Origin of the sequence: Streptomyces sp. 11x1, from assembly GCF_032598905.1 — a bacterium.
Classification (GTDB): domain Bacteria; phylum Actinomycetota; class Actinomycetes; order Streptomycetales; family Streptomycetaceae; genus Streptomyces.
This window is the reverse complement of the sequence record NZ_CP122458.1, coordinates 5905381-6136066: the sequence shown is the minus strand read 5'-3', so window position 1 is coordinate 6136066 and position 230686 is coordinate 5905381. Positions and strand designations below refer to the sequence as shown.

The 230686-nt window shown below is 70.8% G+C and carries 187 protein-coding genes, 2 tRNA genes and 9 pseudogenes (2 of these 198 running past the window's edge); 92 read left to right on the top strand and 106 right to left on the bottom strand.

The window, feature by feature from the left end:
* Window positions 1-437 carry the 5' portion of a TetR/AcrR family transcriptional regulator gene (locus tag P8T65_RS27035; protein ID WP_316727825.1) on the bottom strand. The gene continues 223 nt to the left of window position 1, outside the view, so only the first 437 of its 660 coding nucleotides appear in the window; the start codon lies at window positions 435-437; the stop codon falls past the left edge of the window.
* 269 nt (window positions 438-706) lie between these two features.
* Here P8T65_RS27035 and P8T65_RS27030 point away from each other — a divergent pair, with 269 nt between their 5' ends.
* The 3 genes from P8T65_RS27030 (at window position 707) to P8T65_RS27020 (ending at window position 4748) form a co-directional block, all read left to right on the top strand.
* Window positions 707-2011, top strand: coding sequence for a M6 family metalloprotease domain-containing protein (locus P8T65_RS27030; RefSeq protein WP_316727824.1), 1305 nt, complete (start codon window positions 707-709; stop codon window positions 2009-2011).
* A gap of 123 nt (window positions 2012-2134) precedes the next feature.
* Window positions 2135-3820 (top strand): IclR family transcriptional regulator C-terminal domain-containing protein, encoded by a 1686-nt coding sequence (locus P8T65_RS27025; RefSeq protein WP_316727823.1) that lies wholly within the window; start codon window positions 2135-2137, stop codon window positions 3818-3820.
* 187 nt (window positions 3821-4007) lie between these two features.
* Window positions 4008-4748 carry a TetR/AcrR family transcriptional regulator gene (locus P8T65_RS27020; RefSeq protein ID WP_316727822.1) on the top strand — a complete coding sequence of 247 codons (741 nt, stop codon included), beginning with the start codon at window positions 4008-4010 and terminating at the stop codon, window positions 4746-4748.
* A 136-nt stretch (window positions 4749-4884) separates the two neighbouring features.
* On the opposite strand, the gene P8T65_RS27015 is transcribed toward P8T65_RS27020, so the two are convergent.
* Genes P8T65_RS27015 through P8T65_RS27005 form a run of 3 tightly spaced genes read right to left on the bottom strand, consistent with a single transcriptional unit; the run spans window position 4885 to window position 7908 of the window.
* Window positions 4885-6288 carry an aldehyde dehydrogenase family protein gene (locus P8T65_RS27015; RefSeq protein WP_316727821.1) on the bottom strand — a complete coding sequence of 468 codons (1404 nt, stop codon included), beginning with the start codon at window positions 6286-6288 and terminating at the stop codon, window positions 4885-4887.
* 1 nt (window position 6289) lies between these two features.
* Complete coding sequence (locus P8T65_RS27010; RefSeq protein ID WP_316727820.1) at window positions 6290-7231, bottom strand: carbohydrate kinase family protein; 942 nt, start codon at window positions 7229-7231, stop codon at window positions 6290-6292.
* Complete coding sequence (locus tag P8T65_RS27005) at window positions 7228-7908, bottom strand: class II aldolase/adducin family protein (protein WP_316727819.1); 681 nt, start codon at window positions 7906-7908, stop codon at window positions 7228-7230. Before P8T65_RS27005 ends, P8T65_RS27010 begins: the two co-directional genes overlap by 4 nt.
* A 63-nt stretch (window positions 7909-7971) precedes the next feature.
* Between P8T65_RS27005 and P8T65_RS27000 the strand changes: the two genes are divergently transcribed.
* Window positions 7972-8625, top strand: a complete 654-nt coding sequence (locus P8T65_RS27000; protein ID WP_316727818.1) for a TetR/AcrR family transcriptional regulator — start codon at window positions 7972-7974, stop codon at window positions 8623-8625.
* Window positions 8626-9000: 375 nt separating this feature from the next.
* Here P8T65_RS27000 and P8T65_RS26995 read toward each other — a convergent pair whose 3' ends face one another.
* A complete protein-coding gene (locus tag P8T65_RS26995) occupies window positions 9001-11373 on the bottom strand; it encodes a LuxR C-terminal-related transcriptional regulator (protein WP_316727817.1) in 2373 nt (790 codons plus the stop codon).
* A 1946-nt stretch (window positions 11374-13319) separates the two neighbouring features.
* On the opposite strand from P8T65_RS26995, the gene P8T65_RS26990 reads away from it, so the two are divergent.
* The 7 genes from P8T65_RS26990 (at window position 13320) to P8T65_RS26960 (ending at window position 23945) form a co-directional block, all read left to right on the top strand.
* Window positions 13320-16547 (top strand): cytochrome P450, encoded by a 3228-nt coding sequence (locus P8T65_RS26990; protein ID WP_316727816.1) that lies wholly within the window; start codon window positions 13320-13322, stop codon window positions 16545-16547.
* A 79-nt stretch (window positions 16548-16626) separates the two neighbouring features.
* Window positions 16627-18033 (top strand): FAD-dependent oxidoreductase, encoded by a 1407-nt coding sequence (locus P8T65_RS26985; RefSeq protein WP_316727815.1) that lies wholly within the window; start codon window positions 16627-16629, stop codon window positions 18031-18033.
* 35 nt (window positions 18034-18068) lie between these two features.
* Entirely contained in the window at window positions 18069-18557 is a 489-nt protein-coding gene (locus P8T65_RS26980; protein ID WP_316727814.1) for an SRPBCC family protein, read from the top strand.
* A gap of 105 nt (window positions 18558-18662) precedes the next feature.
* Window positions 18663-19727 carry a zinc-binding dehydrogenase gene (locus tag P8T65_RS26975; RefSeq protein ID WP_316727813.1) on the top strand — a complete coding sequence of 355 codons (1065 nt, stop codon included), beginning with the start codon at window positions 18663-18665 and terminating at the stop codon, window positions 19725-19727.
* Between the two features lie 94 nt (window positions 19728-19821).
* Window positions 19822-20769 (top strand): protein kinase domain-containing protein, encoded by a 948-nt coding sequence (locus tag P8T65_RS26970; RefSeq protein WP_316727812.1) that lies wholly within the window; start codon window positions 19822-19824, stop codon window positions 20767-20769.
* A gap of 60 nt (window positions 20770-20829) precedes the next feature.
* Window positions 20830-21135 carry a hypothetical protein gene (locus tag P8T65_RS26965; RefSeq protein WP_316727811.1) on the top strand — a complete coding sequence of 102 codons (306 nt, stop codon included), beginning with the start codon at window positions 20830-20832 and terminating at the stop codon, window positions 21133-21135.
* A 158-nt stretch (window positions 21136-21293) separates the two neighbouring features.
* On the top strand, window positions 21294-23945 hold the full coding sequence (locus P8T65_RS26960; RefSeq protein ID WP_316724177.1) for an RICIN domain-containing protein: 2652 nt from the start codon (window positions 21294-21296) through the stop codon (window positions 23943-23945).
* A gap of 352 nt (window positions 23946-24297) precedes the next feature.
* On the opposite strand, the gene P8T65_RS26955 is transcribed toward P8T65_RS26960, so the two are convergent.
* The 5 genes from P8T65_RS26955 to P8T65_RS26935 all read right to left on the bottom strand — a co-directional run bounded on the left by P8T65_RS26955 (window position 24298) and on the right by P8T65_RS26935 (window position 29168).
* Window positions 24298-26823, bottom strand: coding sequence for a non-reducing end alpha-L-arabinofuranosidase family hydrolase (locus P8T65_RS26955; RefSeq protein WP_316727810.1), 2526 nt, complete (start codon window positions 26821-26823; stop codon window positions 24298-24300).
* Between the two features lie 271 nt (window positions 26824-27094).
* Entirely contained in the window at window positions 27095-27898 is an 804-nt protein-coding gene (locus P8T65_RS26950; protein ID WP_316727809.1) for a hypothetical protein, read from the bottom strand.
* Window positions 27895-28425 carry a SigE family RNA polymerase sigma factor gene (locus tag P8T65_RS26945; protein WP_316727808.1) on the bottom strand — a complete coding sequence of 177 codons (531 nt, stop codon included), beginning with the start codon at window positions 28423-28425 and terminating at the stop codon, window positions 27895-27897. The genes P8T65_RS26950 and P8T65_RS26945 overlap by 4 nt, the downstream gene beginning before the upstream one ends.
* A 360-nt stretch (window positions 28426-28785) precedes the next feature.
* On the bottom strand, window positions 28786-28938 hold the full coding sequence (locus tag P8T65_RS26940) for a hypothetical protein (RefSeq protein WP_316727807.1): 153 nt from the start codon (window positions 28936-28938) through the stop codon (window positions 28786-28788).
* A gap of 17 nt (window positions 28939-28955) precedes the next feature.
* Window positions 28956-29168 (bottom strand): helix-turn-helix domain-containing protein, encoded by a 213-nt coding sequence (locus tag P8T65_RS26935; RefSeq protein WP_316727806.1) that lies wholly within the window; start codon window positions 29166-29168, stop codon window positions 28956-28958.
* 145 nt (window positions 29169-29313) lie between these two features.
* On the opposite strand from P8T65_RS26935, the gene P8T65_RS26930 reads away from it, so the two are divergent.
* From P8T65_RS26930 to P8T65_RS26915, 4 genes are read left to right on the top strand one after another with little or no spacing between them, the layout of a single operon-like run.
* Complete coding sequence (locus P8T65_RS26930) at window positions 29314-30147, top strand: alpha/beta hydrolase (protein WP_316727805.1); 834 nt, start codon at window positions 29314-29316, stop codon at window positions 30145-30147.
* A gap of 19 nt (window positions 30148-30166) precedes the next feature.
* On the top strand, window positions 30167-31072 hold the full coding sequence (locus P8T65_RS26925) for an alpha/beta hydrolase (RefSeq protein ID WP_316727803.1): 906 nt from the start codon (window positions 30167-30169) through the stop codon (window positions 31070-31072).
* On the top strand, window positions 31069-32667 hold the full coding sequence (locus P8T65_RS26920; protein ID WP_316727802.1) for an FAD-dependent oxidoreductase: 1599 nt from the start codon (window positions 31069-31071) through the stop codon (window positions 32665-32667). Before P8T65_RS26925 ends, P8T65_RS26920 begins: the two co-directional genes overlap by 4 nt.
* Window positions 32664-33989 (top strand): amidohydrolase family protein, encoded by a 1326-nt coding sequence (locus tag P8T65_RS26915; protein WP_316727801.1) that lies wholly within the window; start codon window positions 32664-32666, stop codon window positions 33987-33989. The genes P8T65_RS26920 and P8T65_RS26915 overlap by 4 nt, the downstream gene beginning before the upstream one ends.
* Window positions 33990-34232: 243 nt before the next feature.
* Here P8T65_RS26915 and P8T65_RS26910 read toward each other — a convergent pair whose 3' ends face one another.
* The gene (locus P8T65_RS26910; RefSeq protein WP_316727800.1) at window positions 34233-34859 is read right to left on the bottom strand and encodes a TetR/AcrR family transcriptional regulator; all 627 of its coding nucleotides are present in this window, start codon (window positions 34857-34859) and stop codon (window positions 34233-34235) included.
* Window positions 34860-35447: 588 nt separating this feature from the next.
* Here P8T65_RS26910 and P8T65_RS26905 point away from each other — a divergent pair.
* A tRNA-Arg gene (locus P8T65_RS26905) sits at window positions 35448-35523 on the top strand.
* 55 nt (window positions 35524-35578) lie between these two features.
* On the opposite strand, the pseudogene P8T65_RS26900 reads toward P8T65_RS26905, so the two are convergent.
* Window positions 35579-36151, bottom strand: a pseudogene (locus tag P8T65_RS26900) (tyrosine-type recombinase/integrase); the annotation flags it as partial.
* A 410-nt stretch (window positions 36152-36561) separates the two neighbouring features.
* Between P8T65_RS26900 and P8T65_RS26895 the strand changes: the two are divergent.
* On the top strand, window positions 36562-36801 hold the full coding sequence (locus P8T65_RS26895) for a hypothetical protein (RefSeq protein ID WP_316727799.1): 240 nt from the start codon (window positions 36562-36564) through the stop codon (window positions 36799-36801).
* Window positions 36802-37613: 812 nt separating this feature from the next.
* Here P8T65_RS26895 and P8T65_RS26890 read toward each other — a convergent pair.
* The 6 genes from P8T65_RS26890 to P8T65_RS26865 all read right to left on the bottom strand — a co-directional run bounded on the left by P8T65_RS26890 (window position 37614) and on the right by P8T65_RS26865 (window position 46690).
* Window positions 37614-38948, bottom strand: a complete 1335-nt coding sequence (locus tag P8T65_RS26890; protein WP_316727798.1) for a lytic transglycosylase domain-containing protein — start codon at window positions 38946-38948, stop codon at window positions 37614-37616.
* 226 nt (window positions 38949-39174) lie between these two features.
* Complete coding sequence (locus P8T65_RS26885; RefSeq protein WP_399100348.1) at window positions 39175-39993, bottom strand: helix-turn-helix domain-containing protein; 819 nt, start codon at window positions 39991-39993, stop codon at window positions 39175-39177.
* A gap of 45 nt (window positions 39994-40038) precedes the next feature.
* A complete protein-coding gene (locus P8T65_RS26880; RefSeq protein WP_316727797.1) occupies window positions 40039-41922 on the bottom strand; it encodes a copper resistance protein CopC in 1884 nt (627 codons plus the stop codon).
* Between the two features lie 77 nt (window positions 41923-41999).
* A complete protein-coding gene (locus P8T65_RS26875) occupies window positions 42000-42758 on the bottom strand; it encodes a YcnI family protein (protein ID WP_316727796.1) in 759 nt (252 codons plus the stop codon).
* Window positions 42759-42814: 56 nt separating this feature from the next.
* A complete protein-coding gene (locus P8T65_RS26870; RefSeq protein ID WP_316727795.1) occupies window positions 42815-43855 on the bottom strand; it encodes a multicopper oxidase domain-containing protein in 1041 nt (346 codons plus the stop codon).
* 87 nt (window positions 43856-43942) lie between these two features.
* A complete protein-coding gene (locus P8T65_RS26865; RefSeq protein ID WP_316727794.1) occupies window positions 43943-46690 on the bottom strand; it encodes a cupredoxin domain-containing protein in 2748 nt (915 codons plus the stop codon).
* Window positions 46691-47384: 694 nt separating this feature from the next.
* On the opposite strand from P8T65_RS26865, the gene P8T65_RS26860 reads away from it, so the two are divergent.
* Window positions 47385-47843: an MmpS family transport accessory protein gene (locus P8T65_RS26860; RefSeq protein ID WP_316727793.1), complete on the top strand. Its 459-nt coding sequence runs from the start codon at window positions 47385-47387 to the stop codon at window positions 47841-47843.
* Between the two features lie 249 nt (window positions 47844-48092).
* Here P8T65_RS26860 and P8T65_RS26855 read toward each other — a convergent pair whose 3' ends face one another.
* The 4 genes from P8T65_RS26855 to P8T65_RS47385 form a co-directional block, all read right to left on the bottom strand.
* Complete coding sequence (locus P8T65_RS26855) at window positions 48093-48287, bottom strand: hypothetical protein (protein WP_316727792.1); 195 nt, start codon at window positions 48285-48287, stop codon at window positions 48093-48095.
* Window positions 48288-48402: 115 nt separating this feature from the next.
* Window positions 48403-49329, bottom strand: a complete 927-nt coding sequence (locus P8T65_RS26850; protein ID WP_316727791.1) for a hypothetical protein — start codon at window positions 49327-49329, stop codon at window positions 48403-48405.
* A 127-nt stretch (window positions 49330-49456) separates the two neighbouring features.
* A complete protein-coding gene (locus tag P8T65_RS26845) occupies window positions 49457-50572 on the bottom strand; it encodes a sigma-70 family RNA polymerase sigma factor (RefSeq protein ID WP_316727790.1) in 1116 nt (371 codons plus the stop codon).
* Between the two features lie 19 nt (window positions 50573-50591).
* Entirely contained in the window at window positions 50592-50987 is a 396-nt protein-coding gene (locus tag P8T65_RS47385) for a helix-turn-helix domain-containing protein (protein WP_399100340.1), read from the bottom strand.
* A 1053-nt stretch (window positions 50988-52040) separates the two neighbouring features.
* On the opposite strand from P8T65_RS47385, the gene P8T65_RS26840 reads away from it, so the two are divergent.
* Window positions 52041-52104 (top strand) — tRNA-Ser (locus P8T65_RS26840).
* A 111-nt stretch (window positions 52105-52215) separates the two neighbouring features.
* Window positions 52216-52563, top strand: coding sequence for a hypothetical protein (locus P8T65_RS26835; RefSeq protein ID WP_316727789.1), 348 nt, complete (start codon window positions 52216-52218; stop codon window positions 52561-52563).
* A gap of 350 nt (window positions 52564-52913) precedes the next feature.
* Here P8T65_RS26835 and P8T65_RS26830 read toward each other — a convergent pair whose 3' ends face one another.
* The 12 genes and pseudogenes from P8T65_RS26830 to P8T65_RS26775 form a co-directional block, all read right to left on the bottom strand.
* Window positions 52914-53528 (bottom strand): site-specific integrase, encoded by a 615-nt coding sequence (locus P8T65_RS26830; protein ID WP_316727788.1) that lies wholly within the window; start codon window positions 53526-53528, stop codon window positions 52914-52916.
* Window positions 53529-53721: 193 nt separating this feature from the next.
* Window positions 53722-54032: pseudogene (locus P8T65_RS26825) on the bottom strand (site-specific integrase); the annotation flags it as partial.
* A 57-nt stretch (window positions 54033-54089) separates the two neighbouring features.
* Window positions 54090-57188, bottom strand: coding sequence for an RICIN domain-containing protein (locus P8T65_RS26820; protein WP_316727787.1), 3099 nt, complete (start codon window positions 57186-57188; stop codon window positions 54090-54092).
* A 231-nt stretch (window positions 57189-57419) separates the two neighbouring features.
* Window positions 57420-58481: an aldo/keto reductase gene (locus P8T65_RS26815; RefSeq protein ID WP_399100335.1), complete on the bottom strand. Its 1062-nt coding sequence runs from the start codon at window positions 58479-58481 to the stop codon at window positions 57420-57422.
* The gene (locus P8T65_RS26810) at window positions 58478-59239 is read right to left on the bottom strand and encodes an SDR family oxidoreductase (protein WP_316727786.1); all 762 of its coding nucleotides are present in this window, start codon (window positions 59237-59239) and stop codon (window positions 58478-58480) included. Before P8T65_RS26810 ends, P8T65_RS26815 begins: the two co-directional genes overlap by 4 nt.
* Window positions 59236-60297 carry an alcohol dehydrogenase catalytic domain-containing protein gene (locus P8T65_RS26805; RefSeq protein ID WP_316727785.1) on the bottom strand — a complete coding sequence of 354 codons (1062 nt, stop codon included), beginning with the start codon at window positions 60295-60297 and terminating at the stop codon, window positions 59236-59238. Before P8T65_RS26805 ends, P8T65_RS26810 begins: the two co-directional genes overlap by 4 nt.
* 38 nt (window positions 60298-60335) lie before the next feature.
* Window positions 60336-61214, bottom strand: a complete 879-nt coding sequence (locus tag P8T65_RS26800) for an amidohydrolase family protein (RefSeq protein ID WP_316727784.1) — start codon at window positions 61212-61214, stop codon at window positions 60336-60338.
* Window positions 61215-61251: 37 nt separating this feature from the next.
* Window positions 61252-61599: an L-rhamnose mutarotase gene (locus P8T65_RS26795; protein ID WP_316727783.1), complete on the bottom strand. Its 348-nt coding sequence runs from the start codon at window positions 61597-61599 to the stop codon at window positions 61252-61254.
* Window positions 61596-63608: a hypothetical protein gene (locus P8T65_RS26790; RefSeq protein ID WP_316727782.1), complete on the bottom strand. Its 2013-nt coding sequence runs from the start codon at window positions 63606-63608 to the stop codon at window positions 61596-61598. The genes P8T65_RS26795 and P8T65_RS26790 overlap by 4 nt, the downstream gene beginning before the upstream one ends.
* 66 nt (window positions 63609-63674) lie before the next feature.
* Complete coding sequence (locus tag P8T65_RS26785; RefSeq protein WP_316727781.1) at window positions 63675-64553, bottom strand: carbohydrate ABC transporter permease; 879 nt, start codon at window positions 64551-64553, stop codon at window positions 63675-63677.
* On the bottom strand, window positions 64543-65457 hold the full coding sequence (locus P8T65_RS26780) for a sugar ABC transporter permease (RefSeq protein ID WP_316727780.1): 915 nt from the start codon (window positions 65455-65457) through the stop codon (window positions 64543-64545). The genes P8T65_RS26785 and P8T65_RS26780 overlap by 11 nt, the downstream gene beginning before the upstream one ends.
* On the bottom strand, window positions 65454-66818 hold the full coding sequence (locus P8T65_RS26775; protein WP_316727779.1) for an ABC transporter substrate-binding protein: 1365 nt from the start codon (window positions 66816-66818) through the stop codon (window positions 65454-65456). Before P8T65_RS26775 ends, P8T65_RS26780 begins: the two co-directional genes overlap by 4 nt.
* A 393-nt stretch (window positions 66819-67211) precedes the next feature.
* On the opposite strand from P8T65_RS26775, the gene P8T65_RS26770 reads away from it, so the two are divergent.
* From P8T65_RS26770 to P8T65_RS26755, 4 genes are all read left to right on the top strand, one after another.
* Complete coding sequence (locus P8T65_RS26770) at window positions 67212-68009, top strand: FCD domain-containing protein (protein WP_316727778.1); 798 nt, start codon at window positions 67212-67214, stop codon at window positions 68007-68009.
* 358 nt (window positions 68010-68367) lie between these two features.
* Window positions 68368-70419 carry a family 43 glycosylhydrolase gene (locus tag P8T65_RS26765; RefSeq protein ID WP_316727777.1) on the top strand — a complete coding sequence of 684 codons (2052 nt, stop codon included), beginning with the start codon at window positions 68368-68370 and terminating at the stop codon, window positions 70417-70419.
* A gap of 251 nt (window positions 70420-70670) precedes the next feature.
* The gene (locus P8T65_RS26760; RefSeq protein ID WP_316727776.1) at window positions 70671-72158 is read left to right on the top strand and encodes an alginate lyase family protein; all 1488 of its coding nucleotides are present in this window, start codon (window positions 70671-70673) and stop codon (window positions 72156-72158) included.
* 224 nt (window positions 72159-72382) lie between these two features.
* Complete coding sequence (locus P8T65_RS26755; RefSeq protein WP_316727775.1) at window positions 72383-72769, top strand: hypothetical protein; 387 nt, start codon at window positions 72383-72385, stop codon at window positions 72767-72769.
* A gap of 5 nt (window positions 72770-72774) precedes the next feature.
* On the opposite strand, the pseudogene P8T65_RS26750 reads toward P8T65_RS26755, so the two are convergent.
* The 7 genes and pseudogenes from P8T65_RS26750 to P8T65_RS26720 all read right to left on the bottom strand — a co-directional run.
* Window positions 72775-74637, bottom strand: a pseudogene (locus P8T65_RS26750) (hypothetical protein); the annotation flags it as partial.
* Window positions 74562-74971, bottom strand: a pseudogene (locus P8T65_RS26745) (alpha-L-arabinofuranosidase); the annotation flags it as partial. The pseudogenes P8T65_RS26750 and P8T65_RS26745, both read right to left, overlap by 76 nt.
* Window positions 74972-75019: 48 nt before the next feature.
* Window positions 75020-75925, bottom strand: coding sequence for a carbohydrate ABC transporter permease (locus P8T65_RS26740; protein WP_316727773.1), 906 nt, complete (start codon window positions 75923-75925; stop codon window positions 75020-75022).
* Window positions 75922-76902: a carbohydrate ABC transporter permease gene (locus P8T65_RS26735; protein WP_399100324.1), complete on the bottom strand. Its 981-nt coding sequence runs from the start codon at window positions 76900-76902 to the stop codon at window positions 75922-75924. Before P8T65_RS26735 ends, P8T65_RS26740 begins: the two co-directional genes overlap by 4 nt.
* A 100-nt stretch (window positions 76903-77002) precedes the next feature.
* Window positions 77003-78307: a sugar ABC transporter substrate-binding protein gene (locus P8T65_RS26730; RefSeq protein ID WP_316727771.1), complete on the bottom strand. Its 1305-nt coding sequence runs from the start codon at window positions 78305-78307 to the stop codon at window positions 77003-77005.
* A 68-nt stretch (window positions 78308-78375) separates the two neighbouring features.
* Window positions 78376-81342: a glycoside hydrolase family 2 TIM barrel-domain containing protein gene (locus P8T65_RS26725; protein WP_316727770.1), complete on the bottom strand. Its 2967-nt coding sequence runs from the start codon at window positions 81340-81342 to the stop codon at window positions 78376-78378.
* Window positions 81343-81450: 108 nt separating this feature from the next.
* Window positions 81451-82446 (bottom strand): LacI family DNA-binding transcriptional regulator, encoded by a 996-nt coding sequence (locus tag P8T65_RS26720; protein ID WP_316731737.1) that lies wholly within the window; start codon window positions 82444-82446, stop codon window positions 81451-81453.
* Between the two features lie 374 nt (window positions 82447-82820).
* Here P8T65_RS26720 and P8T65_RS26715 point away from each other — a divergent pair, with 374 nt between their 5' ends.
* Together P8T65_RS26715 and P8T65_RS26710 are read left to right on the top strand one after the other, a co-directional pair.
* Window positions 82821-85619: a DNRLRE domain-containing protein gene (locus P8T65_RS26715; RefSeq protein ID WP_316727769.1), complete on the top strand. Its 2799-nt coding sequence runs from the start codon at window positions 82821-82823 to the stop codon at window positions 85617-85619.
* An 82-nt stretch (window positions 85620-85701) separates the two neighbouring features.
* Entirely contained in the window at window positions 85702-88599 is a 2898-nt protein-coding gene (locus tag P8T65_RS26710) for a glycosyl hydrolase family 95 catalytic domain-containing protein (protein WP_316727768.1), read from the top strand.
* Between the two features lie 59 nt (window positions 88600-88658).
* On the opposite strand, the gene P8T65_RS26705 is transcribed toward P8T65_RS26710, so the two are convergent.
* Together P8T65_RS26705 and P8T65_RS26700 are read right to left on the bottom strand one after the other, a co-directional pair.
* A complete protein-coding gene (locus tag P8T65_RS26705) occupies window positions 88659-89951 on the bottom strand; it encodes an MFS transporter (RefSeq protein WP_316727767.1) in 1293 nt (430 codons plus the stop codon).
* Window positions 89952-90281: 330 nt separating this feature from the next.
* Window positions 90282-91223, bottom strand: a complete 942-nt coding sequence (locus tag P8T65_RS26700; protein WP_316727766.1) for a LysR family transcriptional regulator — start codon at window positions 91221-91223, stop codon at window positions 90282-90284.
* 131 nt (window positions 91224-91354) lie between these two features.
* Here P8T65_RS26700 and P8T65_RS26695 point away from each other — a divergent pair, with 131 nt between their 5' ends.
* The 9 genes and pseudogenes from P8T65_RS26695 to P8T65_RS26655 all read left to right on the top strand — a co-directional run bounded on the left by P8T65_RS26695 (window position 91355) and on the right by P8T65_RS26655 (window position 101396).
* Window positions 91355-92377: a fumarylacetoacetate hydrolase family protein gene (locus P8T65_RS26695; protein ID WP_316727765.1), complete on the top strand. Its 1023-nt coding sequence runs from the start codon at window positions 91355-91357 to the stop codon at window positions 92375-92377.
* A complete protein-coding gene (locus tag P8T65_RS26690) occupies window positions 92374-93345 on the top strand; it encodes a cyclase family protein (RefSeq protein ID WP_316727764.1) in 972 nt (323 codons plus the stop codon). Before P8T65_RS26695 ends, P8T65_RS26690 begins: the two co-directional genes overlap by 4 nt.
* 23 nt (window positions 93346-93368) lie before the next feature.
* Window positions 93369-94499: an FAD-dependent oxidoreductase gene (locus P8T65_RS26685; protein ID WP_316727763.1), complete on the top strand. Its 1131-nt coding sequence runs from the start codon at window positions 93369-93371 to the stop codon at window positions 94497-94499.
* Complete coding sequence (locus tag P8T65_RS26680) at window positions 94496-95572, top strand: amidohydrolase family protein (RefSeq protein WP_316727762.1); 1077 nt, start codon at window positions 94496-94498, stop codon at window positions 95570-95572. The genes P8T65_RS26685 and P8T65_RS26680 overlap by 4 nt, the downstream gene beginning before the upstream one ends.
* A 12-nt stretch (window positions 95573-95584) precedes the next feature.
* Window positions 95585-96523 carry a VOC family protein gene (locus tag P8T65_RS26675; protein WP_316727761.1) on the top strand — a complete coding sequence of 313 codons (939 nt, stop codon included), beginning with the start codon at window positions 95585-95587 and terminating at the stop codon, window positions 96521-96523.
* A gap of 106 nt (window positions 96524-96629) precedes the next feature.
* Window positions 96630-97601, top strand: a complete 972-nt coding sequence (locus P8T65_RS26670) for a fumarylacetoacetate hydrolase family protein (RefSeq protein ID WP_316727760.1) — start codon at window positions 96630-96632, stop codon at window positions 97599-97601.
* Window positions 97598-98350, top strand: a complete 753-nt coding sequence (locus tag P8T65_RS26665) for an SDR family oxidoreductase (protein WP_316727759.1) — start codon at window positions 97598-97600, stop codon at window positions 98348-98350. The genes P8T65_RS26670 and P8T65_RS26665 overlap by 4 nt, the downstream gene beginning before the upstream one ends.
* 16 nt (window positions 98351-98366) lie before the next feature.
* A pseudogene (locus tag P8T65_RS26660) lies at window positions 98367-98546 on the top strand (CoA-transferase); the annotation flags it as partial.
* Between the two features lie 288 nt (window positions 98547-98834).
* Window positions 98835-101396, top strand: coding sequence for a GH32 C-terminal domain-containing protein (locus tag P8T65_RS26655; protein ID WP_316727758.1), 2562 nt, complete (start codon window positions 98835-98837; stop codon window positions 101394-101396).
* Window positions 101397-102138: 742 nt separating this feature from the next.
* Here P8T65_RS26655 and P8T65_RS26650 read toward each other — a convergent pair.
* Window positions 102139-103287: a Clp protease N-terminal domain-containing protein gene (locus P8T65_RS26650; RefSeq protein ID WP_316727757.1), complete on the bottom strand. Its 1149-nt coding sequence runs from the start codon at window positions 103285-103287 to the stop codon at window positions 102139-102141.
* A 257-nt stretch (window positions 103288-103544) separates the two neighbouring features.
* On the opposite strand from P8T65_RS26650, the gene P8T65_RS26645 reads away from it, so the two are divergent.
* From P8T65_RS26645 to P8T65_RS26635, 3 genes are all read left to right on the top strand, one after another.
* Window positions 103545-103838, top strand: a complete 294-nt coding sequence (locus tag P8T65_RS26645; protein WP_220648171.1) for a zinc-ribbon domain-containing protein — start codon at window positions 103545-103547, stop codon at window positions 103836-103838.
* Window positions 103839-104143: 305 nt separating this feature from the next.
* Complete coding sequence (locus P8T65_RS26640; protein WP_316727756.1) at window positions 104144-105013, top strand: alpha/beta fold hydrolase; 870 nt, start codon at window positions 104144-104146, stop codon at window positions 105011-105013.
* A gap of 309 nt (window positions 105014-105322) precedes the next feature.
* Window positions 105323-106273: a hypothetical protein gene (locus tag P8T65_RS26635; RefSeq protein WP_316727755.1), complete on the top strand. Its 951-nt coding sequence runs from the start codon at window positions 105323-105325 to the stop codon at window positions 106271-106273.
* Between the two features lie 64 nt (window positions 106274-106337).
* Here the strand turns inward: P8T65_RS26635 and P8T65_RS26630 are convergent, their stop codons facing one another.
* Entirely contained in the window at window positions 106338-107528 is a 1191-nt protein-coding gene (locus P8T65_RS26630) for an MFS transporter (protein ID WP_316727753.1), read from the bottom strand.
* Window positions 107529-107633: 105 nt separating this feature from the next.
* Here P8T65_RS26630 and P8T65_RS26625 point away from each other — a divergent pair, with 105 nt between their 5' ends.
* The 4 genes from P8T65_RS26625 to P8T65_RS26610 all read left to right on the top strand — a co-directional run bounded on the left by P8T65_RS26625 (window position 107634) and on the right by P8T65_RS26610 (window position 112186).
* Window positions 107634-108668: an ArsR family transcriptional regulator gene (locus P8T65_RS26625; protein WP_316727752.1), complete on the top strand. Its 1035-nt coding sequence runs from the start codon at window positions 107634-107636 to the stop codon at window positions 108666-108668.
* A complete protein-coding gene (locus P8T65_RS26620; RefSeq protein ID WP_316727751.1) occupies window positions 108658-109164 on the top strand; it encodes a glutathione peroxidase in 507 nt (168 codons plus the stop codon). Before P8T65_RS26625 ends, P8T65_RS26620 begins: the two co-directional genes overlap by 11 nt.
* A gap of 136 nt (window positions 109165-109300) precedes the next feature.
* Window positions 109301-110167, top strand: coding sequence for a MerR family transcriptional regulator (locus P8T65_RS26615; protein WP_316731736.1), 867 nt, complete (start codon window positions 109301-109303; stop codon window positions 110165-110167).
* A 336-nt stretch (window positions 110168-110503) separates the two neighbouring features.
* Window positions 110504-112186: a hypothetical protein gene (locus P8T65_RS26610; RefSeq protein ID WP_316727750.1), complete on the top strand. Its 1683-nt coding sequence runs from the start codon at window positions 110504-110506 to the stop codon at window positions 112184-112186.
* A 239-nt stretch (window positions 112187-112425) separates the two neighbouring features.
* Here the strand turns inward: P8T65_RS26610 and P8T65_RS26605 are convergent, their stop codons facing one another.
* On the bottom strand, window positions 112426-115347 hold the full coding sequence (locus P8T65_RS26605) for a D-alanyl-D-alanine carboxypeptidase (protein ID WP_316727749.1): 2922 nt from the start codon (window positions 115345-115347) through the stop codon (window positions 112426-112428).
* A gap of 306 nt (window positions 115348-115653) precedes the next feature.
* On the opposite strand from P8T65_RS26605, the gene P8T65_RS26600 reads away from it, so the two are divergent.
* The 3 genes from P8T65_RS26600 (at window position 115654) to P8T65_RS26590 (ending at window position 118292) form a co-directional block, all read left to right on the top strand.
* Window positions 115654-116412, top strand: coding sequence for a GPP34 family phosphoprotein (locus tag P8T65_RS26600; RefSeq protein ID WP_316727748.1), 759 nt, complete (start codon window positions 115654-115656; stop codon window positions 116410-116412).
* 519 nt (window positions 116413-116931) lie between these two features.
* On the top strand, window positions 116932-117789 hold the full coding sequence (locus tag P8T65_RS26595) for a helix-turn-helix transcriptional regulator (RefSeq protein WP_184892816.1): 858 nt from the start codon (window positions 116932-116934) through the stop codon (window positions 117787-117789).
* Between the two features lie 311 nt (window positions 117790-118100).
* On the top strand, window positions 118101-118292 hold the full coding sequence (locus P8T65_RS26590) for a DUF397 domain-containing protein (protein WP_045556149.1): 192 nt from the start codon (window positions 118101-118103) through the stop codon (window positions 118290-118292).
* Window positions 118293-118470: 178 nt separating this feature from the next.
* On the opposite strand, the pseudogene P8T65_RS26585 reads toward P8T65_RS26590, so the two are convergent.
* A pseudogene (locus P8T65_RS26585) lies at window positions 118471-118938 on the bottom strand (hypothetical protein); the annotation flags it as partial.
* A 34-nt stretch (window positions 118939-118972) separates the two neighbouring features.
* Window positions 118973-119796: pseudogene (locus P8T65_RS26580) on the bottom strand (RNA-guided endonuclease InsQ/TnpB family protein); the annotation flags it as partial.
* Window positions 119797-119798: 2 nt separating this feature from the next.
* Between P8T65_RS26580 and tnpA the strand changes: the two are divergent.
* Window positions 119799-120026: pseudogene (gene tnpA, locus P8T65_RS26570) on the top strand (IS200/IS605 family transposase); the annotation flags it as partial.
* Here the strand turns inward: tnpA and P8T65_RS26565 are convergent.
* The 3 genes from P8T65_RS26565 to P8T65_RS26555 all read right to left on the bottom strand — a co-directional run bounded on the left by P8T65_RS26565 (window position 119945) and on the right by P8T65_RS26555 (window position 122186).
* The gene (locus tag P8T65_RS26565; protein ID WP_316727746.1) at window positions 119945-120397 is read right to left on the bottom strand and encodes a hypothetical protein; all 453 of its coding nucleotides are present in this window, start codon (window positions 120395-120397) and stop codon (window positions 119945-119947) included. The pseudogene tnpA and the gene P8T65_RS26565 overlap by 82 nt on opposite strands.
* A 336-nt stretch (window positions 120398-120733) precedes the next feature.
* Complete coding sequence (locus P8T65_RS26560) at window positions 120734-121591, bottom strand: hypothetical protein (RefSeq protein ID WP_316727745.1); 858 nt, start codon at window positions 121589-121591, stop codon at window positions 120734-120736.
* Window positions 121592-122054: 463 nt separating this feature from the next.
* Window positions 122055-122186: a hypothetical protein gene (locus tag P8T65_RS26555; protein ID WP_316731967.1), complete on the bottom strand. Its 132-nt coding sequence runs from the start codon at window positions 122184-122186 to the stop codon at window positions 122055-122057.
* 80 nt (window positions 122187-122266) lie between these two features.
* Between P8T65_RS26555 and P8T65_RS26550 the strand changes: the two genes are divergently transcribed.
* Together P8T65_RS26550 and P8T65_RS26545 are read left to right on the top strand one after the other, a co-directional pair.
* A complete protein-coding gene (locus tag P8T65_RS26550) occupies window positions 122267-123055 on the top strand; it encodes an SDR family oxidoreductase (RefSeq protein ID WP_316727744.1) in 789 nt (262 codons plus the stop codon).
* A gap of 335 nt (window positions 123056-123390) precedes the next feature.
* On the top strand, window positions 123391-124974 hold the full coding sequence (locus P8T65_RS26545) for a sodium:solute symporter family protein (protein WP_316727743.1): 1584 nt from the start codon (window positions 123391-123393) through the stop codon (window positions 124972-124974).
* Window positions 124975-125027: 53 nt separating this feature from the next.
* Here the strand turns inward: P8T65_RS26545 and cpt are convergent, their stop codons facing one another.
* From cpt to P8T65_RS26530, 3 genes are all read right to left on the bottom strand, one after another.
* Window positions 125028-125627, bottom strand: a complete 600-nt coding sequence (cpt, locus tag P8T65_RS26540) for a chloramphenicol phosphotransferase CPT (RefSeq protein WP_316727742.1) — start codon at window positions 125625-125627, stop codon at window positions 125028-125030.
* A gap of 37 nt (window positions 125628-125664) precedes the next feature.
* A complete protein-coding gene (locus tag P8T65_RS26535; protein ID WP_316727741.1) occupies window positions 125665-126120 on the bottom strand; it encodes a GNAT family N-acetyltransferase in 456 nt (151 codons plus the stop codon).
* Between the two features lie 525 nt (window positions 126121-126645).
* A complete protein-coding gene (locus P8T65_RS26530) occupies window positions 126646-127761 on the bottom strand; it encodes an ADP-ribosylglycohydrolase family protein (RefSeq protein WP_316727740.1) in 1116 nt (371 codons plus the stop codon).
* A gap of 582 nt (window positions 127762-128343) precedes the next feature.
* Between P8T65_RS26530 and P8T65_RS26525 the strand changes: the two genes are divergently transcribed.
* The gene (locus P8T65_RS26525) at window positions 128344-128865 is read left to right on the top strand and encodes a DUF2165 domain-containing protein (protein ID WP_316727739.1); all 522 of its coding nucleotides are present in this window, start codon (window positions 128344-128346) and stop codon (window positions 128863-128865) included.
* Window positions 128866-128901: 36 nt separating this feature from the next.
* Here P8T65_RS26525 and P8T65_RS26520 read toward each other — a convergent pair whose 3' ends face one another.
* Window positions 128902-132327 carry a tetratricopeptide repeat protein gene (locus P8T65_RS26520; protein WP_316727738.1) on the bottom strand — a complete coding sequence of 1142 codons (3426 nt, stop codon included), beginning with the start codon at window positions 132325-132327 and terminating at the stop codon, window positions 128902-128904.
* 94 nt (window positions 132328-132421) lie between these two features.
* Window positions 132422-135034 carry a bifunctional FO biosynthesis protein CofGH gene (locus P8T65_RS26515; protein ID WP_316727737.1) on the bottom strand — a complete coding sequence of 871 codons (2613 nt, stop codon included), beginning with the start codon at window positions 135032-135034 and terminating at the stop codon, window positions 132422-132424.
* Window positions 135035-135384: 350 nt separating this feature from the next.
* On the opposite strand from P8T65_RS26515, the pseudogene P8T65_RS26510 reads away from it, so the two are divergent.
* Window positions 135385-136713 (top strand): annotated as a pseudogene (locus P8T65_RS26510) (immune inhibitor A domain-containing protein); the annotation flags it as partial.
* Between the two features lie 52 nt (window positions 136714-136765).
* On the opposite strand, the gene P8T65_RS26505 reads toward P8T65_RS26510, so the two are convergent.
* Window positions 136766-137623, bottom strand: a complete 858-nt coding sequence (locus P8T65_RS26505) for an LLM class F420-dependent oxidoreductase (protein WP_316727736.1) — start codon at window positions 137621-137623, stop codon at window positions 136766-136768.
* Window positions 137624-137806: 183 nt separating this feature from the next.
* On the bottom strand, window positions 137807-138685 hold the full coding sequence (locus tag P8T65_RS26500) for a serine hydrolase domain-containing protein (protein WP_316727735.1): 879 nt from the start codon (window positions 138683-138685) through the stop codon (window positions 137807-137809).
* Window positions 138686-138860: 175 nt separating this feature from the next.
* On the opposite strand from P8T65_RS26500, the gene P8T65_RS26495 reads away from it, so the two are divergent.
* Together P8T65_RS26495 and P8T65_RS26490 are read left to right on the top strand one after the other, a co-directional pair.
* Complete coding sequence (locus P8T65_RS26495; RefSeq protein ID WP_316731735.1) at window positions 138861-140393, top strand: CehA/McbA family metallohydrolase; 1533 nt, start codon at window positions 138861-138863, stop codon at window positions 140391-140393.
* A 136-nt stretch (window positions 140394-140529) separates the two neighbouring features.
* On the top strand, window positions 140530-141360 hold the full coding sequence (locus P8T65_RS26490; protein ID WP_316727734.1) for an SAM-dependent methyltransferase: 831 nt from the start codon (window positions 140530-140532) through the stop codon (window positions 141358-141360).
* 56 nt (window positions 141361-141416) lie between these two features.
* On the opposite strand, the gene P8T65_RS26485 is transcribed toward P8T65_RS26490, so the two are convergent.
* Window positions 141417-142295, bottom strand: coding sequence for an endonuclease/exonuclease/phosphatase family protein (locus P8T65_RS26485; RefSeq protein ID WP_316727733.1), 879 nt, complete (start codon window positions 142293-142295; stop codon window positions 141417-141419).
* Between the two features lie 74 nt (window positions 142296-142369).
* Here P8T65_RS26485 and P8T65_RS26480 point away from each other — a divergent pair, with 74 nt between their 5' ends.
* Window positions 142370-142783, top strand: a complete 414-nt coding sequence (locus tag P8T65_RS26480) for a nitroreductase/quinone reductase family protein (RefSeq protein WP_316727732.1) — start codon at window positions 142370-142372, stop codon at window positions 142781-142783.
* A 75-nt stretch (window positions 142784-142858) separates the two neighbouring features.
* On the opposite strand, the gene P8T65_RS26475 is transcribed toward P8T65_RS26480, so the two are convergent.
* The 4 genes from P8T65_RS26475 to P8T65_RS26460 all read right to left on the bottom strand — a co-directional run bounded on the left by P8T65_RS26475 (window position 142859) and on the right by P8T65_RS26460 (window position 145502).
* Window positions 142859-143506 carry an AAA family ATPase gene (locus P8T65_RS26475; RefSeq protein WP_316727731.1) on the bottom strand — a complete coding sequence of 216 codons (648 nt, stop codon included), beginning with the start codon at window positions 143504-143506 and terminating at the stop codon, window positions 142859-142861.
* 199 nt (window positions 143507-143705) lie between these two features.
* Window positions 143706-144563, bottom strand: a complete 858-nt coding sequence (locus P8T65_RS26470) for a maleylpyruvate isomerase family mycothiol-dependent enzyme (protein ID WP_316727730.1) — start codon at window positions 144561-144563, stop codon at window positions 143706-143708.
* A 139-nt stretch (window positions 144564-144702) separates the two neighbouring features.
* On the bottom strand, window positions 144703-144966 hold the full coding sequence (locus P8T65_RS26465; protein WP_316727729.1) for a hypothetical protein: 264 nt from the start codon (window positions 144964-144966) through the stop codon (window positions 144703-144705).
* A 101-nt stretch (window positions 144967-145067) separates the two neighbouring features.
* Complete coding sequence (locus P8T65_RS26460) at window positions 145068-145502, bottom strand: ATP-binding protein (RefSeq protein ID WP_316727728.1); 435 nt, start codon at window positions 145500-145502, stop codon at window positions 145068-145070.
* Window positions 145503-145734: 232 nt separating this feature from the next.
* Between P8T65_RS26460 and P8T65_RS26455 the strand changes: the two genes are divergently transcribed.
* From P8T65_RS26455 to P8T65_RS26445, 3 genes are all read left to right on the top strand, one after another.
* On the top strand, window positions 145735-146586 hold the full coding sequence (locus P8T65_RS26455) for a helix-turn-helix transcriptional regulator (RefSeq protein WP_316727727.1): 852 nt from the start codon (window positions 145735-145737) through the stop codon (window positions 146584-146586).
* 9 nt (window positions 146587-146595) lie between these two features.
* Entirely contained in the window at window positions 146596-146784 is a 189-nt protein-coding gene (locus P8T65_RS26450) for a DUF397 domain-containing protein (protein WP_316727726.1), read from the top strand.
* Window positions 146785-146877: 93 nt separating this feature from the next.
* Window positions 146878-147852, top strand: a complete 975-nt coding sequence (locus P8T65_RS26445; RefSeq protein WP_316731734.1) for a phosphotransferase — start codon at window positions 146878-146880, stop codon at window positions 147850-147852.
* An 83-nt stretch (window positions 147853-147935) separates the two neighbouring features.
* Here P8T65_RS26445 and P8T65_RS26440 read toward each other — a convergent pair whose 3' ends face one another.
* Complete coding sequence (locus P8T65_RS26440; protein WP_316727725.1) at window positions 147936-148670, bottom strand: class I SAM-dependent methyltransferase; 735 nt, start codon at window positions 148668-148670, stop codon at window positions 147936-147938.
* 232 nt (window positions 148671-148902) lie between these two features.
* Between P8T65_RS26440 and P8T65_RS26435 the strand changes: the two genes are divergently transcribed.
* On the top strand, window positions 148903-149478 hold the full coding sequence (locus P8T65_RS26435; RefSeq protein ID WP_316727724.1) for a hypothetical protein: 576 nt from the start codon (window positions 148903-148905) through the stop codon (window positions 149476-149478).
* Window positions 149479-149483: 5 nt separating this feature from the next.
* Here the strand turns inward: P8T65_RS26435 and P8T65_RS26430 are convergent, their stop codons facing one another.
* Window positions 149484-149918: a cytidine deaminase gene (locus P8T65_RS26430; RefSeq protein WP_316727723.1), complete on the bottom strand. Its 435-nt coding sequence runs from the start codon at window positions 149916-149918 to the stop codon at window positions 149484-149486.
* Between the two features lie 10 nt (window positions 149919-149928).
* Window positions 149929-150477, bottom strand: a complete 549-nt coding sequence (locus tag P8T65_RS26425; protein ID WP_316731733.1) for an AAA family ATPase — start codon at window positions 150475-150477, stop codon at window positions 149929-149931.
* Between the two features lie 138 nt (window positions 150478-150615).
* On the opposite strand from P8T65_RS26425, the gene P8T65_RS26420 reads away from it, so the two are divergent.
* Entirely contained in the window at window positions 150616-150846 is a 231-nt protein-coding gene (locus P8T65_RS26420) for a hypothetical protein (RefSeq protein WP_316727722.1), read from the top strand.
* Window positions 150843-151142, top strand: coding sequence for a type II toxin-antitoxin system PemK/MazF family toxin (locus P8T65_RS26415; protein WP_316727721.1), 300 nt, complete (start codon window positions 150843-150845; stop codon window positions 151140-151142). Before P8T65_RS26420 ends, P8T65_RS26415 begins: the two co-directional genes overlap by 4 nt.
* A gap of 25 nt (window positions 151143-151167) precedes the next feature.
* Here P8T65_RS26415 and P8T65_RS26410 read toward each other — a convergent pair whose 3' ends face one another.
* From P8T65_RS26410 to P8T65_RS26390, 5 genes are all read right to left on the bottom strand, one after another.
* Window positions 151168-151731 carry a hypothetical protein gene (locus P8T65_RS26410; protein WP_316727720.1) on the bottom strand — a complete coding sequence of 188 codons (564 nt, stop codon included), beginning with the start codon at window positions 151729-151731 and terminating at the stop codon, window positions 151168-151170.
* 178 nt (window positions 151732-151909) lie between these two features.
* Window positions 151910-153397, bottom strand: a complete 1488-nt coding sequence (locus P8T65_RS26405; protein ID WP_316727719.1) for an aldehyde dehydrogenase family protein — start codon at window positions 153395-153397, stop codon at window positions 151910-151912.
* Window positions 153394-155202, bottom strand: coding sequence for a D-aminoacylase (locus P8T65_RS26400; protein WP_316731732.1), 1809 nt, complete (start codon window positions 155200-155202; stop codon window positions 153394-153396). The genes P8T65_RS26405 and P8T65_RS26400 overlap by 4 nt, the downstream gene beginning before the upstream one ends.
* Before the next feature lie 30 nt (window positions 155203-155232).
* Entirely contained in the window at window positions 155233-156351 is a 1119-nt protein-coding gene (locus P8T65_RS26395; protein WP_399100277.1) for an LLM class flavin-dependent oxidoreductase, read from the bottom strand.
* A gap of 136 nt (window positions 156352-156487) precedes the next feature.
* Window positions 156488-157240: a glucose 1-dehydrogenase gene (locus P8T65_RS26390; RefSeq protein ID WP_316727718.1), complete on the bottom strand. Its 753-nt coding sequence runs from the start codon at window positions 157238-157240 to the stop codon at window positions 156488-156490.
* Window positions 157241-157435: 195 nt separating this feature from the next.
* On the opposite strand from P8T65_RS26390, the gene P8T65_RS26385 reads away from it, so the two are divergent.
* A complete protein-coding gene (locus P8T65_RS26385; protein ID WP_316727717.1) occupies window positions 157436-158176 on the top strand; it encodes a hypothetical protein in 741 nt (246 codons plus the stop codon).
* A 120-nt stretch (window positions 158177-158296) separates the two neighbouring features.
* Window positions 158297-159088 carry a hypothetical protein gene (locus P8T65_RS26380; RefSeq protein ID WP_316727716.1) on the top strand — a complete coding sequence of 264 codons (792 nt, stop codon included), beginning with the start codon at window positions 158297-158299 and terminating at the stop codon, window positions 159086-159088.
* 126 nt (window positions 159089-159214) lie between these two features.
* Here the strand turns inward: P8T65_RS26380 and P8T65_RS26375 are convergent, their stop codons facing one another.
* On the bottom strand, window positions 159215-159784 hold the full coding sequence (locus tag P8T65_RS26375; protein ID WP_399100272.1) for a LuxR C-terminal-related transcriptional regulator: 570 nt from the start codon (window positions 159782-159784) through the stop codon (window positions 159215-159217).
* A gap of 562 nt (window positions 159785-160346) precedes the next feature.
* Between P8T65_RS26375 and P8T65_RS26370 the strand changes: the two genes are divergently transcribed.
* Window positions 160347-161090 carry a hypothetical protein gene (locus tag P8T65_RS26370; protein WP_316727715.1) on the top strand — a complete coding sequence of 248 codons (744 nt, stop codon included), beginning with the start codon at window positions 160347-160349 and terminating at the stop codon, window positions 161088-161090.
* Window positions 161091-161112: 22 nt separating this feature from the next.
* On the opposite strand, the gene P8T65_RS26365 is transcribed toward P8T65_RS26370, so the two are convergent.
* Window positions 161113-161346 (bottom strand): winged helix-turn-helix domain-containing protein, encoded by a 234-nt coding sequence (locus tag P8T65_RS26365; RefSeq protein ID WP_316727714.1) that lies wholly within the window; start codon window positions 161344-161346, stop codon window positions 161113-161115.
* Window positions 161347-161583: 237 nt separating this feature from the next.
* On the opposite strand from P8T65_RS26365, the gene P8T65_RS26360 reads away from it, so the two are divergent.
* Window positions 161584-161823, top strand: coding sequence for a hypothetical protein (locus P8T65_RS26360; RefSeq protein ID WP_316727713.1), 240 nt, complete (start codon window positions 161584-161586; stop codon window positions 161821-161823).
* 909 nt (window positions 161824-162732) lie between these two features.
* Here the strand turns inward: P8T65_RS26360 and P8T65_RS26355 are convergent.
* Window positions 162733-163656: an LLM class F420-dependent oxidoreductase gene (locus P8T65_RS26355; protein WP_316731729.1), complete on the bottom strand. Its 924-nt coding sequence runs from the start codon at window positions 163654-163656 to the stop codon at window positions 162733-162735.
* Window positions 163657-164005: 349 nt separating this feature from the next.
* On the bottom strand, window positions 164006-164854 hold the full coding sequence (locus P8T65_RS26350; RefSeq protein WP_316727712.1) for a helix-turn-helix transcriptional regulator: 849 nt from the start codon (window positions 164852-164854) through the stop codon (window positions 164006-164008).
* Between the two features lie 145 nt (window positions 164855-164999).
* On the opposite strand from P8T65_RS26350, the gene P8T65_RS26345 reads away from it, so the two are divergent.
* A complete protein-coding gene (locus P8T65_RS26345; protein ID WP_316727711.1) occupies window positions 165000-165779 on the top strand; it encodes an NAD(P)H-dependent oxidoreductase in 780 nt (259 codons plus the stop codon).
* Between the two features lie 368 nt (window positions 165780-166147).
* Here P8T65_RS26345 and P8T65_RS26340 read toward each other — a convergent pair whose 3' ends face one another.
* Window positions 166148-167419 carry an amidohydrolase family protein gene (locus tag P8T65_RS26340; protein ID WP_316727710.1) on the bottom strand — a complete coding sequence of 424 codons (1272 nt, stop codon included), beginning with the start codon at window positions 167417-167419 and terminating at the stop codon, window positions 166148-166150.
* Window positions 167420-167653: 234 nt separating this feature from the next.
* Between P8T65_RS26340 and P8T65_RS26335 the strand changes: the two genes are divergently transcribed.
* Both P8T65_RS26335 and P8T65_RS26330 read left to right on the top strand, forming a co-directional pair.
* A complete protein-coding gene (locus P8T65_RS26335) occupies window positions 167654-170695 on the top strand; it encodes a BTAD domain-containing putative transcriptional regulator (protein ID WP_316727709.1) in 3042 nt (1013 codons plus the stop codon).
* Window positions 170696-170899: 204 nt separating this feature from the next.
* Window positions 170900-171145 (top strand): hypothetical protein, encoded by a 246-nt coding sequence (locus P8T65_RS26330; protein WP_316727708.1) that lies wholly within the window; start codon window positions 170900-170902, stop codon window positions 171143-171145.
* Between the two features lie 144 nt (window positions 171146-171289).
* Here P8T65_RS26330 and P8T65_RS26325 read toward each other — a convergent pair whose 3' ends face one another.
* On the bottom strand, window positions 171290-172957 hold the full coding sequence (locus tag P8T65_RS26325) for a fatty acid--CoA ligase family protein (protein WP_316731728.1): 1668 nt from the start codon (window positions 172955-172957) through the stop codon (window positions 171290-171292).
* A 127-nt stretch (window positions 172958-173084) separates the two neighbouring features.
* Between P8T65_RS26325 and P8T65_RS26320 the strand changes: the two genes are divergently transcribed.
* From P8T65_RS26320 to P8T65_RS26310, 3 genes are read left to right on the top strand one after another with little or no spacing between them, the layout of a single operon-like run.
* Window positions 173085-174233 carry a lipid-transfer protein gene (locus P8T65_RS26320; RefSeq protein ID WP_316727707.1) on the top strand — a complete coding sequence of 383 codons (1149 nt, stop codon included), beginning with the start codon at window positions 173085-173087 and terminating at the stop codon, window positions 174231-174233.
* A 27-nt stretch (window positions 174234-174260) separates the two neighbouring features.
* Window positions 174261-174677 carry an OB-fold domain-containing protein gene (locus P8T65_RS26315; protein ID WP_316727706.1) on the top strand — a complete coding sequence of 139 codons (417 nt, stop codon included), beginning with the start codon at window positions 174261-174263 and terminating at the stop codon, window positions 174675-174677.
* Window positions 174674-175456: an enoyl-CoA hydratase/isomerase family protein gene (locus P8T65_RS26310; protein ID WP_316727705.1), complete on the top strand. Its 783-nt coding sequence runs from the start codon at window positions 174674-174676 to the stop codon at window positions 175454-175456. The genes P8T65_RS26315 and P8T65_RS26310 overlap by 4 nt, the downstream gene beginning before the upstream one ends.
* A 9-nt stretch (window positions 175457-175465) precedes the next feature.
* On the opposite strand, the gene P8T65_RS26305 is transcribed toward P8T65_RS26310, so the two are convergent.
* Entirely contained in the window at window positions 175466-176038 is a 573-nt protein-coding gene (locus P8T65_RS26305; protein WP_316727704.1) for a hypothetical protein, read from the bottom strand.
* 11 nt (window positions 176039-176049) lie between these two features.
* Window positions 176050-176565 (bottom strand): hypothetical protein, encoded by a 516-nt coding sequence (locus P8T65_RS26300; protein WP_399100260.1) that lies wholly within the window; start codon window positions 176563-176565, stop codon window positions 176050-176052.
* 173 nt (window positions 176566-176738) lie between these two features.
* Here P8T65_RS26300 and P8T65_RS26295 point away from each other — a divergent pair, with 173 nt between their 5' ends.
* From P8T65_RS26295 to P8T65_RS26285, 3 genes are all read left to right on the top strand, one after another.
* Window positions 176739-177065 carry an ATP-binding protein gene (locus P8T65_RS26295; protein WP_316727703.1) on the top strand — a complete coding sequence of 109 codons (327 nt, stop codon included), beginning with the start codon at window positions 176739-176741 and terminating at the stop codon, window positions 177063-177065.
* Window positions 177053-177463 (top strand): hypothetical protein, encoded by a 411-nt coding sequence (locus tag P8T65_RS26290; RefSeq protein ID WP_316727702.1) that lies wholly within the window; start codon window positions 177053-177055, stop codon window positions 177461-177463. The genes P8T65_RS26295 and P8T65_RS26290 overlap by 13 nt, the downstream gene beginning before the upstream one ends.
* 442 nt (window positions 177464-177905) lie before the next feature.
* Window positions 177906-178115 (top strand): hypothetical protein, encoded by a 210-nt coding sequence (locus tag P8T65_RS26285; protein WP_316727701.1) that lies wholly within the window; start codon window positions 177906-177908, stop codon window positions 178113-178115.
* A 115-nt stretch (window positions 178116-178230) separates the two neighbouring features.
* On the opposite strand, the gene P8T65_RS26280 is transcribed toward P8T65_RS26285, so the two are convergent.
* Together P8T65_RS26280 and P8T65_RS26275 are read right to left on the bottom strand one after the other, a co-directional pair.
* Complete coding sequence (locus tag P8T65_RS26280; protein ID WP_316727700.1) at window positions 178231-180573, bottom strand: PQQ-binding-like beta-propeller repeat protein; 2343 nt, start codon at window positions 180571-180573, stop codon at window positions 178231-178233.
* Between the two features lie 349 nt (window positions 180574-180922).
* A complete protein-coding gene (locus P8T65_RS26275; protein ID WP_316727699.1) occupies window positions 180923-181798 on the bottom strand; it encodes a VOC family protein in 876 nt (291 codons plus the stop codon).
* 359 nt (window positions 181799-182157) lie between these two features.
* Here P8T65_RS26275 and P8T65_RS26270 point away from each other — a divergent pair, with 359 nt between their 5' ends.
* Complete coding sequence (locus tag P8T65_RS26270; protein WP_316727698.1) at window positions 182158-182805, top strand: TetR family transcriptional regulator; 648 nt, start codon at window positions 182158-182160, stop codon at window positions 182803-182805.
* A 115-nt stretch (window positions 182806-182920) separates the two neighbouring features.
* Here the strand turns inward: P8T65_RS26270 and P8T65_RS26265 are convergent, their stop codons facing one another.
* On the bottom strand, window positions 182921-183409 hold the full coding sequence (locus P8T65_RS26265; RefSeq protein ID WP_316731726.1) for a nitroreductase/quinone reductase family protein: 489 nt from the start codon (window positions 183407-183409) through the stop codon (window positions 182921-182923).
* Between the two features lie 23 nt (window positions 183410-183432).
* Window positions 183433-184854, bottom strand: a complete 1422-nt coding sequence (locus P8T65_RS26260) for an acyl-CoA dehydrogenase family protein (protein WP_316727697.1) — start codon at window positions 184852-184854, stop codon at window positions 183433-183435.
* Window positions 184855-185048: 194 nt separating this feature from the next.
* Between P8T65_RS26260 and P8T65_RS26255 the strand changes: the two genes are divergently transcribed.
* The 3 genes from P8T65_RS26255 (at window position 185049) to P8T65_RS26245 (ending at window position 187482) form a co-directional block, all read left to right on the top strand.
* Entirely contained in the window at window positions 185049-186215 is a 1167-nt protein-coding gene (locus P8T65_RS26255) for a thiolase C-terminal domain-containing protein (RefSeq protein WP_316727696.1), read from the top strand.
* Between the two features lie 81 nt (window positions 186216-186296).
* A complete protein-coding gene (locus tag P8T65_RS26250) occupies window positions 186297-186722 on the top strand; it encodes a pyridoxamine 5'-phosphate oxidase family protein (RefSeq protein ID WP_316727695.1) in 426 nt (141 codons plus the stop codon).
* A gap of 13 nt (window positions 186723-186735) precedes the next feature.
* The gene (locus tag P8T65_RS26245; protein ID WP_316727694.1) at window positions 186736-187482 is read left to right on the top strand and encodes a pyridoxal 5'-phosphate synthase; all 747 of its coding nucleotides are present in this window, start codon (window positions 186736-186738) and stop codon (window positions 187480-187482) included.
* Window positions 187483-187518: 36 nt separating this feature from the next.
* On the opposite strand, the gene P8T65_RS26240 is transcribed toward P8T65_RS26245, so the two are convergent.
* The 5 genes from P8T65_RS26240 to P8T65_RS26220 form a co-directional block, all read right to left on the bottom strand.
* A complete protein-coding gene (locus P8T65_RS26240) occupies window positions 187519-188379 on the bottom strand; it encodes a methyltransferase domain-containing protein (RefSeq protein ID WP_316727693.1) in 861 nt (286 codons plus the stop codon).
* Window positions 188376-188921 (bottom strand): GNAT family protein, encoded by a 546-nt coding sequence (locus tag P8T65_RS26235; protein WP_316731725.1) that lies wholly within the window; start codon window positions 188919-188921, stop codon window positions 188376-188378. The genes P8T65_RS26240 and P8T65_RS26235 overlap by 4 nt, the downstream gene beginning before the upstream one ends.
* Window positions 188922-189146: 225 nt before the next feature.
* Window positions 189147-189605, bottom strand: coding sequence for an OB-fold domain-containing protein (locus P8T65_RS26230; protein ID WP_316727692.1), 459 nt, complete (start codon window positions 189603-189605; stop codon window positions 189147-189149).
* 34 nt (window positions 189606-189639) lie between these two features.
* Window positions 189640-190089 (bottom strand): DoxX family protein, encoded by a 450-nt coding sequence (locus tag P8T65_RS26225; RefSeq protein ID WP_316731724.1) that lies wholly within the window; start codon window positions 190087-190089, stop codon window positions 189640-189642.
* A gap of 135 nt (window positions 190090-190224) precedes the next feature.
* A complete protein-coding gene (locus tag P8T65_RS26220) occupies window positions 190225-191817 on the bottom strand; it encodes an ATP-binding protein (RefSeq protein WP_316727691.1) in 1593 nt (530 codons plus the stop codon).
* A gap of 194 nt (window positions 191818-192011) precedes the next feature.
* Between P8T65_RS26220 and P8T65_RS26215 the strand changes: the two genes are divergently transcribed.
* From P8T65_RS26215 to P8T65_RS26190, 6 genes are all read left to right on the top strand, one after another.
* Window positions 192012-193253 (top strand): NAD(P)/FAD-dependent oxidoreductase, encoded by a 1242-nt coding sequence (locus P8T65_RS26215; protein WP_316727690.1) that lies wholly within the window; start codon window positions 192012-192014, stop codon window positions 193251-193253.
* Window positions 193254-193677: 424 nt separating this feature from the next.
* A complete protein-coding gene (locus P8T65_RS26210; RefSeq protein WP_316727689.1) occupies window positions 193678-195930 on the top strand; it encodes an acetate--CoA ligase family protein in 2253 nt (750 codons plus the stop codon).
* Window positions 195931-196003: 73 nt separating this feature from the next.
* On the top strand, window positions 196004-196831 hold the full coding sequence (locus tag P8T65_RS26205; protein WP_316727688.1) for an enoyl-CoA hydratase-related protein: 828 nt from the start codon (window positions 196004-196006) through the stop codon (window positions 196829-196831).
* A 66-nt stretch (window positions 196832-196897) separates the two neighbouring features.
* Window positions 196898-197629, top strand: a complete 732-nt coding sequence (locus tag P8T65_RS26200) for a flavin reductase family protein (RefSeq protein WP_316727687.1) — start codon at window positions 196898-196900, stop codon at window positions 197627-197629.
* Window positions 197630-197712: 83 nt separating this feature from the next.
* The gene (locus tag P8T65_RS26195; protein ID WP_316727686.1) at window positions 197713-198051 is read left to right on the top strand and encodes a type II toxin-antitoxin system RelE/ParE family toxin; all 339 of its coding nucleotides are present in this window, start codon (window positions 197713-197715) and stop codon (window positions 198049-198051) included.
* A gap of 3 nt (window positions 198052-198054) precedes the next feature.
* Complete coding sequence (locus tag P8T65_RS26190; protein ID WP_316727685.1) at window positions 198055-198354, top strand: helix-turn-helix transcriptional regulator; 300 nt, start codon at window positions 198055-198057, stop codon at window positions 198352-198354.
* A 24-nt stretch (window positions 198355-198378) separates the two neighbouring features.
* Here the strand turns inward: P8T65_RS26190 and P8T65_RS26185 are convergent, their stop codons facing one another.
* On the bottom strand, window positions 198379-199797 hold the full coding sequence (locus P8T65_RS26185; protein ID WP_316727684.1) for an MFS transporter: 1419 nt from the start codon (window positions 199795-199797) through the stop codon (window positions 198379-198381).
* Window positions 199798-199868: 71 nt separating this feature from the next.
* Between P8T65_RS26185 and P8T65_RS26180 the strand changes: the two genes are divergently transcribed.
* Window positions 199869-200912, top strand: coding sequence for a helix-turn-helix domain-containing protein (locus tag P8T65_RS26180; RefSeq protein ID WP_316727683.1), 1044 nt, complete (start codon window positions 199869-199871; stop codon window positions 200910-200912).
* Here P8T65_RS26180 and P8T65_RS26175 read toward each other — a convergent pair.
* The 3 genes from P8T65_RS26175 to P8T65_RS26165 all read right to left on the bottom strand — a co-directional run bounded on the left by P8T65_RS26175 (window position 200902) and on the right by P8T65_RS26165 (window position 204293).
* A complete protein-coding gene (locus P8T65_RS26175) occupies window positions 200902-201951 on the bottom strand; it encodes a Zn-dependent alcohol dehydrogenase (protein ID WP_316727682.1) in 1050 nt (349 codons plus the stop codon). The two genes, P8T65_RS26180 and P8T65_RS26175, sit on opposite strands and share 11 nt — an antisense overlap.
* A gap of 21 nt (window positions 201952-201972) precedes the next feature.
* Window positions 201973-203127 carry an acyl-CoA dehydrogenase family protein gene (locus tag P8T65_RS26170; protein ID WP_316727681.1) on the bottom strand — a complete coding sequence of 385 codons (1155 nt, stop codon included), beginning with the start codon at window positions 203125-203127 and terminating at the stop codon, window positions 201973-201975.
* Window positions 203128-203381: 254 nt separating this feature from the next.
* Entirely contained in the window at window positions 203382-204293 is a 912-nt protein-coding gene (locus P8T65_RS26165) for an SDR family NAD(P)-dependent oxidoreductase (RefSeq protein ID WP_316727680.1), read from the bottom strand.
* A gap of 231 nt (window positions 204294-204524) precedes the next feature.
* Here P8T65_RS26165 and P8T65_RS26160 point away from each other — a divergent pair, with 231 nt between their 5' ends.
* A complete protein-coding gene (locus tag P8T65_RS26160) occupies window positions 204525-205466 on the top strand; it encodes a cyclase family protein (RefSeq protein ID WP_316727679.1) in 942 nt (313 codons plus the stop codon).
* Between the two features lie 496 nt (window positions 205467-205962).
* Here the strand turns inward: P8T65_RS26160 and P8T65_RS26155 are convergent, their stop codons facing one another.
* The 4 genes from P8T65_RS26155 to P8T65_RS26140 form a co-directional block, all read right to left on the bottom strand.
* Window positions 205963-206550, bottom strand: coding sequence for an ATP-binding protein (locus P8T65_RS26155; protein ID WP_399100239.1), 588 nt, complete (start codon window positions 206548-206550; stop codon window positions 205963-205965).
* A gap of 514 nt (window positions 206551-207064) precedes the next feature.
* Window positions 207065-207952, bottom strand: coding sequence for an acyl-CoA dehydrogenase family protein (locus P8T65_RS26150; RefSeq protein ID WP_316727678.1), 888 nt, complete (start codon window positions 207950-207952; stop codon window positions 207065-207067).
* Window positions 207953-208086: 134 nt separating this feature from the next.
* The gene (locus P8T65_RS26145) at window positions 208087-209217 is read right to left on the bottom strand and encodes an acyl-CoA dehydrogenase family protein (protein ID WP_316727677.1); all 1131 of its coding nucleotides are present in this window, start codon (window positions 209215-209217) and stop codon (window positions 208087-208089) included.
* Window positions 209218-209228: 11 nt separating this feature from the next.
* Complete coding sequence (locus P8T65_RS26140) at window positions 209229-210494, bottom strand: amidohydrolase family protein (protein WP_316727676.1); 1266 nt, start codon at window positions 210492-210494, stop codon at window positions 209229-209231.
* Between the two features lie 149 nt (window positions 210495-210643).
* Here P8T65_RS26140 and P8T65_RS26135 point away from each other — a divergent pair, with 149 nt between their 5' ends.
* A complete protein-coding gene (locus tag P8T65_RS26135; RefSeq protein ID WP_316727675.1) occupies window positions 210644-212179 on the top strand; it encodes an AMP-binding protein in 1536 nt (511 codons plus the stop codon).
* A gap of 36 nt (window positions 212180-212215) precedes the next feature.
* Here the strand turns inward: P8T65_RS26135 and P8T65_RS26130 are convergent, their stop codons facing one another.
* Window positions 212216-212728, bottom strand: a complete 513-nt coding sequence (locus tag P8T65_RS26130; RefSeq protein ID WP_184892689.1) for an EF-hand domain-containing protein — start codon at window positions 212726-212728, stop codon at window positions 212216-212218.
* 191 nt (window positions 212729-212919) lie between these two features.
* Window positions 212920-213336 carry an STAS domain-containing protein gene (locus tag P8T65_RS26125; RefSeq protein ID WP_316731722.1) on the bottom strand — a complete coding sequence of 139 codons (417 nt, stop codon included), beginning with the start codon at window positions 213334-213336 and terminating at the stop codon, window positions 212920-212922.
* Window positions 213337-213885: 549 nt separating this feature from the next.
* On the opposite strand from P8T65_RS26125, the gene P8T65_RS26120 reads away from it, so the two are divergent.
* Window positions 213886-214467, top strand: coding sequence for a sigma-70 family RNA polymerase sigma factor (locus tag P8T65_RS26120; protein ID WP_316727674.1), 582 nt, complete (start codon window positions 213886-213888; stop codon window positions 214465-214467).
* 497 nt (window positions 214468-214964) lie between these two features.
* Window positions 214965-216473, top strand: a complete 1509-nt coding sequence (locus tag P8T65_RS26115; protein ID WP_399100232.1) for a zf-HC2 domain-containing protein — start codon at window positions 214965-214967, stop codon at window positions 216471-216473.
* 43 nt (window positions 216474-216516) lie between these two features.
* On the opposite strand, the gene P8T65_RS26110 is transcribed toward P8T65_RS26115, so the two are convergent.
* From P8T65_RS26110 to P8T65_RS26095, 4 genes are all read right to left on the bottom strand, one after another.
* Window positions 216517-216765: a DUF1877 family protein gene (locus P8T65_RS26110; RefSeq protein ID WP_316727673.1), complete on the bottom strand. Its 249-nt coding sequence runs from the start codon at window positions 216763-216765 to the stop codon at window positions 216517-216519.
* 25 nt (window positions 216766-216790) lie between these two features.
* Window positions 216791-217015 (bottom strand): DUF1877 family protein, encoded by a 225-nt coding sequence (locus P8T65_RS26105; protein WP_316727672.1) that lies wholly within the window; start codon window positions 217013-217015, stop codon window positions 216791-216793.
* Window positions 217016-217026: 11 nt separating this feature from the next.
* A complete protein-coding gene (gene purU / locus P8T65_RS26100; RefSeq protein WP_316727671.1) occupies window positions 217027-217908 on the bottom strand; it encodes a formyltetrahydrofolate deformylase in 882 nt (293 codons plus the stop codon).
* Window positions 217909-218011: 103 nt separating this feature from the next.
* On the bottom strand, window positions 218012-218512 hold the full coding sequence (locus P8T65_RS26095) for an SCO4402 family protein (protein WP_215456258.1): 501 nt from the start codon (window positions 218510-218512) through the stop codon (window positions 218012-218014).
* Between the two features lie 128 nt (window positions 218513-218640).
* Between P8T65_RS26095 and P8T65_RS26090 the strand changes: the two genes are divergently transcribed.
* The gene (locus tag P8T65_RS26090) at window positions 218641-219945 is read left to right on the top strand and encodes an ABC transporter substrate-binding protein (protein WP_316727670.1); all 1305 of its coding nucleotides are present in this window, start codon (window positions 218641-218643) and stop codon (window positions 219943-219945) included.
* A gap of 507 nt (window positions 219946-220452) precedes the next feature.
* On the opposite strand, the gene P8T65_RS26085 is transcribed toward P8T65_RS26090, so the two are convergent.
* A complete protein-coding gene (locus P8T65_RS26085; protein ID WP_316727669.1) occupies window positions 220453-222204 on the bottom strand; it encodes a hypothetical protein in 1752 nt (583 codons plus the stop codon).
* A 211-nt stretch (window positions 222205-222415) separates the two neighbouring features.
* Complete coding sequence (locus P8T65_RS26080; RefSeq protein ID WP_316727668.1) at window positions 222416-223798, bottom strand: transcriptional regulator; 1383 nt, start codon at window positions 223796-223798, stop codon at window positions 222416-222418.
* Between the two features lie 304 nt (window positions 223799-224102).
* Between P8T65_RS26080 and P8T65_RS26075 the strand changes: the two genes are divergently transcribed.
* Both P8T65_RS26075 and P8T65_RS26070 read left to right on the top strand, forming a co-directional pair.
* Window positions 224103-224786 (top strand): bifunctional DNA primase/polymerase, encoded by a 684-nt coding sequence (locus P8T65_RS26075; RefSeq protein ID WP_399100224.1) that lies wholly within the window; start codon window positions 224103-224105, stop codon window positions 224784-224786.
* A gap of 132 nt (window positions 224787-224918) precedes the next feature.
* Window positions 224919-225377 carry a hypothetical protein gene (locus P8T65_RS26070; protein WP_316727667.1) on the top strand — a complete coding sequence of 153 codons (459 nt, stop codon included), beginning with the start codon at window positions 224919-224921 and terminating at the stop codon, window positions 225375-225377.
* A gap of 73 nt (window positions 225378-225450) precedes the next feature.
* Here P8T65_RS26070 and P8T65_RS26065 read toward each other — a convergent pair whose 3' ends face one another.
* Window positions 225451-226308 carry an alpha/beta fold hydrolase gene (locus P8T65_RS26065; protein WP_184892669.1) on the bottom strand — a complete coding sequence of 286 codons (858 nt, stop codon included), beginning with the start codon at window positions 226306-226308 and terminating at the stop codon, window positions 225451-225453.
* A gap of 932 nt (window positions 226309-227240) precedes the next feature.
* Complete coding sequence (locus tag P8T65_RS26060) at window positions 227241-227933, bottom strand: metal-dependent transcriptional regulator (RefSeq protein ID WP_316727666.1); 693 nt, start codon at window positions 227931-227933, stop codon at window positions 227241-227243.
* Between the two features lie 396 nt (window positions 227934-228329).
* On the opposite strand from P8T65_RS26060, the gene P8T65_RS26055 reads away from it, so the two are divergent.
* Window positions 228330-229091, top strand: a complete 762-nt coding sequence (locus P8T65_RS26055) for an SIS domain-containing protein (RefSeq protein WP_316727665.1) — start codon at window positions 228330-228332, stop codon at window positions 229089-229091.
* Between the two features lie 189 nt (window positions 229092-229280).
* Window positions 229281-230686 carry the 5' portion of a PAS domain-containing protein gene (locus tag P8T65_RS26050; RefSeq protein WP_316727664.1) on the top strand. Its footprint extends 85 nt past the window's final position, so the window shows 1406 of its 1491 coding nt (coding positions 1-1406); it begins with the start codon at window positions 229281-229283; the stop codon falls past the right edge of the window.

The following is a 230686-nucleotide window of genomic DNA, read 5'->3' as shown; positions in this document are numbered from 1 at the left end:
GCACGCCGCATGATCTTTTCGACCTGCTCCTCCAGACGCTCGCGTGCCGCCTCCAGGTCGGGGTGGTGCTTGTCGAACGTGCTCTGGACCATCGGGCAGAGGGCGCTGACCCGTTCGTCGGCCGAGGTGTGCACGAAGCGCGAGAGCGCCTCGAACGCGTCACCGGTCTCGGTGAGCGCGCTCTCGGCCGCGAGGGTCGTACGGTCCATGACCGAGCAGACGACCTCACGGACCAGCGCGTCGCGGTCCGGGAAGTTGCGGTACAGCGTGGCGTTGCCGACACCGGCCCGGCGGGCGACCTCGTCGAGCGGCACCTCGGGGCCGAACTCGACGAACATCTCCCGGGCGGCGGTGACGATCCGCTCCCGGTTGCGCAGGGCGTCCGCCCGAGGGCGAGGCACCTTGCGACGCACGGCGGTGGCGGTGCTGCTCTCCACGACGTACTCCTCTGCCTGATCCAGTGGTGTGGGGGGCGCCGGTGACGATCCGGGGATGGAGTCCCCGTTTCGCTCGGACGAAGGGTTAAACGGGGAAACGATCCCCGGTTATTTCCCCTCCCCGAAGTCTTTTTGCGTGACCTGGGTCACACCTCGGGCGGGACCCACGTTCGGCCCTTCCAGCGCGCGCCCGCGCACCCGTCGAACCAGGGTGATCAAAGGGCGCAGCCTCGTCACCGGACGGCTGCCGTGGAGCGAAGGGCGCGGGCATGCAGCAGCTGTTCCGCAGAAACCGGATACCTCCGCGCCGGATACGTCCGCGCCGGGCCGTAGCGCTCGCGTCCGTCACCGCCCTCACGCTCGCGGTCAGCACCTCCGCCGGCACCGGGCACCTGATGGCCAAGGACAGCACGACGACGGCCGCGGGGGCCACCGCCGTGGTCCGCGGTTCGGCGCTCGGGCCCTGCCTGATCCGCGGCCCGCTCGGCACCCAGATGTCCGAGGGCATCCCGACCCCGCCCGGCTACTCCCGCTCCACCGGCACGGTCCGTGCCCTCAATCTGATGATCGACTTCTCGGACGCCCCCGGTGAGGGCAGCGCGATGGACCGCTTCGCGGAGTTCGCGCCCCAGACGCAGAAATGGTTCAGGACGAGTTCGTACGGCCGTATCGACTATCGTCCCGAGGCCCCGCTCACCGAGTGGCTGCGGATGCCGAGATCCTTCCGCTCCTACGACATAGAGCGCGGCGCCCCGTTCGAGCCCGGCTACCGCCGGCTGGTCCAGGACATGGTGCGGGCCGCCGATCCACTGGTGGACTTCCGCTCGTACGACCTCGTCAACGTCCTGGTCACCCCGAACGCGGGTCCCTCCGCCCTGGACACGGTCCTGTCGGTGACGTTCGCGGGCAATCGGGAGGCGCCGGTCGCGGACGGGGTGCCGGTCGCCAACGCGTCCTTCGTCTACAGCCGCCAGGACGACGGCTCGGGGTCGTACGGGGAGACCGGGTACCGGGTGCTGCCGCACGAGAACGGGCATGTCTTCGGCCTTCCCGACCTCTACACCCATGAGGGCGGGGGCGCGGTCGGGCACTGGGACATCATGAGCGAGGACTGGGGCGTCGAGAACGATCTGCTGGGCTGGCACAAGTGGAAGCTGGGGTGGCTCGACGAGACGCAGGTGGCGTGTGTGGCGGCCGTCGGTTCCGCGGAGTACGTGCTGACGCCGCTCGCCGCCGGCGGTGGGGCGAAGCTGGTCGTCGTGCCGCTGAGTTCCCGTACGGCGTACGTGGCGGAGTTGCGGACTCGGGCGGGCAACGATGCGGTGGTGTGCCGGCCGGGGGTGCTGGTGTACCGGGTCGACGCGGCCGTCGACACCGGGAACGGGCCGATCAAGGTCCACGACGCGCGGCGCGACAGCGGGGGGTGCACGCGCAGCCCCAACGTCCACGCGGAACTGTCGGACGCGCCACTCGTGCCTGGCGAGGCGTTCAAGGACGCGCGGGCGGGGGTGGAGATCGCTGTGGCGGGGGTGGATGTCGGGGGGAACCATCGGGTGGTGGTCCGTCGGAGGTGAGGGGTTTGGGGGTGCGTTGTCGGGTGCGGATCCGGTGGGGCCCGCGGCCGCCAACCAACAGGCACCCCCGAGCTATCAGGCGCCCGGCACAGCGGCGCAGCCCCACCGCATTACCGTGAACCCATGCTCCCGAACGCCCCCGACGCGGCCGCCACCCTCCCCGCGCCCGCCGAAGCCGTCGCCCCCCTGATGCGGGGAATCACCGTGCTGCGCCGGCTGACCGAAGCGGACGGCACGCTGAGCCCGAGCGCGCTGGAGAAGGCGACCGGCCTCGCGCGTTCCACCGTGGACCGCATCACGGCGACCCTGACCCGCATGGGCTACGTACGGCTGGACGGCCGCGACGCGGTCCTCGCCCCCCGCCTGATGGAGCTGGGCAACGCCTATCTGGCCGCCATCCGCCTCCCCCGCCTCCTGGACGCCCACGCGGACGCCCTCGCCGACGAGCTCGACGAGTCGGTGTCCCTGGCGGTCCGCGACCAGGACGGCGTCCGCTTCATCCACCAGGCCACCCGCCGCCGCGCGATGTCCCTCAGCTTCCGCATCGGCGACCTCCTCCCCGCCGAACGCACCGCGCCCGGCCCGCTGTTCGCCACCGAGTGGGACCCGGCCGACTGGTCCCGGTGGCGCGCCCGCCGCACGGCCGACCCGGAGGGCCACGGCTTTCCGGCGGTGCCTCCGCGCGGCGGCGCCTACGACGACTTCGAGGACCGCACGGCACGGGCGGACGCCCAGGGGTGGGCCCTGGACGACCAGTTGATCGAACCGGGGCTGGTGGCCGTGTCCGTACCCGTACGTGATCCCCGTACGGGACGGGTCGCGTGCGTGGCGAGCGTCGTCAGCCACACGAGCCGGCACACCGCGGACTCGCTGCGCGAGACGCTGCTGCCCCGACTGCGGGCGACGGTGACGCGGATGGAACGAGAGCTGCGGGAGTCGGCGAAGCCACGGGCGGCCGCCGCAGTGGTGGGGGGCGGTGGGCCGGGGTCCACCGGGCTCGCCGACTGGACGGGCGCCTCCAAGCAGGAACTGGGCCGGGAGTTCGTCGAGTCGCTCGCCCGGGGGCTGACCGTGATCACCTCGTTCGGCGAGGGCCGGGCCGCGCTCACCCTCACCGAGGTCGCGCAGGCCACCGGGCTCGCCCGGGCGACGGCCCGACGGGCGCTGATCACCCTCGAACACCTCGGGTACGTCGAGTCGCACGAGCGGGTCTTCCGTCTGACGCCCCGGGTGCTGGGCCTGGGCTTCCCGCCCCTGTCGATGCTGCCCCTCTCCGGGATCGCCGCGCCGCACCTGGCCGAACTCTCCGCGCGCGTCCACGACTCGGCGTCCCTCGCGGTCCTCACCGAGGGCGGGCAGGAGGTGCAGTACACGGCGCGGGTCGCCACCAGCCGCATCATGAGCGTCAACATCACCCTCGGGACGCGGCTGCCGGCGTACGCGACGTCCCTGGGCCGGGTGATGCTCGCCGACCTGCTGCCGGAGGCCCCCCTGCCGGAACGTCCCGCCCCGCTGACCCCGCACACGGTCACCGACCTCCGGGAACTGCTGAGGACCCTGGAACGGGTACGGGACGCCGGATACGCCCTCGTCGACGGGGAGTTGGAGGAGGGTCTGCGCTCCATCGCCGTACCCGTGCGGGAGCGGGGCGGGCGGATCGTCGCCGCGGTGAACGTCGCGATGCACAGCAGCCGGCGGTCGGTCGAGGAGTGCGTGGCGGACGTACTGCCCGAGCTGCGGGACGCGGCGGGCCGGATCGAGGGGGAACTGGCGGTGGCGGGGATGTTCCGGCGGGTACCGGGCGTCTGACGTCGCCCGGACGGACGGCGCGCCTCGCGCCCCACCAGCCCTGCGCACACCGTACGCTGGTCGCGTCAGCCGTACGCAGGACGCAGTCGCAGTCGCAGTCGCAGTCGCAGTCGCAGTCGCAGTCGCAGTCGCAGTATCAAAAGGCGTGAGCGGCGAGATCAGGCGCAGGTAGAGGAGAACGCACCCCATGGCACCCGAGAAGCCGGCCAAGAAGCAGGAGGGGTTCCAGTCGGTCTGGACCCGGCCCCGGACCGGGCGGGAGCAGCCCGCGTTGAGCCGGGAGCAGATCGTGGCCGAGGCGCTGCGGCTGCTCGACGAGGAGGGCATCGACGCGCTGAGCATGCGCAAGCTCGGCGCCCGCCTGGGAGCCGGCGCGACCTCCCTCTACCGCCACGTCGCCAACAAGGACGAGCTGCTGGAGCTGGCCGTCGACGAGATCTACGGCGAGATCGAGGTCCCCGCCACCCCCGAGCCGGCGAACTGGCGTACCGACACGGCCAGTTGTGCCCACAATCTGCGCACCACGATCCTGCGCCACCCGTGGCTCGCCTCCGTGCTCGGCGAACTGGGCATGTCCTATCTCGGCCCGAACTGGATGCGGGTCTCGGAGGCCATGCTGAGGCTGTTGACCACCGCCGGGTTCCCGGCCGACGAGGCCGACCGGGCGCTCACCACGGTCGTCGCGTACGTCACCGGCACGGCGACCGCCGAGGCCGCCTGGCTCAACGTCCTCGCCCGCAGCGGCCAGGACGAGCAGAGCATGGTCGAACAGCTGTGGCCCGCCGCCGAGGAGGCAGCCCAGGACTACCCGCTGCTGCGCGAGGGCTACGCCGAACAGCGCGGCACGGACCCCCGGGCGGCCCGGGAGGAGGGGTTCCAGTACGGCCTTGACCGGGTGCTGGACGGATTGGCGACGCGGCTGAAGTGACACCGTTCGGCATCTCTGTCTCTGCCGTCTGCGTGGCGGCGGTCAGTCTCTGCCCGTCGGCGCGGCGGCGGTCAGGGGGTCGCAGGGACAAGCTGATGTCCTCTCTTCCCCCGCGCACGGCTGACAGAGCTCTCGTTCACAGCAGGAGGCGCAGCAGTCGGTCCTTCCAGGTGGTGAAGGGCGGGTAGGCGAGCCGGAGCGGGTCCGCGAAGAGCGGCTTGTCGAGGACGGCCTTGGTGTGGCTGAAGGTGTCGATGGAGTGCTCGCCGTGGTAGCGGCCGAAGCCGCTTTCGCCGACGCCCCCGAAGGGCAGGCCGGGGACGGTCAGATGGGCGTTGGGGGCACCGAAGGCCAGGGCGCCGGAGGAGGTCTCCGCGGTCAGGCGTCGCTTGCTGCCGGCGGAGGCGGTGAAGGCGTAGAGGGCCAGGGGTTTGTCCCGGTCGGTGATGAAGGAGATGGCCGCGTCCAGGTCGGGGACGGCGACGACGGGCAGGACGGGGCCGAAGATCTCCTCGTTCATCACCGGCGCGCCGGGGTCGACGTCGGCGAGGACGGTGGGGGCGATGTAGCGGCTGTCGCGGTCGTGGTCTCCGCCGACGACGGTGCGTCCGTCCTTGAGGAAGCCGACGAGCCGGTCGAAGTGCCGGGTGCTGACGATGCGACCGTAGTGGGGGCTGGTGGCCGGGTCGTCGCCGTACATCTCGCGGACGGCTGAGGCCAGGTGCGGTTCGAGTGCGGTGGCCGTCTCGCCCACGGCGAGGACGTAGTCCGGAGCCACGCAGGTCTGGCCGGTGTTCATGAACTTGCCCCAGACGATGCGGCGGGCGGCCGTGGCCAGGTCGGTGCCGGGTTCCACCACGGCGGGGCTCTTGCCGCCCAGTTCCAGGGTCAGCGGGGTGAGGTGGCGTGCGGCGGCGGTCATCACGATCCGGCCGACGGTGCCGTTGCCGGTGTAGAAGATATGGTCGAAGCGCTGTTCCAGCAGGGCCGTGGTCTCGGGGACGCCGCCCTCGACAACGGCCACCGCCTGCGGGTCGAGGTGGAGCGGCAGGAGCCGGGCGAGGACAGCGGAGGTGGCGGGGGCGAGTTCGCTGGGTTTGACGACGGCGCAGTTGCCCGCGGCCAGCGCTCCGACCAGGGGGGCCAGCGCCAACTGCACCGGGTAGTTCCACGGGCTGATGATCAGGACGGTGCCCAGGGGTTCCCGGACCAGCCGGGCACGGGCGGGCGCGAGCGCGAGCGGTACACCGGTCCGACGCGGGCGCAGCCATGCTTTCAGGTGGGCGAGCGTGTGGTCGATCTCGTTGACGGTGAACCCGATCTCGGTGGTGAACGCCTCCGTCGGACTCTTCCCGAGATCGGCTCTCAGAGCCTCCCCCAGCTCCTGCGCGTGGTCCGTCAACAGGGTTCGCAGGGACCGCAGTTGGGCGCGACGCCAGGCCATGGACCGGGTGCGGCCGGATGCGAAGACGGTACGCAGTCGGGAAACGGTGGCCGCGGCTTCGATGCCGGGCGCCCGGGTGGTGTCGATGGTGTCCATGTCAGCGGCTCTCAAGGACGGCGGCCGTGGCGGCGAAGGCGTCGGCGGTGGCGAGGTCGAAGTCGCCTTGGTCGCTGCCGAGTCCCTGTGCCACCAGCGCGGCGGCTGTGCAACCGAGCACGCCGCACTCCCGCAGTCCGCGGCCCAGGCCGAGTCCGCGCAGGAAGCCGGCCGAGAAGGCGTCGCCGCAGCCGGTGGTGTCCACCACGTCGACGGCGAAGGCCGGGATCTCGATCACCTCGTCCTTCGTGACCACCAGCGCACCGCGTGCGCCCCGGGTGACGGCGACGCAGCCGACCCCTTCGGCGAGGAACCTGCGCGCACCGTCCTCCAGCGTCGCGGCGCCGGTGAGCCCGAGCACCTGGTCCTCGTTGGGCAGCAGGTGGTCCAGATACGGCAGTGCGGGCGCGATCCAGTCGAACAAGCCGCTGTCGCCGGAGGCGAGCAGGTCGGCGGAGGTGACCACACCCGCGGCCCGCGCGGGAGCGAGGATCTTCGCCGCGGCCTCACCACCCATCAACTCGGGTGCGCCCATGTGCAGATGGGTGGCTTCGGCGATCTGCGTGTGCGGGGCGTCGTCCGGCCCGTAGCTGATGTTCGCGCCCAGGACGTGGAAAGCGGGGCGGCTGCCGTCGGAGCGGATGGGTAGCACCGACGCCGAGGTCTGGGTGTCGTCGCGGCGCAGGACGAGAGAGGTGTCCACGCCGTGGCCGGCCAGCATGCTCAGCAGCAGGTCACCGATCGGGTCCGTGCCCACCGCGCCGGCGGTGCGCACCGCCGCTCCCAGCTTGGCGAGTGTCAGCGCGGTACCGGCGGCCGTGCCCGCCGGGCTGAACCGGATCTGGTCCACCAGGGTCGCGCCCTGCCCGTCCGGGATGGCCTCGACGGGCCGGACCTGCACGTCGAACACGTGGGCGCCGAGGGCTATGACTGTCTGGCTCATCGGGTGCTGTCCTCTCCTGTGGGGTGGGTGGTGCCGTAGCCGCGCCGCATGGCGGAGGTGATCACGGAGATCTGCTGGTCGTTGTCGAGGACCCGCGGCTCGCCGATGTGGGCGGCTCGCAGGTACAGGCCGCACAGCCACTCCAGGAGCAGCGCGTTCTCCACGGCCTTGGCGAGCGTCGGCCCGAAGGCCACGGCGCCGTGGTGGGCCATCAGCGCCGCCGACCTGCCGTCGAGAGCCGTGAGGACGTGCTGGGCCAGCTCCGGGGTGCCGAAGACGGCGAACGGCGCCACGCGCACGGACCCGCCGAGCAGCAGCTGCTGGTAGTGGACGCAGGGAAGTTCGTCGAGCACCAGGGACAGCGCGGTGGCCTGGGGGGAGTGGGTGTGCACCACGGCGCCGGCGTCGTACCGCTGGTAGATCCCGAGGTGCAGTTCCAGTTCGGAGGTCGGTTCCAGGTTCCCGGCGAGTGTCCCACCGTCGGGGCCCACCACCGTCACCTGCTCGGGCGTGCACTGTCCGAGGACGGCACCGGTGGCGGTGACCGCGATCCGGTCGCCGTCGCGCACGCTCACATTGCCTGCCGTGCCGATCAGCAGTCCCTCGCCGGCGAGGCGGTGGCACGCCTCCGCCACGGCGCGCCGCGGTTCTGGAAGCAACTCGTTCGCGTCAGCCATGCCGCGAAGGTACCCTGAACATGAAACAAAGTCACGTTTGGTTTCATGGAAGGGACGCGGCGGATGCCCACGACGGACGAACCCGACGAGAGCGACACGGTGCAGGTCACGTCGCTGCGGCTGCGACGGATGCCACGCCAGGCCCGGGCGAGGGAGAAGGTCGCCCGGGTGCTGCAGGCCGCCGAACGGCTGCTCGTCACGGAAGGCGCCGACGCGCTGACCACGACCCGCGTCGCCGCCGAGTCGGGGGTTTCCGTGGGTGCGCTGTACCAGTACCTGCCCGACCGGGAGGCCATCGTCGAGGCCCTGGCCGATCTGTACCTGACCCGTCTGGAAGCGGCCATGGAGTCGTTCGTCGAACGGGCGCGCACGGAGGCATGGAGTGATCCGGTGACCGTGCTCGTCGACGCCTTCGCGGACATCTACCGTTCCGAACCCGGCTTCCGGGCCCTGTGGTTCGGACGCCACCTCACCGAATGGACCAGGCAGGCCGACAGCAGGCACAAGCGCGTCATGGCGGCGGGGGTGCACCGCATCCTGGTCGCACAGCGCCTGTTGCCCGACGACAGGGAGGCGGCGACGGCCTGCTACACCGCCTTCCTCGCCGCCGACGCGGTGACCCAGGACGCCTTCCGCACGGACGCCGCCGGAGACGCCGAACTCCTCGGCCAGCTCAAGAGCATGCTGCGCGCCTACCTCGGCCACTTGACCCGGTAGGCGCGAGGCCGGCGACCGGCGGGGTGTCACGCGGCCGGCGTGGTCGGTGCCACCGCGACCGGCGGTAGCCGGCCGGCAGGGCGGTGCCACCGCGACCGGCGGTAGCCGGCCGGCAGGGCGGTGCCGGGCCGCCGTTCAGCCGCAGCCTGCGGGAGACCTCCTTCTCCGGCAGCCGTGCAGCCGCCGGTGTTCACGGGGTGCGGACGAGGCGGACGGGGCGTCCGGGCTTCTCCTCCGACCGGACGACGGCGTCGGCCGGTCGGGCCAGTGGCCAGTCGGCCGGCCGGGCCAGTGGGAGGAAGCACGGGAGCCCCCGCTGAAGCGGTGGGTGCCCGAACGGACTCACCACTGGGGGTGCGATCCGGCCGCGCTCCATCACGGAAGGGTGCCGGGCGGGTGGTGATTCGCCACCCACCAGGCAGCCACGCGGGCGCGGGAGCGGAATCCGAGCTTGGCCAGGATGTGCTCGATGTGGCGGTCCACCGTGCGCGGTGACAGGTCGAGCGCCGAGGCGATCTGCCGGTTGCTCAGGCCCTCCGCCACGAGCGCGGCCACCTCCATTTCCCGGCGTGTCAGGGGACACGAGGCAGCTGAGGCGCTCCGCCGGGCGTCGGCCGACGCCACAAGAGCCAATTCGACGGCACGGGCCGGACTGTCGTACTGACCGCCTTCCGCGATGGCCTTCTCGAAAGCCGTCGGGCCGAGGGCCGCCACGGTTTCCTTCTCGAAGCGGGCCTGGAACCGGGACATACGAGGGCCGAACGCCCCGATGGAGGTGCCAAGGACGCGCCACAGAGAACGTGTCGCGCCCTGCAGCCGTGCCGCCGTCCGGTGATCGCCGTATGAACCGACGATCCAGGCGAGGAGGCCCACGAGCATCGCGCTTCCCATGGGATCGTTGAACCCCTGTTGAATCTCCAGTCCGGCCCGCGTCGACTGGACGGCGGCGGCGTTGTCGCCTCGTATCCAGGCGTCGAACCCCAGTGCCCACAGCGCGTAGGCGCGGCACAGCCGCTCCCCGTGTGCCTCTGCCACAGTCACCGCCTGTTCGGCGGTCTGCGCGGCGCCCGGGTCCCCGAGCTGTGCTTTGGCGACGGCCAGCAGAAAGAGCCAGAACACCGTCGCGCGTGTCTCGTTCAGCGCGTCCAGCCGGTCCACGGCCTGCGCGCACAGAGCCACGGCCGGCTCCGGACTCCCCCGGAACAATGCCGACATGCCGCGGAATCCCATGACCAGCGCCCGCGCTCGCTGATCACCCAATCGATCACTCAGTGTCCCGGCCTCGTCGAGCCACCGGTCGGCCGCCGCCAGATCGCCTTGAAGGAGCGCCACCCAGGCAGCGGCCACCAGGGCGTTCGCCCGTGTCCGGGTGGGCTCGGGCGAGGTGGCGAGCAGTCGGCCGAGCCAGCGGCGTCCGTCACCGAGGGCACCGCCGGCGCACCAGTGGAATCTCAGGGCCTCGGCCAGTGCCAGCGCCGTCCGGGCATCGCCGGGACCTGCCGCCATGGGCTGCGCCCGGTCCGGATCCTGGGCCGCGGCCTCTGCCCCTGCCCCTGCCCCTGCCCCCGTGTCACCGCGCTTCAACGCGGCCAGGAAGTTGTCGTGTTCGGTGCGGAGCCGCGCCAGTGCCGCTTCCTGTCCGGGGCCGTACCAGCCGTCGGCGGTGCGCTGCGCGAGGGTGAGGAAGTACGCACGGTGCCGCCGCCGCAGGACGGGCTCTTCGCCTGATTCCGCAAGTCTGCGCATCCCGTACTCACGAATGGTCTCCAGCATCCTGTAGCGGACCACATCACCGCGCTCGACAGTCAGGACGACTGACTGGGCGATCAAAGCGTCGAGGAGGTCCAGCACGTCAGGACGGGCGATACCTTCACCTGGACAGACACTCTCGACCGCCTCCAGGCTGAAGCCACCCACGAACACGGCGAGCCTGTTCCACAGGATGCGCTCGGCAGGGGAGCACAACTCGTAGCTCCACTCGATCAGTGCGCGCAAGGTGCGATGCCGGGGGCGGGCGGCTCGGTTGCCGCCCGAGAGCAGTGCGAATCGGTCTTCCAGGCGGTCCGTCAGTTGTCCGATGGTGAGCGTGCGTAGCCGTGAAGCAGCCAACTCGATGGCCAGCGGCAACCCGTCCAGCGCGGCACACAGACGCGCCGCCTCGTTTCGATTCGTGTCACTGAGCCTGAATCCCGGCCGGACGGCGGCGGCCCGGGCCGCCAGCAGGTCCACGGCCTCGTTCAGTGACAGAGCGGGTACGTCGAACACGTACTCGCCGACAATGCGTAGCATCCGGCGGCTCGTGGCGAGGATGCGCAGCTGCGGAGCGGCCGACAGCAGCACCTGAGCCAGCTCCGCACTGGCGTCCACGACGTGTTCACAGTTGTCCAGCACGATCAGGGCATGGCGCCGGGAGAGATGAGCGGCGAGTTTCTCGACCACGGAGCCGGAACCGACGTCCCCCACGCCCAGAGCTGCCGCCGTCGCGCCGACCACGGCCTTCGGGTCCAGTACGGGGGCCAGGTCCACGAGCCACACCCCGTCCGGAAAAGCGTTGTCGGCCGCGGTAGCCGCCTCCAACGCCAGCCTGGTCTTACCGATACCGCCCGGCCCGGTGAGCGTCAGGAGCCTCGCGGCTCGCAGGAGACGACGGATCTCGGCGATATCGCGCCGTCGGCCGATGAAAGTGGTCAGCGGCGCGGGCAGGTTCCCCGTCCCTGAGGCCGCAACGGTCACCGGTATCTCGCTCACTGCTGTCTTTCCACCTGTCCGAAAGCGCCATTCGAGCGGAGGCCGACAGCCTTGGCCTCACCGCCGGCTGCGCCACGAGTGACACCGCGTACAGGCAATGGCCTGCCCTGGAAGGCCATGGAGACCGCCCGTGGCCAGGACGCCGACGTCCCCAGCCGACAGCTTATGCCCACGGTTTCGGTCACCGCAGGGAGCCGCAGTCCTGCTCGGTTATGCATCAACTCCCGTGTCGGAGCAGAGACTCCAAAGGCGTTCGGCATCCAGAGGGTCCCGTCACCCCCTGTAGAACTACCCATAGTCAACTACAGGCCAGACGTGGATGCTTCTCCGTATGAAGCGCACGCCATCCGCACCGGTTGCGCGCCCATGGCCATGGCGCGCCGTGGCCACCCCGCCGAAGGACCCTCGCCCCCGCTGGGTCCGTCACCACACGAAAGGCGCGGCGGGACACTCAGCAGAACCAGGGGCAGCGCGTCGGCGGCACCGCCGCGCGAGCTCTCGGGGGATCACCGGAGCACTCGCTGCGGGCACACTCGCACGCCCCGCCCCCAGCCCGCCGTAAGCACGGACCGCACCGACGCCGTCGGCCCTGAACATGGCCAACACCGCCGGGCGGCTCCTGCTACGGCGTGGTCCGTCGGCTCCAGGATCTCCGGCTGACGCCCCGGACATCGTTCCCCCTCCCCCGCGCCACGGCAGGGCCGGCCCCGTTCCCACCGGAGACCTGCCAGACCCCTTGTAAGGAACCGTCAGCAGTATGGCCTCTCCCCCACACCGGCCTCAGAGCCCGCTCCGGCGCCAGTGGCAGCGCCCGCCATCGGCCGGGCACCCGCGCCGGCCCGGGTCTCGGCGGCGTGACCCGCCGCACACACCTCGGGCCCCGCACTCCGCACGCCGACGACCCGCACCGCGGAGCCGACGCCCTCGTGCAGGGCCTCGCGTGGCCCAGGCTCGCCATGGCCGTCGAGACAGGCTCGCGCCGCCTCCTCGGTCCTGGGAGCAGCGCCTTCCGACGCTGACGGAGTCGAGCCAGGTCTCCGGGTCCCGGACCGCGCTCCCGCGCCGGGAGAGCCGCCTCGCCACTCGCCGGGTGCCCACGGGGCACCGACCGGCCGGCGGGGCGGCGGCCCTGCTCCGAGTGGATCGCCGGAACGGACGCACGGCAGCGGCTCTTGGCACGCATGCGGACGGCTCTGACGACCGCCGGACACGGCCGGGTTCCGCAGGCCGGCGCGCAGGAGTTGTCGGAGGTCACCGTGGAGTCCTCCACCGCGCACCGCGCGAAGCGGCCGACCGCGACGGCCCCGGGTCGAGGCGGCCGAAGGACGGCCCCACCAGTTCCTGTCTCCAGGACTTCGAGCTCGTACGGGCCGTGCGGACGTGCGTCACCCACGAGCTCTCCCGGCCGTGACGCCCGGCCCGGCGACCGAACGGACCGCGATACGGCGTGTGCGTCGGTCACCCGGGTGTTCGAGCGGATCAGCGGTGGACGGGAGGAGCCGGCGGACGTCTGGTCAGCGGTCTCCGGCTCTCCCCACGTCACGGTCGGACCCAGTGCCGGCACGCGGCGGGCCCTCCGTGCATCCCTCCGTGCATCCGCCGCCGGACTGCCGTGCGTTCCGGCTTCGATGACGGAGTGCGACTGAGCATGCCCATCCCCTCTCCGAGGCCGCCCTGGGGACGTCAGCGGGATCTTCACCGTCTCCCACCGAGCACCGTGGAGTCGGGACTCCGCATCACCGTGTGCCAGGCCGACGCGCTCCTCGCGTCGCTGTCCCTCGCCGGCCTGAGGCTTCCAGCCGGGACGGAAAGCCCTGCGCCAAGGCTCCACACAACTCCATCACGCGACCACGTCCCACAATCCAGTCGTACGACATTGTCAGTCGATAAAGTCTGCGATAGGTTGACGCCCATCGCTGCACAGCCCGTGACCGAAAGGCATGCTCATGTCCAACGCGCCTCTTTCCGGAACCGCGCGGATCCCCGAGCGCCCGGCTCTTCCCCTGATCGGCCATGCGCTCGACGTCCCCGGCGGAGCCGAGGGCCTCGCCTATGTCATGAAGGAGGCCAAGGAGCTGGGGCCGCTGTTCAAGCTCCGGATCTTCGGCACCGAGATCAACTTCGTCTCCGGCCTCGACCTCGTCTCCGAACTGGCGGACGAGACCCGCTTCCGCAAGAACGTCCACCCCGATCTCGTGATCCTCCGGGAGATCGGCGGGGACGGGCTGTTCACGGCCTACGGCGACGAGCCCAACTGGCGCAAGGCGCACGACGTCCTGATGCCGGCGTTCTCCCTGGGTGCGATGCGGGGCTACCACGCGACGATGCTCAAGGTCGCCCGGGAGCTGATCACCAAGTGGGACCGGGCGGCCGGGGAGCTTCCGGTGGACGTGGCCGCCGACATGACCCGGCTGACCTTCGACACGATCGGGCTGTGCGGCTTCGGCTACGACTTCGAATCCTTCCGCCGCGACGAGCCGCACCCCTTCATCACGGCACTCGCGAGGGCACTGGACTTCGCCCAGGCCAAGGGCGAGTCCATCCCCGGGGCCGAGTTGTTCCAGTGGAAGAAGGCGGAGCAGTTCCGCAAGGACGTCACCCTGATGAAGGACCTGGTCGACGATGTGATCCGACAGCGGAGGGCGGACGGCGACCAGAGCACCGACGACCTGCTGGGGCGGATGCTGCACACCCGCGACGAGGTGAGCGGTGAGCCGCTGGACGACATCAACATCCGCTACCAGGCGATCACCTTCCTCATCGCCGGTCACGAGACCACCAGTGGCCTGCTGTCGTTCGCGCTGTACTACCTGACCAAGCACCCCGAGGTACTGGCCCGCGCCCAGGCCGAAGTGGACGCCCTGTGGGGCGACGCGGCCGACCCCGACCCCCAGTACACGGACATCGGCAAACTCACCTACGTCCGCCAGATCCTCAGCGAGAGTCTGCGGCTGTGGCCCACGGCGCCGGCATACGCGGTCGAGCCCCTCGCCGACACGGTCATCGCGGGCAAGTACGCCGTGCGCCAGGGCGAGTCGCTGATGGTGCTGATCCCGCAGCTCCACCGGGATCCCGCCTGGGGGGACAACGTCGAACTGTTCGACCCGGAGCGGTTCTCGGCCGAGAGGGAGGCCGCACGCCCGGTCCACCTGTTCAAGCCGTTCGGCAGCGGCGAAAGGGCCTGCATCGGCCGCCAGTTCGCGCTGCACGAGGCGACGCTCGTCCTCGCCCTGCTGGTACACCGGTTCCGCCTGATCGACCACACCGACTACCAGCTCAAGATCAAGCAGTCCCTCACCCTCAAGCCCGACGACTTCACCCTGAACCTGGCCCGGCGCGACAGCGGCGAGCGCCGCCTGCCCACCGCCGCCGCCGCCGTCAGCGCACCCGCCGAACAGGCGCGGCCCGCCGCCCGGCGTGCGGCCGGTACGACACTGACCGTGCTGCACGGCTCGAATCTCGGGACCTGCTCCGGCATCGCCGCCGACCTCGCCGTGGACGGCGACGAGCACGGCTTCGCCACCGCCGTCCGCTCCCTCGACGACGCCGCGGGCGAACTCACCGGCACCGGCGGCCCGGTGGTGATCGTCGCCGCCTCCTACAACGGCAGGCCCACCGACGACGCCGCCCGTTTCGTGTCATGGCTGGAGGAGTTGCGGCCCGGCTCGCTCGACGGCGTCGAGTACGCGGTTCTCGGCGTCGGCGACCGCAACTGGGCCGCCACCTACCAGCGCATCCCGACGCTCATCGACGAGCGGCTCGCCGCCGCCGGTGCGACGCCCCTGCAGGAGCGGGGCGCCGCCGACGCCGCGGGGGACTTCGCCGGCACCGTCGACCGGTGGACCGGCGACCTGTGGAACACCCTGCTGGAGAAGTACGGGAGCCCGGTGCAGGCCGGCGCCGAACCGACCGGACAGAGCGGCGAAGCCGACGCCGACCAGGGGCTGTACGAGCTGCAGGACGCCACGGAGTCGGTCACCGGCCCGCTCGCGGCACGGCACGGCGTGCAGCCCATGGAGGTGCTGGACGCCTACGAAATGGTCGACATGGACCACCCGCTCGGCCGCTCCAAGCGCTTCATCCGGCTGCGGCTGCCCGACGGCGTCACCTACCGCACCGGCGACCACCTCGCGGTGCTTCCACGCAACTCGGCCGCCCTCGTGCAGCGGGTCGCCGACCGCTTCGGCCTCGACCTGGACCGCACCGTACGGCTGAAAGCACGCCGCCGCAGCCGCAACGCCCTGCCCGTCGACCGCCCGCTGACCCTGCGTCAACTGCTCACGGACTTCGTGGAGCTGCAGGACACCGCGACCCAGGAGCAGGTCGCCGTACTCGCCGAGCACACCGCCTGCCCGCCCGAGCACCGCCCCCTCGCGGAACTCGCCGAGGCGAAGCCCGACGTCTTCCGCGAGCAGGTCACCGACGCCGGATGCAGCCTCCTGGCCCTGCTGGAGCGCTACCGGGCCTGCGAGCTGCCGTTCGAGCACTTCCTGGAACTGCTGCCCGTGCTGCGGCCACGGCACTACTCGATCTCCTCGTCCGCCGCGGCCGCGCCCGGCGAAGTGGACCTGATGGTGTCGCTCCTCAAAGCCCCTCACCGCGGCGGCGAGGGCACCTTCCACGGCATCGCCTCCCACTACCTGCAGACGGTCGGCGCGGGCGACACCCTCCAGGCGCGGGTGCTCCCCTGCAGCGAAGCCTTCCGCCTGCCGCAGGACCCGGCCACCCCCGTGATCCTGATCAGCGCGGGCACCGGGGTGGCACCCTTCCGCGGTGCCGTCCTCGACCGACTGCACGGCAAGGCGACCGGGACACTGCTGTGCTACTTCGGCTGCGACCACCCCGATGTCGACTTCCTCCACCGCGACGAACTCCAGGCGGCCGAGGACGCCGGAGCCGTCAGTCTGCGCCCCGTCTTCAGCCACGCCCCGGAGGACGGCGCCCGTTTCGTCCAGGACCGCATCGCCAAGGAGAGCGCCGAGGTCTGGTCGGTCCTGCAGGCCGGAGGACGGGTGTACGTGTGCGGCGACGGGCGCCGCATGGCCCCCGGCGTACGCGCAGCCCTCCAGGCCGTGTACCGCGAACACACCGGAGCAGGCGCCGACGAGGCCGCGGCCTGGCTGACCGCCATGACGGAGTCCGGCACGTACGTCGAGGACGTCTGGGCCGGCTGACCGACAGCCGGACGCCGCTGCTCGTGGCCGGTCACGGCCGCTGAACCAATACCTCACATCGCTGACCAAAGGAAAGATCATGACCGATACGCAGGACAGGGACGTCGCCATGGCGCGGCACGTGCGCAGGGTGGATGTGGTGGTGGTCGGTGCGGGGCTGGCCGGTCTGACCGCGGCGCGGGAGCTTGTCGCGGCGGGGAGGTCGGTGGCCGTGCTGGAGGCGCGGGACCGGGTGGGTGGGCGGCTGCTCAACCACGATCTCGGCGACGGTCAGGTGACGGAGGTCGGCGGGCAGTTCGTGGGCCCCACCCAGGACCACATCCTGGCGCTGGCCGAGGAGGTCGGCGTGGCCACCTACCAGGCCGCCGTTCCCGGCGAGACCGTCTACGTCAACGACGGCAGGGCCAAGCGGTTCACGGGGCACACCCCGCCGGACCTGCTCGCCCTGCCGGACATGGGGATCGCTCTGGCGCGTATCGGGCAGGCGGCGGGCAAGGTGGATCCGGCCGCCCCCTGGAAGGCCCCGAACGCCCGTGAGCTGGACGGCATGACCTACGAGACCTGGCTGCGCAAGGCCGAGATCACCGGCGACGCCGTCGACATGATCAACCTGTTCCTGAACTCCGCCTACGGCGGCGAGGCCCGTGACGCCTCCGCCCTGTTCAGCCTCTGGTACGTCTCCACCTTCGGCAACGAGACCCACCCCGGCACCATGGAGCGCGGCACCGGAACCACCGGCGGCGCCCAGGACAGCCGCTTCGTCGGCGGCTCACAGCTCGTCGCCCAGCGCCTCGCCGAAGAACTCGACGGCCGCGTCCACCTGTCGGCGCCGGTGCGACGCGTCAGCCAGGACTCCACCGGTGTCACCGTGGTCTCCGACGCCGGCGACTGGCGGGCCGACCGAGTGATCGTCGCCGTACCGCCGCTGGTGGCCTCACGGATCATGTGGGACCCGCTGCTGCCCGCCCAGCAGGACCAGCTCTTCCAGCGGCTGCCGTTCGGCACCCTCATGAAGTGCGTCGCCGTCTACGACAAGCCGTTCTGGCGCGAGGACGGGCTCTCCGGCATGGGCCTGCTGCGCGGCGGCTCCCCCATCCGCGAGATGTTCGACAACACCCCGCCCGACGGCGGACCCGGCGTCCTGATGGGCTTCCTCGGCGGCCGGGAATGGCGCAAGTGGGCCCACCGCCCCGCCGCCGAACGCCGCGGCGCCGTCCTGCGCTGCTTCGCCCAGGTCGTCGGGGACCGCGCCTTCGACACCGTCGACTACGTCGAGCAGGACTGGACCGCCGAGCAGTGGACCCAGGGCGGCCCCACCTCCGTCGCCGCCCCCGGCGTCCTCACCGACTACGGCCACTGGATGGCACGCCCCCACCACCGCGTGCACTGGGCAGGCGCCGAGTTCTCCCCCTACTGGAACGGCTACATGGACGGCGCCGTCCGCTCCGGCCGGACCACCGCCACCGAACTCCTCCACCAGAACTGAGCGCAAGAAGTACCGACAAGCAAGGGAACCCTGTCATGAACCGTTTCGTCGTCGCCGAGACCGCCGTCATCAACGCCCCCCTCGGGCGGGTCTGGGACGTCATCTCCCGCACCGACCGCTACGCCGAGTGGGTCGCCGGAGCCATCGAGGTCACCGACCACCACGGCCTCGCCACCGTCGGCAAGACCTACGCCGAGCGCAACCGCACCCTCGGCCCGCTCAAGACCGACTCCCTCTGGACCGTCCAGGAGATCGAACCCCTCAAGCGCCGCGTCGACACCGGCACCGGATTCGCCCCCCTCCAGGACCTCACCAACACCTTCGAGTTCCGCCCGGTCCAGACCTCCGACGGCCGGGAGGCCACCGAGATGCTCTACCAGGTCGAATACACCATCGGCCTCGGCCCCTTGGGCCTGCTCCTCGACTCCATACAGCAGCCCGCCATGCGCGCCGGCATGCGCACCTCCATGGCCAACCTCAACACCCTGCTGCGATCCGAGGACACGAACACCGGCCGACGGTGACGCCGGTCAACGGTCGCCCGCCGCTTGCGGGCCGGGTTCTCCACGAACCCGGCCCACGCCCTTCGCAGAGATCCGCCCTTCACCCAGAGAACCGAGGTTCCGATCATGTCCACCACCATGCTGGCCGGACGTCTCCACCTGGACACCCGCACCTTCGCGGTCGAAGAGGTCCCCGTTCCCGTCCCCGGTCCCGGAGAGGTGCTGATCCAGGTCAGGGCCGCCGGAGTGTGCCTGTCCGACGTCCACCTGATCGACGGCGGCCTCACGCCTTCCTTCCCCGTCGAGGCGGTGACCCGTTCGGCCGCGGTCACCCTCGGCCACGAGGTCGCGGGCGTCATCCACACCCTGGGCCCGGGCCTGATGGGCGACTGGGCCCCCGGCATGCGGGTCGCCCTGCAGGCCGGCCAGCCGTGCGGAGCATGCGCCGACTGCATGCGCCGCTCCCCCTGTCCACGGCCGCTCACCCGCGGCGTCGACTACGACGGCGGCTGGGCCGAGTACGCCCTCGCCCGGGAGGACACCCTCGCCCCCCTCCCCGACCACCTGCCCTTCGACCAGGCCGCCATCATCCCCGACGCGGTCTCCACCCCGTATGCCGCGATCATCCAGACCGGGGCGGTCCGGCCGGCGCAGTGCGTCGGCATCTGGGGCGCCGGCGGCCTGGGCGCCCACGGCATCCGGCTCGCCCGCCTGGCCGGAGCCGCGCCCGTCATCGCCGTCGACCCGATGCCGGAGGCCCGCGATCGGGCCCTCGCCTTCGGCGCCGACATCGCACTCGACCCCGCCGACCCGGGATTCACCGAAGCCGTGGGCCTGGCCACCGGTGGCCGTGGCCTCGACGTCGCCTTCGACTTCGCGGGTTTCCCCGCGGTCCGCGAGCAGGCTGCCGCGGTCCTGGGCGCCGGCGGTGTCCTGGTCCTGGCCGGCCTCACCCCGGAACCGCTCACCGTCACCGACAGCACATCGTTCAGCTACCGCGCCAACCAGATCCGCGGTCACTACGGCTCCCAACCCGAACACGTGACCCAGCTCATCCGCCTGGCCGCCACCGGCAGGCTCGACCTGGTGCCTTCCATCACCGATCACATCCCCCTGGCCGAGGCGGCCGACGCCGTCACCCGGCTGGAGAAGAAGACCGGCAACCCGATCCGCCTCGTCCTCACCCCGTGAACCACCCAATCCTCCTGGAGCTGGAGCCAGTTGGGGCCGCCTCGCCGGGTCCGCCGAGCGCCGCCCCAGCCGGCTCTCGACGCTTCCTCCCATCGTGCACCGGGACATCAAGCCGGCCAACGTCATGCTGACCTGGGCCGGAGAGGTCAAGGTCATGGACTTCGGGATCGCCCGGGACGCGCGGGACGCGGGCACGACGCAGACGTCCGCCGTGATCGGAACCGCCCCGTACCTCGCGCCGGAACAGGCGATGGGGCAGGAGATCGACGCCCGTTCCGACCTGTACTCCACCGGCTGCCTGCTGTACGAACTGCTGACCTTCCGCACGCCGTTCACCGGTGAGACCCCGATGGCGGTGATCTACCAGCACATCCAGGAGACCCCGCGCCCACCGAGCCTCTTCAACCCCGAGGTCAGCCCGCAGGTGGACGCGATCGTCCTGCGGGCCCTGGAGAAGGACCCCGCCTGCCGCTACGAGTCCGCGGAGCACATGCTCGCCGACATCGAGGCGTACCTCGGTACGGGGCTCCTGGTCTCGGGCGCCGAACTTCCCCCGGGACAGACCGACTTCCCGTACGACGATGCCGAGCAGGAGGAGAGCGGCCATCATCGAGGAAGCGCTCTGCTGATCATGGCTGGCGTGGCGGTCGTGGTCCTGGCACTGGTGCTGGGCTGGTTCATGTTCGGGCGTGGTACGGCCGGCGACGGCATGGTTGGTGTACCCGACCTTGTGGGCCAGACCCTGGGGGCGGCCCGGAGTGCGGCGGAAAACGTCGACCTCACCGTCACCGTCGACAGGTGGGAGCCTTGCGCCGACCAACCGAAGGGCCACGTCTGCGAACAGAGCCCGCAGGAAGGGAGCATCGCCAAGGGCGAGGCGGTCTCCGTCACCGTCTCCACCGGTGCACCCGAGGTCGAGGTGCCGGACGTGACGGACAAGGACACGGGGACGGGGACGGGGACGGGGACGGGTGGTGATACGAGTGGTGAGACAGAGACTCCGACACCTCCGCTGTCGCCGGCCCTCCCGATCCCGGCGTGACGCTCGGCAGGGCCGATCCCTGCTCGCGGTCGCCCGGCCTACTCCAGCTTCCTGGCCCCGATGATGATGCGGGACCGTCAACGCCGGGTTCTGGGCCGAAACGGCACCGGCGCGGCCACCGCTGCCCTGATCGCCGCCGGAGTGGACGGCGCCACCGCGGCCGCCACGGTCCGTCGCCCGCACGGAACCGGGCACTGTATGACCAGCGGGAACCGCAGAAACCCCGCCGGAGCCGGCCTCACCCCCTCGCCATCGCAGCCGCCCTTGTCACAGTGGCTCTCCTTCCCCCTTCCCCTCGCGTTCGACCGGGCCGTCGCGACGCGCATCGAGGTTCTCGTGCGCGGCATCCGCCTGCCCAGACGCTGATCCACTGCCGCCGCACCACGAAGTGCCCTGAAAGTTTCTCCGGTTCGCGGCAACCCTTTGCGGGGCCTGTGACAACAAGAGAGCGGATCCGGTCAGTTCCGGTGGCCCGGGATCCGGATTTCCTCCGATGAACAGCGTGCAAGGAGAACCTCTCCCTCATGGACAACCCCACGAACGGCGGGCGCCGCGGGCGTCATCGCCGTCGCTGGACCGCGACCGGTCTGCTGCTCGGCGCCCCCGCTCTCGTCGTGCCGTATCTCCTGTTCGCGCAGGAGGACTCACAGGCCGCGACGATCGACTCAGGCGCCTACTACCGGCTGGTCTCGGTGCGCAGCGGCAAGGTCCTGGACGTCAACGGTTTCTCCACTGCCGACGGCACCCGTATCCAGCAGTGGACCGACCAGAACACCGCCAACCAGCAGTGGAAGCTGAAGCCCGTCGGGGACGGGTACTTCGAGCTGGTGAACCGCAACAGCGGCAAGGTGCTGGGCATAGCAGGCAATTCCACCGATCGGGCGGCCGCCGCCGAGCAGCAGACCGACAGCTCCGCGACCTCCCAGGAGTGGAAGGTCGACGAGGTGAGCGGTTCCGAGGCCGTCACCCTCACCTCCCGCAGGAGCGGTCAGGCCCTGGATGTCTCCGGGGGTTCCACGGCCCAGGGCGCGGCGGTCATCCAGTATCCGGGCCACGGCGGCACCAACCAGCAGTGGAAGCTGGTGAAGGTCGCCGAGGCCCAGGCGTCCAGGGCCGGCGGGGAGCAGACGACGGCCGCGGCCGGGCCGTATGTGTGGAAGAACGCCCAGGTGGTGGGTGGCGGTTACGTCACCGGTCTGGTGTTCAACCAGAAGGAGAGGGGTCTGCTGTACGCGCGTACCGACATGGGTGGCGCCTACCGCTGGGACACCGGGGCCGAGCAGTGGATCCCGCTGACCGACTGGCTCGGTGAGAAGGACTGGAACCTGCTGGGCATCGACTCGCTGGCCACCGACCCCGTCGACCCCAAGCGGCTCTACCTCGGGACGGGCACCTACACCAACGAGTGGGCGGGCAACGGCGCGATCCTGCGCTCCACCGACCAGGGCCGCACCTTCCAGCGCACCGATCTGCCGTTCAAGCTGGGCGCCAACGAACCCGGCCGTGGCACGGGCGAACGGCTCGTGGTCGACCCCGCGGACAACAGCACCCTGCTGCTGGGCACCCGCAAGAACGGCCTGTGGCGCAGCACCGACCACGGCGCGACCTGGAAGCAGGTCTCCTCGTTCCCGGTCAAGGACGGGGCGGGCAGCGGCGCGGGCATCTCGTTCGTGACGTACGGCAAGGCCGGCAGCAACACGGTCTACGTCGGTGTCAACGACAAGTCCACCTCCCTGTACCGCTCCACCGACGGCGGCAGCAGCTGGCAGGCCGTTTCCGGGCAGCCCACCGGCCAGATGCCGCACCACGGTGTGATCTCCGGTGACGGGTCGCTGTACCTGTCCTACAGCAACAGCATCGGCCCCATGGACGCGACGGCGGGCTCGGTGTGGAAGTACACGCCGTCCAGCGGCGCGTGGAAGAACATCTCCCCCTCCCAGGGCGGTTACGGGTTCTCCGGTCTGTCCGTCGACCCGCAGAAGCCCTCCACGGTGATGGTCACCACCCTCGACCGGTGGTGGCCCGAGGACGAGATCTACCGCACCACCGACGGCGGCACGACCTGGAAGGCCCTGGCCGACAAGTCGACCCGGAACGCCTCCGGCGCTCCGTACGTCGGCACCCACACCGGGCACTGGATGACCGCCCTGGCCATCGATCCCTTCGACTCCGGGCACGTGCTGTACGGCACCGGCAACGCCATCTGGCGCAGCAAGGACGCCAACGCCTCCGACAGCGGCGGCACCAGCCACTGGGTCTCCGGGGCCCGCGGGCTGGAGGAGACCTCGCTGATGGACGCGATCGCCCCGCCCGGCGGCGCCACCGTCATCACCTCCATGGGCGACCAGGGCGGCTTCCGCCACGACTCCCTGACCGAGGTGCCCGCCGGGCGGCTGAAGAGCCCGCTGATGAACAACAGCACCGACATCGACTTCGCCCAGTCCAAGCCCTCGGTGATGGTCCGCGTCGGCACGGGCGACACGGGCGACGGCGGCTACTCCACCGACGGCGGCAGCACCTGGAACGCCTTCAAGGCAGAACCGGTCGCCGACGCGAGCAGCGGCCGCATCGCGCTCGCCGCGGACGGCTCCACCATCGTGTGGACCCAAGCAGGCCAGGCCCCCTACCGCTCGACCGACAACGGAGCGAGCTGGTCCAAGGTCAGCGGCCTGGGCACCGACGCCGTGGTCGTCGCCGACCGCTCCACAGCCAAGACCTTCTACTCCCTGTCTGGCGGCAAGCTCTTCGCCAGCACCGACGGCGGCGCGACCTTCACCGCCCGCGCCACCAGCCTGCCCTCCGGCCGGCTCACCGCCGTCCCCGGCATCGCCGGAGACCTGTGGATCGCCGGCAGTGACAAGGGACTGCTGCACTCCACCGACGGCGGCCGCACCTTCACCACGCTCACCACGGTGAAGTCCGCCTCCGCCCTCGGCTTCGGCAAGGCCAAGACGGGCACCGACTACCAGGCCCTCTACCTGCTCGGCACCGTCGACAACGTCACCGGAGTCTTCCGCTCCACCGACAAGGGCGCCACCTGGCTCCGCATCAACGACGACGCCCACCAGTGGGGCGCCATCGGCAGCCTCGGCGTCATCACCGGCGACCCCGACACCTACGGACGCGTCTACATCGGCACCAACGGACGCGGCCTCCAGTACGGCGACCCGTCCTGACCCAAGCGCCCAAGCAGGGGTCGCAGGCCGTGCGCCTGCGGCCCCTGCACTGTGTTTGAGGGACCTCACACGGACGTGGGCCGCCAGTTCGCTTCACCGGTACGTCGTGAACGATGCCGACCGGCGCGCCCCAGCCGGCTATCTGCACGCGGCGCCCTCGGCTCCGGCCGCAACTTCGGGGTACGGCAGCCACAGAGACGCTGCCTCCGTACTCGATACTCGATCGTCAGCCGTCAGCCGTCAGCTGACGCCCGCGTCGGCGACGGTCGACCTTGTCGGGCCCGCAAAAGAGAGGAACCCCAGCCGATGCACGGCTGGGGTTCCTCTCTGTGGTGAGTGTCGATCAGGCGGGTCAGCGCTTCAGGGTGAGGATGCCCGGCCGGTACGGCAGGTTGTCGTAGGAGGTGTTCGGCGGTGTGTTGGGCGACTTGCCCTGGTAGAGGAACTGCAGGTTGCAGGGGTCGATGGTCATGGTCTGATCGGGGTTGGTGCGGACCAGGTCGCCGTGGCTGATGTCGTTGGTCCAGGTGGCTCCGCTGTTGGCCTTGCCGGCGAAGGGGTTGGCCTCGGTGGCGGCCTGCGGGGTCCACGGACCGTTCAGGCTGGTGGCGGTGAAGGAGCGGAAGTAGCGCTGCTCGCTCGCACCGCGGGCCTCGACGATCATGAGGTACTGGTTCCGGCCCTTGACCTTGTAGACCTGCGGTGCCTCGAACAGGTTCTTCACCGTGTCACTCATGACCGTCGTGTACGAGGAGCCGAAGCTGCCGGGGAAGTTCCCGATCGGCATGCTCGACTTGTAGATCTTGCCGTTGTCACCGGCGAAGAACAGGTGGATGTTCTTGTCGTCGGCGATCAGGGTCTGGTCGATCGGCCCGGTCGGGGAGTCGGTGCGGGGGATGCTGCCGGTGAACAGCGGCTGCGGCGCGGACCAGCCGTCGGGGTTGGTGGGGTCGCTGGAGGTGCGGTAGCTGAAGGGCGACGGACCCCACTGGTACGCCAGCACCCAGATCTTCTTGGGCGCGAAGTAGAACAGCGTGGGCGCCACCGTCTTCTGGCTCATGCCGGTCTGGCGGGCCGAAGCCATGTCCGACCAGTTCGTGAAGGGGCTGAACGCCATCGAGCCGTAGGCCGATCCCGAGTAGTTCGACCCATAGACCAAATGCTTGCCGTTGTAGGTCACGTTGGTGAAGTCCTTCAGCGAGGCCCACCCGTTCGCCGGCTGCGCCAGCGCGCCCGTCGAGGTCCACCGGTACGTCGACGGAAGAGCACACGTGTCACTCTTCGGCGCCGTGGTCGTGTCACTCTTCGGCGCCGTGGTCGTGTCGCTCTTCGGCGCCGTGGTCGTGTCGCTCTTCGGCGCCGTGGTCGGCTGGAAGTTCCAGCGTTGGTTGCCGCCTCCGTTGGTGTCCCAGATCTGGACGGGAGTGCCGTTGGCGGTCCGACCGCCGGGGGTCTCCAGCGCCCGGCCGCTGGCGACGTTGGTGAGCGTGTAGGAGCCGTCGCTGTTCCGGCGGGCCTTCCAGTGCTGGTGGGCGCCTCCGTTGGCGTCCCAGACCGTCATCCTCGTCCCGTTGGCCGTGCGGCCTGCCGGCTCGTCCAGTACCCGGCCGCTGGCGATGTTGGTCAGGGTGTAGGAGCCGTCGCTGTTCCGGTTGGCCCGCCACTGCTGGTTGGCGGCGCCGCTGGCGTCCCACACCTGGAGCGGGGTGCCGTTGTCGTTCTGTCCTGCGGGCTCGTCGAGAACACGTCCGGAGGCCGCGTTGGAGAGCGTGTAGACCGAGCCGGAGGTGATGCCCCCGGCCTGCGTACTGCCGCTTCCGCCGCTGCCGGTACTGCCCAGGGCGGTGAGCACCGCGCTGTAGGCGGGCTTCTTGTTGCCGGCCGCGTCGAACAGCAGAGCGTTCTCACCGGTGCGCCAGGAGTCGCTGTCGCGGATGCCCCACACCGTGATGCCCGTGCAGCGAGCGACGTTCACGCACGCCTGGACGGCGTTGCTGTACGCGGTGGCGGACGCCTGGGCGATGTCGAGCTCGGTGATCTGGACGTCCACGCCGAGCGCGGCGAAGTTGGACAGGGTGGTCTGGAAGCCGGCCGGCGGGCCGCCTGCGCCGAAGTGGCTCTGGAGGCCGACGCAGTCGATGGGCACACCGCGGGACTTGAAGTCCTTGACCATCTTGTAGACGCCCTGGGTCTTGGCGTCGGACCAGTTCTCGATGTTGTAGTCGTTGTAGCAGAGCTTGGCGGAGGGGTCGGTGTTCCGGGCTGTGCGGAAGGCCTCCTCGATGAAGCCGTTGCCGAGTAGGTCCTGGAACACGGAGCTGCGGTGTTGGCCGCTGCCGCCGTCGGCAAAGGCCTCGTTGACCACGTCCCAGGCGTAGATCTTGCCCTTGTAGTGGGTCATCGTCTGGGTGATGTGGTTCTTCATCACCGTGCGCAGGGTGCCCGCGTCGGTGATGGACTTGACCCAGTCGGGCAGTTGGGAGTGCCAGACCAGGGTGTGGCCGCGCAGGCGCTGCCCGTGCGCGGAGGCGTGGCTGACGATCGAGTCGGCGGCGGCGAAGGTGAACTTCCCGCGGGAGGGTTCGATGGCGTCCCACTTCATCTCGTTCTCCGGGGTGATCATCTTGAATTCCCGGTCGAGAAGGGCGGAGTACGTGGTGTCGCCGAGCCTGCCCGCGGCCACCGCCGTGCCGAAGTAACGGCCGCTGCCGGCCGCCGCGTCGGCGGCCGTGGCCGGTGCGGAGGCCTCCGGCGTGCGTGCGGCCAGGGCGACCAGTGGTACGGCGGCACCCGCGGCGGCGAGAACCACGGAGGCGGCGATCACGCGACGGGTCGCCGGACGGCGGCGATGAGAGCGGTTCTGATCTGACAACGACATGTCCTTCTGGCAGCGGGCCCTGATCCGGCCCCGGATGCCTTCCAGTCGCCGCCACGCCCACACAGGTTGCCGCGATCTGGGAAGAATGTTCTCCGCCGTCGCCACCATCCCCACCCAGTTCCACGGCGACCTGCCTACCACCATGGACGCCACCTGCGCCGAGGGGAGCAACGCCGCCCACGGCCCTGGCCTCTGCGTCTGCTCGACCATCGACCTGTGCGGCAAGGGGCTGTGCGTCAAGGGGACTCGTCCCCTTGACGCACAGCGGCGTTCACCGGGTTGGGACGAACCCTCCCCGGACCGACGCGGAACCGTCCGAACCCTGCGCGTCGACGCGGTAGCCGTCGCCCGTGGCACTGCGGTCGCCGGAGCCGTTGTTGAACTGCGCGGCGAACTCATGGCTCCCGGCCGGCACGGTCAGGCCCGGCTTGAGGACCCAGCGGTAGACCAGCGTGCCGCCGGCCTCCTGAACGGTGACGGTGAAGTCACCGCTCGGCAGGGTCTGCCAGGTGCCGGTGTTCTTCACCCCGCCGGTCTGCACGATCCGGACCTCGACCGTGAGCGAGGTGAGCGGCTGGGTCGTCCTGAGGGCGAGGTTGCTCTGCGTCCAGTAGACGGTGCTCTGCGGATCCACCGAACCGGCCGACCACAGCGGCCCGTTCTGGCTCTCGCCGGCGGTAGGCGACGGACTGGTGGCCGACGGAGTCGGGCGCACGCTGCCCGGGGTGGTGGCCGGGGCCGGCGCGACAGGGGTGGGGCGGGCCGATGTCGGACGCGGGGAGCTGACGGTCGGGGACGGGGTGGCGGGCGTGGTCACGGTGGGCGACGGCGACGGCGACGGCGACGGCGACGAGGTGGCGACGATGGCGGCGACGGCGAGGCCGCCGGTCGCCAGGATCCCGGTGGCGGCGAGCCCGGCGAGGGCGACCCTGGCCCCGGACCTCGCGAACGGCCGTGCGCGGTGACGGACGACGGGGCCGGCCATGCCGCGTTCCACCCGGGCCAGCATCCGCGCGCGGTCGGGCCGGTGGGCCTCGGCGGCCTCGCGCAGCCGACGGTCGATCTCCTCGTTCACCGGTTCCTCCTTCCTGGCACCAGATCCCCGGCCGCTCGTGCGCCCAGTATCCTTTCCAGCTCGGCCATTCCCTTCGAGGTCTGGCTCTTCACCGTTCCGACCGATATGCCCAGCGCCGCCGCCGTGTCCTTCTCCGACAGGTCGAAGGCGTGTCGCAGCACCACGCAGGCGCGCTTGCGGAACGGCAGCCGGGCGAGCGCCGCGCGGACGTCCAGCACGGCCGCCAGGTCCGGTCCCTCCACCTTCTCGGGGCTGCGGGACCAGAACAACGTGATCCGGCGTCGCTCCCGCACCTTGCTGCGGATCCGTCCCCGCGCCAGGTTGGCCACCACCCCGCGGGCGTAGGCGAGCGGGTGGTCGGCCTGCCGCAACCGGTCCCAGCGCTGCCACAGGGCGACCAGGGCATCGGCCGCGAGGTCGTCCGCCGCGTCGGTCTCGCCGGTCAGGAGGTGTGCCAGACGGGCGAGCTCGGCATAGTGGCGTTCGAAGAATTCGTGGAACTCCGCGGATGCGTCATCGAGGACCATCCCTCGGTCGCCCTCTCCTAGCCATGATGTGCACGTTTGTTGCACATTTAACAACAACCGGGGGCGCAGCCTAACAACAGCCGGCCCGCCGCGTCGCCGATGGTCGCCGAGGTCGCCGACGCCCTGCGGACGACCGACCCCCGCGCCAGGCCGCAGCTGGGCGCGGCCGCCGGGCGGATCGCCGAACCACGCTGGACCGTCGGCTCGGCGGTGATCCCCCCAGTCCGACGCGCGCCCGTTGAACGTGGGTACGTACGGTCAGCGGGCTGATCACGCACACGGCGGCGATCTCATCGTTGAGCTGTACCGCCAGGCCGAAGTTGAGCTGTACCGCCAGGCCGAACACGTAGCGAGCCGGCGTCACATACGCGCGCGTGGCAGTGAGGCCTCGAATCCCGCCTTGAGCAGGACTGCGACACAGCGCTCCCGCAGCGCCAACGCGTTGGGGCCGACGGGAATCTGCTCGGCCGGCAGCCGGGCGGCGTTCCCGTGCCGACCCAAGGCGCGGGACATGGCGTGTGCCACCGTCCTCAGAGACTGCTGCCGGCTCGCCGAGCCAGCTCCCGGTCGTCCGGCTCGACGAGGCCGAACATGTGGTCCACGACCTGCGTCACGAGCCCTGCCCGGTTGCCGAAATGCCGGTACAGCGTCGCCGTACTCGAGCCCAGGCGCTCGGCCAGGGCCCTCATCGACAGGGCCTCCGCTCCCTCCGCGCCCTCCGCGTCCACGATCCGCAGCGCCATGGCGACGAGCCGGTCCGGTGGGACCGGCGGACGACCGGCGCGCGGCGCTCCAACCGATCCATCTCCTCGCTCAAGAGCACCGTGGCCGTGACCCGCGGGGGCTTCCTCTTGACACGACCACCATATCGGTAACAGTGTAGCCATTATGAGTACCTGGTCTGAGCCCCAGCCCGACTCCCGGTTCGTCGAGGTGGACGGCCTGCGGATCCACTACAAGCGCGCTGGGCACGGCCCGGCACTCGTGCTGCTGCACGGCAGTGCCTCATCCCTGCAGCACTTCGACCGCGCGACGGATCTGCTGTCGGATTCGTTCGATGTCATCCGTCCCGACCTGCCGGCGTTCGGACTGACGGGCCCACGCGAGGACCGCGACTACCGCATCCCGGCGTACGCGGCGACGGTGGCGGGCTTCGTGGAGGCGCTGGGCGTGCCGCGCTACGCGTCGGCCGGCAATTCCCTGGGCGGCAACATCGCCTGGAACGTCGCACTGGATCATCCGGAGCGGCTGACCGGCCTGGTGCTGGTCAATGCCACCGGCTACCCGGAGAAGACGGTGCCCGCGGGGATGCGCCTGACCCGCAACCCGCTGGTGCGCCCCCTGCTGAGGCGGGTGATGCCGCGCGGGGCACTCGAACGCAACCTGCGTGACGCCGTCGGGCCGCGCTCGCGGATCGTGGACGACGCCATGGTGGACCGCGCCCACCAGCTCATGAGCCGCCCCGGTAACCGCTCGGCCTTCGTCGACCTCTGCAACACCGACCAGCCGGACCGCAGCGCGCAGATCCCCCGCATCACGGTGCCCACGCTGGTGCTGCGCAGCGCGAGCATCGACGGCCAGCACTTCACCCGCGACATCCCCGGCGCCCAGGAGCTCGTCCACCCCCACGGCGGACATCTGCTGCCGGAGGAGGAACCGCAGTGGGTCGCGGAGGCGATCGCGACGTTCCTCGGCTCCTGCGCCGACACCCCCACGAGCTGAGGACAAGGAGGCCCGTGCCATGAAGTACTTCGTCGCCTCGGGCGAGGACCGCAAGCTCACCGCCGACTCGCGGGGGGCACTGCGCGGCAGTTTCGTCGAGCTGTCCGACGGCGTCACCCACTACGAGCTGACGGGGCCCGAGGACGGGGATGTGGTCCTGATGGCGGGCGGTCTGACCATCCCGCTGTTCTACTGGGACGGCCTCGTCAACGAGCTGCACGCCCGCGGGCTGCGCACTCTGACCTGCAGCGCCTACGGCCGCGGCTACTCCGACCGGGTACAGGCGCGATACGACGAGACGCTGTTCACGCGGCAGTTGGCCGAGCTGACGGACCGGCTCGGCCTGACGGCGCGGCCCCTGCACCTGGTCGGCACCTCCATGGGCGCGCTGGTCGGCATGACGTACGCCGCCCAGTACCGCTCGTCGGTGTCCACTCTCACCATCGTCGGCCCCGCCGGTCTCGCGAAACCGCGGTTGGCCTCCCCCGACCGGCTGCTGCGCAGCGATCTGCTGGCCGGAGTGGTCGCCCGCCGTCGCGGCCTTCAGCTGCTCCAGGGGCACCTCGGGCACAACGTCCGCGACCCCGAGCCCGGCGCGAAACTGACCGAGATGGTCCTCGGCTCCCTCCGCTTCGAGGGCTCGCTGTACGCGGTCTTCGACACCCTGCAGCACCTGCCTCTGACCGGCCGTGACGACCTCTTCCGGCGGACGGGGGCGCTGGGCATTCCGACGCTGCTGCTGTGGGGCGACGAGGACGACGTCACGCCGTCGGCGCACTTCGACACAGCGCGCGCCCTGCTGACGCCTCAGCAACATCATGTGATCGACAAATGCGGGCACATGGCCCCATTCGAACGGCCTCGCGACGTCGCCGACCAGCTCGTCCCGTTCGTCTCCGCACGCACCGAAAGGCTCGACTCATGAACAGTCCGCAGGCCGTCGACGTCCTGATCATCGGTGCCGGCCCCTCGGGCTCCGCCCTGGCGATCGACCTCGTACGCCGCGGACTCGACGTCCGGATCGTCGACAGGTCCCCCCACGCTTTCGACGGCTCGCGCGCCAAGGGCATCCAGCCCCGCAGCCTCGAAGTCCTCGAAGACCTCGGCGCTCTCGACGACGTGCTGGTCGGCGGCGACATCTATCCCAAGCTCGGGATCCATGCAGGACCCATCGGTGTGCCGTGGAAGATGTTCCCCCACAAAGAGGCAACCCCGGACGTCCCGTACCCGAACACCTGGCTGATCCCGCAGTTCCGCACGGACCGCGCCCTGCACGCCCGGCTCGGTGAGCTCGGCGGCGAGGTCGAGTTCGGCAAGGAACTGACCGAGCTGACGCAGGACGAGGACACGGTGGTCGCCAAGGTGGTGGGCGCGGACGGGGTCGAGGAGATCGTCGCCCGCTATGCCGTGGGGGCCGACGGCGGCTCCAGTGCGGTGCGGGGGCAGCTCGACATCGGTTTCGCCGGGACGACGGACGAGGCCGACCGCGTGCTGATCGTGGATGCCTCCGTGAGCGGCCTGGCCCGCAACCGGTGGCACATGTGGCCCGGCCTCGGCGGCAAGCTCATCGGCGCCTGCCCGCTGCCCGACAGCGACATGTTCCAGTGGATGATCCGGCTCACGCCCGACGAGAAGCCGCCCCGGGAGATCGGCGCCCTCATCGACCGGATCCACTCCCACACCCGCAACCGGCACATCCAGCTGCACGAGATCCACTGGAAGTCCGTGTTCCGGCCCAACATCCGTCTTGCGAAGCACTACGGCCGCGGACGTGTCTTCCTCGTGGGCGACGCCGCGCACGTCCACACCCCGGCCGGTGCCCAGGGCTTGAACACCGGTATGCAGGACGGCTACAACCTCGGCTGGAAGCTCGGCCAGGTCCTCGCCGGAGCCGACCCGGCCCTGCTGGGCACCTACGAGGCCGAGCGGCAGCCGATCGCCGCCGGGGTCCTGGGACTGTCCACGGAGAAGTGGGGCGGCCTCGCCAAGCTCGACCCCTCCAGCATGAAGCGCGGCAAGGACGAGCAGCAGCTCGCCCTGACCTACTACGGCGGCCCGCTCGCCCCCGCCGACGGCGACAGTGGCGGCACCAGCACGCTGCACGTGGGCGACCGCGCCCCGGACGCCCGACTGCTCGGCGCCGACGGCGCCGAGACCCGCCTGTTCCATCTCTTCCAGGGACCGCACTTCACCGCCATCGCCTACGGCCCGGGCGCCGCCCGGGACCTCGAACTCCTCGACTGGCCGACGACGGGCGCCCGGCTGAAGCGGCTCACCGTCGGATCGGCCGCGGGCGACGGCCGCGCCTTCTCCGACCTCGAGAACACGCTGCGGAGTGCCTACGGCCTGACCGGCGACACGCTGCTGCTGATCCGTCCCGACGGCTACATCGGGCACATCGCCACTCGGGATTTCCTCAACCCCACACAAGCCGCCGTGCGGGCATTGACGCCGCAGGCAAGGAGCCGCACCATGTCCCAGCCGAGCCCCACCTCCCCCGGTTCGGGCGCCACCGTATGAGCCGCGTACTGCTGCGCGGGGCGCAGGTCATCACGATGACGCCGGACCGGCCGGACGCCGAGCGTGTCGGCATCCTCGTCGACGGCGAGACCATCGCCGCCGTCGGCGAAACCGTCGAGGCGCCCGACGCCGAGGTCGTCGACTTCTCCGGCCGCGTCATCATCCCCGGCCTGGTCAACGCCCATCTGCACACCTGGCAGACCGCGCTGCGCTCCGCGGGCGCCGACTGGACGCTGATGGAGTACCTCACCCACCTGCACGGCGCATGCGTAGGGCACTACACCCCGGCCGACATGCACATCAGCAATCTCGCCGGCGCCCTGAACCAGCTCAACTGCGGTACCACCACCGTCGGTGACTGGTGTCACAACGCCCTGTCGCCCGAGCACGCCGACGCGGCCGTGGAGGGACTGGTCCAGGCCGGGATCCGCGCGGTCTTCCTGCACGGCACGCCCTACCGCTCGCCGGACACACCCCACCCGCTCGCCGAGATCGACCGGCTGCTCGACGGCCCCGTCCGCGACCACGGCCTCCTCACCCTGGGCATGGCCCTCCAGGGGCCGCAGTACTCCTCCGCCGAGACCGCGGTGGCCGACTTCCGAGCCGGCGCGGAACGCGGCCTCGTCGTCTCGATGCACCAGAGCGGCGGCGAACCCTCACCCGGCTGGGAAGCCGTGCGCGACGCCAGGCTGTTCAGCCCCCTGACCAACGTCGTGCACGGAGCCGGCCTGCCCGAGGACTGGCTGAAGACGCTGGTCGAGGCGGGCGTCACCTTCACCACCACCCCGGAGAACGAACTGGGCCAGGGACACGGCACCCCCATCACCGGATCCCTGCTGAGCCTGGACGCGACACCCTCTCTGGGCACCGACATCGACACCGCCGTACCCGGCACGGTCCTCACCGCCGCCCGGATCGCCCTGGCCCACCAGCGCAGCCTGGACCACGCCCACCACCGGCAGACGACCGGCATGTACGCCGACACACCGTCCGTCACCGGCAAGCAAGCGCTTGCCTGGGCCACGGTCGAAGGAGCGAAGGCACTGGGCCTGGCGGACAAGGTGGGCCGGATCGAGGCGGGCATGCAGGCCGACCTGGTCGCCGTCGACGCCCGGGCGCTCAACCTGTGGCCGGCGCACGACCCGGTCGGCACGGTCCTGCACGCCGACATCGCCAACATCGAAGCCGTGATGGTCGCCGGCACCTGGCGCAAACGCGATCATGTCCTGCTCGCATCCGGCCTCGACGAGGTCAAGGACCAGCTACGCGAGTCCGGGGAGCGGCTGCTGCGCGGCATCAGGCCCGCGGGCTCTCCCGCCTGACATACCGCGGGCGGCCCCCACGCATGAACCGCGTGCCGACGCGCACGACACCCCGTCCTCGTCGGCGCGATGGCCACGCGCCCTCACGAGCGGCTGTTCAACTCGTCTGCCCCGGGCACTGCGACGTCGAGTGCCCGGGGCAGACGGCTTTCCTCGCGGGGGCAGCACCAGCAGCCGCGACGCTCCATGCCGACCGAGATGACTCCGTAGGCGGGCGCCTCAGGTTCGCATCGTCCTGGCTGGTCAGGCGTCGTCGCGCAGGTGGGCAAGCCCGCTGAGAAGGAGTTCGAGTCCGAAGGAGAACTCGTCCTCGATCGGAACGGGCATCGACCCGGCGACGGTGGCCGTCGCCGGGAACAAGGCTGGATCGACGCTCTGAAAGACGGCGGACAGTTGTGCGTCGTCGGGTTGCCTGCCGCCGCCATGACCGTTGACCTGTATGGCGAATCCGAGGACGTAGCGGGAGAAGGTGGCGAAGGCGTGCGCGGCCAGTCGCGGCGGGAAGCCGCTGTCGAGCAGCGCCGCGACACAGTGCTCCCGCAACGCCATGGCGTTCGGCCCCAGGGGAATCTCCTCGACCATCAGGCGCGCCGCGTTCCGGTGCCGGACCAGGGCCTCGAACATGGTGTGCGCGACCGTCCGCAGCGCTTGCTGCCAGCCCATCGCGAGGAGTTCGTCGCCCTTCAGTTCCACGGCGCCGAACATGCGGTCCACGACGTGGGCGACCAGCGCTGCCCGGTTGTCGAAGTGCCGGTACAGCGTCGCCGTGCCCGACCCCAGACGCTGGGCCAGCGTCCGCATCGAGAGGGCGTCGGCCCCTTCATCGTCCACGATCTGCAGTGCGGTGGAGACGATGCGCTCCAGCGGCACGGGCGGACGCCCCGGGCGCCGAGCCGAAGCCGTGGTCGCTCGCACAGGACCATCTGCTGCCACTGAACGTCCACCTCCTCGGCCGGCACCATAACAGCAACACCGTATCCAGTATGAAGATCGCCGGTTGGGCACGGAGCGGCGGCGCCCCCTCCGATCAGCCCATCGACGACCGCTCATCGGGGACTCCGGCACTGGCCAATCCCACTGTGGGCTGCGCGGCGGCCTTCGCCAGGCGGGCATGGTCGGCGAGATTCGACCAGGTATACCCACACGAACGAGTCCCCGCATATGGCGCGAAGGCGGCCCTCCTCATCCATACCGGCTATGCCTGGACGACCGCCCGGGAATCAGCCGGGACACCCCGAAGGAGTCGTCGCGACTGAGCTCCGCTCACTCACCCTCCCGCCCGACCAGCACAGACAACCTTGCCGACCAAGAGCCTCCTGCCACCACCGGGCCACCCGCTACACTGACGGCGGTGGCGCAGCTGTCGCAGGTCGCGCCGCCGCAGACCTGTCGGGGTCCAAGTGAACGAAATTCGTCCAGCTTCGGGCGAATCTCAGACACGTTTTCCGACAGATCCCCGCCTTCGTAGCTCAGGGGATAGAGCACCGCTCTCCTAAAGCGGGTGTCGCAGGTTCGAATCCTGCCGGGGGCACCAGCCCAAAGGCCCCGGACCGATCATGGTCCGGGGCCTTTGACATCCACTTCTGACATCAACGAGGACGGTCACTCACAACCGGCCGCCGCTTGAGCAGCCGATCCATGTGGCTGATGGCCTCGCGCTGGGTGTCCTGCACGACGTGCGTGTACACGTCCATGGTGATGCTGATCTGACTGTGCCCGAGGATCTCCATCACGACGCGGGGTGCGACTCCGGCAGCCGTGAGGAGGGTGGCGGTGCCGTGTCGGGCGTCGTGGAGTCGGATGACGCGAAGGCCGGCGGACTCGGCGACGCGGGTGAAGGAGCGGTAGACGTTCCGGGGCTCGACCTGGCGACCGGTACGGGTGGTGAAGACGTACCCCGACTCCTGCCACTGCTCCCCCGCCTTGGCGCGTGCAGCGGACTGGAGCATGCGGTGCCAGCGCAGCGGGGCGATGCAGAGCGCGGGCAGCGGTACGACGCGTCGACGGCGGCTCTTGGGGTCGTCGTCGTACAGGACACCACGGCGACGCTGGGTCTGCTGGCGGACGTAGAGGACGCGACTTTCGAGGTCGAGGTCAGACCAGCGGAGGCCGATGATCTCTCCCCGGCGCAGGCCCATGGCGATGGCGAGCACGAAGGCCGCACTCCAAGCCTTCGACATCACCTTCGACGGCCGGCTCACCGCCGGACGCCGCTGAACAAAACCTCCGGGCGGGAGCGGGCGGCCGGCGGCGCCCGCGCTCATGTCTCCGCCCCGCTCGGCACCGCCGGCCGCCCGCTCCCGCCCAAGAGGCAGGCACACGGGCATGAGGTCAGAACGCGTCGTGGCTGGGGCGGTCGGCTCCGCGACTTCAGCCAGCCACTTTGGCGCGAGCCTCGAAGATCATGACCCCAACGTCGTGCTTTACCGGGCAGGTCCACAGACTGCCCGACGCGCCGGAAGCTTACGGGGCCATGATCACTCGCGCCAAAGCAGCTCCCGGCCAAAATCGCTCCACCGACCGCGTGGGCGAGTACTAGCCATGCAGCCTGGCCTCACTCATCATGATCGGCATGAAAAGTACCCAGGTGGGAGCAAGAAGCGGCAAGGCGCGCGGAACACTTGGCACCGTCGCAGCCCTTTTCTTCGTGATCGCAAGCATTGACGCAGGGATATATCTCGCAGAGTTGATCACGGACGGGGACCACTGGGCCCCGATGCTTGAGGTCGCTTTTGTCATGTTGCTCATAAGCTGGATCGCTGGAGCCCTCCACTTCCACCGGGGTAAGAAGATGGACAGCCGGAACGCGTAGGCCCGTGCCGCTGCCGTGCCAGAACGGACGGGGACTCACGGGGAACCTGGGGCGCGGAGCAGGCCGTACGGTCCTACTGACCCAAGCCAGGAACCCGCAGTTCACGCCCGCACTCCCCCAACCTCGCTCCTAAAGCGGGTGTCGCAGGTTCGAATCCTGCCGGGGGCACAGCGCGTTACGCCGCTGACCTGTGGTTTCCTCCCCAGGGAGGCGTTCTATTCGGCCTCGGACTCGTCGTCCGGGGCCGTTTGCGTGAGCGGACGGGCCTCCAGACCCCGATATTTCTCCCAACGGATCAGCGCCATCCGGCACGGACTCCAGCCGGGCTCTTCGGCGTCGTCAGGCTCGGGCTCCGCTTCGGGGGCGGTGCTCTCGGAGGTCGCGGGGGCGCGGTACGAGCCGGACTGCGCCCCCGCCGCAGCCGCCCGCGAAGAGCAGCACCGACTGCGACGGTATGCACGGGGCGCTCCTGCTTCCGTGTTCCGCGCATACCCGCTGCTCACGGGCTGTGCGGAAACGGCAGCCCGGCCTCACGTCCGTCGAGGGTCTGGTGCGCGCGCTGACCGCCCCGTGGTTGCCCCCTTCCGACCACAGCACGGCCCAGCCAGCAGTGTTGAGCCGGCGCTGATACCCCCGACGCTCGCGGCTGCAGGGACATCAACTCTTCCTACGGGTGTCTCCGCCAAGCGGCTTCGGCTCCGCGTAGAGCGCTTGACACACCAGCCCGCGTGACGGCGGGCAACCGCGCGGCCCACGCCAGGACCTCGACCAGGTGCTCGACCGGCAGCACCCAGGTCGCAGCCTCGGTGCGCCTACTGCCGGACGCTCTCGCCGCCAGTGAGGGCCGTGTCCGTGTTGCCGACGATCGGGAGCCGCACCGTGACCTTCGGCACGCCCGTGTCCGACGGCGTCTCGGCTCGCACGGCCACCCCCTCACCGAACGCGTCGCCCGTCGTCGCGGTCAGCTCCCCGGTGTCCGCGATTTCCAGGCGCGCCACCGGGCGGGTGGGCGCGGGGCTGGGCGCGGGCGAGCCGGGTTCGGTGCCGGGATCGTTCGGGCCGGGGCTCGCCGAACCGCCGCCGTCCGGCTGCGTGTTGCCCGGCTTCGTGGTGCGCGGGTTCGTGGTGCCCGGGTTCGGTGTACTCGGCTCGGACGTACCGGGCGTACTCGGTGACGGGCTGGGGTTCGGCCCGTCGCTGTCGTCGCTGCGGCCGGTCGGCAGGACACCCGTGCCGTCCGGGACCGCGTAGGTGCCCTTGCGGTAGTACTCGAGCCACTTCAGGACCGTGTTCAGGTAGGCCTGCGAGTGGTTGTAGCTGAGGATCGCCGCGTGCAACTGCGGGGTGACCGACAGGTCGCGGTCACCCGCGCACAGGTAGCGGCCGGCGGCGAGCGCCGCGTCGTAGATGTTGTTGGGGTCCTTCTTGCCGTCGCCGTTGCCGTCAGATCCCCAGCTCGCCCAGGTCGAGGGGATGAACTGCATAGGGCCTACGGCGCGGTCGTGCACCGTGTCGCCGTCGTACGCGCCGCCGTCGGTGTCGGTGATCTTCGCAAAGCCGTTGCCGTTGAGGACGGGCCCGAGGATGGGCGACAGCGTGGTGCCGTTCGCGTCCACGCGTCCGCCGCGGGCCTGCCCGGACTCCACCTTGCCGATGGCCGCGAGCAGTTGCCAGGTGAGGTCGCAGCCGGGCTTGGACTCGGCGAGGGCGGCTTGTGCCTTCTGGTACGCGTGCAGGACGGTGACAGGTATGCCGGCTTCGGGCTCACCGGTGTTGGCGTCACCGTCATCGTCGCCCGTGCTGGGCATCTGGGCGGGGCTGTCGAGGGGCGGCAGATCGGTGTAGTAAGGGGAGTCGCCGGTCACGTCGGTGTCGGTGTCGGTGTCGGTGTCGGCCGCGGGAGTGTCCGTGCGCTGCCGACCGCTGTCGGTCAGGCCGGGGGCCTGGGACGCGGTCAGGGCCGCGACCGCGGCCGCCGTCAGGGCGGCGGTCGCCGTCCCCTTGCGCAGCCGCCTGCCGAAGCGCGCCGCCGTTGCGAGAACCCCTCCCGTCGACGATCGGGCGGAGCCGTCCGCGCTCCCCGGCGCATCGGGCCGCGTGACACTACGACAACTGCACGTGGATACCTGTTCGCTCCTGAGTCTCACCGGTTGTCAACCTCCGATTTCAGTGGTCGGTCAGGTCCAGGCCACCCGCATCGGCCCGATCGGCGCGTCCCGCACACTGGGCGGCGTTGATCGCGTCACGGTTACGGGACTGCACGATCCGAGCGGCAGGACCGGGGTGGTGCGGTGCGGTCAGTGATGGGACGTCGGTCGGCGGCCGGCAACGCGGCAGCCGTCCAAGCACTGCCCAGAGCTGCGGCGTCTCCCGTCACAGTGCGACGGGCGTCCTCTCGGTGTGCGTGGCGAGCCACAGGTCCAGCAGCTCCGTCCGGCGGGTGGGTTCCCAGCCGGGCACGAGGACGACCGGGCCGCGGTGCCGGCTGAGCAGGCGGGCGTAGAACTCCCGTATCTCCTCGCCGTCGTACGGGTCCCGGGCCGGCGTGAAGAGCACGGCTCTGCGGCTCGTGACCGCGAAGAGGACGTCGGAGTGCAGGGACATGCGTGAATCGGGGTCCGCCGGGGGGCCGCAGACGCACCAGCGCACGCGGGCATGGTCGGTCCACAGCGTCTCTGTCACCGGTCTCCTCTGCGCCTCGGCCGTCCCGGCGCCCGTCGTCGCGCGCAACCCGTGCGCCAGGGCGGCGCGAGGGGGGAGCATCCGGGTCGGCTGCGCTGTGTCCGGACAGAATCCCCACCGGGTCAGGTAGTTGCGGATGGTCGTGGTGCCCAGGACGACGCCGAACTCCCGGTGGGCCAGCGCCGCGAGGGACTGCCAGGTCCACAGCACGTCCCGTAGTCCCACCTTGTCGGGCGTCGTCGTCGTCATGGTCCGGAGCATCCAGAACTGCCGGGCGGACGAGAGCGCCAGCTGGTCGCCCGGTCGTCGGCCGCGTCTGCGCGGGCGCAGCGCGTCGGAGCCCTCCAGCCGGTAGGCCCGGACCCAGGCCCCCACGGTCTGCCGGGAGACTCCGTACAGCCGCGCGACCTCCGTGCGCGGCACACCCGACTCCACGGCCGCGACGGCACACCGCCGCAGATCCTCAAGTCCGTCAACCGACAGTTTGCGAGCGTCGCGTGTGTTCGACACGTTGTCGCGATCCTCCTTCGTCCGGGCCACCGCCGCGGCGACCCTTCAGCGGACAACAACCGGAATGCGTACGACGTCCTGGTCGATGTCGGACGTGCGTACGGTCAGCGCCAGTTGCCACCGCCCTCGCAGGGGCAGCGAGAAGGCGCTCGAGATGTGGTGACCGGGGCCCGCGTACGTCAGGGGAACGCGGATCGGCCCCACCGAGGGCTTGCGCAGGCTGAACTCCGCCCGTACCTCGGGCACGTCCCGTGGCTGTCCCCGGGTGTCGAGAACCGCGACGTGGACTTCGTTCACCCCTCTCGCCGCGGGGCTGACCACCACGGCGACGACACCCTTTCCGCCCCGCCCTCCGCTGTCGAAGGCGGCCGCCCTGCTGAACGGCACGGCGGTCCGGGGTCCGGCGGACGCCGCTCCCACTGCGGGCCGCCGACCCTGCCGGTCCGCCGAGGTCCCGCCGTCCGCGGTCGCCGGATCGGTGTTCGCCAGGACGGTCGAGACCGCGAGCAGGACGGCGGCGATCAGTGTCTCCGCCATCACCAGCCTCCCGAAGCGCCGGACCTGGCCGCCGTCCGGCCCCGGCCGGGTCGGCCTGCGCCGGCCCTGGACCACCAACGGCGCCTGGCCGTAGTGGCGCCGCACCCACGCACGGGCCCCGGCGCCCAGCCCGACCAGCACCGCGACCAGGCACGACTTGCCGAGCAGGACACGTCCGTACAGCGTGCCCGGCAGTGCCGGCACACCGCCCAGCTGCCGCCAGGCCTGGAAGAGTCCCGTGGCCAGGAGCAGGACGACGCATGCCCCCGCGACGCGCGAGAACCGGGTGACGGCGGGCTCAAGAACCGGGGCGTCGGGGGCGTCCCGCGACCGCAGCAGCACCGTGCCCAGGGCGACGAGCCCGCCCGTCCAGACAGCCATGGCGACGAGATGGACCGTGTCGGCCGGCACGGCGAGCGCGGCCAGTGAGCCCGCTGCGCCGTGGCCCGCGAGGCTCCATGTCAGGGCGAGCGCGCAGCCGACGCCGAGCACGGCGACGGTGTTGCGCGTCCGGCCCCGGCATCCGGGTCCGGACGAGTACCCCGCCCCGAGTGCGTACTCCGCCCGGTCGCCCGGGACCGGACTGCCGACGGTCGCTCGTCGGCGGGCGAGGACCAGTCCTGCCGCGACGAGAGCGAGGAGCACGGCACGCAGCGCGAGCATCAGGCCCATGCGGCTGCCCAGCGTCGCGGCGATGAGGCGCCCGTCCAGGGCGGAGAACAGGGAGGTGCCCGCCGCGTACGGCCCGTAGACGAGCAGGGAGAGCACCGTCGCCGTCATGAGGGCGGACCAGCCGGTCCACACAAGCACGTGGACAGGGCGCCGCCGGATCCCGGCGGGCCAGCAGGCCGCGACGAAGAAGGCGGTCCCCACAAGAACGGCGAAGCCCACGAAAGAGACCCATCGCGCCGCGACGTGCAGGGCGACGGCCGCGGTCACCGAGCCGTGTTCCGCGCCCGCGGACGGGCCGACGGACACGGGCGAGCTCCCGGCCGTGGGCCGGCCGACGCTGAAGGAGAACGTGCCCCGCACGGGGTGGGAGTCGGCGGAAACCGTGTGCCAGATGATGGTGTAGGTGCCCTTGGCCGACAGGGTCCGCAAGCTGACGGCGACCTCCTCGGCCCTGCCCGCGGGATGCTCCGGCCGGCCCGTCGCGATCGTGTCGCCGTCCGGCGCGATCACGTCGACGCGGGTCAGGCCGAGGCTCACGGGTTCGGTGAACGACAGGGACACCCGTGGTGGAGGCGTGCCGAGCACCTGCCGGTCGGCCGGCGCCGTCGACACCACGGAGGCGTGGGCTCGGGCCGGGGTGGAGCCGGCGACCACGGCCAGCGCTGCCAGCAGGAGTGCGACGCATGCGTACACGGACGGGTGGAGCGTTGTTCGGTGCATCGTGATCTCTCTCGTCGGAGGCGGCAGGGGAGGCGCCGACGGCCTGGGGGACGGGGCTGTCGGCGCCCCCGGCTCTCTCAGGCCGTGATCTCTTCCTGCCTCGCCGCCTGGGCGGACCGCGTCGCGGTGGCCCGCCGCCCGGCCGCCGCCCAGCCGAGGGCGGCGAGGCCGACGGCCAGCCCGCTGCCGCCGAGCAGCCGCGACACCATGTCGGTGGCGGGCGCCTCCGCCTCGTACGAGGTCCTGGCCGCGGCCGGTGCCGCCGCCGTGACCGGTGCGGTGCTCTTCAGTGCGAGGACCGGTGCGGGGTGCTCGGGCTCGGCCTCGCCCTTCTCCGGGACGTCGATCCAGCGCACCACCTCGCCGCCCGAGTAGGTCTGCACCGCCTTGAAGACCAGCTCGGGGGCGTCCTCGGGAAGGGGCCCCAGGGACACGGGGAATTCCTGGAACTCCCCTGGGCGGATCGTGCCGCCCTCCCACAGGACGGACGTGACCGCCTCGGTGATCTCGTGGTCACCGTCCACGATCGGCTGCTTCAGCCGCTCCTTCTTCACCGTTACCTTCCAGCCGGGAACGGGCTGGACCGACACATGCCGCAGGGGGTGCTCGGCCGGGAAGGCTATCTCCACCCGCACGGTGGAGTCGGCGTCCCGCTCGTTCGGCACCCGGAAGTCGGCCTTGATGAAGCCACCGGGCTCGGCCGTCCTCGGGTTGACGGTGACGTGGGCGAAGGCACCGGGCGCGGCGAGGAGGACGACGGCGGCGGCTCCGGCGACGGCCGCGACCGACAGGCGGCGGCAGCGGCTGGACGGATGCCCTGGAGCGCGGGAAATCATGGGGATCGGTACCTTTCAGCAGGGGACGGGGACGGGGAGACGGTGGGCCGCTGTGCTCAGTTGATGAGGGGCAGGTCCGGTACGGAGACGACCGCCGGGTCGACCTGGAAGACGGAGACGAGTCCCGCCATGCCCTCGTGGGTCTCCGAGTGCGAGAAGATGTGGCAGTGGATCATCCACTTGCCCGTCGTGGTGGGTGTCCAGACGATGTCGTAGGTCTGTCCCACGCCCACGTTCAGCGTGTCCATCTCCTGCGGGACGGGCAGCGGCCGGCCGTCCTGCGCCACCACCGTGAAGTGGCCGCTGTGCAGGTGGATCGGGTGGATCATCTCCGGGCCGGTGCCGATCAGACGGATACGGACCTTCTCGCCCACCCGGGCGCTGAGGCCCTCGGTCGCCGGGAAGCTCTTGCCGTTGAACACGAAGCCCAGCGCGCCGTCGCCGATCATGATGCGGTAGTCACGGTCGGCCCGGATGTCGCCGGTCCTCGGCACGACCTCAAGGGATCCGTAGAGCCCCTTGCCTTCCTGCTCGCCGTGCATGTGCGAGTGGTACCAGTGGGTTCCCGGGCTGATCGCCTTCCACTCGTAGGTATAGCTCTCGCCGGGCTCGATCTCGGGCTGCGTGAGGCCGGGTACGCCGTCCTGGCTGTTGGGCAGGTCCATGCCGTGCCAGTGCACGGCTGTCGGCTCGGGCAGATCGTTCTCGACGACGATGCGGACCGGGTCGCCCTCGTTCACGCGGATCACCGGGCCGGGGACGATGCCGTTGAAGGCGTAGGCCTGGCGGACCTTGCCCGGCGCGGTCTCCCAGGAGACGGGCGCCGCGTGGAGCTTGAAGACCTTGACCCCGTCGACGACCTCGTAGGGCGCCAGTCGGGTGCCGTCCCCGAGATCCTTGGCCTCGCCGGGCGCCCCGACCGCGGAGGGGTTGGGCCGTTGCGGACTGTCGGGAGCCAACTGCTTCATGAGGGCGGGGACGAAGGAGGTCAGGCCGATGACGGCGAAGAACGCGGTGCTCGATGCCAGGACGCGGGAGAGGCGGAACGTGCGGCGGGGTCCGGCCGGTGGAGGGTACGCGGGGTCGGGAGATTCCATGGAAGTGTGTCCTTCTCATGCGCTCATGAGGGCTCTGAGGAGAACCGGGGGGCCGCCCGCGAGCGGCCCCCCGGCCGTGACGCATCGCTACGAGCACTTGCTCTCGTAGTCGATCGGGTTGCGCTGACGGCAGGTCAACTGGTCGTTGACCGCGTTGCTGGGCACGCGCTGAGCCCAGCCGTTGTAGACCAGCGGGACCGCGAGGACACCCTGCCCGCCCATGCCGGCGTAGCCGGTGATCTTGTCGTCCATCTTGGTGTTGTCGTCACCGGTCAGGAGCATCCGGCCGACGACCTTGGCGTCCGAGATGTCGCCGTCGCCGTTCGGGTCGACGTCGACGACGGACATGGCGTTCGAGAACTTGCTCGAGACGTAGCCGTAGTAGCCTCCGCCCTTCTTGGCGCCGAAGTTGATGCCGTGGCACCCGGCGTCACAGGGGAGGTACTTCACGATCTTGTCCGTCTTCGGGTCGATCACCGTGATGTTCGACGTCAGGGTGTTCGCCACCAGGAGCGCACTGCCGTCCGGGGTCACCGGCAGCTGGATCGGCAGACCACCGAAGTCACCCGTGGCGCCCTTGACCGGGTCGTAGTCGCCCCACAGGTCGATCTCCTTGTAGTGGGTCTTCGTGCCGCCGTCGACGCACGCGTCCTCCTTGATGGAGATGCACGAGACGGAGCCACCGAAGAAGTTGGCCTCGTACGCCTTGGCGCCGTCCGGCGTCATGCCGGTCGCGATCGGCAGTTCGCCGGTCCTCTCCTTGCGGATGCCGCCGGTCGGAATGTCCACGATGGTCGAGTCGTAGGTGTTCACGTTCGGCGTGACCATGTGCTTGGCGTCGCCGCTCATCCAGTGGGCGTGCGGGTGGGCGATCTTGTCACCTGCGGCCTGGACGGGAATGCGCCGGTCGATACCGGTGCCGCCCGGTGCCAGCTCCATGACCGCGCCGCCGCCGTTGAGGGCGACGTGCAGCTGGTCCGTGTCCGTCCTGGTCATGACGTGGGACGGGTCGGGGCCGACCTTGATCTGCCGGATGAACTCACCGGTCTTGCGGTCGAAGACGTCCAGCTTGTCGCTGAACCACTCGGTTTGGTAGATGTACTTTTCGTCGCGGTCCGTCCACATGTTGTGCGGGTTGTTCATGTTGATCTGGGGCAGCGCGACCTTGCGCTCGACGGTCCAGTCGGAGGCGTCGATCATGGTGGCCGCACCCGGCTTGGACTTGCCCGCGAACTTCTCGAACTGAGTGTCCACCCAGACCTCACCGACGCCCGGGACGCTGGGCTTCTGGTTCGCGGCGGGGAGGGTCTTCGGCGTGTTGAACTTGTTCTTCAGGTACGCGTCCAGGCTGGGGACGAGCTCCTGCTTGCCGTCGCTGGTGTTCATCAGGATCGGCGCCGGCGGGTAGGACGGGTTCCACTGCGTGGCCTCGGTGTCGCTGTACCGCTGCCAGTTGGCCGGGACCGTGATGGTGAAGAACTTCTGCACCAGCTCGGCGATGATGTCGGCGTTGGACGGCACGTTCAGCGAGCGGCTGTTGACGCGCAGCTTCTCGCCGAAGTCCAGACCCGGGGTGAGCGGGTCGTCGACGACGATCGCACCGAGCATGAACGGGTGCACCTTGCACGCGAAGGCGTACAGGCCCGGCTCGGTCAGCTGGACGCTGGTCTTGCCGACGAAGGCGCCGCCCTGGTCGAAGGGGAAGCCCTTCGCCTTCTCCGGCCAGATGAGGCCGGTGACGGTGTGCGCCGAGGCAGCGGCGGGAGCCGAGATGTCGAAGTTCGCCGTCACCGGGAGCTCGAGGTCGTTGGTCTCGGCGTACTTCTGGATGTCCTCCAGAAGCGGGAGCAGATCGGCGCCGACCGGCAGGTCGTCCAGCGTGGTCGGCGCGTTCGCCGGCTTGTCCTCCATCTCGTCGGACAGCTGGTCGAGCAGCGTGGCCGCCTCCTCGGCGCGGGGGTCGCCATCGGGCAGGACCCTGTTGATGGCGTCCTTGGTCGAGTCCAGACCCAGCAGCTTCAGCGGGTCGACCCCGAGGTCGCCGATCAGCGGTGCGTCCGAGCCGTCGAAGTCGAACTCGTCGAGGCCGGGCAGGTCGCCGTTGAGCGCACCGAGGGCGTCGCCACCGAGCAGGCCGCCGTCGCCGGTCGCCTCACCTATCAGGGGGAGACCGTCAAGGTTCAGCCCCGGGAGGCTGGACGTGGTGCCGCTGATCGGTACGCGCGGCATCTCGGCCACCGCAAGGGCGCGGCCGCCGAACAGGTTGGTGTTCGTGTCGAACCACGCGTTCTGGTTGTCGGTGAGGTGGAAGGAGACGGGCAGGGGCCCGACGCCGACCGGGCCACCGCCCTCACCGTCACCGCCCGTACCACCCGAGGGCGCCGGGGAGCTGGTGCCCGTGGGAGGCGGCGTCGGTGTCGGGCTGGAGGTGCTGGTGGAGGTCGGGGTCGGGGTCGGCGAGGGCGACGACGAACCGCCGACGACCACGGTGCCGGTCATGTCCGGGTGGAACTTGCAGCGGTAGTCGAAGGTCCCAGCGGACGTGAAGGTGAAGGAGTAGTTCTCCCCCGGATCGAGGTCGGGTGAGTTCAGCGGTCCCCCGGTCACGCTGTGGATGACGCTGTCGTCGTTCGACCAGGTCACGGAGTCGCCGACCGCTACGTTCATGCTGGCCGGGTTGTACTGCAGATTCCTGATCGAGACCGGGTGCGTCGCCGCGGAAGCCGCGGGAGCGGTCACGGCCAGGACGAGCCCGCTCAAGGCGAGCGCCACGGCACCCGCCACAGCACGCGTCGTCCAGGGCCGGCGTTGCCGCCAGCCTCTGGACGAGCGCATGCGTGGCGCATTGAGAATGAACATTCTAGCCCTTCCCGCAATTAGAGATGAGTGCATCGGCAGACACCACCACAAAGGCTTCACAGTCACCACTGGACATTCATGGAGCCGGGACTCGAAGAAATCCGATGAATCACATCCCGTTCCACCTCTCAGCGGCAGCCGAGACTTCACCTTCACGGCATGGAGCGAAACATCTACCGAGCCCTTATGTCCCACTTATCTCTGCATTGTTAACCGAAGATTAATAGAGCTTCAACCTGGGTCCCGGGAGAACGTGAAGAGGAGCATTGAGGCGTAATTACAACACCACCGAAAACAAATGGAAGACACGCTGGGCGAGCGACCGAAGGGCGAAAGGAAGGCGTTGCGACAGGTCAGGTCGGCATGGCGGTCAAACGACAGTGTCGGGCATTTGCCTTCCAAGCTCGTGGCATGCCGGTCACGTTCTACGGGAAGCATGGAAGGACCATGACGACCCCAGCAGAACCGGTTACCAACGGGATCGAACGCAGGGCCGTCAGCCTTAGTCAGGATTAATTCCGTGAACACTGGTCAAGGGAGCCGACTGAATGCCACCATGACAGCTCGAACACACGGTCCGTCGACACCCCAGGGCCATGCTCGGCCCTCCGCGATTCACCGGATTCGGCCGTGCCCGACCGGCCGCACAGGACAGAAAGCGAGAATTCCCATGCCTCCCGCACGAGACGGTCACCGCGCCAGATGGTTCCTCTGGTCACTCGGCGTCCTGCTGCTCGCCACTGCCGGGGTCGCCACCGTCCTCGCGGCCGCCGGCGACCCCGGGGAACCAAGCCTTGAGGAGCGCGCGCGGCAGGCTCTCCAGCCCACGCGGCACACGGTCGTCTACCAGGTCACGAGCCCCGGCTCCACGTCAGCACTGATCACTTACCGGGCGAACGGCATCAACAACGACAAGAGCGTGGACAACGCCAAACTCCCGTGGAAGGAGGAAGTCACCATCACGGCAGGCCCCGGGGCGGCCGTGGCGCAGGTGATGGCGGCGGGCGGGAAGGCCGGGTCGGTCTCCTGCTCCATTCGCATCGACGGCCGGGTCGTCGACAAGCGGACCGCCAAAGGCCAGTTCACCGATGTGTCCTGCTCAAGTGTCGTGCAGCCTGGCGCAGAGTGACGGTGAGCAGATGCCGGGCGCCTCACTCCTCGACACCCGCCGACGCCCCGGAGCTGGACCGTCGGGACGGCACCCGGCCGCCAAAACACAGGAAGACAAGGAGAGAGGGAAAAGGAAAACGACACCGAGAGTCCAGCTTATTATGCGAACAGAAGTCGGCGCTTCGACCAAGAATTTCTCCGACACGAGTAGGCAGCCCGACTGGGTGGCACCGCCGATCAGACTCGGCACACAACCGGGACAGGGCACTTATGGCACCACCGGGTGATTTCCGAAGATCAGGTCGAGCACGTACATCCCGCCGGGATACTGGCCGTAGCCATGGAGCTGGTTATCGGGAATGTTGCCGTGATCACGGTGGATCCAGCGCGAACCGTTCTGGTGGATGTCGCACTGATTGGCATGGCCGATACCGGAGACCGGGATTGCGATATGGGCTGCCAACGTTGCGCTCGACCACCGCGCGGGCGTGGCCCCCGTCGTTCCGCAACAGTCGGACGGAGAAATCAACTCCAGTTGCGGTGCGCCGGGAGTCGGACATGGGAACTGCCACTGATCTTCATGTGGCGTGGGGTCGGACTGATGCCCTTCGGTGTGAACGTTCAGGGATTCGGCCGGTAGCGGTGTGCCGCGGCCTCGGCACCGGAAATTTCCCGTGTCGTACATCATCCCCAGGTCGTCGCCGTGAAAACCGGTATTCGGAGCAGCTGCCGCTTTCACGCCCGATTCCATCGCCGGGGGAGTCAATGTACGGGTCCGGAATGGAGGCCTCGTGCGTGGTGCGGAACTTGGTCGACGTGCGGATGCCGGCGGGCGGAGTGCCGCCCGGTTCGGCGCCGCTCGGCGCTTCCTCGACATCGGTGATGGCCACCTCGCCCCCGTAGCGGTACCGGGCCACGGTGCGCGGTACGCCCACGGCCACGGCCACGGCCACGGCCACGGGAAGACTGCGATCGACGTCGATCCCGTACGCGCCCCGCCGTCCGGGCACAGCTCGGGTGCGGGCATCGGTTTCGAGGCGTTCGATGTCATGGAACAGAGCTTCGGCGCGTCCGCTCAGGCAATGGTCGATAGGGACGGTCCTTCGGCCGGCATGCCGGGTGTCACCGGCGGCGGCCGTGGGAAGGTGTTCGTCTCCCAGGGCCGCCCGTGTTGCGGCGCTCGCGTCTTCGGAACTGACGGGGAAGGCCGCCGCATCGGCTGTTCCCGGAGCGGCGGACAGACGGACGACGGCAGCGGTGCAGCGGTCCACCTCCGCGGTGACTGCACGGGCACCGGCCTCGCCCGCTGCGATGGCCCGCCGACGGGGCGGCCGCAGCGCGTCACCGTCCAGGTGGCTGACGGCCTCCTGGCCGACGAGCTGCCGGTCGGCGGAGAAACCGGAGACGCTGTCCTGGACGAAGCGCGGCGCGGCCTCGCGTGCCTGGTCGGCGGAGAACCTGTGGCTGCGGCTGCCGGTTCGGCTCCTGCATCGAGTCACGCGCAACTCGCCTCCTCACAGAGCCGCCTTGGCGGCAGCGGCGTGGATACGTCACCTGCTCTACGGGGACGTGCGGCGCGTGAGTCGCACGAGAGGAGAGATTTTTTCGAGAGAGTGCGCGGACGCTGTGCCCTCAGCGCCGAGGCGGCGGCCGCATTCCCGTCGTCAGCGGTCCGGCAGCAATGTGGCAAGCGCACGGCCCGGCTCGATCGAGCGGGGCCGGCCCCGATGGGTCGAGCAGCGGAACCGGCAGCCGGGACGGGACTACGGCGGACACGTCCGGCCCCGTCGGCAGAGCCAGTTCGGGGCCTTCCGGCAGGGCAGGCAAGGCGGGCAAGGCAGGCAGGGCAGGCAAGGCGGGCAGGGCAGGCAAAGTTGGCAGGGCGGCCAAAGTTGGCAGGGTTGGCAGAACAGTGCCCCGCAGGTTCGACGGGGCCGCGGACGCCGGCGGCAGGGGACCCACGGCCGTCCGCGACGCCGGACCGTCCCCGAGCCCGACGGGAAGACCGGACAAGGCCGTCTCGGACGGAATCGGTTCTCGCCCCGCCGAGGGCCCCGGACCGGCGGGGAGATGCGTCACGTACGGACGCCGCGAAAGCGGATCCTCCTCGGTCTCCGCTTCGGAAGGTGCGCTCAGGGCCAGTCCCGCCACCGTCAGGGTCACCGCCACGGACGCCAACGCGGCTGTCTGCGCGGATGTCTGCGCGGCTTCCTTCACCACTCGCGGCCGCCCGCGCCACACCCAGACGGCGAGAACCAGTGTCGCCTCCAGTACGGCGCGGAGCGCCCTGCGGGCCCTGGCCAGAAGCGACCGAACCGCCTGGTAGCTGAGTCCGGTGCGCTGCGAAATCTGTGCGAGGTCAAAGCCCTGCGCCCGCAGGCTCAGCACCTCCGCCTGGCGTAGCGGAAGGTCCGCGCTGTGGCCGGCAAGCCACTTCGCCTCCGCCTGGTCGCACACCGCCTCCTCCACCGTGGCGGGTCCGGCCGCGGCGCGCGCCGAACGGGCGTGAACATCGGCCTCGCGGTTGATCTGCCGATACCGGTCGACGCACAGCCGTATCGTCACCGATGTCAGCCACGCGCCCAGCCGGGCGTCGTCCACGTTGGCGTTTTCCGCCGCACGGACCATGGCTTCGTGTACCGCGTCCTCGGCGTCGTCCACATTCATGGACCGCCGTCGCGCCACCTTCAGCAAGGACTCACGGTGACTCAGCACCCGCTGCCAGCGATCGGCGGGATGCCCGTCCACCGAACGTCGCTCCGCAGGCTCATCGTGTCCGCTCACTGTCGCCTCTCACCCCGCCGAGATCACGTGCCGACCACCGCCCACGAACCAGCACAGCGCGAGGCCCGTGCGTGGGGGCTCCTGTCGAAGACGCCGCAACGAACGGGTTCACAACCCAGTACCTCGGCGCGGCTCCTGGTCCTCTGAGTCGGGTTGCGCGCCCCGCGGAGTGGCCGAGGTCCGCGACATCGCCGCAGGCGAACAGGTGGGCACGCGCAGCGTCGTTGAGCTGCAGCCCGTCGGCGAGCAGTTCGGCGACAGCCCGCGACGGCCGGCACGGTCCGGCTTCCGCATCGTGCAGGTAGGAAGCGGACAGGCCGAGCGGCCGTGCGGCTTCGCGTAACCGCCAACCGTGCCGGAGCCTGGCCGCGTTCAGCATCGGGCCGAGTCCAACGGCCGGTATACGGCCGGGCTGTACCGCGAGAACATCTCCCATCGACAACCACCCCAAGTCAGAGGCTAAGCCGCCGTCTCGTCGTCCCGATGTCTACGGCATTTCCTGAGCATTACAGGCCCGGCAGCGGCCTGTGGCGGGTCGTGTCCCGCTTCGTGGTGTAGGCGACCTTGCTCGACGCGTTCCGGTAAGCCGCGCGTCGGCCGCCCCATGGGCACGGCTCCCGGGTCGCGCAGCGGCTGACCTGCCGTCAGCGCCATGCGCGGCCCTGAAGCACGCCGCTGCGGCGATGACCTGCGGATTCCGGCGCCTTGAACCGCCTACACCACCTGGCGGGACACCACCCTGTGGCGTGTGTGACAGCAGACAACAGCGCCCACGGCGCATCGGAGACCGGTCGGCGGATCCGTGCATCCAGCGGCCTCGAAGGGCTTCTGCGCCTTGGGCCCGTGGGAGTCGTCCACCTCCTTCGTCTTCCGCAACCGCCTCTTTCCACGCGGTGAGGTCGTGGACGAGGTGGGACAGGTTGAGGTGGTCGAGCTGCGCGTAGGTGATCGTCACGGTGGTGACCCCGTTGGTTTGGTTGGGACGGTTCGACGTCGGCTGCGCGTGCGTCAGCCGAAAGCGGCGCGGATGTCGGCGTGCGCGCCGTTGAACGTCGCCGTGTGACGCGCTCAGCACCTGTGTACGCGGACCATGTGTCCCACGTCTTCCGACCGAGGTCGTGTTAGGTGGTGTGCAGCGCTTCGCACTGGTGGTCCATCCACCGGGTCGCCGGGGGCTTCAGGGCATCGCCCAGCCGACCGTCCCAGCTGGCGGCGGACAGACTCGCGGCTGCCTCGTCCCTCGGTGTCGGTGGCATACGGGCCCAGGGCGGTTCAGGCTGATACGTAGACAACATCACACATTTACAGGCGCCACACGCGTGAGCGATGCGTGAGCGGACGGCGCGAGACGAGCCGTCACACGCTGGTCCTTGCCTCCATGCCGCGTGAGGGTGATCAGGCGAATCAGCAGGACGCGGCACGGTCAGGTACCGCCCGGCAAGAACCCGATCCCACTCCTAAAGCGGGTGTCGCAGGTTCGAATCCTGCCGGGGGCACAGAGAAACACCCGGTCAGAGGCCCTTCCGTCCATCGGACGGGAGGGCCTTCGTCCTCGCAGTCACATATGGCACACATGCGGCTGCGGGCAGAGGTGGGAGCTGTGCGATATGGCCGCGAAGGACGAGCTGACTCGCCGCCGGCACGAGAGGCTGATCGACCGACTTGAGTCGATGATGCCGGCCGCGCTGAGGCCGGAGTACGAGGGATACTACGGGCAGCTGATCCTTGGCGCTGACGATCTTGCGGAGATGGGCGAGCTCAAGGACGTCCGGCGTGCCGCCAGGGAGGCGGGACGGCGTCTCGGATGGAAGACGACCACCCGTCTCGTCGGTGGAAGGCTCTTCGTCCTCGACGAGCGCGAGGTGCCCGAGAGGATGGAGCGGTTGGCTCGGCATGCGGCGGCTGCTGCGATGGACCGGTTCTGGGAGGAAAGCCGCCGGCCGCGACTGACCTGATCCGAGGGAGACGCAGGGGGGCACCCCACCGCATCAGCGCGGTGGGATGCCCCCTTCGGTTACGGCGCCCCGGCACGGGTTACTGACTTCCTCCGGGGTGTTGTCGGGGGTGGTGACGGGTGGTGATCTCTGCGGTAGGCCGGTGGTATGCGGTACGCGCAGGGTGGCAGGCTGGCCGCCGAGAGGCGACGGCTTCGTGAGCGGATCCGGTACGAGGCAGGTGAGCGGTTCGCCCCTGGTGAGAGGACTGCGGTGATCGCTCTCGGGCCGGTGGTGCCGAGGCCGGCGTCCGCCGGCCTCGGCCGGCGCAGCAGACCGGTGGTCGCCTCGGTGGCGACTGTAGGCACACATCACGCGGCGTCTTCCTCCAGGGCGGCCACGGCCTCGGCGGCCTCACGGGCCTTCCGCTCCGCTTTCTCCAGCTTGGCCTTCGCCTTGGCCAGTTGCTTGGACCGGCGCTTGTGCATCTTCTTCGAGACCTCGTCCAGGCGGTCGGGAAAGAGGTGCCCGTAGGTGTCCAGGGTCAGCGTCGCGGACTTGTGGCCCAGCATCGTCTGTACGACGTTGACGTCCGCGCCGCCGGCGATGGCGAGCGAGGCCGCCGTGTGGCGCAGCTTGTGCGGGGTGACCTTGAGATGGCCCAGCCCGGCCTTTACGACCGCCGGCGCGAAGAACCGCTGACGGAAGTTGCGGGCCCGCAGCGGCCCGCCCTGCGGGGCGGTGAAGAGCAAGTCGTCATCTCCCCTCCCCTTGACGTGGGGCTTCAGCTCGTCGGCCAGGAACCGCGGGATCGGTACGGACCGGCGCTCGTGGTTCTTGGGGGTGGCGAGGTAGAGCTTGCCGTTGTCCTCGGCGTACGCCTCCACGATGTGGGCCCGACAGGCGTCCAGGTCGACGCGGCCCACCTTGAGCGCGGATGCCTCGCCCCAGCGCAGTCCGGTGTAGGCCAGCAGCAGGATGAACACCCGGTAGGCGCCGAAGCGTTAGCCAGCGCGTCGACCTGCATGTCGTCGAGGTACACGTGATCAGCGGGCATCGCCTTCGGCAGGAGCACGCCGACAGCCGGGTTGGCCGCCAGACGACGGGCCTTGACCGCGTAGCCGAGAACGCGGCTGAGGACGACATACGCCTTGCCGACCGACCGGGGGCTGAGCTTCCTGCCGCCGGTCGCCTCGGACAGCAGATCCGCGAGCCACTCGGCGATGTCCTCGAAGTGGGCTGCACGACGTGCGTGTAGCCGTGCGAGTAGAGGTCCGTGGTGATGCTGATCTGGCTGTTTCCGAGGATCTCCATCATCACGACGCGGGGCGCGACCCCGGCCGCCGTGAGGAGAGTGGCCGTGCCGTGCCGAGCGTCGTGCAAGCGGATCACGCGAAGGCCGGCGGACTCGGCCACGCGGCGGGCCACCGCTCCCCCGCTTCGACGCGGGCGGCCCACTGCCGCATGCGGTGCCGGCGCGGTGGGGCGATGCGGACGCCCCCGCGACCCCCGGAGCATCGCCCGCCGGGGGTCGCGGTGGTGAAGGGTCAGTCCACGTTGACCACCTTCCACAGCTGGCTGTTGGCGTTCGTGTCCGGGTTCTGGACGAGTTGGGTGCCGCCCGAGGACACGTCGAGCACCTTGTCGCTGTTCACGTTCTTGATCTTGTAGTAGCCGTTTCCGTCGGCGACCAGTGTCCAGCGCTGGTTCGCGGCGTTGGTGTCGGACGACTGGATGACGGTCGCGCCGTCCGCGGTCGAGGCACCGCTGACGTCCATGAGCAGGCCACTGTTCCGGCTGACGATCTCGTAACTGCCGTCACCCACCGGGACGAAGCGCCAGTTCTGGTTCCCGCTTCCGTTGTCGGTCCACTGGATCACGTTGGCTCCGGCGGTCAGCGATGCGCCCGACAATTCGATCGCCTTGTTGCTGCCCTTGTTGACCATCTTGTAGTTGGCGTTCTTCGCCGGGAACTGGATGGAGGCGAACGCGTCCAGCGCGCAGATGGTGTTGGACGCGGAAGCGTTCTTCGTGCCGGTGCACACCACCTTGATCGTGTGCGGGCCCGCGGCCAGGTTGGTCTTCTCGAACAGCGGCACCTGCTTCGTCACCGTCGGGGCGTAGGCGTCGATGCCCGCCTGGGTCAGGGTGCCGTCGATGTAGACGTCCACCTTGCCCATGTTCGGCTGCGTCATGCTGAGGTACCGCACGCCCGTGCCGGTGAACGAGAACTCGGCGTAGTTGCCCGCGGTGCCCGTGACCTTCTCGGACCCGTTCATGTCCCTCGAGTCGTTCCAGTTCGACCAGGTCCCGGAGTAGGTCACGCCCGCGGCCTTGTCGTCGACGTGGCTCCAGCGCTGCCGCACGAGGGCCTTCGACGCGGGGGACGCGCTCCCCTGGGCGTTCACGACGTAGAGCCGGTAGTCACCCGCCGTCTGCGGGACGCGGATGCTCGTCGCGGTACCGCTCGCGCTGGTCATGGTGGGACCGGCGGCGAACGTCGTCGTACCGGCGGGAGCCAGCCACAGCGTCTTGGTCGCGTCCTTGGGGCTGCGCACCGGAACGGTCATCACGCCCGTGCCGGCGAACGTGCTCGCGGGCAGCGCGTAGTCCTGCGCAGCCGTGACCGCGGCGGGGAGGAGGTCCTTGTACGTCTCCTCCACACCCGCGTTCAGGGCGATGCTGTACGCCTGCGCCGGCCACACGTTGTCCCCGTACCCCCGCACGTCCGTGATCGTGCTGTTGGGGACGTTCCTGCCGGCGATCTTGTTGAGGGTGCCGTAGTTGTTGGTGATGGTCAGGTCGTGCTGCCTGCCCCAGGTGCCGGAGTTGACGGTGTACGCCAGGCCCGGGTCGACGTCGAGCACGTTGTCGTGGTAGCTGATGAAGGCGGAGCCTTCATCAGGGTGCAGGCCGTACTTGTGGCCGGCCGGAACTCCCTGGATGTAGTTGTTGCTGATATCGGTTCCCGGCTGCGCTCCCAGGGTGTAGATGGGGGCGGAGTCGCCGAGCGTCTGCATCGTGTCGATGATCTCGTTGTACTTGACCGTGTTGTTCTTCGCCGTGCTGGTCGGGTTCCCGGGATTGATGGAGTTCTCCGAACCGTCGAAGTTCCACCATCCCCAGCCGAGGGTGATGCCCGCCCACGGGGACTTCTCGATCCGGTTGTGCTCCACGGACAGGGAGTCCACGAAGTACGCCGACACGGGGCTGGAGGCCTCGAACAACGCCCCGCTGTCGTAGAGGTAGTTGTTCGTGATCGAGATGTTCTTGCAGAGTCCCTCGACGTTCACCGGGTACTTCTCGTTGTTGGTCGAGGTGTAGTCCCCTATGTACACGTGCTGGGGGTGCCCCACGGTGATCGCGGAGCCGCCTATGTCATTCGTGACGTTGCCGATCAGCTGCGAGTCGGTCACGTCGTTGACCATGCTGATTCCGTCGGCGCCCGTGTGCTGCACCGTGTTGCCCCGCAGGGTGATGCCGTCGGCGTTCTCGATCTGGATGATGCCCGGCGGCAGGTCGACGTTGCGGTAGGTGTACGCGTGGAAGTTCTTCTTCGCGTACACGGTCGAGGTGGTGTTGCCCTGCGTCGACTGCCGGAAGACGGAGCCCGCGACGTCGACCAGGCCCCAGTCGGAGTGCTCGACCGTGAGCCCGGAGAACGTGATGTTCCGCGCGTGGTCGGTCCTCGACGTGCCGGCGATCTTGAGGAGGGTGGACACGTTGTTCGGCGCGAAGACCTCCGCCGTGGTCATGTCCTCGGAGCCGGACTTGTAGTAGTACACCGTGTGGGTGGTCTTGTTGAAGTAGAACTCGCCCGGCTTGTCCAGGAACTCGAACGCGTTCATGAACGTATGACTGCCGCCGGCCTTGAACGGGCCGTACGGCGGTGCCTGGGCGATGGCCGCACCCGGCTGCTGGAACTGGGCCACGCGGTTGGCGCCGTCCGAGCTCGTGGTGATCTGACGGACGCCCACGATGGCCGTGGTCCAGGTCGTGGCCGACTTGATCTCGACGTCGTCCTGGTTGGCGGCGACGGCGGGCAGGTCGGAGAGGCTGTACTTGGCCCCGTCGCAGTGCGAACCCGACTCCCAGGCCCAGGGGGCCTGGCCGGCCGTGACGGAGTAGGTCCCTTGGCATCCGGCCGAGTCGATCGTCTTCGAGGCCATCTGGGCCCGCTTGCCGTCGACGTAGAGCGCGCGGAGCTTGTCGTCGCGGTCCAGCGACGCCTTCCAGATGTTCCCGCTGTGCTGGGTCCAGCCGTCCACCGGGACGCCACCGTTCAGCACCGGCTTCTCGTCCTGGTAGGCGGCGTACACGACACGGTGGCCGTTCGTCCCGGAGTCGGCCGACGTGAAGTCGATGGTGCTGCTCACGGGGTAGTTGCCGCCCCGCAGATAGACGTTGATGTCGCCGGTCATGTCGTCGTTGACCGTGCGTACGACGTCCCGCGCGTGCCGCAGGGTCTTGAACGGCGCGGAGATCGTCCCGGCGTTGGTGTCGCTGCCGTCGGGGGCGACGTAGTAGGTGGCCTGGACCGCGGCCGAGGCCGGGGTCGACAGCGTGAGGGAGGTCAGCGGCGTCGCGCAGAGGCCCATGGCCAGCACGGCCGACAGCCTGCGGACGGTGGAGGGGAAGGGCTTCATCGTCTGCCCCTCCTGCTGGATCGGTCGGTCGGGAAAGCGTTCATGCGGCGGCTCCGGGGTGCGGTCGGTGCGATTTCGCGGACGGGGGTGACTTCCTCAGTGCTTCTTCAGTGCTTCCTCAGTGGCGGAAGCGGTACGGGTTTCGCCGGCGACGGACGCGGAGTGGCCCGGGTAATCGGTCGGGTCGGGGGAGGGCGACCGGACGTCGCGCGCCCTCGCCCCTCGGCGGCATCAAGGGACACCGCCGACGGTGAGGGGGACGTCCTGCCTGATCAGCCCTCGGTCACGGAGGTCGTCCCAGAGCGCCCTGGGTACGGCGCTCCGCTGGAGTGCCACGTTCTGCGTCACCTGTGCGCGGTCACGCATGCCCAGCGTGACGTTGACGGTGCTGGGATGCGTGGTCGGGAAGGCGATGGCGGCGGCGGGAAGGCTGGTGCCGTGCTCCTCGCAGACCTCCGCGATCGCCCGTGCGCGGGCGACCAGCTCCCGGGGAGCGTCCTGGTAGTCGTACTTCATGCCTTCGGCGGGCCGTGGACGCGAGAGCAGCCCCGAGTTGAAGACACCGGCCGCGACGACGCTCTTGCCCGCTTCCCGCGCGGCGGGCAGCACGTCGTCCAGCGCCGACTGGTCGAGGAGGGTGTAGCGCCCGGCGAGCATGACCACGTCGGCGGCGGTCTCCCGCAGGAAACGGGCGAGCATGGCCGACTGGTTCATGCCGGCGCCGATGGCCCCGACGACCCCTTGGTCGCGCAGCTCCGCCAGAGCGGGCATGGCCTCGTCGGCGGCCTGCCGCCAGTGGTCGTCGGGGTCGTGCACGTACACGATGTCGAGCCGGTCGAGGCCGGTGCGGCGCAGGGAGTCCTCGATGGAGCGGAGCACGCCGTCGCGGCTGAAGTCCCACTGCCGGCGCAGGTCGTCCCGGACGACGAAGCCCTCACTGTCGACGCCCTGGGGACGCTCGTTGGGGACGAGGAGCCGGCCCACCTTGGAGGAGACGACGTACTCGTCCCGAGGGCGCTGCCGCAGGGCCGCCCCGAGGCGCTGTTCGGAGAGCCCGAGGCCGTAGTGCGGCGCGGTGTCGAAGTACCGGATGCCCGCGTCCCAGGCCGCGTCGACGGCGGCCGACGCGTCGGCCGCCGAGGTGGTGCGGTACAGGTTGCCGATCACCGCCGCGCCGAACCCGAGGGCGGTGAGGGCGACGGACGTGCGGGCGACCGTCCGGCGTCGCACGACGTCCGCCTCGTGGACGCGGACGTCGACGTGGACCGGTACGGAGTCGGGGCCGCCGCTCATCGGCCGAGCCATCCGCCGTCGACGGGCAGGGTGGTGCCGTGGATGTAGGCGGCGGCGTCGGAGGCGAGGAAGACGGTGGCGCCCGCCAGGTCGTCGGGGTTGCCCCAGCGTCCGGCGGGGATGCGGTCCAGGATCGCCCTGCTGCGGACGGGGTCGTCCTGGAGGGCCTGGGTGTTGTCGGTGGCGATGTAGCCGGGGGCTATGGCGTTGACGTTGACGCCGTGCGGTGCCCACTCGTTGGCCAGGGCCTTGGTCAGACCGGCGATGCCGTGCTTGGCGGCGGTGTAGCCGGGGACGGTGATGCCGCCCTGGTAGCTGAGCAGCGAGGCGGTGAAGATGACCTTGCCGTGGCCGCGGGCGACCATGCCGGCGCCGACGGCGCGGGTGAGGACGAACTGGGCGCTGAGGTTGACCTGGAGCACCGACTCCCAGTCGGCGTCGCTGTGCTGGACGGCCGGGGCGCGGCGGATGGTGCCCGCGTTGTTGACGAGGATGTCCACGGGGCGTTGGCGTCCGGCGAGGTCGGCGCCGAGGGCGCGGACGGCTTCGGGGTCGGCGAAGTCGGTGCGGAGGGCTTCGAAGGTGCGGCCCACGGCGGTGACGTCCTTCTCCACGTCGCTGCCGGACTCCTCCAGGGAGGCGCTGACGCCGATGATGTCGGCTCCGGCTTCGGCGAGGGCGCGGGCCATGGCTCGGCCGATACCGCGCCGGGCGCCGGTGACGACGGCGAGTTTCCCGGTGAGGTCGAAGGCGCTCATACGGCGGCTCCCTGGGTGTCGTCGCAGTGGTCGGTGCCGTCGGTGCAGTCGAGGAGGATCTTCATCACGTCGCCGCCGCTCTCCAGCGCCTCGAACGCGGCGAGAGCCTGGGTGAGGGGGACGACCTTGCTGATCAGCCGGTCGGCGGGGACGGTGCCGTCGGCCACCAGGGCGACGGCCTTCTCGAAGTCGGAGCGGTCGTACAGGCGGGCGCCGACGAGGGTGAGTTCGCGCCAGAAGAAGCGGTGCAGGTTCACCTCGCGGGGCCGGGGATGGATGGCGACCAGGCACAGCCGCCCCCGCACCCCGAGGACCTCCACGGCGGTGTGCACACCGCCGGCCGCACCGGACACCTCGAACGCGACATCCGCGCCCGCGTCGGCCGTCCACGCGCCGACCAGGGCGCCGATGTCGTCCGCGGCCGGATCCCAGGTGGCCAGCCCCAGTCCCTCGGCCAGCGAACGGCGGTGGGCGCTGAGCTCCACCACCCGCACCTCGGCCCCGGCGGCCTGCGCGACCAGTGCGATCAGCACCCCGACCGGCCCGCCGCCGACGACCACGACCTTCTCGCCCTCGGTGACCCGGGCCCGGCCGACGTCGTGGACGGCCACCGCGGTGGGCTCCACGAGCGCCGCCCGGTCCAGTGCGAGTGATTCCGGCAGGCGGATCAGGGTGGAGGCGGGTACGGTCCAGCGCTGCTGCATGGCGCCCGGGGAGTCGATGCCGATGAAGTCGAGGTGCTGGCAGACGTGTCGGTGACCGGCCCGGCAGGCGGGGCAGGTGTCGTCCCAGCGCAGCGGCATCACGGTCACCGCGTCGCCGGGCGCCCAGCCCTCCACGCCCGGACCGACCCGGAGGATCCGGCCGGACATCTCGTGCCCCAGGACGGCGGGCGTGGCGACCCGGGCGTCCATGTCGCCGTGGAAGATGTGCAGGTCGGTGCCGCAGATACCGACGTAGGCGGGGGCCAGCTCCACCTCGCCGGGGCCCGGCTCCACGCTCGATGCGGGGGCCGTGTCCAGGGTGCGGGCAGCCGTGTAGTGGACGGCGAGTGTCATCGTGTTCTCCAAGTTCCTCTCGGCCCGGGCGCTGTACGTCAGTCGCGGGCGGGGAGGCGGTAGAAGGCGGTCGCGGTGCCGGCGAGGAGCGCGTGGATCTCGCTCTCCGCGCAGCCGGTGAGCAGTTCGTCCACGGTGGCGGCCCAGCGGTTCCAGCCGCCCGCGAGGTTGGCGACCGGCCAGTCGGAGCCGAACATCAGCCGGTCCGGGCCGAAGGACGTGAGCAGTTCGTCCCAGACCGGGCGGATGTCGGAGGTGGTCCAGCTGTCGTGGTCGGCCTCGGTGATCAGTCCCGACAGCTTGCAGACCACGTGCTCGTGCGCGGCCAGCCGTCGTACCTGTTCTCGCCATGTGGCGAGTTCACGTCCGGCGATGTCCGGCTTGCCGGCGTGGTTCAGGACCTGTGGCAGGTCGGGGAAGCGTTCGGCCAGCCGGATCGCCTGGTCGAGCTGATGGCTACGGACCAGGACGTCGTAGGAGAGCCCCCGGTCCCTCGCCACCGCCAGCCCCCGTTCGACATCGGGGCGTTGCAGCCAGGCCGGTTCCGTCTCACCCTGGACGAGGTGGCGCAGGGAACGCAGCCAGGTGCCGCCCGGTCCGGCGATCAGCCGGTCGAGCGTGTCTCCGATCGCCGGCGACGTGAGGTCCGCCCAGCCGACCACCGCCTCGATCAGCGGCTCCCGCTCCGCGAGGGCGAGCAGGTCCTCCGTCTCCGGCACCTCCGGCACGCACTGCACGGCCACCGTGCCGTGGAGGTGACGGCCCGCGACGGGGCGGGTCGCGGTGGAGCGCAGGTCGTCGGGGGTGAAGGTGCGGCGGATCGACGTCAGGCCGGGGTCGTCGAGCCAGGGCTGCGGGCGCTGGTCGAGGTCCCACAGATGGTGGTGCGCGTCGATGAGAACGGGGGCGGAGGTCATGGCGGTTCCAAGTCGGGTCGGTCCGGCGCGGTCCGGGTCAGACGGTGGTGTCCTCGCCGGGCGGGTCGAGGTGCCAGATCTCGGTCAGTTCCGTCCACAGGCGGGAGTCGCCCCGGTCGGGCCAGGGTTCCTGGCAGGGGTCGGTGAGCTTCCACCACTCCTGCGTCTCGGGGTCGGCTTCGAGGACAGCCATGTCGGCCTCGAAGTCGTCGCCGTGGTACTCGAGGTAGCCGAACAGCACGTCACCGTGGAGGAAGATGCCGAAGTTGCGGATGTTCGCCCGGTGCATGGCCGCCTCCACCCCGGGCCAGACGGCGGAGTGCAGTTCGAGGTACCTCTCCCGGTGCTCGGGCCGGAGCCTGATGGTCTGGGCGATGCGCTTCACGCCGTGCTCTCCTCCGTGCCGGGGGCGGGCTCGCCTGCGTCGGTGTCGAACGGGGTGCGGTAGCTGGGGGTGTTGGCGCGCAGGTCCAGTCGCAGGACGAGCTTGATCCGGGTGGACGCGGGCAGCCGGACGGTCAGGAAGGGGCTGTCGCAGGACAGCTCTTCCTCGGTGACGACCGGCTCGGTGTGGCCGTAGTCGTACATGTCGCCGATCCAGCCGTCGTCCGCGCAGGTCGTGTAGCGGACGGCCGTGATGGTGTGCTCGGCGAAGGCGCCGGCCTGGACGATCACGGTGCGGTCCGTCTCGGGGGCGAGGTTGACCAGTTCGACGGTGGTTGCCTCGGGGTCGATGGAGCTGACCAGCGCGGCCACGTCCTGCGGCAGGCCGGCGCGGCGGGCGTCGGCGTCGTGGTAGCGCAGCCGGGCCTGCTGCAGGCCGCCGTTGTAGAGCACCTGGGGGCCGCCCCAGGTCAGCTGGACGAGGGCCTCGGTGGCCACGGGGTTCGACTGCTGCCAGACGTGGATGTCGGCCTCGGGCACGTCCAGGTCGCGGTAGCGGTCGACGCGGCGCAGGCGGTGGCGGATCTGGGCCTGGGCGGTGGCGAGGATGCGCTCGGGATAGCCGGGGTCGTCGCCGGCGAGGAAGGCGAACCACGCCTTCTCGTGCCCGGACTCCTCCTTGGCGCGGAACGGCCGCAGGGTGCGCCAGTCGATCGCCTCGGCCTCGCGCAGGTCCTCCAGCCGCTCGCGGTCGGCGTCCGAGGCCGAGTGGTGCCACAGGGCCACCGGTACGGGCGGGGTGGTCGGGTTGTAGTCGAACCAGCCGGTGTCGTTGTGCCGGAACGGCACGTGGAGCGTGGGGGTGTCGGCGTCCGGGCCGAGTTCGACCGCCCACTTGGCGGGCAGGCTGGAGTCCGCCTCGGTGTGGGGCATCACCTTGCCGCGGGCGATGAGCGAGTCGAGCGTGGTGCGGACCATGGACAGGAAGTCGTCGTCCCCGGTGACCGTCGCCGCCGCGAGCGCCGCCACGCAGGCCGCGGTTCCGATGCTGTGCCAGCCGTGGGGCCAGGACCAGCCGTAGTGGCCGCCGTACCAGCGGCCTTCGAAGAGGCCGCCGACGACTCCGTCCGGGCTGACGTTGTCGGGGATGACACCGTCGTTCGCCTCGGTGCGCTCCCGCCACGCGCCGACGTACTCGACGATCCAGTCGCGGTAGCGCTCGTCGCCGGTCAGGATCCAGGCGTTGAGGACCAGACCGGTGGCGCCGAGGTTGAGCGCGGTGTCTCCGACGCCCATCCGGTCGCGCATCTGCGCGCCGAGACGCGGGTCGGAGGAGAGCGGGAACGGGCCGCCCTGCGCCTCGGGGATCCACTCGAGCGGGTACCCGTAGGTGTCGGCCTCCTTCTGGAGCCAGGGGTAGACGTCGCCGTCGAACAGGCCCGTGCGGTCGGGGTCGCTGCCGTTGTGCGGGCGGGTGATGATGCGGTGCTCGGGGTCGTAGTTGCCGTGGGCCGGGTCGACGTACAACTCCGCGAAGCGCAGGGCACGTTCGGACCAGCGCTTGGGGTCGGCCATGCACAGGAAGAAGAGCAGCAGCAGGCTCTCGCCCTGGTGGAACCAGTCGTAGCCGCGTTCGTACTCGTCGCGCAGCATGTCCAGTTCGGTGAGCTGCTTGGTCACGCCCTCCCAGTGCTTAGCACTGGCGGGCAGCAGGTCGTCGGCGCCGCCGAGGAGGTAGAGCTGGGGCCAGTTGAAGAACACCTCGTAGAAGTCGTCCACGCCGTCGCGGGTGGTCAGCGGACGGGAGTAGTTCAGGCGTCCGTCGGGGCCGGTGAAGTCGCGGGCGAAGCGCCGCCAGGCGTGGTCGAGCAGGTCGAACAGGGACCGCTGGGCCACCGCCCAGCCGGGCGGTTCGAGCAGCGGCACCCCCGCCTCGATGTGGGGTGGCGGGGCCGGCTGGTCGCAGGGGGTGGCCTCGGCCGAAGAGGGGTCGGCGGAGCTGTAGGGCATGGGGGATCTCCGTTCGGGGTGGGCGGCGGGACGGCGCACGCCGGGGACGACGGCGGGGAGGAGCCGCTATTCCTTGGTGGCGCCGGCGAGCATCCCGCTGACCAGGAAGCGCTGCGCGAAGAGGAAGACGAACAGTACGGGTGTGATGGCCACGAGCGTCGCCAGGGCCAGCTGCGGCCGCTCGATCGCGAGCGTGCCGACGGCCGGGTTGAAGGACGGCACATTGCTGAGCAGGGTCCCGACCCCCACCTGGATGGGCATCTGGCCGCTCTCGGGCAGCATCACGTAGGGCAGGAAGTAGTTGGTCCAGTTGGCGACGAAGCTGAAGAACCCGACGAGTGCGACGACCGGTGTCGCCAGCGGCAGCGCGATGTGCCGGAAGACACCGAACTCCGAGCAGCCGTCCATCCGTGCCGCCGCCAGCAGGTCCTTCGGTACCGCGGTGGTGAAGTAGATGTACGTCAGATACACGCCGAACGGATAGAACGAGTACGGCAGGATGATCGACCACATCGTGCCGATCAGACCGACCGCGTTGATCTCCAGGAACAGCGGCACCACCAGCGTGGCGGTCGGCATGAGCATCACGACCAGGGTCGAGACGAGCAGGGCGTGCCGTCCGCGGAACTCGGTCATGGCCAGCGCGTAGCCCGCCGGGATGGCCACACAGAGCGTGATGACGAGCGAGATCAGCGCGTACAGCGTCGAGTTGCCGAGCCACTGCAGGACGGCGTTGTCCTGGAACGCGGTGAGGGCGTCCCAGTTGGCCTTGAGGGTGTGCCAGGAGCCGAAGGAGAGCGGACTGCCGTGGACGAGTTGCTGATCGGTCTTGGTCGCCGCGAGGACGAGCCACAGCACCGGCAGCACGAAGAACACCAGGAAGACGAGCAGGACGGAGCCGGTCAGCAGACGGGGCAGGAGGCGGCGCGGGGAACTAGTCTGCATCGAAGAACCCCGATCGCGCGACGAAGACGGCGGCGGCCGACACACTGACGACCAGGAGCTCCACCGAGACCGCGGCGGCGCCGTTGACGTTGTTCATCTGGAAGGCGAAGTCGTACGTCAGCTGGTTCAGCGAGTAGTCGCGTCCGGCCACGCCCACACTGGCCAGGGACAGCAGCTGCGGCTCCACGAAGAGCTGCGCACCGCCCGCGAAGGCCAGGATCACCATGTACACGATCCACTTGCGGAGCATGGGGATCTGGATGTGCCAGGCGGTCTGCCAGGCGCCCGCGCCGTCGATGCGCGCGGCTTCCATGACGTCGGTGGGGATGTTGTTGAGCGCGCCGTAGATGACGACGATCCAGCCGCCCGCGCCGGTCCAGAACGCGATGACCGTGAACAGCAGGGGCAGGTTGCCGGGCGCGATCACCTCACCGAAGGTGCCGTACCCCAGCATGCCCAGCAGCGAACTGACCGGGCTCACCGTCGGGTCGAGCATGAACAGCCACACCAGCACGCTCGCGGCGCCGGCGAGCGCTCCGGGGATGTAGAAGAGGAAGCGCAGGGACTTGCTGAGGGAGCCCGAGGCGAGGCGGTGCAGCAGCAGCGCCAGGCTCACCACGAACACCACGAGGGAGACCAGCCAGAACAGCAGGTACAGCGCGACATGGCCGACGGCGTCCAGGAAGCGGAAGTCCTGTGCGGTGGTGACGAAGTTGCTGAAGCCGGTGAACGTGCCCCCGGCGTCGGTGAACGCGAAGTAGACGGCGTACCCGGTCGGCAGGATGCCGAACGCGATCAGGAGCAGTACGTAGGCCGCGACGAAGGCGATGCCGGCCCGGCTCTGCCGGTCGGTGCCGCGGGGGCGCCGACCGGCGGAGCGGGACGGGGAGTGGCTGAGGGTCACTGCTCGACCTTGTATCCGTTGGACTCGGCGTGCTTGACGATGGAGTCCTGCCAGGCGGGCAGCAGCGATTCGATGGTCTTGCCCTGGGTCAGGCCCGGCTTGACGGTGGCCGCCCAGATCGCCTCCTGGCTGAACTTGCCCGAGCCCCACTCCGGCCACACCTGGGAGGAGGCGGTCGAGAGCGCGCTCAGGTCGCTGGCGAAGTAGCCGGAGGCGTCCTGCGCCTTCAGCCATGTCTCGGCGGCCGGCGCGTAGGCCGGGAAGCCGGGCGCCTTCTCCCCCTGGTAGGCGTTGTCGGTGGTGACCCACTTCAGGAAGTCGGTGGCCGCCTTGATGTGGGTGGAGTGCTGGGACAGCAGCCAGGTGCCGCCGCCGACGTTGCCGGTGGACGGCGCGCCGTCACCCTGCCACTGCGGCATGGGTGCCACGCCGATCTGCTTGCCGGGGACCTTGAGGGTGTCCTTGAAGACCGCGCCGCCGTACCAGGCCGGGCCCGGCATGAGCAGGACCTTGTCGGCCTTGTTCTTGCCGAAGTCGGTGCTGAACACGCCGCTGATGGACATGGACTTGTTCTTGATCAGTACGTCCAGGAGCTTGGCCATCTTGGTGCAGGCCTCGCTGGTGGTGTTCACCGACACGGACTTGGGGCCGGTGATGTGGTTGGCGCCGCACTTGCTCGCCCACAGATAGATCTCGGGGGTGAAGGCGTCACCCGCGTCACCGACGAGGTAGCCGGGGTGCTCCTTGGCCACCTTCTCGCCGAGCTTCTGGTACTCCTCCCACGTCGTCGGCACCGTGTAGCCGAACTTCTTCATCAGCGGGGCGTTGTACCAGAGCACCGCCTGGGAGAGGTCGTTGCGCAGACAGTAGACGGTGCCGTCGACCGTGCAGACGTCGTTGGCGCCCTTGGCGAACTCGCCCAGGGTCGACTCGGGGATCAGACCCTTGTTGAGCGGAGCGGCGAAGCCCGCGTCGACCGCCCAGGAGGCCTCGTTGGTCTGGGAGCTGAACACGACGTCCGGCCAGCCCTTGCCGGTGCGGTTGAACAACTGGACCTTCGTCTGCAGGTAGTTGGACCCGTTGGCGTTGCCGTCATAGCTGACGATGTCCAGCTTCACGTCCGGGTGCAGCTCCTGGTACAGCTTCGCCGCGTCCATCCGGGTCGCGTCCACCCAGACGGTCAACGCCCCGTCCTTCTGCGGCGCCTGGGCGAAGCCGTCCTTGGTGGTCTTGCCGGCGGTGCCGCCGCCGCCACAGGCCGTCACGGTCAGCAGCACCGTGGCCGCGCATCCGGCCAGCGATGCCGCTCGCCTCCTGCCGAGAGCTCTCTTCGGGCTGGACGAGGACTGGTTGACGGTCATGAGTGACTCCACTGGGTGTGCGAGTGCCCCGAGCAGAGGGGGCAGGCGGTGCGAGCAGGCGGGCGAGTGCTGCGGGCCGGGACGACGCTGGGCGGCCCGGAAACGCGGAGGAAACGGAAGAGGCGGTGTTCTGCAACCAACGTGGAAGAAATTAGCCGCCTTATCGAGTGGTACGTCAAGGGCTCGTACAGCGTCCCTTTGCTAAATTTCCATCGATGGGCGAGCAGTTGCTCCACTTATGTCCGATAAAGGTTACCTGCGTGCCTGACTATCCACGGCTCTTGCCGTGGATCTTGGTCAAAATGAGTACGACTCATATCTCCCGTGCGCTACGATGATGCGGCTCCACCGCGACCAGTCGCGTGAGCAGAAGTCACCCGGGAGGCAGCGCAGATGGACGACACGCCAGCGATCGAAGCGGCCTTGCCGGCTCAAGTCCCTGCTGCCGCACCCGCGGGGACGGCCGACTCGGACGGGCAGCGCGACTACCGCCCCGGGTACGAGATCGTTGCGGAGCGGATCCTCGCGTACATCGCCGAGGAGCGACTGACGCCGGGCGACCGGCTGCCCACGGAGATCGACCTCGCCCGGACGCTGGACACCAGCAGGGCGGTGGTGCGGGAAGCCGTCAAGATCCTTTCGGCCCTGGGTCGGGTACGGGCACACAAGGGGCGGGGTCTGTTCGTCGCGGACGACGAGGGCATGCTCATCACCAGCCGGTGGGGAGGCTTCTTCCGCCCCGTCGACATCGACCACGTACTGATGCTGTTCGAGTTCCGCAGGGTCCAGGAAATGGCCGCCAGCAGCCTGGCGGCCACCCGCGCCACCCCCTCGGAGCTGCGCACCATCGAAGTCGCCATGGAGCAGTGCCGGCACGGGTTCGTCCACGGCCAGATCGACGTGTTCAACCAGGCGGACGAGGACTTCCACATGGCTGTGGCGGCGGCCTCGCACAACACGTTCCTCGTCAGCGCCGTGCGGGACGCGCGACGCCTGCAGCGCCAGTCCAGCGCCATCGGAATCCACGACTCGTTCGGGGAGAACAGCGAGGCGGCCGTCGAGGAGCACGAGGCGATCTACCGGGCCATCCGTGACGGCCGCCCCGAGGAAGCCGCGCAGGCCACCGCGGCACACCTCGACCGAACCCTGGAGGACTACCGGCGCGAGATCCAGCGCCGACTGTTCGGCTGACGCCGCCCGTCGGCACGCCGTGCGCGCCCTGTCCCGGCCGCCGCACGTCTCGGAAAAACGCGGACGATCCGTTGACTTCCATGCGGTTGGGACTCTAGCTTCGGCGTCGACCGGTTCGACAAGCCGATAATCGTTCGGCATATCGACCAATCGTCGGACCCTTTGCCCAGGCATCCGAGGGTGTGCCTTCGTGAATGCCGCCATCCCCGCACAGCGTGGGCGAGGGGCGTCAGCGCGCTGGGACGCGGCGCGCACGACGCGAGGGCCGTACCCCTTCCACCATTCCCCCTCCCGCGTTCTCCTCCCGGTCTCCACCCATCACTCCCGCACGTGATGACCTCCAGCCAAGGACTGCATCGTGGACCTCACCAGAAGACAACTCGGCCGGCTCGCCGCGGTCGGTACCGGCACCCTCCTCCTCCCGGGACTGCTCCCGTCGAGCGCGGCGGCGGCAGACTCGTTTCTGTCCGCAAAGTGGGGTGACCAGGGCGACGGCACCTACGCCAACCCGATCGTCCCGACCGACCTCAGTGACTGGGACTGCATCCGGGTCGGCGACGACTACTACGGCATCACCAGCACGATGGGGTACTCGCCCGGCATGGCCGTCCTGCACTCGAAGGACCTGGTCAACTGGCGCCCGATCGGCGGCGCGGTCGACGACGTCACCCGCATCGGACCGGAGCTGAACTGGGACCGGATGAACCGCTACGGCCGCGGTGTGTGGGCCGGGGCCATCCGCTACCACGCGGGGCGGTACTGGGTGTACTTCAACACGCCCGACGAGGGCTTCTTCATGACGTCGGCCCCGTCGCCGGAGGGGCCCTGGGAGCCGTTGCACTCGATGTGGCGGACCTCCGGCTGGAACGACGTGTGCCCGTTCTGGGACGACGACGGCCAGGGCTACCTGGTCACCACGCACTACTCGGACGGCTACAAGGTCCACCTGTACAAGCTGTCCGAGGACGGCAAGTCGCTGGTCGGCCCGGCCCCGGTGATCCACCAGTCGAACCGCAGCGAGGCCAGCAAGCTGTACAAGATCGACGGTGTCTACTACCACCTGTTCAGCGAGGTGAAGCCCGAGGGCCGGGTCCTCATGATGAACCGCGGCTCCAGCCTCTTCGGCCCCTTCGAGACCCGGCAGCTGCTGCACGTCAACACCTCGGTCGACCGCGAGCCCAACCAGGGCGGGCTGGTGCAGACCCCGGGCGGCGACTGGTACTTCGTGACCCACCACGGCAGCCATGGCTGGGAGGGCCGCGTGCTGTCCCTGCTGCCGGTGACCTGGGTGGACGGCTGGCCGATTATCGGCACGGTGGGCTCGGACGGCATCGGCACCATGGCGTGGACGGGTCAGTTGCCCGCGACCGGCACCCCCGGCCTCCCCGTCGACGCACTGCCCGCCGTCGTGACCAGCGACTCGTTCACCGACACCCACCTCAAGCCGCAGTGGGAGTGGTACTACAAACCCCGCGCGGGCTACTGGTCGTTGACCGAACGCCCCGGCTATCTACGACTGAAGGCGTTCGCACCGCTGGCCGGGGACAACCTGATGAAGGTGGGCAACACCCTCACCCAACGAGTGCTGCGCACCGCGGGCGGCGCCACGGTGACCGTCCGCGTCGAACTCGCCGGCCTCACCGACGGTCAGCACGCCGGGCTGTGCCACTACGGCGCCAGGTACGCCGGACTGGGTGTCCGACGCACCGGGACCACCACCACGATCGAGCACAACGCCGGTGGCACCCTGACCAGCGGGGCGGCCATCACGCAGAACGCCGTGTGGCTGCGCTCCACTTGGGACGTGGACGGGCTCAGCCGCTTCTCCTACAGCCTCGACGGGAGCACGTTCACCCAGGTCGGCGGGACGTACCAGCTCAACTGGGGCGGTTACCGCGGTGACCGGATCGGCCTGTACACCTACAACCCGGGCGGCACCGGCTACGTCGACTTCGACTCGGTGCAGTACACCATCGCCCCCGCGCGGACGTACACATGCGTCAGCGTGCGCAGCGGCAAGGTGGCCGAGGTCTCCGGTGGGTCCGGCGCGGACGGCGCCGCAGTGATCCAGTGGACCGGCAACGGTGCGACGAACCAGCAGTGGGCCTTCCAGTCCACGGCCGACGGCTACCACACCATCACCTGCGTCCGCAGCGGCAAGGTGCTCGACGTGGCCGGATCCTCCACGGCGGACGGCGCGCGGGTCGTACAGGCGACCCCCGACGGCAGGACCAGCCAGCAGTGGCAGCTGCGCCCGCTGTCCGGTGGCGTGTTCCAGGTGGTCAACCGCAACAGCGGCAAGGTGCTCGACGTCAGCTCCGGCAGCACGGCCGACGGCGCCGCGCTGATCCAGTACACCAACAGGGGCAGCACCAACCAGCAGTGGACGTTCCGCCGGGTCACCGGCTAGACACACATCGCTCCCGCCCGTCGGCTGATACGAGCCGGCGCGGCCACGGCCCGACCCGACGGCTCCTTCGCCGTGGGGCCGGGCCGTCACGCATGGGATGCATGCAGTTGCAAACTGTCGGCGCTGGTGTCGGAGGGTGCTGGACGACCGGCTGCCTTTCATCGGTGGTGCCCGCTTTTGTGTTATCGCCCGCTCCGTATCACGTCTCCCTACGCAGGCACTGTCCCCACAAGAGCCCAAGGAACGACACGGTGACACGACAGATCAGCCGACGCGCCATGCTCAAGGCCGCGGGAGCGGCGACCGGCGCGGTCGGTATCGGTATCGGCACGGGCGTGGCCGCCTCCCCCGCGACGGCGGCGCGCACGTCCTTCGCGCATCCCGGGATGCTCCACACCCGGGCCGATCTCGAGCGCATGGCCGCCAAGGTGAAGGCGGGCGCCGCCCCCTACACGGCGGGTTTCGCCAGGCTCACCGCCAACCGTCACTCGCAGAGCACATGGCTGCCCAACCCGCAGGAGTCCTCGATCCGGGGAGGGAGCGGCGTCCAGAACTACGGGGCTCTCTACCACGACGTCCACGCCGCCTACCAGAACGCGCTGCGCTGGAAGATCACCGGCGACACCGCACACGCCGACACCGCGCGGGACATCTGCAACGCCTGGTCGGGGACGCTGAAGGGCATCGGCGGAGGCTCCGAAGTCACGCTCCTGGCGGGCATCTACGGGTACCAGTTCGCCAACGTCGGCGAGCTCATGCGCGGCTACCCCGGCTTCGACCTGGCCCGTTTCCAGGACATGCTGGTCAAGCACTTCTATCCGGCGAACCGCCACATGATGTACCGCAAGACCAATTGCATCGGCCACTACTGGGCGAACTGGGACCTGTGCACCATGGCCTCGATCATGGCCATCGGGATCCTCTGCGACGACCGGGCCAAGTTCGACGAGACGGTGGACTACTTCTACCACGGCGAAGGCAACGGCTCGCTGGCCAAGGCGATCCCGTACGTCTACGACGACGTGGACCTGGCCCAGTGGCAGGAGAGCGGGCGCGACCAGGGCCACAGCCTGATGGGCATCGGCCTGATGGGCACCATCTGCGAGATGGCCTGGAACCAGGGTGTCGACCTCTACGGCGCGGAGGACTCCAAGTTCCGCAAGGCGTGCGAGTACGTCGCCCGGTACAACCTCGGCCACAAGGTGCCCTACACCACCTACACCTGGACGAACGGCGTGCACTGCGTGAACACGGAGCAGACCGTCATCTCCGAAGGCGGCCGAGGCGGTGGGCGCCCGATCTGGGCGCGGGTCTACCACCACTACGCCAACAGGCGCGGCATGGCCATGCCGAACACCCGCGAGATGCTGGCCCGCAGCGGGCCCGAGGGAGGCGGCGGCGACTACGGCCCGAACAGCGGTGGATTCGACGAACTCGGCTTCGGCACACTGGCGTACACCCGGGACAAGGCCACCGCGGCCGAGGCGGCGGCCTCACCGTCCCCGTCGAAGTCGACGGCCGCCGAGTCCGGCACCTCCGGGTCGTCCGGTGCGTCCAAGTCCCCGGCCGGGCAGTCCTCCGGGGACGTCAGCGCCCAGGGCGGAAAGAGCGACGAGGACCTGGCCGCCACCGGCGCCTCGGACCTCCCTCTGTGGACGGCCGCGACCGGCGTCACCGCGGTCGCCGGCGGCCTCCTGCTGCTCCGCCGGCGCGGCCAGGCACGCCGCGAGGCGGAATGACACCCGCGGTGCCACGAAAAATCCGGTGACTGATCACAGGCGGGCTCCCCGCACGCGCTGTGCGCCACCGCACGCGGTTCGGGTTCGGGTCTCTCCCGGGACGGTCGCCCCCGCCGCTCCCGGGGCGCTGGATTGACTACTCCCTGGATCCGGCTGTCTGATCAACCGCGCGTCCCCGAGATTCGGTTGTGCCTGAACCCGACCGGACAGAAGGGAGCGGGGTCATGTCCCGTTCACTCCGTAAGAGAATCACCGGCGCCCTGGCCGTGGCCGCACTCGCGGCAGGGTCGCTGACTCTGGCCGCCGGTGAGGCCAGTGCCGTCCCCGTCTCCGGCCCTCCCTGCAACTCCCCCGTCTTCACCGCCTGCGTCGCGATCTCCAACCACAGCGTGGACGCGCACAGTTGGCGTATCAGCGTCACCGAGCCCAACGGCCACCGGTGGAACCGCTGCCTCACGGGCAGCGAGCCCCACGACACGAGCTACTGGCCGAGCGTGTGGTTCTCCAACAGCGACCAGGTCTCGCTGACGGCCTACCGTGCCGGCAACTGCGAGGGATGGAGCCGGAACGACGACTGGTGGGGCGACTGGCGCACGACCCGGGACCAGTAACACCTGGGGCTCGCCCCGACCACCATGCCGCCCGGCAGCCGGCCCGAGCCGGTACGTCGGCCCGTTCGCACGTCCCAGGTCCGCCAGGTGCGGTCGACCGGGCTCAGCAGGGTGCGGCCGGAGGCGGAGAGGGAACGCCAGGCGTCGTCGCCGGGCACGGGGTCGGTGAAGGTGTCCGTCTCCTTCTGGGCGAGGGAACCGAGCAGGGCGCGGCGAGTGTCGGGCAACTCGGCGACCCGCCACGCGGCCGCGCCCAGCAGCAGCGCCGCGCGGGGGTCGGTGGTGCGCAGTGCGTCCGCCACGTCGGCGACCTGGCGGGCCGCTTCCTGGGTGCGCCGGCGCGCGTTGTCGGCGTAGGCCTGCCAGACGGCGAGGGCCGTCAGCAGTGCCACCACCAGGACGGCGGAGAGCGACCCGGTCAGGATGCGGTGCCTGCGGCTGGTCCGGGCCGCGGCCCGCCGCTCCGCCGCCCGGGCGTCCAGCGCGGCGGACAGGAAGTCCCGCTCCGGCAGCGTCAGCGCGAGGTCGGCCGTGTGGTCGGGGAACAGTTCCTCGGCGCGGGCCAGCCGGGTGCCCCGGTACAGGACGCCGGGGTCGCGGTCGTGCTCCAGCCAGGTACGGGCCACGTCCGCGAGCATCCGGTGGTGCCGCAGCCGCTCCCGGTCCTCCTCGATCCAGCCATGCAGCCGGGGCCAGCAGGTGATCAGCGCCTCGTGGGCGAGCTGGACCCCGTCCTCGTCGGCGGTCAGCAGCCGGGCCCGGGTCAGCCGCTCCACCACCACCCGCACATCGGCATCGGCCCACTCCTCCAGCTCGGCCCGGGCGAGTGGGCGGCGGGTGTCGGGGGTGCCCTGGCCCGGCTCGACCATCCGCAGCAGCAGACGCCGGACGGCACCCGCCTGGGCCGGGGACAAGCCGCCGTACACCTCCTCCGCGCTCGCCGCGATCGCGCCCCGCACCCCGCCGGCGGCCTCGTACCCGGCGAGGGTGAGCATCCGGCCCTTGCGGCGGCGCCAGGTCTCCAGCAGGACGTGCGAGAGCATCGGCAGCCCGCCGGGCTCGCCCTGCACCTCCTCCACCAGACGGGCGGTCAGCGTCCGCTCCACACGGCATCCGGCCGCCTTCGCCGGTCCGGTCACCGCCTCCCGCAGCTCGTCCGCCGTCATCGGGCCGAGCAGCAGCCCGGCGCCGCGCAGCGCGTCCGCGAGGCCGCGGTGCTCGCCGCAGCGGGCGTAGAAGTCGGCGCGTACGGCGGCCAGCACGCGCAGCCGGCTGTCCGGGTCGCGGGCGGCGAGCAGCAGATCGACGAAGCGGGAACGTTCCTGCGGGTCACGGCAGAGAGTGAAGACCTCCTCGAAGTGGTCCACCACCACCCATCCCTCCGGCTCGTCCGCGGCGGGGCTCAGCAGATGTCCGTATGTCGTCGCCGGGGTGGCTCCCGGGGTGAGGATCCGCAGCGTGGCCGGGCAGCCGCGCGCCGCGATCTCCTGCCGCAGGCGCGGGATCAGCCCCGCCCGCAGCAAGGACGACTTCCCGCTCCCCGAGGCGCCGAACAGCACCGCGAACCGGTGATCGCACACCAGGTGGCCGACCTCGTCGATCATGCGGTCCCGGCCGAAGAACAGGTGCCGGTCGTCCGGCTCGAACCGGGCGAGACCGCGATACGGCGACGGAGCGTCCTCGACGTCCTCCGCCGGAGCCTGGTTCGCCTCCGCCTCGGCGGCCTTCCAGCGCACCTCCCACCCGGCGGGATCGCCCCCGCAGGCGCGCACATAGCCCTGGACCACGGCGAGTCGAGGGCGGGCAGGATGCCGCGCGTGCCGAGGTTGACCGCGAGCATCATCTCGGAGTCGGTGAGCTTGAGCCAGCGGGCGAACTCGTCCAGGCCGACCTGGTTCGACTCCAGCGAATGCCAGGCGAGGTCGCGGCGCACCGGCGCTGGTCGCGGGGGCCGACCGAGTCCTCCCAGCGGAAGCCGGAGACGAAGTTGCCGCCGGGGTAGCGGACGGTTCTGGTACCCAGCTCTCTGACCAGTTCGACGACGTCCATCCGGAACCCGTCCTCGTTCGCGCTGGGGTGTTCGGGCTCGTAGAGCCCGGTGTACACACAGCGGCCGAGGTGTTCGACGAACGAGCCGAAGGTGCGGCGTCGGACAGGGGCGATGACGGCGTGCTTGTCGAGGATGACGTGGGCGCGCGGCATTGCGGTGGTCCTTTGCAGTTCAAGAGGGGAGTGGGGCGGCGAGCGCGTTCACTTGACGGCCCCTGCGGTCAGGCCCTGGCGCCAGAACCGCTGGAGACAGACGAAGGCGATGAGCAGAGGTATCAGCGAAAGGAAGGCGCCGGTGATCGGCATCAGCGTCGGCACGCCGCTGGCCTTCTCCGCGCGCCACTGCACCAGTCCCACCGTGACGGGCTGCAGCGAAGGGGTGTTGAGCATGAGCGAGGGCAGCAGGTAGTTGTTCCAGATCCCGATGAACTGGAACAGGAAGACGGTCACCAGGGCCGGGGACATCAGCGGGAGGGCGATCCGGAAGAAGGTGCGCCGTTCGCTTGCCCCGTCCAGCCGTGCGGCCTCGAGGAGTTCGTCCGGGACGGACGCCGCGGCGAAGATCCGGCACAGGTAGACGCCGAACGGGCTGACGCAGCTGGGCAGCAGCACCGACCAGTAGGTGTTGGTGATGTCGAGCTTGGCCATGAGCAGGAACAACGGCAGGGCGAACATCGGCATCGGGATGAGCACCGAGGCGAGGATGATGTTGAAGACGCTTTCGCGGCCGCGGAAGGTGAACTTGGTCAGCGCGTAGCCGGCCATTGCGGACAGCAGGGTGCCGACACTGGCGCCGACGAGGCTGTACAGCGCGCTGTTGGCGAGCCAGGTGGGGAAGATGCCGTCCTCGAAGTTGAACACGTTCCTGATGTTGGTGATCAGGTCGAAGTGGGAGAACCACAGCGGCTGACCGGTGTACAGATAGCCCGATTCCTTGGTCGAGGAGACGAACAGCCACCACAGCGGGATCAGCGTGTACAGGGCCATCAGGCCCAGTACGCCGTTGACGACGGTCTTGCTCGCGATGTCGGTGCCGCGGCGGGTCGGTCGGGTGGTTCGGGTCGTTCGGGGCGGTCGCGTCGGTCGGTCGTCCGAAATCACGCTCATGCCATCGCTCCCTTGCGCTGGGTGTACTTGAGGAATCCGAACGAGAGCACGAGGGTGATCAACGCGAGGATGACGGACTGGGCGGCGGCCACGTTCTGGCCGCCCACGTCCAGGGCTACGGTCGTGTTCATGATCGGGGAGAACTTCGGGTCGATGCCTGCGATGCGCGCGCCGACCAGGACCGCGGGCTCGGTGTACATCTGCGCCGTCCCGATGATGGAGAAGACCGTGGTCAGCACCAGCGCGGGACGCACCAGCGGGATCTTCACCGCCCAGGCCAGCCGCCATCCGGTGCAGCCGTCGAGCGCGGCGGCCTCCGTCACCTCGGCCGGGATCGTCTGCAGCGCGGAGTAGATGATCAGCATGTTGTAGCCGGTCCAGCCCCACGTGATCATGTTCCCGATCGAGACCGGAACCCACGACGGCGACAGGAAGTCGGTGTGAATACCGAGGTGGGACAGCGGTTCGGTGAACGGCGAGAGGTCTTTGACCAGAAGGAAGGACCACATCAGCGCGGCGATCGCACCCGGCAGCGCGTAGGGCAGGAAGAACGTGAGCCGGAAGGTCTTGCGCAGCCGGGCCGAGCGGGAGTCGAGGAGGAGCGCGAGCAGGAGGGCCAGTCCGAGCATGAACGGGACCTGGACGCAGCCGAGCAGCGCGACGCGGACGATCGACGCCACGAAGTCGTGGTCGCCAAAGGCGTCGGCGTAGTTGGACAGTCCAGTGAACTCGGTGGACTGCGCACCGCCGAACAGCCCCGCGCGGCGGACGGTGAAGAAGCTCTGGTAGATCGCGTAACAGATTGGCGCGACCATCATGGTCACAAAGAGGACCGCGAACGGCGCCAGGAAACCCGACGCGGTCAACGCGCTGCGGAGGCCGGCGCGCCGCGGCCGGCCGGCGGGGGAGACGCGGCGCGTGACCGCGGGCACAGGTTGCGGCGGTGACGCGGTCCGGGTGCTGCTGGGACTGCTCATGAAAACCTCGCTGGGCGCTTCGTCGTCAGGGAGCGGATTCCCGCGGCGCCCGATACGTGCGGCCGCGGGAATCCATCAGGGCGGCGGGAGTTGCGCTGCCTCAGTCGGTCACCGACAGTCCGAGCTTCTTGATCGCGGCGACCGTCGAGGCCTGGACCTTGGTGACCGCCTCCGGCAGGGTGCCCTTGCCGATGGCACCAGTGAAGTCCGTCTCGACCTGCTGGAAGGTCGGGCCGTTGGTCCAGGTGCTGGGCACCTGCGCGGCGGAGGCCTTGTACACGTCACCGACCTTCTGGCCGCCGAAGAACGGGTCACCGCCCGTGAGCGACGGGTCGTCCTGTCCGGCCTTGGACGCCGGGTACAGCCCGCCTTCGATGCCCGTCTTCACGGCCTGCGGGTCACTGGAGAGAAAATCGGCGAACTGCACTGCTTCGCGGGGCGACTTGCAGCCGGTCATCACCGAGGTGGCCGAGCCGCCGCTGCTGGCGCTCGTGCCGTCTCCGGCCTCCCAGGTCGGCATCGGGGCGACCCGCCACTTGCCGGCCTGGCCCTTCAGGTCCGACTTGATTCCGCCGGAGGCCCAGGACGCGGCGACGAACGTCATCACCTTGCCGGCTTCGGAGGCCTTGTTGAACTCCGGGTCCCAGGCGCTGCCGTGCTTCGCCACCAGACCCTGGTCCTTGAGGTCCTGCCAGTAGGCGGCGACCTTGCGGGTGCCGGGGTTGTCGATGCTGACGGTCCAGCTGTCGCCCTTGGTCGAGTACCAGGACTGACCGGTCTGCAGGGTGAAGGAGGCCAAACCGGCGCCGTCGCCGAGCTTGGTGCCGAACTTCACACTGGGGTCGGCCTCTTTGACCTTCTCGGCGTCGGCCTTGTACTCGGCCCAGGTGGCCGGCGGCTTGCTGATGCCGTACTTGGCGAACAGGTCCTTGCGGTAGAACAGGACCATCGGACCGACGTCCACCGGAACCCCGTAGATCTTGTCGCCGACGCTGGAGGCGGAGACGGCCGACGGGACGTACTTGTCCATGCCGTCGCTCGCGTACTGCGTGATGTCCATGACCGAGTTCTTCACGAGCATCGACGGGATGTTCTGGTACTCGATCTGGGCCAGGCACGGGCCCTCGCCGGCGGTGAGCGCATTGTTGATCTGGGTGTAGCCGCCCGCGGGGCCCGACGGGATCTTCTTGAAGGTGACCTTGATGTCCGGGTGGGCGGCGTTCCACTGGTCGACCATCTTCTCGTAGCCGGCCCAGCCCCAGAACTCCATCTTCACCGGCCCGCTGTGGCCCGATCCTTCGGCGGAGTCGTTCTTGTCATTGCTGCACGCGCCGACGCCGAAGGCCATGACGGCCGCGGTGGTGAGCGCCAGGAGTCTGCGGGTGCGTATGGTGGTGCGGTCCATGTGAGGGAAACCCTTCGTGATGGAGACTGACCTTGCTGGACTGTCGGTGGGCGGGCGGCCAGGCCCGCCTACCGACCGGTGTTGAACTCCACGCGGAACACCGTCGGGACCGCGGCCAGGACGTCCGCCGCTGACGGGCCCGGCCCGCAGGACGCGCTGCCGAGGCCGTGGTGTGCGTGGTCAAGGTGGAGATGGAGCCGGCCGTCGCCGACCAGGTCGTGCTGGTGGGTCGCGGCCGCCAGGGCCGCGGTGCTCCACGGACGCACGGTCAGGTCGATGACCGGGTCGCCCGTGATGTGCAGGGTGCCGTCAGCGGTGGTGATCCGGGTGCGGCGGACGTGGTGGCGGTTGCCGTTCTCCTGCGGGCGCACATAGGGGGTCTGCATCGCCGAGACACTCGACCGATAACGGCCGACGCGAGCGGCGGTACGGGAGTCGCGGTACGCCTCGTCGGGACCCAGGCCGAACCACTCGACCTCGGCGTCGGTGCCGGGCAGTGACATCGCGATCCCCAGCCGGGGCAGCGGCACCGACCATGCGCCGTGAGGGGTGACGGCGCATTCCAGCCGGAGCCGGTCCTGGCCCGCGTCCGGACCGTCGCAGGCCGTCCAGCGGTAGACCACGCCGAGCGCGGAGGAGGACCCGGCGGCGGCGAGCCGGGCGGTGACCGTGAGCCCTTGGGTGTCGGGCTCGACGCTCAGGACATCGTGGCGCATCCGGTTCAGTCCTTCGGCGAGCCAGGTGGTGATCTGCGGCTCGCCGAAGGCGCTGAGCAGGTCGTTGTCGATCAGGGCACGCCAGATGTCCAGCCTGGGCCCGTCGAGTTCCAGGTCGCCGAGCCGGATCAGCTTCCCGCTGCGGGCGTCGAACCGCGCGGGGCCCAGGGTGATGTCCCCGTCGTGGGCGATCGCCGGCGCGGGCGTGGAGGGGACCGGCGAGGAGGCGGGAGCCACGACCAGCCCCTGCGCCCAGGCGATCTCGTGGCCGGCCCCGGCCCAGGTCTCGTCGGCCGCGAGCACCGCGGTCACGGTCAGCCACACCTCGTGGCCGGACTCGCTCTTGCGCGCCGCGTCGAGCGCGTCCGTGACCTCGGCGGGCCATTCGACGGTTGTCGTCGTGCCCGGCGCGGTCGCGGTCACGCTCAGGCCGCCGGAGCCGGACAGCTCGCCTCCGTCCTCGACGGTCCACTGGAAGTCCAGGTAGCCGGTGTCACGGTCGTGGTGCAGGTTGTGCACGCTGATCTGCCGTGCCGCCGGGTCGATGTGGATCCGGACCGGTTCGATGACCTTCTTGTACTCGACCAGGCCCGGCGACGGTGTGCGGTCGGGGAAGAGCAGTCCGTCGGCGACGAAGTTGCCGTCGTGGATCTCCTCGCCGAAGTCGCCGCCGTAGGCGTAGAACGTGTGAGGGTCCTGCCGGCCGGTGAGCCGGGCGATGCCGTGGTCGATCCACTCCCAGATGAATCCACCGGCCAGCCGCGGATGCGTCTCGATGACCTGCTGGTACTCGGACAGCCCACCGGGCCCGGTGCCCATGGCGTGTCCGTACTCGCACAGCACGAACGGCAGGGCTCGGCGGTGCGCGTCGTCGGCCGGATCGGCCGTCGGTGCCTCCTGGCCGCGTCCCACGGCGGACAGCTCGTCCGCACCGATGTACATGCGGGAGTACAGGTCGACGTACGCGCATCTCGCGAAGTCGCCCTCGTAGTGGATCAGGCGGCTGTCGTCGCGCTCCCGGATCCACTCGGCCGAGGCGGCCAGGTTGGCTCCGGTGCCGGACTCGTTGCCCAGCGACCAGACGATGACCGAGGGGTGGTTCTTGTCGCGTTCCACCAGCCGCGCGGCCCGGTCCAGGTACGCCTCGCGCCACGCGGGGTCGTCGCTGGGATTGCGGAGCCAGCCGCCGGGTTCGAAGCCGTGCGTCTCCAGGTCGCCCTCGCAGAACACCCACAGGCCGTGCTCGTCGCACAGGTCCAGGAAACGGTGGTCGGGCGGGTAGTGGCTGGTGCGCACCGCGTTGATGTTGTGCCGCTTCATGAGCAGCACGTCGGCCACCATGGTGTCCTCGGTCAGGGTGCGTCCCGTCAGCGGGTGCCATTCGTGGCGGTTGACGCCCCGCAGCGAGATCGGCCTGCCGTTCACGGTCAGGACGCCGTCCACGACCGCCACGGTGCGGAAGCCGATGCGCAGCGGTATCCGCTCCCCGGCCTCGGAGACCAGTTCCCCCGTGTACAGGCGCGGCTGCTCGTCCGACCAGGGCTCGACACCGTCGATCACGTACGGGCCGGCCGGATCGGCGTCGGATATGCCGAGTTCGGGCACCGACAGCGACACCCGGCAGGGGGCGGTGACGTCGACGGCCAGGGTGCCCTGCCGGGTGGTGTGGTCGTAGGCGGCGTGGACGAAGAAGTCCTCGACACCGCGGGCGGCCACGGAAACCGACCGGAAGATCCCGGACAGCCACCACATGTCCTGGTCTTCCAGGTAGCTGCCGGAGGACCACTGGTGGACGCGGACCGCGAGTACGTTCCGGCCGGGCCGCAGACCGGCGGAGACGTCGAACTCGGTCGTCAACCGGCTGCCCTTGCCGTCGCCGAGCCGGATCCCGTTGAGCCACACCGCGAACGCGGAGTCGACGCCCTCGAAGCGGAGCACCGCGGCCGACGTCGGGAACCCGTCGGGAACCTCGAACTCACGGCGGTACTCACCGGTCGGGTTCTCGCGGGGCACTCGTGGCGGGTCGACCGGGAACGGGTACAGGATGTTGGTGTAGGCCGGGGCACCGTAACGGGGCTCGCCGGGCAAGCCGGTCATCTGCCAGCAGGACGGCACGGCGAGCAGATCCCAGGCGATGTCGTCGAAGTCCGGCGCGGCGAAGTCCCCGGTGAGGTCGTCCAGCCCCGACGCCAGCCGGAATCTCCAGTCGCCGTCGAGCGCGATCGTGGGCAGGTCGGAGGTGAACGCGGCGCGCGGGCGCAGCCGTCCGGTGCCCGGCGACCGGTCTTCGACGTAGGCGTTGGGGTCGAGGACGTTCATCAGCGAAGGTGTTTCCTCTCGAAATGTCCCGCAGTGGCGACAGATGGCTGGGAAGGATGGTGCCGATGGCCATGGGGTGTGCCGTGGCAGGTCGGGCGACGCCAAGCCCTAAGCCGTCGCCCCGGGCGGGGGGCCGCTGCTGTCCCGGACGGTCAGGGTCGGGCGCAGCAGTGATACGACGTTGGTCGGCGGCCGGCCGGAGTCGACGGCTCGCAGCAGGAGTTCGACGGCCTGCTGGGCCATCTCGCGTTTGGGGAAGGTGACCGTGGTCAGTGCCGGCCGGATCCGCCCGACCTGGGCGATGTCGTCGAAGCCGACGACACTGACGTCGTCGGGGACCCGCCGCCCGGACCGGACCACCGCTTCTATGGCGCCGACGGCCAGGACGTCGTGGGTGGCGAAGATCGCCGTCAGCTCCGGATCCGCCTCCAGCGCCGCGCAGGCCGCGGCGAAACCGCCGGCGGCGTCGTCGCTGGTGCAGGCGAACACCTTGCGGTCGTCCAGCCCGTCGGGGGCGAACGCCCGGCGCAACCCCGCGACGCGCGGCGTGTGCGCGGGCAGGTCGGCGATCACCGCCACCTTCCGGTGGCCGAGATCCCGCAGGTGAGACCCGGCCAGGAACCCGGCGTGCTGGTAGTCGATGGACACCACCGGGAGTGTGGTCGGAGGGTCGCCCTCCCAGGCGAACAGGGCGACCGGGAAGTTGGCCTCGGCGAGCATCGGCAGCTGCTGTTCGACGCCGTTGTCCCCGGCGACCAGCAGGGCGTCCACCGAGCGGGCGGTGAGGTTCTCCAGGTGGGCCCGGGTGTAGTCGGGATCGTCGCGCGTCGTGGCTAGCAGCAGGTTGTATCCGTGGCCGACCAGGAGGTTCTCCACCTCCTCGACCACCTCCGAATAGAAGGCGTTCGCCACCGACGGCACGAACAGCCCCACCGTCGACGTGCTGCCCGTGCGCAGTGAGCGCGCCACCAGGTTCGGCTTGTAGCCGAGTTCGGCGATCGCCTTGTTCACCTTCGCCAGGGTCTCCGGCCGTACCTTCTTGCCCGAAACCACGTTGGAGACGGTCTGTTTGGTGACGCCCGCCTTCGCGGCCACGTCCGCCATGGTCACCACGTAGTCTCCCCGAAACATTTATCGATCCACGAAAGTGGCGTCACTGTAGGACGACTCGCACGGCAGGGCAAGACTTCGCGCCATGACAGTGATCCAGCCTTTACGGGGCACGGTAGGTAGACCCTGGGCAGGTCGTGATTGTTTTCTCGACTTGACGTGCACGGAGCATTGACGGCTTCGGAAATCCGGCAGTAACGTCCCGGCCACACCTGATCCCATGGATCGGTCAACGTATTCCTCTCGGCCGCGACGGCCCCAACGGCCCCGGTCCGGCCGCAGCATCGCGAGTGCTCCGCGCCGCCTCCAGACAGACGGCGGGCGCCTGAACAGACCTCGAAAAGATCTCGTCCGGAGGAGAGACAGGCATGAACCGACCGGCCGGCGGCGACGCCGACCCGAACCCCGTCCCGGCGCGCCGCAGATCACGCGTGCAGCGCTTCATCGCGGCCGTTGCCGGCGCCGCCCTCGCGGCGGCGAGCCTCATGCTCACCGCCACCGTCCCCGCACACGCCGCAACCACTGTCCACACCTACGCACCGACAGGAGTGGGAGGCGGTACGACGACGTCCCCGGACGTGGCGTCCACCAAGTACCAGGTGGACGTCGCCGGCACGCCCGTCCAGGCTGTCAAGTACGCCGCGAGCGGCCACAACTTCGACATCGCGCGTTTCGCGTCGGACTCCCGGACACCGACGATCACGGTCACGCTGCCCAGCACCACGATCGACACCGTGAACGTCTACCCGGCCCGCTACTACCCGTCCGGCAGCGTCTCGGTGAGCGCGGACAAGCACACCCTGACCTTCCGGTTGTCAGCCTCCGCCGGGTTGAACCAGGCGATCGTGATGGTCAACGGCGACTCGACCAACGCCACGGGACAGCCCTACCTGGCCGTCATCAACGACCCTCTGGAAGACCCGGCCCGGCGCCCGAACACCACGAGCGCTCCGGACGGTTCCGGCGTCAACCTCCAGACCGGTGTCCTCAACTTCCAGGAGTTCGCCGCGAAGTACCTCGCCGCGCACCCGAACAGCGCGGCGCAGGAGGCTCCCGCCGCGACGACGAGCTCCATGGCCGGCAAGACCGTCAACGGCACCGCCATCCCCGCCGGTCAGCAGACCTCGGCCGGGAGCCTGGTGAGCGCGAGCAGCGTCAACGTGCGCTACCCGAAGGTGCGGACGATGGCCGCAGGCGACGTCACATACGCACTGCAGGCCGCCCTCGACACCATCAAGGCCAACCCCACGGCGCTCAACACGCTCTACTTCCCGAACGGCACGTACGTGTGGTCCGGTCTCCTGGTCAACGGTCTGGACGGCAGCAAGCTCAAGGGCGGCAAGCTGAAGATCTACACCGACGAAGGGGCCCTGCTGAAGAACCGCGTCCAGGCGTACATGGAGGCGTACGAGCCGGCGGTCGGGATCATCAATTCGAGCAGCATCGAATTCGGCGGCCGCGGCGTCTTCGACGGCAACGGTGTGGCGAACTACAACGCCTCCAGCAGCGGCGACCGGCACGACGCCAACAGCAGCCAGCACCAGGGCGGCGTCACGGTCATGCACTCGTCGGACATCACCTTCAACGACACCTATTCGCGCGACGCGAAGCAGTGGAACTACGAGACCCACACCGCCCAAAGGGTGAGGTTCAACAACATCAAGGCCCTCACCCCGTACCGCCAGCCGTGGATCGACGGGACGAACTTCGCGAGCGGCCAGGACATCACCGCCAACGGTGTCTTCACCCTCGGCAACGACGACGCGTTCGCCTCCGGCCACTACAACCCCAGCGACGGATTCACCCCGCTGGCCTCGGGCGTGTGGAACCACTTCCAGCTCGGCACCTCCACCGCCGACGTCCAGGGCTACGTCAACGCGGTAGGCGCTTACGACACCGTCGCCGACGATCTCGGGTTCGACTCCTACCACTGGGACGACGAGGACACGAAGAACATCTCGGTCAGCAACACCCTGAACTGGGCCGCCGCTGCGGGCAACGCGATCCGGATCGGACTCAACGGGTACGGATACCGGACCACCAGCTACACGTTCGACAACTTCAACTCCGTGTCGCCGTCGGCCGGTGGCATCACTATGGGTCACGCCCCCAACCGGGACCCCAGCGTGAGCATCGTGGTGAAGAACAGCTCGATCGACAACTCCCGTTTCGCCCAAGGGCCGGTCAGTGTCTCCAACGGCAGCGCCACCAAGACCATCACCGCCGAACAGCAAGCGACCTACGGGTACGCCCCCAACCCCGACGGGTCGGGCACCACGTACACGTACACCAGGGTTCCGATCGGCACGTTCACCCTCGACAACGTGTGGTTCTCGAAGCGGAACACGAGCAGTTCGATCACCGGCGTCACGAACGCGACGCTGAACAACATCCGTGTCGGGGGCCAACTCGTCAGATACACCGGCCAGTTCCCGCTGACGACGAGCGGCGTCTCCACGCTGACCAGGACCTACACGGACGCGAACGGTCAGACCCAGAACGTCAAGGCCGGCGCCCCCGCCGACGGCGACACCTGGGTGGGCGCATGGACCGGCGACCTGAGCAAGAACAAATCCTCGGAGCTGACGCTCATCACCCGCAACACCGGCGTGGGCCTGATGGGCGAGCAGTACACCACGGGGTCCGGGGACGGAAAGCTCTCCTACATCCAGTTCCCCCTAGGCAGCCTCACCAAGGCACCAACCCAGGCGACACTCCGTCTCACCTACGTCGGCCACCGCTACTCGTCGGTCCCGTCGACCGATACCGACCAGTTGCTGGTGCAACCCGTCAGCAGCACCACCTGCACCGGCGGCGGCACATCCTGCCCGATCACCACCATGACCTGGCAGAACCGGCCGAGTTTCACCGCGACGAACTCCTCCGTCGCGAAGTCGGCCACCTTCACCCTCGGTTCGACCATCATCCCCGAGGGCGGCGGGTCCCATCAGGGCAACGCCATCGACGGCCGCGAGATCACCGTCGACATCACCTCCTTCGTCCAGAACGCCTACGCGGCCAATCAGTCCACGCTCCTGCTCGCCGTCGGCAACGCGGAGGGCAAGAACCACGAGCTGCGCTTCGTCAGCTCCGAAGGCGCCACCGGCTCCGGGAAGCTCACCAACGGGACCGCCGAGATGGCGCCCGCGCTGACCGTGACCCCGTAGACACACGGGCCGGCCCGCCCCCGAGGGACGGGCCGGCCTCAGCCGTCCGGTTGCACTCACCGTCCGACAACGGAGTCGCCCCATGCCGCTGCCCGAGCTTCCCCTCAACCGTCGGCGTTTCCTCACCACGGCCGCCCTCGCCACGGGCGCCGCTGCCCTGCCCGGCTTCGTCTTCGCCGACCGGGCCGCCGCGGCCGTACCGCCCCAGGTCACCCTGCCCGACCGCGGCATCTGGGACAACGCCACCGCCTCCGCCTGGACCGACGGGTTCCTGAGCGGAAACGGCGAGTACGGGGCCGTCTACTACGGGGCGCCCACCCTCGAGAAGATGATCCTCAACCATCACCGGTTCGTGCTGCCCAACGGCACCCGGAACGTCATGCCCCCGGTGCTCTCCGGGAAGCTCGAAGCCGCCCGGGACCAGGCACTGGCCGGCGACTACTCCGGTGCCTCCACGACCTTCGCAGGCGGCTGGAGCCTGCGCTGGACCCAGACCTTCCACCCCGGCTACGAACTCCAGCTCAGCACCCCGGGCATGACCACCGTCAACGACTTCGCCCGCGTCACCGACTTCCGCACCGGAGAGGTCACCCACACCTGGACCGACCAGTACGGCACCTGGAAGCGCCAGGTCTTCGTCTCCCGCGCCGACCAGGTCATCGTCCACGAGCTGCTGCCCGCCACCGGCCGCACCGTGGACACCACCATCAGCGTCAACACCGCTCTTACGGGCGTGCCGACCAGAGTGTCCTTCTCCACCACCGCCACCGTCACCGGCGGCGACGGCTACCTGAACCTGCGCGGCACCTACCCCTCCGGCGGCGCGTACGGCTACGAGGGCGTCACCCGCGTCGTGGCCTCAGGCAGCGGCTCCTCCGTCACCGCCGACGGGCAGACCCTGGTGGTCGCCAAGGCCACCAAGGTGCTGCTGCTGACCAAGCTCGGCCGGTACGAGACCTCCACCGGCTGGAACAGCCGGCCCCTGGAGACCGCCCTCGCCGGGCTGACGGCCGACTACGCCACCCTCCTGGGCCGCCACGCCCCGAAGCACCAGGCCATGTACGACCGCTCCAGCATCGACCTCGACGTCTCCGCCGCCGACCGCCGGCTCGCCACCAGCGAGCTCATAGCCCGTCAGAACAACAACGCGTCCGCCATCGACGTCGCCCTGCTGGAGCGGATGTACGACTCCGGCCGCTATCTCTTCATCAGTTCCAGTGGTGTCCTGCCGCCACGCCTGACCGGCATCTGGACGGGCACCTGGAACGGCTCCTGGGCCGACGACTTCACCACCGACGCCAACGTCAACCTGCAGGTCGCCGGCGGCAACATCCTCGACCTCACCGACGCGATGCAGGGCTACTTCGACCTGGTCCTCGGGCAGTTGCAGCACTGGCGCGACAACGCCACCAACCTCTACGGCGCCCGCGGCTTCCTCGCCCCGTCCCGGACCGACGGCGAGTACGGGCACATGCTGCACTTCAACAACACCAGCTTCCCCGGAGAGGCCTGGACCGGCGGCGCCGACTGGCTGCTCTACCCGCTCGTGGAGTACTACCAGGTCACCGGCGACAGCGCCTTCCTGAAGAACAAGCTCGGTCCGGCCCTGATGGAACTGGCCCTGTTCTACGAGGACTTCCTCACCCGCACCGACGCCGACGGCAAGGCCGTCTTCGTCCCCTCCTACTCCATGGAGAACAGGCCGCTCAGCACCAGCCAGGCGTTCTCCATCAACGCCACCGGCGACATCATGGCCGGCCGGCACGCCCTGGAGGCCGCGATCGACGCGGCGAACACCCTAGGCCTGGAACAGGGCAGCGGCCAGGGCGTGCAGCGCTGGACCGCCCTGCTCGCCAAGCTGCCCGACTACACCGTCAACAGCGACGGGGCGCTCGCCGAGTGGTCCTGGCCGGGCCTGACCGACCGCTACGACCACCGGCACGTCCAACACCTGTACGGCGCCTGGCCGCTGCACGAGATCAACCCCGAGGACAAGCCCGACCTCGTCAAGTACGCGGCCAAGGCCCTGGACAGGCGAGGCGACGGGGGTTACTCCGCCCACGGCAGCCTCCACCGCGCCCTGGCCCGCGCCCGCCTCAAGGACGGCCCCGGCGTCTACGGCAACCTGCTGAAGATCTACGGCAAGAACATGGTGTGGCGGTCTCTGATGACCTCCCACAACCCCAACCTGGACATCTACAACTGCGACGCCGCCAACGCCATCCCCGCCGTCCTCGGCGAAGCACTCGTCTACAGCCGCCCCGGTGTCCTCGAGATCCTCCCCGCCCTCCCCGACCAGCTCGCGAAGGGCACCGTCAAGGGCGTCCGCGGCCGCAACCGCGTCACCGTCCAGTCCATGACCTGGGACACGGCGGCCCGCACGGCCACCGTCACGCTCACCTCCGACATCGACCAGAACATCACCTTCATCTGCCGGCGCGGCATCACCTCTCTCAGCACCGGCGCGACGGTCACCACGTCGTCGCTGGGCAACCACGCCCGCAGGGTGTCGCTGACCGCGGGAACGAGCACGACGATCACGATCGGCCTGCTGACCGGCCCCTTCAAGCTGGTCAACCGCAAGAGCGGCAAGGTCATGGACGTCTCCGGCTCCTCCACCGCCGACGGCGCGGCCGTCATCCAGTACAGGTCGTCCGGCGGCGCGAACCAGCAGTGGAAGCTGCTCCCCGACCACGACGGCTCGTTCCGCCTGTCCAACGTCAACAGCGGCAAGGTGCTCGACGTCCCGGGCGGCTCCACCAGCAACGGCACGGCCCTGGACCAGCGGTCGGACGCGGGCGGCACCCACCAGTGGTGGAAGCTCGTTCCGGCGGCCACCAGCGGCCACTACCGCCTCGTCAACATCAAGAGCGGGCTGTGCGCGGACGTGCAGAGCGGATCCACCGCCGACGGCGCCAAGGTCATCCAGTGGCCCGCGAACGGCGGCTCCAACCAGGAATGGCAGCCCGTGGCGCTGTGACGGTCCTGGGCGTGTGAGCGGCGGCGAGTCGGATCGCCGCCGCTCACCTGGCCAGAAGGTCAGCCCGCTGTCTGCCGGATCGGTGCCGGCGTGGCCGTCCGCCGGCTCCGGGCGGCGAGGCCGAGTGCGGCGGTGGCGACGGCCCCGGCGAGGGCGAATACGCCCAGGGCGTTCGCCAGGGTGCCGACGGCGGGGGTGAGCGCGAGGACCACGAGCGGGCAGACGAACTGGCCGAGGAAGAAGGAGCCCGTCCACAGACCGGTGCCGCGGCCGCGGTCGGCGTAATGGAGCTTGGACATGGCGAGGGTGAGCAGGCTCGGCAGCATGATGCCGCTGCCGAGGCAGTTGATCACCGCGCCGGCGGTCAGCACGACGGGGTTCGGGGCGAGCCAGATCACCGCGAAGCCGAGGGCGCTCAGGCCGAAGGCGATGGGCAGCCAGGCCTGGGGGCTGCGGTCCACCTTGGCGAAGACGACGGCGCCGATCACGACCGCGGCACTGGAGGCGGCCGTGGCCAGTCCGATCACAGCGGGGTTGCTCACGCCCATGTCGTCCAGGAGGAACGCCATCTCGACCTGGACGGCGTAGAAGAGGACGGCGCCGAAGACGGTCAGCGCGCAGGTGCCGGCCAGCGGACGCCACGGGAAGGGCCGCTTGGCCATCGGTTCCGAGGCGGTGGGGAAGGGCTCGTGCGCGTGGTCGGCCGGCCGGGGCCGGGGCAGGAAGGCGGCCATGGCGGGGGCGAGCAGGAGGCTCACGGCGTAGGCCCAGAACGGTGCGCGCCAGCCGGCCGATCCGGCCGCGCCGCCCAGCACGAAGAAGGCCGTCGCGGAGATCGAGGCGCACATCGTCTGCATCGCGAGATAGCGGTCGCGTTGCCGGCCGGAGTAGTAGTCGCCGATCAGCGTGGTGCAGCAGGTCATGATGGCGGCTTCGGCGACACCGACGAGGGCGCGGCTGGCGACGATGGCGCCGAGGGAGTCCAGCCACAGGGGGGCGGTGCCGAGGATCGCGTACAGCACGGTCGAGACGATGAGGAGGCGTTTGCGGCCGAGCCGGTCGACGAGGACGCCGGCGAAGGGGGCCAGCAGCGCCAGGGAGAGGGCGGGGATGGTCAGGGCCATGGGGACGAGCGCGTCGACGCCCGGCACGTCGGCGAAGTGGTCCTGCATCTGGGGCAGGACGGGGGCGATGAGCACGGCGCCCAGGATGGGCAGACAGGCACCGGCCATCAGCAGCGTGAGGCGAAGCCGGTGGCCGGGGCCGGAGACGGTCTGCTCGGGTCGGTCGTCCGCGACGGCTTCGGACGGCGGGGAAGGGGGCGAAGGGGGCGAAGGCACGGATGCGGGCATGCGGGAACTCCACGTGGCGGGTCGGGAGGGGGACGGGGCGGGGAACGGGATGGTGCGGCCGTCATGGTCGGGCCGTCGGGCCGCCCGGCATCCCCGGCAGGTTCGGCAGGTTCGGCAGGTTCGGAGCGGGGAGCCGATGGCAGCCGGGCGTCGCGGCGGACAGGCGCTCCGGGCGCCCGCCCGTTCCGGCAACGGGGGACGGTGTGGTGGCTCCGGCGCCGGGTGGAGACGACTATGGGCCAACGGACAGGCCCTGCCTAGCCCTCGTCCGATCGATATCGAAGATGTGGATCATCCGGGCCTTGGATGCCAGGCGCCGACACGGGCCCGCTATCGCGACGCGACCGTGGCAAGACGGCCGGGCTCGGAAGCGGCCAGCTCCGCTCCCACGCGGGCCGCGGTCTCGCGCAGCCAGATGTGGGCCGCGTCGTGGGTGTGCACCGGGTGCCACCACAGTGCCTCCTGGAGAGGGACCGCCCCGTAGGGAGGTTCCATGAGGCGTACGGCGGCCACGCCGCGCAGCAGTTCGGCCAGGCGCTGCTGGACCAGGGCGATCCGGCGGGTGCCGGCGACCAGGAAGGGCAGCGCCTGGAAGCTGTCGACGGAGATCTCCACGTGGGGGTCGACGCCGAGCATGCTGAGCTGCCGGGCGGCCGGGGCGTCGTAGGCGCGCTGGTAGATGACCCAGGGCAGCCGGGCCAAGTCGTCCATGGTCAGCTGGTCGCCGACCTCGTCGTTCGTCTCGGCAACCAGGAAGGCCCAGCGGTCGGTGAACAGGTCGACGGCGGGGAAACCGCCGATGATGCCGCGCGGCATCAGCAGCCCGTCGGCCGCGCTGAGCAGCGGTGCGGTGTCCTCCGTGACGTCGATGGGCGTCCGCTGGAAGCGCAGCCGCACCCCCGGGGCCTCGGCGTGCACGGTCCGGGCGAGCTCGGCGCCGAAGACGGCGAGGGCGTAGTCGGAGGTGAGCAGGGTGAACTCGTGCTCCTCGCTGCCCGGGGCGAAGTCGGCCCTGCTGCTGAAGACCCGTTCCAGCAGGTCGCAGGCGGTAGAGGTGCGGTCCAGCAGAGCGCGGCCGAGGGCGGTCAGTTCGTACTGCTTGCCGACGCGCGCGAGCAGGTCGTCGTCGAAGTGGCGGCGCAGACGGGCCAGGGCCGCGCTCATCGCCGGCTGACTGAGCCCGACGCGCTGCCCGGCACGGGTGACGTTGCGTTCCTCCAGCAGGGCCCGCAGGGACAGGACGAGATTGAGATCGAGGCCGGAGAGGGACACGACGCCTCCAGAGCGAGGGCTGCTTGCGGCGGCACCATTTACACAGCGGATGATCAACATCTAAAGAATCTATTTCCCAGATTACGCGGTGAGGGTCACATTGGTCCTACCGCAATCTGGAGGACATTCCCGTGAAACCCGCAGCCGCTTCCGCGTCCTTCTCCGGACCCTTCGCCCTTGGCGTCCTCTCTGCCCATGACCAGGCACCTTTCCCTGGTCTCGTGGTCCCCGGTGGGCGCGTGCTGGATCTTCGCACGGCCCTCGGAGAACCGGCCCTGACGACCCGGGGGATCTTCGAGCGCTGGGACGAGATGCTCCCTCGCCTGCACGAACTCGCGGCCGACGCGACGGCCGACGAAACAGCCCACGAGACGGCCGACTGGCAACCGTTGGAGCATCTGCGGGCGCACGCCCCGGTCGAACCCCGCCAGGTCTTCCAGTCCGGTGCCAACTACCGGCAGCACGTGATCGACCTGGAGGTCGCCCACCGCTCCCCCGACGACCCCCGCACCGTGGAGGAGGCGCGCGCCGAGATCGCCGCGGTCATGGACCGGCGGGCGGCCGAGGACCTGCCGTACGTGTTCATCGGCCTGCCGAGCGCGATCACCGGCCCCTTCGACGACGTCGTACTCCCGGACTGGGCCGAACAGCCGGACTGGGAGCTGGAGTTGGCGGCCGTCATCGCCAGGCCCGCCTACCGGGTGTCTGTCGAGGAGGCCCTGGAGTACGTGGCCGGCTACACCATCGCCAACGACCTCACCGACCGGGCGACCGTCTTCCGCCGGGACATGAAGGCCATCGGCACCGACTGGCTGCGCTGCAAGAACGCTCCCGGTTTCACCCCGCTCGGCCCGTGGATCGTGCCCGCCGGGTCGATCGCCGACCCGGGTGACCTGCGCGTCACGCTGAAGCTCAACGGCGAGACCATGCAGGACGAGTCCACCAAGGACATGCTCTTCGGCATCGCCCGGCTGGTGTCGTACATCTCCCGGACCTCCCGGCTCCTGCCCGGCGACCTGGTGCTCACCGGCAGCCCGGCCGGCAACGGCATGCACTGGGGACGGCTGCTGCAGGGCGGCGACGTCATGGAGGGCTCCATCACGGGTCTGGGCGCGCAGCGCACCCACTGCGTCGCCGAGGGGACCACGTCGTGACGGCCCCGCTCGACCCCACGGACGCCGAGGGCGCGATCGCCGAGGCCGCCAAGCGGTGTTCCAACTGGGGGCGTTGGGGCGAGGACGACGTCCTCGGCACGCTGAACTTCCTCGACGAGGCCAAGCGCCGCGAGGGTGCGGCACTGGTCCGCCGGGGCGTGAGTTTCTCGCTGTCGCAGCGGTTCGACATGGACGGGCCGCAGAAGGGCTGGCGCCGCCGCACCAACCCCGTCCACACCATGCTGGACACGGGCACGGACGCGGCCCTCGGCAACCAGGGCTTCCCGCACGGCATCGGCGGCGCCGACGACGTGATCGCGATGCCGTTGCAGTGCTCCACCCAGTGGGACGGGCTCGGGCACATCTTCGACCACGGCAAGGCGTGGAACGGGCGGGCGGCCGAGAAGGTCGTCACCTCCGACGGCGATCTGGTCACCGGCATCGAGCACATGGCCCCGTACGTCGCCGGGCGCGCGGTCCTCCTCGACGTCGGCCGGGTGATCGGCGACGAACGCGGAGAACTGCCGGACGGTTTCGCGATCACCGAGGAACACCTGACCGCGACGGCCGAGGCGCACGGCGTGGCCGTCGGCCGCGGGGACATCGTCGTCGTCCGGACCGGGCGGCTGACGCGCGCCCGCCGGGAGGGCTGGGGCGACTACGCGGGCGGAGACTCTCCCGGTCTGTCCTTCACCACCGCCGACTGGCTGCACACGAGCGAGATCGCCGCGATCGCCACCGACACGTGGGGCTTCGAGGTACGGCCGAACGAGTTCGACGGCGCCTTCCAGCCCCTGCACCAGGTCGTCATCCCCAACATGGGCCTGCTGATCGGCGAGATGTGGGACCCCGACGCTCTCGCGGACCACTGCGCCCGCGACGGCGTGTACGAGTTCTGGCTCACCGCCGCGCCCCTGCCCATCACCGGAGCCGTCGGCTCCCCCGTCAATCCGATTGCCGTCAAGTAAGCGCCGGAACAAGGGAGTTCCCCATGACCACACCCCGCTCGGTCCTCGTCATAGGCGGTGGCGCCTCCGGCAACGCCATCACCATCCTGCTGCGCCGGGCCGGCATCGACGTCGACCTGATCGAGGCCAGACCCGACTGGAACGCCACCACCGGCTCCGGCATCACCCTCCAGGGCAACGCCCTGCGTGTCCTGCGCGAGCTGGGCGTGTGGGAGCAGGTGGAAGCATCGGGGTTCGCCTACGGCTCGCTGGGGGTGACCGCCCCTGACGGCACCCTGCTCTTCGTCAAGGAGGACATAAAGTGCGGCGGTGACGACCTGCCCGCCACCCTCGGCATGCGGCGGCCGCAACTCCAGCAGATCCTCATCGACGCCGTCCGCGCGACAGGTGCCACGGTACGCCTGGGCACCACCGCCGAGACCCTGGAGCAGGACGCCGACGGTGTCTCCGTCCGGTTCAGCGACGGCACCGAGGGCCGCTACGACCTGGTGATCGCCGCCGACGGCGTGAACTCCGCGACCCGCGCCGCGATCGGCATCAGCGACCGTCCCGAGCCCGTCGGCATGGCCATCTGGCGCGCCCCCGCCCCGCGCCCCGAGAGCGTCACCCGCTCGGACCTCACCTTCGGTGGCCCCGCCTACATCGCGGGCTACACCCCCACCGGCGAGAACACCCTCTACGCCTACGTCGTCGAGGCCAACCGGGACCGCAACTCCATCGACCCGGCCACCTACGCGGACGAGATGCGCCGGCTGGCCGAGCAGTACGGCGGTCCCTGGCCCGAGATCACCAAGCACATCACGGACCCGGCGAAGGTCAACTACACGTGGTTCGACCGGCATCTGGTCGAGGGCTCCTGGCACCGCGGCCGGGTCGTCCTTGTCGGTGACGCCGCTCACTGCTGCCCGCCCACCTTCGCCCAGGGCGCGGCGATGTCCTTGGAGGACGCCTCCGTCCTGACGGAACTGCTCACGAGCGGGCGCGCATGGGACGACGCCCTCTTCCAGGCGTACTACGACCGACGCGTCCCGCGCGTCCGGACGGTCGTCGAAGCGTCCGTCCAGCTCTGCCAGTGGCAGCTGGACCAGGTGCACGACGCGGATGTGCCCGGACTGATCGGCCGCACCATGACCGCCCTCAAGGAACTGCCGTGACGGCCCACCCTCCCCCGGCCGCCGCCGGGAGCCGCCCCCGGCGCGACCCCCGCCCCTCGTCGAGCAAGGACGCGCGCACTCCTCCGACCGTCGACGTACACGCGCACGTCCTGATCCCCGAGGTCGAGGCCCTGGTGGCCGACCTGCCGGGCCTGGCACAGGCCAAGGCCCTCGACGCCCGCCGCAACGGGCCCGCGGCACTCGCCGTCAGCGGCCCCATGGTCGCCGAGCGCATCCCGAGGCTGACGGACGTCGCCGTACGACTGGCCGCGATGGACACACAGGGTGTGGACGTCCAGCTGGTCAGCCCGTCGCCCTCGCACTACCACTACTGGGCGGACGAGGAGACGGCGGAGAAGGTGTACCGCCTCGCCGACGAGGCGACGGCCGCCCACTGCGCGCAGGCGCCCGGCCGGCTGCACGGTCTGGGCCTCGTCCCCCTGCAACACCCGGAATCGGCGGTGCGCGCGCTCGAACTCGCCATGGAGATGGGCCTGTCGGGTGTCGAGATCTCCTCGCACGCGCCGGGCCGGGAGCTGTCCGACCCGGCGTACGAACCCTTCTGGACCCGCGCCGAGGAGACGGGCGCGATCCTCTTCCTGCACCCCTTCGGCTGCACGCTCGACGAGCGCCTCGACCAGTGGTACCTGTCCAACACCGTCGGCCAGCCCACCGAGAACGCCGTCGCCCTCTCGCACCTGATCTTCTCCGGGGTGCTGGACCGGCACCCGGAGCTGAAGGTCGTCGCCGCGCACGGAGGCGGCTATCTGCCCACCCACATCGGCCGCTCCGACCACGCCTGGTCGGCCCGCTCCGACGCGGGCGCGGGCTGCGCCCACCTGCCCAGCAGCTACCTCAAGCGCCTGTACTTCGACTCCCTGGTCCACGCCCCGCAGGTACTGCGGGCGCTGATCGGCGCGGTCGGCGCCGACCGTGTGCTGCTCGGCTCCGACTTCCCCTTCGACATGGGCACCGAGGACCCCGTCGGCGCACTGCGCGCCGCGCGCCTGCCCGACGACGACTTCCACGCCGTGCGCGGCGGCAACGCCGCCGCTCTGCTCAACCTCGTGTGAGGAGCTCCCCCCATGAACAACCGCCTGCTCACCCACCTCCGCCACGTCGACCTCGCCGTGCCCGACTACGACAAGCAGCTCGACTTCTACGCCGGAGTCTGGGGCCTGACCAAGGTCGCCGAGGACTCCGGTATCTCCTTCCTCGCCGCCGAGGGCAGCCCCGAGCAGTACGTGGTACGGCTGCGCAAGGCCGAGGAGAAGCGCCTCGACCTCGTCTCCTACGGAGCCGCGAGCGCGGCGGACGTGGACACCCTCGCCGACCGACTCCTCGCGGGAGGAGTGCAGTTGATCTCCCAGCCGGGCAAGATCGACACACCCGGAGGCGGCTACGGCTTCCGCTTCTTCGACGTCGACGGCCGCACCATCGAGGTGTCCGCCGAGGTGGACGTACGGCAGCACCGCAAGATCGAGGAGAAGGAGTCGATCCCGGTCAAGCTGTCGCACGTCGTGCTGAACTCGCCGGACCTGGACAGGACCCGTGAGTGGTACGAGACCCACCTCGGCTTCCGCCACTCCGACACGCTCAGCTCGCCGCACGTCGGTGACGTCATGCACTTCATGCGGATCTCCAACCAGCACCACTCCATGGCCATCGCCAAGGGCCCGCACACCTCCCTGCACCACGTCTCCTTCGAGATGCGCGGCCTGGACGAGTACATGCGCGGCTCCGGCCGCGTGATCCGCGCCGGCTTCAAGAAGGTCTGGGGGCCGGGCCGGCACCTGGCGGGCGACAACACGTTCACGTACTTCCTCGACCCGCACGGCAACACCGTCGAGTACACGACGGAACTGGAGCTGCTGGACGAGGACACCTGGCACCCCCACGTCTACGACTTCTCCCAGCCCGAGGTCACCGACCAGTGGGGCACCGCCAACCCCATGAACGAGCTGATCGCCAAGGAGTCCTTCAACGACGTCGACCGCGGCGTGTTCGTCGCCCCGCCGGTCTGATCCTCCTCGAACCCCGGGGACGCGGTGGCCCTGTCACCGCCCTGACGCCCTTGCCGCGTCCCCGGCTTCCACCGCTGTCGAACACCGCCGGAGCCTGGAGCCGTGCATGCGTTTCGCCACCTATGAACACCGACACCAGCGCCGGGTCGCCGTCGTGGAGGATGACGGCACCCTCCACCCCGTTCCCGGGGCGCGCTCGCTCGCGGAGCTGATCAGCCGCGGCGACGGACTCGACGCGCTCCTGCACGCCGGCGCCGCCACGCTCGACGTCCCGCCGGGCCCCCACGTGTCCGAGGTACGACTGCTGCCGCCGCTTCAGCCGCCCACCGTGCGGGACTTCGTCACCTTCGAGGAGCACGTCGAAGGGGTACGGCGGTCGGTGGACGGCGTCGGCGGGGTGCCCGAAGCCTGGTACGACGCCCCGACGTTCTACTTCACCAACCCGTACGCCGTCATCGGCGCCCACGACGACGTCCCGGTGCCGCCGGGCAGCAAGGTGCTCGACTTCGAACTGGAGGTCGCCGCCGTCATCGGCAGGGAGGGGCGCGACCTGACTCCCGACCGGGCACGGGACCACATCATCGGCTACACGGTCTTCAACGACTGGTCGGCCCGCGACCTCCAGTCCCGCGAGATGCGGGTCAGCCTCGGCCCGTGCAAGGGCAAGGACACGGCCGCCACCCTCGGCCCGTACCTGGTCACCGCCGACGAGCTGGAGCCCTACCGCGACACCGACGGCTTTATGCGCCTGGCGCTGACCGCCTCGGTGAACGGCGAGGTCGTCGGCAAGGACCTGCTGTCCAACATGAGCTGGACCTTCGAGGAGATGGTCGCCTACGCCTCGCGGGGCACCGTCGTCCGCCCCGGCGACGTGCTCGGCTCCGGCACCTGCGGCAACGGCGGCTGCCTCGCCGAGCTGTGGGGCGTCCGGGGCGAGCAGTCCCCGCCCCCGCTGAAGCCGGGAGACACCGTCACCCTCACCGTGGAGGGCATCGGCAGCGTCTCCAACACCGTGGTCGTGGGCGGGAATCCGGTGCCGCTGCCGACCGCCCGCCGCCGCACCCGGGAGCGGCCGTGAACGACCCGCACCCCAGAAGACTCCTCGACAAGGTCGTCGTCGTCACCGGCGCCGCCCGCGGCCAGGGCGCCGCCGAGGCCGAGGCCCTGACCCGCGAGGGCGCCCGCGTCATCGCCACCGACGTGACCGAGGCCCACGGCTGCCGCCGCCTCGACGTCACCGACCAGGGGCACTGGGCGGAACTGGCCGCCGAACTGCGGGAGTCGTACGGCCAGGTGCACGGCCTGGTCAACAACGCGGGCATCACCTGGCGCGCCCGCCTCGGCGATGTGACCCCCGACGACTTCGCCCGGGTCCATGCCGTCAACGTCACCGGCCCGCTCCTCGCCATCCAGCACCTGACGCCGCTGATGCCGCCCGGCTCGTCCATCGTCAACGTCGGCTCCACCGCCGCGCTCACCGGCCACTACCCGGTCGCCTACACGACCAGCAAATGGGCGCTGCGCGGCCTGTCGAAGACCGCCGCCATGGAGCTGGGCCCGCGCGGCATCCGGGTCAACACGATCCACCCCGGCTTCATCGAGACCGAGATGACCGCCTCCGCCGCCCCCGCCTTCCGCGAGGCGAACATCCGCGAGACCCCACTCGGCCGCACCGGCACGGTGGACGAGATCACCCCGCTCGTGGTCTTCCTCCTGTCCGACGAGTCCTCGTTCATCACCGGCGCCGAGATCCCGGTCGACGGCGGACTCACCGCGCACGGCGGCGTCAAATCCATCTCGGACGCCGTACGCATCCAGCAGGAGTAGAAAGGCCCTCTCACTCATGGACAAGGTCTGTTCGAGCGCCGCGGAGGCGGTCGCCGACCTCCCCGACGGCACGTCACTCGCCGTCGGCGGGTTCGGCCTCAGCGGCATCCCCGTGGTGCTCGTCCAGGCCCTCCACACGCAGGGCGCCACCGGCCTGGATTCTGCATCCGGCCCCCGATTGACCGCTCCGAACTGCGCGGATTCCTCCTGGACCGCGTCCCGACCGGCCCCTCGACACGGCACCCGACAGCCACCGTCCCCTCACGGACCGTAGGCCGATCTCGGAGCAATCGCGTCCGAACCGTTGACGCGCCGACCGGCTCGCACCTCATAATCGGGCACCTCGATGTCATCGCTGACATAAGTCAACGATGACATCTCGTCGACTGCGTGGACGTCGCCGTCGGCCAGTCGTCACTTTCGATCCGCCCGCGCCAGGGCCGTGCACACCGGCGCGCGGACGGCCGCGGGACAAGGAGTCACCATGAGCTCTGCACGCGTATCCCGGCATGCCCGCATGCGCCTGATGGCGGCGATGGCGACCGTCTGCGCCCTGTCGGCGGCCCCCCTCGCGCCCACGGCGGTCGCGGCCAACACCCCGCCGTACACCGAGCCCCACAGACCCCAGTTCCACTTCACTCCGGAGAAGAACTGGATGAACGACCCCAACGGATTGGTCTACTACAAGGGCGAGTACCACCTCTTCTACCAGTACAACCCGAACGGCAGCTCCTGGGGCGACATGTCCTGGGGGCACGCGGTGAGCAAGGACCTCGTGCACTGGGAGGAGCTGCCGCTCGCCCTGTCGCACGACGACGAGGAGATGGTGTTCTCCGGCAGCGCGGTCGTCGACCGGGACAACACCACCGGCTTCGGCACGAAGCAGAACCCGCCCATGGTGGCGATCTACACCAGCGCCTACAAGGACGGCGGCAAACAGGCCCAGTCCCTCGCCTACAGCACCGACCGCGGCCGCACCTGGACCAAGTACCAGGGCAATCCCGTCATCGACATCGGCTCCCGCAACTTCCGCGACCCGAAGGTCCAGTGGTACGCGCCGACCCGGAGCTGGCTCATGACGGTCTCGCTGTCCGAAGAGCACAAGGTGCAGTTCTACTCGTCGAAGAACCTCAAGGACTGGAGTCTGCTCAGCGAGTTCGGGCCGACCGGCGCGACGGGCGGCGTGTGGGAGTGCCCCGACCTGTTCCCCCTCGCGGTGGACGGCGACAGGAAGAACATCAAGTGGGTCCTGGTCGTGAACCTCAACCCGGGTGGAATCGCGGGCGGTTCGGGCTCGCAGTACTTCATCGGCGACTTCGACGGCAAGAAGTTCACCGCCGAGGACAAGGGCACCTACACCCCGCCCACGGGCACGGTGGTGCAGGACTTCGAGGGCACCGACTTCGATGCGTGGACCACCACCGGCAGCGCGTTCGGCCGAGCGCCGGCGGCCGGGGCGGTGGACGGGCAGGGACCGGTCACCGGCTTCGAGGGCAAGGGCCTCGCCAACAGCTTCCACGGCGGTGACCGCACCACCGGAACCCTCACCTCTCCCTCCTTCACCGTCGACAGCCCCTACCTGAACTTCAAGATCGGCGGGGGGCGGCATCCGCACAAGGACGGCACGGTCCTGGAGCGGACACCGCCCGAGGGCACGGTCCTGGCCGACTTCGAGGGCGACACGTACGGCGACTGGACGGCGACCGGGGACGCCTTCGGCACCGCACCGGCCGCCGGCACCCTCCCCGGCCAGCACCAGGTCTCCGGCTTCCTGGGCGGCGGGCTGGTCAACACCTTCCTGAACGGGGACTCCACCACCGGAACCCTCACCTCGCCCGAGTTCACCCTCGACAAGAAGTACGTCAACCTCCTCGTCGGCGGCGGCAATCATCCGGCCGGCTCCGACCACCCCGCCGCCGTCGAACTCCTCGTGGACGGCCAGGTCGTCCGCAGCGCCACCGGGAAGGACGCCGAAGCGCTCGACTGGGCGACCTGGGATGTCGACGACCTCGCCGGGAAGAAGGCGCGGATCAGGATCGTCGACGAAAACACCGGCGGCTGGGGCCACCTCAACGTCGACCACATCGTGCTCTCCGACTCCGAGCCGCCGCGCGTCTCCGCCGAGACGTCCGTCAACCTGATCGTCGACGGCGAGGTCGTCCGCACCGCCACCGGCACCGACAGCGAGACCCTCGACTGGGCCTCCTTCGACCTGCGCCCCTACGCCGGCAAGCAGGCACGCATCCAGGTCGTCGACATGAACACCGGCGGCTGGGGCCACATCCTGGCCGACCGGTTCACCACCGCGGACAAGCCCGCCAAGTCCGTCCTGCAGCACGCCGACTGGACCGACCACGGCCAGGACTACTACGCGGCCGTGTCCTGGGAGCACGCGCCGGGCGGCAAGCGCTACATGATCGGCTGGATGGACAACTGGGACTACGCCGGCTCCGTCCCCACCACCCCCTGGCGCGGCGCACAGAGCGTCCCCCGGGAGATGGCCCTGCGCACGATCGACGGCAGGGTCCGGCTGACCAGCAAGCCGGTGGGCAGCCTGGAGTCCCTGCGGGACAGGCGCCTGGTGGCGGCGTCCGGTGTCACCGTCAAGAACACCTCCAGGCCCCTGCTCGGTCGTACGGCCGACGGCCAGGCACTCGACATCGAGGCGACCTTCTCCCTCAAGGACGCCGACCGCTTCGGTCTGAAGGTCCGCACCGGAACGGGCGGCGAGGAGACCGTCATCGGCTACGACACCACGACCCAGGAGCTGTACGTCGACCGCTCCCGATCCGGCGCCGTCGACTTCCACGACCTGTTCTCCACCGGCGTGCGGACCGCGCCCCTGAAGCCCAAGAACGGCAAGGTCAAGCTGCGCGTCCTGGTCGACCGGTCCTCCGTCGAGGTCTTCGGCGGCAGCGGCGAGGCCGTGATCACCGACCAGATCTTCCCCGACCCGTCCAGCACGGGCGTCGAGTTCTTCGCCGAGGGCGGCGCCGCCACCCTCGACCAGGTGCGGGCGTGGCGGCTGGGGTCCATCTGGAGGTGACGGGGGCTCAGTTCACCGCACAGGGCCGCGGTCCTGTGCGGCGGGCAGGACCGCGGGCGGGCTGCGGCTGGGCTGATCGTTATGACCACAGGGAACAGGAAGTTGAGCTCGAAGCGTCCGCCGGCGTCGTAGCCAGCGTCGCAATGAGCACGCGCCCAGACAGTCAGCGACCAGGCGACGCCGCCCATGGCGGCTCCGAAGAGCGCGGAGACCGCCCCGGGAAGACAGGAGCTGGATGACGACTTGACTGTGTCCACGACATGCCACGACACGGAACACCTGGTGCATGGTTCCGATCGCCCATGCATTGTTCCGAACGTTCGATTCACGGTTCCGAACACCCGGTGCATGCTTCTGAACACGACGGCGGACGCGAGGCTTTCGCCCCTGCGTCAGTTTTTCCGGCGGCGCCCCTGCGCATAGGGGCCGTGGCGATCGTGCTCCCGCCATTCCTCGTCATGGGGGTCACGGTCCTCGCCGTCCGCGTTGTCTCCCGGAGTCGCGATGTGTTCCCCCCTGTTGACCTTGGCCAGCAGCGAGGCGAGGGGATCAGGAGGACCGTCGCTGAAACGGGCGGAGCCGCGCTGGGGCGATGGCCCCGGCTCTCTCGCGCCTTGACTCGACCGTGCCGTACCGCTCATGAGCAGCCCCCTCCGACTCGATGAGATGCATGGGAGATCTTTCCCTGACCGGTCGCGGTCAACCCCACCTCGGTCCTGCCCGTACCGCGCGGCCGAGTGGGTCAGGTGGCGGGAGGGCCGGTCAAGGCGGTGATCAGTTGGTGGGCTCGGGTTCCTTCGAGCAGGAGGGACTCGGTCAGGGGGCCGGTGCCCGGGTCCGGGGCCGGTGCGAAGCCGTCCCTGGAGGTGGTCGGGGCCGGTGCGGTCGCGGTGGGGGGCGTGGTCGGCGTCAGGTAGTGGCTGAGGGGGTGGGGGTCCGGGAGCAGGGGGACGCTGTTGTCGGTGAGAGCCCCGTGGACCGTCGTGTAGTCCAGGCCCAGCCGGGTCAGGCGGTCGCCGCCCGTGTAGCGGAGGTCGGGCGTGGGGGCGTGCTCGCCCGCGAGGTGCGGGTGGCGGAGGGCGACCTCGTGTGTGGCCAGGATCGCCAGGAGGACGTGTTCCGTGCCGACCGTGTCGGCGCCCAGCCGATGTGCCTGCTCGTAGGTCTCCAGGCCGACCCAACGGGCGGGGCGCGAGGCCCAGTTGATCCCGGATCGCTTGACCAGCCACCGCTTCCAGAAGGGCAGACGGCGGTAGTGGTCGCGGCCGAGGAGCCGGTCGCGGGTGGCGTGCAGGAGGGGGGTCAGGGTGTCCGTCGTGTCGACGGCCGTGCCGTCGAGGCGGGCCCGTACGGCCTGTGAAGTGATACCGCAGGCGCCCAGCAGCTCCACCGCGCGATTCTCCTCGGCCAGCAGGGCCCGCAGCAGATGCGACGCGCCGAACTTCGCCGCGCCCTCCCGCTCGGCGTGGGCCATCGCCGCCGTCAGGGCCCTGGCCGCGGCGCCCGTGAGACGATCGCTCCGGTTGCTGCTCTCGCCCAGCACCTCCCGCGCGCCGACGGTCGCCTCCGCGTCGTCGGAGGTCAGCCACCCGGCGTTCCGGTCCGTCCGCACGGCATCCCGATCCATTCGCTGCCGTAACACCGCCAGCAGGGCCGTCTTCGTCGCCCCCTCGCTCGCGAGTGCCTCGCGCGCGGCTCCCTTGGACGTGGTGATGCCGGCGAGCAGGTGTTCGGTGCCGAGAGGGTCCCTGGCGCCCGCCTGGGCACCTCGGGCCGCCCCCAGGATGCCCACGGTGTTCCAGTCGGGCTCCCTCATCGCCGCTCCCGTGCCGCCGGTCCCTCCCGTGCCGCCGGTCGCTTGCATCCCGCCGTCCCTCTTCTCTCTGGTCATGGGGCCAGCCTCGCCGAGCGGGGGTGCCGGCCGCATCGACCGCGAGAGGGACCTCGGCGGGCCTCGGCATGCCTCTCTGGTTGCATGCGACGCGGCCGGAGGTGGACCTCTGGCGGCTGGGGCGCCCCGGCCTGCACCCCGCAGTCATAATCCAGCCACCCCCTTTCCAAAAGTGAGGGACGGGCACACTTGAAGGCAGTGCGTACGGTGCGTGCAGCACGCGCGGTGCGTCGTTGGGCACCCCCGGGAAGGATCAGATGTTCATCATCTTCGGCACCAAGGGATACCTGTACCAGCTCGCGATACTGACGCTGGTGTGCGGACAGTGCGGCAACCCCGCCGCGCACACGCTCAGGAAGCGGGTCACGAAGTTCACGCTGTTCTTCGTGCCGCTCATCCCGATCTCGACGAAGTACCAGACGCAGTGCACGTTCTGCGGCGCCGAGCAGAAGGTCAGCGCCGAGCAGGCCGAGCGGCTCCAGGAGCAGAGCGCCGGCGCACACGGCGGCCAGTCGTACGGCCAGCCGCAGCAGCAGCCGTACCAGTCCTGAGAACGGGCGGGAGGGCATCGCCCCGTAGGAACCCGTAGGAACCCGGCGTGTACGGCAGCGCCGTGCCTTCCGGTGGCCCGCCCTTCCCGCCCTCGGCGCGGGATACTGGCCCCATGCGGTTGCGAGGCCGGGGCTGTGTCGTCGCCGGGCTGGTGTCGGTACTGGTGGCTCTGCCCGGCTGCGCGGGTGGGGACCGCGAGGGCGGCCCGCCTCCCACGGCACCGTCGCAGCCATCACGGACGTCAGAGGCGTCGCAGCCATCAGAGTCGTCGGAGGCAGCGGAGGCATCCCCCACCCCGCCCCCCGTGAACCCGGTCTCGGTCCCCGGTCTGATCGCCCGCCCGCACACCGGCTCCGACCTGCGTCTGGGCGCCGTACTGGCCCGTACCGCCGCGTACACCAGTCACGCGGTGACGTACGAGGCCGACGGTCTGACCATCTCGGGGATCATGAACATCCCCGAGGGCGAGGGCCCCTTCCCGGCGCTGGTGCTGGCGCACGGGTACATCGACCCCGCCGTATACACCACCGGGCGCGGGCTGGCCCGGGAACAGGATCTGCTGGCCCGCGAGGGCTACGTCGTCCTGCACACCGACTACCGCAACCACGCGGGCTCCGACGACGACCCCGACAACGACGTGAACCTCCGCCTCGGCTACACCGAGGACGTGATCGGCGCGGCCCTGGCGCTGCGCGACTCCGGACGTCCGGAGATCGACGGTGACCGGATCGGTCTGCTGGGGCGGTCGATGGGCGGCGGTGTCGTCTACAACACGCTGGTGGTGGCCCCGGGTCTGTTCGACGCGGCCGTGGTCTTCGCCCCGGTGAGCTCCCGGCCCGCCGAGAACATCGACCACTTCCAGCGCCCCGGCGGCGACCCGGTCGTCGCGGAGATCGAGGCCGCGCACGGCACCCCGGCGTCGAACCCCGCCTTCTGGCGAGAGGTCTCGCCCCTCACGTACGTCGACCGCGTCACCGAGCCGCTCCTCATCCACCACGGCACGGCCGACGACACCTGCCCGCTCGCCTGGTCGGAACGGACCACGGCGGAGTTCGAGGCGGCCGGCAAGGACGTACGCCTGATCAAGTACCCCGGCGAGGGACACACGTTCGGCCCGCAGTGGCCCACGTCCATGCACCGCACCGTGTCCTTCTTCGCCACCCACCTTCGCTGACCACGGCGATGTCACAGCCGGACCGGTCCGTGCCGGGCCCCGGTGGTAGGCCTCGTGCCGGGGCGCCGGGGCCTTGTCCGCGAGGGTCCGGCGGGCTGCTGACCTCCCCAAAGAACCGGGGGAAAGAACTACCCGCCCACCCACCCTCCCTGGCCGCGAGGGGCCGCTTCACCCGTCCGGGTGACCGGCTTGCAGGCGGAGGATGCGGACGGTTACGTTCGCCGCGACAACCGAACAAAGACTTCGGCCCCCGGCCGGGACTGGCATCCCGATCGAGGGCCTGACCGATCAGGAAGCGAGACCTTCCCGATGGCTGATTCGCAGTCTAACGCGCCCCTGCGCGCCGACGCCGGAGTACCCACCTCCGGCGTGATCCACGTACGCACCCGGCTGACAGCCGACTTCACGGTGATCTCCAACGCCCTCGCGCAGCGGCGCGGCAGCGCGGTCACGGTCGGCGTCGCGACGTACATCTCCTCCCTGCCCACCGGCACCCCCGTGAGCATCACCGCCCTGTGCGCGCACTTCGACGAGGGCGAGATCCTCATCTCGCGAGCGCTCAGGGAACTGGAAGCGGCCGGATACCTGGAGCGTCGGTGCGAGCGAACGCCCACCGGGCAGGTCCGCACCCGGACGTTCTTCTACGACGTCCCCGGCGGCAAACCAGACCCGGACCCGGACCCGAGCGGGCCTCCCAAGCCCCCCAGGCCCCGCCGCCCCCGGAAGCAACCCGCCACTGCCACGCCCGCACCCGCACCCGGGGCCGCGCGGGACACGGCGGAGACGCTCGCACCGGCGGAGGAGAAGACGGACCAGGCAGCGGAGCCGGAAACACAGACCGGGACCGAGTCCAAGCCAGAGGCACCGGCCTCACTCACCGACGCCGACCCCCGAGCCATCGCCCTGCTCGCCGGCCTCCGCCGGGTCGACCCCCGCCTCATTCTGTCCGAGCGGGAAGCCGCCCGCCTCGCCCCGGCCGTCACCCGCTGGCTCACGACAGGCCTGCTGCCCGCCCAGATCACCGACCACCTCACCGCACGACTCCCGGCAGACCTCCTCGTCCGCCCCGTCGGCATCCTCGCCTACCGCCTCAAGGAAACACCCCTGACCGCACCAGCGACCGGAAGTCCCGAAACCCCAGAACGCCCAGTGGTCCTGAAAATGCGGAACTGCGACGGCTGCGACCGAGGCTTCCGCTCCGCAGGACACAGCCACTGCCGGGACTGCCGCTCCCAGAACCAACTCCCCGCAACCGGCTGAGCAGGTGGCCGGGTGTGCGGGGGTGCGGTCCACCCGCAGGTGGGAAGCGCACGGGCGCACGGGATCAGGACACGTGCGCCCTTGACGCCAGCCCCGCATACTCGTTCCGTCCCGCTGCCCACAACCCCAGTGTCACCGCCACCGACGCCGACGCCATCGCTGTCATCGCCGTGCCCGGTGACGTCAGTTGGGCCACCGCGCCTGCCAGGGCCGCGCTCAGGCCCTGCAGGGTGAGCATGCCGGAGGAGTGCAAGCCCAGGGCGTGGCCGGTGAGTTCGGGTGGGGTCAGGGTCAGGAGGTGGTGTTGCTGGACCAGGCTCGCGCCGAAGCCGACGGAGGCGACGGTGGCGCAGGCCGCCGCGACCGGGGTCGGGGGGTGGAGGGCGAAGAGGAGGTACGGGGTCGCCAGGAGCAGGAGGAGCGGGGTGGCCAAACGGTCACGCACCCGGGGCGGGAGCAGGCGGCCGACCGTCACGTCGCCGATCAGCATGCCCAGCGCCGCGCAGGCGAAGAGGAGGCCCGCTCGGTCGGGGGCGTAGGCCACGAACAGGGACTCGCAGCCGACGACCAGGCCGTTGGGGATCCACAGGCCGAGGTAGAGGCGGCGGCGTGGGGCCGACGACCACAGAAGGGCGTTCGTGCGCCAGGTATCGGTCACGGACGGGCGGCCGGCGGCGCGCGGGGTGTGGTGTGTCAGGCCCAGGGCCGTACAGAGAGCCGCCGCCGCGTACAGGGCCGCCGCCACCAGCAGCGTGACCTCCGGGGACAGCCACACCACCAGGGCGCCGCCGGTCGCGTACCCGGCGATCTGGGTGAGCCCGTGCAGCATGTTGAACACCGAACGACCGAGCAGATAGCCGTCCTTCGGGAGGATCTCGTTCAGCAGGCCCCAGCGGACCCCGCCGCCCAGGGAGGCGACCAGGCCCTGCGCCGCGATCACCGCGAAGACCGTCCACAGAGGCAGGGCGGGGAGGGCCAGTGCCGCTGTGCTCGCCGCGAAGAGTACGGCCAGCCCCGCCAGCGTCGCTCTCGGCGGCAGACGGTCCGCCGCCGAGAGCAGGGTCGTCGCGCCGATCACCTGGACGAGGGACGGGCCGAACATGCTGAGGGCGGACAGGAGGGGGGATCCGGTCGCCGCGTAGACGGAGGTGCCGAGGGCCAGACCGCCGATCGTGGAGGCGGCGACCTGGAGAGCGGAGGAGACGAAGAGAGGGGTGAACTCCCTTGTGTGGAAAAGGGCTTGGTAGCTGCGCATGGACAGGACCCTCCGGCCCGGCCCACGGTCCGCCGTAATGTTTCGCGCACACGCGAAAGCTCCGCCACGGAATGAAACAGGACAGGACAGAACGGGGGCGTCCGTATGGGCTGGTGGCAGGTCAACGCCGACACCCTCGCCGGCAGCCGGTTCGTCGTCTCGCCGCTCGCGGAGACGTTCGCGAGCCTGAAGATGCTGCACGCCGGGACCGGCACGCATCCCGGGGAGCGGGCCTGGCTGCGGGCCCATCTCCCGGCGTATAGAGCCTCGTTGGCCGGGGACCCGCTCACCGCCCTGCTCGTCCGCGCCGGGCTCGGCCAGGAGTGGATCGCCGACTTCCTCACGCCCGCCCCGCGTGAGGGCGAGACCTTCGCCACCGAGGTCGCCCGGGTCCGGGGCGCCGACCCGGCCGCCGCCCGCGCCGACCTCACCCTCTCCCTGCGCGGCCCGCTGCCCGCCGCCCTGCACCGGGACGACCTGCCCGACCGCGCGGCCGACCTCCTCACCCACGTGTGGGAGGAGACCGTACGGCCGTACTGGGAGCGGCGGCGGCGCGTGCTGGAGGCCGATGTGCTCGCCCGGACCGCGCGGTTGGGGCAGGGCGGCTGGGCGGCCGTGCTGGACGCGCTGCGACCGGGGATGCGGTGGCTCGGCGAGAACCGTCTCCAGGTCAATCTGCACGAGTACCCGCCGCGCGAGATCTCCGGGGCGCGGCTGGTCTTCGTGCCGGTCACGCCCCAGCGCACGGGGTGGGTGGCATGGGAGGAGCACGAGCGGTACGCCGTCGTCTACCCGTGCTCGGGCGTCCTCGCCGACGACGGCGGGACCGCTGCCGTGCCCGCCGCCCTCGGCACCCTCGGCGCCCTGCTCGGCGAGCGCCGCGCCCGGGTCCTCGTCCTCCTCGACTCCCCCATGAGCACCACCCAGCTCTGCGCCCTCACCGGTCAGGGTCTCGGCTCCGTCGGCCGTCACCTGAGGGTGCTGCTGGACGCCGGGCTCGTACGGCGCGGGCGGGCGGGCCGTTCGGTGCTGTACGCGCGGACGGCGGAGGGAGAGGTGCTTCTCCGGGCGGGCCGGGGGCGTGAACCCGATCGGAAGGGGCGCGCGGTACCGGAGATAGCATCCGTTTATGACTACTGACAACGCCACCCCCTCCGTCCTGGACGTGGAGATCGACGCCCTCAAGGGCGGCCCCGCGGACCTCGCGCAGTACGCCGGTCAGGCCGTCCTCGTCGTGAACGTGGCCTCCAAGTGCGGTCTCACCCCCCAGTACACGGGCCTCGAAGCGCTCCAGGCCCGCTACGCCGCACAGGGCTTCACCGTGCTCGGTGTGCCGTGCAACCAGTTCCTCGGGCAGGAGCCCGGCTCGGCCGAGGAGATCGCGGAGTTCTGCTCGGCGACGTACGGCGTCACGTTCCCGATGACCGAGAAGGTCGAGGTCAACGGAGAGGGCCGGCACGCCCTGTACGAGCGGCTCGTGGACCACGCGGACGCCGAGGGCCACTCCGGCGACATCCGCTGGAACTTCGAGAAGTTCCTGATCGGCCGCGACGGCTCGGTCGTCGCGCGCTTCTCGCCGCAGACCGAGCCCGAGTCGGCGGAACTGGTCGCCGCCGTGGAGAAGGCCGTCGGCTGACGGCCACGGGGCCGCCGTCGACCTCCGACGCGCACGGGGCCGGTGTTGACCTTGTCCCTGGGGCAAGGGGCACCGTCGCTCTCGCCGGGCGGAGGGCGCCCGGTGACGGAGGATGCCCCCTGTGACCCACTTGGACATGGACGACCTGCTCACCATCGGTGCCTTCGCCGCCCGCGCACGGCTGTCGGCGAAGGCACTGCGGCTGTACGACCGGCTGGGGCTGCTCCCGCCGGCGTACGTCGACGAGGTGAACGGCTACCGGTACTACCGGGCCGACCAGGTCGAACGCGCCCGGCTCGTGGCCCTGCTGCGGCAGCTCGACATGCCGCTCGCGCGGATCGCCGAGATCGTGGGGCTCGTCGAGCGGGACGGGACGCGGGCGGCCGACCGGCTGGCCGCGTACTGGGCCGGGGCCGAGGAGCGGTTCGCGTCCCAGCGGACCCTTGTCGCCTACCTCCGTGGACGGTTGTCGGGAACGGAGTCAGGCATGGAAGAGACGTACGGGACGTTCGCGGTCGAAACGGTCGACATCGCCCCTCAGGTGCTGCTGACGCAGTCACGGCACACCCTCGCGGACGAACTGCCCGCGTGGATCGGGGCGTCGCTCGGACGGCTGGAGGAGGGCGCAGCGGCCTGCGGCGGAGTCACCGGGGCGCCGTTCGTCGTGTATCACTCCGAGGTGTCGATGGAGAGCGACGGGCCCGCGGAGTCGTGTGTGCCGGTGGCCGACGAGGGTGCCGCACGGGCCTGGGCCGCCGAACACGGGCGGGCCTGGGAGACCGGCGTGCGCGTGGAGCCGGCGGCGCGGCTCGCGTACACCCGGATCAGCAAGGCCCAGGTGGCCCATCCGCAGATCCTCGCGGCGTTCGAGGCGGTCGAGCGGTGGATCGCCGCGCGGGGGCTGCGGGTCACCGGCCCGTGCCGCGAGATCTACTTCGCGGACTGGGACGCGGCGGGCCCCGAGGACCCGGTGTGCGACGTGGCGTTCCCGGTCGCATTCTGAGCCGTGTAGTAGCCGTGTGGTACCGGTACGGCCGAGGGAAACCCCTACGGCCGTACCGGATCGCCCGGGTCCTGTCGGCCAACTGTCAGCGGGTGATTAGCGTCTACCCCGACGCAGGGACGCAGCAGCACACGGATACAGCAACCCGCACGTACAGCAACACACCACGCGTACAGCGACACACGGATACAGCGACACATGGACGACACCCGCCCGCACGAGTCGAAACGGAACGGACGAGCCGCAGTGGCCTTTGCCGAGCTGACCCCACGACGACCCGTCTCGCGTGCCGACGGGCCGTCACCGTCACGCGAGCCGTGGCGGCAACGCCATCGCGTGCCCCTCACGGCCGCCCTGTGCGCCCTGCCGCTGTACTTCGTGTGGTGGGCGGTCTTCGCGACCGGCGGCGGCGATCTGGCGGCCCAGGTGGCGTGGGCGGAGTTCGCGAAGACGTACCCGGACTCCGCGGTCAACCTGTTCTGGTACGGGGGGCTGCACGCGGCCAACTACAGTGTGCTCTCGCCGTATCTGATGGCGGCGCTCGGTGTCGTCCCGGTCACGCTGCTGTCGGGGCTCTCCGCGTCCTGGCTGGCCGGCGAGGTCGTCACCCGGACGGGCGTACGGGCGCCGGTCCCGGTCGCGCTGGCGGCGACGTTCTCGCTGTGGTGCCAGGTGGTGTCGGGGCGCTCCACGTTCATCCTGGGCACGGCCTTCGCGATGGGCGCCCTGCTGGCGGTGGTGAGCGGGCGTACCGGGCGGCACATCGCCCTGGCGGCGGTGTGCGCGACGCTGTCCACGCTGGGGAGCCCCGTCTCCGGGCTGTTCCTCCTCGTGGTCGGCGCCGCGTACCTGCTGTGCCGTGAGTGGGGCAGGGCGGCGGCGTTGCTCGCGCCGCCGGTGACCGTCGTCGCCGTGACCACGCTGCTGTTCCCCTTCGAGGGCGAGCAGCCCATGGCCTTCAGCCGGATATGGCCGCCGGTCGTGCTGTGCGCGGCGGCGGTGCTGATCGCGCCGAGCGCCTGGCGGGTGCTCCGCCTGAGCGCCGCGATCTACGCGCTCGGCGTGGTCCTCTGCTACCTGATCCCCACCCCCATCGGCACCAACGTCGAACGCCTCCTGGAACTGGCGGGCCCGGCGGCGGCTCTCGCGATCTGCCTGTACCGGGGTGAGGCCCGTACGGCCGAGGACGGCCGCCTCCCCCTGGCCTGGTTCACGCCCCGGCGGCGCGTCGTGGCCGGCGCGGTGGCCCTGGTGCTCTCCGTGACCTGGCTGACCGGCAAGACGACCGCCGACATCGTCACCAACACCAAGGTGCCCGAGTGGGCCGTGAAGACCGACGGTGTGGTGAAGGAGCTGAAGCGGCTGGGCGCGTGGAAGACCCGCGTCGAGGTGGTACCGGCCCGCGACCACCGCGAGGCCGCCATCCTCGCGCCGTACATCAACATGGCGCGCGGCTGGAACCGGCAGGCCGACGTCAAGCGCGGACGTCTCTTCTACGACGGCCACGGCGGGACCGAGGTACCGGACGGAGCCTTCACCTCGACTGCCTACAAGGCCTGGCTCGCCGAGTGGGCCGTCGGTTTCGTCGTCCTCGTCAACGGTGAGCCGGACGGGCCCGCCGAGCTCGAACACGCGCTGGTGAGCAGCGGGCCGGACTATCTGGAGCCGGTCTGGCAGGACGCCAACTGGAAGATCTACCGGGTGAAGAACGCGACGCCGCTCGTCGACAGGCCGGCCACCGTGGTCAGCGCCGACGGGGCCAACCTCGTGGTGCACATGCCGCGGGCGGGCGAGGTCACCGTCCGTGTCGCCTACTCGCCGTGGCTGTGGGCCGACAACGGCTGCCTCACCGCCGACCGCGGGTCCGACGGCGACCTCACCGAGTTCACCCGACTCACGATCCACGAGGCGGGCGACGTACGCATCAGCTCCCAGTACGGAGGGCCGTCCCGGGCCACGACGCTGGAGTGCGAGAAGGAAGCGGACGAGAAGGCGGGGGTGGGGGACGGGGAGCGGTAAGCCCCGCTTCGGTGCCCCGTTGCCCGGTCCCTCGCTCCGGGCGTCTTCGGTCCCGGCGCCTGTGCCGGGTGCGGGTGATTCGTGGTTGCTCGCGCAGTTCCCCGCGCCCCTGAAAAGCCGGGGCTGCGCCCCGTGCTCTTCAGGCCCGCAGGGCCTGGTCTTTCAGGGGCGCGGGGAACTGCGCGAGAAGCCCGACCGGCCCGCACCCGAACAAGGCGCTCGCTTCGGGGTCGTCAGCGTCAGCTCACGCGGGTCAGCTTTGTGAGGAAGTCGGGCTCGGTGAGGGGCTTCTGGAGGGCCACGGGGACCTTTACGCCCTCTCCGGCGCCGTCGCCGACGATCAGGGTGCCGACCTCGGTGCCCGACTTCGCCGCGTGCGGGACGGTCGCGCTCGCGTCGAGTTCCAGCTTGACGGTCTTGCCCGCCCAGCCGACCGCCGAGACGTTCTTCGTGGCCACGACCGGGGTGTGTCCGCCGAGCCCGTCGTCCACGTACCCGACGACGTCGCCCTTCTTCAGGATCGTGTCGGAGGTCAGCGCCTCCTGAGCGGCGATCATGGCCGTCTTGCTGACCGCGTTGACGGTGTCGATGATCGGCGCGGTGTGCTGGCCGAGGATCGCGCCGACGACGATCGCCGTCTCACCGCCGACCTCCTGCGTGCCCGCGAAGAGCAGGTTGCCGCCGGCGGCCGTGGTGGAGCCGGTCTTGATGCCGATGGCGTTGTTGTAGGGGACGAGGGTGTTGTAGTTCCGGTACTTCAGACCGGAGGGGTCCTTCCACTCGGGGAGCCTGGTGATGTCCGTCAGAGCCTTCATCCTCACCAGCTCGTTGCCGAGCTTGACCTGGTCCTCGGCGGTGGAGACGGTCGTCTCCTTCAGGCCGGACGGGTCGGTGTACGTCGTGTTCTTCATGCCGAGATCCTTGGCGGCGGCGTTCATCTTCTTGACGAACTCCTCCTCGGAACCCTTGCTGTCCCAACGGGCGAGGAGCCGGGCGATGTTGTTCGCGGACGGAATCATGATGGCCGCGATCGCGTCGTACTGGGAGAGCTGGTCGCCCTCCTTGACGGTGTTGAGGGTGGACTCACCGTCCTTGTCGTAACCGCCCTCGGTCTCCGCCTTGGCGTCGACGGGGATGGTCTTGCCCTGGGAACCCGGCTTCATCGGGTGTTCCTTGAGGATGACGTACGCGGTCATCGCCTTGGCGACGGAGCCGATGGCGACGGGCTTCTGCTCGCCGAAGCTGTCCATCTTGCCGATGCCCTCGACGTCCATCCAGCCCTGGCCCTCGCCGGGCCACGGCAGGGAGACCTTGTCTCCCTCGAAGGCGTACGACGCGTCCGTGGTGAGGGCGAGGGTGGGGGTGGGGAGCGGGCGAAAAGCCTGTACGACCGCAAAGACAATCACCAGCAGGATCACCAGCGGGGTCCAGATCTTGACCCTACGGATGATCGTCCGCACCGGAGTCTGGCGCGGCGGGGGCGTGTTGGTCAGCTCCGCCAGGAGGTCCAGCGGGGGCTTCGGGGGCAGCGGCTGCTGCGTCGTGCGCTCCGGGCCCACCTGGGGGAGGGCCCGCGTCGCCTCCGCGGGGGCGGGGGGTGGCGGCGTGGCCGGCCTCGGCGTCGTGGTCTCGTCCAACGACTTCAGCGCGACGAATTTGCTGGTGCGCTCGGCGGGGGGCGTCGCGGGCTCGTCGACGCCGCCGTCGGCGCGGGCGCCCTTGTCGCTGTCGGAACCCTTGTCGGCGTCGGCGTCCTTGGCGGCGTCGGGGCCGTGAGGGCGACCGTCGGCCCTCCCGGGCCCGGCGTCCTCGGGGGCGTCGGGCCCGGCGGGTACGGCGTCCTCGGGGACGGCGTCGGTCTTGGCGGGCCCGGCGTCCTTGGGGACGGCGTCGCCCAGCTTGAGCATGGTGGTGGGGTGGTCCACGGCGGGTGGCCTCGGGGCCCGGAAGACGGCGGTCGGCTGATCCACCGCCGGCCACGCCTCGGCTCCGCCATCGCCGCCCGTTTTCCCACCCGCACCACCCGTGCGACTTTCGTCGTCACCCGCGGGTGGCCCCTGTGGGGCTACCGCGTCGTCGGCGGCTTCCGCCCGGTCACCGGCAAGTCGGCGTCCGCCGGCAACGGCTCCGGGCTCGTCACCGGAGACCTCGTGTACGTCGTCGGAGGCCTCCGGCTCGTCATCGGAGCCGCCGCGCACCTCGTCCGCGTCGCCCGCGACCGCCGACTCGTCACCGGGAAGCCCACGCTCGTCATCAGCAGCGGCGTCGGCGGCCTCCGGCTCGTCGTCGGACGGTCCACGAACGCCGTCGGCGGTCTCCGGCTCGTCGTCGGACGGTCCACGAACGCCGTCGGCGGTCTCCGGCTCGTCGTCGGACGGTCCACGAACGCCGTCGGCGGCCTCCGCCGCGTCGCCTGCGGTCGCGTCCCCCGCGTCGCCAGTGGCCTCCCGTACGTCGTCGTCGGCGCCGACATGTCGTCCGTCGCCGCCAGCCACTGCACCGGCCTCGGCCTCGGCGCTCGCAGCCTCCTCCGCGTCGGTCTCCCGAGCGGCATCGGCAGCGTTCGTGATGTCCTCGGGGTTCCCCGCGTCGGCGGCGGCCGCGTCGGGCGCCACAGCGGCAGGACTGCCCGCGGTGGGCGCGGGGGTGGGCGGGGCGGCGCCTCGCTCACGCGGGTGAGCGTCACCACCCTCGTCCTCGTCCGCCTCGTCCTTCGAGGCGGAGCCTGAGACGGGCGTGGCCGGTTCCGTGGGGCCGCCCTGCGCCGGGATGTCCGCGTCGCCCGAGGCGGCGTCCGGATCGGCGCCCGGGGCCTCGGCAGGTGTCCGGGCCTCGCCGGGGCGGTCCTCCGTGTCCGTCGCGTCGGGGCGGCCGGGCTTCGGCTCGTCCCGATCCGCCCCGGCGGTCTCGGCCCCGGCGGCACCCGGCGCCCCCTCCGCCGCCTCCAGGAGCGCTCGACGGGAGAAGACCGCCGTCGCCTGGTCGGGCTTCGGCGTGGAGGGCCCGGACATCGCGAGGCGTGGGTCCGGCGAGGGCGTGGTGGAGCCTGAGGACCGGTCCGGGGCCGAGCCTCCGGGGTCCGGAACCGCTGGCTCGTTCCCCGGCGTCGACTCCGTCGACGACTCGTACCGCTTCGACCTGTCGGGGGACGTGCCCGCCACCGATGCCTCCTCCCGCGCGCCGCCCGTCCTAGGAGCGCGCGCCCAACCGAACCGTGAACCGTAGAACCCGTGAATCCGTGAATCCGTGAATCCGTGAAAAAAACCCGCCGCCCGGACACTAGTCACCGGCGCACCACCGCGCCGCGCCGCTGTCCGAACCATGTACCAGTGTCCTGTGTGCGGGCTTGGCCCCTCCGGTAGACGAGAACGACATACCTACCGGTTCCACTACATTTCGGTCACGCACCCTCGACAGACCAATGTGAGAGGGGTCACCCTGTCTTTCATCCACGCGGGGAGGCATGGATGGGCAGGAGCCGCAGAACACTTCCGGAGGAGCTTCTGCTGCTGGCGTTGGACCCGGCCACGGGTACCACCGCACAGCCGCAGTCGCTCGACCTTGGTCTGGCCGGAGCGCAGCTAGTGGAGCTGGCGCTGGCCGGACGGATAGCCCCAGACGGGGATCGTATCGCCGTGGTGTCCCCACGGCCGACTGGAGATCCGACGCTGGACTGCGCGTTGGAGTTGCTGCGAAGGCGTGGCGCTCCCGTACGGGCGGTCCATTGGATAGGCGGGCCCCGTCTCGGGCTCCGTCAGATCTACCTCTCGCATCTGGAGCGGTGCGGCATGGTGCATGCCGTGGCGGGCCAGATGTGCGGAGTGCTGCCGACGACTCGCTACCAGGCGAGTCAGACCGAGATCAGCCGGGAGATCCGAGCCCGGCTGGATTCCGCGATCCGCACCGGCGTACCGCCGGACCCACGGACCGCGGCGCTCGCCGCCCTGGCGCACGCGGTCGGCCTCGGCAAGCACCTGTATCCGGGGAACGAGGGACGCTCGTCCCGCTCCCGGCTGCGGGACCTGATCCGGCACGACCCCATGGGTGGCCTGGTGGCCCACGCCGTCATGGACGTGCAGAACGGCGTGGGCGCACAGCCGCGTCGCAGCCCGGCACCGACCGGCCGTCAGGCCGCCCCCGGCGCCAGGCCGCCCGCACCGGAGCCCGCACGCGGTCTTCCGATGCAGCCGCGCCGAGGCTCGATGGCCCGCGTGGTGGCGCACTGAGATCCAACCGAACCACGCGCTGAGGTACCGAGGTGCGGGTGGGAGCAGGACCCAGAGCCGCGGGTCCAGACCTCCCACCGCACCACGTGCCCCACGCACGCACGGCACCACGCACGCACCACGTACTACGCAGCACCAGCACCAGCACCAGCACCAGCACCAGCACCACCCGCATCACGTGCATCGCCGGCACCGGACCGCTCGCAGGGACCCAGAACCCGTTCGGGAGCCGCCGGTTCGCGCGGGGCGTGTGCGACCGCGCAAACGGCCGCGCACGCCCCGCGCGACCGCATGTCCGCGCCCAGTCTCGCGTCGCGTCCTCGTGCCCGACTCGCGTGCCGCCCTCGGGAGATCCGACAAACGTCCGGCGGAGATCCCTCCACGGCGGGAAAACACCGACGCAAACGGCGCGTGCACAGCGCATATCCGCTGTTTTCCAGCGGTACTCAGCACCTTGGTGGCAATCTGCTCAGCAGCAGATACGCAAAGTAGAGGCACGCAGCCGGAGGTGCACGTCCCGTGGCGTCCAATGTCAATCCCACCGTCAGGCGACGCCGGTTGGGCCAGGAGCTGCGTCGGCTCCGCGAGCTCAAGGGTATGACCGCCGAAGAGGTCGCCGAGCGACTGCTGGTCTCCCAGTCGAAGATCAGCCGCCTGGAGAACGGCCGTCGCTCCATCAGCCAGCGCGACGTACGCGACCTCTGCGGGGTCTACGAGGTCGAGGACCAGAGAGTCGTCGACTCCCTGATGCAGATGGCCAAGGACTCCCGCCAGCAGGGCTGGTGGCACGCCTTCGGGGACGTACCGTACAGCGTCTACATCGGCCTGGAGACCGACGCGGAGTCGCTGCGGGTGTACGACCCCCAGGTCGTCCCCGGGCTGCTGCAGAGCCGTCCGTACGCCGAGGCCATCATCAGGGGCGCGCTGCCCGAGACGTCGGCGACCGAGATCGAGAAGCGCGTCGAGGTGCGCATACGGCGCCAGGACCGTGTCACCACCGACACCAACCCGCTGCGGCTGTGGACGGTGCTGGACGAGGCGGCCCTGCGCCGGGTGGTGGGATCCCGGTCGGTGATGCGTGAACAGCTGGAGCACCTCATCGAGTTGTCCCAGGTGCCCCATGTCACGGTGCAGGTGCTGCCGTTCGAGGTCGGGGCCCATCCGGGCATCAACGGCCAGTACGCCATCCTGGAGTTCGTCGACGCGGCCGATTCGAGCGTGGTGTACATCGAAGGGGTGACCAGCGACCTCTACCTGGAGAAACCGCACGACGTGCAGAAGTACACCGTGATGTACGAGCACCTCCGGGCGCAGGCGCTGAACGTGGAGCAGTCACGGCAGTTCATCGAGAACGTCGCGAAGGAATACGCGCGCTGAACTCCCGGACACCGGAGCGCCTCCCGGACACCGGAGCGACCCTCCGAGCGATTCCAGACGCTCTGGGCAACTCCTGGAAACTTCTGAACGAGGAAGCGCCGGAAGATACACCCTCCACATGCCCCAATGGAAGACCATATTGGAATATGCCACCCGCACGAGTGAATAGTCGCTTCGTCTGCCGATGCTGACGAGTAGCGTCGATCACGCCAAGAGCTCAGCAGTCTTGGCGCAAACCGAACCGCGGGTTCCGGCAGGGAACCCGCGGCGCGGCGACAGCAACTCAGCGACGAACCAGCACCGGAGCAGAAATGGCAATTCAGCAAGGCGCCACGGACAGGTGGGTCAAGTCCTCCTACTCCCAGGGGAACGGCGCGTGCGTCGAGATCAAGTCCCCCGTCCTGTCCGCCATGGCGGTCCGGGACTCCAAGGTCACCGACGGCCCCACCCTGGCGTTCCCCGCCGACGCGTGGAACACCTTCGTCTCCTCGGTCAAGGCCTGAGATACGGTTCCGGCCCTCGTTCGAGCGCCTGAACGACAACTCCACAAGCACCACCGACAGAGCCCTCTCGACCGGCCCGCCGTCCTGGCCGAGGGGGCTCGGCCTTGCCCCCACGCGGCGTCCCCGCGCCCCTGGCCGCCCGGCCCTCCAGCGGGCCGCCCGGCCCTCCAGCGGAGCCGTCCACGTACCTGTCCGTCCCCGGCACCGTGGGGACGAACGGGGCCAGCAACTCCAGCCTTCCCAGACCGCCTTCGGCGACCGCGTCCCCCAGTCCGCCGAAGGACGCCTCCCAGCGGTCCCGTGGGTCGGCCTCCAGGAACCAGAGGAGGGTGAGGCGGGTGTCGACGCCCTCGACCTGCTTGACGTACGACATCCGGTCGAGGGGCAGCGGGGTGGGCCGGAAGACCGTGACCATCGCGGCCGGCGATCCGGCGAGCCGCTTCGGGAGATGGCGGGACCGCAGCCACTCCAGCAACTCCGCCCGCTCCTCGGGCCCTTCGGCGTCGATCACCTGGAGCACGAGGCCGGCGTACGGGTGGTCCAGGGCGTGGATGTCACGCGGCCCGGCGGCCCCGTCGCGGTAGACGGTGACCTCGTGGTCCTGGAACGCGGTGCAGACGTGCGTACGGTCCTGTTGAAGTTCTCCCCTCCCTTCGCAGGCTCAGGAAGGGGATTCCTGCCTACATTGCTGCGGCAGGTTTGACGGTTTTACCCGCCCTGCGACCGCGCCTTCCGGCGGCCGGGACCTCCACGATGACGTGGCGATCCGGTGCAGGTGCAAGATGTTCCGGGCCGCGTTCCAGTCGGCATTGCCGACGAAGCCGCAGTCGGGGTTCTTGCACGCGAATTCCTCTTGGGTCTCTCGGCTGCAGGGGGTGATGAAGCCGCAGGCTGAGCATCGCTGGGAGGTGTGCGGGGCGGGGACCTTGACGAGCCGGCCGCCCAAGCGGGCGGTCTTGTACGTCAGCATCGTCACGGTCCGGCCCCACGCCTCCTGGGCGATGGAGCGGTTGAGCCCGGCCTTCGCTGCGGCGCCGTTGCGCAGGAACTCGCCCGCGTTGTCGGGGTCGGGCTTGGGTGCGGGGGCTTTGGTCATGCCGAGGATGTTGAGTTGTTCGACCACGACCGTGCCGTATGTGCGGGCGAGGTGGGTGGTGGTCTGGTGCTGCCAGTCGAGGGCTCGTCGCGTGGCTTTTGCTCGGAGCTGCTTGATCTGGTCGTAGGTGCGCTGCAAGCGGCGGGAGGTCTTCTCCCCCTTCTCGCGGAAAGACTTCTGTTACGCGGCCTGCCGCTCCAGGTTGAGGAGCTTGGCCTTCTCCTTGGGCGTCAGCCACTTGTCGCGGTCGGCGGTGCCGTCCGGCAGACGGGATGCACGCCCGTGGTCCTGATGGTCCCCGTTCGAGAGGGCGAGGGGGATGTCGACTCCCGCGTCGATGCCGACTTCCGGCCCCTGGTGCGGCTCGGGCTTGGCCTCCAATGTCTGCACGCGGAAGGCGATGTGCCAGCGTGCATCTGCTCGTTCACTACCCGCCGAAAGTCCAGCTTTCCAAGCTCGTCAACAGCCTCAAAGGCGTCTCCGCCCGGCTGCTACGCAAGGAGTACGACGCGCACGTCCGCCGGTACCTGTGGGGCGGCCATTTCTGGTCCGGCTCCTACTTCGCCGGAAGCTGCGGCGGAGCGCCCCTGACCGTCGTGAAGCAGTACATCGAGCGGCAGAAGCGCCCCACAGGCTGAGCTTGATACTGCGGACCGATGATCCGTACATCGAGCCGCCCGTAGCCGCGCCCGGCCTGGTATCTCCCGGCGCAGATGGTGGTCAGGTAGGAGCCGTCCGGCAGCGGGCGGCGCACCGTCGGGCGCCGCTTGCGGGTCGAGCGCAGCAGGAAGGACGCGCCGGTGCCGGTCACTGCATCCAGGAAGTCGTATGCGTCGTAGTAGGCGTCGGCCAGCAGCACCATCGAGGCGTCCAGGTGGGACAGCAGGCGCCGCGCGTAGCCGAGTTCGCCGGTGGTGTCCGGGCCGAAGGCCGCCCCGAGCAGGGCGCGGACGAAGCTGCGGCAGTCCCAGCTGCCTCCTGTTGTGCAGCACTCTGTCACGGGAGCCAAGTACCTGCGCCCTTCCTACTGGCAATAGGGCAGCTGGGTCGGAGTCGGGCAGGGAACCGGCTCAGCTGGCCCGTCGAGCGAGCAAGCATGAGCAGTTGACGGCCTTCCCGGGTAGCCAGGCCGAACCGAGCCCGTCCAGCAGCAGGTCTCCGAGTTCGGAGGAGATGTTGCCGTCGGACAGGCCGGTGCTCTGCGGAACGGCTTGCGACTGGACGGCACCCAAGGCTGTCCGTGACGACTGCGCCGCAGGACAATGCCCACCTCGGCGACCGCCACGATCGGCGACCTGGCCATGGCGATCAGCGGGTACGTCAGACTGCCGCAATCGTCGGGAGCTCACCGCAGATCGTCCACGTAGCGGTCCGTTCCCGGGACCGTGGGGATGAACGGTGCGACGAACTGCACTTCCCCGAGGCCGGAGGCGGCCACTGTCGTGTCCAGGTCCGTGAAGTGATCCTGCCAGGTCTCGCGCGGATCGTGCTGGAGGAACCACAGCAGGGTCAGCCGGGTCCCAACTCCCTCAACCTGCTTGACGTAGGTCATCCGGTCCAGGGGCAGCGGGGTCGGCGTGAAGACGGTCACCATGCCTGCGGGTGAGCCCGCCAGCTGTTTCGGGAGGTGGTCGTCGCGCAGCCACGCGAGCAGTTCCCCGCGCTGCTCCGGGGAGCCGGCGTCGATGACCTGGACGACGAGCCCGGCGTAGGGGTGGTCAAGGGCATGGATGTCGCGCGGGCCCTCGTCACCATCGCGGTAGACGGTCGCCGCGTGGTCCTGGAACGCGGTGAAGACATGCGTGCGGTCCTGGAAGACCCGAGCGTCCCGATTCAGCCGCTTGTTGATGCCGACGGTCCAGCGCATGTGGTCGGTGTAGCGGCCGGCGGTGATCCAGTAGACGGATATGTAGCAGCCTGCCGTCACCGGCTGCGCGACGGCAGACTTTTCGGGGTAGCGCAGGAGTTGCAGGTCACGGGTGGCGACCCAGCGGCGTCCGGCGTACATCCACGGCATGGCCATCGCGCCGGCGATGTAGTGGTCGTCTTCGTACCAGCGATTGTATTCGCGCTCCCGGCCGGAGTGCGGTTCGACCATGGTGATGAGGGCGTGCCCGAGGTCGGCTCCGTAGGGGCCGACGGCAGCCAGTTCCCCATACAGGTGGCTGCGGGTTTCGTCTGCATGCGTCGTGTCGTCCGTCATGGGTCCGGTCTAGCTGACGCAGCGTCAGATTGGGAGAGGTGTTCCGCTCGATTCCGTGCGAAGTTCGGCGATTGCGCGCACCGGGGCGGCGGGCGGATCGGTGGCCGCTGTCGGCGGTGCGCAACGAGCACCGCCGTTGCGGACGGCTTCCCGGTGCGGTCGATCTCAGTTGAGTCGGATCGAGCGCAGAGGGTCGCCGAAGGTTCGATCGCTGGCCGCCTCGCACGGCAGGAAGTCATACCCGGAGTCATAGGGATGCCGGCAACACGCGACATCTGGCACTCAAGCGGGGCGGTATCGCTACCTATGGGCCCATATACCCTCCGGCGCAGGGAGGCTAGCAATGGTCCAGGTGGCGCCGGCTGTCTGGCCGGAACGCCCCCGATTCGACCCACCGCAGTGTCCGCATCAAAAGATGGCGCTGACCTGCGGCTATGCAAGCGATGGTTGATATGACCCACAATCAGCGGTTGTACGCGTACTCGCGGCCCGGGTGCGGCTCGACCATCGTGATCAGGGCGTGGCCGGGGCGGACGCCGTAGGGGCCTACGGCGGCCAGTTCGGCGTACGTGGAGCTGCGGGTGTCCTCGCTCATGCGCTTTCCCTTCCGTCCACCTGCGGTCGCCCATACTCTGACGCTCCGTCAGATAATGTGCCAGAGCCGGGAGGTCTCCGATGTCACTGCTCACGGGAAGGACCGTCGTCGTCTCGGGAGTCGGTCCCGGACTGGGCCAGCGGGTCGCCGCGGCGGTCGTACGGGACGGCGGGAACGCCGTGCTGGGGGCGCGCACGGAGGCGAATCTCGCCAAGGCCGCGGCGGATGTGGACCCGGACGGGGCGCACACGGCGTTCCGGGCGACCGACATCACCGACGAGGCGCAGTGCGCGGCGCTCGCGGCGCTGGCGCGGGAGCGGTTCGGGGGTGTGCACGCGGTGGTGCACGTGGCGGCCTGGGACAGCTACTTCGGGGGCCTGGAGGACGCCGACTTCGCCACCTGGCAGGCGGTGCTCGACGTGAACCTGCTGGGCACCCTGCGGATGACCCGGGCCTGTCTGCCCGGCCTGAAGGCGGCGGGCGGGGGCTCGGTCGTCATCATCGGCACGCAGTCGTCGGTGGCCGCGCCCTCGCAGGTGCGACAGGCGGCGTACGCGGCGTCCAAGGGCGCGCTGACGAGTGCGATGTACTCGCTGGCGCGGGAGTTGGGGCCGCATCGGATCCGGGTCAACACCGTGCTGCCGGGCTGGATGTGGGGGCCGCCCGTGGAGGCGTACGTACGGTTCACGGCGCACGGTGAGGGCGTGTCCGAGGCGGAGGTGCTGGGGCGGCTGACCGAGCGGATGGCCCTGCCGGAGCTGGCCACGGACGGGGACGTGGCGGACGCGGCGGTCTTCCTGGCCTCCGACCGCGCCCGAGCGATCACCGGCCAGTCCCTACTCGTCAACGCGGGCGAACTGATGCGCTGAGGGGCGTGGCGACGGTCGCCTGACGGTGCATCGGCGGGCGCCTTGGGGGCGTACGTCGGCGGGATGGGCCCCGCGGGGGCGCGTCGACCTCGCTTTCGCTGCCCCGAGCGTCGCGTCGGCCGGCCCCGACGGTGTGGCTTCGGCGGGGTTTCGGCGGGTCCGCGAGTGATCCTTTCCGGCCACCTGGAGTTCATATACATAAACTCAAGTCATCTTTCGGAACTTCTTTGCCTGCTCTTGACCTTCCACTTCCTTGCCGTGGGCATGCCAGCGAACCCAGAGTTCACATGTCTGACCCAAGTCTGAACCTGGCGACGGACCCTGGAAGGGGGCCCATGAATAGTCTCGACTGGGCCGTGCTCATCGGCTACTTCGGTGTGATGGTCGCGATCGGCGTCTGGTCGCACAAGCGCGTGGACAACGTCAGCGACTTCTTCACCGCCGGCGGCAGAATGCCCTGGTGGCTCTCCGGCATCTCGCACCACATGTCGGGCTACAGCGCGGTGATGTTCACCGGCTACGCCGGCATCGCCTACACCTACGGCGTCACCTCCTTCGTGACCTGGTCGTTCCCGATCGCCCTCGGTATCGCCATCGGCTCCAAGCTGTTCGCGCCGCGCATCAACCGGCTCCGCTCACGGCTGCATGTCTCCTCCCCGCTGGAGTACCTGAAGAACCGTTACAACCTGGGCACCCAGCAGGCGTTGGCCTGGTCCGGCATGCTGCTGAAGATCGTGGACGTCGGTGCCAAGTGGGCCGCGATCGCGACCCTGCTCTCGGTCTTCACCGGCGTGTCCCTGAACCAGGGCATCCTGATCACCGGCACGATCACCGCCGTCTACTGCACGATCGGCGGCCTCTGGGCCGACGCGCTGACCGAGTTGGGGCAGTTCGTCATCCAACTTCTCGCCGGAATCGCCATGTTCATCGCGGTGGTCGCGAAACTGGGCGACTACGGAGGCTTCTTCGGTGTCTGGGACCACCCGAAGCTGGAGGGCCACGCCGAGCCGCTGGTGGGCCCCTACGGCACGGTCTTCCTGCTCGCCTTCCTGTTCATCAAGCTCTTCGAGTACAACGGCGGCATGCTCAACCAGGCCCAGCGCTACATGGCCACGGCCACCCCGTATGAGGCCGAGCGCTCCGCCCGGCTGTCGGCGGCCCTGTGGCTGATCTGGCCGCTGGTGCTGTTCTTCCCGATGTGGATGTCACCGCTGCTGGTGACCTCGGAGAAGGGCGACGGCTCCGACTCCTACGCCCTGATGACCGAACAGCTGCTGCCGCACGGCCTGTTGGGCCTCGTCATCGTCGGTTTCTTCTCCCACACGATGGCCATGTGCTCGTCCGACGCGAACGCCATCGCCGCCGTCTTCACCCGGGACTGCGCGCCGGTGATCTGGCGCCGGGCCCGCACCTGGAGCGAGGGGCAGGGGCTGCGGGTCGCCCGGATCGCGACGGTCGTCTTCCTCGGTCTGTCCATGGCGGCGGCGACCCAGGTCAACTCTCCCGCCTTCAAGGACATCATCACCGTCGTCATCAAGTGGGTGGCGGGGCTGATGGGACCGATGGCCATCCCGATGATGCTCGGGCTCCTGCGGCCGTTCCGCCGCTCCGGGCCGACGGCGGCGCTCACCAGCTGGGCGTGCGGGCTGTTCGCCTTCTGGCTGGTGAACTACCCGATCCACTGGAACATCGACGGCGGTGTGCCCCTGCAGTACCAGGTGTCCGTCCCGCTGGCCGTCTCGCTGGTCCTGTACATCGTCATCGGCTTCATCAAGCCGGAGGACACGCCCGAGCGGCTCGCGATCATCGAGACGATCAACTCGGACGGCGACGGTGACGGCAAGGGCGGAGCCGGGGCCGGGGCCGTGGCGCCGGTGCCCGCGCAGGGCAAGGACGCGTCCAGCCCCAGCGGGGTCTGAGAGCGAGCCCGATACGTGGGAGGGCCGTTCCCCGGGATGCCGGGGAACGGCCCTCAGGGCTGAGCCGACTGGGGCGGCTGTGTCGGCCGGGTCGGCTGCGTGCGGTGGCGGGCGAGGTGGGCCGCGATCGTGCGGGCGCAGGTCAGGGACTCGGTGTGGGTGGTGTCGACCTCCAGGTCGTAGTGGACGCCCTGGTGGACGAGGTTCGCCTGGGCTGCGGCCATGCCGAGGACCCGGTCTCCGCGGGCGATCTCGCGGGCGGCGGCGACGGCGGGGTCGCAGCGGACGCCGACCCAGAGGACGTCCAGGGGGCTGTCACCCTCGTCGAGGACCTTCTGCCAGCGCTGTTGGGAGGCGGCTCCGCCGAGGAAGACGTCGTCGACGATGACGTGGGCGCCCGAGCGGGCCATGGCCACGATGCCCCGGGCCCAGGCCTGTTCCAGGGTGCGGAAGTCCGCGCCGATGGCGACCGCGCCGTCGGGGGAGATCTCGATGCCGCCGTCCGCCGTCTGCATCCTCGCGGGCATGGCGTCGGTGAGGGAGTCGACCCCGAACGTGAGCCACTGGTCGGGCAGTTCGGCTTGCAGGCACCGGGCGAGACCGGATTTGCCGGAGCTGGAGGCGCCGTTGAGGATGATCATCTGGGTGGCCATCGGGTCACGGTAGGGCGGCTCGGCCGCGTCGCGAAACCTATTTCGGCGGCGGGTTCGTCGGTGGGCGGATCAGGAAGACGTCCACCGGGTCCTCGGTCTCCAGGAGGAAGCCGTGGCGTTCGTAGAGGCGTCTGGCGGGGCTGCCCTGGAGGACGTTGAGGCGGACGGGTACGCCGTCGTGGTCGCAGCGGGTGAGGAGGGTCTGGAGGACGGCTGTGCCGAGGCCGGTGCCCTGGAGGTGGGGGGCGAGGTAGAAGTGCTCCAGCCAGTGCGCGTCGGCGGCCGGGCGGAGGGCCACGCAGCCGGCGAAGGTGTCGGCGACCTCGATGATCCAGGTGTGGGCCGGGTCGAAGGCGTCACGGAAGCGTTGGCGGACGCGGTGGGGGTCGTAGCGGCCGAGGCGTTCGAGGTCGGGCCGCATGACGGTGGCGCGCAGCTCGGCGACGGGGGTGAGGTCGGTCGCTGTCGCGGGGCGTATGTTCCAGTCGGCCATGATCGTCACGGTACCGCTGCGGTGGGCTCGCGCCGGGGGGCCGGTTGGGGGGCTTCTGTTGTGTGTCGGGTGCGCGTGCGTCGTGGCTGAGCGCGCAGTTCCCCGCGCCCCTATTGGGGCGAGCCGAGGGCTTTGAAGCGTGGGCTTGCGCCGTCCGGGCGTGTGACCTCCGGGGGACTTTGCTTCTGTTGTGTGTCGGGTGCGGGTCCGTCGTGGCTGAGCGCGCAGTTCCCCGCGCCCCTATTGGGGCGAGCCGAGGGCTTTGAAGCGTGGGCTTGCGCCGTCCGGGCGTGTGACCTCCGGGGGACTTTGCTTCTGTTGTGTGTCGGGTGCGGGTCCGTCGTGGCTGAGCGCGCAGTTCCCCGCGCCCCTATTGGGGCGAGCCGAGGGCTTTGAAGCGTGGGCTTGCGCCGTCCGGGCGTGTGACCTCCGGGGGACTTTGCTTCTGTTGTGTGTCGGGTGCGGGTCCGTCGTGGCTGAGCACGCAGTTCCCCGCGCCCCTATTGGGGCGAGCCGAGGGTCGGGTCAGGCTCGGGGGTAGCGGGTCAGCCAGCCTGGGACTGCTCCGGTGGGGGCGTGGAGGGCCGGGCCCTGGGTCATTTCCAGGGCGAAGTCGTCGGCGAGGACGAGGATCGTGGGGCGGCCCTCCAGTTCGGCGAGCCAGGCCGGTGGCAGGGCCGTCTCGCCGTGGAGGGCGCCGAGGAGGCCGCCCGTCAGGGCACCCGCGGCGCCCGAGGGGCCCCCGTGGTTGACGGCGAGGCACAGGCCCTGGCGGATGTCCTCGCCGACCAGGCTGCAGTACACGGCGACGGCCAGGACCCCGGCGGCCGCACCGTCACCGGCCAGCTGCTCGACGACCGCGGGCGACGGCGGGCCCTGGCGGACGGCGGCGACGGCCTGCTGGAGGGCCTCGGCGACCGGCTGGTGGCCGGGGCGGGCGGCCAGCAGCACCAGCGTCTTCTGGACGGCGGCGTCGAGGCTCTCCCCGCGCGCGAGGGCGTGCACGATGACGGCGTACGAGCCGGCGGTGAGATACGCGACCGGATGGCCGTGGGTCTGGGCCGCGCACTCGACGGCCAGCTGGAAGACGAGCTGGGGTTCCCAGCCGACGAGGAGGCCGAAGGGGGCGGAGCGGCCGGCGGCCTCAGCACCGGACGCGCCGGGGTTCTTGGGGGCGTCGAGGGTGCCCATGGTGCCGTCGGCGAAGCCGAGGAGGCAGATCAGGGACGGGTCGCGGCGCGCGTAGAGCCACTCCTCGCGGGCGAGCCAGCCGTCGTCCTTGCGGCGTTCGTCGGGCCCCCAGTCCCGCTGGGTCGCCGCCCAGCGCAGATACGCCCGGTGCAGATCGGTCGGCGGGTGCCAGACGCCGGTGTCCCGGCGGACCTGGGCGCGGATCAGGCCGTCGACGGTGAAGAGGGTGAGCTGAGTGAGGTCGGTGATCGCGCCGCGCCTGCCGTACACGGAGGCCAGATCGGTCAGCCCCTCGGGGCCGTACGCCTCACCGAGCTGCGCCAGGGTGAGCTGGTCGACCGGCGCGCCCAGCGCGTCGCCGACGGCCGCGCCCAGCAGCGTCCCGCGCACCCGGCTGCGGAAATCCTGCTGCTCGACCCGCCCCCAGACGGCACCGGCTGTCGCACCCACCCCGGCCTCCTCACGGCCCCTGCCCGACCCGTACGTCAGTACGTCAGTACATCCGTACGCCCGTACGGCTCGACAGTCCAGCACTGTAATGGAATGAGAACGGTCCGTTCAGGGCTCCGGATGAGCGTTAAACGTCTCTTACGCCACAACCATTGATCGACTCCGGCCGTCAAACGGGCGGATGCGAACAGCCGCCGTAACCGGGTCCAATTCCCGGAGAACTGGAGAATCCGAGCCCCTGCGCAGCAGCATTCGCGGCGCCCTTGTCGGCAGCCTCAGGAACAGTGCGGTCGCGGGCGCCGAGAGCGCCGGACATGTCTCGGTCGTGCACGGCTCCGCAGCGGGCGCCGACACCGCCCACCCGCAGGTCCTCTCGCGGACCACCGCATGGCTCCCGGCGGACACCGGAGCGGGCAAGCCGGGTTCGCGAGGTAGGGCGGAGGTGCGAGGCGCGGCGGAGCCCCGAGGCGAGGGCGTCCGGCCACGGGGGGTCTCGTCTTTCGGCCATCGGCGGCTCCGGTGGAGATCCAACGCACCGAAAAACGGCTGGGGTTGACCCATGATCACGCACATAGTTGGACCATGGCTGAAACCCAGACCCCCCGCGGCTCACTTCTCCCCCTGGCCTCCACCCTGCTCGTCGGCACGGTCGCCCTCTACATGGCGCTCGTCGCGTTCAGCAACATCACCGACTTCGGCACGAATCAGCAGTTCGTCCGCCATGTCTTCGCCATGGACACCACGTTCAAGGACGAGGACCTGATGTGGCGGGCCATCGAGTCGAAGGGCGTCCAGGACGCGGCGTACGTCCTGATCATCGTCTGGGAGACGGTGGCGGCGCTGCTGCTCATCGCCGCCACCTACCTCTGGGCCCGCGCCCTCGGCCACCGCACCTTCCACACGGCCCGCCGCTACAGCACCGCCGGTCTCCTCATGGTCCTTCTGCTCTTCGGCGCCGGCTTCATCGCCATCGGCGGCGAATGGTTCGTCATGTGGCAGTCCAGCGACTGGAACGGGCTCGACGCGGCCCTGCGCGTGTTCCTGCTGAGCGGAGTGGTCCTGCTGGTGACGTACCTGCCGGCGAACGACCGCGCGGCCGGCTGACCGACAGCCGGGCCGCGTCACGGCGTCCGGGGGCGGTCACCCCCGGACGCGGTCCCGGAAGGCGTCCCGGGCCTCGGTGGCCCTGGCGATCAGCGGGCCGAAGGGTGCCGGGTCGATGTCGGGGGCGCGGGACAGGAGGGTCAGCCGGAGGGTGAGGTCGGCCAGGTCCTCCCAGTCGTGATCGCGTGCCAGCCCCTCGGAGAGCATCGACTCGGCCCGCGGCCCGTCGCCCACTGCGCAGGCGACCAGCACCTCCTCGAACGAGACGGTGGCGTCGGTGCTCTCCTCCACCCGCGTGGTGATCGGCTGAAGGAGACGCGACAGTTCCTCGGCCACGCGCAGCTCCCGCGACCGGCCCAGCAGGAGAGACGACTGCGCCCTGATGAGCCGGAGGGTGTGTCTCAAGTCCGCCGCCGGATCACCGACGTGCCGCGCGCGTTCCCATCGGTCGCTCACGCCGGCGACGTACCAGCGCGTCGTCACCGTCTCCGCGTCCTCCGACAGCTCTGCGGTGTCCCCGAGGCCGTCCAGCAGCTGCCGGGCCTCGTCGTGACGTCCGCACCACAGCAGCACCTCGGCGCTCCTGCGGGTCGCCCACGCGGTCTCCTCCCCGCGCTCCACGCACTGTCCGAGGTCGGCGAGCGCCTGCGGAAGGCGCCCGCAGGCGATGTACGTCCTCGCCCGGGCGGCGTGCAGACCCGGCGTGTCCGGGCGGAGCGCGATCGCCCGGTCCAGGTCCCGTAGCGCCGCCACGTACTGGCCTCGCCGCAGGCGCACCACGCCTCTGTTCGCCAGCTCGGCCACGTCGTCCGGATCGCGGTCCAGTGCCCGGTCGAGCTCGGCGACCGCGTCGGCGTCCGCGCTCAGGGCACGCAGCGCCGCTGCCTTCTCCGAGGCCCAGCGGTCGGGTTCGCGTTCCCGCGCGAGGTCGTAGTCCTTCAGCGCCTCCTGGTAGCGGCCGGCGTCCTGGTGGGCCCTGGCCCGCTGCCCCAGCGCCCAGGTGCCCGACCCGTCGGCCGCCACCGCGCGGTCCAGATCCGCGAACATCCCGTCCTGGTCGCCCAGTTCGCCCAGGAGGAAGGCCCGCTGGACCATGGCCCAGGCGTACCTCGGGTTCAGCTCGATCGCGCGGTCGAAGGCCGTGCGGGCCTCCTCGTGGCGGCCCAGGCGTGCCAGCGCGTAGCCGAGGCTCGCGTGGGCGGAGGCATGGGCGGGATCGAGCCGGCAGGCCCGCCCGAGTTCCTCGACGGCCTCCTCGTTCCTGCCCGCCAGCCGGTAGGCGTCACCCCGCTCGGAGGCGATCCACGCGCTGTCCGGAGCGATCCGCACGGCCCGGTCGAGGTCGGCGAAGGCTTCGTCGTGGCGGTCCCGGTCCAGATGCAGCTCCGCCCGGTGGACCAGGGCCCACAGATACTCCGGATCGTTCTCCAGCGCCCGGTCGAAGTCGGCGAGTGCCCCTTCGTCGTCGCCGAGACGGTGTCTGCTCTGCCCCCGGCTCGCCAGGGCCAGTCCGTGCGCGGGATCCAGTTCGAGCACGCGGTCGAAGGTGGCCACCGCCTCCTCGTAGCGGGCCAGGGCGTGCAGGATGTCCCCGCGCACACCGAGCGTCTGGGCGGTTCCGGGGCGCAGCGCGTCGGCACGGTCGACATCGGCCAGCGCGGCCGCGTACTCGCCTCGTCTGCGGTGCGTGATGCCCCGCCCCTGGTACGCGTCCGCCGACTCCGGGTCCAGCGCGACGGCCCGGTCGTACTCGGCGAGGGCACGCTCGTACTCCCCCGCCCAGCGCAGTTCGCGCCCCCGTACGCCATGTGCCCTGGCCCTAACCGGCGGGTCGAGGTCGGCCCGGGTCAGGAGCAGCGCCAGCGCGGGCAGCACCCCGTCGGGCTCCTCGGCGAGGGCCGCGAGGAGGTCGCGTCCCCACACGCCCACCGCTTCCGTCTCCGTCTGTTCCCCGGCGTCCGCCAGAGCCTGGGCGCAGCCCCGGGCCGCCCCCTCGTCGGCCTCGCACGCGTCGACGACGTCCCGCAGCGCCTGCGCCAGGGCGGTCTGCGGGCGGGCGCACAGCAGGTGGTACAGCTCTTCGATCCTCAGCTCGCGCCAGGACTCGTCGAGCCACAGGCCGGCCGGGTCCAGCCCCTCACCGGCCGTGGCCCGGCGCTCGCCGAACGCCTCGGCCAGTCGCGTGTGCCGCTCGGTCCAGCGCTTCGGCGTCCGGGCGCGCTGGAGCCGGAGCATGGCGGTCCGCACGACGCCGTGGAACTCCGCCCGACCGGCGCGCTCACTCACGAACGGCAGCCCGCACAGCCACTCGTAGAGTTCCTGGGTCTCCGCGCCGTCCGCCACTGCCCCGAGCAGGTCCTCGTCCAGCCGGCGCGGCAGCGCGCACGCGAGCGCCGTCGCTCGCCGTGCCGGGTCCCGCTCCCATTTCAGGAAGCGCTCCACGGCCGTGGCGGAGGGGTCGTCGACCGTGCCCGGACCACCGCCCGGGTTCTGGGCCAGCGTCGACACGAGCACCGGCAGCCCGCCGGACAGCCGCAGCACCTCCCGTACGACGTTCTCGTCCACGACCTGCCGCGCCGCGAGCAGTTGGCGGGACTCGGACTCCGTGAAGGGGCGCAGGGCCAGCTCGGTGACGAAGCCCGCGTAGTCGCCCCAGCGGGCGCGGTCGGGGCCGTGCTGGCCCGCGAGGGTGAGGATCACGTTGGCGGGGAGGGCGCCGTGGCGGTCCGTCGTGACGAGGTCCAGGAGCCAGGCGTCGAGGAAGGGCGAGGTCCGTTCGTAGGTGTCGAAGAAGAGGGCGATCCAGGGGACGTCGGCGGCCACCCGGTCCAGTTCCGCGACGAAGACCGGGGTGAGGGCCTTCAGGGGTTCCAGCACGAGCTGTACGTCGTCGTGGTTGCGGAACCGTGCGCTCAGTGCGGCCCGCAGCCGGTCCGTCCGGTGGGCGACCTGGGCCGGGTCGACGGCGCCGGCGAAGGCGCCCACGACCGGGACCATGCCCAGCCCGATGAGCCCGGCCTGGGTGGCCGCCAGGCTGCCCGCCGAGGGCGCGGCGGGTGCGCCGGCGTCGGGCCCCGCGTCCAGCGCGGCCGACGCCGTCTCCGCCTCGTGCCGGCGCTGGCGGTAGGTGCCGAGGAGCCTGTCCAGCGCCTTCAGCTCGGCGCCCTGCCGGGCGAACTGCGCGCTGATGGCCGCCATCGCCTCCGGCACGCTGTTGACCGTCTCGTCGGTGCGGGCGGTGAGCGCCTTGTGCCGGGTCGCCACGGCCTCCAGCTCGCGGACGAGTGAGGACTTGCCGACCCCGGCCGTGCCGTGGACGTGGAAGACGAACGTGTGCCGTTCGTCCTCGGGCGGGATGTCGAAGTTCCCTCGGAACAGGTCGAGTTCCCTACGGCGCCCCACGAACCCGGCGCGCTTGCGGCGCGCGATCAGCTCCTGCATCGTCGGCCGCGTCGGCCTCATCGGTCCCACCCCCGTGCCCGGTCTCCCTGAAGGTACCCGGGTGGACGGCCGCGCTCACCTTCCCCGTCGGCAGGGGGCGAGAACCGATCGCGCGTCAGTCCAACACCGGCAACAACTCCGGCAGATGACCGTCGGAGGCCTCGGCCGCCCGTTGCCGTTCCTCCGGGACGGCCCCGTACAGCGTGGTGCGCGGGCGGGCGGGGCGGCCCGCCGTGTCCGCGACCGCGATCAGGTCCTTGACCGACTTGTAGGAGCCGTACGAGGAGCCCGCCATGCGGGAGATGGTCTCCTCCATCAGGGTGCCGCCCAGGTCGTTGGCGCCCGAGCGGAGCATCTCCGCCGCGCCCTCCGTGCCCAGCTTCACCCAGCTGGTCTGGATGTTGGGGATGTGGGGGTGCAGCAGGAGGCGCGCCATGGCGGTGACGGCGCGGTTGTCGCGGGTCGTCGGACCGGGGCGGGAGATGCCCGCCAGATACACGGGCGCGTTGGTGTGGATGAAGGGGAGGGTCACGAACTCCGTGAAACCGCCCGTCTGTTGCTGGATCCGCGCCAGGGTGCGCAGGTGGCCCAGCCAGTGCCGGGGCTGGTCGACGTGGCCGTACATCATCGTCGAGGAGGAGCGGATGCCCAGTTCGTGGGCGGTCGTCACCACCTCGATCCAGGTCGCCGTCGGCAGTTTGCCCTTGGTCAGGACCCAGCGGACCTCGTCGTCCAGGATCTCCGCCGCCGTGCCGGGGATGGAGTCGAGGCCCGCCTCCTTCGCGGCCGTCAGCCATTCGCGGATCGACATCCCGGTACGGGTCGCGCCGTTCACCACCTCCATCGGGGAGAAGGCGTGGACGTGCATGCCGGGGACGCGTGACTTCACGGCCTTCGCGATGTCGAAGTAGGCCGTGCCCGGCAGGTCGGGGTGGATGCCGCCCTGCATGCACACCTCGACCGCGCCGAGGTCCCAGGCCTGCTGGGCGCGGTCGGCGACCTGGTCCAGGGAGAGCGTGTACGCGTCGGCGTCCGTGCGGCGCTGCGCGAACGCGCAGAAGCGGCAGCCGGTGTAGCAGACGTTGGTGAAGTTGATGTTGCGGGTGACGATGTACGTGACGTCGTCGCCGACTGCCGACCTGCGGACGTCGTCCGCGATCCGGGTGAGCGCGTCGAGCGCGGGTCCGTCCGCGTGCAGCAGGGCGAGCGCCTCGGCGTCCGTCAGTTTCGTCGGGTCGTCGGCCGCCGTCGCCAGCGCCGCCCGTACGTCCGTGTCGATGCGCTCGGGGACCATCCCGGGCGCCGCCGCCTCGCGCAGGGCGCCCCAGTCGCCGTAGACGGAGTCGAAGTCCTCGCGGCGGTCGCCGGTGCGGCCCTCGGTGTCGATGGCGGTGTGCAGATCCGTGCGTCCGGCGGCGACGAAGACCTCGTCGGGCTCCTGCCACGGGTGGCCCTCGACGACGGCGTCCGGCAGCGCGAGCCCGGTCTCGGGGTCGGCCAGCGCCCGGACGTGCGGCAGCAGGCGCGGGTCGAGCCACGGTTCGCCGCGCGTCACGAACTCCGGGTAGACGCAGAGGCGTTCGCGCAGTTCGAAGCCGGCCGCCCGGGAGCGTTCGGTGAGTTCCTCGATCTGCGGCCAGGGGCGCTCGGGGTTCACATGGTCGATGGTGAGCGGCGACACCCCGCCCCAGTCGTCGATCCCGGCGCCGATCAGCCGCTCGTACTCGCTGTCGACCAGGTTCGGCGGCGCCTGGATGCAGCCGGCCGGGCCCATGATGAGCCGGGCGACGGCCACCGCGGCGACCAGCTCGTCCAGCTCCGCGTCCGGCATGCCGCGCATCGCGGTGTCCGGCTTGGCGCGGAAGTTCTGGATGATCAGCTCCTGGATGCCGTGGTAGGCACGGGAGACCTTCCGGAGGGCGAAGAGGGACTCCGCCCGCTCCTCGTACGTCTCGCCGATGCCGATGAGGACGCCGGAGGTGAAGGGGACCGAGGAGCGGCCCGCGTCCTCCAGCACCCGCAGCCGGACGGCCGGTTCCTTGTCCGGGGAGCCGTGGTGCGGACCGCCCGGCTCGGACCACAACCGGGTCGCGGTCGTCTCCAGCATCATGCCCATCGAGGGCGCGACGGGCTTGAGGCGCTGGAAGTCCGTCCAGCTCATCACGCCGGGGTTGAGGTGCGGGAGCAGCCCCGTCTCCTCCAGGATGCGGATGGAGACGGCGCGGACGTAGGCGATCGTGTCGTCGTAGCCGTGCGCGTCGAGCCACTCGCGCGCCTCCGGCCAGCGGTCCTCCGGCTTGTCACCGAGCGTGATCAACGCTTCCTTGCAGCCGAGCGCGGCCCCCTTGCGGGCCACGTCCAGCACCTCGTCCGGCGACATGAACATGCCGTGTCCGGCCCGGCGGAGCTTGCCCGGGACGGTGACGAAGGTGCAGTAGTGGCACTTGTCCCGGCAGAGCCGGGTGAGCGGGACGAAGACGCTCTTCGAGTACGTGATGACACCGGGCCGCCCGGCCTCGGCCAGCCCCGCGTCCCGCACCCGTGCCGCCGACGCGGCGAGGTCCTCCAGGTCGGCGCCGCGCGCCTGGAGCAGCACCGCCGCCTCGCTCACGTCGAGCGCCACGCCGTCGCGGGCGCGTTTGAGCGCGCGCCGCATCGAGTTCCCGGTGGGAGCGGTGGAGCCGGTGGAGTCGGTGGGTCCGTTTCCAGAGGTCGCGGAAGTCGTCATCCGTCGAGCATACGAGCGACCGGATCGGCCCAGGCAGGCACGGCGGGCCGGATGGACCGGGATTCGTTACACGGTGCAATCGCCGATGGCGGGGCGGGCGACCTACGGACGGCCCGCCACCCGCGCTATTCAGCCGCCGACGAATCCGCGTCGGCGCCGCATACCCGCCATGAATTACCGCCACCCATGACCGCCACCCATGACCTTCCAGTAATACCAGCAGGTAATTTTGCGGCTCATTTGCGGGACCAGTGAACAGTTTGTGCGCGAGGCTGAATACGACTGTCCGATAACAGAGTTACTCGTGCCACGGACGATTGCGAACTTTCCTTTTCTCGCAACCTCCGGTCAAAAACGGCGGCCTCGGTGTCTTCGCCCACGAGTTCGGCCACGACCTCGGTCTGCCGGACCACTACGACACCAGCGGCAAGGGCAGCAACTCCACCGGTTTCTGGACCCTGTTGTCGGGCGGCTCTTGGCTCGGGCAGAGCAAGACCGAGATCGGTGACGTGCCCGGCGACATGACCGCGTGGGACAAGCTGCAGCTCGGCTGGCTGAACTACGACACGGCCGAGGCCGGAACGAAGTCCACGCACAAGCTGGGCATCGCCGAGTACAACACGAAGGACAGGCAGGACCTCGTGGTCGAGCTGCCCAAGAAACAGGTGAAGGTCGAGGTCGTGCAGCCCTCGGAGGGTTCGCTGCAGTGGTGGAGCGGCAGCGCCAACAGCCTGTCGAACACGCTGACCCGTTCCGTGGACCTCACCGGAAAGACCTCCGCGGCGCTGACGCTCGACGGCTGGTGGGACATCGAGAAGGGATACGACTACCTCTACACCGAGGTCTCCACGGACGGCGGCGCCACCTGGACCGCGATCGACGGCACCGCCGACGACCTGCCGATCGGCCGTGACGGTGGCGGCAGGCCGGCCCTGGACGGCACGACGGACGGCTTCAGGAAGCTGTCGTACTCCCTGGACGGCTACGCGGGCCGGAAGATCGATCTGCGCTTCCGCTACCAGACCGACCAGTACGTGGCACAGAAGGGTTTCGTGGCCGACCTGATCACCTTCACGGCCGACGGCTCGCCCCTCTTCTCGGACAACGCCGAGACCGCCGACCCCGCCTGGACGGCAGTCGGCTTCTCCCGCTTCGGCGGCTCGTACACCACGGAGCACGAGCAGTACTACGTCGCCGAGAACCGCCAGTACGTGTCGTACGACAAGGGCCTCAAGCTCGCGTACAACTTCACGCGCCAGGACTGGGTGGAGCGCTACCCCTACCAAAACGGCCTGCTGATCTGGAAGTGGGACACCTCGCAGCAGGACAACAACACCAGCCAGCACCCCGGTGTCGGCCTGCTGCTGCCGGTCGACGCCCATCCGAAGCCCCTGAAGTGGTCCGACGGCGAGCTGGCCGGTAACGACCACCAGACGCACGACTCGACCTTCACCCTGGGCCGCACGGACGCCTTCACGCTGCACCAGGACAAGAAGGTCACGCTGAAGGTCACGTCGAAGAAGGGCGTATCGGTCTTCGACGACCGCACCCACACCTACTACGACGAGGAGAACCCCACGGGCGGAGTCAAGATCACCAACACCAACACCAGGATCCAGATCCTCAAGGAGGCCAAGGACGGCTCCACGGTCACGATCCGGGTGGGTCCGGCGAAGTAGTCAGCAGTCACCTCGGCCGCGTCCTCCCGCGAGGACGCGGCCGCTTCGGCTCTCAGGCGCCGCCGCCCAGGAACCCCGCGTACTCGTCCAGCAGCCCCAGGACCTCCGCCTCCCCCGCCGGAGGCAGCTGCACCACGACCTCCTCGATCCCCAGCTCCGCGTAGTACGCCAGCTTCCCCGCGCTCGGCTGCACCGCGTACGGCACGACCTGCAACCCGGCGGGATCGCGCCCGGCGTCCGCCCACGCCGCCCGCAGCACCGGCAGCGCCTCCCCGAGCCCCCGCCCCCCGATGGGCAGCCAGCCGTCCGCGTACTCGGCGATGTGCGCGAACAGCTTCGGCCCCGCGGCCCCGCCGATCAGCGTGCGCGGCCCCACCACCGGCCCGCGCGCCTTCTGCACCGGCTTCGGGTACGCGGAGCTCGCCCGCACGCTCCCGAACTCCCCCTCGTACGCCGTCGGCTCCTCCGCCCACAGCGCCCGCATCAGCGCCATCCGGTCCCGCACCAGCTCCCGGCGGGTGCGCCACTCGACCCCGTGGTCGGCGGCCTCCTCGACGTTCCAGCCGTAGCCGAGGCCGAGGGTGAGACGGCCGCCGGAGAGGTGGTCGACGGTCGCGATCTGCTTCGCGAGGTCGATCGGGTCGTGCTGGGCGACCAGCGTGATCCCGGTGCCGAGCCCGAGCCGCTCGGTGACGGCGGCGGCCTGGCCGAGCGCGACGAAGGGGTCGAGGGTGCGGCCGTACTCGCGCGGCAGGTCGCCGCCGGCCGGGTACGGGGTCGTCCGCTCGACGGGGATGTGCGTGTGCTCGGGGAGGTAGAGCCCCGCGAAACCGCGTTGCTCCAGCTCACGGGCGAGCCGGGTCGGAGTGATCGTCTCGTCGGTGAGAAAGATCGTCACGGAGATGCGCATGTGTCATCTCTAGCGGCTATGGACAGGGATGTCCATACCGACCGGTCGGCACTTAGGGGAGTCGGCCGGTCGGGCGCGCGGGGCGCGCGAGGCGGCGGGTTTGCCGGACGGACGCTTGGAGGTGCGGGTCGGCTGCCGAGTGCGGCGCCGGTCGGCCCCTGGTTGTCCGCTGGTCCGCCTGCGTCAGTCTTCATCGGCGTTCAGGGCGGGCCGCGTGGGCGTGGCCCCGCGCAGGGCGCGCTTCGCGGCTTTGCTCGTGCCGGGCATGGGGCCGAGGCGGTGGACGAGGGCCCATCGACCGTCGTCGAACGCGGCGGCCACGACGGACGAACCGCGGGTGGAGCCGTCGTGCCAGCGGAGCGAGGGAGCCCGTCGCCAGGAGGGTGCCGGGTCGCCGAACCGGCGTTCCACGAGCAGGGCCACGAGGAGGTCCGCCAGCGTCCGACAGCCGGCCCACAGGCCGCCGGCCGGCAGGATCGCCCCGGTCAGGGTCCACAGGGGGCGGGGCCGGCCGAACAGATCGCGCGGCACGAGCCGCCGCCCTTCCGGCGGGCTCGCCGTCATCGCTCCCGCGCCCAGCCCGAGCGGCGACAGGACGTGCGTGTCCACCAGTTGTTGGTACGAGCAGCCGGTGACGGTGGTGAGCGCGAGCCCGAGCACGGCGTAGCCGAGGTTGGAGTACTCCTCCCGGCCCGGCCGTCCCGCCGTCGGCCGGTCCAGGTCGCGCAGCGAGTCCCGCAGCGCCGCCTCCGTGAAATCGGCGTAGGGGTCGTCGGGCGGGCCCGTGGGCAGGCCGGTGAGTCCGGCGGGCAGCCGGGGCAGGCCCGAGGTGTGTTCGGCGAGATGGCGCAGGGAAATGCCGGTCCCCCTCGGCACCTCGTCGAGGCACTCCTCCAGCGGGGTGTCGAAGTCCAGCTCCCCCTCCGCCGCCAGCCGGGCCAGGAGGGTGCCCGTGAGCACCTTGGTCAGGGAGCCGATCTCCACGAACCGGTCCGCGTCATGGCCCTGCGCGACCCGGTCGGTGACACCGGCTCCGCCCAGCACACAGATCGGTGTCCACACGCACGCTCCCCCGCCCACTGTCTCGCTCCGTCGCGTATCGAAAACTGGCGATTCCTTTCCCTTGCCCCGCAGTTCACCACCGCATACGAAGGTGGCGGACACCACGCACCACCCCCGCACCACTCCACGCACCACCCACGCCATGTCACTCACGACCGACCTGGGGAGCAGCAGCATGTGCGACGACCACCACGGTGACGGGAACGGACTGGGAAGGCGCGCGCTGTTCGTGACGTCGGCGGCGGCCGCGCTTACGTTGGGAAGCGTGACCTTTGGGACGAGCGGCGCCGAGGCCGCGGACGGCGAGCAGGAGACCAGGACGATCAGGGGGACCCTCCCCACCGGCTCCCCCGACTTCGTGTATCTGCCGGTCGAAGTACCCGCCGGTGTACGGGAGTTCAGGGTCTCCTACAGCTACGAGAGAACGACCGTCCCGGCCGGCACGATGGGCAACGCCCTCGACATCGGCGTCTTCGACGAGCGCGGCACCGAACTGGGCGGCAAGGGCTTCCGCGGCTGGTCGGGCGGCGCCCGCACCGAGTTCTTCATCCGGACCGACGAGGCGACCCCGGGCTATCTCCCGGGCCCCGTACGCCCCGGCACCTGGCACATCGCACTGGGCCCGTACACGGTGGCCCCGGACGGGCTGCCCTACGAGATCACGATCACCCTGACGTACGGCAGGCCGGCCGCGGCGGTGAAGCCGGTCTACCCGCCGGAACGGGCCAAGGGGCGGGGCCGGGCCTGGTACCGGGGCGACTGCCATCTGCACTCCTGGTACTCCGACGGCCGCCGTACGCCCGCCGAGCTGGCGGCGCTCGCGCGGGCCGCGGGACTGGACTTCATCAACAGCTCGGAGCACAACACCCAGTCCGCGCACGCCCATTGGGCCGAGCACGCGGGTGACGACCTGCTGATCATGCTGGGCGAGGAGGTCACCACGCGCAACGGGCACGTGGTGGCGCTCGGCGTCGACCCGGGCACGTTCGTCGACTGGCGCTACCGGGCGCGGGACAACCGGTTCGGCAAGTACGCGCGACAGATCCGCCGCGCCGGGGGTCTGGTCGTCCCCGCCCACCCGCACGCCACCTGCATCGGCTGCAACTGGAAGTTCGGCTTCGGCGAGGCGGACGCGGTGGAGGTGTGGAACGGGGCGTACTCGCCGGAGGACGAGGTGGCGCTCGCCGACTGGGACGGCATGCTCGTCGCGGCGGTGCGCGAGGGCCGTCAGGACTGGATCCCGGCGATGGGCAACAGCGACGCCCACCGCGATCCCGACCCCGTCGGCCGCCCCCAGACGGTCGTCCTGGCCGAGGAGTTGAGCCGGGAGGCGATCCAGGAGGGGCTGCGGGCGGGCCGCTCGTACGTCGCCGAGTCCAAGGACGTGTCCGTGTCGTTCACGGCGTCCGGGCCGCGCGGCGAACACGCGGGCATCGGCGAGCGGTTGAAGGTGGACGGCGACACCCCGGTCACCGTCCGTCTGGAGGCGACGGGCTCCGCCGGCTGCACCGTCCGCTTCGTCACCGACCAGGGCGTCCTGTTCACCTCGCCCGCGATCCCGGAGTCCGGCACGGGCGCGGCCCAGTGGCGTACGACGGCCTCGTACGCGGCGTACGTACGCGCCGAGGTCCGCCGGCCGCCGATCGTGCCGGGGTTCCCGGGCCCGCCGGCGGCCTTCACCAACCCGATCTTCCTGGGGCGGCGGTAGCGGTCACCCGCCAGGTGAGGGACCTACAGGGGGAACCCGCGTACGAAACAGCTGTGTTGAGCCTTATGTTTGGCTCGACACAAACGTGCGTCCGTCCGTGCGACGGCGCACCTGCACGGCGGAGGAGACGGCGCCCATGACCGATCACGCGACGACGCCCGACCCGGCGGCGGCTCCGGCGGCGAAGGAGAAGGTCGACACCTCGGTGCCCGCCTCCGCCCGCATCTGGAACTACTGGCTGGGCGGCAAGGACAACTACCCGGTGGACGAGGCGGCAGGCGACGCGTACGCCGGCGCCTTCCCCGGCATCGTGACCATCGCCCGCAGCAGCCGCGCGTACCTGCGACGCAGCATCCGGCATCTGGTGGAGGTGGAGGGCGTCCGGCAGTTCCTGGACGTCGGCACCGGGCTGCCCACGGCCGACAACACCCACCAGGTCGCCCAGCGCAGCGCGCCGGACGCGCGGATCGTCTACGTCGACAACGACCCGATGGTCCTCGCGCACGCCCGCGCGCTGCTGTACTCCTCCCCGGAGGGCGCCACCGCGTACGTCGACGCCAGCCTGTACGAACCGGAGCGCATCCTGGAGGCCGCGGCGGCGACACTGGATCTCTCCCGGCCGACCGCGCTGATCCTCAGCGGCATCCTGGGGCACGTCAGCTCGTACGACGAGGCCCGTGACATCGTCCGCCGCCTGCTCGCCGGTCTCCCCTCCGGCAGCTACCTCAACATCAACGAGGGCTCCCGGGGCACCGATCCCGACTACGAGCGCGCCCAGGACGCCTACAACGAGACGGGCGCCGTCCCGTACTTCCTGCGCCCGATCGACCAGATCACCGGCTACTTCGACGGCCTCGACCTGCTCCCGCCGGGCGTCGTCTCCGTCCCCCTGTGGAACCCGGACGACACGACGGCGGGCGAGCCGAAGCCGATCGGGCAGCACGGCGGGGTGGGCCGGAAGCCGTAGGGAAGGCGGCGGGCGGTGTACGTGGCCGGGGGGCTTCAGCGCACCCCGGCCCCGGGCTACCCACCGGCCGCCGCCCCGGCCCCACTCCCGTCCGCCAGGTCCACGACGACCGCCGCGTGGTCGGAGGGCCATACGCCGTCCACGGGGGCGTCGCCCGCTCTCGTCACGGCCCGTACGTGGCCGAGGCCGCCGGGGCCCGGTGGGCCGACGTGGATGTAGTCGACCCGTACGCTCGGCCCGTGCGACGCGGCGACGTACGGGTTGGCGAGGTCCCAGGTGGCCGACGGGGCGCCCGGCTCGGCGTACTCCCAGACGTCGAAGAAGCACTGTCCGGGCACGGCGGGCGCGGTCCTGTAGCCGCCGAACAGCCGGACCTCGTCGGAGTCGGGCCAGGCGTTGAAGTCGCCTGTGATCACGGGCGGATGGTCGGTGCCCCCGCCCCGGTGCCGGGCCACGAACTCGGCCAGCGCGGCGACCTGACGGCAGCGTTGCGCGGACGCGTCGGTCTCCGAGCTGAGGTGGGCGGTGAAGAAGGGCACGGGCGCGCCGGGTGCGTCGAGGAGGGCGTGGAGGGCGCCGCGCCCGCTGCCGCCCTCCGCGGTCGGCAGCCCGATGGCGGCACTCTCCAGCACGGGCCACCGGCTCAGCACGGCGACGCCGATGCCGACGCCGGGGTCCCCGATCCGCCGCTGCCAGCGCTCGGCGTCGCCGTACTCGCCCCAGGCCCAGTGCATCCCGAGTTCCCGGGCGAGCCACCCGGCGAGATTGCCCTCCCCGCGCTCCTCATCCTCTCCGTGCCCCTCTCCGTGCTGCTCCCAGACCTCCTGCAATCCGACGACATCGGGGCGCAGTTCGCGCAGCACCGCGAGGATCGCCTTCTGCCGCTCCTGCCACGGCCCGAACCGCCACCACAGGTTCCACGTCACGACCCGCACCGGCCACCCACCGCCTTCGCCCCGCACCCGATCCTGTACTCCGTACCTCCCACGCCCCGAGGAGAACCAAGCCGATGTCCCGGAACGAGGACCCCACCGCCCCCATGGACCTCAAGCAACGTGTCGTGACGGCCTTCCAGCGGCACGTCGCCAACCCGGTGCTCCGCCGCGTCCCGCTCCAGACGGTCCTGGAGACAACCGGCCGCACGTCCGGCCTCCCCCGCCGCACGCCCATCGGCGGCCGCCGCGTCGGCGACTCCTTCTGGCTGGTCTCCGAGTACGGCGACGCCTCCCACTACATCCGCAACATCAAGGCCGACCCCTCGGTCCGCGTCCGCATCCGGGGCCGCTGGCACGAGGGCACGGCCCACCTCCTCCCCGACGACGACCCGATCGCCCGCCTGCGCACGCTGCCCCGCATGAACAGCGCGGCGGTACGGGTGCTGGGGGCGGAGCTGCTGACGGTACGGGTGGATCTGCGCGGCTAGGGTCTGGCCGGCGGCCGGACGCGGGCGGCCGGACGCCCCAGAGGCATCGACCAGCGAAGGCTCCGCCCACGGCCCCTACGGTTCGACGATGTGCCGCAGATAGGCGTGGGGATCGGCGAGATAGCGGCGCCAGTGATCCACGACGCCGAGTTCCCGCCAGGCGACCCTCCGCATGCCGTGTTCGCCGACCTCCACGATGTCCGCGCCCGGCAGGGCAGTCAGCAAGGGTGAGTGCGTGGCACAGATGACCTGGCCGCCCTCCTTGGCCAACCGGTCGATGTGCCCGATCAGTTCGAGGCACGAGGTGAAGGAGAGCGCGGCCTCCGGCTCGTCGAGAACATAGAGCCCGGCGTGCAGGAACTTACCGCGGAACGCCGCGAGGAAGCCCTCGCCATGGCTGACCGAGTCCGGCGACAGCCCCTCCCGGCCCAGGGCGTCCAGCGCGGTCTCGGCCCGCAGGAAGAAGCCCTTGCGGGCCGACCAGCTGGTGGCCATACGGCGCCCGCCCGAGGCCGCGTCGAACCTCATCCGCTCGCCGAGCGCCGACTTGCCACGCGGGGAGGCGTAGCGCCAGTCGTGGGAACCGCCGTAGGAGTCCAGGCCGAACCCCTCCGCCAACGCCTCGACCAGGGTCGACTTCCCCGAGCCGTTCTCACCGACCAGAAAGGTCACCGGCGCGGTGAACCGCAGCCCTTCGTCGAGCAGCTGCCGGACGCAGGGCACCTACCAGGGCCAGGCGTCCTCGTCGTGCGAGGAGAGGTGGGCATACGCGCGTTCGACGATCACTCGACCAGTGTCGCGCAGGCGCAGGACACGGACCCAACCCGAAGAGGTCGGCACGGGGGAGACAACTGGCCACCGATGTCACCGGGCGTGATGGCCGTCGGTGGCGTGTCCGCCTCGGCACGCCGATCCACTGGTGTCAGTAGACGATTGACACGATCTGGCAGGCTGCTTCGGCCAGTTCGCGGTCGCCATCGATACGGGCGCGGGCCAGGGCGGTGTCCGGCTGGATACCGCGGGTGCACAGGCGCCATGCAGTCTCCGAGTCCAGGCCGATGAGCGCGGCGGGACGTTCGGTGTCCGGCTCGGCGAGCGACCAGACGTCCCCGATGGCTGTCGCCGTCCACCTGCCACCGGCCGGGCCGTCGATCCGCACCCGGACCTGAGTGCCGACCGGCGCGGCGACCTCGCGCAGGGTGTGGGGCAGGGCTCGCATGAAGGTGTCCAGGACCACGGACAGCAGGCGAGGATCGGGATCGGTGCCCCGGTCGATGGCGTGGCGAATCTGCTGACGATGGGTCCAGAACTCGGTGAAGTCGCGGGCGCTGTCCAGCCACATCGGCGCCGGATCGACGCCGGCCCATGACACTCCCAAGGATGGGGCGTCGGGGTCGGTGGCCTCAAAGAACCGGACGACCTGGCCGCCGATCAGGTCGAGGGTGTCGGTGAGGGAGACCGGGCTCACCCGGCGCTGGGCGTCGACCCATTCCTGGTTGATGCGGTGGATGAACGCCTCCAGAGTTTCACCCGGCGCGAAGGTGGGGCCTTCCTGGTGACCGTCGCGGTCGCGGGCAAGCCGGCCGTAGAAGTCTCCCAGGACGTGGGCGGCAAGATCTCGCACGGTCCAGCCCGGCAGCGCCTCCTTGGCCCAGTCGGCGGGCACCAGGCCACGCAGCGTGGTCATCAGCGTGGCCTGCTCCGGGGCGAACAGGGGGCGGGCATCGATCGGGGCACCCAGCCAGGGATGGCTCGGCACGTCATTGAGCTGGGCATCCATGGCTCAAACCTGGCAAACGAGCGACCTTTTCGCTAGTGAATATCCCACTCAGGCCACACCTTTCGGCTACCTTGCGCAACCGGGCCTGACGCAAGATCGCGAAACCGGACTGAAGTATTGGCGCGACCTTTTGGCCATGTCAGGTGTCCTCGGGCTCCAGCTCGAACGTGAAGTAGATGCTCAGCGTGTAGGGCTCGTCCTCGTCGTGCGCGAAGTCCCATGACACGTCCACCAGGAAGACGTCGTGCTCCCCCACCCACTCCTGGGCCTTCCTGAAGGCGTCCGCGGCGGTCGTGGCGGGAAACAGCTTCCTCGCCATGGGATGCACCTGGGACTCGGCGTCCGTGTCGTCGAAACCCTCCGGAACGGCAAGGCAGAGATCGGGATCGGGATCGGGTTTCATGGAGTGCGCCCTTTCCGGTCGGTCGCCGGTACGAGTCGGGCGGAGGCCGACCCTCCGATCACGACGCCGGGTAAGACCGCCGCACCCCCGGAACGGTTGCTTCAGCCCTCTACGGCGCCGCAGTCGACCCACAACAACTTCCCGCCCCGCGAGACGCCGAGGTCGCGCAGCACGGACACGCCCCGATCCTCGGAGCAGGCCCGTACGAGACAGAGCCCCCGGCCGCGTTCCGCGTCGCCGCGGACATCGACGCCTTCGCACCCCGCTTCGAACCCGGGCGGCACCCGCCGGTCCCGGTCCCACACCCCCACCCGCAGCCGCCCGCCGATCCCCACCACCCTCAGCGCGTACTCCGTCGTGGTGTGCTGATGGGCGTTCGTCAGCAACTCCGTCGCCAACAACTCGGCCACCGGGCCGAGTTTCGCCAGGTCATGCGCCGCCAGCACGGCCCGCAGGGTGGCACGCCCCACGCCGGGGGAGCGCGGGTCGCGGGGAAGGCGCAGGGTGTAGTCGAGCGACGGAGATACGGTGGCCATGGAAGTCTCCGGTGACTGAGGGGAGTTGGATCGTGTCGTTGAGCAGTCGAAGTCAGGGTCGAGCAGTACCCAGTGGCCGTCGCCGCTCCGTCGAGCGGGGCACTTCTGGGTGGGGCGCCTGAAGAAGAAGGTAGCCTGCCCGGCAAAGCTGCTTTGCAAGATTCCAAGGAAATCGATGCGGATTCCCTCGTGTGAGTGACCCTCATCGACTGGCCGCACCTGGAGGAGCTGCATGACGACCAGGCCGGCGCCGTCAGCCCGGCGCACCCGTGTCGCCACCGAGCTACGGAAACTCCGTGAGCGCGCGGGCATGACCACCACGGAGGCCGCTCGGCAACTGGGCACGAGCACGGGTCAACTCAGCAATGTGGAGTCGGCCCGCTTCGGCGTGAGCGCGGACCGCATCCGCGCCATGGCCCGCGCATATGACTGCCCCGATCAGAAGTTCGCCGAAGCCCTGGTCGACCTGGCGAGCGATCGGTCGCGCGGCTGGTGGGAGCAGTACCGCGGGATCCTCCCCGCCGGCCTGCTCGATCTCGCCGAACTTGAACATCACGCCACCGGTCTGCGAACCGCGTTCACCTCTCACGTGCCGGGGCTGCTGCAGATCTCGGATCACGCACGCGAGATCTTCCGCCATGTGATCCCGGCACCGACTCCACCCGAGGTGGAACACCGTGCGTCCTTCCGGATCAAGCGGCAGGACGTGCTCTACAGAGCAGGCGCCGTCCCCTACCGGACCGTCATCCACGAAGCAGCCTTGCGGATGAGGATCGGCGGCGCCTCCGTGGCCCGCGCCCAGTTGCACCATCTCATCCACATGAGCGAGCGCGAGCACATCACCCTGCGCGTACTCCCCTTCGACGTCGGCGCCTTTCCAGGCTCAGGCCAGTCGATCAACTACGCGTACGGTCCGGTACCGCAACTGGACACCGTCCAACTGGATCAGTTCCACGGCCCCGTACTCCTGGACTCCGAGGCGCACTTGGAGAAGTACCGGCGCCTGCTCGACGTCGTGGAAGGCGTCGCGCTCAGCCCCGCCAAGTCCCGTGACCTGATCCACTCCATCGCCAAAGACCTCTGAGGAGCCCACATGCCCACACCCGACTGGCAGAAGTCCTCCTACTGCCAAGAAGGCGAAGCCTGCGTCCACATATCCGCCGCCCCCACCACCATCCGCCTCATCGAATCAGCCGATCCCACCCGAACCACACTCGACGCCGCTCCCACCGCCTTCGGTGCCCTGCTGCGCTCGCTGAAGGAACGCCGGCGTCGCGCCTGACATCCTCCGCGTACCGGCAGGCTCCCGTGTTCAACTGATCGCCGAACGGATGATCGTGACGGAGAGGCGGCTCGGAGCGTGGCTTGCAGGTCGGTGGCACGGGAGCAGTTGGCGGGTGGGGCGCGGGCCGCGCTGGGCGGCGGACGGCGCCTGGAGTCGGTCGAGCGGGTCGCGGGCGGCAGCAAGAAGGGCGTGTACCGCCTGGTGATGGACGACGCGACGACGGCGATCGCCTACCTGTGGGACGACACAGAGAACTACTGGCCGACGGCCGAGGGGGATGACGACCTCACCGACCCGTTCTCACCCGGCCTCGGGCTCAGTCTGTTCGAGGCCGCACACACGCGGCTGGACGCGCTCGGCGTCCGCGTCCCGGCGATCCGTCTCCTCGATCGCGACGGCGCCCACTACCCGGCCGACCTCGCGATCGTCGAGGACCTTCGGGGCGAGAGCCTGGAGGCGCTGCTCGCGCGCGATCGGCGGGCGGCTGCTCCGGTCATGGCCCGGCTCGCGGAGTCGCTGGAGGCGATGCGACTGCACCGCGCACCGGCGTACGGCAAGGTCGCCGTGGTCGACGGAGGAGGTACGTCGCGCGGTACGTCGTGTGCAGATGTCGTTCTCGACCGCGCGCTGCGGGACCTCGCCGAGGCGACCTCCCGCGATGCACGGATCGCGGGCGCCCGTGACCGGCTGGAGGAGCGGCTGCGGGGCCTGGCGGCGACCGTGCGGCCACGCACGGAGTACGCGTTCGTGCACGGCGAACTGGGGCCCGACCACGTGCTGGTGGACAGGGACGGGAACCCCGTGGCGATCGACATCGAGGGTTCGATGTACTTCGACGTCGAGTGGGAGCACGTGTTTCTGCGGATCCGCCTGCACGACGCCTACCGGCCCCTGGCAGTCGACGGATTGGACGAGGACCGGCTCGCGCTCTACATGCTCGCGCAGCGGCTCTCGCTGACGGCGGGGCCGCTGCGGCTGCTCGACGGGGACTTCCCCGACCGGGCGTTCATGGCGGGCATCGCCGAGCACAACCTCAAGCAGGCGCTGGCACTCATGCACACCTGAAATCCCGGGGCCCCAGCCGCTTCGCGAAGGCAGGCTCGGTGAGTCGGTTCCGGGTGATGCGGTGCGACGCCCGTCGGCGGCCGTCACACCGTCGGCGGCCGGCGCGCCACGAACACGAACTCCCTGCCGGGACGGTCGGGAGCGTCCCGTACGTCCTCAAGCACATATCCGTGATCGGCCAGCCCCGTCTCGATCTCGTGCCGCTCGCGGAATCTGAGGGTGGAGACGGAGGTGCGCCGTTTCTTGCCGCCGTCGAAGGTGTAGTGCCAGCGGAAGGTGACCAGTTGGCCGGTGACCTCGGTCAGCTCCACCCAGCTTTCGACCGTGCCGAAGCCCGGCACCTCGGTGACCCCGTACGAGTCCTCGCGATTCCACGCCTCCCAGGCCCTCCTGGCAGGGTCGCGGGTCTCGAAGACCAGGTGGCCGCCTGGTCGCAGGGCCTCGTACGCGCCCGCGAGTGTTCGCCGCCATCCCTCCGGGTCCGTGATCTCCTGCGCCACGTTGGCCGTCATCGTCACGAGGTCGACCTGGAGCGGGGGAAGGGCCGTCGCGTCCCCGTGGATCCAGCGGACCCGGTCCGCCCCCGGTTTGGCCCGCGCGACATCGAGAGAGGCGCCGGCCGGGTCGATCCCGACGACCTCCACCCCACGGTCCGCCAGCAGCAGCGCGAACACGCCGGTCCCGCAGCCGATGTCCAGCACCTTCCTCGCGCCGAACTGCTCCGCGAGCAGGAGGTAGGCATCCAGGTCGCCGCGATCGGGGTCGAGCGGGTCGTAGAGCTCGGCCAGCCGCCGGTCACGGAAGATCTCGTCAGCCATGCGGCCCAAGGTAAGGGGCGTGGCCTACCGACGACCATACGGAGCACATCCGCACCACGTCGGCGCCCGCACCCGACCGCCCTTCCTCGCGCGACTGAGGCGAGCGCTTCCGCAAGGGGGGCAACCTCAGATTCTGCTCTGAACCCGCCCCGTCTCCTTGTTGTCACTCTCGCCCCGGTGCCACGATCACGACCTCGCTCGTGACCAACGGGCAGACATACGGGGGTCGTTCATGTCATCAACAGCACGCAGGCACGTCCGTGCGCGCACCGCCGTCCTGACGCTTCTCTCGGCGGCCGCCCTCCTCTCCACCGCCGCTTGTTCGTCCGGGTCCGACGGTGACACCGGATCACCGGAACGACGGCCCGGAGGGTCGGTCGAGCAGCCCCAGGCGAAGGCGACCCCGGCCTCGGACGCGAACGAGGGGGAGGGTGAGGGCGAGGGCGACACGGCCCGCGAGGTGGCGGAGGAGGCCCTGGACCCCATCGCCGATCGCGTGGTCCTGCGTCAGAACAAGACGCGCGACAGCGCGCACCTGGAGTTCGAGGCGGCAAGGAAGGGTGAGGGCACGGCCCTGTCCGTCGCCGTGAGCTGCGAGGGTAAGGGCAAGATCGAGGTCGTGCTCCGCCCCATGAACGCCTCGTTCCCCATGGAGTGCCTCGACGGCGAAGTGACGAACATCCTGAACGAGTTCGATTCCGAGGACTCGGACCGCGCCGGCACGGTCTCCGTCACCGCCGCCCCGGGAGTGCACTGGTCCCTCTCGGTGGGCCGGGGCGAGCCGGCGGAGCAGGACCTCAGCGACTAGGACGACTAGGGCTCCTCCGACTCGTTCTCGGCGTCGAGCTGGTGGTCGGCCCAGACGTAGCTCTCGGGCAGCAGGTCGGTGATGGGAACCGTCCGGAGGCGGTCGCCCCCGCCGACGATGACCTTGATCGTGGGGAAGTAGTCGAGGAGGACCTGCCGGCACCGGCCGCACGGCGGAACCACGCCCCGGTCGCGGTCGCCCACGGCGACGATCACGTCCAGTTCGTACGCGCCCTGGGCGGCCGCCGTGCCGATCAGGACCAGCTCGGCGCAGGGGCCCCCGGTGAAGTGATAGGCGTTCACGGCGGTGACGATCCGGCCGTCCCGGGCGCGTCCCGCGGCGGCCATGGTGTGGTTGTCGCCCCGGCACCGCGTGCGGGCGACGTCGGCCGCGGCCCGGACGAGTTCGTGGTCGACGGGGTCGGTCGGTGTCGCGATCATCGTCACACCCTCACGCACCCACCCGCTTGAACACCAACTCCGCGAGCTCACCGGGGCTCGCCTCGCCGTCCAGGAACACCGTGCCGGAGGGGAGGACACCGGCCGCTGCCACGCACTCCGGGATGCGGTCCTTGCACCACCGGCGGACCCGCGCGTCCTGCTTGGGATCGTCCGGGGTGAAGCTGCGGCCGTCGATGCGGGCGCGCAGTACGTCCTCGGGGACCTGGAGGAAGAAGTGGTGGAGGGGGACACCGGCCGCTTCGATCGCACCGAACACCTCGGCCACGTAGTCGGGCTTCACCAGGGTCATCGGCACCAGCACCGGCCGCGGCCCGCACTCCTGCCCGTACTCCTCCACCAGCCCCACCAGGAACCCGGCCACCTGCCGCCGCCACAGCCGCAGATCCTGGAAGTCGCCGGTCGGCACCTCCACGATCTCCCGCAGCACGTAGCCGATCACCTCGGGATCGAAGACGAGCGCGCCGGGCCACCGCCCCCGCAACTCCTCCACCAAGGTGCTCTTACCGCTCCCGAAGGCCCCGTTCACCCAGACGATCACGTCGTTCTCCCCCATGCGCTCACGCGCTCATATCTCCCCGCCCTACCCACAGGAACACGGAGAGTAGTAGATCAGCGTCGTCTGTGCGCGACCGATGACTCAATCACGGCTCAGCATTGCACAGCGTATGATTTCGACATGACGGTCAACATGACGATGAGCCTGCCCGACGAGGTCGCTGCCTTCGTGAAGGCGAAAGGGAATGCCTCCGCGTACACGGCCCGGATACTGCGCCGAGAGATGCTCGCCGAGGAGTTGGAGAGGTCCGCCCAGGTGCGGGCCGAGGCCGGGATCACAACGCTCTCGGCGGAACCCACCGAGAGCGAGGAAGACACCCTGGAGCGCTGGGCGCGGCTGGCGGGCCGGTGAAGCGCGGCCACGTCTACCAGCTGTCCTTCGCCAGAGGCCGCGCACACGTCCTGGTGATCTCGTCCGACGCGCTCAACGAGCAGAACAAGACCGCCACCTGCGTCCTGGTCTACCCACAGAAGGTGCGCGAGGCGACACTCGTGGACATCCCGGTCGGCTTCCCCTCCTCCGGCACCATCGTGCTCGGCGAATTCCGCACCTTGTCCTCCGCTCGTTTCTCCGAAGACCTCGGAGCGGTCGACGCACGCGTCATGGAAGCCGTCGAGATCGGGCTGCGCGCGGTGTTCGATCTGTAACGCGAGCGCGACGCCCTCGTCCACGTCACGTACTCGGTCGACCGGTGACTCGCGCGAACTCGGCCAGGGCGGTGAAGTCCGCTTCCCGCAGGCCCAGTCGGGGGTCGATGCGGTGCAGCAGGGCGGCTGGGCCGTGGTGTCCGGTGACGAAGTCCCTGTCCACAGCGGTCAGTTCGTCGTCCACCCACGCGAAACGGCGGCCCGCCGCGTGCTCGACGAGACGCGGTGTCTTCCAGAACAGACCGGTCGGCCAGGACGTCGCGCCGGGCGCCGGCCGGTCCCGGGCCGCCCCCGGCCGCTCCACCACCGGCCACTCCACCACCGGCAGTTCCGGCAGCCCGAGCACCGGTCCGATGTACGTGTTCGCCTCGGCGCCCCACGTCGTCGCCCACACCAGGTCGTACAGGCGCCCCAGCTCCAGCAGCCGCCGCCCGTGCTCCTCGTTCAGCCAGACCCGCAACGGCTTGACGTACGCCGCCGGCTCGCCCGGATGCCGGTCGAGCCAGCCCTGCGGCTTCATCCGGTGGGTCGAGTACCCGGCGGGCCGCCGCTCCGGCTTCGCGGCGTACGGGTTCAGGGGCCCGTCCACGTCCAGGTAGAGCAGAGGACGCCCACCAGCCCCACCGACCCCATCGACCCCACCGACCCCACCGACCCCACCGACCCCACCAGACGTACTCGACCCGCTCGACCCGCTCTCCCCACCCAACCCACGCATTCGAACATCATCGCGTCACCGGCGAGCCGAGGAGAGAGAGGGGGACGACTCACCCCGGCCACACGATCGCCTGCGTCTCGCTGTACGCGTGCAGCGCGTACGAACCCACGTCGCGCCCCACTCCGCTCTGCTTGAACCCTCCGAACGGTGCCTCCATGTTGCGGCCGACCGTGTTCACGCCGACACCGCCCGCCCGGAGGCGCCGCGCCACCCGGAACGCCCGGGCGACGTCGCCGGACCAGACGTAGTCGATGAGGCCGTAGTCGCTGTCGTTGGCGAGCGCGATGGCCTGGTCCTCGTCGTCGAAGGGGAGGACGACCACGACCGGGCCGAAGATCTCCTCGCGGACGACCCGCATATCGGGGGCGCAGTCGGCCAGCAGGGTCGGCGCCACCCAGAAACCCCGTTCGTACGGCGGCCGTTCACCCCCCGTGACCACCCGCGCCCCCTCCTTGCGGCCCAGTTCGACATACGCCTCGACGCGGTCGCGGTGGGCCGCCGAGATCACCGGCCCGACCGCCGTGCCCGGCTCGCGCGGGTCGCCGACCGGCAACCTGGCCGCGTAGGCGGCCAGTTGGGTGACCAGCCGGTCGTAGACGTCGCGCTGCGCGATCACCCGGGTCGGCGCCGTGCAGATCTGCCCGCTGTAGAAGGTGAAGGTGGTGGCGATGCCGGCCACGGCCGCGCCCAGGTCCGCGTCGTCGAAGACGACCGCCGCGCCCTTCCCGCCCAGCTCCATCAGCTGGCGCTTCATCCCGCGCCCGCACACCTCCGCGATCCGCCGCCCGACCGCCGTCGAGCCGGTGAAGCTGACCATGTCGACGTCCGGTGAGTCCACGGCGGCCTCACCGACCTCCGTCCCCGACCCGCTCACCACGTTCACCACACCCGGCGGAACACCGGCGGCCTCCAGGGCCTCCGCCATGCGGTAGACGGAGAGCGGGTCCTGCGGGGCAGGCTTGACGACCACCGTGTTGCCCATGGCGAGGGCGGGGGCGATCTTCCCGGCCGGGTTGGCCCAGGGGTTGTTGTACGAGGTGATACAGGTGACCACGCCCACGGGCTGCCGCACGGCGAGGGCGCCCATCACGGCCGCCCTCCCGAACGGCCCGGCCTCGTTGATCTGGGGCGCGATCGGCTCCTCCACCGGCTCCACGCGCGCGTACCGCTGGAACCGGGCGGCGCCCACCCCCACCTGCATGGCCCGCGCCGTCCCGGTCGTCGCGCCGCTCTCGGCCTGCGCGAGTTCGGCGTACGGGACGAGATGGCGTCGTATGTGGTCCGCCGTACGGGCGAGGATCGCGGCCCGCTCGGCGGCGGGCGTCCTCGACCAGGGGCCGAAGGCCTCCCGGGCGGCGGCCGCCGCCGCGTGCGTCTGGGCCCGCGAGGCCTCCGGCGCCCACCCGACGACCTCCTCCGTCGCCGGGTCGACCACCTCGTAGTGCCCGCCGTCCGGCTCCACCCAGGAGCCGCCGATGAACAGCCGGCGCCGCGCGGACTCCTCCGCGGCCCCCGCCGAAGACCCCGGCCCGCTCACCGCGTACTCACCGTCCGGGTGTCCCGCCCGCTGCGCAGCACCTTCCCGGGGACGGCGCCGGTCACCACGTCGTCGCGGATCGCCTCGACACCGTTGACCCAGACCGCCCGTACGCCGATGGCCCTGGAGTCGAGGCGCGGGCTGTCACCCGGCAGGTCGTGCACCAGGGTGGCCTTGCCTGCGTCGACGCGCTCCGGGTCGAAGAGGACGAGGTCCGCATGCCACCCCTCCCGCACCTGACCCCGTTCCCGGAGGCCGAAGAGGCGCGCCGGGTCGTCCGTGAGCATCTTCACCGCCTGCTCCAGCCCGACCAGCTTCCGGCCGCGCAGACAGTCGCCGATGAACCGGGTCGTGTACGGCGCGCCGCACATGCGGTCCAGGTGGGCGCCGGCGTCGGAGCCGCCGAGGAGGACGTCCTCGTGCCGCCAGGTCTCGGCGCGCAGGGTCCAGGAGTCGGGGTCGTTGTCGGTCGGCATGGGCCACAGGACCGTACGGAGGTCGTCGGCGGCGCAGATCTCCACCAGGCACTCGAACGGTTCCTGTCCGCGCTCGGCGGCGATGTCGCGCACGACCCGCCCGGTGAGGCCCTCGTTCGCCTCGCTGTAGGTGTCGCCGATGACGTACCGCCCGAAGTTGGCGAGCCGCCGGAAGACCCCGGCCTCCTTGGAGTCCGCGCGCCGCAGCATCTCCGCCCGTACCTCCGGGTCACGCAGCCGCTCGATCCGCTCGGGCACCGGCAGGCCCAGGATCGGGCCCCAGCCGGGGATCAGGTTCAGCGCGCAGAACGTGCCCAGGGACATGTTCATCGGCGTGAGGATCGGCATGGTGAGGGCGACGACCCGGCCGCCCGCCTTGCGGGCCCGCTCGCTCGCCTCCAGCTGCCTCGGCACGCGTTCGGGGACGGTGGAGTCGATGGTCAGCACGTTCCAGTTGAGGGGGCGCCCGGCCACGGCGCTCATCTCGACGAAGAGGTCGATCTCGTCGTCGCTGAACTGGTCCAGGCATCCGGCGACGATCGCCTCGATCTGGGTGCCCTCGTGCTCGCCCACCGCCCGCGACAACGCGATGAGCTCGGCGGGTTTCGCGTGCCGCGACGCGACCGGCTGCCCGTCGCCGTCGCTGTGCGTCGAGGACTGCGTGGTCGACAGGCCCCAGGCGCCCGCGTCCATCGCCTCGTGGAACAGCCGCAGCATGGCGTCCAGTTGCTCGGGGCTCGGCTGCCCGCCGATGGCGTCCGGCCCCATCACGTACCGCCGCAGCGCGCAATGGCCCACCATGAAGCCGGCGTTGACGGCGATCCGCCCTTCGAGCGCGTCCAGGTACTCCCCGAAGCCGTGCCAGGTCCAGGGGGCGCCCTCCTCCAACGCGACCAGCGACATCCCCTCGACCTTGGACATCATCCGCCGCGTGTAGTCGGCGTCCTCGGGCCGGGCGGGGTTGAGCGGCGCGAGCGTGAACCCGCAGTTCCCGCCCGCGACGGTGGTCACCCCGTGGTTGAGCGACGGCGTCGCGTACGGGTCCCAGAACAGCTGCGCGTCGTAGTGGGTGTGGGGGTCGACGAACCCGGGCGCGAGCACGAGCCCGGCGGCGTCCTCCGAGGACCGTGCCTCCTCCGTCACCTCCCCGATGACGGCGATACGGCCGTCCCGCAGGCCGACATCAGCGGTGTACGCGGGCGCACCGGTCCCGTCGACGACGGTCACACCTTTGATGACATGGTCGAGCACGACTCGCTCCTTCCGGGGTGCCTGGTAAGGATGGGTGCCACCTGTACCTTTAAGGGGCGCGGGGAACTGCGCGACCAGCCCCCACGACCCGCAGCCGCCACTCGGACCTCAGACGGCTCCTCGGAACCGCGAAGTCCGATGCACAGGATCCGTGTCGATCTTCGGAATCACGTGCTCCCCCACCAACCGGATCGTCTGCAGCGTCGCCTCCTTCGGCACCCCCACCGGCAACCCGAAGCTCAGCTGGTCCGCCCCGGCCTGCTCCCACCGCTTGCACTGCCGGAACACCTCGTCCGGGTCCCCGCAGATCAACAGCTCTTCCTCGATGAGCAGTTCGATGAACTCCTCGTTGTACTCGGGCAGCGTCTCGGGCCACACGGGGAAGCCGTCCGGCCGGGGGAACGTGTCGTGATACCGGAAGACCAGCGACGGCAGATAGTGCAGCCCGCCGTCCACCGCGATGCGCACCGCCTCGTCGTGCGTGGGCGCGCAGATCGCGGTGGTCGTCACCATCACGTTGTCGTTGACGAAGTCCCCGATGGGCTCGGCGTCGACGATGGCGGTCTTGTACTTCTCCAGCACCCACTCCATGTCGGAGACCTTCTGCACACTGAAGCCGAGCACCCCGAGCCCCTTGCGCGCGGCCATGGAGTACGACGGCGGCGACCCGGCGGCGTACCACATCGCGGGGTGGGACTTCCCGTACGGCTTGGGCAGGATCTTGCGCGGCGGCAGCGACCAGTGCTTGCCCTGGAAGCCGACGTACTCGTCCTGGAGCCACATCTTGGGGAACTCGGCGATGGTCTCTTCCCAGATCTCCTTGGTGTAGTTCATGTCGGTCACCCCGGGGATGAACCCGAGGATCTCGTGGGAGCCTGCCCCGCGCCCGCTGCCGAACTCGAAACGGCCCTCGGTGAGGTGGTCGAGCATGGTGACCTTCTCGGCGACCTTCACGGGGTGGTTGACCTGGGCGAGCGGGTTGAAGATGCCGGAGCCGAGGTGGATGCGGTCCGTCGCGTGTGCGAGGTAACCGAGGAAGACGTCGTTGGCCGAGAGGTGCGAGTACTCCTCCAGGAAGTGGTGCTCGGAGGCCCAGGCGTACTTGAAGCCGGACTTGTCCGCCTGGATGACGTACTCGGTCTCCTCCATCAGCGCCTTGTGCTCCGCGAGGGGGTCGGTCTCGGCCCGCTTGCCCACGTATCCCTGTACAAAGAGCCCGAATTCCAAGGAGGTTCACCGTCCCACGGTCAGATCCTCTGCTGCTTCTGACTGTCCGTCAGATATTGACACGGCCGACTGTTCCACCGGCCCCGTGGAGCGTCAATAGCTGACGTACCGTCAGATGCGTGCTCGGGGCGGGCGGTCAGAGGCTCACTCCGGCCAGCCAGCCCCCGTCGATCACGAACGGCTGCCCGGTGATGTAGGAGGAGTCCGCGCAGGAGAGGAAGAGGGCGAGGCGGGCGATCTCCTCGGGGCGGCCGATCCGGCCGAGCGGGATGCGCTTGCGATAGAGCTTGTCGACGGCCTCGGCGGACACCTCGTCGCCCGGGTCGGTCATCGCGGTGTCGACGGCACCGGGGCAGACGGCGTTGACCCGGATGCCCTTGCGGGCCAGCTCCAGCGCGGCGACCCGGGTGAGTCCGACGATGGCGTGCTTGGTCGCCGCGTACGCGCCGACGTACGCCATCCCCGTCATCCCCGTGTACGAGGCGGTGTTGACGATCGTGCCCCCGCCGGCCGCCTCGATCTCCGGGGCCAGGGTCTTGACGCCGAGGAAGACGCCGACCTGGTTGACCCGCACCACCTGCATGAACTCGTCGAGAGGGGTGTCGACGAGGGAGTTGAAGCGCAGCACACCGGCGTTGTTGACCAGCCCGTCGACGCGTCCGTACGCCCCCTTGGCGGCGGCCACCGCGGCCGTCCAGTCGTCCTCGCGGCTCACGTCCAGATGGACGTAGAGGGCGCCGATCTCCTTGGCGAGGGCCTCCCCCTGGTCGTCGAGGACGTCGGCGACGACCACCTCGGCCCCCTCCGACCGGAAGAGCCGAGCCTCCTGCTCGCCCTGGCCGCGCGCGGCACCTGTGACGAGGACGACACGTCCGTCGAGCTTGCCCATGGGGACTCCCATCGCGGTGTGTTGGTCGAGGTCAGGGTACCGCCAGATCTGACGATGCGTCAGAGAGGCGACGACAGCTTGCATATGCAATCAGAACCGACCGGAGAGTAGGGACATTTGACTCTGTCCACATGCTGCACAGAACCCCAATAATCCTCCATCGGAAGGTAAAGCACCCCCCAAGGAGAGACAGTCATGGCAGCCAAGAGGCGCTTCAGGAACAAGAAGGTCCGATACTTGGCGATCGGTGCCTCACTCGCGACCTGCGCGGCCACCGTCACCGTGCTGCTGCCGTCGGCCAACGCCGCCGACGAGCCGTCCGTCGACCAGATCATGCGGATGTGTGAAAGGACCGCGAAACTCAACGGAAAGCAGCAGTCGACGAGCGATTTCGGCGGCGGTCTCGGGGACGGATTCGAATCCGACACCTGTGATTTCGTCGAGACGAACTTCGAGACCTTCGACGGCCCCACGGAGAAGGTCACCGTCGACTTCCCGAACTGCGAGCCGAACGCCACCGAACCGTCGAAGGTGACCACCGAGTTCTCGAAGGCGGTGGGCCAGGGTCAGGGCAAGTACACCGCCACCCAGCAGGGCGCCCTCGGCGGTCTCTTCGGAGCTCTGAGCGGTGGCTGGGTGAAGCACAAGGGAACGCTGGACATGACGATCAAGACGGCCACCGCCAGCGAGTCGGAGGTGCGGGAAGTCCCGGTCGGCAAGGTCATGCACGTCACCTTCACGCCGAAGATGCAGCGTATGACCGGCGAATGGCGGGTGCACCTCGACGCCGACCCCGGAAGCTTCGCCGTGAACCCCTCGCCCGAGAAGAACTTCGTGGCACCGGAGGTCGTCGAGGGGCCGGTCATCCTGGAGAGCGCCGCGGGCACGCCCGGACTCGCGGACGGCACCACCAAGGTCGTCCTGGAGGACTGCTGACCCGAGCCCGTCGGCCGAAGGCTCTCGGTCGCCCCCGTCCCACCTCGCGCCGGATCACCTCCCCCTTCCGGCGGGACCCTTCCCACCAGCACTTTCCCCCTCACCCTCGCAGGAGATCCCATGACACGCACCGGGCGCAGCGGCAACCACCGCAGCAAGAAGAAGCGCATCACCCTCGCGCTGGCGCCGGTCGTCGCCCTCGGGCTGGCCGTCCCGCTGATGTACAGCGCGGGAGCCGCCACCCCTGACGAGGTGGCCACCGACTGCCGTACGGACTCGGACAAGCTGGAGAACTGCGAGTTCGTCGACGTCCAGTTCAGGAACGACAGCCTCGGCCCCAACGAGCGGGTCACCTCGGTGACCGACAACTGCGGAGTCAGCACCGCGGCGACGAAGACGTTCAGCGGCACGGCGTCCGTGACCCGCGTCATCCAGCTGGAGGACGGCTTCAACACGGACGGCAGCACCAAGCTGGCGAGCTCCGTCTTCGAGATCGGGGTCAAGTTCGCCACGCAGGAATTCAACATCAAGCGCGACGACACCACGTCGTCGTTCTCCTTCTCCAGGTCCGACACGGTCAAGGCGGACCACATCGCCTTCTTCATGTGGTCCCACAAGCGCACCGACGTGAGCGGTTTCCTCAAGGCCACGTACAAGGAGGCCCAGGACGGCCAGACGGTGTTCTTCTCACCCAGCGAGAACTCCACCGCCGTCCACGTCTTCTACCCGCAACTCCTGCCCAGCGGAACACCGGACGGCCGGCTCTGGCTGCGCAATGTGAAGTGCGGCACGCCCCAGGCCGATGGAATCCTCAACAGTGGGAACAGTGCGCGCGCCGAACCCGGATTCGAGCAGGGCGGCGAGAATGTGACCGACGTCGAGGTTCCGCTCTCCGACGTCACCATTCAATAGCGCCCGGAGAAAGTCGAATAATCCCCCGTGCCCTGCACGGGGGATTATTCATGCGGTCCACGAAAGGCGCCGAAGTGTTCCCGTGCGTTCCCTCGGGCGTTCCCTCGGACACTCAATCAGGTCTTCTCATACGCGAACCCCGGGTGCCGCTCCCAGCCACCTCAGCACCGCCTCCGTCCTCCCCCGGGCATCCAGCTTGGCGTAGATGTTGCTGAGGTTGTTGCGGACGGTCTTCTCGCTCAGGGTCAGCCGCAGCCCGATCTCCTGGGCGCCGAGGCCGGTGGAGAGGAGCTCCATGATCTGGCGCTCGCGGGGCGAGAGCAGGGAACGCAGCCGCTCCGTCGCCCGCCCGTGCTCCGGCGGCAGCTGCCGTGCCGCGTCCCGGATGGCGGCGCAGGCCACGGGCGAGAAGGAGGTGTGGCCCACGGTGGCGGCCACGACAGCGGAGGAGAGCATGCAGGTGCAGTAGTCGCCGTCGACCAGGTAGCCGGCGCCGCCCCGGAACACCTCCACGACCGTCTGGGCGTCCCGGTGGGGACTGACGACGATCACCGGGGCGCTCATGGATCCCATGGCGTCCAGCAGGACCGGGAAGGACACCGACGGGTCCTCGCAGCGCAGGACCACGACATCGGCCTCGGTCTCGGTCTCACGGAGTTCACCGTAGGGCGGCGGGACGAGCAGGGCGCTGCTCACGTACCGGTCGTCGGGGCCCGGCCAGCCCTCGTGCGGCCATCGGCCCGGTTCGCAAGCCAGGGCGACCGACAGGCCGGGGGGCGAGGGTGCCGTCGAGCGGGGTGGGCGTTCCGTGACCCGGGAGGGTTGTGCGGGAACAGCCGAAACGGGGGTGCCTGCGTGCTGGGACGTTCTGACGTGCCGGGGGGATCGCACCTCACGTGTCCTTCCGCCGAAGCCATGACTCCCCTACATACGTGCCTCCGACGTCAGTTGTTCGAAGTTTCAAGAACGAACCGGCAAGCTGTCTGACAGGTTCACCGTACGGGCCCCACCGCGACGGCCGGAACCTGTCTGTCTTGAACTCCCGCAAGAATCCCGGGATTTCAGGTGTGTGCAGGCAAGGACGAGGTCGGGACGGGACGGGACGCGTGAGGCGACCGGACGGGGCGGTAGGGTCCCGGTGTGCGTTGATCCGCCGGGCGGTGACCGAATGCCACCGCAGAGGATGCGGGCGACCCTGGCGAGTCCCGGGGCCGCCCGGTTCGGCCTACCCGTCGTCCGCCACACCGGAGATCACGCCATGCCCGCTCAGCGCCCCCTCATCTCCTACGACGCGTTCGTGGAGACGGCCACCGCCGATCCCGCCGTCGTCGGCCTCGTCCTCAAGGGCTCCCGGGCCCACGAGGGCATGACCACGGCACACTCCGACCACGACCTGTACGTCGTCCTCGCCGAGGGCTCGACGACTGGGCTCACCCGGTACGCGGGGCACCGCACGCCCGAACTCGACCTCGTGATCCTCACCCTCGACGAGTTCCGCGCCGCCGGGATGCCCGGGTTCGAGCGGTACGCCCTCGCCCGCGCGCGGATCGTGCTCGACCGGCTGGACGGGGAGATCGCCCGCATCCTGTCCGCCAAGGCCCGGCTCGACGTCGACGAGGCCCGCCGGGAGGCGGCCGCCTACCTCGACGCCTACGCCAACTCCCTCTACCGCTCGGTCAAGAACGCCCGTGACGGCCAAGCGCTCGCGGCCCGCCTGGACGCCGCCGACAGCGTCCGCTACCTACTGGAACTGCTCTTCGCCCTGGACCGCCGCCCCCGCCCGTACAACAAGTACCTGCACTGGGAACTGTCCCGCTTCCCGCTCCCCGACTGGGACACCGGCCACCTCCTCGACACCGTTTCCCACATCGCGGCGACGGGCGACGTGGCCACACAGCGAGACCTGTTCGCCCGGGTCGAGGGCGTGGCCCGGAAGGCCGGGCACGGGGCGGTGCTGGACGGGTGGGGCGAGGACCTGCGCCTGATGCGACCGCGGCGGTAGCGGCAACCTCATCACACGCCGGTCAGGCCCCCTGATCAACGACGAACGACCCCTGCCCCAGCACAGTACGGAGCCTGCCTTCCGTTCGGAGGGATGCCACCGCCTTCTGCACTGTCGAGGCGTCGACGTCGAACTCCGTGGCCAGGTCCACCACAGCGGGGAAGCGGCTACCGGGCGCGTACGTACCGACGTCAATCCGGCGGCGCAGTTCATCCGCCAGCTGGGGCCACACAGGCTTGCCACGGTCAAGATCCATGCTTCGAACGTATGCGTCTTCGCGTAATCGAGCGACCGCGAATGCGCGAATACGCGCATGCTCAGCACAGTCAGAACCCCGGCGGCCTGGCACGGCCCCGGGGCATGGCCCCCAGCTGAAGAGGAGCTGACGACAATGAGCATTATCCACGCGGTCTTGCGTTGGATGCTGGGCATCTTCGTGCCCGGCACCGGCAGGCGACGGAAAGATGCCCGACGCGCCGTTCACCCAACGCCTGTGCCCGAGGCTCCCGTTCCATCCGCATCGCGACTCTCGACCCCGCGATCTCCGTACAGCCTGGACACGAACACCCCTCTCGACGGCGCCGCCTCCCCCCTCGTCCGTCCCTACCTAGTCGCCGTCGAGCAGGAGCAGGCGCGGCAGTCGCGGCGGCGGCTCGCGCTCGTCCTCGCCGCCGACTTCGGCATCGATCTCGACCGTCATGTCGTCGGCGCCGAGCAGGTGATGGCGTGTTGAGGCCGCCGGTGACGGGTCGTGTCCCCCGTCGTGGTGTAGCCGATCACGGTCCGTCGCCTCCGCTTCGGAGTCGTCCGGTACGTGCCGCTGCGGGCCGTCGTGCGATCATCGTTGGTCCCGGCTCGGCGAGTCCCAACAGCGCCTTCGGCGTGGGCGATTCGGGCCGCGACCTGGGGATTCCGCCAGCTTGATCGGCTACACCACTCGGCGGGACGCCATCCGGTGACGGGCGAGGCGGCGCGGTGAAGGCTGGGCGGTAGCCAGATAACGGGGCCTCCCGGTTGACCATCCGCGTCTACCGCGTCGACTCCGACAGCGAGCGCGTCGACTCCGTACGGCAGCTCACGGTCCTGAGGGCCCACGACCCCGAACGCGTTCGAGAGTCGCTCGACCGGCCACCTTGCAGCTGCGCCGGCTGCCGATCCGGGCGACTTCCGAAGCTGCCGTGAGCCCCCGACACAGCCGGCCGCCTGCCCTCCGCCGCGTCGGCGGCATGAGGCAGGCGGCGCCCTCGGATTCCACGATCAGACCTTGACGACCTCGACAACCGGCCCGCAGAGCCCTCACGGGTGGGTAAGGCGGCCGGGGCCCAGCACAGCGCGAGCCGTCTCGACTTCTTTCCGGGACAGCGGGGCGTTGTCGGTCGCGAAGTCGGGGACGATCTCACGAAGTCTGTCCATGGTCCCGGCCGGATCTCGGCCGGCGGTGGGCCTACGGCCCGGCCATAGGCCCACTGCACCGGTTGGCCGGGCCTCCGTGCGACCGAGTGCGGTCACCCGTTCCGTCGCGGGATCGCCGACTCGACGGTCCGGCCACGGCTTCAGTTTTGAACTGCCGTAGTCGGCTCCGGGAAGGTGACGCCGGTCAGCTCTTCGGAGGTGGTCCACAGGCGGCTCACGAAGTCATCACTCAGACCTCGCCGGGTCCCCTTGGGAGCAACGGCCCCACCTCGGCCCCGAACGCGCCCATCTGATCCGCGAGTTCACCCACGTCACGGCTCCGGAACCGCACCTGTATCTGGTCCACCCCCATCGCCCGGTACGCGCGCAAGGACTCGGCCAGCGCCTCCGGGCTCCCGGTGAGGGTCCGGCGCCCCACGTCCCAGCCCGGCTCCCCCACGTACAGCGGCTCGGTGATCGCGCCGACGGTGAAAGGCCCGGTGGCCCCCGCCTCCTCGCGGAGTCGTCGCAGGCGGGCGATCTGGGCCGGGAGGCGGTCGCGCGGGTCGCCCTGCGGGAGCCAGCCGTCGCCCCGGACTGCGGCGCGGCGGACGGCGGCGGGGGACGAGCCGCCCACCCAGAGGGGCACCCGGGCCTGAGCGGGTCGGGGCCGCTGGCCGAGGTCCTCGAAGTCGTACAGCTTGCCGTGGTGGGAAGGGAACTCGTCCGGGCCGAGGGCGGCTCGCAGCGCGTCCACGCACTCGTCCAGCACCGCTCCCCGCCGGTCGAAGTCCACCCCCAGCGCCTCGAACTCCTCCCGTACGTGCCCCGCGCCCACGCCGAGGATCAGTCGGCCGCCGGAGAGGTGGTCGAGGGTGGCGTACTGCTTCGCCGTGACCAGCGGGTGGCGCAGACCGACGACCGCGACATGACTGAGCAGCCGGACCCGTTCGGTGACGCCGGCCAGGTAGGCGAGCGTGGCGACCGGGTCGTACCAGACCGTGCTCATCGCGGGCGCGAGGCGACGCGGGATGGCCACGTGGTCGCAGACGGCAACGTACGCGAACCCGGCCTGGTCGGCGGCCCGCGCGAGCTCGGCCAGGACCTCCGGCCCGGCGTCCGCCTCCCAGGGCTCGGCGTAGAGGGCGCTCTGCGACTGGACGGGGAGTTGCATCCCGTAGGCCAGTCGGACTTCGTCCGGTGATCGCACGGCCGCTCCTCCGTCTGATGCATCGCGGATCGGGAGCCCTCATCGTCTTATCTGACGGCTAGTCAGACAAGGGGTGGGGAGGCGTCACCAGGGGGCCGGAGGGTGGTCGGACAAGATCCGCACGGATTCGAGTGGGGCGACTGCGACTCGGCGTCTCCATGAGGTCCAGGGCCTGTGGAGGTCGCCGTTCAGCGCCAGGGCCGTGCGCATCGACCGCGTCTCGTCCTTCCGCCGGGAGTCGAGAACCCTCCCAACGGGGGCCTGATCACGGTCAGCCCCGAGGCATTCCCGGCGGTGGGTGGGCGTTGTTGGGTTACTCGCGGATCTGAGCGTTCACTGCGGGATGCGTGTCACCGCTGTCGGCGCCAAGGCCCGCGAGCAGGCGCAGGCCGTCCTCGGCTGGAGTACCGGGGGCCGCGGAGAATACGAGCAGCTCCGTGCCTGATTCATCCGGTAGTGCGAAGTTCTCCTGGTGTAGTTCCAGCAGTCCGACCAGCGGGTGCCGGTACGCCTTGCGTCCGTGTGTGCGGGCACGTACGTCCGCGCGGGCCCAGAGGCGGCGAAAGCGCTCGCTGCCCAGCGACAGCTCGCCGATGAGCAGAGCCAGTTGGGGGTCCTCGGGGTATTTGCCTGCGGCCAGGCGCAGGTGCCCGACCACGTCGAGGGTGCATGCCTCCCAGTCCGCGTAGAGGCCGCGTTCGGCCTCCTCGAGGAAGATGTGCCGGGCGATGTTCAGGCCCGGCATCGGCCGGCCGAAGAGGAGCACGGCGAGGCGGTTCCCGGCGAGCACGTCCAGGCGGTGGTTCATGATCAGCGCGGGTGCGTCGGCGACCAGGTCGAGGACGCGTACCAGCTCCGGCCGGACCCGCCCGACCGGCGCCTTCGCGCGGCGGCGACGCTGCCGCGCGAGCCGGTCGAGGTGCCCGCGTTCGGTCTCGTCGAGGCCGAGGACTCGGGCGAGCGCGTCGAGGACCTGCTCGGACGGCTGGGTCGCGCGGCCCTGCTCCAGGCGTACGTAGTAGTCCACGCTGACTCCGGACAGGTGCGCGACCTCTTCGCGGCGCAGCCCTTCGACCCGGCGGCGGCTGTCGGTAGGGATGCCGACGGCTGCCGGGTCGACCCGGGAACGCCGGGTCCGCAGGAAGCTGGCGAGGTCGTCCATGCACCGAAGTATGGCCGCGCCGGCGCCCGTGAGGGTGGCCCTGCCGGTACCAGGAAGTCCCGTCCGACGGAAGAGGAGCCCCTGAACGCTGGGAGCCGCGGCGCCCAGGATCGAAGGCATCCGATCCGAAGGAGCAGGAGTTCCCATGAAGACGCTGATCGTCTACGCACATCCGGAGCCGAAGTCGCTGAACAGCTCGCTGAAGGACCTCGCGGTGTCCACCCTGGAGACCGCCGGGCATGAGGTGCGGGTGAGCGATCTGCACGCGATGAACTGGAAGGCGGTCGTGGACGCCGCGGACTACGGCCCCGACGCCTCAAGCCCCCTTAAGGTCGCGGCGGACTCGGGCCGGGCCTTCGACGCCGGGACGCTCACCCCGGACGTGCGCGCCGAGCAGGAGAAGCTGCTGTGGGCCGACACGATCATCTTCCAGTTCCCGATGTGGTGGTACACCATGCCCGCGATCCTCAAGGGCTGGGTGGACCGGGTGTTCACCTACCACTTCGCGTACGGCGTCGGTGAGCACAGCGACACCCGGTACGGCGAGCGCTTCGGCGAAGGCACCCTCGCGGGCAGGAAGGCCCTGCTGTCGGTGACCGCCGGCGGCCCGGAGTCGCACTACGCCCCTCGCGGGATCAATGGCCCCATCGACGACCTGCTGTTCCCGATCCACCACGGCATCCTCTACTACCCGGGCATCGAGGTGCTGCCCCCGTTCGTGCTCTACGGCACCGACCGGATGACCGCCGAGGACTACCCGGACGTCGCCAGTGCCTGGAAGCAGCGCCTGCTCACCCTGGAGTCGACCGAGCCGATCGAGTTCCGGCCCCAGAACTTCGGCGACTACGAGATCCCCTCGCTGCACCTGAAGATGGGACTGGAGCCGGCAGGCCGCACCGGTTTTGCACTGCACGTGCGCGGCTGACCACCGGCCACCGGCGATGAACAGGACGAGCTGGGGCGCGAACCCGAGGAGCAGCCCGCGGGCCGTGGCGGCCAACGCGGCCGGCTACCTGCTCGCAGTCCTGGCCAGCCGTGTCACCTCACCGCCACCCATGGGATCGCAAATGGAGGCGGACTGATCCACGAGGAAGATGAAAACACCCGGGGTTGGTCCGGCTGATCTCTGCGGTGTACGGCACCTGACGGCCCCGAATTCCTCTGTGCGAACAGACACGAGGGCAGCCACAACAGCACTTGCCTCCCAAGGAGGCTCGCGATAACCGATGGCCTGACAGTTCACATGAGTGTCGCACTTACCCCCATCTCTGACTTCGGACAGCGGCTTACCACTCAGGCCCCCGCCCACAACCCCTCCTCCGTCAGCCCCAGCAGCTCGATCGCGTTCCGGCGCACGATCCGGTCCACCACGTCCGGGGCCAGGTGGCCCATCTGGGCCTCGCCCACCTGGCGGGACTCGGGCCAGGTGGAGTCGGAGTGGGGGTAGTCGGTCTCGTAGAGGACGTTGCCGACGCCGATCGCGTCCAGGTTGCGGAGCCCGAACGCGTCGTCGAAGAAGCAGCCGTAGACGTGGTCGGCGAACAGTTCCGACGGCGGGCGGTGGACCTTGTCCGCGACACCGCCCCAGCCCCGGTTCTCCTCCCAGACGACGTCCGCACGCTCCAGGATGTACGGGATCCAGCCGATCTGACCTTCGGCGTACATGACCTTGAGGTCGGGGAAGCGCTCGAACTTGCCGCTCATCAGCCAGTCGACCATCGAGAAGCAGCAGTTGGCGAAGGTGATCGTCGAGCCGACGGCCGGTGGCGCGTCCGCCGAGGTGGACGGCATCCGGCTGGACGAGCCTATGTGCATCGCCACGACCGTGCCGGTCTCGTCGCAGGCCGCGAGGAAGGGGTCCCAGTCGTCGGTGTGGACGGAGGGGAGGCCCAGGTGCGGGGGTATCTCGGAGAAGGCCACCGCCCGGACCCCGCGCGCCGCGTTCCTGCGGACCTCCGCCGCCGCCAGTTCCGCGTCCCAGAGCGGGATGAGGGTGAGCGGGATGAGCCGGCCCCGCGCCTCGGGGCCGCACCACTCCTCCACCATCCAGTCGTTGTACGCGCGGACGCCGAGCAGCCCGAGTTCGCGGTCCGCGGCCTCGGTGAAGGTCTGGCCGCAGAAGCGCGGGAAGGTCGGGAAGCAGAGGGCCGACTGGACGTGGTTGACGTCCATGTCGGCCAGGCGCTGCGAGACGTCGTACGAGCCGGGGCGCATCTGCTCGTAGGTGATGATCTCCAGTTTGATCTCGTCCCGGCTGTAGCCCACCGCCGTGTCCAGGCGGGTCAGCGGGCGGTGCAGATCCTCGTAGACCCACCAGTCGCCGATGGGGCCGTCGTCGCCGGGGGCGCCCATCACGGGCTTGAACCGGCCGCCGAGGAACGTCATCTCCTTCAGCGGCGCGCGGACCACCCGGGGGCCCGTGTCCAGGTACTTCTTGGGGAGCCGGTCCTGCCAGACGTTCGGGGGCTCCACCGTGTGGTCGTCGACGGAGATGATCTTCGGGAAGGGGGCGGGGGCGGGAGTGGTGCTGTCGGCATCCATGGCGCTCGTCTCCAAGGGGTCCATGTCCGTCACGGTAGCGCTGATCTGACGGTCCGTCAGTAATACCGTCGGCAACACGGTTCCGGCGGGACCGGGTGCGGGAATCGGGACGCTCGGGTCCGAGAAGAGGAGGAGAGACTGTGCAGACCTGGTGACATCCCGCGCGGCTGCCCGTGATCGACCTCTCGCACGGCTGACGGATCCGCCATGAACAAGGCAAACTGGCCTGGTTGTCAGGTAGGCCTGAGGGGGCTGTCGATGGGCGGTGGACCGAGAGTGCCGGAGGTCGGCGGGCCGAGAGTGCCGGAGCAAAGGACCGCTGTGGACGCCGAGACCGCGAAGCCGGCCACCGAGGACCCGGCCGAGCTGCGCTTCAGCGTGCTCGGGCCCGTGCGGGCCTGGCGCGGCGCCGAACCCCTCGCCACCGGTTCGCCCCAGCAACGCGCCCTGCTCGCCGCCCTGTTGCTCCGCGAGGGCCGTACCGCCACCGCGAGCGAGCTGATCGACGCACTGTGGGGCGACGAGCCGCCGTCCCAGGCGCTGGCCGCCGTGCGGACGTACGCCTCCCGGCTGCGCAAGGTGCTCTCCCCCGGCGTCCTGGTCAGCGAGTCCGGTGGTTACGCGGTCCGCGCGCTGCCCCCCGGCGCACTGGACCTCGCCGTCGCCCAGGAACTGGCGACCGACGCGGAGAAGGCCAAGAACTCCGGGGACCTGTGCCACGCCCGCCGTCTGCTGAACGAGGCGCTCGGGCTGTGGGACGGCGAGGTCCTGGCGAACGTTCCGGGCCCGTACGCGGAGACCCAGCGGGCCCGGCTCGACGAATGGCGGCTCCAACTGGTCGAGTCCCGCCTGGACATGGACCTGGAGCAGGGCTGCCACGCGGAGGCGGTCTCCGAGCTGACCGCCCTCACCGCCGCGCACCCGTTGCGGGAGCGACTGCGCGAACTGCTGATGCTGGCGCTGTACCGCAGCGGACGCCAGGCGGAGGCCCTCGCTGTGTACGCGGACACCCGCCGTCTGCTCGCGGACGAACTCGGCGTGGACCCACGCCCCGGCCTGCGGGAGTTGCAGCAGCGCATCCTGCGAGCGGACCCCGGCCTCGCGGCCCCCTCCGCGACACCGGTCCCCGAGCCCGCCGCGACCCCGGTCCGCCCCGCCCAACTCCCCGCCACGGTCCCGGACTTCACCGGACGTGCCGGTCTCGTCGACGACCTGAGCGCGGTCCTGGCGGCGGCCTCCGGCGCCCAGGGCCAGGTGATGGCCGTGTCCGCGCTGGCCGGCATCGGCGGCGTCGGCAAGACGACCCTCGCGGTGCACGTGGCCCACCAGGCCAGATCGGCCTTCCCGGACGGCCAGTTGTACGTCGACCTCCAGGGCGCAGGCGCCCGCCCCGCCGAGCCCGAGACGGTCCTCGGCTCCTTCCTGCGCGCCCTCGGCACGGCCGACTCGGCGATTCCCGACTCCCTGGCGGAGCGGGCCGCGCTGTACCGGTCGGTCCTCGACGGCCGCCGGGTGCTGGTCCTGCTCGACAACGCGCGCGACGCCGCGCAGGTACGGCCCCTGCTGCCGGGGACGGCCGGCTGCGCGACCCTCGTGACGGCGCGGGTGCGTATGGTGGACCTGGCCGGCGCCCATCTCGTCGACCTGGACGTGATGTCCCCCGACGAGGCACTGCGGCTCTTCACGAAGATCGTCGGCGAGGAGCGCGTCGCGGCGGAGCGCACCGCCGCCCTCGACGTCGTCGCGGCCTGCGGCTTCCTCCCGCTCGCCATCCGCATCGCCGCGTCCCGGCTGGCGGCGCGCAGAACCTGGACCGTCTCCGTGCTCGCCGCGAAACTCGCCGACGAGCGCCGCCGCCTGGACGAACTCCAGGCCGGGGACCTCGCGGTGAAGGCCACCTTCGAGCTGGGCTACGGCCAGTTGGAGCCCGCCCAGGCCCGCGCGTTCCGGCTCCTCGGCCTCGCCGACGGCCCGGACATCTCGCTGGCGGCCGCGGCCGCCGTACTGGACCTGCCGCCGGAGGAGACCGAGGACCTTCTGGAGGTCCTCGTCGACACCTCCCTCCTGGAATCCGCCGCGCCCGGCCGCTACCGCTTCCACGATCTCGTGCGGCTCTACGCGCGTGCATGCGCGGAACGGGACGAACAGCCGCCGGGAGTGGGGGCACCTCCCACGCCTTTCGGGCAGTGGGGGAGGGAGTCGGCGATGTCGCGGCTGCTGGACTTCTATCTCGCCACGGCCTCCCAGGTCTACGCGATCGAACGCCCCGGCGACCGCCTCGTGGACCACCTGGAGCCCACCGTCTACCCGGGCCTGCGCTTCACCGAGGGGTCCGCCGCGCTGGACTGGCTGTACACCGAGGCGTCCTGCCTCCTGGCCTGCGTGCGCCAGTCCGCCGGCACGGACCGGCTGCGCCGCGCGGTCGACCTGCTGTGGGCCGCCAAGGACCTCACCGAGTCGGGCGCCAACTCCCACCAGTACGAGACGACGGCGCGCGCGATGTGCGACGCCGCGCGGACGGCGGGGGACGCGCGGGCGGAGGGACGGGCGCGGATGATGCTGACCAACGTGCTGCTGGTGTCCGGGCGCATCCAGCAGGCCGAGGAGCAGGCCGGGCTCGCCATGGGACTGGCTGCCTCGGCCCGGGACGACCGGGCGATCAGCTGGGTGTCGAACGACCGGGGGATCATCTCCCTGCACCAGGGCCGGTACGCGGACGGGAAGACGTTTCTGGAACAGGCCATCGAGGGCTACCGCACGGCGGGCAACCGCCCCGGTGTCGCGCTCAGCCTGTGCAACCTCTCCCGCGCCCACCTGGGCATGGGCAACATCACCAAGGCGGTCGAGATCGCCGAGCAGGGTCTCGCGGCCCAGCTGGAGATCGGCCGGACGATGCGCCTGGCCAACGGCCACTTCACCCTGGGGATCGCGCTGACCCGGGCGGGGCGGCACGCCGAGGCTCTCAACCAGTTCTCCGACGCCCTCGGCATCTTCATCGACCACCGGCAGCGGCTCTGGGAGGGCGTGACCAACTTCCGCATCGCCGAGGCCCATCTGGCCGCGCTGCGCCCCGCACAGGCGGCCCGGCACGCCGAACAGGCCCTCGCCCTGGGAGTCATCGGCGGTGACCGCATGCGCGGCAACGTACTGACCCTTCTGGGCCGCGCGCTCTTCACCCTGGGTCAGGCCGACCGTGCCAAGGCCTGCTGGCACGACGCGCTGGAGCTGTACGAACAGACCGGCGGCGCGATCGAGGCGGACGAGGTCCGCACGCTCCTCGCGACCCCCCGGGCGGCGTGAGCGGCGCGGGCCGACGTGGGCGTTCAGCATTCGTTTATCGCGGTCCGGCACTGTCGTACCCGTCACACCGTCGCGTCGGGGGGCAGGCGGTCTGACCTGGGGCTCAACCGCTAAGGTGCGGCTCCGAACGGCCCGTCCGGCAGCCCTCGGGGGAGCTACCGGACGGGCCTTGCTGACTCGCCATCACAGCGGAGGAACCACGACATGAGCGACAAGAAGACGGCCCCGGAGGCCACGCCCCAGGACAACGCGATGCCCACGCCGCCGGCCAAGGGCAAGACCGGCACCACGCCCCAGGACAACGCCATGCCCACGCCGCCGGCGGAGAACGAGGGCATCACCACGCTCGACAACGCGATGCCCGGCGGTCCCGCCAAGGCCGGGGACATCCGCACGCTGGACAACGCGATGCCCGCCCCGCCCGCCCTCGACCTCGACGGCGGCAAGTAGGTACACCGGACTTCCGTATCCACGGGGATCGGCCGCGGTGGCGCGGAGGGGGAGCCACCGCGGCCGAGGTGTGTCCGGGGCCGGCCCTGAAGCGTGTTGCAGAAGGTTGTGTCCGGGCAGGTCAGAGCTGCTCTGGGAGCGCCGTCAGCCCACCTTCCCCCGCAACTCCCCCTTCACCACCTTCCCGCTCGCGTTACGCGGCAGCTCCCTCACGAAGTCCACCGTTCTCGGCACCTTGTAGTTGGCCATCTCCCGGCGGGACCAGGCGATGAGGTCGTCGGCGGTCACCAGGGAGCCCGGGCGGCGGACGACGAACGCCTTGCCGACCTCGCCGAGGCGGGCGTCGGGGACGCCGACGACCGCCACGTCCGCGACGTCCGGGTGGAGGCCGAGGAGTTGCTCGATCTCGGCGGGATACGCGTTGAAGCCGCCGACGATGAACATGTCCTTGACCCGGTCGGTGATCCGGAGGTTGCCGTCCTCGTCCAGGACGCCGATGTCACCGGTGCGCAGCCAGCCGTCGGCGGTGACCGTGCGTGCGGTCTCGGCGGGATCCTCGAAGTAGCCGCGCATGACGTTGAAGCCGCGCACGAGGACCTCTCCGGGGGAACCGGGCGGCAGCGGGGAGCCCAGCGGATCGACGACGCGCACCTCCGCCCCCGGGACAGCCCGCCCGGACGTCGACGCGATCACCGACGGTTCGTCGCCGCGCCGGCACATCGTGACGATGCCGGACGCCTCGGACAGGCCGTACGCCGTCAGCACGGTGTCCACGCACAGTTCGGTCCGCAGCCGTTCGACGAGCCGGAGGGGCACCACCGCCGCGCCCGTCACCACCAGACGCAGGGCGCTCAGGTCGTAGTCGTCGCGGGCGGGGTGGTCCAGCAGGGACTGGTGGAGGGTCGGCGGGCCGGGCAGCACCGAGACCCGCTCGGCGGCCACGTTGGCCATCGCCGTCTCCACGTTGAAGACCGGCTGGGGGATCATCGTGGCGCCCCGCATGAGGCAGGCGATCACCCCGGCCTTGTAGCCGAAGGTGTGGAAGAACGGGTTCACGATGAGATAGCGGTCGCCCTCCCGGAGCCCGGCCAGTTCGCTCCACACCTCGTACGCCCGCAGGGTCTGCGCGTGGGTGATCACCGCGCCCTTGGGGCGGCCGGTCGTCCCGGACGTGAAGATGATGTCGGAGGGGGACTCCCCCGTCAGGCCGCCCGACCGGGCCCGTACCTCCGCCGCGCTCACCCCGTCACCGCCGGCGAGGAAGTCCTTCCAGGTACGGAAGTCGGCGGGGGCGTCGTCCGAGAGCACCACCACCTGTTCCAGGTGCGGGAGTCCGGGCAGCGGGCCCGGCCGCTCGCACGCGCTCCCGGCGCCCGGCGCCCGCAGCCGCCCCCCGTCCGCGCCCGCCGCGCGCCGGAGCGAGGCCACGTACGAGGTGCCGAGGAACGTGCCGGTGACGAACAGCAGCTTCGCCCGGCTGCGCGCCAGCACGTCCGCCGCCTCGCCGCCCTTGAAGCGGGTGTTCAGCGGGACGAGGACCGCGCCCGCCGAGACCGCGCCGAGCGCGGAGACGATCCAGTCCAGGGAGTTCGGCGCCCAGAGGGCGACCCGGTCGCCGACGCGCACGCCGTTCGCGACGCACGCGGCCGCCGCGCGCTCCACCCGGGCGCCCAGCTCCGCGTACGACACCCGCGTACGCCCGTCGACGACGGCCTCGACCCCGGCGAACCGCCGGGCCGCCGCGCGGACCAGCCCCGGGACGGTCCCCCATTCCAGATCACCGCGCCGTGCCCCACCGCGCCGTGCCTCCATGTCACCGCTCACCGCAGGCCTCCGTACCGCGAACCGGTAGCTGACTACCCGTCAGATTAGCTGTACCCTGACGGACTGTCAGCAGCCCGGATCCCCAGTGCCAGAGCCTGTGCGGAGGTGTGCGCCCATGGCCGTGCTCAAGGACGCGACGGCGATCGTCGGCATCGGCCAGACCCCCTTCGCCAAACAACTCCCTGCAACAGAAAGGGCGTTGGCGTGCCGAGCGATCCTCGCCGCGCTCGACGACGCGGGGATCGCCCCGGACGAGGTCGACGCGCTCGCCTCGTACACCATGGAGGAGACTGACGAGGTCGAGGTGGCGAAGGCGCTGGGCCTCGGCGACCTCACCTTCTTCAGCAAGGTCGGCTACGGCGGCGGCGGTTCGTGCGCCACGGTCGCGCACCTCGCCGCCGCGATCGCCACCGGCCAGGCCACGGTCGGCGTCGCCTGGCGCTCCCGCAAACGCGGCTCCGGCCCCCGCCCGTGGAAGAACACCACGGTCCAACTGCCCACCCCGGCCCAGTGGACCCGTCCCTACGGCCTGCTCCGCCCCGCCGACGAGATAGCCATGCTGGCCCGCCGCCACATGCACGAGTACGGCACCACGCGCGACCACCTCTTCAACGTCGCCCTCGCCTGCCGCAACCGCGCCAACCAGAACCCCGCCGCGATCATGTACGAGCGCCCGCTGACGCGCGAGATGTACATGAACTCCCGCTGGATCAGCGAACCCCTGTGCCTCTTCGACAACTGCCTGGAGACGGACGGCGCGCTGGCCTGCGTGGTGGTCTCCGCCGAGCGCGCCCGCGACTGCCGCCGCACCCCCGTCTACGTCCACTCCGCCGCCCAGGGCCTGCCCGCCCAGCACCACGGCATGGTCAACTACTGGAACGACGACCCGCTGACCGGCCCCGCCTGGACCGCCGCCCGGCACCTCTGGAAGCACGCGGACCTCACCCCGGACGACATCGACGTCGCCCAGATCTACGACGCGTTCACCGCCCTGATCCCCCTGTCGCTGGAGGGGTACGGCTTCTGCGCGCGCGGCGAGGGCGGCGCGTTCACCGAGGGCGGCGCCCTGGAGACGGGCGGCCGGCTGCCCGTCAACACCTCCGGGGGCGGACTCAGCGAGGCCTATGTGCACGGCTTCAACCTGATCACCGAGGGCGTACGGCAGCTGCGCGGCACGAGCACCGCCCAGGTCCCGGAAGCGGCGGCCTGTCTGGTGACGGCGGGCGAGGGGGTACCGACCTCGGCGCTCCTGCTCCGCAACTGAACAAGCCATGGGACGACGGGAGTTGTGATGCTCACACCAGTGGTGGACGACGACGGCGCCCCTTTCTGGGAGTACGCCGCACGGGGCGAACTACGCGTGCAGGCCTGCGCCGACTGCGGCGAGTTCCGCTTCCCACCCCGCCCCTGCTGCCCGCACTGCCGCTCCTTCGCGGCCGAGTGGCGCCGGGTCTCGGGCCGGGGCCGCATCTGGTCGTACGTCCGCCCGCACCCGCCGCTGCTCCCCGACTACGCGGAGCAGGCCCCGTACCACGTCGTCCTGGTCGAACTGGCCGACGCCCCGCGCATCCGTCTCGTCGGCAACCTGGTGAGCGGGCCGGGAGCCCGCCTGGACTCGGTACCGGCGGAACGGATCCGGATCGGGGCCAGAGTGCAGGTGGTGTTCACCTCCACCGGCCTCCCCCAATGGGTACTGGAGCGGCCGTGACCCTGCGCACGACGACGGACAAGGCCACGGGCGTGGCCCTCGTGACCCTGGACCGCCCGGACCGGCTGAACGCGATCGACCTGCCGATGGCAGAGCAGCTGGCCCTGTTCTGGCGGGAGTTGAGGCTCGACGACACGGTACGGGCGGTCGTGGTGACCGGCGCGGGCGAACGCGCCTTCTGCACGGGCCTCGACCGGGACGCGGCGAGCGCCGTCCCGCAGCCGAGCTCCCCCTACGCGATCGATGACCCCCTCCTCAGGATCGGCCCGAAGTCCAACGGCTGCTGGAAACCCCTGATCGCCGCCGTCAACGGCATGGCCTGCGGCGGAGCCTTCTACCTGCTCGGCGAGTCGGACTTCCTGGTCGCCGACCCCTCCGCCACCTTCTTCGACCCCCATACCACCTACGGCATGGTCAGCGCCTTCGAGTCCATCCTCATGGCCCAGCGGATGCCCTTCGCCGAGGCGGCACGCATGGCACTGATGGGCACCGCCGAGCGAATGTCCGCGCGCCGGGCGTACGAGATGGGGCTGGTCTCGGAGCTGACGGAACCCGGCGGGGCGGCCACGGCGGCCGTACGGTGCGCCGAGGTGATCGCCGGATACCCCCCGGAGGCAGTCCAGGGCACCGTCCGCGCCTGCTGGGCCGCCCAGGAAGCGGCCAGGGCGCACGCTCTCGCGTACGCCCCGCACCTGGTGTCGCTGGGCAACCTGTCGCCGGACCGGCAGGCCGAGTTGTTCACGAGCCGCCGGTCGAGTGGCGAGGCCCGCGTCAGGTAGGAGCGTCCGTCAGTTGCTCGTCCACAGGGCCCGGGAGTCGACCTCGCATTCCTTCACCGAGGCGACTACACCGGCATCTACGTTCACCTCGGCCTCGGCCGTGCCGTTCGCGGGCACGGTGACCTTCTGGGTGACCGAGTCGACCGAGGTGTCCTTTCCGTCGTTGAAGGTCACCTCGACCAGGAAGTCCGCCTCGTACGCGTTCGGGTTCGTGACCTCGACGGTCGCGTACGGCGTCTTCACGGTCGCACAGCTGATCAGCTTGGCGGTGCCGTCCTCGGGGAAGTCCTGGGGCTCGGCGGTATCGCTGTCGTCGTACGAGTCGTCATAGCTGTCGTCGTACGAGTCGTCGTAGTCGTCATCGCTCTTGCCCAGGCCCGACGTACTGCCGCCGGACGAGGAGGACGAGCTGTCGTGGTCCTGGGAGGAGCTGCTGCAGCCGCCTCCGCTGCCGCCGTCGCTGCTGCCGCCGCTGGAGCTCGTGCCGCCACTGCTTCGGGTCGAGAATCCGGTCAGCGTGAGCACGACGATCACCGTCATCGCCGCGAACTTCAGTCCGCGCGCCCGTGTTTGCTCGTGCATGAGCGGCACCCTCACTCAGCCGTACGCGACAGGTTGGTCAACTTGCAGGTGCCGCCACTGGCCGCGAAGGCGCTGCCGTCCACCGAGCCCTCGATCACCTTGACGTTGAGGACGTCGGATTCCCCGGCGGGCACGGACCGGATGGCGCCGCCCTCGGTCGTAGCGACGTGCTTGCCGTCGGCGTCCGTGAACTTGACCTCGAACTTGTAGGTGTACGTGCTGGTCGCGCTGCTGTTGGTGGCGCGTACGCGGGCGGCGAGGCCGTTGTCGTACTCGCAGGTCTCGATCTTCAGATCGCGCGCGGCCCCCTTGGAGCTGGACGACCCGCCCGTCCCCGTGGTGGTGCTCCCGCCCGTGGTGCTCGTCCCGCCGCTGTCACTGCCGCCCCCACTGGAGCTGGACGAACTGGACGACGAGGAGCCACCGGAGCAGCCTGCTCCGCCGGAGCCGCGCGCTCCCGTGAGCGCGAACACGGCGATACCGAAGACCGCTATTGCCCGGACATGACGAGACTGCACGTAGCTCAACCCCCGTTGAGTAGCGTCGATTTGATGTCACACCTGCAAACAGGACCCACGTCCCCTGGCAGGCGCACGTCACCCTAACAGCACAGGGAGCCCTCCTACGGCCCGAGCGGACCCTCCTTGACGCCGGCCAGGAAGGCCCTCCAGCTGTCGGGCGCGACGTGGAGGAGGGGGCCGTGCAGGAGGACTGGGCGGTCGGCGGGGAACTCGCCGATGACATCGCGACCGTGGTGACCGAGCCGGTCAGCAGTGCCGTGCGGCACTGTCGGGTGACGCTCGCCGAGATCGAGGTCGTCGTGTCGATTTGGGGCTGTGGGCTGCTGGTCGAGGTGTCCGACCCCGACCGGAGCAGGCTTCCGGTCCCGCGCCTGGCGTGCGACGGCGGGCGCGGGCTCTTGCTCGTCGGCGCCCTCTCCGGGCGGTGGAGGCACGACGTGCGGCCGTACAGCAAGTGCGTCTGGGCGTACTTCCTCGTGCCCGAGGAGTCGCGGTGCCCGAGCTGAGTCCCCATCGGGCCCGGTGGCGGCGCTGGGCGGCGCAGGCCGCGCGGAGTTGGGCGGCGCGGGGGCGGCCGTTGCCGCTGCTCGCGCGGGAGGCGTGTTGGGAGCGTCCGCTCACGCGGGCCGAGCGGCCGCAAGCCCCGGAAGGGGACGCGACGCGGGACATCGTACGGTCGTACGTGGCGGCCTACTTGGGCGATGAGCGGGCGGGGGGTGTGAGCGAGAGGGCGGAGGAGCTGGTCATGGGCGCGTTCCAACGGTGGCTCGACCCCGTCGCCGGCTGCGTGGACGTGTGCCACGACAGGGCACGCCGCTGCTACGACGCGGAACGACTGGGCGACCGGTACCGCGAGGCCAAGAGAGCGGCGAGCGGGGCGCGGCGGAGCACACCGCCTCCGTAACCCTCCTTCTCCGTAACCCTCCACCCTCCTTCGCGGCATCTGCCGTGTCCGAGGCGGCGGCTCGGTTTCGGGCTTCCGAAAATCTGCACAGCGAATCCATGGGCGGATCACGCCGCGCGACGCGTCCACGCAAGGGCATGCCGAATGTCGCCGTGGTTGGTGTGATTGGTGGGGTTGGTGTGAAGTGTCCTGCTCGGGAATGCCGGTGACAGTGTTCGGTCGCGTCCGATACCGCGCCGCACCGCGCCACACATGGAGAAGGTGTCCTCAAATCGTGTGCGCGCAGGCACAGATGCGTCGCCTTCTCGTTCGACTTACTGGATGCGTAGTCCGGTTGACTGGCTGCCCGGCGTGCTCCGTGCTTTGATCCTGCGGCCGAGGCCCGCTAGTCCCCAGCGGTGCCACCCCCTTATGGATCATCCATGCGAAGGGAAGTTTCCTCATGAACTCCGCTCCCCTGTTCGAGACCGTTGAGATCTCCGACGCCGTGCTCGACAACGTCTCCGGTGGCCTGGACCCGCACGCCAGCCTCGTCGTCGGCCCCACGGCTGTCAGCGACGCGACTCTCATCAGCCAGGTCGAGGGCGTCAAGAACGAGGTCCTGGGCACCCTCGGCCAGTACAACCACGCCAGCGTCAGCATCTCTCTCTGACGCGGCAGCGTCTGACCCACGGCGTCCGCACCACGGCGCCGCGCCCCTGAAGGAGCTTCGCTCCTTCAGGGGCTTCGCCGTTACCGGGGCCCGGGGCCGGGGCCCGGGGCCGCCGTCAGCTCGTCCGGGCCGTCCCCGTCCCCTTCTCCGCGTCCAGGGCGTACACGCACCGGTCCTTGCTGCAGGCGTAGACGACGCCGTCCTTGACGACCGGTGATCCGGTGATCTCCCCGCCCGTGGCGAGCTTCCACCGCAGCCGGCCGTCGTCGGCCTTCAGGGTGTAGAGGAGGTGGTCGGTGGAGCCGAAGTGGATGCGGCCCTCCGCCACCGACGGGGCGCCGACGATCTCGCCGCCCGCCTGGAAGCGCCACTTGGGCGTTCCCGTGACCGCGTCCAGGGTGTAGAGGCCCTTGCCGCTGCCGACGTGGACGTGCCCGGCGGCCACCAGCACGGGCTCCAGCGAGGAGCGGGACTCCGTCGCGATGCGCCAGCGGTCACGGCCGTCGGTCGCGTCGAGGGCGTAGACCGTGCCGAGGTAGTCGGCGAGGTAGACACCGCCGCCCGTCACGGCGGGACCCGGCGCGAACGTGGGGGCGGACAGGAACACCGCCGGGGCCTCGAAGTGCCAGCGGACATGGCCGCCGGCGATGTCGACGGCGAGGACACGGCTGCCGGCGGCGATGTAGACGTAGCCGTCGGAGGCCGGGGTCAGCCGCACCGGGACGCCGCCGCAGGAGGCCGCGTCGCCGATCGGGTAGGACCAGCGCTCCTCGCCCGTACGGGCCTCCAGCGCGCGCAGCCGGGCGTCCTTCCAGACGTACACCGTGCCGTCCTGGACGACCGGCCCGGCCTCCGGGGTCTCGAAGTCGGTCTGCGCGCCGGTGAGCTCCCACAGCTTCTGGCCGTTGGACGCCTCCCAGGCCTGGACGCCGCCGCCACGGGTGGCGGTGACCACCGTGCCCCGGTCGGCCTTCAGCGAGTACACCCAGGCTTCCGTGGACAGCCGCCACAGGTCGGCGCCCTCGCGGGCGTCGAGCGCGAAGAGGGTCGGGCCGTCGGAGGCGTGGATACGTCCGTCCGCGACCGCCATCGACCAGGCGACGTCCCGGGTCTTGAAGCGGCGCCGCCCGGTGCCCACGTCCAGGGCGTGCACCTCGAAGGAGGTGACGTAGACGAGGTCGTCGGCGACGGACGGGGTACCCCACACGTCGTTCGACATGCGGAAACGCCAGGGGCGCCAACCGGAGGCGGCCGGTTCCGGGGCGGGCGGGGCCACGGCGGGCGCGGGGTCGGCGCCGTTCACTCCGGCGCGCGGCCGGGACCAGGACGCGGCGAGACCGGCCTCGGGAGGGGGCGCCTTCACGGCGGCGGCGCGGGCGTCGGCGACACGCGGACCGGGCCCGATGGGCACCTGACCGCCGGCGAGCCGCACCGGCCCGGTGTCGGGGGCGCCGAGCCCGACGGGCGCGGGGTCGTACGCGGGCGGGGGCGGCGCTGCGGGCGCGGGGCGGGCCCCGCCGCCGCCGCGGCCGCCGGAGGTCTGCTGGGGCTTGGCGGCGGGCCGTCCGCCCCGGCGGGTCTCGATCAGGCTGACCGCTTTCTCGGGCAGCCACGCCGACGCCGTGCCGCTGTCGTCCGAGCCGGAGCCGAAGAGGTGGGGCGCGAGCTGCGCCTGGAGGTCGGCGGGGTTGGGGCGCGCGGTCGGGTCCATCTGCATACAGGACTCGATGAGGGGGCGCAGATCGTCCGGGAGCCCGGAGAGGTCCGGACCCTCCCGCAGCAGCATGAACACGGTCTCGACGGGGTTGGCGCCGTGGAACGGCGCGTGCCCGGTGGCGGCGAAGACGAGCATCGAGCCGAGCGAGAAGACGTCGCTGGCGCCGGTCACGCTCCGCGAGTCCTTCGCCTGCTCGGGCGACATGTACGCCGGCGTACCGACGGCGACGTTCGTCATCGTCAGACGCGTGTTCGACACCCCGGAGGCGATGCCGAAGTCGATCACGCGCGGCCCGTCCTCGACGACGAGCACGTTCGAGGGCTTCAGGTCACGGTGGACGAGTCCGGCGCCGTGGATGGACTGGAGGGCTTCGGCCACACCCGCGGCGAACCAGCGGACGGCCTGGACCGGCATGGGCCCGCAGTCGTTCACTATCTCCTCGAGCGAGGGCGCGGGGACGTACGCGGTCGCCAGCCACGGCACGGCCGCACGCGGGTCGGCGTCGACCACGGCGGCCGTGTAGAAACCGGACACCGCGCGGGCCGCCTCGACCTCACGCGTGAATCGGACCCGGAAGAGCTGGTCCTCCGCGAGCTCGGTCCGCACGGTCTTGATCGCCACGCGCCGGCCCGACGCCGAGCGCGCCAGATAGACCAGCCCCATGCCGCCGGCCCCCAGCCGTCCCAGCACTTCGAACGGCCCGATCCGCCGCGGATCGTGCTGCGTCAGCTGATCCACCACTTGCCCTGCCACCTCCCCGTACGGACCGCGTCACCCACGTTGTGCGCGCGACCCCGTGCAGCGTCTCACCACCGCACCGCCATGGCGGCACGCACCCCGATTCTTCCTGCTACCGGGGGCAGGTTGCTAACCCGGGTGCGGATCGGGGTGTCTCAGGACAAAACCACGTCGTCCGCCCCTCGGGAAGTGGGAGCCCGGATGGTGGGACTGCTCGGCGGGCGACGTACCACCGGCGCACAACCCCGTACCTCTGCCCACCCGCGGGCTTCTTCACTCCCCCCACGGCCACAGGGGCGCAAACCGGCCGCAACATTTTCCGCAACGCGCAACTCAGCGGTCTTCCCGCTGGTCAGCCCTCGCCCTCCGGGCCGTTCGCCGCGCGATCCCGCGCCGACCGCGTCTCGTCCTCGCGCTGGTCGTCCCCCCGCTGCCGCAGTTCGTCCGGGCGCTGTTCGGCCTGATCCGCCGCCTGCGGGGCCACCCGCCGGCCGTTGTCGTCCTTCCGCTGGAGCAGCGCGAACGACGCCCCTTGATTGTCCGTGACGACCGCCACATTTCCGTACGAGGTGTCGAACGGCGGCACCTGCACCCGGCCCCCGAGCCTGCTGACGGTCCCGAGCGCGGCCTCGCAGTCCTCCGTGCCGAAATGGACCAGGAAATGCGGTGGCATCTCCGCCGGGAAGACGTCCGTGAGCGTGGCGCGGCCGAAGTCGGGGGTGGCGTCCGGGCCGAAGAGGGCCTCGTGGAACAGATGGGCGTAGAAGGAGTTGGCCGCCTTGGTGTCGCGGGTGTAGAGCTCGGCCCACGCGAACGTGCCGGGCTCGTGGCGCCGGCCGAAGCCGGGGTGCGCGGCAGCCTGCCAGAGGCCGAAGACCGCGCTCTCCGGGTCCGTGGCGAGCGCGGCGGTGCCGAGGCCGCCGACCGGGGTGGGCGGGGTGATCACCTGACCGCCGGCCGCGACGATCCGGGCGGTGAGAGCGAGCGCGTCCGGGGTCGCGAAGTGGACCGTCCACACGGTGGGGAGGCGGCCGTCGGGTTTGGGCGCGAGGGCGGCGACGGGGGCGCCCTCGACGTGCGCCCACACCTCGTGCGCGCCGTCCCCGGGGGCCACCGCGAAGGTCCACCCGAAGAGTTCGCCGTAGAACCGCTTGCCCGCTTCCACATCGGGCAACTGGGCGTCCACCCAGCAGGGGACGCCCTCGGGATACGGGGTCTCATCGGCCATAGGGCCAAGCTAAAGGCGCACGTGACAGCGCGCGCGCCGGGCGCGTCCGCTCGCGTGCGGTGGCCTCCGGCTGGGGCGCCTGGGAACTCGGGGGTACGGGTGCGCTGGCGGCCGCGGGTGCGAAGGGGCGCAGCCCCGCTTTTCAGGGGCGCGGGGAACTGCGCGAGCAACCCCCACCGGACGGACGCTTGGGGTCAAAGGGCGCAGCCCCTTGAGGATGGGACGGGTAGGGGCGGCGGGGGCGAAAGAAAATGGCCAAGCCACCCCCTCCCCACCCCCCGAACCCCTTGGTGAGGCCCACACTCCCCATTTGCACTCGGCCGAATCGCGCTCCGATCACCCCTCGGTAAGCTGACGGCATGACAGGACAAGTGCGTACCGTCGACGGCCGCGTGGCCGGCCGACGAGGGCAGGCGACCCGGCAGAAGCTGCTCGACTGCCTCAGCGAGATGCTCAGCTCGTCGCCCTACCGGGACGTCAAAGTCATTGATGTCGCCCGGAAGGCGGGCACTTCACCCGCGACCTTCTACCAGTACTTCCCGGACGTCGAGGGCGCCGTCCTGGAGATCGCCGAGCAAATGGCCTCCGAGGGCGCCACGTTGACCCGCCTCCTCGAAGGCCGCTCCTGGGTCGGCAAGGCCGGCTGGCAGACCGCCCAGGAACTCGTCGACGGATTCCTGGAGTTCTGGCGCAAGAACGACGCCATCCTCCGCGTCGTCGACCTGGGCGCAGCCGAGGGCGACAAGCGCTTCTACAAGATCCGCATGAAGATCCTGAACTCGGTCACCAACTCCCTCTCGGACACGGTCGCCGAGCTCCAGGCCAAGGGCCGCGTCGACAAGGACGTGAACCCGGCGGCCCTCGCCGGTTCCCTCGTCGCCATGCTCGCCTCGGTCTCCGGACACCAGAAGGGCTTCCAGACCTGGGGCGTGAAGCAGGCCGAACTGAAGCCCAACCTGGCCCTGTTGGTCCACCTGGGCATCACCGGCAAGAAGCCCACCAAGTAGCCAGGAGCCCCCGGGCACGCCCCCGGACGCGATTCCTGTCACGCAGACGGCACCCTCACCCGAGGAGTGCCGCCTGCCGCGTTCACGGGACCGACCCCTCAGTGCTCGGCCGCCCTCAGCGGCGCACGATCCGGAACACCCGTATCTCCCGGTCCACCCGGGCCTGATACGTCGAGTACGGCGGCCAGAACCGCAGCAGCTCCTTCCACACCGCGGCCCGTTCCTCACCCGCCAGCAGATGCGCGGTGACGGGTATGTCCTGCCCTTTCCAGTTGATCTCGGCGTCGGGGTGGGCCAGCAGGTTGGCGCTCCAGGCGGGGTGGCCGGGGCGACCGAAGTTCGACCCCACGAGGACCCAACTGCCGCCCCCGTCCTCGGGCATACAGGCCAGCGGCGTACGACGCGGCGCCCCGCTGCGCGCACCGGTCGCGGTCAGCACGACCCCGGGCAGCAACTGAGCACTGAGCAGCACCCGTCCCCGGGTGACCCGGTGCACCGCCCGGTCCAGGGCGGGTATGACGTGCGGCGCGAGCCGGGCGAACGCGGGTGCCGAGGACACCTTCTGCACCAGCCGTACGCCCATGTCCTTGATCCCCGCGGCCATCCCCGCCGCACCTCTCGAAGCCATCAGCCCCGCACCTCCTCGCGTACGCCCCGTCCGTCGAGCTCCCGCCCGCCGGGGCCCCGTTCACCGACACCTTGGCCGTCACGTTCCCTGCCTCCACGTTCCCTGCCCTCACGGTCCCGGCCGTCACCGTCAGAGCTGCTGCGGCCACGGCGGTCCCGGTGCCGCTCCTCGTGCCCCCGCCCCTCGCCCGCGAAAACGCCCGCCACGTCGGCCGCCCACCTCCGCAGCCGGTGCACCGGCCCGAAGAGCAGTTCGTCCCCGGCCGCCCGCTTGAAGTACAGCTGTGCCTCGTGCTCCCAGGTGAACCCGATCCCGCCGTGCAGCTGGATCCCCTCCCCGGCGGCCACCCGCAAGGCCTCCAGGGCCTGGGCGAGCGCCAGCCCACCGACCCGCTCGCCACCCCCCTCATCGCCCCGACCCCCCGCTCCGGACGAGGCCGAGGCAGCCCAGGCCGCGTAGTAGGCCGCAGACCGGGCCGCCCGCACCCGTACGTACACCTCCGCGAGCCGGTGCTTCACCGCCTGGAACGACCCGATCGGCCGTCCGAACTGCTCCCGCTGCATCACATGGGCGACCGTCCGCTCCAACACCCGGTCGGCGGCGCCCACGGCCTCCGCTGCGAGCACGGCGGCCGCCGCGTCCCCGATCCGAGCCAGGGCGCCCGGCACGTCCGCCTCGTCGTCGTTACCCAGCAACTCGCCCGGCACATCGCGCAGTTGGAGCCGAGCCACCGGTCGCGTCTCGTCGACGGAGGTCTGCCGCACGCGCACGACCCCGGCGTCGCCCCCCACACCGTCCCCGCCCTTCCCTCTCCCCACCCGTACCGCGAACAGCAGCGTCCGCGAGCGGGCGTACCCACCGGCGTGCGCGGCGACGACCAGCAGTCCGGCGCTGTGCCCGTCGAGGACCTGCCCGGCCTCCCCGTAGAGCCGCCACCCGTCCCCGTCCCGGCGCGCCTGGACGCCACCGGCCCGACCGCCGCCGGACCACGTGCCCCTGTTGTCCCCGGTCAGCGCCAGTGCGGTGGAGAGGGCGCCGCCCGCTACCACGAGGGCGCCGGTGAGCCGGCCGGAGGCGAGCAGGGGGAGCAGCTCGGCACGCTGCCGCTCGCTGCCGAGGGCCAGGACCACAGGGGCGACGAGAACCGAGGTGGACAGCAAGGGGGAGGGGGCCAGCGATCTCCCCACCTCCTCTCCCACCAGGGCGAGTTCGGTCATCGAGCACCCGATACCGCCGTACGGCTCGGGAAGTGCGAGCCCTGGTAGCCCGAGCTGGTCGGAGAGGGCGGCCCACAGCGCGCCGTCGTGCCCCGCCTCCGTCCGCACGGCGGCCCGGACCTCCTCCGGACCACAGCGCTTGAGCAGCAACTCCCTTACCGTGCGCCGGATCTCCTCCTGCTCGGCGGTGAAGCGGGCATCCATGGACGGCCCCCTTTCCGTTCCCCCAGCTACGCTCTCCGTATCTGACGGTCCGTCATATTAGGCCGGAAGCCCACCGAAGCACAGGGTCACCGCACGGAGTCATCGGACACAGTCAGCGCACGGAGTCACCACCCGAAGTCACCGCACAGGTCCCGCAGGTTCACTGAACCCAGATCTGATGTACCGTCAGATTCATGAGCCGACGAAACGTCGCGATCGCCGGCGTCGCCCTGTCCGACTGCGGCCGGGTGGACGACGCGACCCCGTACGCGCTCCACGCGCAGGCGGCCCGCCGGGCCCTCGCCGACGCGGGGCTGGACCGCACCGCGATCGACGGCCTGGCCTCGGCCGGCCTGGGGACGCTGGCCCCGGTGGAGGTGGCGGAGTATCTGGGCCTACGGCCCACCTGGGTGGACTCCACGTCCGTCGGGGGCTCGACCTGGGAGGTGATGGCGGCGCACGCGGCGGACGCGATCGCCGCCGGGCACGCGAACGTCGTCCTCCTCGTCTACGGCTCCACGGCCCGCGCGGACATCAAGGCCGGGCGCCGGACCGGCACCCTCTCCTTCGGGACGCGCGGCCCCCTCCAGTACGAGGCCCCCTACGGGCACACCCTGATCGCCAAGTACGCCATGGCCGCGCGCCGCCACATGCACGAGTACGGCACGACCCTGGAACAGCTGGCCTCGGTGGCCGTACAGGCCCGGGCGAACGCGGCGGCGAACCCCGAGGCGATGTTCCGCACCCCGATCACGGTCGACGACGTGCTGTCGTCCGCCCCGATCGCCGACCCCTTCACCAAGCTGCACTGCTGCATCCGCTCCGACGGGGGCGCGGCGGTCGTGCTGGCGGCCGAGGAGTACGTACGGGACTGCCGGCCGACCACACCCGTCTGGATCCTCGGCACCGGCGAGTACACCTCCCACACGACGATGTCCGAGTGGCCCGACTTCACCGTCTCCCCGGCGGCGGTCAGCGGACGCCTGGCCTTCGAACGCGCCGGAGTGCGCCCCGCCGAGATCGACTTCGCCGAGATCTACGACGCCTTCACGTACATGACCCTCGTGACCCTGGAGGACCTCGGGTTCTGCGCCAAAGGAGAGGGCGGGGCGTTCGTGGAGAAGGACCGCCTGACGCTGACCGGCGCCCTCCCCGTCAACACCGACGGCGGCGGTCTCTCCGCTCAACACCCCGGTATGCGCGGCCTCTTCCTCCTGGTGGAGGCCGTACGCCAACTACGCGGCGAGGCGGGATCCCACCAGATCCGCACCCCCACCGGCGCCCTGCCCGGCCTGGCCGTCGCCTCGGGCACGGGTGGCTGGTTCTGTTCGTCGGGGACGGTGGTGCTGGGACGGGGGTGAGCGGCCGGGAACAGGCGCCGGAGCCGGAGTGCTGTAGTGACTCGGCAGCGAGAACGCCCCAGGCATCCCGGAGGAAGTGACATGGCACTGTCCCGCAAGGAGCGCGAGGAGTTTCTGGCCGAGGCCCACGTGGCCGCGTTGGCGGTGGACGCGGGGGACGGACGGGCCCCGCTCACGGTGCCTATCTGGTACCAGTACGAGCCCGGCGGCGACATCTGGGTCATGACCGGCCGGGACTCCCGCAAGAACCGGCTGATCCAGGCCGCCGGACGCTTCACCCTGATGATCGACCGGCTGGAGCCCACCATTCGCTACGTCTCCGTCGAGGGCCCCGTCACCGACACGACCCCCGCCACCCTCGACGCCCTCCGGGAGATCACCGCCCGCTACCTCCCGCCCGAGAAGGTCGACGGCTACGTGGACTTCTCCTCCGCCAACCACGGCGACCAGGTCGTCATCCACATGCGACCCGAGCGGTGGGTCTCGTCCGACCTGGGCACGGTGTGAGACCGTCCCACCCATGATCGAGCCCCCTTCCCGCCCCCAGCCCGAGTTCCACGCCCAGGCCGCACCCGCACCCGCATCCGCACCCACCCCGTCCCAGCCGTCCGCGTTCGTCCAGGCGCTGCGTGGGCTGCGCGTCTGGGATCCGCAGGTCAGCGCCCTGCCCCTGTTCGACCCGGCCACGGCCCCTGCCGAGCCGGTGCCGCTCTTCGCCGCCTGGTTCGGGGACGTCGTGGCGGCCGGGGAGGTGGAGCCGCACACGATGTCGCTGGCCACGGCCGACGAGGAGGGGCGGCCGGACGTCCGTACGGTGATGCTGCACGACGTGGACACGCGCGGCTGGCACTTCGCCTCCCACGCCGGAAGCCGCAAAGGCCGGCAGCTCGCGCACCGGCCGTACGCGTCCCTCGGCTTCTACTGGCCCCTCCTCGGCCGCCAGGTACGGGTGCGGGGCCGCGTCACGGTCGAGCCCGCCGAGGTCGCCCACGCCGACCTGCACGCCCGGTCGACGGGTGCGCTGGCCGCCGCCCTCGTGGGGCACCAGAGCGAGGTCCTGCCCTCGTACGAGGAGTTGGAGCGCGCGTCGGAGGCCGCCTGGGCACGGGCCGAGCGGGAACCTGACGTGCCCGTGCCCTCCTGGACGGCGTACGTCGTGGAGCCGGACGAGGTGGAGTTCTTCCAGGGGGACGCGAGGCGCCGCCACGTACGGCTCAACTACCGTCGCGCAAGCGGTGGTTGGGCCACGGAGCTGCTGTGGCCCTGAGGCCGCCGAGGGGCACGCGCTCCCGCACGCTCGCCCTCAGACCTTCTCCCACACCGACACGTGCTTGGTGCTGTCGTTCGTGAAGGGCTCCCCCTTCCACCCCGCCCACCGGTCCCGCAGCCGCATCCCGGCCAGCCGCGCCATGAGGTCCAGCTCGGCCGGCCAGACGTACCGGAACGGGATCGACCGGTACTGCGTCCGCCCGTCGACGACCGTCACATGGTGCGACCGCATCCCCTGCGTCGCCACGTCGTACGTGTCGAACCCGAGCCGCTGCGGACCGACCCGGAACGGCACCGCGTTCTGCCCCGGCGGCAGCCTGCGCAGGTCGGGCACCCCGACCTCGATGACGAAGTGACCGCCCCGCACGAGATGGGCGGCGGCGTTGCGGAAGCACTCCACCTGCGCGTCCTGCGTGGTCAGATTGCCGATCGTGTTGAAGACCAGGTACGCGACGGTGAACCCGGGGCCGCCGACCCGAGCCGTGGCGAAGTCCCCGACGGTGACGCCGATGCCGTCGCCGCCCGGCTTGGCCCGCAGCCGCCGCACCATGGCCCGCGACAGGTCGATCCCGTGCACCGGCACACCCCGCCGGGCGAGCGGCAGTGCGATGCGCCCGGTGCCGATCCCGAACTCCAAGGCCCGCGCGTCCCCTCCCGGCGCGCCCGCGAGGCCGGCGATCAGGTCCACGACAGGGTTGACGGCGTCCGCGCCGAACACCTCGTCGGAGGGGTCGTCCGAGGGGCCGTCGTAGTGCGCGGCGACGGCTTCCCCGAAGTACCCGTCGGGGTCGTCGACAGTCTCGTACTCGTCCACGATGCCGTTCCCGCTCCCGTTCCCGCTCCCGCTCCCGCTCTCGCTCTCGCTCTTGATCCCGTTTCCGTTGTCCGAGCTCATCGAATCCCCTCCGGGGTCGGGTCCGTGGCCAGTCGGGCGTGCAGGTGGGCGTCCCGGAACTCGTCCTGGCTCCCCTCGGCGAACGCCGCCCCGCGCATGAGCCCCTCGTACGAGAACCCGCACAGCTCGGCGATACGGCAGGACGCGGCATGGCCGACAACGTGGTCGAGTTCGAGCCGGTGGATGCCGAGTTCGGTGAACGTCCAGCGGGCGGCGAGGTCGAGGGCCCGGGTGGCAACCCGGCGGCCACGGGCCTCGGGCAGCACCCAGTAGCCGACGACGGCCCGGCGCATGTGCGCGTCGATCCCGCTCAGCCCGACCTGCCCGAGGGCCGCGCCGCTCTCCACGTCCGTGATCCGGAAGGCCACGGTCGTGCCCTCCGCGTCGGACTCGGCGCGCCGCCGCAGCGACTCCCGGGCGCCCTCGAAACTCGCGTCCCACACCAGAGGGGTGTTCCATCGCCGGAAATCGGGGTCGGTACGCCCCCGCAGCCACGCCTCGACATCGGCGTCGGACTCGGCGTCCCAGGCACACAGGCGCAGCCCGTGCCCGTACGGCTCGACGGAAGACCCGGTGGACGAGTCGGTGGACGAGTCGGTGGACGAGTCGGTGGACGAGTCGGTGGACGAGTCGGTGGACGAGTCGGTGGACGAGTCGGTGGACGAGTCGGTGGAATGGCCGGGAGAAGGTTCGGGAGAAGGTTCGGGGCAGGGATCCGGCACACACTCATCAGTACGGCTCACCCGCCCATTGAAACGCGTACCCCCTCACGAACGCGCGCGAAATACGGGCACCACGAACTCCCCCGCTTCCCGGAACACCACCTCCAGCTCCATCCCCACCCGCAGCCCACCGGCCTTCTCCCCGGTCTTCTCGCCGACCTTCTCCCCGGGCTCCTCCACGACCTCGGTCATCATCCGGGGCCCCTCGACGAGGTCGACGACGGCGGGGACGTACGGAGTCCGCTCGCCGAAGGGCGGCAGGTCGTTGCGGTGGACGACGGACCAGGTGTAGAGCACGGCGCGCCCGGAGGCCTCCTCCCACCGCACGTCCTCGCTCCAGCAGTAGGGGCAGAACTCGCGCGGGTAGTGGTGGGCGCGTCCACAGCCCGTCGCCCCGCACCGCCGCAGCAACAACCGCCCGTCGGCGGCGGCGTCCCAGTACGTACGACTGAGGCCATCGGCCTCCGGCTGATCGAACCGCACACCCTCGCCACCCCTCACCATCAGGCTCCCCTCACCGCCATGCTCCCCTCCCGCGTCAGAACAGCCCCAACGCGCTGTCCACCGACCACGTCTGCCACGACATCCCGAACAGCGCCACCACCGAGATGAGCGCCATCATCGAGTTCTGTCCCTGCTCGGCCCAGTCGTGGATCATCAGCACGAGATAGAGGAGGTTCAGCACCAGCCCGCCGACGAGCGCGATCGGCGTGAGGAATCCGAGGATCAGCCCGAGTCCGAGGGCGAGTTCGGCGTAGACGACGACATAGGCCATGACTTTCTGCCGAGGCCTGACCACCACGTCGAACCCACCGCGCACCGCTCCCCACCGATGCTTCTCCGCGACCCCCGCCGCCCAGGCGATCCCGGCCCCCTCCTGGAACCAGGCCCTCTTGTCCTTGTGCCGCCAGCTCTCCAGCCACCACAGCCCGAGCCCGATACGAAGCACGGCCACCCATTCGGCACCGCTGAGCCAGATCGTCTCCATGGACATCGCCCTTCCGCACCCACGCGGGAATCTGACGGTACGTCAGTTCAGCGGATGGGGGATGGATGCGCAAGAGACGCGCACCGGCCGACAGGACCCGCAGGCGCTCCCGCGAAGTCCCGTCCGCCCCGTGTTCTAGGGAACGAACCCCATCGGCATGGCGCGCCCGTACAGCTCGTCCAGTCCGACGAGCGACACGTGTCCCCCCTCCGCCTCCGCTCGGAGCGCGTCGCTGAAACCCGCCGCGCCGAAGCACACCAGTCGGCAGTGCCCCGCGTCCATGCCCCGCCCTACGAGCAGGTCCCTCGCCCGACGCAGCCGCTCCAGATGCGGGATCCCCATGACGGTCCCCCACTTGGCCTCGCCGAGCAGGGCAACGGCCGGACGGCTCCCTCCGCTTCCCTGCTCGACCACGGCCACGTCGACCTGGATCTGTCGACGCGTCTTCGGATCGCTCACCACACCGCCGCCGACCTCCCCCAGGGAGCAACGCAGCAAGGACCGCCCCGGGCCGAGCACGTACTCCCGGCACATCGCCTCGAAGTGCGGCCCTGTCACCTGCGCCGCGAAGTGCTCCGCCGAGCCGGCCCAGACCTCCGCGGCCTGCCCGCTCTCCAGCCGCGTCCAGGAAGGGCGCATGACCGCCTCGTAGAAATTGATCAGTGGCTCGACGATCCGGTACTGCGACTTCCCCGCCCGGAAGAGGTCCGCCTCGCGGGCGAGCAGGTGGCTGTCCTCCAGGACGTTGAGCGGATGCGAGATGTCGACGGACTTGCGACCGATGTAGCCCGCGATGCCACCGCGCGTCGTGTTTCCCTGGGCGACCGCCGCGAGTACCGAGTGGTACAGCGCGGTATCACGGATGTCGGCCTCCTCGGCGAGCAGATAGCGCGCTTCCCGGAAGAGTGGACTGAACGGCGACAGGACCGTGCGGCAGATCCAGTCGTCGAAGTCCCCCAGGCTCACCGGAACGTCGTCCGCCAGGAACTGGCGACGGTAGGCGGGCGTCCCCCCGAGGACGGCGTGCAGCCGGGCGGCCAGGGCGGGTTCGGCCGCGACGCCCCAGAAGTCGGCTGCCGCCCGGTAGCCGAAGGGGCGTACGACGAGTTCGAGTTGCGCCCGGCCGCGCAGGGGTGCGGTGCTCGCGAGGAGCCCACCCATCACGGACATCGCCGAACCGCACAGCAGAAGCCTCATCGTGCTCCGCTCGACCTGAAAACGGTCGATCTCACGCTGAATGAGCGACGGCAGCTCCGGGGCGACCTTCGCCAGGTACGGAAACTCGTCGATGACCACGAGGAACGGCGCGCCGGACGCCGAAGACGCACCGGACCTCGAAGACGCGTCGGCACCCTGCCGACCGGCGGCCGGGACGCCCCGGTGGGCGGAGGCGGCCGCCGCCTCGGGCACGGCGAGTCCGAAGAGATAGGAGACCGCGTCGTCCCAGTCGGCGAACGAGAAAGGCACGGGGGACCCCACGAAATCAGCGAGCGCGGCGCTGAACTGACGCAGGGACTCCGCCGCGGTCCCGGCCGTCGCCCCGAAGTAGAACCCGCCCCGTTCCTCGACGAGTGCCCGCAGCAGATAGGTCTTGCCCATGCGCCGTCTGCCGCTGACGATCCCGAGCATGGCGTGCGACAGCGTGCGTCCGGCGAAGGCGGTGAGGGCGTTCCACTCCGCGGCCCGGTCGAATACGTGTGACGGCTTACCCGGCGGTTCCTGCTGCACGACTCTCCTTAGGAGTACACCCCTAAGGAGAATACTCCTAACACCTGCCCTTCGCTCGAAGACACCCTCCCCCCACATTCCGAGCGGACTACGCCACGGACCCCACCCACTCCTCCTACACCCGTGATCAATCCGCAACCAATTCCGGTCTTGACCGAGACCCAACAAGTGAGCAGGTGAATACGCTCAGGCACATGGCCGACTCCACTGCATCCGCCGACTCCACCGCGTCCGCGGGGCCCGCGACCCCCGCCCCCGCCGACCGCCCCGTCTACGTGATCGGCGGCGGACCCGGTGGACTGGCCGTCGCGTACGCGCTGCGGGCCCGGGGTGTGCGGGCGGTCGTGCTGGAGAAGTCGGACAAGGTCGGGGCGTCCTGGCGGCGGCACTACGACCGGCTGCGCCTGCACACGACCCGGCGCCTGTCGGCGCTGCCCGGCCTGCCCATGCCGCGCCGCTTCGGCCGGTGGACCTCCCGGGACGACGTCGTGCGGTACCTGGAGAAGTACGCCGAGGTGCACCGGCTGGAGATCGTCACGGGCGTCGAGGTCTCCCGCGTCGAGCGCGGTGCGGACGGCACCGGCTGGTTGCTGCACGCCACCGGCGGCCGCGAGCTGACCGGCGGCGCGGTCGTCGTCGCCACCGGCTACAACCACACGCCCCACATCCCCGACTGGCCCGGCCGGGACTCGTACCAGGGCGAGCTGGTGCACGCCGCCGAGTACCGCAACCCGCAGCCCTACGCCGGCCGGGACGTCCTCGTCGTCGGCATCGGCAACACCGGCGCCGAGATCGCCGTCGACCTCGTCGAGGGCGGGGCGGCGCGCGTCCGGCTCGCGGTGCGGACGGCCCCGCACATCGTGCGCCGGTCGACCGCCGGGTGGGCGGCCCAGTACACGGGTGTCCTCGTACGGCGGCTGCCGGTCGCCCTCGTGGACCGGCTCGCCAAGCCGATGGCGAGACTCAGCGTGCCGGACCTGTCGGCGCACGGCCTGGCCCGGCCCGACACCGGCCTCTACTCCCGCGTGCACGAGGGTGCCGTCCCCGTGCAGGACGTCGGCCTCATCGACGCCGTACGCAAGGGGAAGGTCGAGATCGTCGGCCCGGTCGAGGGATTCGAGGACGGCAAGGTCGTCCTCGGCGACGGCACCCGCGTCGAGACCGACGCCGTGATCGCCGCCACCGGCTACCGGCGCGCCCTGGAGGGACTCGTCGGACACCTCGACGTGCTCGACGAGCGCGGGAAGCCCGTCGTACACGGCGCCCGCACCCCCGCGAACGCCCCCGGCCTGTACTTCACCGGCTTCACCAACCCCATCAGCGGCATGCTCCGCGAACTCGCCCTCGACGCCGAGAAGATCGCCAAGGCGGTCACCAGGACCGGCGGGGTCGCCACCCTCGACGCGATCACCGTACGCATCCGCACCGCACGCTGACCAACCGGGCCATCGCCCCAACGCTCCGGCCACCGCCCCAACGGTCCGTCGACCGCCCCCACGCCGGCGAACGCTTCCAGGCGCCCGAGCGCCCGCGACGGGCGGGCCCCCTCGGCATCGGACGCACCCCGCTTCGGGCGAGCCCGCTCCCCGATCACCAAGTCGTCGTTCGCGGGCGACCCCGATCACCGGATCGTCGTTCGCCGGACGCCCCCGATCACCGGATCGTCGTTCGCCGGACGCCCCCGGTCACAGGTCTGACCGCCGCCCAGCATGGGTACAACCTCCTTACTGCCGCGTAGCTTTGCTCGCACGCCCATTCCTGACGGGGCATCAGTTCAGTAATCTGAAATCTGACGTGTCGTCAGATACGTGAACGTCGCCACGTCACTGAATTGGCTGTCACACAGGAGCGGGCGGACCGATGCTTGGATCAACCCACGGCACCCTCACCACCGACTCCCGCCGGGCACGGGCCATCGCGTGCGGCGAGCACCCCGCACAGGTCGTGCACGGCAGGCCCGCCGAGGCAGGCGACCTCGATGTCAGCGGACGCCCGTTGTACGCAGACGTCCCCGATCTGGACCGTTTCTTCCGGCCGGAGTCCGTGGCCGTCGTCGGCGCCTCGGACGCGGAGGGCCGGCCGAACACCGGGATCACCCGCCAACTGCTCGCCTGGTCCGAACGCGTCGGCGCCCGGCTCCACCCCGTGCACCCCACCCGGGAGTCGGTCTTCGGCATCCCTTGTGCCCCTTCCGTCGCCGCGCTGCCCGAACAGGTCGACCTGGCCGTCCTCCTCGTCTCCGACCCCCTCCCTGTGATCGGCGAACTGGCCGAGGCCAAGGTGAAGTTCGCCGTCGCCTTCGCCTCCGGTTTCGCCGAGACCGGCGCGGAGGGTGCCGCCGCCCAGGAGCGGCTGGCCGCCGCCGTGGCCCGGGCCGACGGCCTGCGGCTGCTCGGCCCCAACACCAACCTCAACGCCTTCGAGCGCTTCCGCGACGACCTCGACGGCCCGGCGATCGCGCTGATCACCCAGTCCGGCCACCAGGGCCGCCCCGTCTTCTCCCTCCAGGAACTCGGCATCCGCCTCTCCCACTGGGCCCCCACCGGCAACGAGGCCGACCTGGAGACCGCCGACTTCATCTCCTACTTCGCCGAACGCCCCGAAGTGGGCGCCATCGCCGCGTACGTCGAGGGCCTCAAGGACGGCCGCGCCTTCCTCCTCGCCGCCGACCGTGCCGCCCGGCGCGGTGTCCCCGTCGTCGCCGTCAAGGTCGGCCGCACCGAGACCGGCGCCCGGACCGCCGCCTCCCACACCGGCAAGCTCACCGGCGCGGACGCCGTCGTCGACGCGGCGATGCGGCAGTTCGGAGTGATCCGCGTCGACGGGCTCGATGAACTCCAGGACACGGCGACCCTGTTGGCACGGGCCGGGCGACCGCGCGTCCCGGGGTCGCCCGTGGCGAGGCCCGAAGGCGTCGTCGTCTATTCGATCTCGGGCGGCACGGGCGCGCACTTCGCCGACCTGGCCACCGAGGCCGGACTGCCCCTCCCCACGCTCTCCGAGGCCAAGCAGGCCGAGCTGCACCAGTGGATCCCCGACTATCTGAGCGTCGCCAACCCCGTCGACAACGGCGGCCACCCGGTGGGTGACTGGCGCGGCCCCCGCATCCTCGACGCGATCCTCGACGACCCGGAGGTGGGGGTGCTGATCTGCCCCATCACCGGCCCCTTCCCGCCCATGAGCGACAAGCTCGCCCAGGACCTGGTGGACGCGGCGGAGCGGACGGACAAGCTGGTGTGCGTGGTGTGGGGGTCGCCGGTGGGCACCGAGGCCGCGTACCGCGAGACGCTGCTCGGGTCGTCCCGGGTGGCGACCTTCCGCACCTTCGCCAACTGCATCACGGCCGTCCGCGCCCACCTCGACCACTCGCGCTTCACGGCCGCCTACCGCTCCCCCTTCGACGAGGCACCCCGCTCCCCCTCGCCCTCCTTCCGCAAGGCGCAGGCGCTGATGCGGCCGGGGCAGCAGCTGAGCGAACACGCGGCCAAGCAGTTGCTGCGGGCGTACGGCATCCGCGTGCCGCGCGAGCAGTTGGTGACCAGCGCGGCGGCGGCCGTACGCGCGGCGAGTCTCGTCGGCTACCCGGTGGTGATGAAGGCGTCCGGCGCGAGCATCGCCCACAAGACGGAGCTCGGCCTGGTGAAGATCGGCCTGACCTCCGCGAGCCAGATCCGCGACGCCTATCGCGAACTCACCGACATCGCCCGCTACGAGGACGTCTCCCTCGACGGGGTACTGGTGTGCCAGATGGTGGAGCGGGGCGTGGAGATGGTCGTGGGCGTGACCCACGACGACCTCTTCGGGCCCACGGTCACCGTCGGCCTCGGCGGTGTCCTCGTGGAGGTGCTCCGCGACTCCGCCGTACGGGTGCCGCCCTTCGGCGAGGACCAGGCCCACGCCATGCTCGCCGAACTGCGCGGGCGGGCCCTGCTGGACGGGGTGCGCGGGGCTCCCCCGTCCGACGTGGACGCCCTCGTGGAGGTCGTGCTCCGCGTGCAGCGCATGGCGCTCGAACTCGGGGACCAGATAGCGGAGCTGGACATCAACCCCCTGATGGTGCTGCCGAGGGGGCAGGGGGCGGTGGCCCTGGACGCGCTGGCGGTGTGCCGCTGAGCGCCGAGGCGCGAGGAAGGCACCGCACACACCCAGGAGCACGATCACTCCTCGTAAGAATCGGAGCACCCACATGTCCGCTTCCCCCCTTGAACATCCCGAAAAATCCCGTGACTCATTGATACGGCACGCCACTGACAACGCCGTCTCGTGGATCACGCTCAACCGCCCCGAGGCGATGAACGCCATCACCCCCGACCAGCGAGAACACCTCATCCGACTCCTCTCCGAGGCCTCCGCCGACCACACCGTGCGCGCGGTGGTGATCACCGCCACGGGCCGCGGCTTCTGCACGGGCGCGGACCTGCGGGGCTCGGCGACGGACGGCGGGGAGCGGGTGCCCGGTGACGTGGCGCGCGTCATCCGGCTCGGCGCCCAGCGCCTGATCGCGGCCGTACTCGACTGCGAGAAGCCGGTGATCGCGGCGGTGAACGGCACCGCGGCCGGTATCGGCGCGCACCTCGCTTTCGCCTGCGACCTGGTCCTGGCGGCCGAAGAGGCCCGTTTCATCGAGGTGTTCGTCCGGCGCGGGCTGGTCCCCGACGGCGGCGGCGCGTATCTGCTCCCCCGCCTCATCGGCCCGCGGCGGGCGAAGGAGCTGATGTTCTTCGGCGACGCCCTGTCCGCCACCGAGGCGGAGCGCCTCGGCCTCGTCAACCGTGTCGTTCCCGCCGAGGACCTGGAGAAGACGGCCCGCGCGTGGGCGGAACGCCTGGCCGCCGGCCCGACCCGGGCCCTGGCTTCGACCAAGCACCTGGTCAACACCTCCCTCGACACCGACCGCGCCACCGCCTTCGCCGCCGAGGCCGCCGCGCAGGAGATCAACATGACGACGGCCGACGCCCAGGAGGGCGTGGCGAGCTTCGTGGAACGACGGACACCGCGTTTCAAGGGCCGCTGACGGCCGAGGAGAGCGTAGGCATGAGGCTTCACTTCTGACGGTCCGTCAGCTCTAATGACTCACGTGATGGGACACGCGGGAATGGCGGCAGCCGCCGTCCGCTATCTGAGAGCGGCCCCGGCGGACAGGGTCCGTGGGGCGGCGCACGCGCCCCCGGTCGTCGACGCCCTGCCCCGCCCTGACCTGCGCTGCGTCGGCGAGCACGAGCGGGCACCGGTCGACCAGGCCGAGTTCCGCCGCGTCCTGGGCCACTTCGCGACGGGCGTCACGGTGATCACGGCCCCGGGAACCCCACCGGCCGACGACCCCGCCGCGCGCCCCGGTGAACGCACCAGCACGCGTCCCGGGCAGCGCACCGGCGCGCACGCCGACGGCGACCTCCACGGTCAACCCTCCGACCTCCCGGCCGGCTTCGCCTGCCAGTCCTTCTCCGCGCTCTCCCTCGACCCGCCCCTCGTCGTCTTCATGGTCGGCCGTACGTCGACGACCTGGCCCCGGATCGCCCGCGCGGGCGTGTTCTGTGTGAACATACTCGGCGCGGATCAGGGTGAGTTGTGCCGGCGGTTCGCGGTGAGCGGCGCGGACAAGTTCGCCGACGTCGACCACACCCCGGCCCCCGCGACGGGCTCCCCCCGCCTCACCGGCGCCCCCGCCTGGATCGACTGCACGATCCAGGCCGTGCACCCGGGCGGCGACCACCTGATCGTGGTGGGCCGCGTGGAGTCCCTGGGCACCGACACCGAAGCGGCACCACCGCTGCTGTTCCACCGGGGCCGATTCGGGGAGCTCAGGGCCTGAGGCCGGAGGCGGGCGCCACTCCTTCGAGTGCATGCCGCGCGAACCAGGGCCCTGGCTACTACGCTGCTCATAACGTCGCTGTTATGACGTGGGGTGAAGTGGAGCCGGAGGTGGAGCGGTGGTTCCTGGGGCTGTCCGCCGGGCATCGAGGTACGGTCGCGTTCTACGTCGACCTGCTTGCCGCCCAGGGCCCGCTGCTCAGCGAGCCCTACTCGCGCCAGCTGGACGGCAAGCTGCGAGAACTGCGGTTCCATCTGGACACCGATGCGGTCAGGATCACGTACTGGACCGCCTCCGGGCGGCGGATCATTCTGCTGACGGCGTTCCGCAAGCGGCGGATGCGCGAGACCGCGGAGGTCACCCGCGCCCGCAGGGCCATGGTGCGCTGCGTCGAGGAACGCCACACAGTGGACGAGGTGTGATGCATGAGTGAGCGCGGAAGCTGGAACGAACTGCGGGACGAAGCCCTCGCCTCACCGGCGGCGCGCGGGGCGTACGACGCGGCTCGCATCCGCTTTGAACTGGGCCGGGCGGTCCGGGAGCGGCGTGAGGCGCTGGGCATGACACAGGCGCAGCTCGCACAGAGAGCGGGGATGCTCCAGCCGGCCGTGGCGCGGTTCGAGGCCGGCGGCACCATGCCCACACTCCCCCTCCTCGAACGGTTCGCCGCCGCCCTCGGCATGCGCCTGCACGTCGGCTTCGAGCCGCTCGACCGCGCGGGCTGAGCCCCCTCCACGGCCCCCGGCACCTCAGACCCCCACCGGCACCCCCGCCCTCCCCACCGGTCCTCGCCGGATCACCAGCGCCATCAGGGCCGCCGCCGCGCACAGCGCGCCCGAGGCGTACCAGACCACGTCGTACCCGCCGAAGACGTCGCGGGCGAGGCCGCCGAGGAAGGCGACGAGGGCCGCGCCGACCTGGTGCGAGGCCAGGACCCAGCCGAAGACGATGGCGCTGTCCTCGCCGTAGTGCTCGCGGCACAGCGCCATGGTGGGCGGCACGGTGGCCACCCAGTCGAGGCCGTAGAAGACGATGAAGAAGACCATCGGGAGATGGACCTCGGGCGCCAGCAGCATCGGGAGGAAGAGCAGCGAGACGCCCCGGAACGCGTAGTACACCGCCAGCAGCCGCCGTGAGTCGAAGCGGTCCGTGAACCAGCCCGAGGCGATCGTGCCGAGGACGTCGAAGACCCCGATGACCGCCAGTAGCGAGGCCGCCGCCGTGATCGGCATGCCGTGGTCGTGGGCGGCGGGCACGAAGTGCGTCTGGATGAGGCCGTTGGTCGACGCACCGCAGATCGCGAACGTGCCGGCCAGCAGCCAGAACGGCCCCGTCCGCATCGCCGACGACAGCACCCGTACCGCCCGCCGCGCGGCCCCCTGCACCGGTCCCGGCTTCGGCACGAACTCCCGCGCCCCGTACGGCTTCAGCCCCACGTCCGCCGGGTGGTCGCGCAGCAGCAGCCAGACGAAGGGCACGACAGCCAGCGCGGCGAGCGCCACGGTCACGGAGGCGGGCCGCCAGCCGCGCTCGGAGACGATCCACGACAGCAGCGGCAGGAAGATCAACTGCCCGGACGCCGAGGCCGCGGTCAGGATGCCCGAGACCAGACCCCGCCGTTCGGTGAACCAGCGGTCGGTGACGGTCGCCGCGAACGCCAGCGCCATCGAGCCGGACCCCAGCCCCACCAGCAGCCCCCAGCAGAGCATCAACTGCCAGGCCGAGGTCATCCACACCGTGGCACCGGCCCCGACCGCGATCACCGTCAACGCCGCCGCGACGACCCGTCGGATGCCGAAGCGGTCCATCAGCGCGGCGGCGAAGGGGGCCGTCAGCCCGTACAGCGCGAGGTTGATCGAGACGGCCGACGCGATCGTGCCCCGTGACCAGTCGAACTCCGCGTGCAGCGGATCGATCAGCAGCCCCGGCAGCGAACGGAAGGCCGCCGCGCCGATGATCGTCACGAAGGTGACGGCGGCGACGAACCAGGCCCGGTGGATCCGGCCCGGCCGGGCAGCGGCTCCGGCTCCGGCTCGCGTACCCGTTCCCGTTCCCGTTCCATCATCAGCACCCGCGTCGGATCGGGAGCCGGCGGCGGCGCGGGGCTCAGCGGCCGTAGGGGAGTCGGCTGCGGCACGGGAGTCCGCCTCGTCGGCTGTCTGGGTCATGCCATCAAGCTTCCGACCTGCGGTCATCCCGGACGAGTGGCCGAAAGGACAGCATTCGCTAGGATCGGGCCATGCCCACCGCCCCGCACCGCGTCGTCGTGCTCGCCCTCGACGGTCTGCTCCCCTTCGAGCTCGGCATCCCGCAGCGCATCTTCGGCAAGGCGCGGGACGCGGCGGGACGGCCGCTGTACGAGATCGTCACCTGCTCGATCCGGCCGCCCGGCCCCGTGGAGACGGACGCCGACTTCGCGGTCCTCGTCCCGAACGGCCCGGAGGCCCTCGCCACCGCCGACACGGTCGTCGTACCCGCCGCGTACGAACTCGGCCCCGTCTACGAGGAGGGCGTCCTCACCCCCGAACTGGCCGCCGCCCTCGCCCACGTCCGCCCCGGCACCCGGCTGGTCTCCATCTGCACCGGCGGCTACGTCCTCGCCGCGGCCGGATACCTCGACGGCCGCCCGGCGACCACGCACTGGTACCACGCGGAGCACTTCCAGCGGCTCTTCCCGAAGGTACGGGTCGACGCCGACGTCCTCTTCGTCGACGACGGCGACGTCCTCACCTCGGCCGGTGTCGCGGCCGGGATCGACCTGTGTCTGCATCTCGTACGCCGCGACCACGGCACCGCCGTCGCCAACGACGTGGCCCGGCGCACGGTCGTGCCGCCGCACCGGGACGGCGGTCAGGCCCAGTACATCCAGCGCCCGCTGCCCGAGGCGCAGAGCGCGACCACGACCGCCGCCCGCGCGTGGGCCCTGGGGCGGCTCCACGAACCGATCCAGCTCCGGGACATGGCCGCGCGGGAGTCCATGTCCGTACGCACGTTCACCCGCCGCTTCCGCGAGGAGGTCGGTGTCAGCCCGGGCCAGTGGCTCACCCAGCAGCGCGTCGAACGCGCCCGCCACCTCCTGGAATCCACCGACCTCACCATCGACCAGGTCGCCCATGACGCGGGCTTCGGCACGGCCCAGTCCATGCGGCAGCACCTGCAAGGGGCGCTGGGGGTGACCCCGACGGCATACCGGCGGACGTTCCGCGCCACCGCGACCGCCGAAGCCGCCACGACCGCCGAACCCACCATTGCCGGCGCAGCCCCCAAGCCCCTCAGAACGTGAGCACCGCCCGGGCCACCCGCCCCTCCCCCGCGTCCTCCGCCGCCTTCGCGAAGTCCTCCACCGGATAGGTGGCCGTGACCAGTTCGTCCAGGAGCAGTCGCCCCTCCCGGTACAGGTCGGCGTAGAGGGCGATGTCCCGCTGCGGCCGCGACGACCCGTAGCGGCAGCCCAGGATCGCCTTGTCCAGGTAGAGGGAGGAGACGAGGAAGGACGCCTCGGCGGTCGCGGCCGGCACCCCGAGCAGGATCGCCTGCCCGTGCCGGTCCAGCAGGTCGACGGCCTGGCGGATGAGGTCGACCCGCCCGACGCACTCGAACGCGTGGTCGGCGCCGGTGGGGAGGATGTCCCACACCCCGTCCACGGACGTCAGGAAGTGCGTGGCGCCGAACCGCCGCGCCACCGCCTCCTTCTCCGGATTCGCGTCCACGGCGACGACCCGCGTGGCGCCCGCGAGCCGCGCGCCCTGCACCACGTTGAGCCCGATCCCGCCGGCCCCGATGACGACGACACTCTCCCCCCGGTCGACGCGGGCCCGGTTGAGCACGGCCCCCACGCCGGTCAGCACCCCGCACCCGATCAGCGCGGCGGAGGTCAAGGGGATGTCCTCCGGTATCCGTACGGCCTGTACGGCCTTGACCACCGTCTGCTCCGCGAAGGCGGAGTTCGCGGCGAACTGGAACACCTCCCGCCCGCCCCGCGAGAACGGCCGTGTGGGCCGCCCGATCGCCCGCCGGCACATGGTCGGCCGCCCCCGGTCGCAGTCGGCGCAGGCCCCGCAGTTGGCGAGGGTGGACAGGGCGACGTGGTCCCCGGGCCGGACGTGCCGGACCCCCGCCCCAACCTCCGCGACCACCCCGGCCCCCTCATGCCCGAGCACCACGGGAACGGGGAACGGGATGGTCCCGTCCACCACCGACAGATCGCTGTGGCAGAGGCCGGCGGCCGCGATCGCGACCCGCACCTCACCGGGCCCCGGCTCCCGCACGGCCAGATCGTCGACGACCTCGGCCCGCTTCCCGTCGAACACCACTCCGCGCATGGCCTCCACCCTTCGGTGTTCTCAGCCTCTCGGCTCCTTCGGCAGACCGAGCACCCGCTCGGCGATGATCGTGCGCTGTACCTCGTCCGAACCGCCGTAGATGGTGTCGGCCCGGCTGAACAGGAACAACTGCTGCGACGGGTCCAGTGCGTACGGCTCCGCCGCCGACCACTCCCGTGGGCCGACGGCCGCCTCCGCGCCCCGCACCTCCATCGCCAGCTCCCCGAGTCGCCGGTGCCACCGCCCCCACAGCAACTTGGCCACACTCGGCGCGCCCGGCTCCGCGCCGCCCTCCGCCCCGCCGAGCGTCCGCAGGGCGTTCCACCGCATGGTCTTCAACTCGGCCCACTGCCGCACGAGTCGATCGCGTACGACGGCGTCGTCCACCGCCCCGCTGTCCACGGCGGCCCGCACGACGCTGCCCAACTCCTGCTCGAAACCGATCTGTTGAGCGAGCGTCGAGACCCCGCGTTCGAAGCCGAGCAGGCCCATGGCGACCCGCCAGCCGTTCCCGTCGCCCCCGACGACATGCTCCGCGCGGGCGTGCGCCCCGTCGAAGAACACCTCGTTGAACTCGCTCGTCCCGGTCATCTGCCGGATGGGCCGCACCTCGATCCGCCCCGGCTGGTCCATCGGCACGAGCAGCAGCGACAGCCCGTGGTGCCGCTCGGAGCCCGCCGCGGTCCGGGCCAGTACGAAGCACCAGTCGGCCTCGTGGGCGAGCGAGGTCCAGATCTTCTGCCCGGTGATCCGGTACGACCCGTCCCCCGCCCGCTCCGCCTTCGTCCGCACACCGGCGAGGTCGGACCCGGCGCCGGGCTCGCTGTACCCCTGGCACCAGAGTTCGTCGCCGCGCGCGATCGCCGGCAGGAACCGCCGCTTCTGTTCCTCGCTGCCGAACGCGATCAGCGTCGGCGCGAGCAGCTTCTCCCCGATGTGCCCGGAGCGGGCGGGTACGTCCGCCCGTGCGTACTCCTCGGCCCACACCACCTGTTGGACGAGCGTGGCCGTCCGGTTCCCGTACCCGCCCTCGCTCCAGCCGAGCCCGATCCACCCGGCGGCGCCGAGCGTCCGCTCCCAGGCGCGCCGCTCCGCGTGCACCCCGGCGTGCGCCCCCAGCCAGGCCCGGGCGTCCGCCCGGAAGGCCTCGTCCTCGTCACTGAACCCGAAGTCCATGCCGCCTCCAAGATGGCCGCCGCGGTGATGGTGGTGCGTCGTGGGTGAGTCCGGGTGCGTTGTCGGGTGCGGGTCGGTGGGGCTTCTCGCGCAGTTCCCCGCGCCCCTGAAAGACGCGGCCCCGTGGCCCTGAAAGGCGACCGGCGGCGGGCCCGAAAAGCACGGGGCGCAGCCCCTGCTTTTCAGGTGCGTGGGGAACTGCGCGAGAAGACCCCACGCACCCGCACCCGCCGACGCACCCCGCCCCCACCCCCTCACGCGTTCGGCCGCTCCCCGGACGCCGCCGCACGAGCCATCCCCTCCACCCGCTCCAGCATCGGCATCGGATCCACCCCCACCGCCCCCGGCAGGAACTCCGCGATCCGCTCCGGCGTCCAGCCACCTTCGGCGTACGCGGCACGCAACTCCCGCGGCTGCGCCCACACCGCGATCTTCGGCCCGGCGACCGTGTACACCTGCCCGGTGATCCCCGCCTCTCGGGCCCGTTCGGACAGCAGGTACACCACGAACGCGGCCACCTCCTCCGGCTCGCCGATCTCGGTCAGCTCCATCGGCACCCCCGCCGACATCCGCGTACGTGCGACCGGCGCCACCGCGTTCGCGGTCACCCCGTACCGGTGCAGGCCGAGCGCGGCGCTGCGCACCAGCGAGATGATCCCGCCCTTGGCCGCGCTGTAGTTGGCCTGCGAGACGGACCCCTGGTGGTTGCCGCTGGTGAAGCCGATCAGGGTCCCGGCCCGCTGCTTGCGCATGACGGCGGACGCGGCGCGGAACACGGTGAAGGTGCCCTTGAGGTGCGTGGCGATCACCGGATCCCACTCCTCCTCGGCCATGTTGAACAGCATCCGCTCCCGCAGGATCCCGGCGACGCACACGACCCCGTCGATCCGTCCGTACGTCTCGACCGCCGTGTCCACGACCCGCTGCCCGCCGGCCATCGTGGAGATGTCGTCGGCGACGGCGACCGCCTCGCCCCCAGCGGCCTCGATCTCCTTGACGACGGCCTCGGCGACGGAGCTGGCGGGTTCGGAGCCGTCGACGGAGACGCCGTAGTCGTTGACGACGACCCGCGCTCCCTCGGCGGCGGCGCCGAGGGCGACCGCCCGGCCGATCCCCCGCCCCGCTCCGGTGACGGCGACGACCTTGCCTGCCAGGAAATGTCCCACCCCGAGCCCTTCCCCTCATCACGTCACCCGGCGAACCACATGATCACCGGACCACCGACCACCGACCACCGACCACCGACCACCGACCACCGACAGCTGAACCGCTGTCTGCCGGACCGCTACCCGATGCCACACATCTGATGCACTGTTATCTGACGGGTCGTTAGATTTGCTCGTGCGGCGATTCTACGACCCGCCGGATACGCCACCACAAGCCCCCGGGGAGGCCCGATGTCATCGCCCACGGAGTTCGCCGCGTTCACGGACATCGCCAAGCGCGTGAACAACTGGGGGCGTTGGGGGGCGGACGACGAGATCGGCACCCTCAACCTGATCACCGACGAGGTCGTCCGGCAGGCCGCCGCCTCGGTGCGTTCCGGTCGCCGCGTGCCGCTCGCGCTGCCCCTGCAGCAGGACGGCGTGCAGACGGGGATGATGCCGGGCCGGGTCAATCCGCTGCACGCGATGGTGCAGATCAACCAGGAGATCTTCGGCCCCGGCACGGTCGCGTGCAGCGACGACGCGGTGACCATGGGGCTCCAGTCGGCCACCCACTGGGACGCGCTCACCCATGTCTCGCACTCGGGCCGGATCTACAACGGCCGCCCCGCGGACACGATCACCCCGCACGGCGGCGCGGCCTTCGCCGGTATCGACAAGGCGCGGCACATCGTCTCGCGCGGCGTCCTGCTGGACGTTCCGCGCGCCCTGGGGCTGGCCGACGACCGGCTGCCCGGCGGCCACGCCGTCACCCCGGAAGACCTGGACGCCGCCGAGGAGTTGGCGGGCACCCGGGTCCGCGCGGGCGACATCGTGCTGGTCCGCACCGGGCAGATCCGGTCCTACCTCGCCGGGGACAAGCACGCGTACGCGTTCCCGTCACCGGGGCTGTCGCTGCGTACCCCCGAGTGGTTCCACGCGCGTGATGTCGCGGCCGTCGCCAATGACACCCTGACGTTCGAGATCTTCCCTCCAGAGGTCGAGGACCTGTGGCTGCCGGTGCACGCGCTCGACCTGGTCGAGATGGGCATGCCGCAGGGTCAGAACTGGAACCTGGAGGAGTTGTCCACAGCCTGTGGACAAGCGGGGCGGTACACCTTCCTGCTCTCGGCGATGCCGGAGCCGTTCGTCGGGGCGACGGGCACACCGGTGGCGCCCATCGCCATCCTGTAGGCCCGCCTCCCGCGGCCACGCGCAGGCCGACTGGCGGCGCGCCGCCCGCCCCGAGCACGGCACCGCGCGCCACCATCCGGCTTCGGCGTACCCGCCCTTGTTCCCGGGCCCTGCGGGGAGCCGGTGCCGAATCACGACCCACACTCGTCGAGGGCCTCCGTCACCGTGACCCTCGTCGTCCCCTCGCGGCGAATCGCTGAACACAAGCGTGATCAAACGGACATGGCGCGTCAACACCGTCGGGGGCCCAGCCGCGTGGAACCGGCGTCGCGGCGGTGCGTACGGGAGCACGTCCCGGCGCACGGATCGGCTGCCGCCGGGGACCGAACAACGCCGTGCGCTCACGCGCAGGCGCGTGCGACGCACATGTGGGTGACCGAGTGCGCCTGCCGACTCGGGGGTGCGCCTCACCGCGCGACCGCAGGCGGTATGTGGCTGATCGCGCAGTTCCCCGCGCCCCCTAGGCAGGGGCTTCGCCCCTGCCCCTCACCCCGGCCTACACCACCTCGTAAGCCAACTCCTCGTACGCCAACCCCTCGCGCACCGCCAGGCTCTCCCGGGCCACCGCCGCCACACCCGTGACCGCACCGCGCGCCGGATAGACCGCGGGAGTCACCACGCCGCCAGCGCTTCCGAGGCCCGACGCGCCCACACCGCTCGCCGCCCCCGAAGCCCCCGGCACCACCCGGTCCAGTTCGCACCAGATCCGTTTGCCGACGCCCTCGTGGCTCCAGCCCCAGCGGTCCGCGAGGACGTCGACGAGGGCGAGGCCACGCCCGCCCGTCTCGTCCCCGTCGGCGCACCGCGGGGCCGGCGGACACGCGCTGCCGTCGACGACCTCCAGGCGGACCTTGCCGATCACGCCGTCACGGAGACCGGACAGCAGCAGCCGCAGCAGCGCCGGACGCCCGGTGTGCACGACCGCGTTGGTGACCAGCTCGGAGACGAGGAGGATCAGCGTCTCGGCGAGCGGCTCGTCGTCCCCTATACCGGACCCGGAGAGCCGTGCACGGGCCCATCTCCGCGCACGACCCACCTCTGCGGGGTCGGGCCGGATCTCCAGCTGCACTTGAAGCACCTGCACCGCTCACACCATCCGAACCGGCGGACACATCGCCGCACGCCCCTCTGGGGCCACGATCGTGGTCATCTGCTGCCTGGCCGACGCCACCGCCGTCGACACCATCGGCACCGGGATCACGGAACGTGATCCCGGTGCAGGACAGCATGGTTGACGTACAGTCACCCCAACAAGCGCTTCGGGCATATTCCAGCGCGAAGGAGTACGCATACGGCATACTGTGCGACGCTCATCGCGGGGAGTCGAACAGACCGGGGCGTCGAGACTCCGGCCCACTTCACGAGCGCCGGGCACCGCTGGATCCGGGGCCGCCACAGGGGCAACACCGACTCGGCTCGACCTCGGAACCACTCGCATCCACCAGAAGGTACCGGAGCGGAACTCCGACTCCAGGCCGTGACAAGTCACGCCTAGGACACAACACGATATCAACGCTCGGTAATTCCGGTATGCCACGATCCGCGACATTCGACCGGGCGACTGCCACGCATTTCCCTTCCCGCCCTGGTCAGCAGCCTCAACTCGCGTCGATCAGCAGATCCCCCGCCAACATCTCCTCACTCTCAGTGATCGATCCGCCACGTTCCACCCGCACCCACGCACGCTTCAGACACAGGTGTACGTCGGCCTCCCAGGTGAACCCCGAACCGCCGTGGACCTGAAGGGAGTCGCGGGCTCCGCGCACCGCCGCCTCGTCGGCCAGCAGCCTGGCCGCCGCGATGTCGACGGGGTCCAGGGTCACGGCCGCCGCGTACACCGCCACCCGCGCGACCTCCACCCGGACCAGCAGTTCGGCGCAGAGGTGCTTGACCGCCTGGAAGGCGCCGACCGGTCGCCCGAACTGCTCCCGGGTCCGGGCGTGTTGCACGGCGGCCTCGCAGGCCCGCACGGCGGTGCCCAACTGCTCCGCGGCGGTGAGCAGTACGAACAGATCATCAGGACGGACGGCGGAACGGCCCCCCGGTACCCGGTGCAACGGCGTCAACGGATCCACCGATCGCAGCGGTACGGCCCCGGCCGCGTCCCCGGTCACCACATCGGCCTCGTCCAGCCACTCCACCAGACCGCCACCCCCGACAGCGGTCACCACGGTCTCCCCCGTCGCCGCGCCCGGCACCACGCCCGCCGCGAGATGGGTGGCCACGAGCGGCCCGGGCAACAGTGCGCGCCCCGCCTCCTCGAACACCAACACGGCCTCCGGCACCCCGAGGCCGACCCCGCCCTCGTCCTCGGCCAGCCGCAAGGAGAACAACCCCACCTCCCCCAACTCCCGCCACAGCCACCGGTCCAGCGCCCCACTCCCATCGACGGCGCCCCGCAACTCCTCCGCCCCGAAGCGCCGAGCCAACACCTCCCGGAAGCCGCTCTTCAACACCCTCTGATCCTCGGTCAGTCGAAACCGCACAAGCCCACAGCCCCTCTTCACCACCGAACACACCCGCTTCTCAGGGGCGCGGGGAACCGCGCGAGAAGCCCCACCGGAGCCGCACCCGCCAACGCCCCAGGCACCCCCACCCCCTGAGGCGCCCCCGTCCCCCCTCACCCCTTCGGCAACCCCAAGATCCGCTCCCCCACGATGTTCCGCTGAACCTCCGATGTCCCCGCCGCGATCGTGTACGACAGCGAACTCAGCCGGTCGACAACCCACTCACACCCCAGATCGAGCGCACCCGCTCCCAACACCTCCGCAGCCACCTCGTACAACTCCTGCCGAGCCCGCGAATACCGCAGCTTGAACACCGAGCCCCCCACCCCCGGCACCCCGCCGGAGGCCTCCCCCTCGCTGACGTTCCACTGCGTGAGCCGCCACAGCGCCCGGAACTCCGCGTGCAACCGCCCGAGCCGCCGCCGCACCCCGGCGTCGTCCCAGACCCCGTTCGCCCGCGCCTGTCTCGCGACCTCCCCCAACACCCGTCGGCAGGCCACGACTTCACCCACGAACGCCGTGCCCCGCTCGAACGACAGCGTCACCATGGTCACCCGCCACCCGTCGTTCTCGTCTCCCACCCGGTTGGCGACCGGCACCCGCACCTCGTCGAGGAACACCTCGGCGAACTCCGTGGAACCGGCGAGCGTGCGCAGCGGCCGTACGGTCACGCCGGGCGCGTCCATCGGCATCGCCAGCCAGGAGATGCCCCGGTGCTTCGGCGCCTGCCCGTCCGTCCGCACCAGCAGCTCGCACCAGTCGGCGACCTCCGCGTGCGAGGTCCAGATCTTGGACCCGCTGACGACGTACTCGTCCCCCTCCCTGCGCGCACGCGTCCGGAGCGCCGCGAGGTCGGACCCGGCGTCCGGTTCGCTGAACCCCTGGCACCACACCTCCTCGCCCCGCAGGATCGGCGGCAGCCAGCGCGCCCGCTGTTCGGCGGTGCCCTCGGCGGCGATGGTGGGGCCGGCGTGCAGCAGCCCGACGAACCCCGCGCCCACGTACGGGGCACCCGCCTTCTCGGTCTCCTCCAGGAAGATCAGCCGGGTGGTCGGCGAGGCGTCCCAGTGGACGTCGGCGTACCCGGCGTCGTACAGCGTCCGCTGCCAGCCGAGGTCGTAGGCGCGCCGTCCCGGCCAGTCGTCGGGCGACGGCTTCGGCGGCAGCGCGGGGAGCGTTTTCGCCAGCCACTCCCGCAGCCGCGCCCGGAACGCCTCCTCCTCCGGGCTGTACGCGAGATCCATCGCCCGGAGCCCTACTTGCCGAGGCCGCGGTCGCGGTCGCGGTCGCGGTCGCGGTCGCGGTCGCGGTCGCGGTCGCGGTCGCGGTCGCGGTCGAAGTCCAGACCGAGCATGCGGATCGCGTTCCCCCGCATCAGCTTGTAGATCGTCTCGTCGTCGAGGCCCTTCACATGGTCGAGGGCGACCTCCTTGGTGTGCGGGAAGGTCGAGTCGACGTGCGGGTAGTCGGTCTCGAAGGTCGCGTTGTCCCGGCCCACGACGTCCAGCGAGGCGACCCCGTGCTTGTCGCGGAAGAAGCAGCAGAACATCTGCCGGTAGTAGTACGTCGACGGCGGTTCGGGGATCAGGTCGCGCACCCCGCCCCAGGCGCGGTGCTCCTCCCAGACGTCGTCGGCGCGTTCCAGGGCGTACGGGATCCAGCCCATCTGCCCCTCGCTGTAGGCGAGTTTGAGGGTCGGGAACTTCACCAGGACGCCGCTGAAGAGGAAGTCCATCATCGACGCCATCGCGTTGTTGAAGGAGAGCGAGGCCTGCACGGCGGGGGGCGCGTCAGGGGAGGCGGCCGGCATCTGGGAGCTGGAGCCGATGTGCATGTTGACGACCGTGCCGGTCTCCTGGCAGGCCGCGAAGAAGGGGTCCCAGTAGCCGGAGTGGATGGAGGGCAGGCCGAGGTAGGTGGGGATCTCGGAGAAGGTGACGGCCCGGACGCCCCGGGCGGCGTTCCGCTCGATCTCCTCGACCGCGAGGTCGATGTCCCACAGGGGGATGAGGCAGAGCGGGATCAGCCGGCCGCCGCTGTCGCCGCACCACTCCTCGACCATCCAGTCGTTGTAGGCGCGGACGCAGGCCAGGGCGACCTCCTTGTCGTGCGCCTCGGCGAAGGTCTGGCCGCAGAAGCGGGGGAAGGTCGGGAAGCAGAGCGAGCCCTCGACGTGGTTGAGGTCCATGTCCGCCAGCCGCGCCTTCGGGTCCCAGCAGCCGCGCCGCATCTCCGCACGGGTGATCCCCTCCAGCGTCATCTCGTCCCGGTCGAACCCGACGGCCGCGATGTTCCGTTTGTACGGGAACTTGAGGTCCTCGTAGATCCACCAGTCGGTCGGCGGTCCGTCCGGGTCCATCGTGATCTGGTACTTGCCCCCGATGTACGCGAGCTCGCCGATCCCGGCGGTGAGGGGCTTCGGGCCCCGGTCGCGGTACTTCTCCGGCAGCCAGGTCTCGAAGAGGTGCGCGGGCTCGATCACATGGTCGTCGACGCTGATGATGCGGGGCAGTTCGGTCATGGGTCCCCTCCAGCGAGGCATTTCTGACGGACCGTCAGCTAGGTCCTCTCCAGCAGGCTAGTGGCGCACCTCTGGACCGACAAGGCGCCCGGCCCTACGCTCTGCCCACGATCTGACACATCGTCAGTTGAATGCGGCAGGGGGCCTCCGTGACCGATGCGACCGATGTGACCGATGCAACCGGCGCGACCGAGACCGCCCACGTGCTCAGTGGGTCCGGCACCCTCTGGGAGCTCCTCGACCGCCGCGCCGACCTCACCCCCGACCGGCCCGTCCTCCTCCAGGACGACCGCGTCCTGACCTTCGGCGAACTGCGGTCCGGCGCCGAGCGGGTGGCGGCCGGGCTGTACGACCGGGGCGTACGCCCCGGCACCGTCGTCGCCTGGCAGCTGCCCACCCGCATGGAGACGGTCCTGCTCTCCTTCGCCCTGGCCCGCGTCGGCGCCATCCAGTCACCGGTCATCCCCTTCTACCGCGACCGCGAGGTCGGCTTCGCGCTCCGGGAGTCCCGGGCGGAGTTCTTCGCGGTCCCGGGCGAGTGGCGGGGCTTCGACCACACGGAGATGGCCCGACGGCTGGAGGCGCGCGGAATCTTCGAGGCGTACGACCGCCTCCCGGACGGCGACCCCACGACACTGCCCGCCCCACCAGCCGACGGCACCTCCGTCGGCTGGATCTACTGGACCTCGGGCACCACCTCCGACCCCAAGGGCGTCCTGCACACGGACCGTTCACTGATCGCGGGCGGCTCCTGCCTCGCCCACGCCCTGCGGCTCGGCGCGGACGACGTGGGCTCGATCGCCTTCCCGTACGCGCACATAGGCGGCCCCGACTACATGGTGATGCTCCTGCTGTACGGCTTCCCGGCCGTGCTGTTCGAGCACTTCGCGCTGCCGGCCGCGCTGGAGGCGTACCGCAAGCACGGGGTGACGGTGGCGGGCGGGTCGACGGCGTTCTACTCGATGTTCCTGACCGAACAGCGCAAGCAGCCGGGCGAACCGCTGATCCCCTCCCTGCGACTGCTCGCGGGCGGCGGGGCCCCCAAGCCGCCCGAGCTCTACCACGCCGTCGTACGGGAGATGGGCGTACAGCTCACCCACGGGTACGGCATGACCGAGGTGCCGATGATCACGATGGGGGCGCCGGACGACTCGGCGGAGAACCTGGCGACGACGGAGGGGCGGCCGCCGGAGGGGATGGAGATCCGGATCGCGCCGGACGGGGAGGTGCGGCTGCGCGGGGAAGCCGTCTGCCAGGGGTATGTGGACCCGGCGCAGTCGGCGGCGGCCTTCGACGCGGACGGGTTCTTCGTCACCGGTGACCTCGGGCATCTCACCGACAGCGGCCATCTGGTGCTGACCGGACGCCTCAAGGACGTCATCATCCGCAAGGGCGAGAACATCTCGGCGAAGGAGATCGAGGACCTGCTGCACCGGCATCCGGCCGTCCAGGACGTGGCGGTGATCGGGCTGCCGGACCCGGAGCGCGGGGAACGGGTGTGCGCGGTCGTCGAACAGCCGCCGGGAGCCGACGCGCTGACGCTGCCGGACGTCACCGACTGGCTGCGCGCGGAAGGGCTGTCCGTCCACAAACTGCCGGAGCAACTGGAGGTGGTGGACGCCCTCCCGCGCAACGAGACCCTGCGGAAGGTGCTCAAGTACAAGCTGCGCGAACGCTATTCATGACCGGGACGGCAACGCTCGCCACTCCCGGCCGCCCGCCTACTCCGGCACGGTGAAGAAGCGGGCGAACGCGTCGACGACCTCCACCTCGTCCACCTTCCCGTCGGCGTCGGTGTCGAGGGTGGCGGCGGCCGCGGCGGCGACCTCCGCGGGGGCGCCGAGGGCCTTGAGAACCCGGGCGGTCTCCTCGACCGTGGCCTTGCCGTCCCCGTCGGCGTCCGCGACGGCGAGGGCCGCGTGCAGGAAGGGGCGGGCGATCTCGGCGAAACGGTCGGGGTTGTCGCGCAGCCGCTTGACCGCGCCGTTCACGAACTCGTCCCGGGTGATGCGCTGGTCGCCGTCCCGGTCCGCTATACCGGCCATGCCCTGCCAGAAGGCCTCGGCGCCGCCGTACAGGGCCTGGCCCTTGTCCGAACGGGCGGTGGTGCCGAACTCGTTGAGAACCGCCTTGCTCGCCGCGCTGAAGTCCTCGCGGTCGATCCAGCCGTTGCCGTCCTGGTCGAAGGTGGCGAACCGGGCGGCGATCCTGCGCTCGTACTCGCTGCTGACCATGTCTCCTCGGGCCCGCCTTACGTCAAGTGGGGTGCTTCTCGGACGGAGCGTACGACGTCAGCGGCCCGGGCGGAGCGGGAAAGCGGCGCTTGTACCAAGACTGCGGGAATTCCGGGACAACTGTGTGGCCGCCGGGACACCCCAAGTGGGACATATCACACGTACGTACTGCTCATGGGAGGGGTGCGGCGTCAGGCCGACAGGGGGTCGGCCCGGTCGTCCGCGTCCGGCGCGACCGCCGAGGGGACGTCCGGATGGACGTCGAAGAGACGGCGTACGCCGAGGGCGGCGAGGACGCGGTTGACGTGCGCCCCCTCCGCCGGGCCGCCGCCCGCGTGCCCGTCGGCGGGGAGGATCAGCCGGAGCCGCCCCCGGCAGGAGCGCATCAGACGGCGGGTGGCGACCAGTACGCCCACGCCGCTGGAGTCGCAGAAGACGACGGCGGAAAGGTCGAGGACGAGACTTCGGCGACCGTCGGCCACCGCCTCGTGCACCCGCTGGCGGAGCACGGGCGAGGTGACGAGGTCCATCTCCCCGGACACATGCAGCACGGCCCAGTCCCCCTGCCCGTCCTGCTCGCCGTCGGTCACTTCGAACGCCACCGCGATGCCTCTCAGTCGCCGAACCGGAAGCCACTGCACCGCTTCCTGCTGCGCGGCTGCCCCGCCGTCGTTCCATGAAACACCGGGGGCCCGGCGAAAGCGCGGGGTAAGCGAGCCAATTCCAGGCCCTTTTCGGTGCGTTTTCCATCGAGTACGGTCACATGTGATCGAAGTTCGATCACGAATGGCTTCAGAACCGATCCGATCCGGACCCGGACGGGCCTCGCCCGGTTGGATTCGTGCAGATCAGGCACCTCACATGGTCGTACAGGCATACGAAAGGCGGGCGGACGCCCACGTGGGCGGTGTGGAAACGGCTTACCCGTGAGGCGCATACCACCTCCGGCCTCGCGAGGGGCGCGCATTGCCACAAAGGGGCGTGCGCGGTCAGCGGTGCCGACTACATTCGGGACGGCGGTGCGCACAGGCTGGAATCGGGCCGGAAGCGGACTGCCGCGGACCGGAGGTCGGTTCGGGGGTCCGCCGACGGCCGAGCGGCGGCCGACCGGACGGTCATGCAGGAACGGCGCAGGTGAGAGCAGGGTGAGGGGCTGTATGGCGACGACGGACGCACCGCCCCGCTGGGACCGCAGGATGCAGCAGCGGCTGGCGCGGGGCGAGGCGGCGGCGCTCGGTGAGCTGTACGACCGGTTCGCATCCCTCGTGCACGGGCTGGCCCACCGTGTCCTCGGCGACGAGCGGGGCGCCGACGGCATCACCCGCGAGGTGTTCCTGCAGCTCTGGGAGAACCCCGAGGCGTACGACCCCAAGCAGGGACCGCTGCGGTCCTGGGTGGCGGCACTGACCCACCGTCTGGCGGTGCAGCGGCTGCGGGCCGACGAGACCGCCGCGCTCGCCCGGGGCGGCGAGGGCACGGCGGAGGACCTGGAGCGCAAGGTCCACCAGGCGTCGGTGGCGGCCCGCGCGGACTACATCGTGCAGGCCATGCCCGCCCCGCTGCGGGCCGCGCTGGAGCTGGCCTATTTCCAGCGCCGTGACTACCGCCAGACCGCCACCGACCTGGGCGTCACCGAGGACGAGGCCCGACGCCGCCTCCGCCTCGGCCTCCAGCTCCTCTCCACCGCCCACGACACCCGCCCCTCCGGCACCCCACCCGAACCCGGGCCCCTCACATGACCACCACGCCGAGCCCACACGGACCGCCCGAGCCGGAGAACGGGGAAACCCCCACCCCGGCCCGCCCGATCGGGCCCACCGCCCCGACCGCACGACACCCCTCCGCCCAGGAAAGCGGTCCGTCCGTCCACACCACCGGGCGCACCGGCCCCGACGAGCGGGACGAGGGCGGATTCGAGGAGGGGCCCGGAAACGGGCTTGGCAAGGGTCCCGGGGCCGACGCCCACGAGCCGACCGTGGCGAGCGGCATGGGCGGACCGAGCGGGTCGGACGGACCGAGTGAACCGAGCGGACCTGGGGAGCCGGGCGAGTTCCACGAGGCGCGCGGCTCAGGCGAGCCGGACGGGCCGGACAGGACAGACGGCTCAGGCAGGCCGAGTGGAGCAGCCGGACCGAGTCGGCCGGGCGAACCGGGCCGGCCGAGCCGACCTGGCGGTACGAGCCGACCTGGCGGTACGAGCGGACCGGGCGGGCCCGGGGTGCCGGGCGGGCCCGGGGTGCCGGGCGGGCCCGGGGTGCCGGGCGGGCCCGGGGTGCCGGGCGGGCCCGGGGTGCCGGGCGAGCCGCGTGGGCCTCAGGGTGGCGGTGGTGAGCCGGTGGGGCCGCCCCGCATACCGCTGCCGCGCACCTCCGTGGAGGACACCGGAATGCCTCTGCCCGACGCCATGCCGAGCCCCACCGCGGAGACGTCCCCTCTGCCCGACGCCACCCCAGGCCCCACCCCGGAGACGCCACCACACCCCGACACCACCCCGAACCCCACCCCGGCGGCGCCCCCGTCGGCTTCCCCCCTCCCCGGTTCTTCCGGGTGCCCCCGCCCTCCCCTCGCGCTGGAGCACCGGGTGCTGAAGGCGTTGCTCGGGGCCTGGGCCCTCGCGGTGTGCTCCGCGGAGGAGGCGCTGGCGGTGGAGGAGCATCTCGGGGTGTGCGGAGGGTGTGCGGACGAGGCCCGGCGGCTGCGGGAGGCCGTGGGGCTGCTGCACCCTCCGGAGAGCCTCGACCTCGACCCGGCCCTGCGCACCCAGGTACTGGACGCCTGCCTGGGCCGCCGCCCACCCCGTATCCCCGTCCCCCGCTGGGCCGCCCCGTACGACGCGGAGACGGCCCGGCTGGACGCCCTGCTCCAGGACATCGGCGCCGCCGACTGGCACGCCCCTGTCCGGCTGCGCTGGTTCGAGGGCGAAGGCCCGGTGAACCGTCGTACGACCGTCGCCGGGGTCATCGCCCACCTGCTCACCGTCGACGGGCTCGTCGCCACGGCCCTCGGCATGGAGGACCCCCTCGCCCCGCTCGCCCCGCCCGACGGGCTCGAACCGGGCCCCGACAAGCCCGTTGTCGCCCTCTCCCCGGCCGCCCGCACCGAGGCGTACTGGAAGGCGTCCCACTTCCCGCCCACCCGCGCCCTGCGCGCCCCCTGGCGGCAACAGAGCCACGACATCGTCCGCACCACCTCGTTCACGAACGGCGACGACCCCGACGGCTCCGGCACCCCCGGCAGCCCAGGCCGCCTGACCGTCCCGTACGGCGGCTTCGAGCTTCCCCTCCAGGACGCGATGATCGATCGGGCGTTCGAGTGCTGGATTCACGCGGAGGACATCGCGGAGGCCGTGGACTACCCGTACGAGCCGCCCTCCGGCCGACATCTGCACGGCATGATCGACCTTGCGGCCCGCATGCTGCCGGTGTCGCTGGCCGAGCGCCGCAGGACCGGGCTCGCGTCCCCGCCCCCGCCCGGCCGTCACCTCGTACCGGCCGGCACCCCTGGCCGCAGCCTCCGCCTGGAGATCGAGGGCTCCGGCGGCGGTGAGTGGCTGATCCCCCTCGACTCCCCCGCGGCCCTCGGCTCCGCCGACCACGAAGTGGCCCACGTGGCCCTGGACGGCGTCGAGTTCTGCCGGCTCGCCGCCGGGCACGTACCTCCGGAGGAGGCGGCCGCCGGACAGGGCGGCGACCGGGAGGCGATCAGGGACGTGCTCTTCGCGGCGGCGGCCCTGAGCCGTATGTAGACCCGCGGCCGGTGAACAGCCGGTGGTGCTCGGACCGGTGGTGTCAGAGCTGCCAGACCAGCAGCGCGTGCCCCTCGCGGGCCGCCGCGCCGAAGTACTCCACCAGCTGTCCGTACACGAACCGCGTCATCTTCAGGGCCTGGGCCTCGTCCCAGACGGGCGGGCACAGCCCCGCCTCGACGACATCACCCGGCTCGACGTACGCCAGGAGCCGGTCGATCGGCAGGTCGGCCAGCCCACGGGCCGCCACGCCCACCTGCTCGGCGGTCAGATAGCCGTAGTCCCCGTACACGGGGTCCGCGTAACGAATCCGCTGCTCACCCGTGGCTGACGTCCACGGGGAACCCGGCACGTCCCAGCAGCACACGGAGCAGGGGCCAGGCCATGTCGCTGGCGTAGCAGAGCGCGTCGGCGGGCCCGGGCTCGAAGTGCTCCTCGCCCTCCCGGACGTCCTCCATGAGGTTCCACGCCCAGTCGTAATCCTGCTGGACCCGCTCCAACTCCTCGGCCGTCAGGCGGAGGTACTCCCCGATGGAACCCATGTGCCCGGCCTTTAGGCGAAGACGACCGTACGGCGCCCGTTCATCAGGATGCGCCGCTCGGCGTGCCACTTGACCGCCCGCGCGAGCGCCTGGCACTCCACGTCACGCCCGACCGCGACGAGCCCCTCGGGCGTCACGCCGTGGCCCACCCGCTCGACCTCCTGCTCGATGATCGGCCCCTCGTCGAGGTCGGCGGTGACATAGTGCGCCGTCGCGCCGATCAGCTTCACCCCGCGCGTGTGCGCCTGGTGGTACGGCTTCGCGCCCTTGAAACTCGGCAGGAAGGAGTGGTGGATGTTGATGATGCGTCCGCTGAGCTGCTTGCAGAGGTCGTCGGAGAGGACCTGCATGTAGCGGGCCAGCACGACCAGCTCGACGTTCTCCTCGCGCACGATCTCCAGCAGCCGCGCCTCCGCGTCCGCCTTGGTCTCCTTGGTCACCGGGATGTGGTGGAAGGGGATGTCGTACGACCCCACCAGCTCGGCGAAGTCGGTGTGGTTGGAGACGACGGCCGCCACCTCCACCGGCAGGGCGCCCGTGCTCGCCCGGAAGAGCAGGTCGTTCAGGCAGTGCCCGAACCTGCTGACCATCAGGACGATCCGCATCTTCTCGTCGGCCAGGTTGATCTGCCAGTCCATCTGGAAGGAGTCACCGATCGCGGCGAAGCTGGCCCGCAGCTTGTCCACGTTCACCGGGGCGTCCGCCGAGAAGTGCACGCGCATGAAGAACAGACCCGTGTCGTGGTCGCCGAACTGCTGACTGTCCTCGATGTTCCCGCCGGTCATGAAGAGGTAGCTCGACACGGCGTGCACGATGCCCGGCTTGTCGGGGCAGGCGAGGGTGAGGACGTACTGGTCGGCGGGCGCCGCGGCTCGGGTGGACTGCTCGTTCATGCCCGACAGAGTCCCATATGGCGTACCCCTGTCGGCAACCGTCCCGAGGGCCGGACCGCGGGCCCGAAGGCCGGACGGATGGCCCGACGGCCGGACGGCTCCCCTACGCCGCCCTGGTCATGATCCGCAGCACTTCGAGCGTGCGCGGCGGTGTGTCCGGGTCCTCGCCGTCGCTCATCGAGAGCCGTACGTGGGCCTCGCGGGCGGCACGGACGGCCTCGGGCCAGGCCTCGTGGTCGAGGTACGCGGAGACGGGCGCGTCCGGACCCACCTGGTGCATGATCCGCAGCACGCGCAGCACGGCGGTGTCGACGAGGGCCGCCTCCTGGGCGTCACGGAAGATCGTGCCGACGTACTTCTCGGCGGACCAGTTGTCCAGCCAGGTGTCCTCGACCAGCCGGTACACGGCGTCGGTGACGTCCCCGTACCCGTCGGCACCGGCCAGCCAGACGTTCTGCTGGAACGCGGGGTCGGAGAGCATGTGCAGCGCGGAGCGCACATTGCTGCGCCAGCGCCACCACGGCATGTCATTCAGTGGCATGCCGCCCATGGTGAACGAGCGACGCCCACGACGGGAAGGGGTCTCCGGGCCTTGGACGGTCATCGGTCACGCATTCCTCTCTGCAACCACTCGAAAATACGATCGTAGCTCCTCGCAATTCACCTCCCGGTCACCCCGCGTTGACCATCCGTCACGCCCGGGTTGGTGGTGTGGCGGAATCGTGCGGAGCCATGACTGGCTTCCAGGCACGACGGACACCACAGACCCCAGGCCCTCCCCCAAGCCTCGCCAAACGCCTGGTCAGAGTCACCACGCTGGCGGCGTGTGCCTCACTCGTCGCCGGGTGCGGGGTCATCCCTGGTACCACGGGGGGTACCGGGGACGGCCCCGTCACCGTCATGACCTGGGCCCCGGAGAAGACCGCCGCCACCAACAAGCCCGGCATGCCCGCGATGGCCAAGGCGTACGCCCGCTGGGTCAACGCCAAGGGCGGCATCAACGGCCGCGAGCTGCGGATCCTGACCTGCAACGACCGGAACGAGACGGTGACGGCCGCGAAGTGCGCCCGCCGTGCCGCCGACGAGGACGTCGTCGCGGTCGTCGGATCGTACAGTCAGCACGGCCGTTCCTTCCTCCCTCCGCTGGAGTCGGCGGGCATCCCGTACATCGGCGGCTACGGCGTCACCGACGCCGAGTTCGCCAGCGCCCTGTCGTACCCGGTCAACGGCGGACAGGCCGCCCTGATGGCCGGTCTCGGCGAGCAGCTCGCCGAGGACTGCGGCCCGGTCGCCCTCGTCCGCCCCGACTCCATAGCCGGCGACCAGCTGCCGCTGCTGCTGGACTCGGGGCTGCGGTCCGGGGGCCACGGCGGGTCGGAGGACCAGCTGGCCGCGGAGGACGCGACCGAGTACGGGGGGCACGCCCGGGAGGCGCTGCGGCGGGCCAGTACCGAGCCGGGCCGGGAGGGGTGCGTGGTCCCCGCCCTGGGTGACCGCACGTTCACCTTCATGGACTCCTTCCGCCGCGACCGCGCGGACTTCCCGGACGTCCGTACGGGGACGGTCCTGGGCAGCGTCGACCAGACGGTGATCGACGCGACCGGGGGGAAGTCGGGGCCGTACGAGGGGGCGTACGTCACCGGCTGGTACCCGGTGGAGAGCGACAAGCGGTGGGACCGGATGAAGGAGGTGATCCGGGAGCACGCGTTCGGCGACAACCGGATCGATCCCGCGGACCCGGGGGTGCAGACCACGTGGATCGCCTACACCGTGCTGACGGCCGCCCTCCAGAAGATCGGTGACGGAGAGGTGACCGCGTATGCGATCCGGCGTGTCCTCGACGACGGTCTGAAAGTCAGCACCGGCGGCCTGACCCCACCGCTCAGCTGGCGCTTCGAGGACCTCATCGCCTCCGCCGGCTTCCCCCGCCTCATCAACCCCGAGGTCACCTTCCAGATGGTCCGCAAGGGCCAACTGATCGCGGCCCGAAGGGACTTCGTGAATGTGGAGAAAACCTTGGTGGAAGCAGAAAACTGACCGCCCCGCCGGAGCCCCGGGCCCGAGGCACGACAGACGAGGGGCCCCGGGTGCGACGGGCGGGGGCCCGGGTGCGACCGGCGGGGGCCCCGGATGCGACCGGCGAGAGGCCCCGGATGCGGCCGTCGAAGGGCCCAGGTGCGGCTGACGAGGGGCCCCGCACCGGCCAGCGCAGGGCCCCGGGTGGACTGCCGGGGGCCCGGACGCAGTCGGCAAACGACCCCGGGGGTGTGACGGGCAGGGCCCCGGATGCAGCCAGCGAAAGGCCCAGGTGCGGCTGACGAGGGGCCCCGCACCGGCCAGCGCAGGGCCCCGGGTGGGCTGGCGAGGGGCCCCGGATGCGGTCGGCGAAGGGCCCGGTATGTGACGGGCGAAGGGCCCCCGGGTGACCGGCGAAAGGCCCCGGGCTCGGTCGGCGAAAGGCCCCGGGCGCGGCCGCGACGACCATGGGGTGCGGCCGGCCAAGGGCCCCGGGCGCGGTCGGCGAAAGGCCCCAGGGCAGGGTTCCTACAGCTGGACCGCTTGGCGTTCGGTCAAGGTGTAGGTCTTGGCGATCTTGTTCCAGAGTTCGGCGGCCTTGGTCTTCTCGGCGCTGGCCGTGGTGCTGGCCTGGTTGCCGGCCTGGGTCTGGCCGGTGGTGCGGGCCTGCCCCTTCCTGCAGCCCTTCTTCTTGGCGGTCTGGTCCGCCCACGCGGCGTAGTGGTTGTCCGCGGAGGCGGACGCCTTCCAGGCGTTGGTCAGCGAGGTGGTCAGGGCCTCGTGGTCCGGCAGCCGGTCGACGGAGAGCTCGCCGAGCCGGGTGACCAGGTCGGTGCGCTGCTTCGCCGCGTCCCGCAGGTCCGTGGCGGCCTGGCCCAGGTTGGAGCAGGTCTTGATGTTCGCGACTGCCTTGATCACGCTGCTCCGGCTGTCGCCGCTGTCCGCCAGCAGCTTGTCGAGCGCGACCGCCTGCTCCCGCGCCGGATCCGCCGACGCGGACGCCGACTCCTCGGGCGTCCCGGACGCCGACACCGGCTTGTTGTCGCTCGGCTGCGACTCGTCCCCCGACCCGGCCATCAACGCGCCCGCCCCGATCCCGAGCACCGCGATCCCCACACCGACGAGCGCGATCAACGGCACTCGCGATCTCGTACGACCGCCCCCACCGCCCCCGCTCTCGCGTCTCTGGGAGGCCCGCCCGGCATGACCACCGTGGCCCCCGTGGCCTCCGTGACCACCGGGTCCGCCATGGCCGCCCGGACCCCGCGGCGGCTGCGGGGAGGCATGACCGGGGTCGATCTTCGGCAACTGCTGAGTGGACCCGGGAGTACCACCGGCCCCCGGCTCGTTCCGGAAGAGGCTGTCGAACACGTCCGGCTGCTGCTGACCCTGCTGCGCGCCCGGCGCACCGTACGACCGGGGGCGCGGCTGCGGCTGCGCGGCCACCGGCGGTATGTACTGCGTCGCCGCCTCGTCCGGATGCCCGGCGCCGTTGTCCGGTACCCGCCCGAGATACGTCATGGCGTCCCCCGACGTCTCCGGCGGCAGCGCGCCCGGCCCGACCGGCGGCAGGAACTGCGTGGCGGCCTCGGCGGCGGGCGCCTGCGTGACCACCGGCGGTATGAACTGCGTCGCCGCCTCGTCCCCCGGCATGGCCCCGGCCCCCGGCACGAACGGGATGTACTGGGTCGCCCCCTCGTCCACGGGCGGCAGCGGCGCGCTCTGCTGCGGCTGCTGCTGCGGTGCCTGGAGCGACGCCCCGGCGAACGGCACGGCCACCTCTCCCGCGACCGGCGGCAACGGCGCACCCGTCCCCGTCCCGCCGTACCCCGCGCCCCCGTAGGCCGCCCCTGGCGCCCCCTCGGGAGGCAGTGGCATCTCACTCTGGGTGCCGTAGCCCTGAGCGGCGGCCGGGCCGCTGTGGGCCCCGTACGTCTGATCGGCCGCGTCACCCTGGGGCCCGTACGCCCCCTGCGCGCCCTGCGCGCCGTACCCGGCGTGTCCATCCGCCGTGCCGTACGCGCCCTGCGCCCCGTGCGCTCCCCACTCCGGCGCGGGGGGCGCACTGTTCCAGTGGTCGGCCTGCGGCTGGGCGGAGGGCGCCGGGGTCTCCTCGGAGCCCCACTGCCGCTGCTGGTCCCACGGCTGAACCGGGGCCGGCGGCAGCGGGGCCGGCGGCAGATCTCTCGGGTGGAGCGGCGCCCCACCGTCCGAGGGCAGCACGATGCCTTCGCGCGCGGTCCGCGCCGAGGGCTCCTCGCCCTGTCCACTCTGCGTCACCGAGACTCCTACGAATGGGGGACTTGTGGAATCGTCGACTCACGCTACCGGGTCCGAACCACACCCCACGCACCACCCGCGCCCGAGCGGACGGCTCCGCCGCCCTGGCGAGGGGCGAAGCCCCTCCAAGGCGCGCGGGGAACTGCGCGACCAGCCCCCACCGGACCCGCGGCCGCGAAACAACGGAAGCCCCCTGTTCGGAGCGGAGCGCCTACGCCGCCTGCAAGTCCATGCGCGCACCGAACTCCCGGACCACCGCCTCCTCCCGGAACGGCTCCAACCGCTGCTGGAAGTCCTCCAGATACTCGGCGCCCCGATTCGATCGCAGCGACCCCAGCAACTCCACCGCCTTCAACCCGGTGTGGCAGGCCTGCTCGACCTCCCGCTGCTGCACCTGTGCCGTGGCGAGCAGCACGTACCCGATGGCCCGCCGCCGCGCCCGCGATTCCGGATGCTTGGCCAACGACTCCTCGGCCCGCCGGGCGGCCGCCTCCGCCTGCCCCAGATCCCGGTGACAGTGCGCCAACTCGTCGGCCAGATAGGCCTCGTCGAAGTGTTTGATCCACACCGGGTCGTCCCCGGACGACGGATCCGCCGCCTCCAACGCGTCGACGGCCCGCCCCGCGGCCGCCTGCGCACCGCGCGCGTCCCCCATCAACGCGTGCCCGCGCGCCTCCGCCGCGTGGAACATCGACTCCGCGCGCGGAGTCGCCCGCCCCCTCGCCCCTTCCTGCGCCGCGCGCGCCAACTGCGAGATCTCCCGCGGGTTTCCGAGCTGCGCGGCGAGGTGACTCATGGACGCGGCGAGGACATAGCCGCCGTACGCGCGGTCGCCCGCGGCCTGGGCGAGACGGAGCGCCTGGATGTAGTACCGCTGGGCGAGGCCGGGTTGACCGGTGTCGACGGCCATGTACCCGGCGAGTTCGGTGAGTCGGGAGACCGCCGCGAACAACTCCCGTCCCACGGCCTCCCGGTAGGAGCCGGCGAGCAGTCCCGAGACGACGCTGTTGAGGTAGTGCACGACGACCGGCCGGATGTGCCCGCTGCCGTACTGGTGGTCGAGGTCCACGAGCGCCTGGGTCATCGCGCGCACGGCCGTCACGTCGGCGAGCCCCACCCTGGGCCCCGCCGACCGGGCCACCTGCGAGTCCGGCGCCGAGATCAGCCAGTCACGGCTGGGCTCGACGAGGGCGGAGGCGGCCACGGAGGACCCGGAGAGGAAGTCCCGCCGTCCCACGTCGCTGCGCCACAGCTCACAGACCTGCTCGATGGCTCCCAGCACCGTCGGCGAGAACTGCAGGCCGACACCGGACGCCAGGTTCTTGCCGTTGGCCATGCCGATCTCGTCGATGGTGACCGTACGGCCCAGCTTGCGGCCGAGGGCCTCGGCGATGATCGCGGGCGCCCGGCCCCGCGGCTGCTGTCCGCGCAGCCAGCGCGCGACGGACGTCTTGTCGTAGCGGAGGTCGAGTCCGTGCTCCGCGCCGCACATGTTGACCCGCCGGGCCAGCCCCGCGTTGGAGCAGCCCGCTTCCTGGATGAGCGCCTGCAGTCGTTCGTTCGGCTGCCTGGCGACGAGCGGCCTTGCGGCCATGGCGTACCCCCTGTGGCTGTGGTGCCTTGCCCACGCACCGAGTTGACGTGCCTTCAGTGACCGCGTCCCGTCGCATACGTGTACCCACGTGTCGAAAGGATCCGGCCTCGAAGATCAATGCCCCGCCGACATACCGAAGATGCGAGACATGCCAGGATTGCCGGGGTAAACACGGATGCTGTACCCCACACGTGGCTACCCGGCTCACTCCGTGATCCCTCTCGCGCGCCCCCGGACATGCACCCATGCGCCCCGGGCCCGTTGACGATGCTCTCCCCCGCGCATGTGACATCCGTAACCCCTGATGACCGCTAGAGTTGTGTTCATCGTGGAAGAGACCATCGCGGGCCCTGAAGCTGCCCAAATCCCGAAGCAGCGTGGCGAATCGCTGCTGGACACCGCCGTTCGATACGCCGAAGAGCGCCATTGGGACGTGTTCCCCGGCACTTGGCTGGAAGCCGTCGACGGGGTGCAGATCTGCTCCTGCGGCAACGCAGCGTGCGCCACCCCCGGCGCGCACCCGGCGCGCGAGGACTGGGCGACCCAGGCGACAGGCAGTGCGACCGTCGCACGCCGCCTCTGGTCGAAGCAGCCGAGCGCGTCGATCCTGCTGCCGACCGGCCGTACGTTCGACACGATCGACGTTCCCGAGACCGCCGGCCTGCTGGCGCTCGCCCGTATGGAACGCATGGAGCTGACGCTCGGGCCGGTGACCTGGACCCCGGACCGCCGTATGCAGTTCTTCGTGCTCCCGGGCGCGTCGGTCAAAGTCCCGGACCTGGTGCGGAAGTTGGGCTGGTCGCCGCTCGCGCTCGATCTCAAGGCGCTGGGCGAGGGCGAGTTCGTGGCCGCCCCGCCGACGCGCTACGGATCCCGGGGCGCCGTGCAGTGGGCCCGCCGCCCCACCCCGGCCAACCGCTGGCTGCCGGACGCGGAAGAACTGATCTCCCCGCTCGCCTACGCGTGCGGCCGGGACGGCCGCCGGTAACTCCGGGGGGGCCGCCCGCGTTCCCTTCCCCCAAGTGGCCGACCGGGCCACTCACGTGATCTCCTCCATGCGGCACGTGCGATGGCTGGGGACTGGGGGCGTATGGACAGGCAGGGCACCCTGCGACGCGGCATGAGAGTCGGTCTGCTGATGGCTTGCCTTCCGAGCCTGCCCTGGGCCGCACTCGCCGTGGCGGTGGCCGCGGTGGAATTCCTCAGGGGAGGGGACACACAGCTGGCGACCCAGAACGTGCGGTACGCGGCTGTGCTCTCCGGGGGAAGCCTGGTCGTCGGAGTGCTGATGGGCCTGATCCTCGGCGGAGGCCTGGCGCTCGCTTCTCGCGCCGTCGCTCGCGTGTGGGGACTCGCCCTCGTGGGAGGGCTGCTCGGAGCGCTGCTCTTCCCGGCCGAGTTCGTGGTGGTCACGCTGGGCACGGACGGGGCTTACGCACAGCTCCTGACGACGCTGCTGGCGTGGCCGGTCATGACGGTGGTGGCGGCCGCGCACAGCGCCGACATCGTCGGGCGGTCCCGCACCCGCAGCTGGCTCTGGACCCCAGGACCGGTACAGCGCCTCGGACGAGGCCGATGACACCGACGGACACGGCCTGGACGACGGACGCCGTCGCGGGTGACGGGACCGGAGCGGGGCTGGGACCTCGTGCTCAGGCCGAGAAGCCGTCCAGGAACGGCTCTATCGCCGCGCGCCACGCGTCCGGCTGGTCGTAGTGGACCAGGTGGCCCGCGTCTGCGACCTCCGCGTACTGGCCGTGGGGCAACACCCGGACCATCTCCTGGGCCTCGGCGCGTCCCAGCTCCCCGTCGAGGCCGCGGACGACGAGGGCCGGGCAGCGCACCTGGGTCAGCTCCTCCCAGTGCGCGTCGTAGACCCAGGTCTCACGGGTCGTCAGCATCTGCTCGGGTTCGAACACGGGCCGCCAGCCGTCGGGCCCCTCGTGCATGACCTCGGCGTAGAACTCGCCCCGGGACGGGCTGGGGCGCTCCACCCAGGGGTCGTCCTCGCCGAACCACTTGCGGACGTCGGCGAGGGTGGCGAACGGCAGCGGCCAGGCCTTGAACCAGTTCTCCCACTCGCGCTGCGAGGCCGCGCCGAGCGCCGAGGCCCGCATGTCGCAGATGATCAGTCCGCTCACCAGGTCGGGGCGGCGGGCGGCCAGCTGCCAGGCGGTCAGCGCACCCATGGCGTGGCCGATGAGGACGACCGGGGCGAGGCCCAGCTGTTCGACGGCGGCCTCGGCGTCCTCGACGTAGGCCTCACGGGTGTACGCGGCCTGCTCGGGCTTCGCGCTCTGGCCATGTCCGCGCTGATCGAGCGCCACGGCACGGTGGCGTTCGGAGAGCCAGCGGGCGGTGGGAGCCCAGTGCGAGGCGCGGCCCATGAGGCCGTGCAATAACAGCACCCCCGGCCGGGGTTCGTTCTCGCCGGTCTTGGGCGGGTCGCCGAACTCCCAGGCGGCGAGACTCACGCCGCCCGCTCCCCTCACGTCGATGCGCCGCACCATTGGCACCCCCCAGACTCCCGCCCGGACCGCTCGCTCCCGCCTCTCGCTCCCGCTTCGAGCCGGCCGGTCCACTCGTCCCAACTGCTGTCGTACCGCTGTCGTGCTGCTTCCGTACTGCATCCGCTGTCGCTTCCGCCCTGGCTCTCGCCGTCGCTCGCCTGCTCCAGCTGCTGTCGTGCGCCGTGCGTGCCGCTCGGACGGCGAGCACTTGTGTTACAGCGCGCATATCGGTTGACACGTTACGTGTGGGGCGCTCGCATCAGTCATGGCGCGGGTCACACAGCGACACGCCACCCACGTTATCGAATACATATTCGAAGATGCCGCCCTTGGCGACAACACCCCTCATTCGAGTGACCTCCCTCAAGGATTGCCCGCCACCGCCGAGGGGAGATCTTCAACGGGAGGCGGACCGCTCGGGGAAAACGGTCCGAGGGGGATGACCCTGGGAGCTCGGGGCTCCGGGTCAGTACAGGGGAGGACAGGCCCCGGCGCCGCACGGCGCCGGGGCCCTCCTCGTGTCCACGGCACATCCGCCCCGCCCCCTCCCTCACCACCCGGGATCCCCGTCTCGGGCGGCCAAGAGCCCCTCAGGTCATATGCCTCACGCGCAAGCCTCGCACGCGAACGGCCCGAGCGCTGCGATTCGGCGCACTGAATATTGGATTGGACGGGTTCCCGGACACGGGCCCCCGTACACCACAATTCCCCCTTGCGCACCGGGAGTTGGCGGGCGATACGGACATCCGCCGACACGCGTCGAACAGCGCCCGGCAGCGGGTGCGCGGGCCGACCCCGACGAGGATCGGCGGGGTGAGGGGCAGGTGCGAGGGACGGGCGCGGGCACGGGCGGGCGGCACAGGCGGGAGCGGGATGCCGGTGCGGGCCCGGCTACGGACCCGGGTGCGGGCCCGGCTACGGACCCGGGAGGGTCACTGCTTGGCGACGAACACGTGGGAGGCGACGTCCGCCTCCAGCTCCGCCGCCTCACCGCCGCTGCCCACGAGGACACCGCCGGCCGCCTCCGTCACGCTCACCACGGAACCGGGCTGCACGCCCGCGCGGCGCAGCGTGTACATCAGCTGGGCGTCCGTCTGGATGGGTTCGCCGATACGGCGCACGACGACGGTCTTGCCCTCGGTCCCCGGGTCGAGGTCGGCCAGCGACACCATGCCCTCGTCCAGGAAGGGGTCCGCGCCGTCCTTCTCGCCCAGCTCCTCCAGGCCCGGGATCGGGTTGCCGTACGGCGACTCCGTGGGATGGCGCAGCAGCTCCAGGACGCGGCGCTCGACCGCCTCGCTCATCACGTGCTCCCAGCGACACGCCTCCGCGTGCACCTGCTCCCACTCCAGACCGATCACGTCGACGAGCAGGCACTCCGCGAGGCGGTGCTTGCGCATCACACGCGTCGCCAGCCGACGGCCCTCCTCGGTGAGCTCCAGGTGACGGTCCGCGGCGACGGACACCAGGCCGTCGCGCTCCATGCGCGCGACCGTCTGGCTCACCGTGGGGCCGCTCTGGTCGAGCCGCTCGGCGATCCGGGCGCGCATGGGGACCACACCTTCCTCCTCCAGCTCGAGGATGGTGCGGAGATACATCTCCGTCGTGTCGATCAGTCCGGACATACGTGCCCCTCGATGAGATTCAGCCGGAGGCTGCGACGGCCACACCGGCTTGCTGCGGCTTGCTGCGCTGGCCCTGGACCCAATTCTTACGCATCCGACTGACAACGGGGTGGCGCCGGGGGAACGACGGCGGTATGAGCCCGGTCAGGTGGCCGATTTGTGACCTGACGCCCCGCTTTCGGGGCCGGCTCGCCCAGGGGGGTGGGCGGCTGAGGCCGGGTCGCGGGTGCGGGTGCGGGTGGGTGGGGCTTCTCGCGCAGTTCCCCGCACCCCTGGAGAGCGGGGGCTGCGCCCCGCGCTCTCCGGCCCATGCTTCGTGTATTGACACCCCACTGGTCCAGACCACTAACGTGATCGGCGTCACCAAGGACTCGCGGAAGGCGGAGGGGTCGGCGCATGGGGCTGGACGGCGGCACGGCGGGTGGGCGGTTCCTCGACGCGGCGATCGGGCTGCTCGAACGCGTACGGGACGAGGAGGCAGGGTCGATCACCGCGGCGGGAGAGCTGATCGCGGACACGGTCGTCACCGGCGGACGCCTGTTCGCGTTCGGTGCCGGCCACTCCTCGCTCGCCGCCCAGGACCTCGTCTACCGGGCCGGCGGACTCGCGCTGATGAACCTGCTGGCGGTCCCCGGCGCCGTGGGCGTGGACGTGGTGCCCGCCACCCTCGGATCCGCGCTGGAACGGGTCGACGGGCTCGCGACCGCCGTGCTCGACAGCAGCCCGCTGCGGGCCGGCGACCTGCTCGTGGTGATCTCGCTCTCCGGCCGCAACGCGCTGCCCGTCGAGATGGCCTCGCACGCCCGTGAACTGGGCGCGAAGGTCATCGGCGTCACCTCGGTCGCGTACGCCACACGCACGACGTCCCGCCACTCCTCCGGCACCTTCCTCAAGGACCACTGCGACCTCGTCCTCGACTCGAAGATCGCGGTCGGCGACGCCGAACTCACCCTCGACACCATCTCCGCCCCCTTCGCCCCGGCCTCCACCGTCGTCACCTCGGCGATCCTGCAGTCGGTCATGGCCACCGCCGCCGCCTCCCTCGCGGACCGGGGCGTCGAACCGCCCCTGCTGCGCTCCGGCAACGTCGACGGCGGGCTCGACTGGAACGACCGGGTGATGCGCGAGTACGGAGATCGGATCTTCTACCTCCGCTGACTGCACCCCTGGATTCGTGGGAACGCTGAGAAGGGTGAGGAGGAAATCCGGCGTACAACGATTTCGTCCAAATCTTGCGTGAAGCAGATGTGGGCTGGGTCACGTTCGAGTTGAATGATGACGAGTGAGCGAACCGACGCGCCGTACCAGCCGTACATGCGGACGCAACGCAGCCTGCAGGGGGTTCAGGTGAGTGCTTCCCGGCGTACCGGGGCCACCGACGAACTCGGGCCCGACAAGCCCGAGCGAGACGGCCCGACGAACGACGACACCGAGGACACCGAGGACATCGAGGGCACGGTGAACACCGAGGACACCGAAGGCACCGAGGGCTCCACGGATTGCGCGGACGCCGGTGGTTCCGACCTCCTCGCCGCCCTCCTCGACGGGATGGACGCGGCCCTGTGCGCCTTCGACGCCGACGGCGTCGTCACTCACTGGAACCACGAGGCCGAACGCATCCTGGGCTGGAGCACCGAGGAGGCCGTGGGCCGCCGCGGCTTCGCCGGGTGGGCGGTGCGCACCGCCGACGCCGAGGAGGTCGAGGGGCGGCTGATGGCCGCCATGCACGCCAGCGGCCGACAGGTGCACGAGTTCGCCCTGGTCACCAAGGACGGCGGGCGCGTCCTGGTCCGCACCCAGTCCGCCGCCGTACGCGGACCCGACGGCAAGCCCGCAGGCCTCTACTGCGCCTTCAGCGAGGTCCACGCCCAGATCGATCTCGAACGGTCCATCGCGCTCAGCGAGGCCCTCTTCGAGGACGCCTCCTGGGGCGTCGTCCTCGTCGACGCCGACCTGCGCCCCGCCGTCGTCAACGCCCACGCCGCCCGCTCCCTCGGCATCGGCCGCACGGCCGTCCTCGGACGCCCCCTCGGCGAACTGCTCGCCCAGGGCGCAGAGGAACTGGAGAGCGCCCTCACCCATGTCCTCGCCGAGGGCGCCCCGCCCGCGCCCGCGGAGATCTGGGTCGGCGTCCGCACCCCCGACGGCGAAAAACGGCGGTGCTGGCGGAGCGGATTCCTCCGCCTCGCCTCCCCCCTCGCCGAGGAGCCCGTACCGCTCGGCGTCGGCTGGCTCTTCCAGGACATCACCGAGTCCAAACAGACCGAGCAGGAGGCCGCGCAGCTCCGCTTCCGCGTCAACCAGCTCCACCGGGCCGCACGCGCCGCCTCCGAGTGCGAGGACCCCGGCGAGGCCGCCACCGTCCACCTCGACTTCGCCCTCGCCGGCTTCGCCGACCACGCCCTCATCGACCGCGTGGCCGGAGGGTCGATGGCCGACGGCGAAGGGCCCGCCCGGCTCGTCCGCGCCGCCGCCACACCCTCCGGCCGGCCCGGCCCCAGCCATCTCGCCGGTCACGCCGGCATCCCCGTCCGCTACGGCCCCGGGCACCCCGCCCTGCAGTGCGTGGAGCGCGCCGGCTCGGTCCGCGCCAGCGCCGGTACGGCCGCACCGGAGAAGGCCCGCGAGTGGGCCACGGGGCGCCAGTGGCCCCCGGAGACCGTGCACGCCCTCTGCGCGGTCCTCCGCAGCCGCGGCCGTACCCTCGGCGTCGTCACCTTCCTCCGCGGCGCGGGCCGCACCCCGTTCGAACG

Coding starts and splice junctions, on each gene's coding strand:
- P8T65_RS26225 (WP_316731724.1), bottom strand. CDS start 190,089: ATGGAGACGATCTGGCTCAGCGGTGCCGAATGGGTGGCCGTGCTTCGT.
- P8T65_RS26240 (WP_316727693.1), bottom strand. CDS start 188,379: ATGAGCTCGGACAACGGAAACGGGATCAAGAGCGAGAGCGAGAGCGGG.
- P8T65_RS26465 (WP_316727729.1), bottom strand. CDS start 144,966: ATGAAACCCGATCCCGATCCCGATCTCTGCCTTGCCGTTCCGGAGGGT.
- P8T65_RS26870 (WP_316727795.1), bottom strand. CDS start 43,855: ATGGAATCTCCCGACCCCGCGTACCCTCCACCGGCCGGACCCCGCCGC.
- P8T65_RS26430 (WP_316727723.1), bottom strand. CDS start 149,918: ATGATCGCGACACCGACCGACCCCGTCGACCACGAACTCGTCCGGGCC.
- P8T65_RS26520 (WP_316727738.1), bottom strand. CDS start 132,327: ATGAGGCCGACGCGGCCGACGATGCAGGAGCTGATCGCGCGCCGCAAG.
- P8T65_RS26245 (WP_316727694.1), top strand. CDS start 186,736: ATGATCGAGCCCCCTTCCCGCCCCCAGCCCGAGTTCCACGCCCAGGCC.
- P8T65_RS26385 (WP_316727717.1), top strand. CDS start 157,436: ATGGCAGCCAAGAGGCGCTTCAGGAACAAGAAGGTCCGATACTTGGCG.
- P8T65_RS26860 (WP_316727793.1), top strand. CDS start 47,385: ATGCCTCCCGCACGAGACGGTCACCGCGCCAGATGGTTCCTCTGGTCA.
- P8T65_RS26390 (WP_316727718.1), bottom strand. CDS start 157,240: ATGGGCAAGCTCGACGGACGTGTCGTCCTCGTCACAGGTGCCGCGCGC.
- P8T65_RS26800 (WP_316727784.1), bottom strand. CDS start 61,214: ATGACCTCCGCCCCCGTTCTCATCGACGCGCACCACCATCTGTGGGAC.
- P8T65_RS27005 (WP_316727819.1), bottom strand. CDS start 7,908: ATGGCTGACGCGAACGAGTTGCTTCCAGAACCGCGGCGCGCCGTGGCG.
- P8T65_RS26925 (WP_316727803.1), top strand. CDS start 30,167: ATGAAGTACTTCGTCGCCTCGGGCGAGGACCGCAAGCTCACCGCCGAC.
- P8T65_RS26205 (WP_316727688.1), top strand. CDS start 196,004: ATGTCCGCTTCCCCCCTTGAACATCCCGAAAAATCCCGTGACTCATTG.
- P8T65_RS26190 (WP_316727685.1), top strand. CDS start 198,055: ATGAGTGAGCGCGGAAGCTGGAACGAACTGCGGGACGAAGCCCTCGCC.
- P8T65_RS26230 (WP_316727692.1), bottom strand. CDS start 189,605: ATGGTGAGGGGTGGCGAGGGTGTGCGGTTCGATCAGCCGGAGGCCGAT.
- P8T65_RS26265 (WP_316731726.1), bottom strand. CDS start 183,409: ATGGCCGCGGGGATCAAGGACATGGGCGTACGGCTGGTGCAGAAGGTG.
- P8T65_RS26975 (WP_316727813.1), top strand. CDS start 18,663: ATGTCCACCACCATGCTGGCCGGACGTCTCCACCTGGACACCCGCACC.
- P8T65_RS26805 (WP_316727785.1), bottom strand. CDS start 60,297: ATGACACTCGCCGTCCACTACACGGCTGCCCGCACCCTGGACACGGCC.
- P8T65_RS26955 (WP_316727810.1), bottom strand. CDS start 26,823: ATGTCGTTGTCAGATCAGAACCGCTCTCATCGCCGCCGTCCGGCGACC.
- P8T65_RS26075 (WP_399100224.1), top strand. CDS start 224,103: ATGACCGCTAGAGTTGTGTTCATCGTGGAAGAGACCATCGCGGGCCCT.
- P8T65_RS26880 (WP_316727797.1), bottom strand. CDS start 41,922: ATGCACCGAACAACGCTCCACCCGTCCGTGTACGCATGCGTCGCACTC.
- P8T65_RS26070 (WP_316727667.1), top strand. CDS start 224,919: ATGAGAGTCGGTCTGCTGATGGCTTGCCTTCCGAGCCTGCCCTGGGCC.
- P8T65_RS26330 (WP_316727708.1), top strand. CDS start 170,900: ATGAGCGACAAGAAGACGGCCCCGGAGGCCACGCCCCAGGACAACGCG.
- P8T65_RS26055 (WP_316727665.1), top strand. CDS start 228,330: ATGGGGCTGGACGGCGGCACGGCGGGTGGGCGGTTCCTCGACGCGGCG.
- P8T65_RS26670 (WP_316727760.1), top strand. CDS start 96,630: ATGCGTTTCGCCACCTATGAACACCGACACCAGCGCCGGGTCGCCGTC.
- P8T65_RS26985 (WP_316727815.1), top strand. CDS start 16,627: ATGACCGATACGCAGGACAGGGACGTCGCCATGGCGCGGCACGTGCGC.
- P8T65_RS26930 (WP_316727805.1), top strand. CDS start 29,314: ATGAGTACCTGGTCTGAGCCCCAGCCCGACTCCCGGTTCGTCGAGGTG.
- P8T65_RS26685 (WP_316727763.1), top strand. CDS start 93,369: ATGACCACACCCCGCTCGGTCCTCGTCATAGGCGGTGGCGCCTCCGGC.
- P8T65_RS26340 (WP_316727710.1), bottom strand. CDS start 167,419: ATGGACCCCTTGGAGACGAGCGCCATGGATGCCGACAGCACCACTCCC.
- P8T65_RS27000 (WP_316727818.1), top strand. CDS start 7,972: ATGCCCACGACGGACGAACCCGACGAGAGCGACACGGTGCAGGTCACG.
- P8T65_RS26250 (WP_316727695.1), top strand. CDS start 186,297: ATGGCACTGTCCCGCAAGGAGCGCGAGGAGTTTCTGGCCGAGGCCCAC.
- P8T65_RS26965 (WP_316727811.1), top strand. CDS start 20,830: ATGATGATGCGGGACCGTCAACGCCGGGTTCTGGGCCGAAACGGCACC.
- P8T65_RS26865 (WP_316727794.1), bottom strand. CDS start 46,690: ATGCGCTCGTCCAGAGGCTGGCGGCAACGCCGGCCCTGGACGACGCGT.
- P8T65_RS26715 (WP_316727769.1), top strand. CDS start 82,821: ATGAACCGACCGGCCGGCGGCGACGCCGACCCGAACCCCGTCCCGGCG.
- P8T65_RS26380 (WP_316727716.1), top strand. CDS start 158,297: ATGACACGCACCGGGCGCAGCGGCAACCACCGCAGCAAGAAGAAGCGC.
- P8T65_RS26185 (WP_316727684.1), bottom strand. CDS start 199,797: ATGACCCAGACAGCCGACGAGGCGGACTCCCGTGCCGCAGCCGACTCC.
- P8T65_RS26945 (WP_316727808.1), bottom strand. CDS start 28,425: ATGGTCCTCGATGACGCATCCGCGGAGTTCCACGAATTCTTCGAACGC.
- P8T65_RS26770 (WP_316727778.1), top strand. CDS start 67,212: ATGGACGACACGCCAGCGATCGAAGCGGCCTTGCCGGCTCAAGTCCCT.
- P8T65_RS26935 (WP_316727806.1), bottom strand. CDS start 29,168: ATGGCGCTGCGGATCGTGGACGCGGAGGGCGCGGAGGGAGCGGAGGCC.
- P8T65_RS26200 (WP_316727687.1), top strand. CDS start 196,898: ATGGGACACGCGGGAATGGCGGCAGCCGCCGTCCGCTATCTGAGAGCG.
- P8T65_RS26555 (WP_316731967.1), bottom strand. CDS start 122,186: ATGAGCGAGGACACCCGCAGCTCCACGTACGCCGAACTGGCCGCCGTA.
- P8T65_RS26590 (WP_045556149.1), top strand. CDS start 118,101: ATGGCAATTCAGCAAGGCGCCACGGACAGGTGGGTCAAGTCCTCCTAC.
- P8T65_RS26980 (WP_316727814.1), top strand. CDS start 18,069: ATGAACCGTTTCGTCGTCGCCGAGACCGCCGTCATCAACGCCCCCCTC.
- P8T65_RS26440 (WP_316727725.1), bottom strand. CDS start 148,670: ATGGCTGACGAGATCTTCCGTGACCGGCGGCTGGCCGAGCTCTACGAC.
- P8T65_RS26355 (WP_316731729.1), bottom strand. CDS start 163,656: ATGCAACTCCCCGTCCAGTCGCAGAGCGCCCTCTACGCCGAGCCCTGG.
- P8T65_RS26270 (WP_316727698.1), top strand. CDS start 182,158: ATGACAGGACAAGTGCGTACCGTCGACGGCCGCGTGGCCGGCCGACGA.
- P8T65_RS26835 (WP_316727789.1), top strand. CDS start 52,216: ATGGCCGCGAAGGACGAGCTGACTCGCCGCCGGCACGAGAGGCTGATC.
- P8T65_RS26630 (WP_316727753.1), bottom strand. CDS start 107,528: ATGCGCAGCTACCAAGCCCTTTTCCACACAAGGGAGTTCACCCCTCTC.
- P8T65_RS27030 (WP_316727824.1), top strand. CDS start 707: ATGCAGCAGCTGTTCCGCAGAAACCGGATACCTCCGCGCCGGATACGT.
- P8T65_RS26335 (WP_316727709.1), top strand. CDS start 167,654: ATGGGCGGTGGACCGAGAGTGCCGGAGGTCGGCGGGCCGAGAGTGCCG.
- P8T65_RS26785 (WP_316727781.1), bottom strand. CDS start 64,553: ATGCAGACTAGTTCCCCGCGCCGCCTCCTGCCCCGTCTGCTGACCGGC.
- P8T65_RS26730 (WP_316727771.1), bottom strand. CDS start 78,307: ATGGACCGCACCACCATACGCACCCGCAGACTCCTGGCGCTCACCACC.
- P8T65_RS26820 (WP_316727787.1), bottom strand. CDS start 57,188: ATGAAGCCCTTCCCCTCCACCGTCCGCAGGCTGTCGGCCGTGCTGGCC.
- P8T65_RS26920 (WP_316727802.1), top strand. CDS start 31,069: ATGAACAGTCCGCAGGCCGTCGACGTCCTGATCATCGGTGCCGGCCCC.
- P8T65_RS26130 (WP_184892689.1), bottom strand. CDS start 212,728: ATGGTCAGCAGCGAGTACGAGCGCAGGATCGCCGCCCGGTTCGCCACC.
- cpt (WP_316727742.1), bottom strand. CDS start 125,627: ATGGCCACCCAGATGATCATCCTCAACGGCGCCTCCAGCTCCGGCAAA.
- P8T65_RS26625 (WP_316727752.1), top strand. CDS start 107,634: ATGGGCTGGTGGCAGGTCAACGCCGACACCCTCGCCGGCAGCCGGTTC.
- P8T65_RS26960 (WP_316724177.1), top strand. CDS start 21,294: ATGGACAACCCCACGAACGGCGGGCGCCGCGGGCGTCATCGCCGTCGC.
- P8T65_RS26255 (WP_316727696.1), top strand. CDS start 185,049: ATGAGCCGACGAAACGTCGCGATCGCCGGCGTCGCCCTGTCCGACTGC.
- P8T65_RS26755 (WP_316727775.1), top strand. CDS start 72,383: ATGTCCCGTTCACTCCGTAAGAGAATCACCGGCGCCCTGGCCGTGGCC.
- P8T65_RS26990 (WP_316727816.1), top strand. CDS start 13,320: ATGTCCAACGCGCCTCTTTCCGGAACCGCGCGGATCCCCGAGCGCCCG.
- P8T65_RS26120 (WP_316727674.1), top strand. CDS start 213,886: ATGGCGACGACGGACGCACCGCCCCGCTGGGACCGCAGGATGCAGCAG.
- P8T65_RS27025 (WP_316727823.1), top strand. CDS start 2,135: ATGCTCCCGAACGCCCCCGACGCGGCCGCCACCCTCCCCGCGCCCGCC.
- P8T65_RS26810 (WP_316727786.1), bottom strand. CDS start 59,239: ATGAGCGCCTTCGACCTCACCGGGAAACTCGCCGTCGTCACCGGCGCC.
- P8T65_RS26315 (WP_316727706.1), top strand. CDS start 174,261: ATGCTCACACCAGTGGTGGACGACGACGGCGCCCCTTTCTGGGAGTAC.
- P8T65_RS26620 (WP_316727751.1), top strand. CDS start 108,658: ATGACTACTGACAACGCCACCCCCTCCGTCCTGGACGTGGAGATCGAC.
- P8T65_RS26215 (WP_316727690.1), top strand. CDS start 192,012: ATGGCCGACTCCACTGCATCCGCCGACTCCACCGCGTCCGCGGGGCCC.
- P8T65_RS27010 (WP_316727820.1), bottom strand. CDS start 7,231: ATGAGCCAGACAGTCATAGCCCTCGGCGCCCACGTGTTCGACGTGCAG.
- P8T65_RS26545 (WP_316727743.1), top strand. CDS start 123,391: ATGAATAGTCTCGACTGGGCCGTGCTCATCGGCTACTTCGGTGTGATG.
- P8T65_RS26495 (WP_316731735.1), top strand. CDS start 138,861: ATGTGCGACGACCACCACGGTGACGGGAACGGACTGGGAAGGCGCGCG.
- P8T65_RS26305 (WP_316727704.1), bottom strand. CDS start 176,038: ATGCACGAGCAAACACGGGCGCGCGGACTGAAGTTCGCGGCGATGACG.
- P8T65_RS26090 (WP_316727670.1), top strand. CDS start 218,641: ATGACTGGCTTCCAGGCACGACGGACACCACAGACCCCAGGCCCTCCC.
- P8T65_RS26195 (WP_316727686.1), top strand. CDS start 197,713: ATGACGTGGGGTGAAGTGGAGCCGGAGGTGGAGCGGTGGTTCCTGGGG.
- P8T65_RS26435 (WP_316727724.1), top strand. CDS start 148,903: ATGTCATCAACAGCACGCAGGCACGTCCGTGCGCGCACCGCCGTCCTG.
- purU (WP_316727671.1), bottom strand. CDS start 217,908: ATGAACGAGCAGTCCACCCGAGCCGCGGCGCCCGCCGACCAGTACGTC.
- P8T65_RS26480 (WP_316727732.1), top strand. CDS start 142,370: ATGTCCCGGAACGAGGACCCCACCGCCCCCATGGACCTCAAGCAACGT.
- P8T65_RS26550 (WP_316727744.1), top strand. CDS start 122,267: ATGTCACTGCTCACGGGAAGGACCGTCGTCGTCTCGGGAGTCGGTCCC.
- P8T65_RS26895 (WP_316727799.1), top strand. CDS start 36,562: ATGAAAAGTACCCAGGTGGGAGCAAGAAGCGGCAAGGCGCGCGGAACA.
- P8T65_RS26675 (WP_316727761.1), top strand. CDS start 95,585: ATGAACAACCGCCTGCTCACCCACCTCCGCCACGTCGACCTCGCCGTG.
- P8T65_RS26635 (WP_316727755.1), top strand. CDS start 105,323: ATGGCTGATTCGCAGTCTAACGCGCCCCTGCGCGCCGACGCCGGAGTA.
- P8T65_RS47385 (WP_399100340.1), bottom strand. CDS start 50,987: ATGCTGAACGCGGCCAGGCTCCGGCACGGTTGGCGGTTACGCGAAGCC.
- P8T65_RS26420 (WP_316727722.1), top strand. CDS start 150,616: ATGACGGTCAACATGACGATGAGCCTGCCCGACGAGGTCGCTGCCTTC.
- P8T65_RS27015 (WP_316727821.1), bottom strand. CDS start 6,288: ATGGACACCATCGACACCACCCGGGCGCCCGGCATCGAAGCCGCGGCC.
- P8T65_RS26095 (WP_215456258.1), bottom strand. CDS start 218,512: ATGACCGTCCAAGGCCCGGAGACCCCTTCCCGTCGTGGGCGTCGCTCG.
- P8T65_RS26615 (WP_316731736.1), top strand. CDS start 109,301: ATGGACGACCTGCTCACCATCGGTGCCTTCGCCGCCCGCGCACGGCTG.
- P8T65_RS26505 (WP_316727736.1), bottom strand. CDS start 137,623: ATGCGCATCTCCGTGACGATCTTTCTCACCGACGAGACGATCACTCCG.
- P8T65_RS26175 (WP_316727682.1), bottom strand. CDS start 201,951: ATGCGCGGAGTGGTGTTCGACGGGAAGCGGGCCGAGGTCGTCGACGAT.
- P8T65_RS26080 (WP_316727668.1), bottom strand. CDS start 223,798: ATGGCCGCAAGGCCGCTCGTCGCCAGGCAGCCGAACGAACGACTGCAG.
- P8T65_RS26600 (WP_316727748.1), top strand. CDS start 115,654: ATGGGCAGGAGCCGCAGAACACTTCCGGAGGAGCTTCTGCTGCTGGCG.
- P8T65_RS26470 (WP_316727730.1), bottom strand. CDS start 144,563: ATGGATGCCCAGCTCAATGACGTGCCGAGCCATCCCTGGCTGGGTGCC.
- P8T65_RS26655 (WP_316727758.1), top strand. CDS start 98,835: ATGAGCTCTGCACGCGTATCCCGGCATGCCCGCATGCGCCTGATGGCG.
- P8T65_RS26525 (WP_316727739.1), top strand. CDS start 128,344: ATGGCTGAAACCCAGACCCCCCGCGGCTCACTTCTCCCCCTGGCCTCC.
- P8T65_RS26725 (WP_316727770.1), bottom strand. CDS start 81,342: ATGAACGTCCTCGACCCCAACGCCTACGTCGAAGACCGGTCGCCGGGC.
- P8T65_RS26455 (WP_316727727.1), top strand. CDS start 145,735: ATGACGACCAGGCCGGCGCCGTCAGCCCGGCGCACCCGTGTCGCCACC.
- P8T65_RS26275 (WP_316727699.1), bottom strand. CDS start 181,798: ATGGCCGATGAGACCCCGTATCCCGAGGGCGTCCCCTGCTGGGTGGAC.
- P8T65_RS26370 (WP_316727715.1), top strand. CDS start 160,347: ATGCCCGCTCAGCGCCCCCTCATCTCCTACGACGCGTTCGTGGAGACG.
- P8T65_RS26460 (WP_316727728.1), bottom strand. CDS start 145,502: ATGGCCACCGTATCTCCGTCGCTCGACTACACCCTGCGCCTTCCCCGC.
- P8T65_RS26105 (WP_316727672.1), bottom strand. CDS start 217,015: ATGGGTTCCATCGGGGAGTACCTCCGCCTGACGGCCGAGGAGTTGGAG.
- P8T65_RS26490 (WP_316727734.1), top strand. CDS start 140,530: ATGACCGATCACGCGACGACGCCCGACCCGGCGGCGGCTCCGGCGGCG.
- P8T65_RS26065 (WP_184892669.1), bottom strand. CDS start 226,308: ATGGTGCGGCGCATCGACGTGAGGGGAGCGGGCGGCGTGAGTCTCGCC.
- P8T65_RS26325 (WP_316731728.1), bottom strand. CDS start 172,957: ATGGAGGCACGGCGCGGTGGGGCACGGCGCGGTGATCTGGAATGGGGG.
- P8T65_RS26775 (WP_316727779.1), bottom strand. CDS start 66,818: ATGACCGTCAACCAGTCCTCGTCCAGCCCGAAGAGAGCTCTCGGCAGG.
- P8T65_RS27020 (WP_316727822.1), top strand. CDS start 4,008: ATGGCACCCGAGAAGCCGGCCAAGAAGCAGGAGGGGTTCCAGTCGGTC.
- P8T65_RS26710 (WP_316727768.1), top strand. CDS start 85,702: ATGCCGCTGCCCGAGCTTCCCCTCAACCGTCGGCGTTTCCTCACCACG.
- P8T65_RS26560 (WP_316727745.1), bottom strand. CDS start 121,591: ATGACGGACGACACGACGCATGCAGACGAAACCCGCAGCCACCTGTAT.
- P8T65_RS26160 (WP_316727679.1), top strand. CDS start 204,525: ATGTCATCGCCCACGGAGTTCGCCGCGTTCACGGACATCGCCAAGCGC.
- P8T65_RS26350 (WP_316727712.1), bottom strand. CDS start 164,854: ATGGACGACCTCGCCAGCTTCCTGCGGACCCGGCGTTCCCGGGTCGAC.
- P8T65_RS26285 (WP_316727701.1), top strand. CDS start 177,906: ATGAACTCCGCTCCCCTGTTCGAGACCGTTGAGATCTCCGACGCCGTG.
- P8T65_RS26260 (WP_316727697.1), bottom strand. CDS start 184,854: ATGGATGCCCGCTTCACCGCCGAGCAGGAGGAGATCCGGCGCACGGTA.
- P8T65_RS26170 (WP_316727681.1), bottom strand. CDS start 203,127: ATGGACTTCGGGTTCAGTGACGAGGACGAGGCCTTCCGGGCGGACGCC.
- P8T65_RS26705 (WP_316727767.1), bottom strand. CDS start 89,951: ATGCCCGCATCCGTGCCTTCGCCCCCTTCGCCCCCTTCCCCGCCGTCC.
- P8T65_RS26210 (WP_316727689.1), top strand. CDS start 193,678: ATGCTTGGATCAACCCACGGCACCCTCACCACCGACTCCCGCCGGGCA.
- P8T65_RS26450 (WP_316727726.1), top strand. CDS start 146,596: ATGCCCACACCCGACTGGCAGAAGTCCTCCTACTGCCAAGAAGGCGAA.
- P8T65_RS26535 (WP_316727741.1), bottom strand. CDS start 126,120: ATGGCCGACTGGAACATACGCCCCGCGACAGCGACCGACCTCACCCCC.
- P8T65_RS26345 (WP_316727711.1), top strand. CDS start 165,000: ATGAAGACGCTGATCGTCTACGCACATCCGGAGCCGAAGTCGCTGAAC.
- P8T65_RS26940 (WP_316727807.1), bottom strand. CDS start 28,938: ATGTCCCGCGCCTTGGGTCGGCACGGGAACGCCGCCCGGCTGCCGGCC.
- P8T65_RS26320 (WP_316727707.1), top strand. CDS start 173,085: ATGGCCGTGCTCAAGGACGCGACGGCGATCGTCGGCATCGGCCAGACC.
- P8T65_RS26145 (WP_316727677.1), bottom strand. CDS start 209,217: ATGGATCTCGCGTACAGCCCGGAGGAGGAGGCGTTCCGGGCGCGGCTG.
- P8T65_RS26720 (WP_316731737.1), bottom strand. CDS start 82,446: ATGGCGGACGTGGCCGCGAAGGCGGGCGTCACCAAACAGACCGTCTCC.
- P8T65_RS26060 (WP_316727666.1), bottom strand. CDS start 227,933: ATGTCCGGACTGATCGACACGACGGAGATGTATCTCCGCACCATCCTC.
- P8T65_RS26515 (WP_316727737.1), bottom strand. CDS start 135,034: ATGACGACTTCCGCGACCTCTGGAAACGGACCCACCGACTCCACCGGC.
- P8T65_RS26915 (WP_316727801.1), top strand. CDS start 32,664: ATGAGCCGCGTACTGCTGCGCGGGGCGCAGGTCATCACGATGACGCCG.
- P8T65_RS26875 (WP_316727796.1), bottom strand. CDS start 42,758: ATGATTTCCCGCGCTCCAGGGCATCCGTCCAGCCGCTGCCGCCGCCTG.
- P8T65_RS26140 (WP_316727676.1), bottom strand. CDS start 210,494: ATGACCGAACTGCCCCGCATCATCAGCGTCGACGACCATGTGATCGAG.
- P8T65_RS26790 (WP_316727782.1), bottom strand. CDS start 63,608: ATGCCCTACAGCTCCGCCGACCCCTCTTCGGCCGAGGCCACCCCCTGC.
- P8T65_RS26815 (WP_399100335.1), bottom strand. CDS start 58,481: ATGAGCGGCGGCCCCGACTCCGTACCGGTCCACGTCGACGTCCGCGTC.
- P8T65_RS26735 (WP_399100324.1), bottom strand. CDS start 76,902: ATGAGCAGTCCCAGCAGCACCCGGACCGCGTCACCGCCGCAACCTGTG.
- P8T65_RS26650 (WP_316727757.1), bottom strand. CDS start 103,287: ATGACCAGAGAGAAGAGGGACGGCGGGATGCAAGCGACCGGCGGCACG.
- P8T65_RS26740 (WP_316727773.1), bottom strand. CDS start 75,925: ATGAGCGTGATTTCGGACGACCGACCGACGCGACCGCCCCGAACGACC.
- P8T65_RS26365 (WP_316727714.1), bottom strand. CDS start 161,346: ATGGATCTTGACCGTGGCAAGCCTGTGTGGCCCCAGCTGGCGGATGAA.
- P8T65_RS26645 (WP_220648171.1), top strand. CDS start 103,545: ATGTTCATCATCTTCGGCACCAAGGGATACCTGTACCAGCTCGCGATA.
- P8T65_RS26180 (WP_316727683.1), top strand. CDS start 199,869: ATGCCCACCGCCCCGCACCGCGTCGTCGTGCTCGCCCTCGACGGTCTG.